The 184,315-nt window shown below is 37.0% G+C and carries 166 protein-coding genes, 1 other RNA gene, 1 riboswitch and 1 other annotated feature; of the genes, 104 read left to right on the top strand and 63 right to left on the bottom strand.

Annotated features, from left to right (window positions below; all coding sequences use genetic code 11):
- The 19 genes from ISU02_RS02550 to ISU02_RS02460 all read left to right on the top strand — a co-directional run.
- Window positions 1–318 (top strand): hypothetical protein (locus ISU02_RS02550; protein ID WP_207736147.1); only part of this gene is annotated, 318 nt, incomplete at its 5' end.
- A gap of 44 nt (window positions 319–362) precedes the next feature.
- The gene (locus ISU02_RS02545; protein WP_194700202.1) at window positions 363–578 is read left to right on the top strand and encodes a hypothetical protein; all 216 of its coding nucleotides are present in this window, start codon (window positions 363–365) and stop codon (window positions 576–578) included.
- Between the two features lie 366 nt (window positions 579–944).
- Window positions 945–1,703: a class I SAM-dependent methyltransferase gene (locus tag ISU02_RS02540; protein ID WP_194700201.1), complete on the top strand. Its 759-nt coding sequence runs from the start codon at window positions 945–947 to the stop codon at window positions 1,701–1,703.
- Window positions 1,704–2,058: 355 nt separating this feature from the next.
- Window positions 2,059–3,114 (top strand): LacI family DNA-binding transcriptional regulator, encoded by a 1,056-nt coding sequence (locus ISU02_RS02535; protein WP_323985002.1) that lies wholly within the window; start codon window positions 2,059–2,061, stop codon window positions 3,112–3,114.
- 11 nt (window positions 3,115–3,125) lie between these two features.
- Window positions 3,126–4,010: a carbohydrate ABC transporter permease gene (locus ISU02_RS02530; RefSeq protein WP_228727701.1), complete on the top strand. Its 885-nt coding sequence runs from the start codon at window positions 3,126–3,128 to the stop codon at window positions 4,008–4,010.
- A complete protein-coding gene (locus ISU02_RS02525) occupies window positions 4,000–4,824 on the top strand; it encodes a carbohydrate ABC transporter permease (RefSeq protein WP_194700199.1) in 825 nt (274 codons plus the stop codon). The genes ISU02_RS02530 and ISU02_RS02525 overlap by 11 nt, the downstream gene beginning before the upstream one ends.
- Window positions 4,825–4,838: 14 nt before the next feature.
- Window positions 4,839–6,221 (top strand): ABC transporter substrate-binding protein, encoded by a 1,383-nt coding sequence (locus ISU02_RS02520; protein WP_194700198.1) that lies wholly within the window; start codon window positions 4,839–4,841, stop codon window positions 6,219–6,221.
- Window positions 6,222–6,314: 93 nt separating this feature from the next.
- On the top strand, window positions 6,315–8,258 hold the full coding sequence (locus tag ISU02_RS24080) for a glycoside hydrolase family 125 protein (protein ID WP_194700197.1): 1,944 nt from the start codon (window positions 6,315–6,317) through the stop codon (window positions 8,256–8,258).
- Window positions 8,218–10,107 carry a hypothetical protein gene (locus tag ISU02_RS02510; RefSeq protein WP_194700196.1) on the top strand — a complete coding sequence of 630 codons (1,890 nt, stop codon included), beginning with the start codon at window positions 8,218–8,220 and terminating at the stop codon, window positions 10,105–10,107. Before ISU02_RS24080 ends, ISU02_RS02510 begins: the two co-directional genes overlap by 41 nt.
- A gap of 8 nt (window positions 10,108–10,115) precedes the next feature.
- Window positions 10,116–13,454, top strand: a complete 3,339-nt coding sequence (locus tag ISU02_RS02505; protein WP_194700195.1) for a glycoside hydrolase family 31 protein — start codon at window positions 10,116–10,118, stop codon at window positions 13,452–13,454.
- A 238-nt stretch (window positions 13,455–13,692) separates the two neighbouring features.
- Entirely contained in the window at window positions 13,693–15,072 is a 1,380-nt protein-coding gene (locus ISU02_RS02500) for a serine hydrolase domain-containing protein (RefSeq protein ID WP_194700194.1), read from the top strand.
- A gap of 239 nt (window positions 15,073–15,311) precedes the next feature.
- Window positions 15,312–15,569: a hypothetical protein gene (locus ISU02_RS02495; RefSeq protein WP_194700193.1), complete on the top strand. Its 258-nt coding sequence runs from the start codon at window positions 15,312–15,314 to the stop codon at window positions 15,567–15,569.
- Between the two features lie 19 nt (window positions 15,570–15,588).
- Window positions 15,589–15,948: a hypothetical protein gene (locus ISU02_RS02490; protein ID WP_194700192.1), complete on the top strand. Its 360-nt coding sequence runs from the start codon at window positions 15,589–15,591 to the stop codon at window positions 15,946–15,948.
- A 10-nt stretch (window positions 15,949–15,958) separates the two neighbouring features.
- Window positions 15,959–16,309, top strand: a complete 351-nt coding sequence (locus tag ISU02_RS02485) for a hypothetical protein (RefSeq protein ID WP_194700191.1) — start codon at window positions 15,959–15,961, stop codon at window positions 16,307–16,309.
- A gap of 20 nt (window positions 16,310–16,329) precedes the next feature.
- Window positions 16,330–16,644, top strand: coding sequence for a hypothetical protein (locus tag ISU02_RS02480; protein ID WP_194700190.1), 315 nt, complete (start codon window positions 16,330–16,332; stop codon window positions 16,642–16,644).
- A 123-nt stretch (window positions 16,645–16,767) separates the two neighbouring features.
- Window positions 16,768–17,124 carry a hypothetical protein gene (locus ISU02_RS02475; RefSeq protein ID WP_194700189.1) on the top strand — a complete coding sequence of 119 codons (357 nt, stop codon included), beginning with the start codon at window positions 16,768–16,770 and terminating at the stop codon, window positions 17,122–17,124.
- 138 nt (window positions 17,125–17,262) lie between these two features.
- Window positions 17,263–19,758 (top strand): LuxR C-terminal-related transcriptional regulator, encoded by a 2,496-nt coding sequence (locus tag ISU02_RS02470; protein WP_194700188.1) that lies wholly within the window; start codon window positions 17,263–17,265, stop codon window positions 19,756–19,758.
- Window positions 19,759–19,873: 115 nt separating this feature from the next.
- Window positions 19,874–20,104 carry a DUF2442 domain-containing protein gene (locus tag ISU02_RS02465; RefSeq protein ID WP_194700187.1) on the top strand — a complete coding sequence of 77 codons (231 nt, stop codon included), beginning with the start codon at window positions 19,874–19,876 and terminating at the stop codon, window positions 20,102–20,104.
- 21 nt (window positions 20,105–20,125) lie between these two features.
- Window positions 20,126–25,156, top strand: coding sequence for a leucine-rich repeat protein (locus ISU02_RS02460; protein ID WP_194700186.1), 5,031 nt, complete (start codon window positions 20,126–20,128; stop codon window positions 25,154–25,156).
- 127 nt (window positions 25,157–25,283) lie between these two features.
- Here ISU02_RS02460 and ISU02_RS02455 read toward each other — a convergent pair whose 3' ends face one another.
- Genes ISU02_RS02455 through ISU02_RS02440 form a run of 4 tightly spaced genes read right to left on the bottom strand, consistent with a single transcriptional unit; the run spans window position 25,284 to window position 29,578 of the window.
- Window positions 25,284–25,943, bottom strand: a complete 660-nt coding sequence (locus ISU02_RS02455) for a response regulator (RefSeq protein ID WP_194700185.1) — start codon at window positions 25,941–25,943, stop codon at window positions 25,284–25,286.
- The gene (locus ISU02_RS02450) at window positions 25,931–27,310 is read right to left on the bottom strand and encodes a sensor histidine kinase (RefSeq protein ID WP_194700184.1); all 1,380 of its coding nucleotides are present in this window, start codon (window positions 27,308–27,310) and stop codon (window positions 25,931–25,933) included. Before ISU02_RS02450 ends, ISU02_RS02455 begins: the two co-directional genes overlap by 13 nt.
- Window positions 27,311–27,322: 12 nt before the next feature.
- Complete coding sequence (locus tag ISU02_RS02445; RefSeq protein WP_194700183.1) at window positions 27,323–27,928, bottom strand: DUF6305 family protein; 606 nt, start codon at window positions 27,926–27,928, stop codon at window positions 27,323–27,325.
- Between the two features lie 18 nt (window positions 27,929–27,946).
- Window positions 27,947–29,578, bottom strand: a complete 1,632-nt coding sequence (locus ISU02_RS02440) for an ABC transporter substrate-binding protein (RefSeq protein ID WP_194700182.1) — start codon at window positions 29,576–29,578, stop codon at window positions 27,947–27,949.
- A 205-nt stretch (window positions 29,579–29,783) separates the two neighbouring features.
- Here ISU02_RS02440 and ISU02_RS02435 point away from each other — a divergent pair, with 205 nt between their 5' ends.
- From ISU02_RS02435 to ISU02_RS02280, 32 genes are all read left to right on the top strand, one after another.
- Entirely contained in the window at window positions 29,784–31,061 is a 1,278-nt protein-coding gene (locus ISU02_RS02435; RefSeq protein WP_207736146.1) for a DUF3798 domain-containing protein, read from the top strand.
- Window positions 31,062–31,208: 147 nt separating this feature from the next.
- Window positions 31,209–32,852: a sugar ABC transporter ATP-binding protein gene (locus tag ISU02_RS02430; protein ID WP_407646399.1), complete on the top strand. Its 1,644-nt coding sequence runs from the start codon at window positions 31,209–31,211 to the stop codon at window positions 32,850–32,852.
- The gene (locus ISU02_RS02425) at window positions 32,840–33,874 is read left to right on the top strand and encodes an ABC transporter permease subunit (RefSeq protein WP_194700180.1); all 1,035 of its coding nucleotides are present in this window, start codon (window positions 32,840–32,842) and stop codon (window positions 33,872–33,874) included. The genes ISU02_RS02430 and ISU02_RS02425 overlap by 13 nt, the downstream gene beginning before the upstream one ends.
- Before the next feature lie 3 nt (window positions 33,875–33,877).
- Entirely contained in the window at window positions 33,878–34,987 is a 1,110-nt protein-coding gene (locus tag ISU02_RS02420; protein WP_194700179.1) for an ABC transporter permease subunit, read from the top strand.
- A 239-nt stretch (window positions 34,988–35,226) separates the two neighbouring features.
- Complete coding sequence (gene hisS / locus ISU02_RS02415; protein ID WP_194700178.1) at window positions 35,227–36,459, top strand: histidine--tRNA ligase; 1,233 nt, start codon at window positions 35,227–35,229, stop codon at window positions 36,457–36,459.
- Between the two features lie 374 nt (window positions 36,460–36,833).
- Complete coding sequence (locus ISU02_RS02410; RefSeq protein WP_194700177.1) at window positions 36,834–37,259, top strand: hypothetical protein; 426 nt, start codon at window positions 36,834–36,836, stop codon at window positions 37,257–37,259.
- A 121-nt stretch (window positions 37,260–37,380) separates the two neighbouring features.
- Complete coding sequence (locus tag ISU02_RS02405) at window positions 37,381–38,517, top strand: C45 family autoproteolytic acyltransferase/hydolase (protein WP_194700176.1); 1,137 nt, start codon at window positions 37,381–37,383, stop codon at window positions 38,515–38,517.
- A gap of 160 nt (window positions 38,518–38,677) precedes the next feature.
- Window positions 38,678–39,526 (top strand): AraC family transcriptional regulator, encoded by an 849-nt coding sequence (locus ISU02_RS02400; protein WP_194700175.1) that lies wholly within the window; start codon window positions 38,678–38,680, stop codon window positions 39,524–39,526.
- Window positions 39,527–39,602: 76 nt separating this feature from the next.
- On the top strand, window positions 39,603–40,256 hold the full coding sequence (locus ISU02_RS02395; protein ID WP_194700174.1) for a DJ-1/PfpI family protein: 654 nt from the start codon (window positions 39,603–39,605) through the stop codon (window positions 40,254–40,256).
- A gap of 49 nt (window positions 40,257–40,305) precedes the next feature.
- Window positions 40,306–42,942 (top strand): S41 family peptidase, encoded by a 2,637-nt coding sequence (locus ISU02_RS02390; RefSeq protein WP_207736145.1) that lies wholly within the window; start codon window positions 40,306–40,308, stop codon window positions 42,940–42,942.
- A gap of 14 nt (window positions 42,943–42,956) precedes the next feature.
- Window positions 42,957–43,763 (top strand): sugar phosphate isomerase/epimerase family protein, encoded by an 807-nt coding sequence (locus ISU02_RS02385; protein WP_194700172.1) that lies wholly within the window; start codon window positions 42,957–42,959, stop codon window positions 43,761–43,763.
- Complete coding sequence (locus ISU02_RS02380) at window positions 43,741–43,902, top strand: hypothetical protein (RefSeq protein WP_194700171.1); 162 nt, start codon at window positions 43,741–43,743, stop codon at window positions 43,900–43,902. Before ISU02_RS02385 ends, ISU02_RS02380 begins: the two co-directional genes overlap by 23 nt.
- A gap of 153 nt (window positions 43,903–44,055) precedes the next feature.
- Window positions 44,056–44,217, top strand: a complete 162-nt coding sequence (locus ISU02_RS02375; RefSeq protein WP_194700170.1) for an NUDIX hydrolase — start codon at window positions 44,056–44,058, stop codon at window positions 44,215–44,217.
- On the top strand, window positions 44,204–44,368 hold the full coding sequence (locus ISU02_RS02370) for a hypothetical protein (RefSeq protein ID WP_194700169.1): 165 nt from the start codon (window positions 44,204–44,206) through the stop codon (window positions 44,366–44,368). The genes ISU02_RS02375 and ISU02_RS02370 overlap by 14 nt, the downstream gene beginning before the upstream one ends.
- Before the next feature lie 32 nt (window positions 44,369–44,400).
- Entirely contained in the window at window positions 44,401–44,952 is a 552-nt protein-coding gene (locus tag ISU02_RS02365) for a GNAT family N-acetyltransferase (RefSeq protein WP_194700168.1), read from the top strand.
- 128 nt (window positions 44,953–45,080) lie between these two features.
- Complete coding sequence (locus ISU02_RS02360; protein WP_194700167.1) at window positions 45,081–45,623, top strand: transcription elongation factor GreAB; 543 nt, start codon at window positions 45,081–45,083, stop codon at window positions 45,621–45,623.
- A gap of 71 nt (window positions 45,624–45,694) precedes the next feature.
- On the top strand, window positions 45,695–45,862 hold the full coding sequence (locus ISU02_RS02355) for a hypothetical protein (RefSeq protein ID WP_194700166.1): 168 nt from the start codon (window positions 45,695–45,697) through the stop codon (window positions 45,860–45,862).
- Between the two features lie 26 nt (window positions 45,863–45,888).
- Window positions 45,889–46,311 carry a GNAT family N-acetyltransferase gene (locus tag ISU02_RS02350; RefSeq protein WP_194700165.1) on the top strand — a complete coding sequence of 141 codons (423 nt, stop codon included), beginning with the start codon at window positions 45,889–45,891 and terminating at the stop codon, window positions 46,309–46,311.
- 188 nt (window positions 46,312–46,499) lie between these two features.
- Window positions 46,500–46,964, top strand: coding sequence for a GNAT family N-acetyltransferase (locus ISU02_RS02345; protein WP_194700164.1), 465 nt, complete (start codon window positions 46,500–46,502; stop codon window positions 46,962–46,964).
- A 64-nt stretch (window positions 46,965–47,028) separates the two neighbouring features.
- Window positions 47,029–47,550 (top strand): GNAT family N-acetyltransferase, encoded by a 522-nt coding sequence (locus ISU02_RS02340; protein ID WP_194700163.1) that lies wholly within the window; start codon window positions 47,029–47,031, stop codon window positions 47,548–47,550.
- 41 nt (window positions 47,551–47,591) lie between these two features.
- A complete protein-coding gene (locus tag ISU02_RS02335) occupies window positions 47,592–48,290 on the top strand; it encodes a hypothetical protein (protein WP_194700162.1) in 699 nt (232 codons plus the stop codon).
- Window positions 48,291–48,365: 75 nt separating this feature from the next.
- Complete coding sequence (locus ISU02_RS02330; protein WP_194700161.1) at window positions 48,366–48,791, top strand: hypothetical protein; 426 nt, start codon at window positions 48,366–48,368, stop codon at window positions 48,789–48,791.
- Between the two features lie 52 nt (window positions 48,792–48,843).
- Window positions 48,844–49,770, top strand: coding sequence for a hypothetical protein (locus ISU02_RS02325; RefSeq protein WP_194700160.1), 927 nt, complete (start codon window positions 48,844–48,846; stop codon window positions 49,768–49,770).
- A gap of 135 nt (window positions 49,771–49,905) precedes the next feature.
- Window positions 49,906–50,784 carry a hypothetical protein gene (locus tag ISU02_RS02320; protein WP_194700159.1) on the top strand — a complete coding sequence of 293 codons (879 nt, stop codon included), beginning with the start codon at window positions 49,906–49,908 and terminating at the stop codon, window positions 50,782–50,784.
- A 15-nt stretch (window positions 50,785–50,799) separates the two neighbouring features.
- Complete coding sequence (locus tag ISU02_RS02315) at window positions 50,800–51,342, top strand: hypothetical protein (protein WP_194700158.1); 543 nt, start codon at window positions 50,800–50,802, stop codon at window positions 51,340–51,342.
- Between the two features lie 47 nt (window positions 51,343–51,389).
- Window positions 51,390–52,091 carry a hypothetical protein gene (locus tag ISU02_RS02310; RefSeq protein WP_194700157.1) on the top strand — a complete coding sequence of 234 codons (702 nt, stop codon included), beginning with the start codon at window positions 51,390–51,392 and terminating at the stop codon, window positions 52,089–52,091.
- Complete coding sequence (locus ISU02_RS24430; RefSeq protein WP_194700312.1) at window positions 52,091–52,288, top strand: DUF1697 domain-containing protein; 198 nt, start codon at window positions 52,091–52,093, stop codon at window positions 52,286–52,288. The genes ISU02_RS02310 and ISU02_RS24430 overlap by 1 nt, the downstream gene beginning before the upstream one ends.
- 119 nt (window positions 52,289–52,407) lie before the next feature.
- Complete coding sequence (locus ISU02_RS02300) at window positions 52,408–52,935, top strand: SRPBCC family protein (RefSeq protein WP_194700156.1); 528 nt, start codon at window positions 52,408–52,410, stop codon at window positions 52,933–52,935.
- A 25-nt stretch (window positions 52,936–52,960) separates the two neighbouring features.
- Window positions 52,961–55,615: a calcium-translocating P-type ATPase, SERCA-type gene (locus ISU02_RS02295; RefSeq protein ID WP_194700155.1), complete on the top strand. Its 2,655-nt coding sequence runs from the start codon at window positions 52,961–52,963 to the stop codon at window positions 55,613–55,615.
- A gap of 128 nt (window positions 55,616–55,743) precedes the next feature.
- Window positions 55,744–57,324: a hypothetical protein gene (locus ISU02_RS02290; RefSeq protein ID WP_194700154.1), complete on the top strand. Its 1,581-nt coding sequence runs from the start codon at window positions 55,744–55,746 to the stop codon at window positions 57,322–57,324.
- A gap of 20 nt (window positions 57,325–57,344) precedes the next feature.
- Window positions 57,345–57,896 carry a GNAT family N-acetyltransferase gene (locus tag ISU02_RS02285; protein ID WP_194700153.1) on the top strand — a complete coding sequence of 184 codons (552 nt, stop codon included), beginning with the start codon at window positions 57,345–57,347 and terminating at the stop codon, window positions 57,894–57,896.
- Between the two features lie 227 nt (window positions 57,897–58,123).
- Window positions 58,124–58,996: a radical SAM protein gene (locus ISU02_RS02280; RefSeq protein ID WP_194700152.1), complete on the top strand. Its 873-nt coding sequence runs from the start codon at window positions 58,124–58,126 to the stop codon at window positions 58,994–58,996.
- A 44-nt stretch (window positions 58,997–59,040) separates the two neighbouring features.
- Here ISU02_RS02280 and ISU02_RS02275 read toward each other — a convergent pair whose 3' ends face one another.
- Window positions 59,041–59,937, bottom strand: a complete 897-nt coding sequence (locus ISU02_RS02275) for a CPBP family intramembrane glutamic endopeptidase (protein ID WP_194700151.1) — start codon at window positions 59,935–59,937, stop codon at window positions 59,041–59,043.
- Between the two features lie 93 nt (window positions 59,938–60,030).
- On the opposite strand from ISU02_RS02275, the gene ISU02_RS02270 reads away from it, so the two are divergent.
- Window positions 60,031–62,169: a DNA topoisomerase III gene (locus tag ISU02_RS02270; protein ID WP_194700150.1), complete on the top strand. Its 2,139-nt coding sequence runs from the start codon at window positions 60,031–60,033 to the stop codon at window positions 62,167–62,169.
- On the opposite strand, the gene ISU02_RS02265 is transcribed toward ISU02_RS02270, so the two are convergent.
- Window positions 62,152–62,790 carry a YczE/YyaS/YitT family protein gene (locus tag ISU02_RS02265; protein WP_194700149.1) on the bottom strand — a complete coding sequence of 213 codons (639 nt, stop codon included), beginning with the start codon at window positions 62,788–62,790 and terminating at the stop codon, window positions 62,152–62,154. The genes ISU02_RS02270 and ISU02_RS02265 overlap by 18 nt on opposite strands.
- A gap of 282 nt (window positions 62,791–63,072) precedes the next feature.
- Between ISU02_RS02265 and ISU02_RS02260 the strand changes: the two genes are divergently transcribed.
- On the top strand, window positions 63,073–64,566 hold the full coding sequence (locus ISU02_RS02260) for an aminotransferase-like domain-containing protein (RefSeq protein ID WP_194700148.1): 1,494 nt from the start codon (window positions 63,073–63,075) through the stop codon (window positions 64,564–64,566).
- Window positions 64,567–64,579: 13 nt separating this feature from the next.
- On the opposite strand, the gene ISU02_RS02255 is transcribed toward ISU02_RS02260, so the two are convergent.
- Window positions 64,580–65,482: a DMT family transporter gene (locus ISU02_RS02255; RefSeq protein WP_194700147.1), complete on the bottom strand. Its 903-nt coding sequence runs from the start codon at window positions 65,480–65,482 to the stop codon at window positions 64,580–64,582.
- Between the two features lie 412 nt (window positions 65,483–65,894).
- Between ISU02_RS02255 and ISU02_RS02250 the strand changes: the two genes are divergently transcribed.
- The gene (locus ISU02_RS02250) at window positions 65,895–67,277 is read left to right on the top strand and encodes a sigma-54 interaction domain-containing protein (RefSeq protein ID WP_194700146.1); all 1,383 of its coding nucleotides are present in this window, start codon (window positions 65,895–65,897) and stop codon (window positions 67,275–67,277) included.
- A 178-nt stretch (window positions 67,278–67,455) separates the two neighbouring features.
- Here the strand turns inward: ISU02_RS02250 and ISU02_RS02245 are convergent, their stop codons facing one another.
- On the bottom strand, window positions 67,456–69,381 hold the full coding sequence (locus ISU02_RS02245; RefSeq protein WP_194700145.1) for an ABC-F family ATP-binding cassette domain-containing protein: 1,926 nt from the start codon (window positions 69,379–69,381) through the stop codon (window positions 67,456–67,458).
- A gap of 277 nt (window positions 69,382–69,658) precedes the next feature.
- Here ISU02_RS02245 and ISU02_RS02240 point away from each other — a divergent pair, with 277 nt between their 5' ends.
- The 12 genes from ISU02_RS02240 to ISU02_RS02185 all read left to right on the top strand — a co-directional run bounded on the left by ISU02_RS02240 (window position 69,659) and on the right by ISU02_RS02185 (window position 82,673).
- The gene (locus tag ISU02_RS02240) at window positions 69,659–70,021 is read left to right on the top strand and encodes an MmcQ/YjbR family DNA-binding protein (protein WP_194700144.1); all 363 of its coding nucleotides are present in this window, start codon (window positions 69,659–69,661) and stop codon (window positions 70,019–70,021) included.
- Between the two features lie 125 nt (window positions 70,022–70,146).
- On the top strand, window positions 70,147–70,722 hold the full coding sequence (locus tag ISU02_RS02235) for a GNAT family N-acetyltransferase (RefSeq protein ID WP_194700143.1): 576 nt from the start codon (window positions 70,147–70,149) through the stop codon (window positions 70,720–70,722).
- 66 nt (window positions 70,723–70,788) lie between these two features.
- Window positions 70,789–71,340 carry a DJ-1/PfpI family protein gene (locus ISU02_RS02230; RefSeq protein WP_194700142.1) on the top strand — a complete coding sequence of 184 codons (552 nt, stop codon included), beginning with the start codon at window positions 70,789–70,791 and terminating at the stop codon, window positions 71,338–71,340.
- Window positions 71,341–71,528: 188 nt separating this feature from the next.
- Window positions 71,529–73,484 carry a U32 family peptidase gene (locus ISU02_RS02225; RefSeq protein WP_194700141.1) on the top strand — a complete coding sequence of 652 codons (1,956 nt, stop codon included), beginning with the start codon at window positions 71,529–71,531 and terminating at the stop codon, window positions 73,482–73,484.
- A gap of 12 nt (window positions 73,485–73,496) precedes the next feature.
- Complete coding sequence (locus ISU02_RS02220; protein ID WP_194700140.1) at window positions 73,497–74,741, top strand: aspartate aminotransferase family protein; 1,245 nt, start codon at window positions 73,497–73,499, stop codon at window positions 74,739–74,741.
- Between the two features lie 140 nt (window positions 74,742–74,881).
- A complete protein-coding gene (locus tag ISU02_RS02215) occupies window positions 74,882–75,544 on the top strand; it encodes a response regulator transcription factor (protein ID WP_194700139.1) in 663 nt (220 codons plus the stop codon).
- Complete coding sequence (locus tag ISU02_RS02210) at window positions 75,541–76,950, top strand: HAMP domain-containing sensor histidine kinase (protein WP_194700138.1); 1,410 nt, start codon at window positions 75,541–75,543, stop codon at window positions 76,948–76,950. The genes ISU02_RS02215 and ISU02_RS02210 overlap by 4 nt, the downstream gene beginning before the upstream one ends.
- A gap of 221 nt (window positions 76,951–77,171) precedes the next feature.
- Window positions 77,172–78,692 (top strand): ABC transporter substrate-binding protein, encoded by a 1,521-nt coding sequence (locus ISU02_RS02205; protein ID WP_194700137.1) that lies wholly within the window; start codon window positions 77,172–77,174, stop codon window positions 78,690–78,692.
- Between the two features lie 46 nt (window positions 78,693–78,738).
- The gene (locus ISU02_RS02200; RefSeq protein ID WP_228727700.1) at window positions 78,739–79,560 is read left to right on the top strand and encodes a carbohydrate ABC transporter permease; all 822 of its coding nucleotides are present in this window, start codon (window positions 78,739–78,741) and stop codon (window positions 79,558–79,560) included.
- A gap of 8 nt (window positions 79,561–79,568) precedes the next feature.
- Window positions 79,569–80,447: a carbohydrate ABC transporter permease gene (locus ISU02_RS02195; protein WP_194700135.1), complete on the top strand. Its 879-nt coding sequence runs from the start codon at window positions 79,569–79,571 to the stop codon at window positions 80,445–80,447.
- 47 nt (window positions 80,448–80,494) lie between these two features.
- Window positions 80,495–81,601, top strand: a complete 1,107-nt coding sequence (locus ISU02_RS02190; protein WP_194700134.1) for an efflux RND transporter periplasmic adaptor subunit — start codon at window positions 80,495–80,497, stop codon at window positions 81,599–81,601.
- The gene (locus tag ISU02_RS02185; protein WP_194700133.1) at window positions 81,591–82,673 is read left to right on the top strand and encodes an ABC transporter permease; all 1,083 of its coding nucleotides are present in this window, start codon (window positions 81,591–81,593) and stop codon (window positions 82,671–82,673) included. The genes ISU02_RS02190 and ISU02_RS02185 overlap by 11 nt, the downstream gene beginning before the upstream one ends.
- Here ISU02_RS02185 and ISU02_RS02180 read toward each other — a convergent pair.
- The 5 genes from ISU02_RS02180 to ISU02_RS02160 form a co-directional block, all read right to left on the bottom strand.
- Window positions 82,641–83,366 carry an ABC transporter permease gene (locus tag ISU02_RS02180; protein WP_194700132.1) on the bottom strand — a complete coding sequence of 242 codons (726 nt, stop codon included), beginning with the start codon at window positions 83,364–83,366 and terminating at the stop codon, window positions 82,641–82,643. The genes ISU02_RS02185 and ISU02_RS02180 overlap by 33 nt on opposite strands.
- On the bottom strand, window positions 83,341–84,102 hold the full coding sequence (locus ISU02_RS02175; RefSeq protein WP_194700131.1) for an ABC transporter ATP-binding protein: 762 nt from the start codon (window positions 84,100–84,102) through the stop codon (window positions 83,341–83,343). Before ISU02_RS02175 ends, ISU02_RS02180 begins: the two co-directional genes overlap by 26 nt.
- The gene (locus tag ISU02_RS02170; RefSeq protein WP_194700130.1) at window positions 84,092–84,700 is read right to left on the bottom strand and encodes a UbiX family flavin prenyltransferase; all 609 of its coding nucleotides are present in this window, start codon (window positions 84,698–84,700) and stop codon (window positions 84,092–84,094) included. Before ISU02_RS02170 ends, ISU02_RS02175 begins: the two co-directional genes overlap by 11 nt.
- Before the next feature lie 85 nt (window positions 84,701–84,785).
- Complete coding sequence (locus tag ISU02_RS02165) at window positions 84,786–85,658, bottom strand: UbiA-like polyprenyltransferase (protein ID WP_194700129.1); 873 nt, start codon at window positions 85,656–85,658, stop codon at window positions 84,786–84,788.
- Entirely contained in the window at window positions 85,645–87,477 is a 1,833-nt protein-coding gene (locus ISU02_RS02160; RefSeq protein ID WP_194700128.1) for a menaquinone biosynthesis decarboxylase, read from the bottom strand. The genes ISU02_RS02165 and ISU02_RS02160 overlap by 14 nt, the downstream gene beginning before the upstream one ends.
- 172 nt (window positions 87,478–87,649) lie before the next feature.
- Here ISU02_RS02160 and ISU02_RS02155 point away from each other — a divergent pair, with 172 nt between their 5' ends.
- The 13 genes from ISU02_RS02155 to ISU02_RS02095 all read left to right on the top strand — a co-directional run bounded on the left by ISU02_RS02155 (window position 87,650) and on the right by ISU02_RS02095 (window position 100,618).
- Window positions 87,650–88,639, top strand: coding sequence for an ABC transporter substrate-binding protein (locus ISU02_RS02155; RefSeq protein ID WP_194700127.1), 990 nt, complete (start codon window positions 87,650–87,652; stop codon window positions 88,637–88,639).
- A gap of 132 nt (window positions 88,640–88,771) precedes the next feature.
- A complete protein-coding gene (locus ISU02_RS02150; RefSeq protein WP_194700126.1) occupies window positions 88,772–89,320 on the top strand; it encodes a CD3072 family TudS-related putative desulfidase in 549 nt (182 codons plus the stop codon).
- A 166-nt stretch (window positions 89,321–89,486) separates the two neighbouring features.
- Window positions 89,487–90,161, top strand: a complete 675-nt coding sequence (locus ISU02_RS02145; RefSeq protein WP_194700125.1) for a GNAT family N-acetyltransferase — start codon at window positions 89,487–89,489, stop codon at window positions 90,159–90,161.
- A 106-nt stretch (window positions 90,162–90,267) separates the two neighbouring features.
- Window positions 90,268–92,457, top strand: coding sequence for a PAS domain-containing sensor histidine kinase (locus ISU02_RS02140; protein ID WP_194700124.1), 2,190 nt, complete (start codon window positions 90,268–90,270; stop codon window positions 92,455–92,457).
- Window positions 92,458–92,461: 4 nt separating this feature from the next.
- Complete coding sequence (locus tag ISU02_RS02135) at window positions 92,462–93,787, top strand: sigma-54-dependent transcriptional regulator (RefSeq protein WP_194700123.1); 1,326 nt, start codon at window positions 92,462–92,464, stop codon at window positions 93,785–93,787.
- Between the two features lie 186 nt (window positions 93,788–93,973).
- Complete coding sequence (locus ISU02_RS02130) at window positions 93,974–94,243, top strand: acylphosphatase (RefSeq protein WP_194700122.1); 270 nt, start codon at window positions 93,974–93,976, stop codon at window positions 94,241–94,243.
- A 180-nt stretch (window positions 94,244–94,423) separates the two neighbouring features.
- A complete protein-coding gene (locus tag ISU02_RS02125) occupies window positions 94,424–95,611 on the top strand; it encodes a CaiB/BaiF CoA transferase family protein (RefSeq protein WP_194700121.1) in 1,188 nt (395 codons plus the stop codon).
- A 13-nt stretch (window positions 95,612–95,624) separates the two neighbouring features.
- Window positions 95,625–95,993, top strand: a complete 369-nt coding sequence (gene madL, locus ISU02_RS02120; protein WP_194700120.1) for a malonate transporter subunit MadL — start codon at window positions 95,625–95,627, stop codon at window positions 95,991–95,993.
- Window positions 95,994–96,005: 12 nt separating this feature from the next.
- Window positions 96,006–96,767: a malonate transporter subunit MadM gene (gene madM, locus ISU02_RS02115; RefSeq protein ID WP_194700119.1), complete on the top strand. Its 762-nt coding sequence runs from the start codon at window positions 96,006–96,008 to the stop codon at window positions 96,765–96,767.
- Window positions 96,768–97,002: 235 nt separating this feature from the next.
- Window positions 97,003–98,553 (top strand): acyl-CoA carboxylase subunit beta, encoded by a 1,551-nt coding sequence (locus ISU02_RS02110; protein ID WP_323985001.1) that lies wholly within the window; start codon window positions 97,003–97,005, stop codon window positions 98,551–98,553.
- A 37-nt stretch (window positions 98,554–98,590) separates the two neighbouring features.
- Window positions 98,591–98,995 (top strand): OadG family protein, encoded by a 405-nt coding sequence (locus ISU02_RS02105; RefSeq protein WP_194700117.1) that lies wholly within the window; start codon window positions 98,591–98,593, stop codon window positions 98,993–98,995.
- Window positions 98,996–99,042: 47 nt separating this feature from the next.
- The gene (locus ISU02_RS02100; RefSeq protein ID WP_194700116.1) at window positions 99,043–99,441 is read left to right on the top strand and encodes a biotin/lipoyl-containing protein; all 399 of its coding nucleotides are present in this window, start codon (window positions 99,043–99,045) and stop codon (window positions 99,439–99,441) included.
- 34 nt (window positions 99,442–99,475) lie between these two features.
- A complete protein-coding gene (locus tag ISU02_RS02095) occupies window positions 99,476–100,618 on the top strand; it encodes a sodium ion-translocating decarboxylase subunit beta (protein ID WP_194700115.1) in 1,143 nt (380 codons plus the stop codon).
- A 167-nt stretch (window positions 100,619–100,785) separates the two neighbouring features.
- On the opposite strand, the gene ISU02_RS02090 is transcribed toward ISU02_RS02095, so the two are convergent.
- From ISU02_RS02090 to ISU02_RS02080, 3 genes are all read right to left on the bottom strand, one after another.
- Window positions 100,786–101,547 carry a hypothetical protein gene (locus tag ISU02_RS02090; protein ID WP_194700114.1) on the bottom strand — a complete coding sequence of 254 codons (762 nt, stop codon included), beginning with the start codon at window positions 101,545–101,547 and terminating at the stop codon, window positions 100,786–100,788.
- A gap of 353 nt (window positions 101,548–101,900) precedes the next feature.
- Complete coding sequence (locus ISU02_RS02085; protein ID WP_194700113.1) at window positions 101,901–102,254, bottom strand: hypothetical protein; 354 nt, start codon at window positions 102,252–102,254, stop codon at window positions 101,901–101,903.
- 165 nt (window positions 102,255–102,419) lie between these two features.
- Window positions 102,420–103,181: a FlxA-like family protein gene (locus ISU02_RS02080; RefSeq protein ID WP_194700112.1), complete on the bottom strand. Its 762-nt coding sequence runs from the start codon at window positions 103,179–103,181 to the stop codon at window positions 102,420–102,422.
- 221 nt (window positions 103,182–103,402) lie between these two features.
- Window positions 103,403–103,682 (top strand) — a binding site (T-box leader).
- 88 nt (window positions 103,683–103,770) lie between these two features.
- On the opposite strand from ISU02_RS02080, the gene ISU02_RS02075 reads away from it, so the two are divergent.
- The 8 genes from ISU02_RS02075 to ISU02_RS02045 all read left to right on the top strand — a co-directional run bounded on the left by ISU02_RS02075 (window position 103,771) and on the right by ISU02_RS02045 (window position 111,932).
- A complete protein-coding gene (locus ISU02_RS02075) occupies window positions 103,771–106,194 on the top strand; it encodes a valine--tRNA ligase (RefSeq protein ID WP_194700111.1) in 2,424 nt (807 codons plus the stop codon).
- A gap of 200 nt (window positions 106,195–106,394) precedes the next feature.
- A complete protein-coding gene (locus ISU02_RS02070) occupies window positions 106,395–107,408 on the top strand; it encodes an ornithine cyclodeaminase family protein (RefSeq protein WP_194700110.1) in 1,014 nt (337 codons plus the stop codon).
- A 17-nt stretch (window positions 107,409–107,425) separates the two neighbouring features.
- A complete protein-coding gene (locus ISU02_RS02065) occupies window positions 107,426–108,391 on the top strand; it encodes a threonine ammonia-lyase (RefSeq protein ID WP_194700109.1) in 966 nt (321 codons plus the stop codon).
- 67 nt (window positions 108,392–108,458) lie between these two features.
- Window positions 108,459–109,376, top strand: coding sequence for an FGGY family carbohydrate kinase (locus ISU02_RS23820; protein ID WP_323984997.1), 918 nt, complete (start codon window positions 108,459–108,461; stop codon window positions 109,374–109,376).
- Window positions 109,351–109,902 carry an FGGY-family carbohydrate kinase gene (locus ISU02_RS23815; RefSeq protein ID WP_228727699.1) on the top strand — a complete coding sequence of 184 codons (552 nt, stop codon included), beginning with the start codon at window positions 109,351–109,353 and terminating at the stop codon, window positions 109,900–109,902. Before ISU02_RS23820 ends, ISU02_RS23815 begins: the two co-directional genes overlap by 26 nt.
- 141 nt (window positions 109,903–110,043) lie before the next feature.
- Window positions 110,044–110,382, top strand: an RNA gene (rnpB, locus tag ISU02_RS02055) — RNase P RNA component class A.
- A 318-nt stretch (window positions 110,383–110,700) separates the two neighbouring features.
- Window positions 110,701–111,135, top strand: a complete 435-nt coding sequence (locus ISU02_RS02050; RefSeq protein WP_194700108.1) for a hypothetical protein — start codon at window positions 110,701–110,703, stop codon at window positions 111,133–111,135.
- 383 nt (window positions 111,136–111,518) lie between these two features.
- The gene (locus ISU02_RS02045) at window positions 111,519–111,932 is read left to right on the top strand and encodes a hypothetical protein (protein WP_194700107.1); all 414 of its coding nucleotides are present in this window, start codon (window positions 111,519–111,521) and stop codon (window positions 111,930–111,932) included.
- Between the two features lie 105 nt (window positions 111,933–112,037).
- Here the strand turns inward: ISU02_RS02045 and ISU02_RS02040 are convergent, their stop codons facing one another.
- The gene (locus tag ISU02_RS02040; protein WP_194700106.1) at window positions 112,038–112,592 is read right to left on the bottom strand and encodes a TetR/AcrR family transcriptional regulator; all 555 of its coding nucleotides are present in this window, start codon (window positions 112,590–112,592) and stop codon (window positions 112,038–112,040) included.
- A 196-nt stretch (window positions 112,593–112,788) separates the two neighbouring features.
- Between ISU02_RS02040 and ISU02_RS02035 the strand changes: the two genes are divergently transcribed.
- The 7 genes from ISU02_RS02035 to ISU02_RS02005 all read left to right on the top strand — a co-directional run bounded on the left by ISU02_RS02035 (window position 112,789) and on the right by ISU02_RS02005 (window position 119,385).
- Window positions 112,789–113,274 (top strand): HXXEE domain-containing protein, encoded by a 486-nt coding sequence (locus tag ISU02_RS02035; RefSeq protein WP_194700105.1) that lies wholly within the window; start codon window positions 112,789–112,791, stop codon window positions 113,272–113,274.
- Window positions 113,275–113,475: 201 nt separating this feature from the next.
- Complete coding sequence (locus ISU02_RS02030) at window positions 113,476–114,198, top strand: phosphatase (protein ID WP_194700104.1); 723 nt, start codon at window positions 113,476–113,478, stop codon at window positions 114,196–114,198.
- Between the two features lie 178 nt (window positions 114,199–114,376).
- On the top strand, window positions 114,377–114,748 hold the full coding sequence (locus tag ISU02_RS02025; protein ID WP_194700103.1) for a SpoIIAA family protein: 372 nt from the start codon (window positions 114,377–114,379) through the stop codon (window positions 114,746–114,748).
- Between the two features lie 162 nt (window positions 114,749–114,910).
- Window positions 114,911–115,648 (top strand): hypothetical protein, encoded by a 738-nt coding sequence (locus ISU02_RS02020; protein ID WP_194700102.1) that lies wholly within the window; start codon window positions 114,911–114,913, stop codon window positions 115,646–115,648.
- 180 nt (window positions 115,649–115,828) lie between these two features.
- Complete coding sequence (locus ISU02_RS02015; protein WP_194700101.1) at window positions 115,829–116,692, top strand: VanW family protein; 864 nt, start codon at window positions 115,829–115,831, stop codon at window positions 116,690–116,692.
- Window positions 116,689–117,765 (top strand): hypothetical protein, encoded by a 1,077-nt coding sequence (locus ISU02_RS02010; RefSeq protein WP_194700100.1) that lies wholly within the window; start codon window positions 116,689–116,691, stop codon window positions 117,763–117,765. Before ISU02_RS02015 ends, ISU02_RS02010 begins: the two co-directional genes overlap by 4 nt.
- Window positions 117,766–118,182: 417 nt before the next feature.
- Complete coding sequence (locus ISU02_RS02005) at window positions 118,183–119,385, top strand: tyrosine-type recombinase/integrase (protein WP_194700099.1); 1,203 nt, start codon at window positions 118,183–118,185, stop codon at window positions 119,383–119,385.
- Window positions 119,386–119,570: 185 nt separating this feature from the next.
- On the opposite strand, the gene yneA is transcribed toward ISU02_RS02005, so the two are convergent.
- Window positions 119,571–119,930: a cell division suppressor protein YneA gene (yneA, locus tag ISU02_RS02000; RefSeq protein ID WP_194700098.1), complete on the bottom strand. Its 360-nt coding sequence runs from the start codon at window positions 119,928–119,930 to the stop codon at window positions 119,571–119,573.
- A 197-nt stretch (window positions 119,931–120,127) separates the two neighbouring features.
- Here yneA and lexA point away from each other — a divergent pair, with 197 nt between their 5' ends.
- Together lexA and gdhA are read left to right on the top strand one after the other, a co-directional pair.
- Window positions 120,128–120,760, top strand: a complete 633-nt coding sequence (gene lexA, locus ISU02_RS01995; RefSeq protein ID WP_194700097.1) for a transcriptional repressor LexA — start codon at window positions 120,128–120,130, stop codon at window positions 120,758–120,760.
- Window positions 120,761–121,108: 348 nt separating this feature from the next.
- Window positions 121,109–122,446: an NADP-specific glutamate dehydrogenase gene (gdhA, locus tag ISU02_RS01990; protein ID WP_194700096.1), complete on the top strand. Its 1,338-nt coding sequence runs from the start codon at window positions 121,109–121,111 to the stop codon at window positions 122,444–122,446.
- Window positions 122,447–122,577: 131 nt separating this feature from the next.
- Here gdhA and ISU02_RS01985 read toward each other — a convergent pair whose 3' ends face one another.
- From ISU02_RS01985 to ISU02_RS01965, 5 genes are all read right to left on the bottom strand, one after another.
- Complete coding sequence (locus ISU02_RS01985) at window positions 122,578–124,314, bottom strand: methyl-accepting chemotaxis protein (RefSeq protein WP_194700095.1); 1,737 nt, start codon at window positions 124,312–124,314, stop codon at window positions 122,578–122,580.
- A 381-nt stretch (window positions 124,315–124,695) separates the two neighbouring features.
- Entirely contained in the window at window positions 124,696–125,688 is a 993-nt protein-coding gene (locus tag ISU02_RS01980) for an aldo/keto reductase (protein WP_194700094.1), read from the bottom strand.
- Between the two features lie 123 nt (window positions 125,689–125,811).
- Window positions 125,812–126,984 (bottom strand): NAD(P)-dependent malic enzyme, encoded by a 1,173-nt coding sequence (locus ISU02_RS01975; protein WP_194700093.1) that lies wholly within the window; start codon window positions 126,982–126,984, stop codon window positions 125,812–125,814.
- 188 nt (window positions 126,985–127,172) lie between these two features.
- Window positions 127,173–128,468, bottom strand: a complete 1,296-nt coding sequence (locus tag ISU02_RS01970; RefSeq protein WP_194700092.1) for a methionine gamma-lyase family protein — start codon at window positions 128,466–128,468, stop codon at window positions 127,173–127,175.
- 26 nt (window positions 128,469–128,494) lie between these two features.
- Window positions 128,495–130,120, bottom strand: a complete 1,626-nt coding sequence (locus tag ISU02_RS01965; protein WP_194700091.1) for a putative manganese-dependent inorganic diphosphatase — start codon at window positions 130,118–130,120, stop codon at window positions 128,495–128,497.
- 130 nt (window positions 130,121–130,250) lie between these two features.
- On the opposite strand from ISU02_RS01965, the gene ISU02_RS01960 reads away from it, so the two are divergent.
- Complete coding sequence (locus tag ISU02_RS01960; protein ID WP_194700090.1) at window positions 130,251–131,831, top strand: HD-GYP domain-containing protein; 1,581 nt, start codon at window positions 130,251–130,253, stop codon at window positions 131,829–131,831.
- A 176-nt stretch (window positions 131,832–132,007) separates the two neighbouring features.
- On the opposite strand, the gene deoD is transcribed toward ISU02_RS01960, so the two are convergent.
- The 13 genes from deoD to ISU02_RS01895 all read right to left on the bottom strand — a co-directional run bounded on the left by deoD (window position 132,008) and on the right by ISU02_RS01895 (window position 146,289).
- Window positions 132,008–132,718, bottom strand: coding sequence for a purine-nucleoside phosphorylase (deoD, locus tag ISU02_RS01955; protein ID WP_194700089.1), 711 nt, complete (start codon window positions 132,716–132,718; stop codon window positions 132,008–132,010).
- A 120-nt stretch (window positions 132,719–132,838) separates the two neighbouring features.
- Window positions 132,839–137,074 carry a 2-hydroxyacyl-CoA dehydratase gene (locus ISU02_RS01950; protein ID WP_194700088.1) on the bottom strand — a complete coding sequence of 1,412 codons (4,236 nt, stop codon included), beginning with the start codon at window positions 137,072–137,074 and terminating at the stop codon, window positions 132,839–132,841.
- A 320-nt stretch (window positions 137,075–137,394) separates the two neighbouring features.
- Window positions 137,395–138,213 (bottom strand): response regulator, encoded by an 819-nt coding sequence (locus ISU02_RS01945; protein WP_194700087.1) that lies wholly within the window; start codon window positions 138,211–138,213, stop codon window positions 137,395–137,397.
- Window positions 138,214–138,249: 36 nt separating this feature from the next.
- The gene (locus tag ISU02_RS01940) at window positions 138,250–139,383 is read right to left on the bottom strand and encodes an AI-2E family transporter (RefSeq protein ID WP_194700086.1); all 1,134 of its coding nucleotides are present in this window, start codon (window positions 139,381–139,383) and stop codon (window positions 138,250–138,252) included.
- A gap of 337 nt (window positions 139,384–139,720) precedes the next feature.
- A complete protein-coding gene (gene deoC / locus ISU02_RS01935) occupies window positions 139,721–140,389 on the bottom strand; it encodes a deoxyribose-phosphate aldolase (RefSeq protein WP_194700085.1) in 669 nt (222 codons plus the stop codon).
- Window positions 140,390–140,502: 113 nt separating this feature from the next.
- Complete coding sequence (gene hpt, locus ISU02_RS01930; protein ID WP_194700084.1) at window positions 140,503–141,042, bottom strand: hypoxanthine phosphoribosyltransferase; 540 nt, start codon at window positions 141,040–141,042, stop codon at window positions 140,503–140,505.
- A 120-nt stretch (window positions 141,043–141,162) separates the two neighbouring features.
- Window positions 141,163–142,146, bottom strand: coding sequence for an FHA domain-containing protein (locus ISU02_RS01925; protein WP_194700083.1), 984 nt, complete (start codon window positions 142,144–142,146; stop codon window positions 141,163–141,165).
- Between the two features lie 48 nt (window positions 142,147–142,194).
- Window positions 142,195–142,410 carry a Flp1 family type IVb pilin gene (locus ISU02_RS01920; RefSeq protein WP_207736144.1) on the bottom strand — a complete coding sequence of 72 codons (216 nt, stop codon included), beginning with the start codon at window positions 142,408–142,410 and terminating at the stop codon, window positions 142,195–142,197.
- A gap of 11 nt (window positions 142,411–142,421) precedes the next feature.
- Complete coding sequence (locus ISU02_RS01915) at window positions 142,422–143,090, bottom strand: hypothetical protein (protein ID WP_194700082.1); 669 nt, start codon at window positions 143,088–143,090, stop codon at window positions 142,422–142,424.
- Between the two features lie 8 nt (window positions 143,091–143,098).
- Window positions 143,099–143,830, bottom strand: coding sequence for a type II secretion system F family protein (locus ISU02_RS01910; RefSeq protein ID WP_194700081.1), 732 nt, complete (start codon window positions 143,828–143,830; stop codon window positions 143,099–143,101).
- Window positions 143,827–144,999, bottom strand: coding sequence for a CpaF family protein (locus ISU02_RS01905; protein ID WP_194700080.1), 1,173 nt, complete (start codon window positions 144,997–144,999; stop codon window positions 143,827–143,829). The genes ISU02_RS01910 and ISU02_RS01905 overlap by 4 nt, the downstream gene beginning before the upstream one ends.
- An 11-nt stretch (window positions 145,000–145,010) precedes the next feature.
- Window positions 145,011–145,829, bottom strand: coding sequence for a hypothetical protein (locus ISU02_RS01900; RefSeq protein WP_194700079.1), 819 nt, complete (start codon window positions 145,827–145,829; stop codon window positions 145,011–145,013).
- A 100-nt stretch (window positions 145,830–145,929) separates the two neighbouring features.
- Window positions 145,930–146,289: a YrzE family protein gene (locus ISU02_RS01895; protein WP_194700078.1), complete on the bottom strand. Its 360-nt coding sequence runs from the start codon at window positions 146,287–146,289 to the stop codon at window positions 145,930–145,932.
- On the opposite strand from ISU02_RS01895, the gene ISU02_RS01890 reads away from it, so the two are divergent.
- Entirely contained in the window at window positions 146,272–146,781 is a 510-nt protein-coding gene (locus tag ISU02_RS01890; RefSeq protein WP_207736143.1) for a hypothetical protein, read from the top strand. The genes ISU02_RS01895 and ISU02_RS01890 overlap by 18 nt on opposite strands.
- 57 nt (window positions 146,782–146,838) lie before the next feature.
- Here the strand turns inward: ISU02_RS01890 and ISU02_RS01885 are convergent, their stop codons facing one another.
- Window positions 146,839–148,236: an oxaloacetate decarboxylase subunit alpha gene (locus ISU02_RS01885; RefSeq protein WP_194700076.1), complete on the bottom strand. Its 1,398-nt coding sequence runs from the start codon at window positions 148,234–148,236 to the stop codon at window positions 146,839–146,841.
- Between the two features lie 142 nt (window positions 148,237–148,378).
- Here ISU02_RS01885 and ISU02_RS01880 point away from each other — a divergent pair, with 142 nt between their 5' ends.
- The 3 genes from ISU02_RS01880 to ISU02_RS01870 all read left to right on the top strand — a co-directional run bounded on the left by ISU02_RS01880 (window position 148,379) and on the right by ISU02_RS01870 (window position 151,076).
- Complete coding sequence (locus tag ISU02_RS01880) at window positions 148,379–148,825, top strand: Lrp/AsnC family transcriptional regulator (RefSeq protein ID WP_194700075.1); 447 nt, start codon at window positions 148,379–148,381, stop codon at window positions 148,823–148,825.
- Between the two features lie 239 nt (window positions 148,826–149,064).
- Window positions 149,065–150,345 carry a hypothetical protein gene (locus ISU02_RS01875; protein ID WP_194700074.1) on the top strand — a complete coding sequence of 427 codons (1,281 nt, stop codon included), beginning with the start codon at window positions 149,065–149,067 and terminating at the stop codon, window positions 150,343–150,345.
- An 11-nt stretch (window positions 150,346–150,356) separates the two neighbouring features.
- Entirely contained in the window at window positions 150,357–151,076 is a 720-nt protein-coding gene (locus ISU02_RS01870; protein WP_194700073.1) for a DUF6320 domain-containing protein, read from the top strand.
- Window positions 151,077–151,093: 17 nt separating this feature from the next.
- Here ISU02_RS01870 and ISU02_RS01865 read toward each other — a convergent pair whose 3' ends face one another.
- The 16 genes from ISU02_RS01865 to ISU02_RS01790 all read right to left on the bottom strand — a co-directional run bounded on the left by ISU02_RS01865 (window position 151,094) and on the right by ISU02_RS01790 (window position 169,872).
- Window positions 151,094–151,846, bottom strand: coding sequence for an SGNH/GDSL hydrolase family protein (locus ISU02_RS01865; RefSeq protein WP_194700072.1), 753 nt, complete (start codon window positions 151,844–151,846; stop codon window positions 151,094–151,096).
- Window positions 151,821–152,405, bottom strand: coding sequence for a GNAT family N-acetyltransferase (locus tag ISU02_RS01860; protein ID WP_194700071.1), 585 nt, complete (start codon window positions 152,403–152,405; stop codon window positions 151,821–151,823). The genes ISU02_RS01865 and ISU02_RS01860 overlap by 26 nt, the downstream gene beginning before the upstream one ends.
- Window positions 152,406–152,441: 36 nt before the next feature.
- Window positions 152,442–153,251 (bottom strand): MBL fold metallo-hydrolase, encoded by an 810-nt coding sequence (locus ISU02_RS01855; RefSeq protein ID WP_194700070.1) that lies wholly within the window; start codon window positions 153,249–153,251, stop codon window positions 152,442–152,444.
- Window positions 153,252–153,472: 221 nt separating this feature from the next.
- Window positions 153,473–155,194 (bottom strand): methyl-accepting chemotaxis protein, encoded by a 1,722-nt coding sequence (locus ISU02_RS01850; RefSeq protein WP_194700069.1) that lies wholly within the window; start codon window positions 155,192–155,194, stop codon window positions 153,473–153,475.
- Between the two features lie 171 nt (window positions 155,195–155,365).
- Window positions 155,366–156,532 (bottom strand): YibE/F family protein, encoded by a 1,167-nt coding sequence (locus ISU02_RS01845; RefSeq protein ID WP_194700068.1) that lies wholly within the window; start codon window positions 156,530–156,532, stop codon window positions 155,366–155,368.
- Window positions 156,533–156,538: 6 nt separating this feature from the next.
- Window positions 156,539–158,050: an alkaline phosphatase gene (locus tag ISU02_RS01840; protein ID WP_194700067.1), complete on the bottom strand. Its 1,512-nt coding sequence runs from the start codon at window positions 158,048–158,050 to the stop codon at window positions 156,539–156,541.
- Window positions 158,051–158,211: 161 nt separating this feature from the next.
- Window positions 158,212–159,108, bottom strand: a complete 897-nt coding sequence (locus tag ISU02_RS01835; RefSeq protein ID WP_194700066.1) for an HNH endonuclease — start codon at window positions 159,106–159,108, stop codon at window positions 158,212–158,214.
- Window positions 159,095–161,845, bottom strand: a complete 2,751-nt coding sequence (locus ISU02_RS01830) for an AAA family ATPase (protein WP_194700065.1) — start codon at window positions 161,843–161,845, stop codon at window positions 159,095–159,097. The genes ISU02_RS01835 and ISU02_RS01830 overlap by 14 nt, the downstream gene beginning before the upstream one ends.
- 223 nt (window positions 161,846–162,068) lie before the next feature.
- Entirely contained in the window at window positions 162,069–162,905 is an 837-nt protein-coding gene (locus ISU02_RS01825) for a GNAT family N-acetyltransferase (RefSeq protein WP_194700064.1), read from the bottom strand.
- A gap of 30 nt (window positions 162,906–162,935) precedes the next feature.
- A complete protein-coding gene (locus ISU02_RS01820; RefSeq protein ID WP_194700063.1) occupies window positions 162,936–163,859 on the bottom strand; it encodes an ABC transporter permease in 924 nt (307 codons plus the stop codon).
- Window positions 163,856–164,923 carry an ABC transporter permease gene (locus ISU02_RS01815; protein WP_194700062.1) on the bottom strand — a complete coding sequence of 356 codons (1,068 nt, stop codon included), beginning with the start codon at window positions 164,921–164,923 and terminating at the stop codon, window positions 163,856–163,858. Before ISU02_RS01815 ends, ISU02_RS01820 begins: the two co-directional genes overlap by 4 nt.
- On the bottom strand, window positions 164,917–166,428 hold the full coding sequence (locus tag ISU02_RS01810; protein ID WP_194700061.1) for an ABC transporter ATP-binding protein: 1,512 nt from the start codon (window positions 166,426–166,428) through the stop codon (window positions 164,917–164,919). The genes ISU02_RS01815 and ISU02_RS01810 overlap by 7 nt, the downstream gene beginning before the upstream one ends.
- A gap of 13 nt (window positions 166,429–166,441) precedes the next feature.
- Window positions 166,442–167,581 (bottom strand): BMP family ABC transporter substrate-binding protein, encoded by a 1,140-nt coding sequence (locus tag ISU02_RS01805; RefSeq protein ID WP_194700060.1) that lies wholly within the window; start codon window positions 167,579–167,581, stop codon window positions 166,442–166,444.
- Window positions 167,582–167,608: 27 nt separating this feature from the next.
- Window positions 167,609–168,196, bottom strand: coding sequence for a xanthine phosphoribosyltransferase (locus tag ISU02_RS01800; RefSeq protein ID WP_194700059.1), 588 nt, complete (start codon window positions 168,194–168,196; stop codon window positions 167,609–167,611).
- A gap of 205 nt (window positions 168,197–168,401) precedes the next feature.
- Window positions 168,402–168,504, bottom strand: a riboswitch (purine riboswitch).
- 176 nt (window positions 168,505–168,680) lie between these two features.
- On the bottom strand, window positions 168,681–169,250 hold the full coding sequence (locus ISU02_RS01795; protein WP_194700058.1) for a DNA-3-methyladenine glycosylase I: 570 nt from the start codon (window positions 169,248–169,250) through the stop codon (window positions 168,681–168,683).
- Window positions 169,251–169,353: 103 nt separating this feature from the next.
- Complete coding sequence (locus ISU02_RS01790) at window positions 169,354–169,872, bottom strand: GNAT family N-acetyltransferase (protein WP_194700057.1); 519 nt, start codon at window positions 169,870–169,872, stop codon at window positions 169,354–169,356.
- A 243-nt stretch (window positions 169,873–170,115) separates the two neighbouring features.
- Here ISU02_RS01790 and ISU02_RS01785 point away from each other — a divergent pair, with 243 nt between their 5' ends.
- Both ISU02_RS01785 and ISU02_RS01780 read left to right on the top strand, forming a co-directional pair.
- Window positions 170,116–170,535 carry a DUF6323 family protein gene (locus ISU02_RS01785; RefSeq protein ID WP_194700056.1) on the top strand — a complete coding sequence of 140 codons (420 nt, stop codon included), beginning with the start codon at window positions 170,116–170,118 and terminating at the stop codon, window positions 170,533–170,535.
- 10 nt (window positions 170,536–170,545) lie between these two features.
- Window positions 170,546–171,508, top strand: a complete 963-nt coding sequence (locus ISU02_RS01780; RefSeq protein WP_194700055.1) for a DUF6179 domain-containing protein — start codon at window positions 170,546–170,548, stop codon at window positions 171,506–171,508.
- A 156-nt stretch (window positions 171,509–171,664) separates the two neighbouring features.
- On the opposite strand, the gene ISU02_RS01775 is transcribed toward ISU02_RS01780, so the two are convergent.
- The 9 genes from ISU02_RS01775 to abc-f form a co-directional block, all read right to left on the bottom strand.
- Window positions 171,665–171,940 carry a CD3324 family protein gene (locus ISU02_RS01775; RefSeq protein ID WP_194700054.1) on the bottom strand — a complete coding sequence of 92 codons (276 nt, stop codon included), beginning with the start codon at window positions 171,938–171,940 and terminating at the stop codon, window positions 171,665–171,667.
- Window positions 171,941–172,104: 164 nt separating this feature from the next.
- Window positions 172,105–172,632: a PadR family transcriptional regulator gene (locus ISU02_RS01770; RefSeq protein ID WP_194700053.1), complete on the bottom strand. Its 528-nt coding sequence runs from the start codon at window positions 172,630–172,632 to the stop codon at window positions 172,105–172,107.
- A gap of 9 nt (window positions 172,633–172,641) precedes the next feature.
- The gene (locus tag ISU02_RS01765) at window positions 172,642–174,027 is read right to left on the bottom strand and encodes an NAD(P)H-dependent oxidoreductase (RefSeq protein ID WP_194700052.1); all 1,386 of its coding nucleotides are present in this window, start codon (window positions 174,025–174,027) and stop codon (window positions 172,642–172,644) included.
- 365 nt (window positions 174,028–174,392) lie between these two features.
- The gene (locus tag ISU02_RS01760; RefSeq protein WP_194700051.1) at window positions 174,393–175,220 is read right to left on the bottom strand and encodes an undecaprenyl-diphosphate phosphatase; all 828 of its coding nucleotides are present in this window, start codon (window positions 175,218–175,220) and stop codon (window positions 174,393–174,395) included.
- 227 nt (window positions 175,221–175,447) lie between these two features.
- Entirely contained in the window at window positions 175,448–175,825 is a 378-nt protein-coding gene (locus ISU02_RS01755) for a DUF1667 domain-containing protein (RefSeq protein ID WP_194700050.1), read from the bottom strand.
- 2 nt (window positions 175,826–175,827) lie between these two features.
- Window positions 175,828–177,129 carry an NAD(P)/FAD-dependent oxidoreductase gene (locus ISU02_RS01750; protein ID WP_194700049.1) on the bottom strand — a complete coding sequence of 434 codons (1,302 nt, stop codon included), beginning with the start codon at window positions 177,127–177,129 and terminating at the stop codon, window positions 175,828–175,830.
- An 11-nt stretch (window positions 177,130–177,140) separates the two neighbouring features.
- Window positions 177,141–178,580 (bottom strand): NAD(P)/FAD-dependent oxidoreductase, encoded by a 1,440-nt coding sequence (locus ISU02_RS01745; protein ID WP_194700048.1) that lies wholly within the window; start codon window positions 178,578–178,580, stop codon window positions 177,141–177,143.
- Between the two features lie 160 nt (window positions 178,581–178,740).
- Complete coding sequence (gene glpK, locus ISU02_RS01740; RefSeq protein ID WP_194700047.1) at window positions 178,741–180,243, bottom strand: glycerol kinase GlpK; 1,503 nt, start codon at window positions 180,241–180,243, stop codon at window positions 178,741–178,743.
- A 184-nt stretch (window positions 180,244–180,427) separates the two neighbouring features.
- Window positions 180,428–181,927 carry a ribosomal protection-like ABC-F family protein gene (gene abc-f, locus ISU02_RS01735; protein ID WP_194700046.1) on the bottom strand — a complete coding sequence of 500 codons (1,500 nt, stop codon included), beginning with the start codon at window positions 181,925–181,927 and terminating at the stop codon, window positions 180,428–180,430.
- A 516-nt stretch (window positions 181,928–182,443) separates the two neighbouring features.
- Here abc-f and ISU02_RS01730 point away from each other — a divergent pair.
- Window positions 182,444–183,646, top strand: a complete 1,203-nt coding sequence (locus ISU02_RS01730; protein ID WP_194700045.1) for a winged helix-turn-helix domain-containing protein — start codon at window positions 182,444–182,446, stop codon at window positions 183,644–183,646.
- Window positions 183,647–183,685: 39 nt separating this feature from the next.
- On the opposite strand, the gene ISU02_RS01725 is transcribed toward ISU02_RS01730, so the two are convergent.
- Entirely contained in the window at window positions 183,686–184,171 is a 486-nt protein-coding gene (locus ISU02_RS01725; protein WP_194700044.1) for a GNAT family N-acetyltransferase, read from the bottom strand.
- Window positions 184,172–184,315: the final 144 nt, after the last annotated feature.

Here is a 184,315-nt window from a genome sequence, read left to right as displayed (position 1 = left end):
AGATTTGAGCCGAAAGCTGTGATGAGGAATGTTCACCCTCAAACAGCGTCAGCGAAAATCGTTTTGAGACATCGAGAGATGGCTCAAATGTTGTTGTATGCAAGATTTGAGCCGAAAGCTGTGATGAGGAATGTTCACCCTCAAACAGCGTCAGCGAAAATCGTTTTGAGACATCGAGAGATGGCTCAAATGTTGTTGTATGCAAGATTTGAGCCGAAAGCTGTATTCTATTCATGGAAACTTAAGTTGATAGATGATAGAATTGTACAGAGATGCAAATGGCGAAAAATGCACGTGAAACAACTTATTGATCAATGATTGAACTACGATCAATTAATATATGATATGGAGGAAATTTATTCGTGAGAATCAACAATCAGTACAAACTTGAAATCTATCTCCCAAAAAATCTGATCAAAACTGTAATCGAAGAAGCTACAAAACTAGGTGCTTGTAAAGTTGGTGATTACGATCATGTTGCTTCATATTATGAAGTTGAAGGTTGTTGGAGGCCACTTGGTGAAGCGATGCCTTTCAGTGGAAAAAAGATCACGGCAGAGAATACAAGCTTGAAATAAGATGTGAAGAACCCTATGTAAAAGCCGTTTTGAAGATGATTAGAGAGATTCATCCATATGAGGAAGCTTTGATTAACGTCATTAAATTAGATAATGTTTTTTTTGAAGAAAACTAAGGCCTTCTCCTTAAGAAATAGAAACATCATTGATATTATTATAATATTCGTGTATGCTTAAATTAGACTTTAAACGCTAGGAGGCAATATGTATTTCACAAAATTAAGATTACATAGCCCTATAAAAATCGGTAACTGCTTGGTACAGTTGATTTAATCTGATGACAGATTGTATCGAGCTTAAATTTCATGTGATCAGTCAGCTGTATTGCCAATTATAGAGCTCTATTAAAGATAAGAGGCATATCAGATGAAAAGAGAAGCATTACAGAAAATATGGCAAAAAGAAGAAGAGTATGTTTTTAGCGGTTGGAATTTTTCACATTTAGAGGGTCGAACTGAGGAAGAAGCAATACCTTGGGATTATAAGAACATTGTTAAAAACTACTTAAAATCCACAGATTCATTACTCGACATGGGCACAGGTGGCGGTGAATTTTTATTGACACTTAATCATCCGCATCACCTTACCACAGTAACAGAGTCTTATCTACCCAATGTTAAACTGTGTGAAGAAAAACTAAGGCCACTAGGCATCAAAGTAAAACAGGTTAATGACGATTCTAATTTACCGCTTGATGACAATGCCTTTGACATAATCATCAACAGACATGAATCTTTTGACTTATCAGAAGTCTATAGAACATTAAAAAGTGGTGGCGTGTTTATCACACAACAAGTGGGAAGGCTTAACAATTTCGAATTTTCAAAGGTTCTTTTAGATAAGCCCGATAAAATGCCTAAATTTGAAAACGATCTTAAAAGTGAAATTTCAGAAGCACAATTGCTAGGATTTCAAGTCATTGAGTCAGATGAATGTTTTCCTTATCTGCGTTTTTTGGATATTGGTGCACTGGTTTATCTCGCTAAAATTATCGAATGGGAATTTGAGGGTTTTAGTGTGGAGTGCTGTTTGGATAAACTTATGGAAATGCATGAAAGCGTTGAAACAGAAGGGTATATTGAGAGTAAGGAACATCGTTATTTACTGGTGCTAAAAAAGCGCTAGTGATAGACCACGAATAATATAGCACAAATAAATTTTCAAGAACTCAAAAAAGAGTAGACCTTTGAAAAAGTAAAAAGATGCTTTTTCAAGGTCTATTTTCTATTTTCTCATGAATTCATATTGACAAAGCGTAACAAGTTCTATATATTTAAATTATAGACGACGTGGTTCGTTTTTTTTAGGACAGACAAGTTTAACGTTAAACCCTAAAATGAATTTGAATATGATCTCTCGCTAAATTGCAAATAATTTAAGACTTATCGAGATCATGATACCGAAAGGTATTTTTTTTAAACCGCTAGGTTTAACGATAAACCTATTGTAATAATATGAATAAATACTATAAGAAAATTCAATTTACTTTAAGGAGGGGTTCACTACGAAAGTCACGATTAAAGATATTGCAAAGCATGTAGGGGTGTCTGCAATGACTGTATCAAACGTCATCAACAAAAGAAGTAGTAAGGTATCCGCTGACACGGTGACCAAAATTGAAAAAGCGATTGAAGAACTTGGCTATGTTCCAGATTACTCTGCAAGGAGTTTGGTATCCAAAAAATCCAAGATGATTGGCGTCATCATCCCACAGACTGAAACGCATAAACAATTTTTACTTGAGAATCCCTTTTACAGTGAAATTGTAAGTGGCATTGAAAGTAAACTCAGGGAAAAGAATTATTATATGATGCTTACAGGAGTAGATAAAGATTCTAATTATCTCGATGTGTTGATCAATTGGAATTTAGATGCTGCAATAATCTTAGGCATTTATCAAGAAGGCTTCTATGAACAACTTAAAAAAATTAATATTCCAGTTTTGCTAATTGACAGCTACATCAACGATGGCTTTTTTTATAATCTTGGCATCGATGACCTCTATGGCGGTTACATTGCCACAAAATATTTGATCGAAAAAGGCCATCAAGACATTGCCATCATCACAGGACATCTCAAAAAAGAGGGTGTTGCAGAAAAACGGTTTTTAGGTTATAAAAAAGCACTCGATGAAGCAGGGATTCCTTTTAATATTAACTATGTCTATGCAGATTCCGTCAGCTACGAATGTGGTATCACCGCAGGGCAAAAAATAATAGAAGAGTGCCAAGCCGTCACCGCTGTATTTGCCACAGCAGACTTAATCGCAGCGGGTGCCATTGCAAGCTTCCATGCCGCAGATATAAAAGTGCCTGATGATATCAGCATCATTGGATTTGATAATTTATCCATCTCTAAAATGACATATCCTTTACTCACCACCGTGGATCAAAAAATATTTGAAAAGGGCATGAAGGCAGCCAATATATTGATGGATACGCTAAAAAGTAGCAATTCTAAAATTGAAAAAAGTGTCATTCTTGACATTGAAATCATTGAACGCAATTCTGTCAAAAATATGAAAAGTAAACGATAGGAGGGGATCATTTGGTAGGCAACAAAGGCATTAAAAAGTATCTAACCATTGCCTTTTTCTTATTACCCAGTTTGGTTGGCATGCTAATCTTCGTCATTATCCCCATAATCGCATCTTTTGTCTTGAGTTTTAGTAAATGGGATTTGATCGGTGATATCAAATGGGTAGGATTCTCCAACTACATTAAGGTTTTCAACGACCCAACGATTAGAGAAGCCTTTAAACACACACTTGTTTTTATTGCAGGCTATTTGCCGCTTGTTTTAAGCATTTCACTTGGACTTGCATTGGTTATGAATAAGAAGTTAAAAGGCATCGTCGTATTTAGAGCACTTTATTTCATCCCAGTTATTTCTTCATGGGTGGCCGTTTCAATGATTTGGAAATGGCTTTTAAACCCGGAATATGGACTTATCAATTACTTGTTATCTCTAATAGGCATCCTAGGACCAGGATGGCTTCAAGATCCAAAATGGGCCATGGCTGGCGTCATCATGACCAGCATCTGGAAAGATATAGGTTTTATCATGGTCATCTATCTTGCCGGACTCCAAGAGATTCCAGACCATTATTACGAAGCCGCTAGCATAGACGGGGTTAACCGCTGGCAAAAGTTTTGGTATATCACGTGGCCCTTGTTATCACCCACGACGTTTTTCGTCATCACCATATCGCTGATCAATTCATTCCAAGTGTTTGATCAAGTTTGGATTATGACAGCTGGGGGGCCTGCTGGTGCTACAAGTGTCTTGGTTGAACAAATCTACAGAAACGCATTTAGTTACTATAAAATGGGCTATGCATCCGCAATTTCATGGGTACTCTTTGCATTAATTTTCACGGTTACGGTTATTCAAAATAAGTTTCAAAAAAAGTGGGTGAATTATGATGAATAAAAGTCGATTTAAAAAACTCATTTTTTATGTGATTCTCATTTTAGGCAGTGTTGCCATGTTACTTCCTTTTTTATGGATGTTATCCACTTCACTGAAAACATCTGATGCAACGATGATTTTTCCACCCGAATGGATTCCAAAGGAAATTACATTGGACAACTATAAAGAGGTTACTACTGCCATGCCAATGGGGCGATTCTTTTTAAACAGTATCTTTGTCGCTTTGACAAGTACCTTTTTTCAAGTTTTTATATGTGCAATGGCAGGGTATGCCTTTGCAAGGATTGATTTCAAAGGCAGGGAAGTCCTTTTTTATATCTATCTAGGCACTTTGATGGTCCCATCACAGGTGACTTTAACACCACTTTTCATCATTATGAATCTGTTTAAGTGGACGAATACCTATCAAGCACTTATTTTACCTGGCATGTTTAGTGCCTTTGGTACTTTTCTTATGAGGCAATTTTTTAAAGGTATTCCTAAAAGTCTGGAAGAAGCGGCCTTTATGGATGGCGCCGGATACATCACCATATTTTTTAAGATCATCATTCATCTAGCAAAACCAGTATTTGCAACACTTTGGATTTTTGGATTTATGGCCTCATGGAATAATTTTCTCTGGCCATTAATCATAACCAGTGATACGACACATATGACATTACCACTGGGACTTGCAGCACTTCAAGGCAGATGGACAACAGATTGGAACGTACTTATGGCAGGCACCATGATCAGTATATTCCCAATTTTATTTGTCTATATCTTCACACAAAAGTATATTATCAAAGGCATGACTCACACTGGGTTAAAGTAATGGAGGGCAAACTAATGAAGAGCATTTTTATGAACGGTCAGTCTAACAAAAAATCTGATGTAAAACAAAGAACTCGATATCCAAAGCTTTTTATCGGCATCTTGATCTTAGCGATGTTACTTGGCATGTTATCAGGTTGTGCACAAAAGGCAGTGGAAACAAATGAACCTACACCAGATGCAAGTAGCTCAACCGCACCAGAAGCAACCGACACAACGACGACAAAAGAACCCGTCGAAATTAAATACATGACTTTTTCAGCAGCTCCAGATCATCTTGAAGATTTAGATGCCATGATTGCTGAATTTGAAAAACAGAATCCCGACATCAAAGTCACTTACGAAACCTACTCGTTTGCAGACTATTTTACAAAATTGCAGACAGTCGTTGCATCTAAAACAGCACCTGACACATTTGAGCTCAACTACGAAAACTTTGTCACATATGCATCTAAAAAAGCACTTTACAACATGGATGATCTCATGAAGGCTGATGCAGATTTTGACAGCAGTATTTTCAACAGTACGGCGCTTAATGCTTTTAAATATGACAGTAAACAATACGGCTTAGTAGAAAGTTTCTCAAATGTGGTTTTCTTCTACAACAAAGACCTTTTTGACAAAGCAAATCTTGACTATCCAAACGATTCATGGACTTGGAAAGATGAACTCGCTGCTGCTCAAAAATTAACAGATGCGGATGCAGGGATCTTTGGAACCTATGCACCTATCCAATTTTGGGAATTCTACAAAACCATAGAACAAAATGGTGGCAAAATATTCAATGATGATAAAACAGAAGTGGTTATCGATAGCAAAGAAAATATTGAAACACTCCAATGGATGATCGATAAAATCGAAAAATACCATGTGTCTCCAAGCGATGCTCAAATGAGTGGTCAATCGGATGGCGATTTATTTAAAGCTGGTAAAATAGCCATGCTCAGAACGGGTATCTGGATGTTTGACTCTTTCAAAGATGCCGACTTTACATGGGACATCGCACTAGAACCAGGTAATACACAAAAAGCACATCATTTCTTTGCAAACGGTGTGGCGATTTCAAAAGATACCAAAAATGCTGAAGCTGCATGGAAATGGGCAAAATTCCTTACTTCTAGCAAAGAAGCTGCCAAAATTAGAGTGGATTCAAGTTGGGAACTTCCAGCTTTAACAGATGAAAGTTTGTTAACCTCTTATTTAGAAAAAACACCGCCTGAAAGCAGAGCAGTGGTCTTTAAAGCACTAGATACTTTAGTGGTGCCACCAGTAATAGGCAACTGGAATGAACTCACTGATCTCGTCGGCAAAGAACTTGACCAAGCCAAATTGGGTCAAAAAACACCGGAACAAGCCCTTAAAGATGCTAAAACAGCCATTGAAGGCATCCTTGAATAAGAATTAAAATAACCATAAGGCTGTCAAAGACGTTGATGTCCTTGACAGCCTTTTTAACACAGTTAACAATCACGTTTTTACGGAGGCCTTTAAATGCATAAAACTTATTACCCAACAGGCAACGAATATGTTTCATTGCCCATGATTAATGCATCCTGTGAAATTGAAAGTATCAATTACCTGAGCATGAGAGATCGTGGTTTAATCGAAATCTGCGGTGAACCCTTTTTGAAACCCGTCATTTTGATTGGCGGAAAAGAACAAACGCTCGAAAATATAAAATGGGAAAGAGAACACTTTTGGATTCCCACTTTTACTGCAAATATAGGATCACTTAATATCAAAGGCGCGTATATCACACCTTTGGAACGAAAAGGCTTTATTTTGAGAATAACGGTTTTGGACGAGTATAGCCCCTTTGAGGGTCAAATCGGTATTAAAGGCAACTTCTCTAAGGTTCTTCATAGTATCAATGAATCCAAGCTCATCGAAGGCAAAAAACATGTCTATCGAAGCTTATGGAACCAAAATCTGATGTTCGATTTTAGAACAGGCCTTACTTTATTTTCATTTGGATTTATAACAGATGACGGTTTTGATCATATTCAGTATACGGAAGAACCTTTATATTCTCATTCTCGTTCTAAATCTGATTCTAATTTTGATTCTGATTTTGATTCTGATTTTGATTCTGATTTTGATTCTGATACCAATACGGATGCATATTCCGATTCAGGCAGTGCCATTCACTTTGAACTCTACAAGTCTATTGCTGTGGAAAAGGGCATCTCTAAAACAATTGATATTTATTGTGGACTAGGCCTTGAAGAAGTGGGCGCCGCAACACAAGCCATTGAGTTTCAAAGAGAGACGACAGATGTGCTCAAGTCAGAACTCTGCCAATGGCTAAAGACAAGAACTCAAGTCATCGAAGATGCACATTTGATGACACTTTTAAACTTAAATCAGTTCTTTAACTATTTTTATGCCTCTGGTAAAACCTTAGATACAGAAGAAATAATTTTATGCACTTCAAGAAGTCCTAGATATTACGTCAGTGCCGCTTATTGGGATCGAGACAGCTTAATCTGGAGTTTTCCAGCTTTTCTGATGATGGATCAAAAAGTGGCGAGAAATGCACTGGAATATGTGTATTCAAAACAAATTCGAAACGCAGGGATACACAGTCGCTATATAGATGGCACTGTACTCGAACCTGGATTTGAGCTCGATGAACTCTGCGCATTCATTTTGGCACTTGGGCAATATTTAAACCATACAGAGGATTTTTCTATCTTAGAAGAACCACCAGTGAAAAAGGGCATTCATATGATCTATGAAAAGTTAATGCATGAACGCCATCCAGAGATCGAGCTCTATAAGACTTTTCTCATGCCAACGGATGATATGCATACTTATCGCTATTTGACTTATAACAACGTCTTAGTCTGGAAAGTCTTTGGCATCTATGAAAAACTCTTTAACTACTATGGTCAAATCGATCGCGCTCAAGAGGCGACCACGCGCATGAAAGCTGTAAAAGAAGCGATTTTTAAACACTTAATCGTCACTAAGTCAGACCAAAAATACTTCGCGTGGAGTGGTGATCTCAGCGGACACCATGATTTTTACGATGAACCGCCGGGGAGTCTGACATTACTTGCTTACTACGGCTTTGTGGATGTCGAAGACAACGTTTTTAAAAATACGTTTAATTATCTCTATTCAGAAGCCTTTCCACACTATTTTAAAGGCACTGAATTTGAAGAACTCGGATGTTCACATGCAGATCATCCTTGGATATTGGCCATCAGTAACAGCATGCTCAACGGCAGAAAAGAACAAGCCTACCAAATGCTCAGGAAAACGAAAATGGACAATTATATAGCCTGCGAGAGCATTGACGAGCACACGGGTATGCCCACCACAGGAGAACACTTTGGCACTTGTGCAGGATTTTTAGCTTATACCATCTACAAATCATGGAGGACAACTAATGACAAAACGATATCCTGGAATTGGAATAATCGGGAGTGAGATGCTCTCAGGCATCTACGGCATGAATGAAGGGATTGTCGATGCAAAAGGCACTGGTATTCAACATCTTTTTTACGATACTTTTGATCTGGATTTAATCCATAGTGCATGTACGTTGGTTAAAGTAGGTGACACACTCTACTATGGCAACCGCAAGGAAACGCGATCAGCACATCAATCTCATATGCATCCCACAGTTTCTGAAATTCGTGAGGGTTTCATCATGACGGACATTTTTGATATGGATTCGAATCATCTCAATCCTCATCAGATTCAAATTGCCAATCAAGCCTTTGGATATGAAGATGCAAAATTGGGCTTTGAAATGTCCCTTTTAAATAAGGGCAACAAAGCGATAGACATCGAAGTCTACACGTACCTCATTTTGAGGAATTCAGCCCCTATATCTGCCCGCATTATTGACAATCAAGTTATTTCAAAAATTGGAGACACCTTTATAGGCGTTAAAACAAACACCAGCAAAGCTTATCTCATCGAAGAAAGCCCCACAGGCTTTTTATACAGAACGACCAATGCGGTGCATTATGATGAAAAAGCGACAGAGCCCCTTGAAACTTCAAATATGGTGGGCGTGCTCATTGGCCATCCTAAGCAAATCATGCCAAACGAGACCTATGCATTTAAATGGGGGATTATTTTTGGAAAAAACGAAGGTACATTACAAGAGACACTTGAATCATACGAGATTGATACTGCTAAAGAGGCGGCAAGGGCCTACTGGAAATCTTATTTAAATAGCGGCTATACCTGTGAAAACAAGACTTATGAAGACCTTGTCAACATAAATCAAATTGCAATCAAATCTGCAACGATAAAGGGTTTCGTCCCAGCTGATTTAACCGGTCATTATTTTTCAGAAGGTTTACCATCCTATTATGCAAGGGATTCCATGATGGTTGCAAGAGCTTTTCTACTCTCTGGACATCTTAAAGAAGCCAAAGAAGTCATCTGCTACCTCTTGGCTCGAAAACGCAAAGCATCAGGTGAATTTTATCAGAGATATAATGGCATTGGGATGCCTTCTGAAGGTGCCAATAATAGTGTCTTTCACCAACTGGATTCCATCGGCTATTTTATGAAGAACATCTATGATTACTATAAACTCACTGGAGAACTTTTAATTCATGAAGCTGATATTAAAAGTCTGATGGATGCCTTGCTAAATTGTGAAAAGAAAAAGGGCATGGTGGGACCAGAAGGTGGCGTCAACGAAGGCGTCTACGGTCCAGCCTTTATTACATCATCCAACATGTTTATCTATGGTGGCATCAAGGCAAGCATCGCTCTACTTGAGGATGAACATTACAAAGCAAGACTAAAAGACCTAAATCAGAATATCTTTGAAGGGATTGAAAGCACCTACTTGGAAGGTGAAGGCTACCAATACGGCTATGTGAATTATCATGATGATCTGGTTAAAAAATACGATACACCCGTATATTTTGGTTTACTTTATGGCTTTGAAAATACAGAAAACATGAAGCAAACACATCAATATCTTCTAAAAAATGCAGCTTACCATAAAGATGGCATCGGATACAGCGAACAGGAATACCACCACGGTCCTTGGATCTTTAACACAGCTGCATGTGCTGAATACGCTTTTTTAAATCAGGATTTTGAAACTTATGAAAAAAAATATCACTGGATTACACAGCATAGTAATCGCTATGGCTTGATGCCAGAAGCCATTTCAGCCGATGATGAAAATCAATGTTTTATCAACCCATTAATTTGGCCATGTGCCGAATTTGTATCTGCAAGCTTTATCCATAAAGATAGTGAAATACCGTTTGAACTGAAATTAGAGAAAGGGACGATTAGGTGACTCAATCCATGTTAAATAAACTCTTTGAATTTTCCTATTGCGAATGGCGTCATGACACAAAGAGCAGTGAAGTCATTCTTAAAGAGGTCTTAGAAAACATAAAAGTGAATCAGACGCTTTTAGACCAAGGGATTGTTCTGTTTATGCTTTCTGAATTTGTGAGAAAAAACAATCGAATGGACTATCTTAAAAACGAGAAAATCCAAGTATTAATTGACTCTATAGAGGCTAATTGGCAAGACCAATCTGCTGAATTACTAACCCTTGGCAGTATCTACGGTGGGTTGCGCAACCTCAACTTGTATTTAAAACAAGATACCATCAGTCTCACTTTAAAAACAATGAAAGCCTATGTTTTTAAAAACTACATTAAAAAAGGGCAACTCTGCAGTAATCTTGAAAAAACGCAGACAAAACCCGAAATGCTTTTGGTTTGCATCCCATTTGGTCTATTTGAACCCGAAGATTTAGTCTTCGTTGAAGCCGTAAAGCACATTCAAAAGCAAATGTACGATGGGTTGCTTAGCGAAACAGATGCGTTGCTTTTGGCTTGGTATTACTTGGAGCAGGGCACGCATCACATCACACGAGATATCCTCAAGCAGACCACAAATCAAGACGCCCTATACCAACTTATTTTTGGAAAACTCGAAGCCGTCAATGAAAGATTCATATTACACACACCCTATGGCAACGATAATCGATATGAACCCGGTGATGATGAGCGTTTCCCGAAACTTGTTAAAGCAGGGGAGCCAGTCACTTTTAAGGTGATCTCCTTCCCAATAAGCGCCGATGATCCCGTCATAATGCGCTGCAACAATAAAACCATTACAGGTCAAATTGTAGCGGAAAAATATTGGCAATTTAAGGCGGGGCCTTTTAATGCTAGAGAAACTGTAGAGTATCATTTTCAATTTGAAAATACGCCTGATATCCAAACAAGTCTCTTTGAATTTGAAGTCTCAAAGATAGGCGTACTTGGAAAAGTGGTGGGCGTCAGTTATACCAACACACAGGACGCGAACTTATCAGATGATAAATCGTTAGATTCAGAAACATATGATGTCATACAAGAAACTATGACCTTAATAACAAATGACTTAATACTCAAATTTCAAATAGATGCTCACGGCGTTTTAAGTGTGGCTGTAAATGCCCTTAGCGAAGAAGAACGCATATCTACAAAGTGGACAAAGCCTTCAGATAGCCAAGTACTGACACTTGAAAATGGGGATTATAAACTTGAGTATCCGTTAGCAACCCATGCCATCTCATACTTTCAATCAGAACGCAACCTCTTTACAGCCACTGATGCCAACTGGTTAAAATTCACTCAAGATCACGAGCAAATTAGAACATTCACATGTACATTTCAAAATCGCGGTGAAAAATTCTACGGCTTTGGAGAACGGTATAATGCCCTCAATCAATCAGGGCATACACCAGATAACTTCGTCTATAATCAATACAAAGAACAAGGGCTCAGAACCTATATCCCAATGCCATTTTTCACAAGCGATCGCGGTTATGGCATGCTTCTCGATACCACTGCTTATTCTGCATTTAATATGGCAGAAGAGAATCCAACTGAATATTCTATAGAAGTAGAATCAGACGTGATGTCTTTAAAAGTCATTCCAGGAGATATCAAAGCTGTCATAGAAGAAAATGCAAGGTTATCAGGTTATCCTGTGATGCTTCCCAAATGGGCGTTTGGCCCATGGATGTCCAGTAACAACTGGGATAGCGATGCAGAAGTTAGAAAGCAAGTTTTAAAAACCATGGAACTTGACATCCCCGCAACCGTCTTGGTCATTGAAGCATGGAGTGATGAAGCGACTTTTTATCTCTTTAACGATGCAACCTACAAAGAAACACCAGGAGAAAATCACCATAAATACGATGATTTCAAATTCCCAACTTGGGGCAGATGGCCTGATCCAAAGGGGTTGGTGAAGCACTTGCACGATCATAACCTCAAATGTATCTTATGGCAAATCCCCATCATAAAACAAATTTCAAGCCTTCATCATCTTCAAAAAGAAGCTGATGAGCAGTACTTCATTGAAAAAGGTTTTGGGGTATTAAATGCGGATGGAACGCCTTATAGAATTCCTGAGGGCTGGTTCAAAGACAGTCTACTCATGGATTTTTCAAATCAAGAAGCCGTGAACTGGTGGTTTAAGAAAAGACAATATCTCATAGATGATCTCGGGGTGGATGGGTTTAAAACAGATGGCGGTGAATTCGTATTCGGTAGAGACCTTAAATTTCACGATGGCAGAACAGGACATGAAATGCGAAATGCCTATCCAAACGACTATATAGGCGCTTACTATAAATTTGCTCAACAAAATAACGGTATTACGTTCTCAAGAGCAGGCTATCGTGGTGCAAATCAATTTCCTGCACATTGGGCAGGTGATGAACGCTCTAATTTTGATGCCTTTAAGAGAAGCATTCTCGCAGGTTTGTCCTCTGGCATTTCAGGACTGCCATTTTGGGGATGGGATTTGGCAGGGTTTAGTGGTGATGTGCCCACAGCTGAACTCTTTGTCAGAGCCACTCAAATGGCAACATTCTGCCCAATAATGCAATACCATGCAGAGAGCAAAGGAGAGCACAACCAAGATCGAACTCCATGGAACATCTATGATCGATCTGGAGATATGCGTGCCATAACCGCTTATCGCTACTACGCAAATTTAAGGATGAACTTGATTCCATATATTTATAGAGAAGCTTTAAAAGCATCGAGAACAGGACTGCCTCTTATGCGCGCTATGATTGTCGATTTTGAATCAGATCCTAATACCCATGAAATCTGGGATCAATATATGTTTGGTGATCAGCTCATGATTGCACCCATCATAAATGAAGGAGAAAATGAAAGAAATGTCTATTTCCCAAAAGGTGAATGGATCAACTTCTTTACAGGAAAGGTGATGAATGGACCAAAAAACGTTATCGTATCAGCATCTTTAGATGAAATTCCGGTTTACGTCAAAGCAAATACGATCATACCGCTTAATCTGGGGGAAAACTTCAAATGGGGCGATTCTATCTCTAATGAACTGAATGCGTATAAGCATTTGTGTTTTAGAATTTTTGGCGTACCTGAAACCGTTTATTATTTCGAAGATGATTTGAATACTGAAATCAGCATCAAGGTAAAAAAGAGCACATCACTTGAATTTGAGATTGAAATTGAAATTGAGTCTAATCTAAACCCCATTTATTTAATCTTCGACGGAAAAATAGACAAAGTAAGCATAAATGGCGTCATTAGAACCACTCAATTATTAACATTTGAAACTGATCACATAAGTCTCATTGAAATCTAACCTTTCAATTGAAATTCCCCCTCCCAATGAAGATATGCGTCTTTCTATGTAGACCGTTAAAATAAAAAACTGTTTACCTATGAAGGGCGCATATCAATGAACCAGAATTTGAGAGGGGGATTCTTTTTTTAAAGACTTCCACATGTTCAAACTTCAAGATTTGAGCCAATCTCTAGAAGATTGACTTTTATCTCTAATCCGTTATGATAGAATTAACGTATCAGGAGGACAAAACATAATGAAAAAAGAAAACATAAACCAATTTGAATCTTTTGTAAATGAAATCATGAAAACCTTTGAAGGACAAGGCATTGGCATCATTGGATTTGATCAAAATTCAGTCCTATATGAGTATTATCAAGGTTATCGAGATGTTGAAAACAACTTACCTATAAATAGAAATACCATATTCGGTATCGCATCTATTACAAAATCATATACCGTAATTGCCATCCTTCAACTGGTGGAAAAGGGCATCCTTGATCTCAACATGCCTATCACAACTTATATTGACTCTATAAAGCTCCCAGAAGGCCATATACCAACTGTAGCCCAGCTTTTAAGCCATGCAGGTGGATTTTACCCACAAGAGCGTTTTCTAATGAAAGATGCGGCAAAAGCACTGGGATTGGCAGAAACCGTAGAGCTGAGTAAAAATAGCACACTTGCATCTAAAGGCATTGAGATGGTTGTAAAGCGTATTAACGAAATGAAGGATTTCAACGGCACACCTGGCCAGCACCACAGTTATAGCAATTTTAGCTTCGGTCTTTTAACAGAACTTGTGCACCGTTATGGTGGCGAAAAGCATTACACAGACTACATGGAAAAACATATATTGAAGCCTTTAAATCTGACAAATACATTCTTTGAGTTTAATAGAACCCATAAGGAAAAAAACATCACCAAGCTTTACGAAAAAGTGATCGATCATATGAATGTCACTGATGATTATGAGGATATGGGCTTTGTCCTCCTCGGTGGTGGGGCGCTTAAGTCAACGCTTAACGATATGATGACCTATACACGTCTTTATCTCAATGATGGCAAGTGCAATGAAAAGACACTCTTGTCTAAAGATGCCATTCATAGCATGACCATCCCTAGAGTGGCGTATAAACCCTTTGAAGGCTATGGTTATGGACTTGTTTCTGGTAAAATCGGTGAAATTGAATACGCTGGACACAGCGGGGGCCTCACAGGCGTTTCCAGTTACTTTGTCTTTACAAAAGCCACTCAAAAGGGGCTTGTCATACTCTGCAATACGAGCAATGTGCCTGTATCTTCCATTGGCATTGCTGGGATAAAGCTCTTAAATGATCAAAAACCTGATTGGCAACAAATGGATATCATTGGTTCTGAATGGCCTCGCAATATCATCGAAAACACGCTTGGCATATATGAAAGTGATGAAGGCGCACACATAGAGATTAAAGATGATGTGACAGGCATCGCTTGGTTTTCTGGAGAAGAACGCCTTAAAGTCACCATAATAGATGAGCATGCCGTATGGGTTCACAATAAAATACTTGCAAGCTATACACCTATTTTACGAGATGCTCAGGGAAGAGCAACAGCCATTTATTCTGGTTCTCGAATTATCAAGCGTAAACTCTAATTTAACGTATGCTCTAATCAAACATAAAGTCAAGTTATCCGTACCTATAAATATAAGATCACGTTTTTTTATAGGTATAGATAGCTTCTAGACCATAGGAGAACGTAACCCTTCATCTACATGATAAAGGCATCAATCAATGGGATTACCATCTTTTTATGTATTCATAATACTTTTTTAATTTCTAAAACTCTAGATTACGTTATAATGAATTTAGAAATCTAAAAGGAGAATATCATATGACAGCAGTTTTACTCATTATTTTAATCATTGCAAATTATCCGCTCTACAAGTTTTTTTTCAGCTTGATGTTTGACACAACAGATGACTTCTGGGAATGTCTCAGATACTATTTTACACCCGATCTTTTTTCACTTTTTAGAGGTGAATATTTTAAAGATCGTGTCAGTGAAATGCGCATTGGCTCTTTTCTCGTGCTTTGTGGCTTATGTGTTTTTATTGAGTTTGCAGTAATTAAAAACATTTTTGGAATGTGATATATTATGGAGGAAAAACATGGCAATTATTTTAGAACATAGGATCACGCGTGAAAAGTACATATTACTCGGTGCTGGATTAGGTATGTTTAGATCAAGTAGACCAGGTGTTTTTGCGGGCAATCTTAATCCCGTCGTTGAAGAAGGAAGAGAAGAGGTAATTTCCGTCTGTGATATTGAAGGCGAAATCATATTTATTGACAGAGCCGAGCTTAAAGTAATTGAAGTTGATGGTAAAAAAATAAATGAGATCACCGGTCTTTCCAAATCAAAATTGAGCGTGGATACAGATTCGAATTACTACAAATGTCCTGGATGTGGTGGGGATGTAACCATATACGATGATGAATGCAACTATTGTGCTTTGAGATTAAAATGAGGAGACTTTCATGGCAATTATAGTTCTACATAAAAAGACATTAAGCAAGTATGTACTACTCGGAACAGGATTAGGCCGCTTTAAATCAAGTAGACCCGATTTTATAGGTGGTAATTATTTCCCAAAAGAAGAAGAGGGGCGAGAAGAAATTGTTGTAGTATGTGATGCAGAAGGCGAACTCTTGTTTCTAGATAAAACAACAGTTAAAGTAATTGAAATTGATGATCTAGAATTAAGTGATTTACAGGAAGTATTCATAGTTGAACCAGAGATCTTAAAAGCTTATAATTGCCCTGCGTGTGGCTGTAGTGTTACTACAAATGATATAGAATGTCCAGATTGCGAACTACGTCTAAGATAATAAGAGGAGGGTAAATCATTATGAATTCAAATGAAGTGGACATTGAAACTAAAGAATTTAATTTGGATAACCAAAGCTTCCGAGACTATTTAAAGGGTGCCATACGTGTTTGGTTAATCGTTGGCATCCTTATTGCTATTTTTGTTCTATTGCGTGGCATTTTGAACAGTCACATCAGCATACAAGTGAATAACTATGAATTAGAAAACATTCAAGCCTTCCTATTCATATGTGTTGGCATTCCCTTTGGAATGGCTTTTAACGGATTGATTTGGGGACTGATCTCTTATTTGCCTTATCTGCTAGTCAGAAAAGTCACAGCGTTTTTTTTCTAGATAAATCTATATGAACAACGTTGAAAACTGAAGAGAATTATGTAATTTATAATTTTTTTTATTTTTTCACTAATCTTGTACAAATTTATGCCGATATACCTATCAGGAAAGGACGGTGATATCATGAGAATCACAACGCAAATGCAGAATGATGGTATGTTGCAAATGCAAAATAGTAAGTATTATAAGAAGGCAACTGAATCTACACATGATACAACTGACAAAAACAAAAACAATGAAATCAGTCTTGGTAACGATCTGGTTTTAAAAAAAGATAAGGATACGCTTATTCTCTCTAAAGTTGGAAAAGATAAATCCAGAGAAGTTCTTCAAGAAATCCCTTTAGATTCTAAAGCAGGTGCTGCATTAAGTGAATACATAAATTCAAATGATACAGCTCATACAAAAACAGAGTATGAAAAGGCGCTCGAGGAAATTCACCTTGCAAATAGAACTATGAGCCTCGCAAACTATTTGTAAAGTAAAAATATAAAATCTAATGTTTAGAAGCAGGATCTATATGAAAGTATAGATCCTATTTTTCGTCATAGAGTCCCATTGTTCCAAATGTAAAATTATAGTATTATGTTAGTAAATTAGAATATAAGGAGCCCTCACATGCACAATGAAAGTAAAACAAGATGTCTGTATTTTTCAGATCGAATTATTTCGGCAATGAAAAGCGTTGTAGATTATCCACTTACCATTATTGAAGCCCCTATGGGATATGGCAAAACAACTGCTATTAAGACATTGCTCACTCAGACAGATGCTACTGTTCTATGGCAAAAGATACATGATAATTCCTTAACGAACTTTTGGAATACTTTCTCTGAATTATTTTCTAAGCATGACGTTCAACTATCTCGCAGGTTAAAAGACCTTGGCGTTCCAACAGATAGTTTAATGCTAGAGGCTTCTTTGAACATCATAGATTCCATGAACTTTGAGAATAAAACCATTCTTGTGTTAGATGATTATCATCTTATACAAAATGAAGTTCTCGATAAAATGATAGCCTATTTAGTTGAAAGTGATATCTACAATTTATCCATCATTTTATCCGTTCGCTTTACAGAATTCAATCGTCTTGAAGAATTTAAACTCAAGGGGTATCTCATGTTTATAACCAAGGAAACCTTTGAATTTAATCCTGAGGAAATTAGAGCTTATTTTAAGCTTTGTGGAAAGCCATTAAATCTCGAAAAAGCAACTCAGCTTTATACTTATACCGAAGGTTGGATCAGTGCCCTCTATTTATTAATGCTCAATTTTGAATCTGAAGACAATGACTATGATACAACGGATATTTATTCTCTTATGGATAAAGTTGTGTTTAAACCTTTGGATGAAAAAAGCAAGGATTTGCTTTTATCCATGTGCATATTTGAAGGCTTTACTGCACAACAAGCGCAAGAGATATGGGGAAGAGATAACGCCGAATCACGGATCAATCTTCTGGTTTCAAAAAATGCTTTTATAACTTATGATGCTAAAGAGAAAAAATATGATCTCCACAGCATATTAAGAAGCTTTTTAGAAGATGAACTCCATAAAAAAGCACCTGAATACAAAAGAAAATTATATAAAGCCGCATCATGGTGGACACATACTCAAGGTCAGTATCTTCTATCCATGCACTTTTCTGATTTAGCTAGTGATTTTGAATCTTTAATGAAATCCATCGAAATAGATAAAGGCCATAGCATCAACAGTGACCACAAGGATTTGATTATCAAATACGTGGAGAAGTGTCCTTTGGAGATTAAAGCAAAATTTCCCTTTGCCATGCTTATCTATCTCAGAAGAATGTTTACCTTTAACGAGACAGAGCTTTTTAAAAAAGCCAGTCAAGAATTTATGATAAATCTTCAAAAAGTTAATGATGTCCCCAAAACATATGTGAACAAACTTTTAGGTGAGTACTATCTCATTATGAGTTTCTCAGGATACAATGATATAGAAAAAATGTCTGAATTTCATCAAAAGTCATGTGCATTGTTAAATGAACCTTCAGAGATCATGGACAATAAAGCCAGTTGGACATTTGGTTCACCTTCAGTATTGTATATGTTTCATCGAAAATCTGGTAGCCTGCTCGCTGAAGTGGCTACGATAAAAAAAGCCATGCCCTTTTATTATGAACTTACTGAAGGACATGGGAGTGGTGCCGAATATATGATGGCTGCTGAACACTATTATTTTACAGGCAATTTTGAAGATGCTGAGATCGAAGTTCACAGAGTATTACAATTAGCAAGTGCTATTCAGCAAAACGGCATTATCATTTGCGCACTCTTTCTTCAAATCAAGTTGGCCTTTATGAGAGCAGACTTCCAACGTATTCAAGCACTCTTTAATGAGATCAGAACTCTTGTCAACGAGAAAAATCTATATCTTTTCATGCATACGTTGGATATGTGTGAAGCACAGTTTTATTCGAATATCCACGTTAAAAGGCTTATTCCTGCATGGATTTCAAAAGGCGAATTAACTAATACACGCTTGTTCTTCCCAACAATGCCTTATTTAAACTTGGTCTATGGAAGAGTTCTTTTGATAAATGAAGAATATCTAAAACTCATCGGCATAGCCGATCACTTTATGAAACTTGCCAATATTTTTCCAAATCTGTTGGCACAAATATACACGCAGATTTATCTTGCTGCAGCCTATAAACAGATTTTTAGGCAAACTGAAGCCCTCAGTGCTTTAAAAGTTGCTTTAGAAATGGCATTGCCCGATAAAATATTGATGCCTTTTGTTGAAAATGCGGATTACGTAAAGTCATTACTTGAAGAACTTCATATACAAGGATTATATCCTCTTGAAATTGAGGAAATTCTTGGAATTTATAAGACGTATCAAAAATCCACAAAGCACATTGTTAGGGAATATTTTACAGAAGATAAGCCTGTACTGACAGAACGAGAACTGGAAATAGCATTACTGGCGGCCAAGGGCCTTTCTAATAAGGAGATCAGTTCTAAGCTTTTTATTTCTACCAATACAGTCAAGACACAGCTTAAGAATATCTTTGAGAAATTAGGCATTCACTCAAGATCACTATTATCGCCTTACTTTGAGGAGCAACAGATCATAAAATCAATTTAATGATTAGAGTAAGAACTAAAATCACCCGATGGGTGATTTTTTTTTATAGAGAGGCATCATACAATAATAAATGTAGACGTATTCTGTTTAAAAGATATCTAATGGAGGTAAATTTGTGAGCTATATCAAGGAAATTTTCCCCAAAGAGGATTACTGTATTGAAGTAAGCCTTGAAAATGGCAGCCGTATTATTCTGAACTTGGAAAGCAGGTTGAAAACTGTGAGATTTGGTGCACTCTCTGACAAGACCTTTTTCAAAAAGGCCACAACAGATGGCAGTTATATTCGCTGGGATAACAGAGTAGAAATATCCGTTAATGAAGTTTTTCAGTTGGCACAAAAGTAAAATTAAATTGGAGGTATGGGGATGAACTATCAGAAATACAAGAAATTTTTATCCATTTATTTAATCACGATGATGTTAATCGGATTGTTTAGTGGCGTGGGATTACAACCTACATTTGCGGGATCACCTGAAGGCTATTTTGAGTTTGATTCAAATACGGGAACAATCATTTCGTATAAAGGTACAGGAGGCGATGTTGTTATGCCGTCTACTATCAATAGTGTGCCGGTATTAACAATTGGCAATAGCGCCTTTAGAAATAAAGACACTGTGACAAGTGTAACGCTTCCCAGTTCAATAAAAACAATTGGAGATAGCGCCTTTAATGGCTGTAGTAATTTAAAAAGTATTACCTTGAACGATGGCTTAGAAACAATAAATGCGTTTGCCTTTACAAGTTCAGGGTTAGAATCCATTGTTTTGCCAAACAGTGTCATTTCAATAGGAAATGATCTCTTTAACGGGTGTTCAGCTCTAAAATGGGCTCAATTATCTGACCATTTAACAGAACTGCCTTCACAAGCCTTTAATGAATGTACTTCACTTGAAACCATAGAAATTCCTGAGGGCATCAAAAGCATTGGCTCTTATACCTTTGGACATTGTTATGCTCTAAAAAGTGTTAAATTACCCTCAACATTAGAATCTATTGGCTATTGCGCATTTTCAACTTGCACAGCTCTTGATAAGATAACACTCCCAGAAGCACTTAAAACCATTTCAGGGAATGCTTTGACAAATACAACTGCTCTTAAATCTATCTATTTTAAGGGCAATTTTCCAACCCTAGAGGATGGCCCGTTTCAAGGGTTTGCACTTGGGTCCATGCGCTACTATCTAAATACTAAAACAGGTTTTGAAACACAAAACTCATATGAATACAAACCTTTATATCAAATAAAGACCCAAACAACAAGCGGCTCTAGTATATCCGTAAAAACAAACTGGGCGCCTAATATAGACCAAGAATGGTTTATGGCAGATACAACCATCGAATTAACTTTGACGCCAGAATCAGGCAAACAATTTAAAAGAGGATCACTTCAATATACGAATGGTATAACCTCTCAATTGATAGATTCATCCTTTAAAATGCCTAGTGAAAATATCATCGTGAAAGGCGAATTCATGCCTGAAAAAACGACCGCATATGACATTGTTTTAAGTCAAGCAGCAGGTGGTACGATTACAAGCAACTTATCAAGTGCCTATCCTGATGAAATTATAAATCTCGTTATAACACCTGAATCCGGTAAAAAACTGGTATTCGGCTCTCTAAAATATGCGACAGAGGGTAAAGAATATGTCATCACTGATAATCATTTTATCATGCCTGAAAGCGAAGTAACTGTCAGTGCAACATTCGAAGCATCAGATTTTGATTTTGACGCTTCAACGGGCACTATAACAGGTTATGTTGGCAGCATGGAAACTGTGGTCATTCCATCATCTATATCTGGTGTGCCTGTAATTGCAATAGGTGATGATGCATTTTTAGATCAGTCTAACATAACCAGCGTGACTATCCCAAGCAGTGTGAAAACAATTGGCGATTCAAGCTTTAACGGCTGTAATTTCTTAACTGAAATAACGATTCCAGAAGGCGTTACATCCATGGGATCAAATGTGTTTACAAACTGTTATAATTTACAAAGCATTGTTTTACCAGAAAGTCTTACTACTATTGGTGTTGGTACATTCTATAGTGATTCTCGTTTAAAATCTATAGCTTGGCCTGCATCGCTGACAACAATTCCAAGTAGTACATTCTCTTATTGTTCTACTCTTAAGGATATAACAATCCCTGAAGGCGTTACGAAGATTGAGCAAAGCGCATTTTATCATACGGGGTTTGAAAGCATTACTTTTCCTGCATCACTTACCACTTTAGAAAGCTATATTTTAACTGAATCCAATAACCTAAAATCAATTATTTTTAAAGGCAATGCGCCTACTGCCACTACGTTGTCATTTGATAATGTAAAATCTGGAGTAACACTTTATCATCTTGAATCTGCAAGTGGTTTTACGAATCCTTGGCTTGGACTTAACACGGATGTCTATAATCCAACGATTGTCTATACCTTAAATTATGATCTAAATGGCTCAATTGGTACACTTCCAGACACTGTTACATCACTACATTTTGGTGATACTGTAACAGTTTCAGCACAGGGAGACCTTACAAAGGGCTCTGATACTTTTAAAGGCTGGAACACAATGCCAGATGGCACTGGTGACAACTATACCGCTGGCACAATCGTTCCAATATATAATAAGGACATAACACTTTATGCAACATGGCAAACCAATTATGCGATTACCATAGCACCTACAGAACACGGAAAAGTGGAAACACTTCTTGATAAAGCTATAGAAGATACAAATATTTATGTAATGGTTACGCCTGAAAAAGGGTATCGACTCAAAGAAGGCTCTCTTAAATACAACGATGGCATTCATGATTATATCATTACAGAGTCAAAAGTGCCTTCAAAGCCAACAAAACCATTATCACCAGGCACCACAGCCCCACCAAGTGGATACGCATTCCAAATGCCTGCAGCTAATGTTACCATTTCGGCGGAATTCGAAGATGAAAATATAGCCTTTGCTTTTGATGAAGCCACTGGAACGATTACAAAGTATTATGGAAAAGAATATATCGTCATTATCCCATCACAAATCAATGGTGTGAATGTGAAAAAAATAGGTGAAAACGCCTTTGCTAATAATCACTTTTTATTGGCGGTCACTTTTTCAGAGGGCATAAGTTCTATTGGAATAGGTGCATTTTCAAATTGTATAAATTTGATGGGTCTTACATTGCCTGAGTCACTCATCGATATTGCACCTTCAAGTTTTCAAGGGTCTTGGGTATTAGATGCAGTTAAAATACCAAATTCAGTCGATTCAATCTACAGTTCAGCTTTCGCTAACTCCGAAGCATTAAAAACGGTTTACTTTGAGGGAAAGGCTCCAACTGATTTTTCTACAAGTGCCTTTTTAAATGCACATCCTGATTTTAAAATCATTTATGATTCTAATAATACTGGTTTCGATGGTACTGGCTTTGGAAACTATAAGCGTTATACTAGACAATCGTTTGAGGGTGCCAAAGCTGTTGCATCAGATTTAAATACTTTAGCGATTCGTTACTCTTTGGTATTTAATGAAAATGCTACCGACAAAAAAGATGCCTACTCACTTGAAACAAGCGACCATGTTCAGCAAAATGTTTACCTACCAGTAGTAGGTGTCACATCGGGTTCAAGCATTGTTTGGCAGTCAAGTAATCCTGATGTTATTGCAACTAACGGTAAAGTCACATGCCCATCATTTGAAAGTGGAGATGCTCATGTCACCTTGACTGCAACCGCGAGTAATAATGGTGCAAGTGACATCAAAACATTTGATCTAACTGTCATTAAAAAAGATCATGTCACTACCTATGTATCTGTTGGCTTTAATAGTAACGCTGGCACCACAGAAGCAACCCCAGAACTTATGACAGTTGAAACTGGTAAACCCATTGGATCACTCCCAACGGCACCGACTAAAACGGGTTATACCTTCAAAGGGTGGAATACGGCTTTAGATGGCACAGGTTCAGTCTTTTTAGCTGATACAATCATTACAAGCAATATGACTGTTTATGCGCAGTGGCAGGTGATTGATAATGGCAGTCCGGCAAATGATGATAAAGATGATAGAGATGACAAAAACGATAACAATACGCCGTCAAATCCTTCAACACCGTCTATACCATCTACACCGGCAACACCTTCTACACCAATAAGACCAACATCACCTGCAACGCCTGCATCGCCATCAACGCCTGCACCAACTACTGGAAAAAATCATGCGCCTTTTATCACGGAGACAATGACATCCGAAGCCAAAATGGATTCAAGTGGTAAAGCTACCGCATCTGTAACTGAAGCTCAAATGAGTGAATCGGTAAAAAAAGCAATAGAAAGTGCTACAAAACTTGGTAATGGTACAAGAGCACAGGTGGAAGTAAAATTGACAGCTACGCCTGATGCAAAAATGATCGAAACATCTATGCCTAAAGGTACTTTTAACAACATCATAAACAGTGAGATAGACACCTTAAAAATATCTTCTTCAATTGCAAATTTAACTTTTGATAGTCAAACCCTTAAGACCATATCTCAAAATGGAATAGGGGGTGTCAATGTTACAATCAGTAAAGTGGACACAAGTGCATTAAGTGAAAACGCTCAAAAAACAGTTGGAGATAGACCTGTATTTGACTTCAATGTTACAAATGACGGCAAAAGAATATCACAACTAGGGGGTAATGTCACAGTGGAAGTGCCATATACACCACGAGCAGGCGAATCGTCAGATGCATTAGTCGTTTACTATATTAACGATAATGGCGAACTGGAAATGATCAACAGTGGTCGCTATAATGCTGAAACGGGTACAATCAGCTTTACAACAAATCACTTCTCTAAATACGTCGTAGGCTATAATAAAATTGAGTTCACAGATGTAACCTCAGAAGCATGGTACTCTAAAGCCGTTGATTTTGTTACAGCAAGGGGCATTGCTTCGGGCACAGGAGACAATCAATTTTCTCCAAACAGTAAATTGACAAGGGGCCAATTACTCGTTATGCTCATGAAAGCTTATGATCTAAAAGCAGAAGAAAATTCTAAAGACAATTTTTCGGATGCGGGAAACACTTATTACACAGGTTATCTTGCAGCGGCTAAAAAACTGGGTATAACAAGCGGTGTAGGGAACAATAACTACGCACCGGAAAAAGAAATTAACCGACAAGAAATGTTTACAATGCTCTATAATACCTTAAAAATATTAGACAAATTACCGCAAGTGACCACAGAAACTGGACTCGATCACATGAGTGATCAAGCTCAAGTAGCGCCATGGGCGAAAGAAGCCATGACGTTATTCGTAAATGCAGAAATTGCAAGTGGTAGTGCCGGTAAAGTGCTCCCTAAAGAATCTACGAGTAGAGCACAAATGGCACAAGTCCTATACAATTTGATGACCAAATAAAGCATCCTTATAAGCTGTAATTCATTTTCATAAAAACGGCCACAATACAAATCAATTTAAAAAGTAAAAAAAAGAAACACTCATGATAGGATTCACTTCTAAATCCCATTTATGAGTGTTTCTTTTTTTACAACTTCGAAGGATCAAAACCGTCACAGAGTTTATATTTATTTTTAGGCCTACCCAAATTCCCATAAATCGGAATAATCTCTAAAAAATCATTTTTCTCTAGATATTGAATATAGCGATGCACCGTCTTATAGGCTAAATTGACACCCGCTGTTATTTCCTCAAAGGTGACCTCACAATTTTGTGCAATAAGAAAATCCGTCACATGTCTAAGCGTGGCTTCACAAATGCCTTTTTCCAAATATACTTCTTCTTTTTTAGCAGTCATCATTTTCTGTATCTCACAGATTTGGAGATTGACCTTTATTCTTGAAATCAAATCAGGTGCTTTGATGGGTTTAATCGAAAAATCCGTCGCACCAACGGCGATGAACTTGTCACAAGTCTCTTGTTGCTCATCCACGGTTAAGACTAAAATAGGTAAATCATTTTTTAAGCTTCTCAGTTTTTTTACTGTGGTCAACCCATCCCAACCGGGCATATGATAATCAACAATAGCCATATTTAGCAATTCACTTTTTACAATTTCATAGCCCTCTTGTCCACTGGTCGTGGTAATTGCTTCATAACCACAAAAATCACAAATTTCCTTTAAAGTAAATAGAATATCCGGTTCGTCGTCAATTATTAATATTTTTACAGATTCTACGCTGGACATGTTATTTCTCCTTTTTCTTTAATCGGCAACTTTACAGTAACTTGAGTGCCTATGCCATACTGACTTTCAATTTGTATGACACCTTCATTTTCATCAATAGTTTGTTTAGCAAAGGGAAGACCTAAACCCGTCGTTTTGTTAGTAGAATAACCAATTTGCCAAATCTTGTTAAGATCAGATTCAGCGATACCCATACCATTATCTTTAATGACGATGACAATATCGTTCAAAGCTCTATATGTTTTTAGTTCTATCCTTTTTTCCTCGGAAGCACAAGGTGCTAAAATTGCATTTTCGATGAGATTGACCAAGGCTCTTGAAACTCTAATTTTATTCACATAGAGCTCAGGTAAATCCTTTTCAATATCTGTTGTAAAGCTAATCTGTTCATCTTCAACGGGAATCTGCGCTCTAATGTAACCGATCAGGCTCGAAACATCCAGCCATTGTCTGGATGTGCCATATAAAAAACTGGAAATCATTTCACTCATTTTGGTAACCGCTTCATCAATTTTATTGCTATAACTTTCTATTTTATTGATATCCTTTGCCAAAGCCAATAGAGAACTGAGACCACGAATTGTTGCAAGCGGCGTTTTTAAATCGTGGGCAAGGGCATTGATTTCCTGATAAATGCGATTATCCATAATTTTACTTTGCATATTTTCCAGTGCAATTGCCTTTTGATAATTTTCTTCCATAATGCCGAGATTGGTGATATACATTCTGAAAATCAAGGCCGTCATAATAGAAGATAAAAGCATTGGCACAATAAAGGCAAATCCAATGGAGTTTAGAATATAAGTGTTGTTCAAATAATCACTGGCAATTTTAATACTGACTGGTATATCACTGGTCCCAGTATACAACCCAGAGAAGAGTGGCATTACATTCAACCACTGACTAAAGAAAAAAACTTGAAATCCTATAAAGACTCTCGGCATTAAGACTCTTTCTTTATGTTTTGTCAAATAGACCAATTCCAAGGTGATTGAGAGGGCAATCAATGAAGTCACAAGCTCCACAGGTTGATGAAAAAGGACTAACCACGCATATTTGCCAAGAACAAAGCAAAGTATTAAGATCAAGTTGTGTATCCTTAAAGAAAATGCAAATTTGCCGTTGATATACGCCAGCAAACATTCATAGCTTAAATAGAAGATTAAGTTTGGAATTGTGTAGAGAATACAGCTGGCCATTGCAGCCAATATCAGAAATCCACTATCACCTGAATGAATAGATTGTCTGATTTGAACTATGATATCAAATAAATAGGTCCCCGTTAATTCGGGTAAAATTATTCCAAGAGCAAGTAAGATGAAAAAAGCATGCATATATTGGGGAGACTTTGCTGTTTTGGTAGACATTATGACCTCCCATCATCTAAATGCCGCAGCCAGCGGCTTGGTCAAATCATTAATCGAATTAATATAGGCTATAGGCGTTTCATTTTGATTTGCTAGTTCTGTTAAAAACAGGTCATCATTGCCACTATTAGTAGTAATAATATAGTTTGCCGATTCACAAGTCAAAGTCAATAAAGCATCCGTTTCAGCATTTCGACGCGCCTTACCTCCAATATAGACTACGACTATGGGCAATTTTTGGCCAAATCCTTCATCAATCAAAGTTTTTACACGCTCATATTCATCGTCGATATTTTTATCATGTAATTTCAACCCAATCTCACTATAACCAACCACAATGACGATTGAACTGATTTCAGCTAAATCATTTGAGCTTGCTTCTGGCATGAACAAATTGTTAAACCTGAGTTCATTTGCTAAATCCTGCAAGATATATGTATCCGTGCTCTGACCAGCAGATGTAATCAACAACATATTATTGGAAAAGGGTCTTGAAAGATAGGTGCTGGATAGGGATTGCACGTCATGAGTAGAGTTTAAATAATAAATAGATCCCCATGCGATAACCATGCCAACAAACAGCATGATGAGTCTCCTAAAGACTTTGAATTTCAACATTTCAACACTCCTTTCAGTTCAAGAATCCTCTTTGCTTAGTGAGATGTGATTCAAAGGTTCTAAACCGCTGATATTCGTCACATATCCGCTGACCCTTCGATTAATGCCAATGGTTGGAATCGTGTGAACCAGTGGTATAGCAGGTGTGTCTCGAACAACAAGCTCCTGAATGTCTCTGTATATACTGTTTCTAAAAGACTGGTCTGTTGTCTGACGCGAGAGTCTGAGTAAATTGTCCACTTGAGGATTGCTGTAAAAAGCATAGTTGGTAATGGTGCCAGTCACTGCATTTTCTGAAGAAAACAAATTATATAGGAAATTATCTGGATCAGCAACATCGCCATTCCAACCTGCAAGAATCATTTCGTAATCACCATTTTGACCACGCTTTAAAACTTCTTCCCAAGGTCTGGTTTCAACGGTGACTTTGATATTGACACCAGCAAGGCTTTCCTGAATAAATCGCGCTAAAATTGCAGGTTTTGGAAAATAGGTTCTAGGTTCTTCCATTACAAGCAGTTTGATCTCAAAACCATCACCTTTTTCAACACCGTTTAACAATTTTTTTGCAAATTCAATGTCAAATGTTGCTGACTTGATACTCTCATTATAGCCCCATAGAATAGGGGGAACAAAGGTCGTTGCAGGCCTAGCAGAACCATCAAATGCAACTTGTACAAGCATTTTTTTGTCAATCACGTGTGATATGGCTTGTCTTACAGCTTTTATTTTCAGATTTTCATTATTCATATTCATGGCAAGATAACCCACATTAAAGAAAGACCTATTGATCAGAAGAATGTGTTCTGAATTTTTAATCAGTGATATATCTTCATAAGTTAGATTATCGGCTATCAATATCTCACCACTTTTGAGTTGTCTTATTCTTTCTTTAGGATCTGAAATCGTTTTAAAGACCAGTTGACTCACTTTTGCTTTTTCGGACCAATAAGCATTATTGCGTTCCAAAATAATTTCGCCATTTTCTTCCCATGATTTGAAGATAAAGGGGCCTGTGCCCACAGGCTTATATTTTAAGTCTTCGTTGTACTTCATAATGGCTTCTGGACTGGCAATTCCAAAAGCAGGCATTGCCAATGTATTCAAAAACGGCGCATATGGCTTAGAGAGCACAATTTCAACCGTATCACTTGATAGGGATTGAACACTTTCAACAATACCTGGAAAACCGCCAAAATTCATATTCCAATAGATAAAGCGGCCAGCATGATAGGGGCTGGTAGCATCCATCCATCGATTGAAATTAAAGACCACGGCATCGGCATCTAATTTGCTGCCATCATGAAATACAACATTTCTTCGAATCGTAAAATGCCAAACGAGGCCATCTTCACTGACGGACCAATTTTCAGCAAGGGAGGGTTTGAGTGCCACACCTGTTTTATCATAAGTTACCAAGTTGTCATAAATGTTGACGGTCACGCGAAGTGATTCTTGATCCGTAACAACAGCTGGATCTAAAGCGATAGAACCATTTGTACGTCCAATGGTCAAGATACTGTCTTCTTGTGAAAAACGGTTTGTGATTGAATTCATGATATTTGAAGCATCTTCTCTGACCATATGTCCCAGTGCATAAATGATCATAGCCGTTAGAATACCTATACTAATCCATTTTAAATCTTTCAATAGTGAATAACCTCCCGTATGATGAAACAGACATAAGGATCTCTATTATTTCTCTATTATTCTAACAGAGTTCAAATTTCTTTTAAAGAAATTTAATATTTTTGCAAATTATTAGAGAGAAATAAGTTATAAAAAGCCTTATTTATTAACAGATTGTTATAATCTCTTTAAGGCTTAGGCCAAGATCACATTAAGGGGGATTAAAATGATTAAAAGAATTTTAGCAATTACATTAGCTATGATGATGTTATTTAGCTTAACCGCTTGTGGCAACCAAACGCCAGCAGCAAGTGAACCCGCTAAGACTGAACCGGCTAAAACAGAAGCAGCACCTGCAAATGATGATGCTGCGGCAAGTACAGAAGCACCCTTCCACATTGGTATCGTAACAGGTACTGTTTCACAAGGTGAAGATGAACTCAGAGGCGCAGAAGCTATGATCGCTAAATATGGTGATGCTGCCAATGGCGGTATGATTAAACATGTTACTTATCCAGATAACTTCATGCAAGAACAAGAGACGACCATTTCTACGATTGTTGGACTTGCCGATGATCCGTTGATGAAAGCAATTGTTGTCAATCAATCTGTACCTGGTACAAGTGCTGCATTCCAACAAATTAGAGAAATGTATCCGGATATTCTTCTTCTTGCCAATTCACCTCAAGAAGATACTGCAATGATTGAAGCTGCAGCTGATATTGCAATTGATCCTGATAACGTCAACAGAGGCTATTTGATGATTCTTGCAGCTAAAAAAATGGGCGCGAAAACATTCGTTCATATTTCCTTTCCAAGACATATGAGTATTGAACTCCTATCTTTGAGAAGAAACATCATGGAAGAAGCTTGTAAAGATTTAGGTATTGAATTCGTTTCTGAAACTGCTCCAGATCCAATGAGTGATGTTGGTGTTCCTGGCGCACAACAATTCATCCTTGAAAAAATGCCTGCATGGGTAGAAAAATACGGTAAAGATACTGCATTCTTCTGTACAAATGATGCTCAAACAGAACCACTACTCAAAAGAGTCGCTGAACTTGGCGCAATCTTCGTTGAACCAGATTTACCATCCCCAATCATGGGCTATCCTGGCGCATTTGGTATTGACTTAAAAGATGAAGCAGGCAACTGGCCAGCAATTCTAAGCAAAGTTGAAGAAACTGTAGTTGCAAGCGGTGGATCAGGTAGAATGGGCACATGGGCATATTCTTACGGTTACACTGCAACAGAAGCTTTAACTGAGTTTGGTAAAAATGTTGTGGAAGGCACAATGTCAAAAGATTCATTTGACGATCTCATGGCATGTTTCGATCTCTATACACCTGGTGCAGAGTGGAACGGTTCTTACTATCTTGATCGCGTAAGCGGTGAAGAAAAAACAAACCATATCATGGTTTATCAAGACACTTACGTTTTCGGATTAGGTTATTTAGGCAACTCTAAAGAAGTTGTTCCAGATAAATACAAAGAGATTAAATAAGAAATACATCCAAATCATCGTTCAATATAGATGAATGATTTAGCATAACAGAGTGGCAATCGCCACTCTGTGTGTTAATTAAAACAACATTTGAATAATCAAATGATAACTCAAGTGTTGTTTGCAAAAATGGACAGGGGACGAGAGGTGAATACATTGTCTAACGATAACATCTTACTGCGTGTAGACGGCGTAGGCAAAGAATATGATGGTAACAGAGTTCTAAAAGATGTCAATTTCACACTTGAAAAAGGAAAAATTTTGGGCCTTGTAGGCGAGAATGGAGCAGGCAAATCTACTTTGATGAAGATCTTATTCGGAATGAATGTGATTGCTGAAACAGGCGGCTACGAAGGTTCCATTTATTTAAATGGAGAAATTGTCAACTTTAAAGATCCCGTCGATGCACTCAAAGCAGGCATAGGAATGGTGCATCAGGAATTTTCGCTTATTCCAGGGTTTACGACTGCTGAAAATATACTACTCAATATGGAAAAAACCAAAAGCAGTGTCATCTCAAAAGTTTTAGGCAAGAGGCTTGAAACCATAGACATGCCTGAAATTAAAAAAAGTGCTCAAAGAGCGATTGACACACTTGGCGTTAATATAGATACAGATACTTTGGTCTCAGAAATGCCTGTTGGCCATAAACAATTTATAGAGATTGCCAGAGAGATAGACCGTGAAGATGTAAAGCTCATCGTCTTGGACGAACCCACTGCTGTACTCACGGAATCTGAGGCGGAAATACTGCTTCACGCCATGAGAAAACTAGCAGATTCAGGTATATCTATTATATTCATTTCACATAGATTACATGAAATCACATCAGCTTGTGACAAAATCGTGGTTTTAAGAGATGGTATCGTGATTGTTGAAAAACCCACTGAAGGCGTTAACATCAGACAGATTGCAGAGTGGATGGTTGGAAGAGAAATAGAGAAAAGAGCTGAAATCGTTCATAGAGATGTAAAAACTCAAATACAAAGGGATGATGATATCATCTTTGAAGCGCAAAATCTGTGGGTGGATATGCCTGGCGAAACCGTTAGAGATGTTAATTTCAAAGTTAGAAGAGGTGAAATCCTCGGCATTGGCGGTTTAGCAGGTCAAGGCAAACTGGGCATTCCGAACGGTATTATGGGCCTATTTGAAACGGGTGGCTCGATGTTCTTTAATGGCAAGCCACTGGCTGTCAACAATACGCTTGAAGCATTAAAAGAGGGTATTGCCTTTGTTTCAGAAGATAGGCGAGGCGTTGGGTTGTTACTGGATGAACCCATCGACTGGAATATTGCTTTTAATGCCATGCAAGTTCAAAACAAATTTCTCAAACGCTATTTTAATGGACTGATTAGCATAAGAGATGATAAGGCAATGAAAGCAGTCGCTGAAAAATACATTCATGAACTTGAAATCAAATGTACAAGTGAAAAGCAATTATCTCGTAATCTTTCTGGAGGCAATCAGCAAAAAGTTTGCTTGGCTAAGGCGTTTGCAATGAATCCTAGTTTACTTCTCGTTTCAGAGCCAACACGTGGGATTGATGTGGGGGCTAAGAAATTAGTGCTAGACGCACTTCGAAAAGACAATGAGGAAAATGGCACCACAATCATCATTATCTCATCCGAGTTGGAAGAACTTAGAAGTGTCTGTGATCGAATCGCCATCGTCTGTGAAGGTCAAATATATGGTGTTTTGCCTCCTGAAGCTGAGGTTGCAGACTACGGTATGCTCATGGCTGGTGAGTATAAAATAAATGAAGTAGGTGATAAACAATGGCAGAGGTAAATAAATTCATCAAAAATTTTGGATGGCCAAGAATTATCATTGGAGGTTTCCTTTTAACTTTATTTATCGTTGCACCCATATTTGGTGTGAGGATTGATACATCATTGAACGATGTCATTGTCAGATTTGGAATGAGCGCCATTATGGTCCTCTCCATGGTGCCTATGATTCAATCTGGTTGCGGGCTCAACTTTGGTATTCCAGTTGGACTCGTTGCAGGGATGCTCGGTGCAGTTACAAGTATAGAATTTGGATTCACCGGTATGGCGGGCATACTTGTTGCCTTCCTAGTAGGTATTTTGGCTGCAGCAGTCTTTGGATTTTTATATGGTCAACTTTTGAACCGAGTCAAAGGGGATGAGATGATCATTGCAACTTATGTGGGGTACTCCTTTGTATTTTTTATGAATATGATGTGGCTGATCCTGCCTTTTAAAAATCCAACAAGTGTTCAAGGCTTTAAAGGTGAAGGATTGCGTGTGACAATCAGCATTCAAGATTACTGGTTCCACAAAATCAGTGATTTTTTAGCCCTTCCAATCAGCAGTAGTTTTATTTTTCCGACGGGAATGCTCTTATTCTTTTGCTTTATGGCATTTCTCGTGTGGGCTTTTTTCAAAACTAAAACCGGAACAGCCATGACTGCCGTGGGATCTAATCCAGATTATGCCAGAGCGGCAGGCATTAATATCAATAAAATGCGCACGATTTCAGTTATCTTGTCCACCATGATTGCTGCAATTGGCATCATTGTCTACCAACAAAGTTTCGGGTTTGTTCAAATGTACAACTCTCCGCTTGCGTTTGTGTTTCCATCTGTAGCGGCAGTATTGCTCGGTGGCGCCTCTGTGAATAAAGCAAGTATTGCAAATGTCATTATTGGAACGCTTTTATTTCAAGGCATATTGACAATGACACCATCTGTTATCAACAGTGCAATTAACATCGATGTTTCTGAAATCATTCGAATTATCGTATCAAATGGTATGATCGTCTATGCATTAACACGGAAAGCGAGGTAAATGATGAAAATGGATAAGAATAAAATTGGCAAGCTCTTGACGGCAAGTGCAGTCCCTATGCTTTTCCTATTGATATGCTTGTTTGCGATTCCGCTTTCACAATTCTCGGGTTCGTATTTATTAAATAATATTGTCACAAGACTTATAAGAAACTCATTCTTAGTATTGGCGCTCCTGTTACCTGTTATGGCTGGCATGGGCATCAACTTTGGCATGGTTTTAGGGGCGATGGCAGGTCAAATCGGTTTAATATTTGTTACAGATTGGGGCGTTCCGGGTGCGCCTGGGTTAATCTTAGCCGCCATAATTGCAACGCCTATAGCAATGCTTCTTGGCTATTTTGGAGGCAGAGTGCTCAATCGTGCCAAAGGTAGAGAAATGATCACATCGATGATGTTAGGGTTATTTATTTCTGGGATCTATCAGTTTTTTTTACTCTATGTATGCGGCTCCATCGTGCCTTTTAAAACACCTGGCATGCTCTTGTCCAGAGGATATGGCGTCAGAAATGCATTAACGCTTAACGTTGCAAAGGGATTTGATAAACTATTATTAATCCGCATTGGCGGCGTGAATATCCCTGTGGGGACATTCATGATTATAGGTCTCATCTGTGTTTTTACAGTATGGTTTAAAAAGACCAAAATGGGTCAAGATATGAGGGCTGTTGGCCAAGATATGCACGTTGCCAGCACAGCAGGGATTGCTATGGAAAAAACGCGAATCCAATCCATTATGATCTCAACTGTTTTGGCTTGCTACGGTCAGATTATATACCTTCAAAACATCGGAACGCTCAACACTTATAATGGTGCTGACCAAGCTGCTCTCTTTGCTGCCGCTGCATTACTCGTCGGTGGAGCAACTGTTTCAAAAGCAACCATTCCAAATGCAATCATTGGAACCGCACTTTTCCACTTGATGTTCCTTGTAATGCCAATGGCAGGCAAATACATCACGGGTCAAGCTATGCTTGGCGAATACTTTAGAATGTTTGTATCTTATGGCGTCGTCACGCTTGCACTTGTACTGCATTCATGGAAAAGACAAAAGGATAAGGAAATGGATCGAAGTCAATTTAGAATAGCCGTAGCCAATCCACCAGACAAATAGGTTTGAAATATAATCCATGAGACAAATAGAGTATTTGGCTTTGACAGCTAAGAGACATTAGGGTATACTGAAAAAACAGAGGTGCTTATAATGAATATTTTGTCCTATTTAACTCAATTGGTCCATCATCATTAATTAAGCGCTATACGTCAGTGTAGTGCTGGTTAGTTGCGCACTGATGGGAAAGAGAGAGATACCTGTCAGAAATGACAGGTTTTTTTATTTATGGAGGTGTTATAATGGCAAACAATAAGCCACCAAGTGGCATGCGTGACTTTTTACCAAAAGATAAGGCATTAAGAGAATATGTAATGCAAGTGATTCGAGAAGAATATTCACGCAACGGATTTACTGAAATTGAAACTTCTCAAATTGAAAATCTCGATAACATGGAGAATAGTGACGGTGGTGACAATACTAAGTTGCTCTTCAAAATTTTGAAGAGAGGTGAAAAGTTAAAACTCAATGAAATCCCTGAAACTGAATCCAATCTATCTGATTTGGCAATGCGATTTGACCTAACATTGCCCCTGAGTCGTTTCTACGCAAATAATAGGAACGATCTGCCAAGCGTCTTTAAGTCGTTGCAAATGGGTTATGTGTTCAGAGCTGAACGTCCACAAAAGGGCCGCTATAGAAGCTTTATCCAATGTGATGTAGATGTGATTGGCGATGAATCCAACCTTGCAGAAGTTGAACTGATCAACACTGTGGGAAAAGCTTTGACAAGGTTAGGTCTTGACGATTTGACGATTAAAATAAATGACCGTCGTATTTTAAAAGGCTTGGTGACTTCTGCAGGATTTGATGCAGATGAATTCTCAGATATCGCGATTACTTTGGATAAGCTTGATAAGATCGGGAGAGAGGGCATTATAAATGAACTCAATTCTAAAAATTATGATTCAAGCAAAATTAATCGATTGATGCAATTAAGTGATGCTCTGGAGTCGAATGGCATTGAAAGTGCAAAGGTGCTTTCAGAAGAAGGCTATACAAATCTTAAAGAGATCATAACGGTTATTGAAGCCATTCAATCCGGTTACAAAATCAAGTTTGATTATTCTCTGGTAAGAGGCATGGGCTATTACACAAGCACAATCTTTGAAGTTTACTATGGCGCACTGGGCTACGCCGTTGGTGGCGGTGGCCGTTACGATGAAATGATTGGAAAGATGAGCGGGGCTGACGCACCAGCTTGTGGCTTTTCAATTGGATTTGAACGCATTGTCGATATCTTAAAGGCAGAAGATCATAAAATGCCTACGGGTTCAAGACTAGCTCTTTTCTACGATGTTTCTGACGATTTAAAAGAAGTGATGAAAACAGCAATTCAACTGCGTGAGACTTATTCTGTCGTTTCAGTGTTCGTTAAAAAGAAGAAATTTGGAAAGCAAGTTGATCGCCTTAAAGAACAGAATTTTGATATGTTCACCGTCTTTTCTCCAGAGCTTGAGATCAAGAGTCTTTAAAAATATAACGCAGCAACATTTGAGTCATTTTCCAATGACTCAAAACGATTTTCGCTGACGCTGTTTGAGGTTGAATATCCCTCAGCACAGCTTTCGGCTCAAATCTTGTTGCATTAACAACATTTGAGTCATCTTTCGATGCCTCAAAACGATTTTCGCTGACGCTGTTTGAGGTTGAACATCCCTCATCACAGCTTTCGGCTCAAATCTTGTTGTTTTAATAAAATGAGTGCCATTTTTTTCTAATGGGGCTCATTTTCATTTATGGTATAATTATTCATAATAACATATTCTGCGTAGTTTTGTTTTTTTATTATTGCGTAACCAAAAACTATGATCGGGAAGCTATTAATTATATACATAAGGAGGCACTAATGAACAAAAAAGTAATTGTCATGACGATTGCTTGTATAGCAATAATATTCTTATTCTATTCCAGTATACAAGTCATTCTACAAGGGAGTCCAGAAATAACTTACGAAGTTCTAAAGTACGAAGAACTGCCTGAAGAGGTTCTGGCAAGACTAGATCTATTAGATTTTGATCCTTTTGAGAATGATGCCGCTAATTTAACCTTTAAAATTCGGACAGGAAAAGATACATACATTTTTTTAAAACCTCCTAAGGGCTTTACAGTTAAGGTCCTAGAAGTAAGAATTGATGAAATCTGGTTTAATACCCTTGAATATAAGTATACGAATTACGGGGAAGAAGGTATCGATAGCAAAAGTGCCATGCGGATTATCAAGATAAATAACTATCTAGGCGGCATAACGGGTATTTTTTCAAGCGGGGAATAAAAAGCCTATATTAAAATGATAACTCAAAATAGACAAATCCGCGCATAAAACCACAGGAAAATAAAAAAAGGCTACTCTATAATAAAAGTATCATATCGAATAAATTAATAGAGGAGGTCTTATGAAAAATAGAAGAACAACTAAAGCAGAGTATATTGAAATATCTGGATCATCATATGAAATAGGGAAGCAAATGGGGAAGATACTACCCCAAAACACAGGCGTCCTGTCGCCTGATCACGCTATGCCAAAAGTACTTTTAGATGAAGCTTTTGCACTATATGATCAGTTTTGTCCTGGACTTACAGATGAACTCAGAGGCTATGCAGATGCCATCGGTGTAGAACTTGTTCAACTTCAATTTTGTTCTATGACTTATCTTAGACCGAATTGTAGTGAAATGGTTTTAATGCCTTCTAAGACGGATAACGACCATATTCTTTTAGCGCGCAGTTATGAATTTGCGCCGCAATTCGAAGACTTTAGAGTTTTTAAACTTTCTCCCAGAGGGAAATATGCGCATATCGGCGGGTCAATTGCTGATTTTGGCAGAAGTGAGGGGTTAAATGAAAAGGGCCTTGGGATCAGCATGACCTCCTGCGGATTTCCAGTGAGTAATCAAAAGGAAATGAGATCGCCAACCTTTAAAGGTCTACAATTTTGGGCTGTGGTGAGAAGTTTACTCGAAAACTGCAAAGATGTTGGAGAAGCACTCGATTTTGTTCAAAGGATGCCCATTGCGTATAATATAAATCTATTAATTGCCGATGCATCAGGGAGAGCAGTGCTCTATGAAACTTTGGATGGCGCCTCTGCTTATAAAGAAATTCATTCGGGCAATCACTCTGATCCCAAATATCTTCACGCAACCAATCATCCTGTCTTAGAACCTCTACGCACAGCGGAGCCCTTTGCAATGAAAAACTCTGTTGTAAGATATCAGACAATAAATGATTTTATTGAAGAAACAAATCAACACAATATAGAAGAGATCAAAGCATTTTTGCTATCAGATTATCCACAAGGTCTAAACTGTAGAGGATTTGACGCGTTTTTCGGAACCATCAAAAGTGTCATCATGGACTTAAATGATCTCAGTTTTCACATTTGTTGGGCAGGTCAGGAAATCAACGGATGGCAAAAGTATGATTTTAAAACGGTTCATAGTGGTGATTCAGATCAACCGACTACCTATGAAATTGAATATTATGACGAACCTACTGCCAGTGGTTTTTTTGATCGAGTCTCTCTAAAGTAATTTGAATTTTAACTTATTTTTAAGAGTTGTTTAAGGTATAATAGTTATAATGAATTTAGTTATTATCGTGATTGTATGAAAAAAGATTTCTATGCTAAATTGTAGAAATCTTTTTTTATGGTTCTAAATTTACACCCTTAAATTCAAATGGAGATCAACTATGGAATGGATTCAATCACTAAACGCTGCCATTGACTATATTGAAGATCATTTACTTGAAAATTTCTCTATAAATGACGTCGCATTAAAGGTACATATTTCAACTTATCATTTTCAGAGAACTTTCAGTGTGCTCACGGGTATCAGTATGGGCGAATATATCCGAAACAGGCGTCTATCACTTGCCGGACAGACCATGACTCAGAAGGGCTCAAAGGTACTGGACGTGGCACTTACTTATGGCTATGAAAATGCAGAGAGCTTTTCTAAAGCCTTCGAACGCTTTCACGGCATCAAGCCCAGTCAAGCTAAAAAGCAAGGTGCTGTGTTAAAGTCCTATAACCGTATGCTGATTAAACTCGCCATAGAAGGTGGTAACATTCTCGAATATCGCATTGAAAATAAAGTTGCATTTAAAGTAGTTTTATCACCTCAAGTATTTGAAGCAGACACTTGTATGCTTCAAATTCCGGAAGTTTGGCAAACTTTTATGAGACAGTTTAAAGATCATGGTATTTGCGGCGAAATGGGTGTTCGTATATTCGATCAAGAAGTCACAAATAAGTTCACCTATGGGATTGGCTGCCATGAAAAATTTGTAGAAAGCGTCCCAAGCGGTTTTTCAGTTTATGAGATTCCCGAATTCACATGGGCTGTTTTTCCTTGTGTTGGTCCCATGCCAGAATCTATTCAAAAGCTATGGGGACGCATATATACAGAGTGGCTACCACAAGCTGAGTATCAGTTTTTTGATGAATACGATATTGAGTACTATACCGAAGGGGATATTTATTCTGAGGATTATAAATCTGAAATTTGGATTCCCGTGATCAAAAAACAAGATAAATAAAGTGATAAAAAAAAGTACATTATATTCGAGACGATTTACCAGTTTTTACAAATAATTAACCTAAAAAGGAGATGATATGACTGTGTATCATGTAGAAATTTTATTATTTGAAAACTTTGAAACTTTAGATGTCTTTGGTCCTGTGGAAATACTGGGGGGACTTCCAGACTTATTTAAGCTTCATTTTGTTTCTCTACAAGGTGGTCTCGTTAAAAGCACTCAAGGTGTCCCTGTCCAAACTGAAAAATATCATGCAGTAAAGGATCAGGACAATCACCAAAATACGCCACAAAAGATAATCAAATTGATTCCTGGCGGTGCTGGCACGCGTGACTTAGCCTGTGATTCCGAATTTATCGCTTTTATCAAAGCGTTCGCAGTTGATGCCACTTACATTTTAAGCGTTTGCACGGGTGCGGCGCTTTTAGCGAAAGCCGAGATTTTAGACGGTAAAAAGGCCACCAGTAACAAAAGAGCTTTCGAGTGGGTAACGACACAATCCAGTGACGTGAATTGGATTAAAAAATCGCGCTGGGTGCAAGATGGTCATATCTTCACATCTTCAGGGATATCCGCAGGGATAGACATGACTCTTGGTTTTATAGAAACACTCTTTGGCAGAGAAGAAGCACTCAAAATCAGCAATCGTTTCGAATATACATGGCATGAAGACTCAGAATATGACCCTTTTGCTGAGCTTTACCCTTTTACAGCATCACATGAATTATAACATTATAAAGATTCGTTCACATCAGGTATGAGAAAGGCAGGTATTGACTATGTTCCCCAAACGAATAAAGAGCCAAGGGCTGAATTACAGTGTGTCATCCAGAAAAAAATCGATTCTATCCCTAATGCTCCTATTGTCACTGATGCTTCTATTTTCAGGATGCCAAGCCGAACAATCCCATAAAAATACACCACAGGCTTCCATACCGTCTGAAACAAATCCCACCACTACAGTTGAGTTGGAAAATCCATCCGTTGAAGATAAGTCTATTCTAACTCAATTTGTACAAGGTGCCTTAGATAAAGAAGACTATCTAGAAGCATGTGATTTAATCGCCAAAAAGTATATATATTTAGAGCCTCAATTACATATAACTCCAGAAAAATTTTATAGTGACTCAAAATTGTATGCGGATCAAATGAGCTGGGCAGGTGAAAAAAGTCAACTGGTTTACGAAATTAGAAAGTTGATGTCAAAATTTAAAGATGGACATATCGGCTGGTTTCTATCAAGTGATTATAGGATTTCAAAATCAATGACTCTAGGATTTGTTGCCACCCTAACGACTGACGATCAGGTCATCATAAAAAAGGTGTACCCCTATATTGAAGATAAGCTCTCTCCAAACGATGTGATATTAGAATGGAACGGCATTTCCATCCACGACGAAATCCATAAATTAGCTCAATTGGCACCCAAATCGACACCAATTTCAACCCTTGAACATGCAGTGAGAAGATTGAGCACAGATTTTTCCTTTATGCCCCTTCAAGATACTTATGCGCCTGTGACTTTGAAAATCAAAAAAATAAACGGAACTGTTGAAACCCTAACTTTAGATTGGACTGAGTGCAGCGGCTACACGACTTATGATGAAGCTAATGATGATGCTGATGATCTGCCTTCGATTTTTTTAACGCCCTCTTTGATTCCATCTACCGAAGAGATTCCAAGTGATGCATCATATATCCATCCTTCGTTGATCTATTATACGAGAGCAGTTGGAGACGAAATGGTGGCCATTCTTCACCCCAGAGATTTTTATAGATGGTCACAGCAGGACTTAGATCAGACCATGAAGGCACTTCTTAAACAAGAACCCACTGTTTTCTTGATCGATTTAAAAGACACTTCTGGCGGTAGCTTCGATCAAGTACTTTTTCTTTCACATGCACTGAATATTACAGATCATTTTAAATATCTTCGCAATGCTATTTCAGAAGATACAGGTGAACCTCTGCTCACACACGATAATTTTGATTTTATAGAAAGTGAAATCAACCTTAAAAATACATGGGATGGTAAAGTCATCTTTAAGATTAATCCCATTGTGCAAAGTGGCGGGGACTTTTTTTCAAGGTGGATGCAACTTAAAAACAGCAATAACCGCTTTTTATTCATCGGTACGCCAACTGCTGGTGCGGGTGCAGGTACAGACTCTTTCGTGTTAAGTCATTCTAAAATTGAAATTTCGATTCCGATCAGAGATTACCAAATCTTTGATGATGATGCGCCTATTGAGGGGCATGGTGTTAAGCCCGATTTACTCACAGATATGAGCATTGAGGTTTTTCTAAAATCTGCTGATTTTGATTTATTTATAGGCACTGCCATTAAGGATTTAGTGCGTTCTGATATAAGTGCAAATAGAGAAATACCCTCGCTTCAAATCGCACAGGGGCATGGCATTTACTATGATGCCTCAGATGATTTTACTAAAAGGGTGATGCTTGCCATCAGACAGTATACCACCTTTAATCCAAGAGATCCCTTTGATTTTAAGGATAATGTTAAACTAAAATTTGAAGGTTATGCGCCTATTTTATTGGATACTAAACAAGGTTTATTTAAGTTTGAAAATGAAAAAAACATCTATTCATGTGAGGCACTTTCTAGTCAATTATGGCGTCGATATGTTATGAAAATTATCAATGATAGACCCATTTATGACTCTTTCGAAAAAGATGTCCTTTTCAGAAAGGACTTAAGGCGATTTGTGACTCAAAAAAATCTAGAGCTTTTACTCTTCTATGATGGTGCCGTCAGAATAAGTGTTGATCATGAAGTCTTCACAGTCATTGATCACCCCATTGAAGAGGCACTTGAAAGTGGAGACCCATCTAACCAATATACAACCAAAGTTTTGGTTAGAGACAGTTATGATAAAAACGAGAAGGATACGAGGTTGATCTTAGTCGGTATAGAATACCAATTTGTCAATAACTATGGCTCTACAGCATGGTTAAAAAGCTATCTCTATGAAAATCATAAGCTCAGTAAAGACCTTGATGTAAACGAGATTATATCGGCATCACTAAGTATTGTCGCATATGAAAATGGTCTCTTGACATTAAACCTCAATGGCTATGACCAGATATTCACGATTCCTTTAACTAAGGATGAAATTCAGAGAATTGAAAGTTATATATCTACTCTTGAATCCACTGGAATGCATTTTACAGAACAAGAAGAATATGAATTTTTATCTAATCTACAGTCGTACAAGCTCTATGATTATGATCAAGATGGAGAAGACGAAGTCATTGCCGCAGTGAATATGCGTGGTGGTGCCTCGGGTATCAGTGAAAAACTCTATTTTATTTTCAAATACAATGACGATAGGCTTCACTTTACTAAAATAATCCCTTCAAGAAGCGCTCAAAATTTAAATACTATTTTCGAATAATCAAAGGAGGTTTTATGCAACACTTTGGCATGCCCACACTGATAGAACTGGATACACTAGAAGACAATGTGATCCTTTGCAAATCCCTTGGACTCGATTTTGTTGAAATCAATATGAACCTGCCACAATTTCAGCTCAATCAGTTGACATCTGAATACCTCAATGCACTTCAAGATCAATATGATATCGCCTTCACCTTTCATTTAGCAGAGGATATAGATATTGCACACTTTAATGACGACATCAGAAACACCTATTTAAAAATTATAGAAGAGACCATTGAACTGATGACCAAGGCCGATATAAAAAAGCTCAACATGCACATGAGTAAGGGCATTCACTTTACTTTGCCATCCCAAAGGCTTTATTTATATGAAAAATATACTGAAACTTATATGGATCATATTAATGCTTTCTTAAACTTTATAAGGGCAGAGCTCAAAAGTAAAAATATTCAGCTCTGCATTGAAAACACGGGCATATATGATTCACCTTTCATTACGAAAGCAGTCAAGACTTTACTTGATGACGAAAATATTGTCCTCACTTGGGATGTAGGTCATGATCATTCCAGCGGGTTTGCAGATCAAGCCTTTCTTGAGGCTAATATTGACCGTATTCAACATTTCCATATTCACGATGCCATTGATAAGTCAAATCACTTGACGCTCTTTGATGGCGAAATTGATCTAGAGTACTTTTTAAATTTATCAAAACAAAAAGAGGCCACTGTGGTTTTCGAAACGAAGACCATTGAAGCTCTAAAAGAATCTATAAAACGCTTAAGGGCTATGGCATTTGCTAGAGCGCCAACTGATTGATGCTCAAATTGATTTTGTCATTTTAGCGTGTACGGATTTGAATGTCTTGTTTGAAAAAGTAGATGTAAAAATTAAAATCATGGATGCTTCTAAAAAACTCGCTCAAACTTTAGTCAAAAAATATCTTTTATTGGAGTGACTTTCTCAAAACTTCTTGGAAAGTAATATGCTTGAAAGAACAATTTAATCATTGTGTAACGATACGCAGATTTTCATTTGCTATAATATTTATAGTGCTATAGGCTTAAAATCCACTTGATTTCACAAAAAAAAATAGAAAGTGAGCACACAAATGACAAATCATAAGAAAATTAAAATAGGTATCAAAGCTTTTATACTGCACGAGGGTAAATACTTGATGATGTATAACAATGGTGTTAAAGAAGATGTGCGAGAACTGCCTGATGGGCGCATGGAGATTAAGAGAGGTGTATACGCTTATGGTCATTTTTAATGTTATTCTTTTTCTACTAGTTGTATTTGCACCCATCTACGCATTTGTTATGATTATTGAACGGTTTAATCGAATTGAGCTGCACATGAATAACTTGGAAACAAAATTAGATCAACTTTTGGATGTGAGGCATATTGATAACTCACTTTAATCAGTTTCTTATATCACAAGGAGACATTTTTTATGATCATTGAAACAAAACATATAAGTTCAAAATCTATCACATGGACACTTAGAAGTGCAAAGAAGAGTGATGCAGATGCTTTAGCAAAACTGCGTCGTCAAATTGATTGTGAGACAGAATTTCTTGATCGTGAGTGCGGTGAGGGCGTCTTAACAGCAACAGATTTTATTCAAATTATTGAAACAGATCGTTTAGAATCAGGGCATCTTTTTCTAGTTGCAGAGCATGAAGATAAGCTCATCGGCTTTACACGGTGTGAACGCAAACCACTAAACCGTTTTAACCATCAAGCCGATTTTGGTATTTGCATACTGAAAGAATATTGGGGGTACGGTATAGGTAGACATCTGATCAGTGCCGTGTTGACATGGGCAGATGAAACGAACATCGAAAAAGTGATGCTCTCTGTGGTTGAAGCCAATGAATCCGCTATCAAGCTCTACCAAAGTGTTGGTTTCAAACGAGAAGGTCTCTTACTTAAGGATCGAAAACATGCAGATGGCCGTTATCATAACACCGTTTTGATGGGGCGTATGAGATCGAGTGGATAGGCAATATAAGACTAGTTAAATATACGAAACAAGCATTTTGGGGGTTGATCAAAAGGATATATTCTAGTAACTCATCAACTTTGCGCAGCAAATAGTATTGAAAATTAACTGAGTAGGAGGATACGATAATGCGAAAGACTCGGATCATACTGATAGCTATGGTCATCATTTTGATTATGGCTATTACGTATAATACATACTCAAAAGATATAGAATTTGAGAATTATAATGGCGTAAATTTGAAGATCGGTATCTTTGGAAGTACACCTAAGATAAAAGAAAATCAGATAGAATTTATAAGTTTAGACTTTGATAACGAAGATATTGAAACTGAAATTAAACAGTACGATGCTGTTTTCATTAGTGAAGAAAATTTAGCAAAAGCTTCAAATAGCCAATATTTAAATTTATATAAAAATAGTAGAAAGCCATTCTTTTTTATTAAATCTACAAAAAGCTATATGCCATTTATTATTGAAGAAATAGGATATAATGATATTGACTGGGAAGATAATAATTATATTACTGGCATTTTATTTGAAGGTAAGGCATTAAGGTACTGGAAGTATAGTCCCTATAATGACATAGAAAACTCAAGAAACATAGAAGAAGTATATAGTCGCGTTTTCAATACCATTGAAGAATGTAAAAATGGAGTATATGTTCAATAACGTATGTATCCTTCGTCCAACACGTTTTGAAAATATAAAATGTTTAGAGTAGGAAAAAATAGGAGGTCAAAATGGATCATAAAATTTATGAATTGGGTAGGAAATATAAGCAGTTAAGTTTTTTTATGCTCATATATTTGGTTTTTATATTTGTAACCGGTTTTGTTATGGGGATTAGCTTCGGTAACAACGATATATGGGAAAAGGGCATTAAAAGAGCAAAAAATTCAAAATCTTGATACTAGATTAATACGGAGGTATTAAAATGATAACTTACAAAACAGAAATTAGCGAATTTGATTGGGAAAACCTTGTTGATCTTTATGATGAAACGAATATGTGCATTGGTCTTGGTCAAAAAAGGGAAACAGAGAAAATCCGCAGAGCTTTTCAAAACAGTTATCGATTTGTAACCGCTTGGGATTCAGGTAAAATAATCGGTTGTGCAAGGATGATATCAGATGGCGAATGCTACGGCTGGATTCATGATATGGCGGTGCTACCTGCTTATCGCAAACAAGACATTGGTCGAACAATAGTAGAAAAACTTTTGGAAGGTAACGAAGGCCTTTTGATTGGACTGACCTCATCATTTGAAGCCGTTGATTTTTATACCAAACTTGGATTCAAGAAACACAAAACTGCCATGGCAAAATATCCTGGTCGTTCAGACTATCTTTTCGATTAATCTGCATCCTGTATTAAACTATATTTGTAAATAGGGTTAAAGTGTCAAAAGCCAAGAGTTGAGCAACTATCCACCCTATGATGTCGTTTATGGGAAATACGCAATACGACATAGAGTAGAGGGTATATGAGAAACTGACTTTTGGCACTCTAACTAAATAAACAAAATTCAACGAAGGAGAACTAAAAATGAAGATAGAAGTCGTAAATGATGCAAGACTAATTGCTAAATTAAATGAACCCGTACAAACTTTACATCACGAGTTGTACCCTGAAAAATTTAAAAGCTTTGACTTTAATGCAATTTACAACTATTTTCATGAAGTTATGAGCATGGATCATCAACATTTTTTAGTTTGTTTTGATGGTGATGAAGCCATTGGCTATATATGGTTTGAAGAAATCATCAAAATAGGAAACGCTTTTAGCAATCCGTCACACTACCTCTATATTCAACACGTCTCTGTAAATGAGAACATGCGTGGCAAAGGTGTCAGCAAGCTCTTATTTGATGAAGTCCTTAAATTTGCCAATTCAAAATCAATCAAGCGCATTGGCTTAGATTATTGGTCTAAGAATACAGTTGCAAAACAGATCTATAAAAAACTTGGATTTATAGTGGAGAAAGAGACCACCTATCTCACTTTACAATGAGCCATATTATAATGTGACAACTAACTGTATTTAACCTAATTTGAAATTTAAAAAGAGGCTATTTATGTGCATAAGAATTGAACTTGTAACAGAAAATATGTATCCAGAAATACACCATTTTGAAATGAAAAACAAGGCATTTTTCGAATCGATTTTACCCCCCAGACCGGTTACGTATCAACAATTGGATACCTTTAAAACCGTTATGGCGAGTTTACTCTCTGAACAACAAAATGGCCTCTTTTACATGTATGTCATTCGTGATGAAAAGGACGCTTTTATTGGGCGGATTAATCTGCAAATGATTCGCTCAGAAAATTCAATAAAAGCTGAATTGGGCTATAGAGTGGATTTTAATGAACAGGGGAAGGGCTATACAAGTCAAGCCATCAAGCTTATTTTAAAGGCAGCTTTTGAGCTTTATAAAGTTGACGAAGTTATTGCAGGCACGTCAAAAGAAAATATAGCTTCACAAAGAGTCCTCGAAAAAAATGGATTCGAAAAAATTGGAGAAGAAGAGAACGTCATGAGGGTCAATGGTGAATGGGTTGATGGTATATTATATGCCATACGAAACATAGAATAACGTTATCAATGTCAATTCTAAAAAATAGGAAGGATTTTTTTATGAACAGTGAAAAAATTAAGTTTGAAAATCTTTATGAACGCTTTGGAAAATTTAGAGTTTTTATCGTTTTTCTACTACTCATGATTTTGATTGGAACAATAAGTGTACTCATTGACGATACCCTTGAAAAATCGTTTGTAATATCGGGGGCGCATTTTAAATTCACGGGTAGGGAAGACAATAAATATTATTTTAAAGGGCCTGCCCCCGAATATATTATCGCTGTTGATCTAGATTACACAACTGACTCAACACTTTTTCGTGATATCAGTGTGCAAGAGGGTTCAAAAGTATATAAGAGAATAAAAGATCTCGATACATTAACCAATACATTTTATGTAGACAACCAACCTTTACTTAAAGAAGATATCATAAATATAAGTGTTAAGGGGTCTCACCATATTACTTTTGATGCCATCCATCCCGAAAGGGATTCTTATGGCGTTCAGCTGATTAAACATATCGATACAGTTATAGATCACATACTCTCTAATGTAAGCTTACATAAGTGGTTTTTTGTCGTTTTCTTAATGTTGATTGGCATCAGTGAAATGATGTATTCAAAGTTTTTTTGGCAAATAAAATTCAGCTTTGCTGTAGAAAATGGAGAACCCTCAGAATCCTATTTATTACTCTCCAAACTTACTGGGGGCGTCTTTGTGTGTGCTGGTGTAATTTTCCCTTTTATAGAATTTTAATTGAGATAAATTGATAAAGTTGCTGTCAAGAATGCATTTTTTATAATATGAAAAACGGAAGGTGGTATTTATAGAATGGTCCATTCAGATTATGAAAAAGAAACTTATAAGAGCTTAATCCTTTTATTGCTTTACATGATCATATTGATTGTGCTTGGCGGAGGATTTTTAAGTCATCGCTTTACTCAAGAAATTGCCCTTAAAATCGCTTTTATTCACAGTGACTTTGTAATTGTATTTTTAGCTTATATTATTAAAATTAAAGAACGTATTTATTGGATTACAACTTATTCTTATAACGATGCTAAGTTTATGGAACCTGTCCAACGCAAGCATATAGGGGATGCATTTTTTAAAAAGGTAGTGAGAATACTTGGAGTCGTTATTATCTATATGATCCTAGGATTGGTACTTAAAACAGCGCTTATTTTAGATGTCGCTTTTTTTGCCTTAAGCCTTGTATTTTTAACGTGGCATTCGAATGCCCAAACCAAAAGATAACCTAATCTCTTGAAAAATCATCATTGTCAATAAAAAGGAGACCTAATAGCCCATGAGCAAAAGAAAATTTATAATACTCATACTTATAGAAATTCTAGCCATTTTACTTTTTAAAACCATCGAATACTCAAAATTCAGCATACCTACATATGATATCACTAAACTCAATATCCTGTTGGGGATTGTCATTGTGATATTGGGCCTCTTTTTATTACTGCATTTCTTTAAACGCAGAGAGGATCATTATATAAGTCATCTCAATCAAGCGGATAGAAGTTTTTATGACCTGCTGAGTACTGAACTGGACGCACGAGAACTGCCAGCAGATCTAAACAGCCAGATTTCAACCGATATGTTAAGGCTTCTGTATAAAAACGGCAAAGCATTGATGCACTTGGAACATCAATCGCCAAGATACTTTAAGGACAGAATCTATGATAATTATGAAGATCACAACTACAAGAGCTTAATAGATCAACTTATTATAAAATACAGCAAGAGGACAAAATTCATATCCATTCTAAATATGATCGCTTGTTTTCTGATTTTTTTAGTAGGTTTCAATTTTGCGTTAAATGGCTTTAATTTTAATGCAAACTACTTTAGAATTTCAATGCCATCTTCTTTATTTGTGCTCTGTCTCATCAATATTTTGCCCAGTGTGCTGAGCAAGTACTTTTCACAAGTTAAACATTGGAAAACGATACAATTTGGCGTCTCTTCTGCACTCAATCTCGGCGCCCTAATACTGCTGAAACGCTGGAGAGATGCTGATCCTTCTAGTCATGCCATTTTGAACTCTATCGCCAGTGGCAAAATTGAATTTATACCGAATTCATATGTCCTATTATCAATTATAATGCTGATTATCGTTTCATATGCTCTACAAAAGACAATGCGCAAGCAACTGCTCAATACTGTGCTCTGTGGCTCAAATCTTGAAGATGACATAAACATCTATAGGCACTCAAATTATTGATTCTAGGCATCACTTTTCTAATATATTTTTAATTTTCTTTTACACTGTAAGTTTGTTACAATCAATATAGACACCTTCAAATTAGAGCACTCTAAGTAGGTTGAGAGGGCTCTATTAAAGAAAGCAGGCCCATAAATGACAGATAAAAATTATAATAAGTTTATACAAATGGGATTAATCGCCTTAATCGCCTTAATCACAATCTTTATATATATGGCTTTTCAATTAGGGGAAGTTAAACGACATTCAAGGGATACCTATCAAACGGTAAATGAGCTCTACTATAAACTGGATACACTATCCACTCAAATGGATAGATTTGAAAAAAAGAATCAACGCATTAAAGATACGAGTTACAGCATAAATTTTATTGAGCTAGATCAAATGAGTCTTGCAAACGTCAAATTTACAGCAGAATTAAGTCAAACGGCGACTGATCAAGAAATAACACTTCTATATCGATCTTCAAATTTGTCTGATCAGGATCAAAATGAGCATTCAACTGAATGGCTCAAAATGCCTCTAATACATCACTACAATCAAATCGAATCTGAAATTGCATTACCTTATGCGAATGATTATGAAGTACAACTCATGTTTGAAAGTGATGGCGTGGCCTTCTATGAACCACTTCCTAATTTAGAAATACACTCCACATTAGAGCATATGTTTGCAAGGGCTATTCATCTGCACAAAATAAAAGGTAACAAGGTTGAATTTGATGCACAGATCGTCAATTTCAAATCCCAATATGACGTAAAGCTCAATACCGCATTATGCCATATATATTATGAAGATCAAATTCAAAAAACGTATGACGTGATGCAAGTGACTCAAGAGGGCACTCAAAAAGAGCCTCAACTGCAAATGGCAAATCAAGGTCAAGACTTTTGGTTTGTGAACACAAGCTATACATTTGAGAACATTCAAGACTTTGATCCTCAAAAGGTTCGAATTGAGCTTATACTAACGGATTCTTTAGGCAATGAATATAAGACTCGTTCTGGTTTATAAGGTGAGGTGAATCACATGAAAAAATTAGAAGTTACTCAAACCCTATTAATCGCTTTTGCAGTACTGTTTTTTATTCTATATTTAAGCAGCAATGCGGCTCTCAAGGAGGCACGTGCACTCAATGCTTCGTTAAATGAAGATTTGCTCATGCAAAAAAATCAGTACACCAGTGAAATAGACAAACTTAACACAACCGTTGTTAACCTGAAAACACTCATAGACAAACGCAAAGAAGAATATGACACACTACATGAATCCTATCATAAATTGGTTATGCAATTGCCTGTTATTGCTGATTTTGAGCTTTCCCTCATTGAAAAGGAAGGTATTACAGAACCTAGAGCTATCACAACTGATCTGATGAATCATTTCGAACTGATTCCATACGATGGCGTTCTAGGCGGGACCATGATGTTCACTCAAGTATATCTTTTAAATGATCAATGGGTCTTTGCTAGGTTCGAGGATGGTCATATTATGGGGAGTGCCATTTATCAATATGAGATCTCTAGTGATCAAAGCATTCAGTGGAAACTCATTAAATCCATGTTATATTGATCTCAATTAAACCTTTAAAATAATAAATACTTCATCTAGGAGCTCATATGAAACTTTTCATCATTTTTATAGTATTCTGCGCCATTGCTTATTATTATCGTTTTTTCAAGATGAGAGAAGAGGTTAAAAGTGATCCACTTAAAACCTTGTTGGATAAAAAAATCATCACTCAAGTAGGTCTGTTCAGTGTAACCATGTCCTATTTTGTGACGGATACATTGCTGGGCTTTATCATTGTAACGAGCACACTTTTTATTTTAATTGTAACACTGGGGATGAGTTATAGTGATTATTCAAGTCCTAGATTTAATATAGTTCTTATAGGCATTTTCACGTTATGCATACCGCTATTATTGCTACTTGAACGTCATATTCTCATAAGATCCAATGGCATTTTGTTGATGATATTCCCCTATGTCATGATCCTTTATGGCAGCTTTTTTGGGCTAGGCAGCAAAAATAAACCATTATATTTATTCATCCCCTTAATTTTAGGCGTAATACTTATTTTGTCAGCAATCCGATATTTTCCCGAAATTTGGGTCTCACCACAAGAAAGAGTTTCCGATGAATTCATTCATAATACGCTTCATGGTGAAATCATATCTCTTCACTACAATACGGGCTTAAGAGGTGAACCCCTTAAAATAACAACAACCTACAGCACCGGGGCAAACGATGATAATAAACACGTTGTCCTGATCTACAAAGATGCACAGATCATCAGTTGTGAAGCTCAACATGATTAATTCGCTTAAATCATATATTTAGTTCTTATCCAAGACTTTTTCCATATGACCAAGATGTATTCATAAATGTTAGAACTTACTTAAATTCGGGTAATATTATATTATCTACACACCTTGGCAAATCAGATGCCAAATCTAGGATTCAAAGAATCATCGCAGAACTATTCAAGATTAATCCCAGTATTTTAGTTTTCTAAAAGAAATTGAGGACGTGATGGTACGAGATCCTTTTAATTCATCGTCAAAATCGTACTATCACCATTAGAAACTGGAATACGTTGTTGAAGGTCTATCAAATCGCGTTGGAGGTGTCCCTATGAAACATAATCTTGTTATTACAGATCGGAAAATTCATAAAGTAAGCGTTATCAATCAAAGCATTGACCACTTGTGGTGGCTGTGGACGACTCATGAAGGATTGAAAAAATTATTTGGGGCCAATAACAAAATTGAACTTGAACCCTTTGGCGCGTTTGAAATTTATTTTAATGAAGATGAACCCTTGGGGAATCAAGGATCAGAATCGTGTCAAATTTTATCCTATCTTCCTAAAGAGATGCTTTCATTCACATGGAATGCACCACCTTACAATACAGTGGTCAGAAATCACGCCTATAAAACATGGGTGGTTGTCAAATTTAAAGAAGTCAATAACGGTCATACGGCTGTCTCGCTGACGCATTTGGGATGGCCAGCAGGTGAAGCATGGGATGAAGCACTCCATTATTTTGAAAAAGCATGGAGCACTGTGATGAAACGTATGGAAACAATTCATGCTGACACAGTAGATCCTTCTTCCTTTTTCATCAAAGATCAAGATGGAAAAGTAATTGCCATTAAGTGAGCTCTTCAAAATGAAAGGAATTTAAATGAATAACATACACAGTGCAAACATAAATGCAGTCATCGAAAAGTTTAAAACAGATATTGAAAAGGGCCTCACATCTCATCAAGCAAAGTTCAATCTAGATCAATTTGGTGAAAATAGATTAGAGGCAACTGCTCAAAGAACACTTTTAAATATGCTCTTGGATCAATTTAAAGATTTTACAGTTATTATTTTAATCATCGCCTCTTTTATATCCATTGCACTTGGGGAAACCATAGATGGCGGCGTCATCATTGGCATCGTCATTTTAAACGCCATATTGGGCACTTATCAAGAAAACAAAGCCAGTAATGCCCTAGATGCTTTAAAATCAATGGCATCCCCTAAAGCTAAAGTGATCAGAGATCAATCGACTCAAGAGATTGATTCAAGTCTCTTAGTGCCAGGAGATATTGTGTTACTGGAATCTGGGGATTATGTCCCTGCAGACTTACGTCTAATTGAAAGTATTAATCTTAAAATAGATGAATCCGCTCTAACTGGTGAGTCCGTACCTGTCGAAAAGAATGCTCATGCATCCATTCCTGAAAAATCTCCTATAGGTGATCGCGTCAACTGTGCTTATTCCGGTACGATTGTAACTTATGGTAGAGGTAAAGCAATCGTTGTGAATACAGGCATGCAAACTGAAATTGGGCACATTGCCACAATGCTCAATGAAGCGTCTGATGATTTAACCCCGCTACAACAGAAGCTTTCTGACTTTGGCAAACTCCTCGGGATTATTTGTATTGTCGTCAGCATAGTCATCATGGGGCTTGGCATATTGAGAAATGAAAATTTACTCGATATCTTTATGACGGCCGTTTCACTTGCTGTTGCCGCTATTCCTGAAGGTTTACCTGCAGTGGTCACCACAGTATTAGCTTTGGGGATGCAGAGAATGGTCAAGAAAAATGCCATTATGAAGCGTCTAAGTGCTGTGGAAACACTGGGGAGTACTACGACCATTTGTTCCGATAAAACAGGCACCTTGACACAAAACAAAATGACGGTTCAAAGCATTTACGCAAACCAAAATGAATACAAAGTCAGTGGAACAGGTTACACTTTTGAGGGCACAATAGAGGGGAATACTGAAAACCTCAGAATGCTCTTGTTGACAGCAACACTTTGCAATGATGCACTTATAAAAGATGCAGACTGTATTGGAGATCCAACAGAAGGTGCTCTGGTGGTTCTTGCCGAAAAAGCTCACTTTGGACATATATCACTTAGAAAAAATATGCCTCGAATCTCAGAGTATCCTTTTGATTCTGTGAGAAAGCTCATGACCACAGTGCATCAAATTGATGACCAGCTTATGATGCTTACAAAAGGTGCACCAGATGAATTAATTAAAAGATGCTCCGATATTTTAATAGAGGGGAAAAAAAAATCGTTTACACCTGCTCTCAAAACAGAGTATTTAGATCAAAATACGCATTATGCCAAACAAGCTCTTAGAGTGATTGCCTATGCCTATAAACCCTTGTCTCCGAGTTATTCTATAGAACAAGAAGAGCAAGATATGATCTTTTTAGGTCTTACCGGCATGATCGATCCACCTAGAAGTGAAGCCATTGAGGCCATTGCCACTTGTAAAAGGGCAGGGATCAACGTCGTCATGATCACCGGAGATCACATTACCACTGCAAGTGCTATTGGCAATAAACTAGGCATCCTAGATCAAAACCACAGCGCCATAGAAGGTGCTGAAATTGATTCACTTGATGATGCGGCACTCCTAGCGCTGGTGAAAGACGTCAATGTCTACGCACGTGTTTCACCTGAACACAAGGTGAAAATCGTCAATGCGATACAAAATGCAGGTCATATCGTTGCCATGACAGGCGACGGGGTAAACGATGCTCCAGCGCTTAAAAATGCGGATATTGGCATTGCCATGGGGATTACGGGAACAGACGTGAGCAAAGAAGCAGCTGACATGATCTTGACCGATGACAATTTTGCAAGTATCGTCAGCGCTGTGGAAGAAGGCCGTATCATCTACAGTAATATTCGTAAATTTGTAGGCTTTTTGCTCTCCTGTAATGTGGGGGAAATTTTAATTATTTTCATTGCCATGCTACTCAATTGGGGCGTGCCGCTTGTGCCAATTCAACTGTTATGGGTAAACCTCATTACAGACTCTTTTCCCGCCTTTGCCTTGGGTGTTGAAAGAGGTGAAAAGGGGATTATGAATAAGCCCCCACGTGATAAGAAAGAACCTATTGTGGATACCAAAATGGGGATTGCCATTGTATTTCAAAGCATAGGGCTCACTTTTGCCGTTTTATTGGCTTTTAAAATTGGCGGATTCATTGCACTGCACTCTGGGGCAGTTGATCCTTTAAGCCTTGCCAGAACATTTGCCTTTATGACACTCATATTCGGCGAAATGCTCAGGGCGTATTCCGCAAGGCGAGAAGATCAATATTTATGGCAGTTTAATCCCTTTGGAAATAAGTATCTCAATTTATCCGTCCTTGTGGCAGTGGTCCTTTTATTTATGGTGGTCTATATACCCTTTTTACAAACCATATTCAAAACCACATCAATCCATATTCAATACTTGCTTATGATCATAGGACTGAGCTTCATCCCAACACTCTTTGGAGAATTTTCAAAATTTATCATAAAGCGCATGAAGTAAACGTCTCGTAAACTGGCTTTGAGATCATAAAAATCTCAAAGCTATTTTAATGGTTTCTTACTACTTTTTTAAGAAATTAATGCGATTAAAAGATTATAATGATTTTATACATTGATTGGAGGTTCAAAATGAAAAAAATAATGCCTATATTATTAGGTCTCTTACTATTGGTGGTATCCATATATTTTTTTATGCCGGTATTATCATTTAAGTTTATACAATTACCACTGATACTCTTGGGTGTCCTCTTTATTTTTTTAATAACCACTTTTGTTGGTGTTAAGCAACCTGAAGATATCGGTATAAAGCAAAAAATAGCAAGTGGCTTGTTTATCATTATGCTTGCGTATATTCTTATTGCCTTCATCGGCTCCTCATCGTTCTTTACTTGGAAAACTAAGCTTAAAGAACTGAATATAAAGGAAATCAGTTCCTTTGACGAATCGGTGCCCAATGTGGATATGCAAAATTTAGTAATTCTCGACGAAGAAGATGCCAGACGTGCCTCAGAGAAATTGATCACGGAGAAAGATCCCTCCATGGGCAGTTTATTTCAAATAGGTGAGGGCACATTAAGCGTTGTCAACGATAAACCCTATTGGGTATTTCCACTTGAGTACAGAGGCTTTTTCAAATGGATTTCAAATCGAGGCGAAATTCCTGGATTTTTAAAAGTGAGTGCGACTAATTTTAATGAAGCTGAATTTGTATCCTACCAATTTGCAGTTTCACCTACAGGCTATTTCAGTGATGATCTAAAGAGATCTCTTTACTTCAAATATGCCCAATATGGTTTGACGGACTTTTCCTTTGAAGTGGACGATGAAGGTAAAGGTTACTGGGTCGTCACAGCTTACACACATGACACGTGGATTTCCACAATGAAAGTCACTGGTACGATAATTGTCGATCCAGTGACAAAAGCATCAACGTTTTATCCTGTCAATGAACAGCCAAAATGGGTAGACCGTGTCTATTCAATGGAAACCTTCAACGCTCAGCTCGATTGGTATGGGCGATATGTCAATGGTTGGTGGAATCCTTCTGACGAAGGAAAACTCACGGATACGGATGGTAAGGGCTACGTCTTTAAAGACGGTGAGATCTACTTCTATACTGGCCTCACAAGTGTGGGTAAAGATAGTGCTACAACAGGATTTGTGATTTACAATCCAAGAACTGGAGAAGCCTACTACAATCGCATATCTGGGTCCATTGAACAAAAAGCCGTTGGCCTCATGGAGGAACTGGTTCAAAATGCTGGCTATAAGGCAAGCTATCCCTACTTGCTCAACATCAATGGTGAAGCCACTTATTTCTCAACACTAAAGGGAAACAGTGGCAATGTGGTGGGTTATGCCTTTGCTTCTGTTCAAAACTATAAGGCTGTTGCTTGGGGTAAGACATTGAGAGAAGCCCAAACAGAGTACAACAGAGCACTGTTAAGAGAGGGCGGTACAAATGCCTTATCCGATCAAACGCTCGATTTAAAAAAGGAAAAAGGCACAATTTCAAGAATAGGAACGCTCACAGAAGGGTATTATATCATTAAGCTTGAAAATGATGATATGCTTTACGTCGTGAATTCTGAAGAATTTCCAATGGTCTCGCTCAGCCAATCAGGAGACCAAGTGACCATTTCACATCTTAAAATTGATGGCACGGGTAAAGTAGACGCCATAGAGTATATCAATCACAGTATCAAGTAAATTAATACTGGAGGTTTGCTATGAGTAACGATTTAACTAAGCATCATATAATCCCTACATTATTGACACCAAGACTCAGGTTGAGAGCATTGGAATCAAAAGATGCCCCTACTATTTTTAAAATACGATCTGATGTTGAAAATATGAAATTTGTCAAAGCATCTCCCTATGAAAATATTGAACGTGCACTTAAATTTGTAAAAAAAGCAGAAGAGGACATGGACCAAGGAAAGGTTTTTTATTGGATACTTGAACGTGAAGGTATACTGGATGCCATAGGCACGATGTGTTTATGGTCCTTTTCCAAAGACCGCAAAAATGCAGAAATATGTTATGAATTAATGCCCTCAATGCAAGGCAACGGGTATGCAGATGAAGCCCTAAAAGCAGTTATAAAATTTGCTAAACACGAACTCATGCTCAAGCAAATTGATGCTGTTACACACGAAGATCACGATGCTTCTATTAAATTGCTAACCCATAATCACTTTGTGCCATTGGGTTATCTCAATGAATTTGATCCAAATGTAAAAGAGGGCACAAAATTAAAGCTCTTTTCAATAACATTGTAATCCATACCGCGAAAAAAAGCCTCATTATGATCACCAGTCTCAGTATCTGTCGTGTGATCTAATAATGGGGCTTTTACTTAGGCCTACCATACGCGCTGATTATTCATCCTTTTTGCAATTACAATTATTCGAAAAAATATGTTAAACTAGTAAGGTGTAACACGATTATACAAGTTGCTATAAACATGTGTTATGCCCACTACAATAACAATAAAAGAGGTATATCTATGCGATATGAAGGCACTGTATACAGGCCCCCCAGTGAAGCCAATAGCTTAATTCTGCAAGTGACCATAGGTTGTGCTCACAATAAATGTACATTTTGCAGTATGTATAAAGATAAACAATTTAGAATGCGTCCTGAAAGCGCAATTATCGAAGATCTTGAAGATGCAAGACAAGTATATGCCTTCGTGGATAAATTTTTTCTGGCAGATGGCAATGCGTTGGTGATGTCTACCGATAAACTTGCGCGTATTATAAAAAAAATAAGAACACTTTTTCCAGAATGCAAGAGAATTGGGATTTATGGCTCGCCATCAGATATTCTTTCCAAATCAATTGAAGATTTAAAATACTTAAAGTCATTGGGTTTAGGCATTATCTACATGGGCATTGAATCTGGATCAGACCAAGTGTTGTCCCGTGTTAAAAAAGGGGCGACTTCCGATCAGATTGTTGCGGCAGGCCAAAAAATCATGTCAGTGGATATCTTGCTTTCAACAATGGTGATCTCTGGACTCGGTGGAGAACACCTGTGGGAAACACATGCACTTGAATCTGCCAAAGTGATTAACGCCATATCTCCTGATTATATAGGGCTACTGACGCTCCTCATTGAACCCCATACACCACTTGCAGAAGAAATCAAACAGGGTACGTTTAAGATTTTAAAGCCCTTGGATACTTTAAAAGAAACGTTATTAATGGTAAAACATATAGATGTCCGCCATGCGATCTTTAGAAGTAATCATGCGTCTAATTACTTGACTTTACGCGGGACTTTCCCAGAAGATCAAAAAAAAGTTTTAGGGCAAATTGAATATGCCATCGAATGCTATGAAGATGAAAGTCTATTGGATCAAAACAGAAGTCTATAGATAAAAACCAAGCCACTATTAAATGACTTATATAATTGAAATGACTAGTCTATCGACTTACCGGCAGTTTGTCGCCAAGGCAATCGATAGACTATAAGAATGCCTATAATGATTACAATGGAAACCGCAAAACCGCCCTCTGGACCGAATGCACCACCTGTAATGAGGTCCGGACCGATAAGCTTTGTCTGAAAAAGACTGGCGTTCATTGTGTTACCGCTGACTTCAAGACCAAAGATATTGCCCTGTGCCCAGTTCCATGCGCTGTGTGCGCCACATGCACCCCATAGATTTTCAGTCTTTAACGCATATAGACCAAAGAATACGCCAATGAGCACAATATTGAGTATTGCGATATAGCTTACATGTGTGTTGAGTAAATGCAAGAGGCCAAATAGAGTAGAAGAAAGTATCACGCCCAACGGCAAATTATATCTTGCAATTAATGTATTCATGAGCCAACCCCGTGTTAGAATTTCTTCACTTGCGCCTTGAATCATCCAAACGGGAATCATTGCTAAAATAATGGGTAATGCCAAAATCCCCACCCTAAAATGCGGTTGTGGCACAATGTACATTTGTCTTGTGACAAATAATAAGCACATGACCATTAAAAACATCAGAAATCCAATTGCAAAGCCTTGAATATAGTGTATAAGCATATATGATCTATACAATCCCAGTGAACTTAAAGAACGTCTTTCTATAAAATGTACCCAGATAAAGACCATGACAATCGTCATGCCGCAAGTCAGTGCCATAAACAGCATCATGGAAAGTGTTGGACCAGACAGATCTAGTCTCATCAGTAAAAAAAGGGCATAACCTGCAGTCTGACCCACGAATATAAACACAATCGCCAATATAGGAGCCAGTATAAAATTAAGCAATAACTTTGAACTCAAAGTACCATGAATGAGTTTTAACTGATTTTTGTCCATAAAGTCGCTCCTTTAAAATATATTATTTTTAAGCATTCTTGCTCTATAAGTATATCATTAGTTCAAATAAATTCGAATATGTTAGGAGAAAATATGAGTAAAACAGCAGTACTTGCCGAAAAACCTTCCGTGGGTAGAGACATTGCACGCGTCCTTAACTGCCATAAGAAGGGGAACGGCTGCATAGAAGGGGATAAATACATCGTCACTTGGGCGCTTGGCCATTTGGTAACACTGGCTGATCCCGAAGCATATGACTCAAAATATGCCAGTTGGAAACTTGAGGATTTGCCAATGCTACCAAGCCCGCTAAAACTAGACGTAATCAAGCAAACCAGTGGTCAATATAAAGCGGTTAAGCAAATTTTACTTAGAAAAGATGTCAATGAAGTTGTCATAGCAACTGATGCAGGTCGCGAAGGTGAACTCGTTGCACGGTGGATACTTGAAAAGATAAATCTTAAAAAACCAGTTAAACGCCTTTGGATTTCTTCAGTGACAGATAAAGCCATCAAGGAAGGCTTCTCAAAGCTCAAAGATGGGAAAGCCTATGAACTCCTGTACGCATCAGCAAGGGCACGTTCTGAAGCAGATTGGTATGTGGGCATGAATGCCACTCGGGCGCTAACTTGCAAGTTCAATGCACAATTATCTTGTGGCCGTGTTCAAACGCCTACGCTTGCCATGATTTCTAAAAGAGGCGACGAAATTCAAAACTTTAAATCAAAGCCCTATTTTGGTATAAGTGCTGTCTCAAATGGTTTAAAACTGACTTGGTTTGATGAAAAAAACAATGCACAAAGTTTTGATGAAAATAAGATTGCGACCATTATAAATGGTTTAAAAAACAAGTCAGCCACTGTTCAAAGTATTGATAAAACACTTAAGAAGACCTATTCACCAGGATTATATGATCTCACAGAGCTTCAAAGAGATGCCAATAAAATATACAGCTTTTCTGCAAAACAAACATTAAATCTCATGCAAAAATTGTACGAAGAACACAAAGTTCTGACATATCCCAGAACAGATTCTCGATATATTTCACAAGATATTGTCCCAACATTGAAAGACAGGCTCAGAGCATGCGGCAATGGCGATGTGGCTAAAATTGCATTCAGATTGACTAAAGAACCCATTAAACCCAATAAAGCCTTTGTGGATGATTCTAAAGTCTCTGATCACCATGCGATTATTCCCACTGAACAAGCAGTGAATCTTTCTAAGCTCACCAGTGATGAGCGTAAAATCTACGATCTTGTGGTCAAACGCTTTATTGCCGTTTTGTTGCCACCATTCGAATATGAACAGACAAGTGTTGTTGTAAGCATTGATCGCGAGAAATTTAGAGCCAAGGGGAAAGTAATCTTAAAACAGGGGTGGAAAGAAGTTTACAATAATGACTTTGAAGAGGATGACTCGGAAGATCCGTTAAAAGAACAGCTTCTGCCAAGTCTTAGAAAAGGGGATGCGCTTAAAATTAATGGCATCCACATGACAAAAGGGGCCACATCACCACCGCCACTCTATACTGAAGGAACACTCCTTACAGCAATGGAACATCCTATAAAAAATATGCCTTATGGCATAGGCACTGTGGCAACGCGCGCAGATATTATTGAAAAGCTACTGAGCAGTTTTCTCATCGAGAAGAATGGGAAATACCTTCAAATTACATCCAAGGGAAAGCAATTGCTTCACATTGTACCCCCTGTGTTAAAATCAGCGGAGCTCACTGCGGATTGGGAGCAAAAGTTAGAACTGATTGCCAGCGGCAAACTCAAAAAAGATCAATTTATAGGTGATATTAAAGGATTCTCTAAAGACAGTGTTAGAGACATTAAAAACAGTCAAGCAACCTTTAAACATGATAATCTCACCCGAGAAAAATGTCCTGATTGTGGCAAATACATGTTGGAGGTAAGTGGCAAAAAAGGCAAGATGCTGGTTTGCCAAGACCGCGAATGCGGCTACAGGAGAAGCCTGTCAAGAGTGACCAATGCGAGATGCCCTAACTGCCATAAAAAACTAGAACTCAGAGGCACAGGGGAGGCGCAATATTTTATCTGTAAATGCGGTCATAAAGAAAAAATGGCCACCTTTAATGCACGCCGTAAAGAAGCAGCCAATAAGGGCAGTCAAAAAGACGTACAGAAATACCTCCAAGAACAAAAGAAGAATTCCGAATACGTCTCACCACTTGCAGATGCGCTATCAAAGTTGAAACTTTAGAGACAGGTATTGATGTTCAACATTTTTAACATCAAAATCCAGTACTTTAAAAGTCCAGTGCACAATAGGACCAATGCCAACACCCAAAATAACGGTGCCAATCCCCACCTTTGCACCTAGCATAAAACCAATAAAGAGAACAGTGAGTTCGATGCTACCTCGAATGAGCCCAACCTTTTTATTGGTTTTTTTAACGAGTCCAACCATCAAGCCATCTCTTGGTCCAGTTCCGAACCCTGCACCAATATAGAAATAAGTTGCAAGGGCGATCACAAACATACTGAGAATAACCATAACAATGCCACCTAATAAAGTGGTCATTTTAGGCACGATATTATTTACGAGCAAAAAATCAACCAGTGAACCAATACCAAACACATTGATGATCGTACCGAATCCAATTTTTATATCCATGAAGTAGTTGAATCCCAAGATGATAAAGCCAACACCAATGGTGGCTTGCCCAAACGTAATACCCAGCAAATTGGAAATACCTTGGTGAAATGTTGCCCATGGCGCAACACCTATATCTGCCCTTATGGATAAAACAATCCCAAGCGCGTATAGGAAAATACCGAAAAATAATCTTAAAATTCTCATGCCTAATTTTTTATCATTCATATAGAGCCTCCATTTGATCGTCGTATTTATAATGACTCCTTTATCAGATTTGAATATTTCAAGTCTTCCACTTCTAAATTTCACTTCTAAATTTCACTTCTAAATAGAGTCTTTTATTTGAACTTCATCTCTAGCTTGAGTCTATTATATGAGATTTCATATAGAACAGTCAAAAAAAAAAGAGAACAGTTTATTTAATTAGGACTAGAACAGTAGAACAGCTTATACTATAATGGTACCAGAGTAGGCTATTGAAAACAATAAATTCATAAAGAGGTCCCTATGAAAATATTTCTCGATCGACATAGTAAAACAAGCTTAAGGCAACAGTTATACGACGAATTTGAAAATCGTATCGTCTCAGGCATTCTCACTGCAAACACAGCATTGCCCTCTATTAGAACAGTTTCAAAGATGGCAGAAGTCAGTGCTATGACTGTTGTAAAAGTTTATGAACAACTTGAAATGAACAATCTCATCTATAAAATTCAAGGCAAGGGTAGCTTTGTTGCAAACAATCTATTTGCAAACAATCTATTTGCAAGCAATAATGAATCTGTGGAGAGCCATGACCAATGGCAAGATAAAATTCAAGACTACGTCGTAAGAGCAGGCTTCACTCAGAGAACACTCCGATACAAAAATATGACCAGCTACAATCTGGGGATAGCTTCTTTGCATGAACGATTCTTGCCAACAGCCTTTATTATGGAGAACTTTTTGACACAATATGACATAAAAATGCTCTTAAAGCATCCCCCTGTGGAAGGCGATCCAGTAATGATTGAAAAGGTCTGTCAACACGTCATTGATAAAGGCATTGAATCAAACCCTGAAAATGTGATCATCACAAGTGGTTCTCAGGCAGGCATCAACCTCGTCGCACAAACATTCGTAGCGCATGGCGATGTGGTCGTCATTGAGTCCCCATCCTTTCCAGGTGCAATAGACGTCTTTAAAAGCAGGGGGGCAAAAATTATTGAAGTGCCTATGACATCTAAGGGCCTTGATGTCAATGCACTCTTGGAAGTCTGCGAAAAAAATCCTGTAAAACTCTTGTATACTATGCCCAATTTTCACAATCCTACGGGTTATTCGGCGCGTTTAGATGTGCTACAGGAGGTTATAATGCTCTCTAAAGAGCATAACTTTTTAGTCCTTGAAGATGACTCGTGGAGCGATTTATATTATGATCGCATGGAACGTCCTCTTAAGAGTATTGATGACGAGGGACGAGTCCTATACCTTATTGGACTCAGTAAAACATTAGGACCCTCGCTAAAGCTTTCTGCAATCATTACCGATCCCGTATTGAGACAAAAATTGATCAATGCAAAATCAAGCATTGATTCCAGCGCACCTCTGTTAAATCAAGTTATCGTTTCATCATATCTGGGTTCTGTTGCTCATAAACAACATTTGATCTGGGTTAGACATGAATTAAAAATGCTTATGAAACGCGTGAAAGCACATATGGATGCCATTGCGCCTCCTTATCTAAAAGTTTCTTACCCCAACGGCGGGTTAGTGCTCTGGATCACATTGCCATCTTCTTTTGATTGCAAACTTTTATACTATAAACTCATGACCGATGCAAGTATCACAGTACTTTTAGGTGAACACTGTTATAGCAGTATTAATGGCAATAATCAGTTTAGAATCTGTTTTTCATATGAAGAAGAGGCTCACATTATGGAGAGCCTCACTCGAATAATTCATATGATTGAAGATTTAAAACCCCTTATGCACCAATGCTCACAATCGCCAAACACTTAGAGAAGGATTCTCATTAGACCAATTTTTTGTTCACCTTATGTCCCTGGTACTGCGATATAAAGATAGAGAGCATGATCAAGGACAAGCCGACCATTTTAAGTGCCGTGATGGATTCATTTAAGAATAGACGTCCGATCAGTACTGAAACCAATAATTCAAGCGTGGAAATTATGCCGACAATAGAAAGGTCAATTTTCTGCCCAATCCCTCTAAAGTATGAGAAGTACGCAAATGCCGCTGGCACAAGCCCCATCGTAAAGGACAACATGATCATATCCAATTTAGAAAACATCATCATAAAATCTTCGTGAGGCACAAAAGGACTTATGGCCATTGTCCCAAAGAGGAAACTGTAAAAGACAACGGTCAATGGATCATAACGTTCAATTGCAATTTTACTTGTAATGGAAAGCATTGCATAGATAACTGCAGATAACAGTCCCAATAAAATGCCTTTTTGATCCATATTTAAAGTTTCCATTCGACCGCCTGTTATGGCCATAAAAGCACCTAGAAGACAAATGACAAGTCCTATTTTTTTAAATGGATTTAAAACTTCTTTGAAAATTAATCGTGACAGTAAAGTGATTAAAACAGGGGCCACATAAACTAGAACTGCTGCTGAAGCCACACCAATCACCTCAATTGTTTTGAAATAAACCAAATTGAAAGCCGCTTGAGTGAATACCCCCATAAACGCCAATAAAGCGAGCCCTTTTAGATCCACTTTGAAGTAAGAACCCGATTTCATGTACATAATAAGGGCCAAAATCAAACAGCCGTAAAAGAGTCTTATAAAGACAATGGCTTCAATAGAAAGGCCCATACCACCAAGAATTTTGACAAAGAGACCAATTGTCCCCCAAAATACAGCCGCTATTGCAACGCTTATATATCCATTATTAAAAGGCGTCATCCTAACCTCATTTCTCCACCAACATTTCTATATCTATGCTGTGTCAATTATTTTAATAACTTGTCAATGCTGTTGATAGACCAATTTGTTTGATGCTTACTGTGGCACCGATGGATGCTATCAATTTATGCTATTGATTTTTATAGCAAATAGAATGCCAATTTGCATAAGTTTAAAAGCTTCTCATATTTACAGAGATTTGGAGTCCTTTTCCGTCAAATGGCTTCAATAACACAAATGTCACACTAGATAATATTTAAATCCAAAATAAACACAAGCCATTTATATGATCCAATCAAGTCATTTTAGACTTATATTTTTCTAATATTATTTCCTTATCAAATATTTTGAGTTAATTTTAACTTGTCTAAACTCATATTTGAGTTATAATTGACTTATCGGAGGTGATCCTATGCAAAATACGACACAGCATAACTGTTTTTATAAAAAAATATTGGAAACATCACATGATGAAATATGGGTCTGTGATCACGAAGGTAAAACACTCTATTGCAACAAGGCATTTGAACGCAATTATGACATGAAACGCGAAGACATGATGGGCAAGACCGCTATGTACCTTGTGGAAAATGGGTATTCTGATCAAACGCCCATAACTAAAGTTTTAGAATCTAAAAAACCCTGTACGCTTTCACAAAAAACAAGTACAGGGAGAAATCTTGTGATAACGGCAATCCCTTTTATCAACGCCCAAGAGGAAATTGACTTTATCGTGGCAAACACACGCGATATAACAGAACTTGAACAACTTAAGCTGGACATGACAACACAAACAGATCAACTCAATCGATATAAGCAAGAAATTGATGTTATTCGTCAGCAAAATGTTTTTCAACCTGCACTTCATCAATTTAAAAGTCATACGATGACGAGATTGTACGAAACCGTAGAGCGTATTGCTTCGACAATGGCTACGATCATGATACAAGGCGAATCCGGTACAGGTAAAACTGAAATTGCAAAACTTATTCACCAGAGGAGCAACCGTGTGGAAGGTCCGTTTATAACCATTAACTGTTCTGCCATTCCCAATGATCTGTTCGAATCTGAATTCTTTGGATATGAATCGGGGGCATTCACTGGGGCAAAATCCAAGGGAAAGAAGGGGTTAGTCGAACTCGCTGACAAAGGTACGCTCTTCTTGGATGAAATAGGGGAGATTCCACTGCTCATGCAGTCAAAACTTCTTCAATTTATTCAAGAGCATAGCTTTACAAAAGTGGGGGGCGATAAATTGTGCTCCGTGGATACTCGAATCATCGTTGCCACCAATAGAAACCTTTTGGAACTTGTTCACGAAAAATTATTTCGAGAAGACCTCTATTATAGGCTCAGTGTCGTGTCTATAGAGCTCCCACCACTGAGAGAACGCAGAGAAGATATCGATAGCTTGGTCAATTATTTTTTGACCAAATACGCTGCGGATTATGGCGTTGAAAAACAAATGACTCCAAATGCATTAAAGCACTTAAGACATCATACATGGCAAGGGAACATCCGCGAACTGCAAAACTTGATACACAATCTCGTTTTAATGACCACGGGAACTGTCATTCAAGTTTCGGATTTACCACCATCAATGCTTGTGGACATTGCCCCTAAAATGGATGATATCGATTTAGATCATGTGGTTTCACTCTATGAAGGTTCCATTGTTAACGCTTGCTATGAATCTTGTAAAAGTTCCTATAAACTGGCCAAGGCACTTAATATTTCTCAGAGTAAGGCCATTAGACTGATTAAAAAATATGTCAAACCCACTGTGGAAGATTGAATAAAGCCACTAAAAGAGGCACTCCATTCGCAATAGCTTAACTTAAAGCTCATTCATGCGAAGAGTGCCTTTTCATCTGTTCATTATATTATTAATTCATGAGTTTTATTTTTTAAAAATCTAAGAGTTACAATGGATGCTTTAACTTCTAACCTCAATTTTAATTTTCCAGTTTAAATCATTGACTTTTAATTTTGTCATTAAGCTCTGATAGATATTCAAATCTTTCCATTTTGTCGAGCAATGCTTCTTCAAATTTTTCTTTTTCCGTCATTAATGTGCCAAGCTTTACAAAGTCATGTGCATTTGCCGCCATTTCTGTCTCAATGATTTCAAGTTTAGCTTCAAGTGCTTCAATTTCAGACTCAATGGTTTCAAACTCTTTATTTTCTTTAAATGTGAATTTGAGTTTAGCTTGTCTCGGCTTATCCTCAGGTTGTCTTTTTTCAGCACCACTTTTGGAGTTCTGTTCTTTTTCAACGTTAGGGAACTGTGCTTGATATGCATCTGTCTTTCTAAAATCCATAAAATCAGAGTAATTCCCCGTGTGTTCAAGTATATGTCCATTGCCTTCATAAGAAAAAATACGATCGCTTGTCCTATCCAAGAAATAGCGGTCATGTGAAATTGAAATCACAGCACCATCAAAATCATCAATGTAGGCTTCCAATACCTTTAATGTGTCAATATCCAAGTCATTCGTGGGTTCGTCAAGCAACAATACATTTGGCGCTTCCATAAGAATTCTCAAGAGATAGAGACGTCTTTTTTCTCCGCCAGAGAGCTTGCTGATATAACTCCATTGCAAGTCACTGTCAAAGAGAAAACGCTCCATCATTTGTGCAGCTGAAATCTTATATCCTGTGCTGGTCTCAATATACTCTGCATGTTTTCTGATGTATTCAACGGCTCTGAGATCGTCTTCAAGATCATCTGTACCTTGTTCAAAATAACCAATTTTTACTGTGGGACCTATATCGACATGCCCTGAATCAGGGCTTAATAAACCTGCAATCATTTTAAGAAGTGTCGATTTACCAGCCCCATTGTCACCAATAATCCCAATGCGATCATTTCTAAGAACGGTGTATGAAAAATCATTGACGACAATTAAGTCTCCAAATTGCTTGCTCAAGTGTTCGATCTCAATGACTTTTTTCCCAAGTCTGGACTGTCCAAGGGGTATATCTAGACTCTCCACGTCTAAATTTTTCTTATTGCTTTCTAAAATTTCAAATCTTTGAATTCTTGCTTTTGCCTTAGTGGCTCTAGCTTGAACCCCTGCACGCATCCAAGCAAGTTCAGTTCTATATAAATTTTGCCTTTTACGCTCTATGATATTTTCCATCGCTTGTCGCTCAATGCGTTTTTCGACAAAGTAACTGTAATTGCCCTGATAACTGAATAATGCACCTTTATCGAGTTCGATGGTCTTGTTCACGACCCGATCCAAGAAATACCGATCATGGGTAATCATTAAAAGAGCACCTTTACGACTGCCCAGATATTCCTCAAGCCAATCAATAGTGCTGTTGTCCATATGATTGGTTGGTTCATCCAGTATCAATAAGTCACAAGGTGATATCAAGGCGGCAGCCAGTGCGACTCTCTTTTGCTGCCCTCCAGATAAGATGGCCATTTTATCATGAAAACGATGTATCCCCAGTTTAGTGAGAATCATTTTGACTTTGCTTTCAATCTCCCAAGCATCATGAGCAGTCATTTCTTCTGTGAGCTTAGCAAGTTTGAGCTGATAAGAGACATCATCAGGCTGTTCTTCAAGAAATTCTATAACTTCTTCATACTGCTGAACCACTTTAAGTACTTTTGTGTCACTTTTAAAGACTTGCTCTATAACGGTCGCTTCAGGATCAAATTCAGGATCTTGAGGCAAATACTCAACCGTTAAGTCAGACTTCTTGAGAATATTGCCAGTGTCTGGTGTGTCTAAACCGAATAGAACTCTTAAAAGCGTCGTCTTACCCGTACCGTTTACACCGATAATGCCGATTTTATCGCCATCATTTATTGAAAAAGAAATATTGGAAAACAGTGATTTCTCACCATAACTTTTAGATAAATTTTCTATTGTTAAAATTGTCATTTTTGCCACCTTATCATAACATTATTATAAACTACTCCTTATTATAATCATAAATTCGAATAACGTCCATAAAAGAGCGCGTAAAATACTTGATGATTGTCTAACAATACGTTATGATATATATTAATCGAAAGTATGTTCTAAAAAACACTTATAGTAAGAATCTCAGTAGATGAGTTCCATGATTATTATTTTGCTGGGCGTTTTTCTCGTTCGGCGATCAAAGATACAAGTTGAAACTACATAGATTGGATGAATACAATTTTGGAGGTGTACAATGCAATATTCAGGACTTCACAATTACTGTAAATCAAAAAAAGGATGTCAACATGAATTCAAGACAGAGTGGGGCGTTGATCGCTATATGCTCAGTGGTAAGATGTTTGCTATGATCGGTGGTGATAAAGCTGGCAAACCGATCATCACACTTAAGGGTTCCCCGATGGAAAACCTTGCACTTCGCGAAAACTTTTCAGATATTATCCCAGGGTATTATATGAACAAAGAACACTGGAATTCAATTTATCTAGAAGGTCATGTGCCCGATGATTTAATAAAAAAAATGATTGACGCATCATATCATCTAGTATTTTCTGGACTCTCTAAAAAATTGCAGAAAGAAATTGAAACCTCATCTTGAGACTCTAAAAGAGCAGCGTCCAAAACACATTTGACATTTAAATTTAAAAGACTTCATTGCCACTAATTTGATATAATAAGGGGGATATGTGCATTAAACGTATACTTTATAAATGAGGTGATTTTATGAAACCCTTAAAATTAGACAATTACTATTGGCAGAACGATCAAGTCATATTACGTGCATTAAAAGATGAAGACTGGGAATTTCATTACTATAACCGATTCGATACACCAGGTAGACGCCTTGTAAATTATGAAGTAGAACTTCCGCCTACAGAGAATGAAGCAAGAGAATTTTTAGATAACTTTAAAGATTTTCCTGATAACTCAGAACGATTAATGTTTGGTATTGAAGATATGAAAGGCAACACTGTGGGGGCTATCAATCTGAATTCCATTGATGAGAGAAATGGTACGTTTAGCATCGGATTGCTAATTGATCGTGATCATAGAGGTATGGGCTATGGTACAGCAGCCATGAAAATACTATTGGATTATGCTTTTTACGAAAGACGGTTAAACAAATACTATGGTACTGTACTCGATGATAATATAGGCTCACCAAAAATGCTCAAAAAACTCGGCTGTGTCGAAGAGGGTGTCCGATCACAAATGGTCTACACTGAGGGGAAATATCATGATGTTCTGCTCTTTGGCATGACCCGAGAAGAATATGAAAGACATGACCACATGAGGTAACAAATTGCATTTCAAAACATTTGATTATGTAATGATACCGTAACGCAAAAGAAATCGAGGTTCAATATGAAAACTTATGTCCTAATCTATGAAGGCTTTGTACAATTCGAAGTTGTCCTTGCCAACTATTTTATGAAAACAGTCGGAGATATCATAACGGTTGGTCTGACTGATCAACCAGTGACTTCTCAAGAAGGGTTTATTACCATACCTCATATCACTTTAAATGAAGTCAATGTAGATAACGTAGACTTATTGATAATACCTGGTGGTGATCCTAAATCTTTTGAAAATAATAAAAGCTTATCAAATTTGTTGCAAAATTTACACGCGAAGAAAGTTAAAATTGGCGGCATTTGTTCAGGCACTTTAGCTCTTGCAAATAGTGGCTTATTAAAGGGTCTAAAATACACAACACCACTACCAATCACTGAGTTCAGCGTCTTTGATCCAAACAATTATTTAGATCAAAATATAGTTGTCTCAGGGAATATCATCACAGCGAAAGCAAATGGCTATGTAGATTTTGGGCTTGAAATTGGTAAAATGATGTCTATCTACAAAGATGATGCAGATTACGAAGAAACCATTCAATTTTTTAAATATTTTAAAGGATAAGTCTGTAAGCAATTATCAGGTTAAACGAATTTAAGCGGCCTTGAGTTAACATAAATATATTATGTCAACCCAAGGTCTCTTTTTAATTCATAAATAAAGGGATAAAGTAAACTCTGCACAAATTATTTGAGAAATGGTATACTTATGAATGGTACTATATAGAGAAATGTACAATTAAAGGAGTAGAAATGAGATTTTTTAAAGGGAGACCTCTTGAGTTGCTCGCACCTTCAGGTAATTTTGAAATTTTTAAAGAGGTCGTACAGACAAAGTGTGATGCCATCTATTTTGGTGGACAATCACTCAATATGCGGATGATCCGTAAAGGCTTTAACTTTACAAACGAGGAAATTACTGAGGCTATTCGAATAGCCCACGTAAACCATAAAAAAGTTTACATCACGGTTAACAATCTTATCGATTTTGATGAAATTGAAATTGCCAAGACCTACTTGACTTTTCTAGCTCAAGTCAAGCCAGATGCACTTATCGTTCAGGATTTTGCAATCATAGAACTCATCAGGCAATTAAATTTAGATCTTGAAGTACATGCTTCTGTTATGATGAATGTTCATAACTTGCCCATGATTGACACTTTAAAAGCACATCAGGTTACAAGAGTAGTGTTATCTAGGGAAGCAAGTCTTGAAGAGGTCAAATGGATTAAAACTCAAACCGATATGGAGATCGAGTATTTTACCCACGGAGATATGTGCATTGCACATGGTGCACAATGCTATTATTCATCCATGCTCTTTGGTATGAGCAGTAATAGAGGCAAATGCTTAAAACCCTGTCGCTGGTGGTTTTCCACATCGGCTGATGCTGAAAATATTCAAGATTCAAACAATAAAAGTTTTCCAATGGCTGTAAAAGATCTATGCCTATATGCCCATCTGCCTGAAATGATTCATGCTGGCGTAACCGCCTTTAAAATAGAGGGGCGCATGAGAGAGGCAGACTTTATCACCAAACTCATCAATTACTATGGTGATGCCATGGATCGATTTATAGAAGATCCCATAGGCTATGATCGGTTTAAGGATTTGGAAACCATCCAAACATCTCGTAAAAGAGATTTATCCACGGGGTATGCCTTTGGGAAACCGGGTGTCTCAAATATAAATACACGTTACGAGGGCACTGGCAAGTTTTATTCCACTGGAAAAATGTTCAGTACGCCCACAGCAGAAAAGAGCATCGCCTTTTCTCAGATTGAACAAGTCAAAACACGGCTTAGCAAAACGCTGAGTTCAGAAGCCATATTGAACAATACGCCTATAACCAACTCTCCTGAAATCAGCCTTTCAGAGCGTCCTATACCGAAGATTTCAATTAGGGTCAACAATGTCGCACAAGCTGAAAGTGCTATTAAAGCAGGTGTCGACAGAATCTATATCTCTGGTGATATCTATGAACCCGATCGCCCCATGAGTATTGAAACTCTAAAAAAATTGAAATCCAAAGCACAGACCACAGAAATCTATGTTGGCACACCACGCATGATGAATGAAATGCAATTGGATCACTATGAAGTATGGCTTTCAAAGCTTGCACCTCATATGGATGGTATCCTGATCGGCAACTTAGGCGCACTTAGTAAGTTCAAATCACTTGGCCTTCAAATCGTCGGAGATTATAGCCTCAATATATTCAATTCGCTCGCAGCGGATTTCTATAGGCATCATGGATTGAGTCAATTTATGCCCTCAGTTGAGCTCACAGCAATTGATTTAAAGCCTCTTCTTGATTCCAATCACAATCTGGAATTGCCTGTACTTGGGCGACTTGTGGCCATGTATTTTGAGCATGACTTTCACAATGCACTCAATTCAGACGTAATGGGAAAACTGACACTGCATAATGAGGCAGGGGCTTATGATTTGTATAGAGATCAGCACCAGCGCACACATTTACTCACTCAAAAATCCCTGTCACTTTTACCCGTTCTAACTGAAATCCTGTCTTACAGTTCAGTTAAAATGCTGAGAATAGAAGCGCAAACCATGACCACTGAACAAATTGAAGAAAACATTAAATGCGTCAAAGATTTTCTCTCGGCTCATCAGAAAGGGGAGGCATTTAATCACTCACGTCATCCATTTGAAGCATATACCTTTGGAGCATTACCCTTTGACAAGTAGAAAGGAGGCAATATGTTAACATCATCCGACATCATACAACTTAAAAAGGACTATTTTTTTCCCAATGCCATGCATTTTTATAAGAACCCGCCACATATTGTAAAAGGTGCAGGTCAGTTCTTATATGATGACCAAGGCAAATGTTACCGCGATTTTTTTGCAGGTGTCACCGTCGTCAACTGTGGACATTGCGAACCCGCAATCACTCAAAAAACCACAACTCAACTCCAAACACTTCAACATACTTCCATTATCTATCTCACAGAACCCATGGTTCTACTCGCCGAAAGACTGGCAAAATATTTACCTGGAGACATAAAAAATACGTTTTTCTGCTGTAGCGGCACAGAGGCCAATGAAGGGGCACTTTTATTGGCTAGACTTCACACTGGAAAGCGCGGCTTTATTGCCTTTGAAGGTGGCTTACACGGACGTTCTGCACTAACCATGAGTGTCACTGGCATTCCCATGTGGCGTATTGATCCCTTCTTAGATCCCAATGTTTATTTTGCAAAGGGGTTCATGGGGTCCGAAGCAGATATTAAAGCAATCTCTAATGCTTCACTTGAGAGTGTTGAGCATATATTAAAGACAAATGCAGATGAAATTGCAGCCTGTATCGTGGAGCCCATACAAGGGAATGGTGGGATCAATATACCTCACAGGACTTTTTTTAAACGTTTGAAGACACTCTTAGAGTCCTATGGTGTACTTCTCATAACAGATGAAGTACAAACTGGCTTCGCCCGGACAGGAAAAATGTTTGCCATAGAACATTTTGATGTGGTGCCTGACATCATAACTATGGCAAAAGCACTCGGCAATGGGGTTCCCGTGGGGGCATTCTCCGCTAGGCCACATATTGCCAAATCATTCAACAAGCCTTCTGCATCCACACTTGGCGGCAATCCTGTATCCATGAGTACAGGATTAGCTGTTCTGGATTTTATTGAAGACAATAAGCTTTGCAAGCAGTCAGAAGATCTAGGCAACTATCTTAAAGAAAAACTTTTACAGTTGAAAAACGAATTTAAGATGATAGAAGATGTCAGAGGTCTTGGCCTCATGGTGGGTATGACGCTAAGCAGCTCTGAAATAGTGGACCAAATACTTGAGAAGATGCTTCAAAAGGGCTTTATCGTGGGCAAGAATGGCATGAATCGTGATGTCATCGCCTTACAGCCACCACTTGTCATTCATAAGGCAGATATTGACTTGCTCATTCAGGCATTTAAAGAAGCCTTTACAGAACTCTAAAACAGATATTTTGCACTATAATCTTTCATATAACAACAAGTTGAGCGACTTCTCAATGACTCAACTTGTTGTTTAGCTTTATTCCGACTTCAGAAAAACTACAGTTTTATCTGCTAATATGATGTGGAGGTGATGCTGACATGGATATTAATATTTTAGTAGTTGAAGATAATAAAACCATTTGCGATACGGTTAAGACGTTCCTCCAAAATGAGGGTTTTTTAGTGGATACCGCCTTCCATGGTGATGTGGCACTTGAAATGTTTTATGATAAAAGTTATCAACTTTTGATTCTTGACATCATGTTGCCTGGTATTGACGGTCATGAACTCTTAAAGGCATTTAGAAAGATCAGCACTGCACCCGTTTTGATGATGACTGCTTTATCAGATGATTTGAATCAATTGATTGCCTTTCAAAATGAAGTGGACGATTACGTAACCAAACCCTTTTCCATGCAAATTCTCATCAAACGTGTGGAAGCGCTCTTGAGGCGAAGTGGCGTCCTTCAAAAGGAAATTTGTGTGGGTGGTCTCTTACTCAATATAGATTCATATAAAGCTATTTACGATGACACTGCCATTGCACTTACTCTGAGAGAATTTGAAATTTTACTCTTACTCGCACAGAATAAGGGTAAAGTGATTACACACCAGACCATTCTCACTAGAATATGGGGATACGATTTTGATGGCGAGGAAGGCGTCATACATACGCATATTAAAAATCTGCGCGCCAAATTACCTGTCAACATCATCAAGACCATCAGAGGTATCGGTTACAGCTTGGAGGACGTTCGATGACAAAACTTCGCTTTGGAATCTTTGAAAAAATTTTTCTGTATACATTACTATGCTTTTTCCTTACAATCACAGTTACACTTCTGGTTTTTGCACAACAGGCAAAAGAATTTTATGAGTACCTTCAAGTACAGCAATATACAGCGATTTTTGAATCTTTGAAAGCAAGCATTGATCAAAATGATGACATTATAGAAGCCGTAAAAATGGCAGACTCATTTCATGATAAAAATCAGTCCATTTCTTTTAGTGTGGAGACACAAGATGGTACGACGATTTATACAACGGTTAATAGCGACTTAATACACTCTGATCATACTCAAAATATAAACGTTCAGTCCAGTGTAAAAGACACTTCTGCTAATTCAAAAGGCGATACAAAAGACGGTATTACAATTGCCTTAGACGACAATCTATTGGTTCGTACTTTATCTGTGACAGTCAGTAGCGAATCCAACAAAAAATTTATAGAAAATGTTGTCTTTACTCTAGTTCTATTGCTGGGTGTAAGCATTGTCGGCGCTGTATTGTTTGCAAAGGGGATCACACGTCCAATCAAAAAACTTGCTGCGGATACGCATAAGATGTCGTGCCTTGAAGCAGTTTCATACCAAGAGACAAGAAAAGATGAAGTTGGACAACTCACTAAAGATGTCTACAATATGTATGAAAAATTAAAATACACGATTTCGGAATTACAATTGGAAATTATCCGTGAAAAAGAAATGGAAGAAAATCAGCGGTATTTTTTTTCAGCGGCATCTCACGAGCTCAAAACACCCATCTCCGCCGTATCAGCTTTGCTTGAAGGGATGCTTGCCGGCATTGGCGATTATGATAATCACCCAAAATACTTGAGAAAATGCCTCGAAATGACAAGGACACAAAGTCGGATTGTAAACGAAATTCTAGAAATTGTAAAGCTCTCAGACGAAAGAATCGTACCACAAAAGGAACAAGTATTTCTCCTGAAAACCATCACAACGCTCTTACTAGAATACAATACACTTGCAGACAGAAAAGAACAGAACATCATCGTCAATGTACCAGAAAGCATTTCCTGTTATACCGATCGTAAAATGATCAGTACAGTGCTCTCCAATGTCATCATGAATGCCATTCAAAACTCTTCTAAAAACGAAGAAATTCGAATTTGGACCGAGACACATGCATCAGATCAAGTACGCCTATGCATTCTCAACACAAATTCAAAAATAGATGATGAAACAAAAAATAAACTCTATGAGCCTTTTTATAGGGCAGATCAGGCGAGAAGCCCAAGTGATAAAGGTGGTGGATTAGGACTTACCATCGTAAAAAAAATACTGGATTCTCTTGAAATTACTTTTTCTCTTGAAACAAAAGGACATGATGTGATTTTTTTCATGGATTTACCCATTCACGATTGATGTCCGTGATGTTTTTTACGACAACTATTTTGAACTATAACTATTTCTCAGTATGTAAAACTGCCATAAGGGCAGTTTTTTTATGATCTCATATAAAAAGGTTATTCCATTACTAAAAAATATCCAACTACATTAAAACTACAGTTTAAGTTCAAGTGAAGTACAGATGTAACCCTTAATATAACAGTGACTATAAATCATAAAACAGATGGAGGATTATTATGAAGAAATGTATTTTGTTATTTTTTATTGTAATTTTAGGACTATTTACAACAAGCTGCGGGCAATCAAATGCACTCGGGACCTCTGAAAACGCTCCAAGTGAAAACGCCATAAGTCAAGCGACTTCTGAGAAAGACCCTTTAGAATCATTACTAACGGAAGACTTATCAGGTGAACTTACTGTATCTTGCTATGATACGATGTTTTACAAGGACACAATGGAAAAAGCTGCAAAGGCTTTTGAAGCCAAAAATCCAGGTACTAAAATCCATGTTGAAACCTTCGCCTCTATGCCTGTGATGAAGACACTTGAAAATGGCATTACAGTTTCAACAAGAGATAATGAAGAACAAGAACGTGCTGACTATATTCAAAAAATCAATACCGAATTAATGAGTGGGCAGGGGGCTGATCTGCTTGCAATGGATGTTTTGCCCTACAATAAATACACAGATGCGAATCTACTTGAAGATCTTCAGTTATACATGGATCAAGATAAGGACTTTGACATTTCAAATTATAGAGAAAATATAATTCATGCCCTAAAATATAATAACGGTCAGTATATCATGCCACTGGATTATATGTTTGATTATGTTGCATATGACAAATCACTCTTCACTGAAGAAGAACAGGAAAAACTGAAAAGTAGAGGTAAGTATACTTATAATCAATTATTCGAAGATGGCTTGTTGCCCTTTAATAGGGCCAAAGCAAATACAAATCAGCCTATAAAAATGTTTCACACAACTGCTGGCCCACAAACATTCAATGCGCTCTTTAACATGGACTATGAATCTTACATCGATATTGAAAACAAAAAAATCAATCTGACAGATGGCCGCTTTGCTAAACTTTTAGAATCCGTAAAAGCATATGGTGATAAAGCCTATTTGAATCCAGACTCTGAATCGGGTGAATTTACATTGGAGGACTTTGAAAAAATAAGAAGCGAACAGTTTTTTTATAAAGTAAAATCCAGCTTTTCACTTTTAGAAGATGTCACTCGAAAATTTGAATTAGAACCCTCACGTTCAGCCAACATACTTGTTGGAGACGATACGCACGATGAAGTTCTAGGGCTTTTATCCAATGCTGATGGCAAGGTGAATTTCAGATATACACAAGCCTTTAGCATTAACTCTAATTCTAAAAATAAGGCTTTGGCGTGGGCATTCTTAAAATTTATTATAAGCGATGCCAATCAATCTGATCAAACCATGTTCTTAGGTGGGCTCCCTATCAACAACCACGCACGCAGTGAAAGGGCAAAACTGGAGACTCTAGATATGATACAAAAAGAAGATGCCGAATCTAAAGAGAAAAGCCAAAAAGTATACGATTACTATGTGAACACCATTGAAGCATTTTCCAATGCGCTTAACAATGCCCCAGTTAAAGATGATCATATTGACATGATTATCTCAAATGAAATTGTTGATTTCTTCTCTGGCAATAAAACATCGGATGAAGTTGCAAATATACTACAAAACAAAATAGAGTTGTATCTCAATGAATAAATCCACTTTACATTCCCCAAAACCAAAAAATAGGGGGACTTCTAGTATGCCTTATCTCCTTATGGGATTTACAGGATTCACCTTATTCTATATATGGCCTTTTATTCTGTCTGCGAAGTACGCCTTTACCGATAAACCCGCAAATGGCATATTTGTGGGTTTAAAAAATTTTATTGAACTTTTCCATAGTAAACCCTATCTTTTGGGACTGGAAAACACCTTATATTTCATTTGCATTAGTGTACCACTTGCCATGTCTATTTCTTTGCTCCTTGCAATGCTCATCAATCGAGTGGAGAAGTACAAGGCTGTTTTTACACTGATTTTTATGATCCCGCTTGTTATGCCTTCAGGCTCCATGGTTTTTTTCTGGAAAGCGCTATTCTCCAAAAAAGGCTATATCAACTTCATATTATCTTCTATTGGCATATCAAGCGTTAACTGGCTTGAAAGCACATCGTCAATCTATGTGATCGTACTTATTTTTATCTGGAAAAACATGGGCTACAATATGATCTTATTCATGGTTGGACTCCACAATATTCCAAAAATGTACTACGAAGCAGCATCTATCGATGGCGCAGGTGCAGTTCAAAGTTTTTTCAAGATCACATTACCTGAATTAATCCCAACGACTGTACTCGTTACAATTATGTCCATCATTAACTCCTTTAAGATCTTCAAAGAAGTCTATCTGCTAACAGGCAATTATCCTAACGAACGCATTTATATGCTTCAGCACTTTATGAACAATATGTTTTATGCATTGAATTACCCTAAATTGACCACAGCAACTTGCGTGTTGGTATTGGTAATCACCCCTTTAGTCTATTTTTTACTCTGGTTTGAAAGGCGGCAAAGAGAATGAGATCACCCTTGTCAAAAAAAAGAGCGCAATTACCCAATAGGATCATTTCAATTTTTCTAACACTATTATGTATCCTGTTTTTAATGCCTCTTATCGTAACTTTTACAAATTCTTTTATGCCTCAAAATGAGATCCTCGCTCATTATAATACAACGCCGTCCATCTTTGATTTAATAAATGGTATAAAGGAGAAATTTGTCCAAATAACGCTTATTCCAAATCAGATTACAACTTCACAATATAAAGATGCGTTGATCAATCAACCCATATTCCTAATTTTATTAGAAAATTCCCTTAAGATTACTGTCCCTGTGGTCTTAGGCAATATCATTATTTCTGTGCTAACTGCATATGGATTCACCATTTGGCAGTGGCCATATAAAGAAAAAATCTTTTTTATCTATATTGTGGTTATGCTCATGCCATTACAGGCCGTTTTAGTCCCAAACTATATCATTGCCGATAAACTCAAATTTTCAACGAGTTATCTTGCCATTATACTCCCAGGGATTTTTGCACCCTTTGGAACTTTCTTGCTCAGGCAAGCGATAATAAGTATCCCTAAATCGTGTTTCGAAGCGGCTCAATTAGATGGCGCAAACTCATTTTATATGCTTTGGCACATTGTACTTCCGCAAATGAAATCCAGTATTACAGCCTTGTCCATGCTTGTATTTATCGAATATTGGAATGTTGTGGAACAAGTCATTATCTTTATAAAAGAACCTTACAAAAAGCCGCTTTCAGTATTTCTCTCTACGATATCTACTGATAATATCAGTTTGATTTTCGCGCTCTCTACCATTTATATGCTTCTGCCGCTCTATTTTTTAGGTATCAGCCAAAAGGATCTGAAAAAGGGCATCGAGTTATCCGGCATCAAATAGGAAAAAAAGAATAAGAAGAAAAGAATAAGAAGAAAAGGAAACCATTCATGCAAAATTCATATGATGTAAAAAAAAGATCCCCCTTTAAAAGAATTGGTGGCATACTCATCATCGCACTGGTCATATTAACCTTTGTTTCCAAGACCATCTATAACTATAATCTGCCTGTTGTGACAGGTACACTACCGCTAAATGGTACCCTCAATAAAATTGAAACCGTTCGTGAAGTCACCGAGTGGGCAAAGGAAATCAAGATCTATACAAGTGACGACGGTCACGTTGACGAGGTCTTCATAAAAAAAGGCGATTACGTCTTGAAGGATCAACCTTTGGTAAAACTGTCAGAAACTGAATCGAGAATGCTCGCCCGCAAGAAGAATGCAAATGAGCTCAAGCAAATAGATTGGGAAATCAATAATGCAGAGCTTGATCTAAGTAAATCTAAAGTACTCTATGACGCAGGGATTATTGCACAGGCTGAGTTTGAAAAACAGACCAGAGATATCGAGGCCTTGTATGCCCAAAAAGAAACGCTTATACTTGACAGTAAAAATCTTCAAAAATCAGGGGCCATGACTCTTTATGCGCCCAATAATATGCTGGTTTTAGACGTTCCAATCCACGAAGGACAAGAGTTAGCACGCGATGAATGTGTTGCTACTTGCGGTCTCTCAGGAAACTTCATACTCAATTGTCTTGTATCCCCAGACAATGACTTTATCATTGAAGGCGATACGTGCAAGGTGAAAAATTTATCGCATACTTTTGAAGGCGTTGTCACTGAGGTCCGTCCAGAAAAAAATAAAAAGAAGGTCATCGTTCGCATACAGTCAAACGATGTAAAATTTGGCGAAACCTTCGAAGTAGAATTTGAAAAGAAAGGCGTCGAGACACATATTCTTGTCCCCAACGGACTGGTACAAAAGGATTCAAACGGTTATTTTCTCTATCAGATCAAGCAGAGAGAAGGGATGTTTGGCAACGAATTCTATATTCAAAAGTTGCACGTTTATATTGGCGACAATGACCATGAATATACGATTATTACCAAGGGCATTACCTTTTTTGAACCCTTTGTGCTGTTGAGCAATAAGCCTTTAAAAGAAGGGGGTACCGTAATCCTTGAGAATGAAGGTGATTTTTTTGCAAAATAGAGTCCAGTTGATGTTGTGGATCCTTATCATCAGTTTTGGCATAGGTCTTCTGTCTATTTCTATTTTCAGCGACCAACTACACTGTGAAAATCTGTTGTTGGCAACGCCAACTTTATCCAATACTTCTAAAATAAGTTCAAAAGCTCTAGAAAAACTGACTCAAGAAGCTTTTCTATCGTCCTATGAAATCCGCTCAGCAGAAACCTTAAAAATTTTAAACCGGAGCTATCCTGTCGCTTTAATCAAAACAAACTATGCTTATCCCTTACTCTCAGGGAAAAATATTTCATCCGGATCATTTTTTTCAGAGCAAGATCAAAAAAAGCAAAAAAAAATGGCAGTTCTCAACAAAACTGCAGCGTATGCTATGTTCGGAAATGACAACATACGGGGTTTGCACATAGACTTATCAGAAGAGACATATACAATCGAAGGAGTCTTAGACGATAAAAACAAGGCGGAAAACATTATCTATGTGCCCGCCGTCTCAGATCAGAGTCCAAATGCTTTTATCGTTCATATGGAAGAGCGTTTTAAAAAAAGTGAAATTGAAAATAAGTGCATTGCGCTAGGGCTAGAAAGAAGTGACTATCATTTTCTTGAATCCAATCCCTTATTGACATTGATTCATGGTAGCTTTTATGTGGGATTGAGCTGGATCATAATTGCGCTCTTCTTATTGCGTCTCAGACAAAAAAGGATGTGTTTACGGGAAAATATAGAGCTTATCAAAAGTCTATCAAAACAATTTTACGTGGTTACATGGCTTCGATCTCATCCTAAAACTGTCCTAAAACTGTTTTTTCATTTAGGTGAAATTCTATTGATAATCGCCGTCATACTCAAGCTTATCCCGAGCTCTATAACCTTTTTTTTAGTTTGGCACAATACCCCAGAATTACCTGTGCTCAGCGATATTTCAGCCTTTACACAGGTCTATTTACAAATGAAAAATCTCTTTTTTATATCACAAACTTTACTCATCGGCCTTTTCATAAGCATCAGTTTACTTTTAATGGGGACCTTTTACAAAAGAGCATCAGCTCCAACGACAAAGCTTCGATTCAAATAAGTCCAGTAGGCTAAAGAGAGCGCTTCCCATAAAACTGATGGTGACGATTCCAGCGAACATCGAAATATAATCAAGTTTTAGCCAACTGTCCATGATGAAGAAACCAATACCATACTGCGTGGCAAAGTTTTCTGCAAAAAACAGCACTGAAATGCTGGTGCCCACACTGATTCTAAGCGATGTGAAAAGAGAAGGCAGAATTGCAGGCAAAATCACATGTCTATAAATTTGAGTTCTCGTTGCCCCAAGGGATTGAATTGAAATGAAGTAGGAAGGATGTATCGCTTTGACACTATCTCTAACTGAAATCACAATTTGAAAAAAGAGAATTAATGCCACAAGCGTAATCTTAGACGCATCACCAAGACCTAAAAAGAGCATCAAAAGTGGTAAAAAAGCAATTTTAGGTACCGGATAAAGCGTATAGAGCAGTGGTGTCATCGCGCAATCGACGATTTCATTTCTTGCAGTAACAATGCCTACCATACTTCCTAAGAACACAGTGATGACAATCGCCACCAATATTCTATATAAACTAATGCTCATATGTTTAAGCAATAAGAGCAAATGTGTCGCCATATATTGAACGGTTACAACAGGGGAGGGCAGGAAATTTTTCTGCACAACCCAAGTTGAAACCTGCCATAGAATCAAAATTAGAATCAAGCTATAGAGGAAGGGCTGTTTTTTCATACTGGTCCTCCTTTAAAAGTTTTCTAATTTCAATGCACTGCTCATAATAAGCTTCATTTTCTCTGGCGCGTTCCAGATTAAAAGTGGGATTTATAATTTCATGACTTAAAGTGCCTTCATCCGATAAGATCAAAATATGTCGTCCTAAGAGCACGGCCTCTTCTATGCTGTGTGTTACCGTGATCATGCTCATTCTAGATTGATTAAACAAAGTCAGTACATCTTCTTGAAGTTGTTCACGAGTCAACGCATCCAGTGATGAAAAGGGCTCATCCATAAGCAATAAATCGGGTTCAATAACCCATGACCGGGCAAGGGCTACACGTTGCTTCTGACCGCCACTTAACGTCGATGGGTATTCATCCAAATGCGCATCCAGCTTCAGATGTTTGAGCATAAACATAGCGCGTTCGCTTGCCTTGTCATCCTTACGGGTTTCGAGTTCGATGGGAAGCATCACATTTTGAAGCACAGTCTTCCAAGGAAAAAGGCCGTAATCTTGAAGGACAAGGCTTTTTTTAAGAGGCCGTGGCGCAATTCTAGACCCTTCAACACAAGCTTTATGTGTGAGCAAGTCTGCTATAGCGTATAAAAGCGTTGTCTTGCCACACCCTGAAGGCCCTAGTATTATATAGGCTTCATTTGCCAAGATCTCCAGTGAAATCTTATGCAGGGCAGATCTGTTTGGATAGTGAACTGATAGGTCTTTCACAACCATGAGTAAATCAGATTTCATTTTCGTTTCTCCATATCTTGTGATGTGGGTTTTCAACATTCAGTAATTCCAATATGCGCCCAACACTCATATCAACACTTTCAGCAAGCGTTTGCGGTTTGTTGTAAAATGCAGGCACAGGCGGCATAATCACTACGCCTAAACGACTGAGCTTGAGCATATTTTCTAGATGAATGGGGGAAAGCGGTGATTCTCGCGTCACTAGTACTAACTTGCGCTGTTCCTTAATCATCACATCCGCCGCTCTCGTCAGCAAACTTTCAGACAATCCCTGTGAAATTTTAGAGAGTGTGCCCATACTACAAGGAACCACCACCATGGCGTCCGTTTTATAAGAACCACTGGCAATCTGAGAGAATAGATCAGCATTATCATAGACAAAGCATTTGGAATGCCCCGTGCTTTCATTTGCAGTGAGGCTTTTATAATGGTTAATCAAAGTCTCAAAAGATTGATTTAACTCATAAGCACATACTTTTTCGCCATTTGAACTCACTACCAAATGCACCTCATGCCCAAGGGATAGCAAAGATTCTATGATTCTATGGGCAAAAATGCTGCCACTGGCACCAGTAATGCCCACAATTATTTTTTTCATGTTGCCTCCATTAAAATTAAATTCCGAAATATACATACCTGAAATAGAAGTACCTGAATTAGAAGTACCTAAATTATACATACCTCTAGAATATAAATACATCCACTGTTGTTGCTATTAATAACAACATTGAAATAATCTGATTGATATGATATGAAGCAAAATTCATCTTCTCACGATGTGAAGGCTCCACCATATAGTGTTCAAGAACTAAGAGTACACCACTTAGCATCACGCCCACTATATAGACAATACCCAAATTTGTTATAAAATATAGGGCAATCAATAAAATCCACATCATAAAATGAAATGCCCTGGCAATCCAAAGCGCACCTCTATAGCCAAAGCGCGCAGGTATAGAAAAAAGGCCCACAGCCCTGTCAAACTCAATATCCTGAGTACCATAAATGATATCAAAACCGCTCACCCAAAGCGTTACTATTGCTGCAAAAACAAGAGGTACAAGCTCAAATTGACCTCTCACTGCAAGCCAAGCACCCACAGGCGCACCTGCACATGTGATGCCTAAAATCACATGGCATAACCAAGTAAAACGTTTGGTGTAAGAGTACAAAGTAAAGAGTATAAGCGCAACAGGGGACAATAAAAGACACAGCGTATTGATCTGAGCAGCCGCAAATACGAACAAGATATAACACACAATTGTAATGTAGAGCGCCTCATTGCGTTTAACGCTTCCAGAGGGGATATGTCTCTGGGCAGTTCTTGGGTTTCGAGCGTCAAATTCCGCATCCACATATCGATTCAATGCGTTGGCGCCATTTCTACCGGCGAACAAGGCCAATAAAATCCATAGAATTAGTCCCAGTGACGGTAATCCGTCTGCTGCTAGAAACATTGCCATAAGAGCGAAGGGGAGAGAAAACAATGTATGTGAGAACATCACAAGCTCACCATACGTTTTAAGTTTACTTCTTATCCTGTTATTTAAAACCATATTCTGTCCACCTTTGATTTACTTTCTCTACTATTTCTGCACTCATTTCAATATCATCCGGCCAAGGTCTCATCAAGCCATCTTCTGGGCCTTTTTTAGTGGCATCCAATCCAATAAAGAGTGTCCCATCTATTCTGTCCATTTTTATCAAATCACGCATAGGATCAATATTATTGAAAATTTTCCATGACACCGTAGAATAATCTGACGGATCAATCCAATCATCAACGAGGATGACCACTGGCTTTGAGTTTAGATCATTAGCTCTTGAACTTAAATAGGCTTGAGCCTTTAACCCTTTATTTTTAGTGAAGGGCATAATGTCGACACATTTTGACATGATCGCCTTAAAAGTTATGCGTTCTAGAGATTCTTTAGTGGAATCTTTAAGGGAATCTTTAGTGGTCCCTTTTGTAGACCCTGCATCGTTTTGATTTGAAGAGTCTATATGACGCCGCGCTTCACTCATTTGTTCAAGCGGTAATTTTTTCGTCGCATCAATACCCAACCTAAAACCTTGAAAAGCTCTGTTTGAAGCATGATCTAGTGCGTCAAGCGGTCCTTCTGAAATCACCAGATGATTTGTCTTGGTAACATGGCTAGCCATGGCCTCAACAACGGCTTTATAATCATGTACATTCACCGTTTCATCCACCACGATAATCATCTTCGTATACATCATTTGTCCCAGTCCCCAAAGTGCATATAAGACTTTATTGCCATGCAATGGAAATGCCTTTTTAATAGAGACAATGGCACAATTATGAAAAACACCCTCAAGAGGGAAGTCTATATCCACAAGTTCCGGACATTGAATCTTCATAAGAGGTAGGAAAATGCGTTCAGTGGCTTTTCCTAAATAGCAATCTTCCATAGGCGGTTTTCCAACGATGGTAGTGGGGTAAATCGGATTTTTTTTACGTGTTATTTTCTCTATATGAAAAACAGGATAGTCATCAGACAACGAATAATATCCCGTGTGATCTCCAAACGGACCTTCTGTCCTGAGTTCTTCTAAATCCACATATCCTTCGAGTACAAATTCAGAGTGAGCAGGGACAAAAATATCATTTGTCAGACATCTCACAACTTCTATTGGTTTTCTTTTCAAATAACCTGCAAAGATCATCTCATCAATCATCTTAGGCAGTGGCGCTGTTGCCGCATAAATCGTTGCTGGATCACATCCGATGGCAACAGAAACAGGCATCTTCTTGCCCAACTTTCGATATTTCTCATAAATTTCCTTGCCATCTTTATGAAGATGCCAGTGCATACCAGTGGTTTTCTCATCATAGACCTGTAGCCTATACATGCCTACATTCTGTTGCCCCGTCTCTGGATCTTTCGTAAAGACCAGTGGCAGAGTGATATACTTGCCACCATCTTGGGGCCAACATTTTATGATAGGCAGAAGGTTGAGATTAGGTGCTTCCACAACTTCTTGACAAGGCGCATGCTTGACCTTTCTTGGGAAGATAAAAGGCAGTGGTGCCAACTTTGGAATGGATTTAATTTTGCCTTTTAAAGTCACATAAGCACTCAAATCCATATAGTCTTCAATCTGATCTGCAATCTCATCCAGTGAATTCACACCCAGTCCCAAATTTAAGCGCTCATATGTGCCCATTGTATTAATCACAAGTGGAAAAGGTGACCCCTTAACGTTTGTAAATTTTAATGCTTTACCGTATTGCTTTGAAATACGATCCGCAATTTCTGTAATCTCAAGTTCTGGATCCACTTCAACTTCAATTGTATCTATTAACTGCTTTGCTTCTAAAGCTTCTAAAAATTTTGGTAAATCTCTATATATCATACCAAACCCTCCAATTCACTTAAAATTGTAGCCATTTTAAGGTGGTGTGTCAACTAAACTATCATTGTGTGACGATTCTGTAAACTGGTCACTCGAACTCGAATATGCTAAAATAAAAAAGCAGTGAAACCATAAAAATAGAAATCATAAAGAACTGCACAGGAGGCATTGAATGAAACGTTTATTAGCTTTATTATTAATAGTATTTATGCTATTTGCTCTAGGGGGCTGTAAGGCACAAGATGATCTCAACGGTCAAAAGGAGAGTTTGGCACCCCTCTCAGAAAATGAACCTACCTCGGATCTCTTGCCAACACTCAAGATAGGTGTCATGTCCGATGTGGGTGCAATTCCATTTATCATTGCCAAAGAAAAAGGCTTTTTTGCTAATAGAAACTTACCTGTGGAAATCACCGTTTTCAGAAGCGCAATGGACAGAGATACGGCCCTTCAAACGGGAAATCTAGATGGCGTCATGGCAGATATGCTCACGATTCTTTTCTATAATGAGTCCGGCTTCAATTCGAAAATGATTGGATCGACTTATGGCAACTACAAACTGGTCACTTCGCCCTCTTTGGCAAGCGAGGATTTCATTGGTTCTCAATCACTCTCTATTGGGCTGTCTTCCAATACGGTTATTGATTTTGCCACTGAAAAAATTGCAGAATCAAAACAATTCTCGTCAAAGCTCAAGAAAATTGCTATACCACAAATGCCTGTAAGACTTGAAATGCTTAAAGCAGGTGAACTACAAGGTGCTACTTTACCGGACCCGCTTGCTTCAGCAGCAATGCTAGAGGGTGGTGCTTTAATCGGTAGCACCGAAGAGATGGGATTATATCCGGGGATTTTCATTGCATCAGACAGTGCAATAGCAGAAAGCTCAACCAGTATTCAGTTAATGTATGAAGCTTATAATGAAGCCGTTGATTATCTCAATGCAACGCCAAGCTCTGAATATTTTGACCTCTTAATAGACACATTGGGCTTTCCACCCGTTTTAAAAGACCAATTTGAAATGCCTGTGTTTGAGCATGTGAAAGCTCCAGATCAAAAAACATTTGAGGCGACATTGGAGTGGATGAAGAAGGGAAGTCTTATCAAAAAAGACTTAAGTTACGACGATTTAACGGATTTAGAATTTATTTCTAAACCTTAAGTTTTAAGTTCTACTAAAGATTTTGCTGAAGATTTTCCCGATTATCAACTCGGCGAAAATCTTTTGGCTCAAATCTTGTCGCAACGTCATTTTTAACGATCGGTGTAGACTATTTACATATTGGAGGTTATTATGTTTGACGATAATAGAAGTAAAAAGATCATTTTTGTATCACACTGTATATTGAATCAAAACGCTATATCTGACGGTACTGCAGATTTTCCGGGTGCACTGAATGAACTCATTCAATTGATCATTTCTAATGACATAGGCATTGTTCAGCTTCCGTGTCCTGAACTCAACTGTCTCGGACTCGATAGAGGCAATATTCATGGCGCTTTATCCCCCGTCACCGTTGAAAACACCCGAATTAGAAATTCATTGAACGCTGATCACAATAAAATCAAGCTTGCAAGTTTAGTTGATCAAGCACTTTATCAAATTGAAGAATATATGCGCTACGGTTTTGAAATCATTGGGATCATCGGTGTAAACCGTTCTCCAAGTTGTGGTATCGACACAACTTCTGATCAAGATAAAGAAGTCATAGGAACAGGTGTTTTTATGGCACTTCTTCAGAATAGATTAACAGAAAAGAATATTAAAATTCATTTTATGGGTATAAAAACATCAACTTATGAAGAATCTATTTTAAAAGTAAAACAACTCTTAACTCAATAAGTTTATTATTGCCAATGGAGGTCACTTATGCTCAAGCAAATTTCAAACACATCTCATCTATTTTTATCATCAGCCTTTTTAAAAGATGAAGTCTCATTCAATTTGATACATTTGATAAAAGAAAACAAAGATGCCATTCTGCTGTGCTCAGAAGAGGAAGATCTTATTGAGCAATTCGAAGACAAAAGGATGGCTTTGGACATCAGATTCTGTTCAAAAGACTTCAATAGATGCCTTAATTCGGTTTTTAGATGAACATTTAAAATCAGAACATGAAATAACCTTAATTTCAAAACCAACCCTCATAAATACGCTAAAATCACACTTTATGGATCAAAATCTTATAAATGTAGTTGATAAAATGTCCATGCTCACTTATGATTGTATACAAACAACCTTTCAAAAGAAGGTAGAAGGCACTTTAGAAAAACCGAGTTTAGATGATCTTATGATCATTGCCAGTTTCTTTAAAGGCTTTATGAAGGACTGTTTTGATTACGACCGTACGATGGCACAAATGGAAGATACCGCAAGGCACTTTATCAGTGCGGATGATTTCTATGTGTGGAAAAATCAAGGTGAAATCGTGTGTATGGGGAATATTGCACATCGATCTGAGCGCCATGTTCGGTTAAATGAAATCTATACACCACCGCTGCATCGAAAAAAAGGGTACGCCGGGGCACTTGTAAATGCCTTGTGCAAGCAGATCATTGAAAAGGGTAAAATCCCTATGTTCTATACAGATAAGTCTGTACAGGCTTCTAATAAAGCTTATTCTAACGTTGGCTTCAAACTTAAAGGTCAAGTGGATGAAATTCAAATCAGTTTACTTGAATAAACCATCCCCTTGTTTGAAAAATCAACATACCTAATGCCTTATTTAAAGATCGTTTTACTTAACATTTGATGTAGCTTATTCGCAAGAAAGAGGAGGGTATACTTACATGAAGAAATTATCCTTAAAAAGAAATAGCATTCAGTTTCGTATTCCTTTCTTTATCTCTATCTTTGCACTGATCTGCGTCTTGGTAACTGGTTTGGTTTTACAGCTCATATTCAGATATAAACTTGAAGACAATATTGAGTCTAAAAACATGATTATTTCTGAAATGATCTCCAATGAATTGACACTTTATCTTAAAAATGCAACAGATACAGTCATTACCGCTGCTAATTTTTCGTCTCAAAGCAGTGGTGATTTAGAACAAATCAAGAGTGAAATTTTTAGAATTTATGATAATTTTAACTATTTTGATTTGATTTTCTTTATGAATCAAAAGGCACAGATGGTCTTTTCAAAGCCCTCCAATGAAAATGTCCAAGGCAGACTTTACACGGACAGAAACTATTATTGGGATATCATGGGAAACAAAGAAGAGTCCACTATAAGTGAATTACTCGTCAGTAGCGTTTTAGGCAAACCGCATTTTATAACAGCTGCACCTGTCAAAAACAAATCTGATGAAATCGTCGGCTTAATTGGCGCGGGTATTCCCCTTGGCAATATAGAAAAAATACTCAAAGACGTCAAACTCGGTTTTAACGGCAAGCTTTGGATTACTGATGCCTATGGGGCAATTGTCATACATCCAGACTATGATATTGACCAAGAACTCATTGCCGTGACAGATCTTGGGATTAAGGCCTATGATCGCAATCCTGAAATTTTAAATATTTTAAAAAACCATCAAAATATAAATACAAAATATACAATAGGCGACGATGATTATTATGCATCCATTACCTTTTTAGAGGGCTACAACTGGATGATTGTGGTCGAACAAAATAAAGATACTGTAAATAGAGAAATTTTGAACTCCACTAATCAATTGGTTATTATTCAGACCATGGTTTTAATGTTTGCACTGATCATTGGCCTGGTTCTAGCGCGATGGATCACATTGCCTATCAAACAGTTGGTTCAGCAAGTTCGTGCACTTCCAACAACACTGAAGTACAACGAAGGCATCAGCGTTAGTTCAAGTGATTCCGACAGTAATGAGCTTTTAGAACTCAGTCACGCCTTTGTGGAAATGGGGCAGAATCTAAAAAACAACCTATCGGAACTTGAAAGTTCTGTCATAAGTGAAAACAGAATTCAGCAATATCTTAAAAATATTTTAGCCAGCGTGCACAGTGGCATTATTGTGGCAGATTCCAAATATGAAATTACTATTTTCAATGCGCAAGCTACTAAAATAACGGGACTTGGACAAGACGAAATGATCGGACACGACTTCTTTGAGATTTTGGAAATTCTCAAATTGAATATTAAACAGGAAGTTTTAAATGTCATTCATTATGATCAACATGTTACAGATTTAGAAACCACATTGATTGCATCACAAAATAAATATGTTTCCATCAGTTACACATGCTCTCGTGTTACAGATCCTTCTGGCAATTATCTTGGAATCGTGCTACAGTTCAGAGATATTACAGCCATGAAAATCCTTGAGCAAGAACTTCGAAAAGAGGATCGAATTCATACAATCGGCGAGTTATCTGCCTCAATTATTCACGATATTGGCAATCCACTTGCAGGCATGGCCAATCTCATTGAGCTTTTGAAAGATAAAGAAATCAGTGAGGATTCGCAAAGAGAAGTCTTGAATTTACTCAGCGAAGAGGTCAATGATCTCAATATTTTGGTTATTAATTTCCTCGATTTTGTGAGAAGTTCCAATGCGCAAAAGACACCTGTCGACCTCGTTAAAATTATTAAAAGTAGTCTTGACCTACTAAAGAGCGAAATCGACACCAATTGCATCAGATTGGTCAAACAGATTCCAAGCGATCCAATTATCCTAAATCTTGAATCTAGAAGCGTCAAGCAAGCCATAATCAACATTCTTAAAAATGCAAGTCAAGCCATTGAAAATAAAGGTTCTATTGTCATCACCCTTACAGAAAGTGAAACACATGTGACTCTGACGATTGAAGATACCGGAAAGGGTATGAGTGAAGAAGTCATTTCAAAACTCTTTTACCCATTCTATACCACAAGAGAAGATGGCACTGGATTAGGCCTATTTATTGCATATAATGCTCTAAAAGAAAATGGTTGCATACTCACTGTGGAATCCGAAATAGGTAGAGGCTCCATTTTTAAAATAAATTTTAAAAAGGATTGATCAAATGAAAATTCTTGTAATAGATGATGAAAAAAGCATACGTGTATCGCTTACTTTGGGATTAAAGAAGCTCAATGCAACCCTATTCAGTGCTGAAAACGGTATGGATGGCTTAGCGATTTTTAAAACTCAAAGTATTGATTTGGTAATCTTGGATATCAAATTGCCCGACATTTCAGGTATTGAAGTTTTAAAGCTCATGAAACAACAAAATGAAAATTGCACTGTGATTATGATGACACATTTAAGTGAAGTAAAGCTCGCTGTTCAAGCCATGAAACTGGGGGCACATGATTATTTTACAAAACCCTTCTCAATAGAGGAAATGCTCAATGCCATTAAGCAATTGGATTTTTATATAAGAGAAAAAGCGCTTATTTCCCAGTCAAGTGAAAATCCCAATCAAATGGTAGGCAAATCCGATGCAATTACAACGATTGTTGCAAAGCTTAAAAAACTGTCTAAAATACAGTTTAGCACTTGTGTTTTGATAAATGGCGAAAGTGGCACAGGTAAGGAACTTGTGGCAAAGCAAATTCACTCTATTTGTAAACCGGACAAACCTTTCGTTGCCATTAACTGTGCCGCCATTCCTAAACATCTGCAAGAAAGTGAACTCTTTGGACATGAAATGGGTGCCTTTTCAGATGCAAAAAAGCAGCGTATCGGGTTACTGGAATATGCAGAAAATGGGGTTCTTTTTTTAGATGAAATCGGTGATATGGACATTGATCTTCAGGCCAAATTGTTGCGCGTTTTACAAGAGAAAACTTACAGAAGAATTGGCGGCAATTATGAAATTACCTTTAATGCCATGGTCATAGCGGCTACCAACAAAGATTTAATTTCTGAAGTTGAAGCCAACACGTTTAGAAAAGATCTATTCTATCGACTAAATATAATTCCCATTAGAGTGCCACCGCTCAGAGAACGTAAAGAGGATATTCCAATCCTTATTGAGCATTTTATTCAGATTTACAATCAACTTCTAGGTAAAAATGTAAAAGGCCTTTCAGAAGATATGCTAGAACTGTTTTATAAGTACAGTTGGCCTGGCAATATCAGAGAACTTAAAAATATCATCGAGCGCCTTATGATCTTAAGTGATTCAGATATCTTATTCATGGAGGAATTGCCATATGAACTCACTGACGACGATCCAAGAGGGAAAGGGCAATTCAGCCATCTAGAACAAGCAGAGCACGAAGCTGTATTGAGAGCGCTCTCTCAATATAACTGGAACATCACTAAAGCAGCTGAAGCGCTTCAAATTTCAAGATTGACTTTAAGACGTAAAATAGATAAGTATGGCATTTCCAATCATTCCTGAATCCATACTGGAAATCATCATTATGATTCAAACTGGAATCTGAGGTTTCTCTTCAATCATTTTACTTAAGAAATTTAGCATCATTTTACTTTGAATCACTTAAATTTGAATTATTTAACTTTGAATTATTTAACTTTGAATTATTTAACTTTGAATTATTTAACTTGAAAAAGAAGGAGGACTGCCATGATTAGAATTCACGCAATCATACATGGTCGTGTTCAGGCCGTTGGATTTAGGTATTTTGCTTATCACCTTGCAAAGCAGTACGAACTTACTGGATGGGTGAAAAATTTATACGATGGCACTGTTGAAATGGAAATACAAGGAGATTCTAAAACAATTGAAACTTTCTTAACGGCATTAAGAAAGGGCAATGGATTTTCAAGCATCAGCGCTATTGATGTAGATCAAATTCAACTGCTCGAACGCGAACGCAAATTTGTCATCCTTTAGTGGCTATTTTAATTAAATCGGTAACATTATTATCAGCACTGGTAATAATGTTACCGATTTTTTATTTAAAAAATTATATCCATATTGAAATTTCAACCTTTAGCAATATAAAAACAATTGGCATTCATATTGCAACTTAACTAAAGGTGTACAAACAAATTTTAATACGGGAGGTATCACATGAAACAAGCATTAGAGGGATTAAAGATTCTAGATATGACAAGAGTTCTTGCAGGTCCCTATTGCACAATGGTCTTAGCCGACCTTGGCGCAGATGTCATTAAAATCGAAGCACCAAAAAAAGGGGATGATTCCAGACAGTTTGGGCCATATGTCAATGGAGAAAGCGCTTATTTCATGAGCATTAACAGAAATAAACGCAGTATGACCTTAGATCTTAAAAATCCAGAAGCAAAAACTATTTTTTTTGAACTTATTAAAAATGTGGATATTGTTGTAGAAAATTTTAGGCCTGGCACTATGGAAAAATTGGGCTTTGGCTACGATGTATTAAAAGAGGTTAATCCAAGATTGATTTACGCGGCAAGTTCTGGTTTTGGTCATACAGGCCCCTATAGCAAACGTCCTGCTTATGATGGCGTTGTTCAAGCTATGGGAGGCATTATGAGTATTACTGGTCAACTCGGCGGTAAACCAACGCGAGTGGGCCCTTCTGTGGGGGATATCACAGCAGGACTCTTTACCGCAATTGGCATCTTAGCGGCTGTAAACCATTTAAAGGATACGGGAGAAGGCCAAAAAATTGATGTGTCTATGTTGGACTGCCAAGTCGCAATCCTTGAAAATGCACTTGCACGCTATTTTGCAACAGGCATTTCTCCTAAACCTGCTGGCAATAAACATGCTTCAATTGTGCCATTTGAACCATTTGAAACCTCTGATGGCGAAATTATGATTGCTGCAGGTAATGATAATCTCTGGAAAAAATTCTGTATTGAGATTGGGCAAGAAGCACTTGCAGATGATGAAAAGTTTGCAACCAATCCTCAGAGAAATGCTCATTACGATGAATTGAAAACGATTCTTTCAGAAATCTTAAAGACGAAATCAACAGCAGATTGGTATGCGAACCTCACTAAAGCGGGTGTCCCATGTGGTCCTATCAACAATATCGAAATGGTGACTAAAGATGAGCAAGTTATCCAAAGAGAAATGGTTGTGGAAGTAGAGCATAGCGTCGCTGGAACAACACACATTCCAGGCGTGCCAATTAAAATGAGTAAGACACCAGGTTCTATTAAAAAAGCGGCTCCTATTTTAGGCGAGGACACTTATGAAATCTTAAAAGAACTTCTAAATTATTCTGATGAAAAAATAGATCAATTAAAAATGAATCAAGTATTTTAATGGGAGGTATAATATGGAGATTTATGGTTTGGGCATCGTCGCATTTTGTATGTATGTAGGCTCTTTTATAGGGTATTTTATCGGTAAGACACTCGGTATTTCGGGAAATGTTGGCGGCGTTGGTTTTGCAATGCTAATCTTGATTTTATTGAGCAATTATGTTGAAAAAAATGGCGGTTGGTCTGAAAGAACAAAAAATGGCATTTACTTATTAAGTGCTCTTTATATTCCTATTGTTGTTGCCATGGCGGGCATTCAAAATGTAGTTGCCGCTTTTAGTGGTGGCTCCATTGCTTTTGTCGCTGGCGGTGTTGCTACAATAGGTTCTATGTTCTTAGTACCTGTAATTGGAAAATTGGGCTCAGAGAAAACAGAAAAATAGGGAGGTGCTTTTATGATTTCAGAAATAATTTCAACGCTGTTTACAAAATATCCTTTAGTCGGCGCTTTTGGAGCCGTCGCACTTATTATGTTGGTTTCTTATTGGTTTGCTAATGTCATTGGGCAAAAGAGAATGGGCTCTGCTATAGCCATTGTCGTTGCCCTCATATTGGCTTTTATTGCAGGTAAGTTTACTGGAGGATCGAAAGGCATTTCAGATATCACATATTTTTCAGGATTTGCGCTACTTGGAGGCTCTATGTTTAGAGACTTTGCCATTATCTCCACTGCTTTTGGCGCCAAACTTGAAAATCTAAAAAAGGCAGGCCTGCCTGGAAGCGTTGCACTCTTATTAGGTGTTGTATTCTCATTTATTGTGGGCTCATTAATCGCATATGCAATGGGATATCATGATCCTGTTGACGTGGCAACAATTGGTGCTGGAACCGTTACTTTCATTGTTGGTCCTGTAACCGGAACTGCTCTTGGAGCAAGTTCAGAAATCATTGCACTTTCAATTGCTGCAGGCGTGGTGAAGTCCGTTCTTACAATGATCATCACACCTTTCATCGCAAAAGCGATTAAGCTCGACAATCCAACAACAGCTATGGTCTACGGCGGTCTAATCGGAACAACAAGTGGTGTTGCCGGGGGGCTAGCTGCAACTGATCCTAAATTGGTGCCTTATGGTGCTATGACTGCAACGTTTTATACTGGCCTAGGTAGCTTATTATGCCCATCCATAGGCTATATGTTCTTAAAACTTTTCCTATAAAAGGGAATTGATTAACTAAAAGTATATAAATACATTATAACGTATATAAATTTATTATTTTCTATATAAAATGATATTATATTCTATATAAATATGTTATATTCTATATGAATATGTTATATTGTATATAAATATGTTATACTGCACACACCTAGAGAATGGTACAATGCATATATAGTGATTGATTCTTATGAGTCAATCATTATTTTATGCTTTAACAAAGATAAAAGGAGGGATTCATTTGAGCGAGAAACTAGAATTGCTTAAAAAGAACAAAGAAAAATTAATAGCTGGCGGGGGAGCAAAATCCATTCAAAAACAGCATGACAAAGGTAAACTCACTGCAAGAGAACGTATCCATTTGCTTTTTGATGAAGGTTCATTTGTAGAAATGGATGCATTTGTTAAGCATCGATGTACTAACTTTGGCATGGAAAAAACAGATGCACCCACAGAAGGCGTTATTACAGGATACGGTAAAGTAGATGGTAGATTAGTTTATGCTTATTCACAAGATTTCACCATTATCGGAGGATCACTTGGAGAAATGCATGCCGCAAAGATTTGCAAAGCTATGGATGGCGCTTTAAAAGTTGGTGCACCAATAGTTGGTATCAATGATTCCGGTGGTGCGAGAATTCAAGAAGGTATTGATGCGCTTAAAGGCTATGGCGATATCTTTTTCAGGAATACCCTTGCTTCTGGTGTTATTCCTCAAATCACAGCGATTATGGGCCCATGTGCTGGCGGCGCTGTCTATTCACCTGCGATTACGGACTTCGTTTTCATGGTAAATAAGACATCTCAAATGTTTATCACTGGCCCACAAGTTATCAAAACGGTTACTGGGGAAGATGTCACCGCAGAAGCACTTGGCGGTGCAATGACTCATAACTCTGTAAGTGGCGTTTCTCAATTCATATCAGAAACAGATGAAGATTGTATCACTGAAATTCGAAGATTGTTGAGCTTTTTGCCATCGAACAATATGGAGTCAGCGCCTGTTTTTCAGACTGATACTGATCCAAACCAGATGGATGAACGGTTAAACAGTATCATTCCTGACAGTCCAAATAAACCATATGACATGTTCAATATTATTAAATCCTTAGTGGATCAAGAAGACTATATGGAATACTTACCACATTATGCAAAAAATATCATCACCTGTCTTGCAAGAATTAATGGGCGTTCTACAGGGATTATAGCCAACCAGCCTAGCGTTCAGGCTGGATGCCTTGATATTAATGCATCTGATAAAGCCGCACGTTTTATTAGAATGTGTGATGCCTTTAATATTCCTATACTCACTATAGAAGATACACCAGGTTTTCTACCGGGCACTGGCCAAGAATACGGTGGTATCATTAGACATGGCGCAAAAATGCTTTATGCTTATTCTGAAGCAACTGTACCACTTGTCACTCTAATCACAAGAAAAGCATACGGTGGTGCTTATATTGCCATGGGTTCAAGACATTTAGGCGCAGACCTCGTATTGGCATGGCCAACAGCAGAGATCGCAGTTATGGGACCTCAAGGTGCTGCTAACATCGTCTTCAGAGGCGAAATCAAAGAAGCCAAAGATCCTGTGGCAACAAGAGCAAGAGTGATTCAAGAATACACAGATGAATTTGCAACGCCATATAAAGCGGCAGAGAGAGGTTTTGTGGACGATGTCATCGAGCCATCGGCTTCAAGACCAAGACTTGCAGATGCATTTGATATGTTGGCATCTAAGAGAGAAACGAGACCTGCTAAAAAACATGGCAATATTCCTTTATAATCATTTTGTGATTATATAATTATAAAGAGGTGAAAAGATGCAAATTTTAGAAAATTTTAAGCATGCTGAAACCTTCGCTCAAATGACGTTAGGCGATAAAATGATGGCAACACTATACGTTATTTTGCTTGGCATGGGGATTACGTTCATTGCACTTATTTTGATATGGGCCTTAACAGCGCTGATGTCGAGAATAATAAGAGCAGTTGAAGGGGGCTCTAAGCCAGCAGTAACAGAGGCAGTTGCTCCAAAAGCACCAGCTCAAACGACTGTGAACGAAGAAGAAGACGAAGCGTTAATTGCTGTGATCACAGCAGCCATTGCAGCATCGCTCAATACCTCAATGCACAACATCATTGTGACCAATATCACACGTATCAATGATGAAACGCCCGTATGGGGACGTGCAGGTAGAAGTGATGTTATGAATTCAAGATTTTAACAGCTCAATAGAAGCGTTAATTAATAATTAATGGAGGAATCTTATTTATGAAAAAGTTTAATATCACCGTGAACGGGAAAACATATGAAGTAGATGTGGAAGAAATAGGTGGCGTGAGCACACCATCACCAAGACCAGTACAGAGAGCTTCTGCACCAGCAGCAACACCTGCTCCAAAGGCAGCCCCAGCACCAAAAGCGGCTCCAGCGGCAGCACCAGCGGGTGCAACGGGTGGCGAAACAATCACTGCACCAATGCCAGGCACAGTACTTGACATCAAGGTAGCAGTAGGAGATGCAGTAAATTCAGGGGATGTACTTGCAATTCTAGAAGCAATGAAAATGGAGAACGAAATCATGGCACCAAGTGCTGGAAAAGTCGTTTCAATCAATGTCAATAAAGGTGCATCAGTAAATTCAGGGGATGTATTAATTGTTATTGGATAGTATCCAAAGATAATTAATTGAAAGGAGATGCACTATGATTCAAACGATAAAAGATTTTTATATGAGTACAGGCTTTAGTGCAATCACTTGGGGTCAAGTCGGTATGATCTTAGTATCTTTTTTATTGCTTTACTTGGCAATTAAGAAAGGATTCGAACCATTATTACTTGTACCTATTGCATTTGGTATGTTTTTGACTAATCTACCACTTGCAGGGTTGATGGCACCACCGGTTGGACATGATCAACCAGGGGGATTGCTTTACTACTTGTATCAAGGGGACCACTTGGGGATCTTTCCACCGCTGATCTTCTTAGGCGTAGGCGGGATGACAGACTTTGGACCGCTAATTGCAAATCCAAAATCATTACTACTTGGTGCGGCAGCACAATTCGGTATATTTGTCACCTTTTTAGGTGCCATTGCTTCAGGATTGTTTACACCACCTGAAGCGGCATCCATAGGGATTATAGGTGGGGCAGATGGTCCAACCGCGATTTTCTTGTCCTCAAAATTAGCACCACATTTGATGGGATCCATCGCGGTGGCAGCATATTCTTATATGGCACTTGTGCCTGTTATTCAGCCGCCAATCATGAAGTTCTTCACCACAAAGGAAGAGCGTATGATCAAAATGAAACAGCTTAGAACCGTATCGAGACTTGAAAAGTTACTTTTCCCAATTCTTGTAACGCTGATTGTTTCAATGATCGTACCACCGGCAGCTGCACTGATTGGGATGCTCATGTTAGGGAACTTATTCAAGGAATCCGGTGTTGTAGCACGTCTATCTGAGACATCACAAAATGCCATGATGAATATAGTAACGATATTCCTCGGTGTAACTGTAGGGGCAACAGCAACTGCAGAGGCATTCTTAAATTTACAGACACTTGCAATTGTATGTCTTGGGGTTGTTGCATTTGGTATTGGAACATCCGCAGGTGTAATCCTTGCAAAGATTATGAATAAATTTACAAAAGATCCTGTAAATCCACTGATTGGCTCTGCCGGGGTATCTGCGGTACCAATGGCAGCAAGGGTATCACAAGTGGTTGGACAGAAAGAGAACCCAAGCAACTTCCTGCTCATGCATGCAATGGGCCCAAATGTTGCTGGTGTAATAGGTTCCGCAGTATCTGCTGGAGTACTATTATCCCTTTTCTCTGGATTTTAAAAATAGCCGTTTAAAAGCATATTAGAACCCAACAAATCTGAATCATACAGGGATTGTAAATATTTTGTAGTCATTATTGACATGAAAATATTTACAGTCCCTGTATTCAAATTTATTGGGTTTTTTCTTTTTTAGTTACGGATCAATCATAACCATATACTTGTTTTTCAAGCATTTTCTTCATTTTTTTCACTATGAGTATCTTTATTATGAACCCCTTTGTTGTTTATACTATCATTATTTACTGTGTCCACACTTACAGCACTCATTTTAGTTGCATCATCTTCGGTTACATCATCGTTCTTTTCTGATGTACTATTTTTCTTCTGTGTTGCATTTCTAGATTTTTCAACTAACTTATCGACATCTTTATGGCCCTGAGCAATCTTCGATGTTGTCTTATCGATATTCTCTTCCAATTTAGAGAGTTGACTTTCTTTAAGTTCAGACGACATACCACGACTGCGATCTGTTGATATTTGATTTTTTAAAATCTTTGCTTGACCAATCATCTCTTTTTTGATGGCATTCAATGTTTTCGTCTGTGAAAATGAAGCATCAGCAAGAATAAGATTTTGCAATGTCGCATATTTATCCGTTTCCAAAGATGCATTACTTTGGTTCTGAGTCATAACCTTTTCATCGGTCTTAGTCACTTGATTTTGACTTTCATTTGTCTTCATTTTACTTCTTACTATTTCATTTTGTCTTGCTATGAGCTTTTGATTTAAAGCATCCATTTCCTCCTGTAATGCCTTTTGCTTTTCAATTTTTTCCTCTGGATTCATCCTCTTATTTTCTATTAAACTTTGCATCCTTTTCTTAACATTTTCTATTTGGTTTTGAATGGCCTTAAGTTGTGAATCTTGTGCGTTTTGGGCAGGACTATATGTTTTCTCACTCAACTGAATATTATTTGCTATTTTCAATGAATTCACCATCCTTTCTTTTATCCGTTTGTTTCAACAAATTCCATCAGAATGCATTTTGGTTAAATAGCATATTTTCTATTAAACGCCATATTATAATACTTTTGCTCACATGTATTTCTCAACGGATAAACTATAACAACATTTGAGCCATCATTCGACGTCTCAAAGCGATTTTCGCTGACGCTGTTTGAGGTTGAACATCCCTCAGCACAGCTTTCGGCTCAAATCTTGTTGCATTAACAACATTTGAGCCATCTCCCGATGTCTCAAAGCGATTTTCGCTGACGCTGTTTGAGGTTGAACATCCCTCAGCACAGCTTTCGGCTCAAATCTTGTTGTTTTAATAACGATCAAGCCTTCTTTTGAAGGGCTTTAATTTTTTCATCTAAAATTTCTTGATAACTTTTTTGGTAACTCATGTTGTGACTAGAAGTACTTTCATTGACCATCATTTCATATTCATTATTCAAAACTTGATTCTGTCTCACAACGATTTTTTGGCTTATAACATCTAATTTATGTTGCAATACTTTTTGCTCTGCATCTTTTTCTTTTCGGGTTAAATTTTTATTGAGCACTAAATTTTGCATTTGCCTTCTAACTTTTTCCACTTTACCTTGAAGTGCTGCAACTTGAGAATCTTGTACTTTCTGAACAGGGTTGATGACTTTTTTAATTGCCTGAGTTGCATTACTTGTTTTCATTGGATCTATTCCTTTCATATGTAGGGTAGTGTTATAACAATGTAGGGTAGAGCTATACTAATAATCCACACCATTTTCATAAAAATGTGGTCTTCAAACATATTGATTTCTATTGGATGATGTCTGTCAACTGCATGTGTTTATACTATTGTGTCTCTCATCAATCTATATTTGCATATCCAATACCGACTGTCCATTATCATTTTCTGATTTTTTCCATTGTGCACCTTTCTCTTTAACTTTAGATGTTTCTTTTTGCTCTGGATTACCAGTGTCTGAATCTTCTTTTTGCTCTATGTCCAATTCACTTTTTTGAGTCGTCTTTGTGACCATTTTCTTTGATTTTTCGTTAGATTCTTGAATGTTAGAATAGCTTTTATTACTCATGTCATCCATTTTCTTGATTTTTTCATTCAATTTGTAGACGGCTTCTAACTTTCGCTCAATGGGCATAGAATATCTTTTATTTAACCTTATTTCTGACTTTATAATATCAGATTGATTTTGCATATCTTTTTTTATCGCATTTACTGCTTTGATTTCTGCCAATGAAGCTTCTACACCAATAAGATTATGAACTGCTTTTAATGGATTCATCTCTAAATTGTTTTCTGGTAGAGGTTCAGTCGCCTTACTATGGTTTGATTCCGTCTTGTTCATATTTTTTTGCTTTTCCATTTTTTCTTTAACAATTTCCTTTTGTCGATTAGAGAACTGCCATTTCAAATCCTGAAATTCCATACGCAATTCTTTCATCATTTTTTCCTTCTCTTTAAGGGATATGTTCTTATTTTCAGATAAGCGTTTCATTTCTTCTTGAACATTTTCCATTTGCTTTTGTATGGATTTTAATCTTGGATCTTGTTCACTTGCCTTAACTGATCCACTTGCTGGTTCATGTGGTTGAGTCGTACGATCTACCTTCATGATCAGATGCTCCTTTCTTCAAATTTATTTTTATTATATTGGCGCTCTAAAATATATATCGAAATATATTTTAAATAGTTTAGCAAATTTCACTTTTTTTTTAAATATCAAGGATTTTAATGCCTTCACCTTACGTAAATCTAAAATTAATGCTATTTAATCTTTAATAGCATCTTGACAATCTTAAAAAAAAGTCTTAGTATAGTCTAAACGAACACATCAAAACAGCGTTGACGAGGAGGAGTACATACACCCCTGAAAAGTAGAGAGAAGATGTCTGGTGAAAATCTTCATGAAGTGTGTATGGAAGTAGCCTTTGAGCTTTGAACCGAAAAGATGCGGACATGATCTGAGTAGACTTCAACGGCATTTTCCACCGTTATATGGAAAACGATATCGGACTGAAATGTACTTTATTTTGGTTTCCCGTATTGGTAGAGTGCAGATTTTTATAATCTGAATTTAGGTGGTACCACGGACGCATAAGCATCCGCCCTAAGAATAGCGAAAGTTATTCTCAGGGCGGTTTTTTTTGTGTTCGTTAAAGTCAATTCTAATAAGATCCATTAAAATTCAGGAGGTTATTTTTATGAAAAAGCACTATGAACATCAAGAAATTGAGGCCCAAATGCAGGCACTCTGGAAAGAACTCAACATTTACAAATTTGATCCAGACAGTAAAGCGCCTATATATTCCATAGATACACCACCGCCCACTGTTAGTGGCAGTCTTCATATAGGTCATATATTCTCCTATGCACAAGGGGAAATGATCGCACGATACAAGCGCATGAGAGGTTACAATATATTTTATCCCTTTGGCTTTGATGACAACGGTCTTCCAACAGAGAGGCTCGTTGAGAGGGAATCACAAATTTTAGCAAAAGATTTAACGCGCTCAGAATTTACACTAAAATGCATTGATACAACACAAAAGTATGAAAGTGAATTTAAAGCCTTGTGGCAATCCTTGGGGTTTTCTGTGGATTGGACACTACAATACGAAACCATCAACCCAACTTCCCAAAGAATATCTCAACGCTCTTTCATCGATTTATATGAAAAAGGGAAGGCGTATCACAAGGATTCACCCGTACTTTGGTGTACAGAGTGTCAAACCTCCATTGCACAGGCTGAGCTTGAATCTACTGAAAAATCAACTCTTTTTAACACGATCATTTTCAAAACAACGGAAGGTGAGGCACTAGAAATTGCCACCACAAGACCAGAACTTTTGTATGCCACCACAGCATTGTTTATTCATCCAGATGATCGTCGCCATGCTAAACACATAGGCAAAACAGCCATAGTGCCGCTCTATAACTATGAAATCCCCATTATTGCAGATGAAACTGTACAAATAGAAAAGGGCAGTGGCATCGTCATGTGTGCTACATTTGGCGATATAACGGATCTCGAATGGTATGAAAAATATGATTTACCTTATCGAAAAGTGATAATGAATGATGGCACAATTTCACCAGAAACACCTTTTATTGGCGGTTTACCACTCAAAAGAGGGCGCCAACTGATTATTACGCTGTTAAAAGAAAACGGCCTACTTACCAACAGTGATAATATCAAGCACCACGTTTCAGTTCATGAACGCTGCGGCACCCCGATTGAAATCATACCTTCAAAACAGTGGTATATCGACATTCTCACCGAAAAAGACCGATTCCTAAAGGCTGCAGATCAAATCAACTGGTATCCAGCCCATATGAAAAAACGCTATTTAAACTGGGTTGAAAACTTAAAATGGGATTGGTGTATCTCCAGACAGAGATACTTTGGCGTACCATTTCCGGTTTGGTATTGCGAAGCATGTGGTGAGCCGAAACTTGCAGATGAAAGTCAACTGCCTGTAAATCCACTTGAATCTAATCCAATATCACCATGTACTTGTGGCTGTAACACTTTCATACCCGAAACGGCTGTACTGGATACATGGGCAACTTCATCCGTAACACCACAAATTAATGCGCTTTGGGGCGAAAAGAGCAAGCGTATAAGACCAGATCAAACAAGTGCAGAGCTTACACTTCAAAGAGACCCTCTTATGCCCATGAGCATGCGCACACAGGCACATGAAATCATCAGAACTTGGGCATTTTATACCATCGTTAAAAGTCTCTATCATACAGGGGAAATACCATGGAAAGACATCATGATCTGTGGCTTTGTACTTGCGAAAAAAGGGGAGAAGATCAGTAAATCCAAGAACAATGCCACTTTATCACCTCAAGCACTCATCCAGACACATTCTGCTGATGTTATCAGATATTGGGCGGCTACAGCCAAACTTGGAACGGATACCTTTTTCTCTGAAGATGAGCTGGGAAGTGCAAAACGGTTTATCAACAAACTCTGGAACGCTTCTAAGTTTTCTATATCTCATTTAGGTGACTTTTCACTCGAAAATGAAATGAAACTTCTGCCAGTTGATAAATGGATCATAGAACGCTGTAAAGAAACCATGCTTTTAGCACAAAAGCACTTAGATCAGTATGAACTTGGTCTGGCTCGACATGAAATTGATCTCTTGTTTTGGCGAGATTTTTGTGATTACTACCTTGAAATCGTAAAAGAGAGACTTTATAAACCCGAAAAACATGGCGTACCAGAACGTGCAGGTGCCCAATACGCACTCTATATTTCACTGCTCATGATGCTTAAACTCTATGCTATTTTTACACCACATATCACAGAGTATATTTATCAAATTTTTTATAAAGATAGAGAGCAATTTGAGGCACTACATCAAATGAAATGGTGTGAAATCACGCTTCTAAAAGATAAATATTTAATTTTTGGCGATACTCTAAAGACAGCAATTGCTGAGGTGAGAAGGTATAAATCTGAAAATGCACTCTCTATGAAATCTGAAATTGATGAAGTAATTATCGGAAGTCCATCAGAGATTCAAGACCTTTTCTTTGAAAGTAAAATGGACATTATTGCATGCTGTAATACCAAGCGGTTAATCGTTAATAGCAGACCTATCACTTTGTAAATGAACCATTATTTTTAAGTAAGGCATTGTTTTTAAAAAAAATCAATGCTATAATAACTGCAAATAAATAATATGATGCTTATCTTTGTCCCCGGGCAAGGATGATAAAAGCACCAATTCTCATTCCGTTAGGGCCTATTTTTAGGAGGGATGAGCGTTGGTGCTTTTTCATTATTAAAAAAACAACGGAGGTAAATAGCATGGTTGAAATCAAAGTATTAAGCAAAGAGGCTGTTTCTAAAATTCTTAAAATGGATCAAGTCATTCACGTAGTTGAATCCGTTTACAAAGCAAAAAGTGAAGGGTTAACAGATGTTTGGCCTACTGTATTTTATGATTTTGAAACAAATAAAGCCGATCTGGACATCAAGTCTGGTTATTTAAAAAACAAACAGATCTTTGGACATAAAACCGTTACTTGGTTTGGTGCAAACGTAGAAAAAAATCTACCCACTCTATTTGGATTGATTGCCGTATATAGTGCTGAAACGGGGATTCCAATTGGTATTACAGATGCTTTTTATATAACCAGTATGAGGACTGGAGCAGCAGGCGCTTTAGGTGCTCTGTATTTAGCGAGAAATCATTCAGAAAATTTGTTAATTGTGGGCGCTGGTAACCAATCCATTTTTCAAATTGCTGCAATGTTAACGGTACTGCCTCATCTAAAAAAAATTCAGGTCACGGCTCTCGACATAGCAGAATCTGAAAAATTTGTTTCAAGTATTCAAAAGAGACTTCAATATGAATTTGATATTTGTTCAAAGGATGTTATTTTCAAAGCGACCGACCAACTTGAGTCTGCCGTTAAAGAGAGCGACATTATCATTACTGTGACCCCCTCAAGAACCCCCATCATAAAAAAAGAATGGATTCAAAAAGGCACTCATATTTCATGCATTGGTGCAGATATGAAGGGCAAACAAGAAATTGATTCTGATATTATGGCATCAGCTATTATCTTTGTTGACGATAAAATGCATTGTTTAGAAGTGGGGGAAATAGAAATACCGCTTAAACAAGGTATCATAACTGAGTCAAATATAGTTGGTGAACTCGGTGATTTGATACTGAATAAAGTCATAGGGCGAACTAGCGATGATCAAATAACGATATTTGATGCAACAGGAATGGCTCTATTGGATATTGCCACAGCAGAACTGGCACTTCAACTGTCAGAAGTAAATCATGTGGGTTTAAAATCAAAATTATAAAAAGGGGGACTTCTATCATGTCAAATTTCAATTTGAAAGATGTATCTGAAGCACATGAACGTGTTAAACACTTTATTCGTAAAACGCCACTAGAGGCATCTTACTTTCTTGGCAATGAAAACACCAATTATTACTTTAAACTAGAATCTTTTCAAAAGGTAAAAAGCTTTAAAATTCGTGGTGCATTAAATAAAATGTTAACCTTGACAGAAGTAGAAAAAAATCGTGGTGTTGCAACAGTCTCATCAGGTAACCACGGAAGTGCTGTTAGCTATGCAGCCTCACTTTTAGGTATCAAAAATGTTAAAATTATCATCCCTCAAAACACCCCACAGAGTAAAATAGATAAGATTAAGTACTTTGGTGGCGAAACGATTTTACTTGGCAAAGATTACGATGAAGCACATGCACTTGGTATGAAATACATTGAAAAATCAGGTTTGACCTTTATTGATGCGTACTATAGCGATCCATTGATTTATGCGGGGCAAGGGACTATTGCCATTGAAATTCTAGAGCAAAATAATGAAATTGACACCATTATAGTGCCAATAGGTGGCGGTGGTCTTATCACGGGCATTGCTGTGGCAGCAAAAACATTAAAACCAGAGATTCGAATTATTGGTGTACAGACCGAAGCCTGTCCTGCAATGATCGCCGCCTATAGAGATCGTATTTTCTATGAAGCATATCCCTCTAAAGAATCCATTTGTGATGCTGTGATTGGTGGTATTGGTAAATTGAGTTTTGAACTTGCAAAAGAGTATGTAGATGAATTTTTAACCGTTTCAGAGGTTTCTATTGCAAAGGCCGTCAGCTTTATGGCAAAAGAAGAAAAATATATCGTTGAAGCAGGCAGTTGTATGACTGTAGCAGCCATTATGGACTATAAAGAACAAATTGGCGGAAAAAATGTTGCTCTTGTTTTATCTGGTGGCAACATTGATGGCAAATTATTAGCAAGTCTTCTCAATCAATACTAGTTATTTAATTTTAATAAAAATAAGTTGAATCATTAAGCGAATATGATACTACAGAAATTTATATCCAGTGGCAATCAATGCGATTAGCAGTGGCACCATCAATGTTAAAAGTATCGTCACACATGAATTTGAATTCGATAAAATCAGCGAAGCTTTCGACTTTGTTACAGAAAATCCAACAGATTGGTACGATCAAAGTATTGAAGGTCTGATAAAACTCTTAAAGGACATCAATAAAGCTGAGGTTAAAGGCATTGGTTTTAGTGGTCAAATGCATGGACTTGTGGTTTTAGATCAAAACGACGAAGTCATAAGACCTGCCATCTTATGGAATGATCAAAGAAGCACTGTGGAAACGGATTATTTAAATCAAACCATAGGCGTAGATGCATTGACTCAATATACAGGTAACATTGCATTTCCAGGTTTTACAGCCCCTAAACTCTTATGGATGAAAACAAATGAACCCAATTTATATGCGCAAATCCATAAAGTTATGTTGCCAAAGGATTACTTGGCATATCGCTTAAGTGAGGTGTTTGCAACAGATTATGCAGATGCATCGGGAACACTATACCTTGATGTAGAAAATAAGAAATGGTCCAAAGACATGTTAAAAATCCTCGGACTGACTGAAAATCAACTACCAAAGCTCTATGAGTCTTACGAATCCATAGGTACTTTGAAATCATCTGTTGCAAAGTCACTTGGCTTATCTGATGAGGTTAAAATCATCATCGGCAGTGGGGATCAAGCATGTGCCGCTGTGGGTGGTGGCGTTGTGGCAAATGGTAAGTGTTCAATATCACTTGGAACATCAGGCGTGGTTTTTATCAACTCTGAAACCTTTCAAAAAGACCCCAATAACGGTCTTCATGCATTCTGTCATGCCAATGGTAAATATCATCTTATGGGCTGTATGCTCTCAGCAGCAGGTGCTTTGAAATGGTGGGTGGAAGATGCGCAAGACGAAAACTTACGATGATATTCTTGCAAGCGCTTCACAGGTGTCAATAGATAACGGGCTCTACTTTCTACCTTATTTGATGGGTGAGAGAAGTCCACATAACGATGCAGACGCAAGGGGCGTATTCTGGGGTCTTAACATGACACATGATCAAGCTGCCATGAGCAGAGCGGTTCTTGAAGGCGTTGCTTTTGGCCTTAGAGATTCGTTCGAAATTTTCAGTGCACTTGGACAACCTGTAGAAGAAATACGCATCAATGGCGGCGGTGCACAAAACGAGTTTTGGTGTCAAATGATCGCTGATATGCTCAATACAAAAGTGGTCAAGCTTGAAACAGATGCAGGACCTGCTTACGGTGCAGCGATACTTGCCGCAGTGGGAAATGCCGTTTATGATTCTGTGGAAAATGCTTGTGATGCGCTCATTGCAACAAGTATTTCATATGAGCCAAATGCAAATAGCGTATGCCTCTATGACGAAAAGTACAAGCAGTTTGCAAAATTATATCCTGGCTTAAAATCACTTTTTAAAGAGGTCAAGTAGCCTCAATTGAAATAGAATTTCCCGTGAACACCTCTGTTTAAGTCTCCTCCTTGAGCAGAGGTGATTTATATAATGGGAAAAATAATGTGATTTAAGAGGTGCCTGTATTGCAAATTCCTATTTTATACTATATAATGTGATAGAGTAAATCAGACAATCGCATGCTTTGGCATGAGGAAAGTCCGAGCTCCATAGAGCAGGGTGCTGGGTAATCCCCAGTGGAGGCAACTCCAAGGAAAGTGCAACAGAAATAGACCGCCTCTTTTAGGAGAGGTAAGGATGGAAAGGCGAGGTAAGAGCTCACCAGCGCATAGGCGACTATGTGGCTCTGTAAACCCCATCTGGAGCAAGACCAAGTTAGGGTATAAAAAGGATGCTGCTCGTATCCCCCAGTGGTAGGTCGCTTGAACGTATTGGTAACAATACGTCTAGATAGATGATTGTCTAATACAGAACTCGGCTTATAGATTTACTCAACCAGTTGAAAACACTAGCTTTAAAAGCTAGTGTTTTTGTTTTTTTGCAGTCTTTTTACCATAATTTAACGATCTAGTTTTTGTGTCTTTAATGTGTACTTGTGTCAGCAATGTGTATAGCAGATTAAAGATGAATTAGAAATTTGAAGATTTGTTTACAATTGATCTATCAAATGGTAGCATATGTATATGATTTGTACAGATCAAATAATGCCTCAAATCAGCATCTGAGTTTTTCATCATTCCATCATACTTGAGGCGATTTTAAATCACTCGTAATTTGACACAACATTACTCAAACGTTTATAAAAGGAGACAAAATATGACTAAATTATTACGCAAAAAAATATCAATGCTTTTAATGTGTTCACTTATTTTAGTGTTTAGTGTGGCACCTACATTTGCAGATACAGCTGATACTATAGTTGTAGTGGAGGATAGTTTTACAGATACGGGTTCGCTCGGATTAGGTGAATATATAAACTACAATTTAAATTTTGAATCTAAAGGTACATACAGAGTTACAGTATGGTCAAGTGCCAGTACCGCTGCTATACTATCTGATTTGACCGACAGTTCTTTTTCTGAATTAAATGAATTTGATGAAAATACAACAAATTCATTTGATATAGTTGTTTCTGCAGATAAACTGAACAGTTATGAGTTATTCTATATATGCCTTGGTCGTTCACTTGATCCAAATAAACCTCTAGTCACGCATGACGATTATACCATCACAATCGAAAAAATAGAATAAGATCTGACTATGATTCCATGATAAAGCACTCTAGCGCTAGAGTGCTTTATTTTTTGTAAAAAGAAAACCACCGGTTCTACTAGTGGTTCCAAAGAGCTTTAGCTTTGAGTCAAAAATACCTCCTTCTGATAAAATAATAATGGTTCGCCATCATTTAACGATCTAATTTTTGTGTCATTAATGTGTATAGCAGATTAAAGATGAATTAGAAATTTGAAGATTTGTTTACAATTGATCCGTTAAATGGTAGCATATGTATATGATTTGTACAGATCAAATAAAACCTCAAATCAGCACCTGAGTTTTTAATCATTCCATCATATTTGAGGCGATTTTAAATCACTCGTAATTCAACTATTAATATTTTTAAAAGGAGATAAAATATGACTAAATTACTTCATAAAAAAATATCAATGCTTTTAATCTGTTCACTTATTTTAGTGTTTAGTATGGCACCTACATTTGCAGATACACTTGATAACATATGGATCGTGGGAGATACATTTACTCAAAATAATACATTGCAATCAGGGCAGGCTATATCCTATACTCTAAATTTCAAAACTGAAGGTACATACAGAGTTACAGTCTCAGCTAGTGGGCATATTTTCACAATATTTTGTGATCCGTCAGACTCTTCCATGTATTATCCCATTGAAACGCTCCCTAATACGACAAGTTCATTTGATGTAGAAATAAGTGATGACACTTTAAAAGAATATATAGTGACTTGCCTATGCGTTGACTCATCAACAGATCCTACAGACTTAAACTTGACAATCGAAAAAATAGAGTAAGATTTGACTATGATTCCATGATAAAGCACTCTAGCGCTAGAGTGCTTTATTTTTTAAATAAAAACGTGAATGCAAATTCCACTACATTTCTCCTACATCATAGAATTAAAGATTCGCTCGAATCGCCTTAGCTATAATTTCGGAAAGCGCCTCCGGTGTTTTAGGTGTGTCTTCTTCCAACCAGAGTACAAGCATATTCCAAAACCCACCTGCACTATAAGCCAGTGCATATCTAGTACTTTCCACATCTCCAAATTCATAACGTTGCGTCTTAAAATAGTCATAAATCAAGGGGAGTTGTTTATTCATGGACAATAGTACGAGAAATAATAAATTATGCTTGTGAAGTAATCTCAACATATCAATATGTTGTGCCCAAAAAGTAAAAAGCACTTTTGAAATTGTAGGCAGTTTCAAATCATCAGCCTCCATAAGCATCTGCACATATTGGTCACTTATTGCCTCAAAGTGATAATTAAGAATGTCTTCTTTCTGTGTGAAATGTCTATAAAATGTACGCCTTGATAGTACCGCCTCGTCCGTAATTTCTTGTATTGTAATGAGATGGAATTCTTCTTTTTCCATAAGTTTGAGTAGGGCAGAAACCAACATTTGTTTGGACCGCCTTGCAGACGGATTTTCTTTAGAATGATTTTGCATCTTTAATTCACTCCTTTATCGTAATATCTCATTTCATATTTTAGTTGACTCATTTTATAATTTTATGGTGTCACACTCATGCCAATTTGTAGCACTTTCACTGGATGCATTGACCATTGGGGTAATTTCATTATACTAAATAATATAAAGTGTCTCAAATGAGACACTAAATGCTATGATACAAAAGGAGGTCTTTATGACTATAGAAACACTTATTTGGATGTTACCTCTCATTTTCATTGTTCATGACTTTGAGGAAATCATTTTGATCAAAACATGGAAAAACAAAAATCAAGATTTATTTCTTGCACCCACAGGTTTTAAACCCTATGACCATTTTAAGTCACAGGAAAAATTCTCTATGGCTGTTCTAGAAGAATTGATTTTGTTTATAGGCGTTGCATTTTACACGGTTATAAGTCAAAACTACCTTGTGTGGATTGGCACTTTCTTCGCTGTGACCTTCCATTATATCCCACATTTTATCTTTTGCTTTCATGTCAAAAGATTTGTGCCAGGTGCTTTCACAGCACTGTTAGCGCTTCCAGTTAGTATTTGGATTTTAATAGCAGTGATCCAACGAACACATTACAATGCATTTGAGCTTGTTGCATCTTGCATTATATGTTTATTGGTATTTATGCTCAATTTAAAAGGGATTCAACACGTAATGAGCCAATAAAGCCTGTTTTAAAAGAGTTTCTGAACGCTTTTAAAACGCTCTTAAAATACTTTTAAAGATGTTTTCACAATTGCCGCTCAAATTTAATGTATCTTATTTGATATCTATGCATTCTTTTGGTATAATTCTTGTGCAACAAAGCAATTATACAACTAATCTAATTTTCCCATGAGGATTATTTAAAAGAGAGGATTCAAAAAAATGCGATTTATATTCGATCTACACACACATACGACTGCCAGCGGACACGCCTATAGTACACTTAACGAAAATATACTTGCGGCAAAAAAAAGGGGACTTAAACTATTAGGTGTTTCAGACCACGCCCCCAAAATGCCGGGAAGTGCTCAAGAATATTATTTTGGAAATTTAAAAGTTTTACCTGAAGTTATTGAAGGCCTAAGAGTTTTAAAAGGTGTTGAACTCAATATACTCAATAGCGCAGGCGATATCGATCTATCGGATCATGATATGAAGCATCTGGATTATGCCATTGCAAGTCTTCATATTCCATGTTTTGAGAATTTAGGTGCCACAGAAAATACGAATGCTTTAATAAATGCCATGAAACATCCTAAAGTCCATATTATAGGACACCCTGATGATAGCAGATATCCTTTAGAACTCGAAAGACTGGTCATAGCAGCTAAAGAAAACAATGTCCTTCTTGAAGTAAATAACAGCTCACTTTCTCCTATTGCTGTCAGACAAAATGCTAGAGAAAACTATCTTGTATTGTTAGAACTTTGTGCCAAATATCAAGTTCCAGTGATTTTAGGAAGTGATGCGCATTATGTCAGTGATATTGGCAATTTTGAAAACGCTATAAAACTCATTGAAGAAGTTAATTTTCCTAAAAACTTAGTTGTCAACGATGATATAAACCGTCTATTTTCATACTTAAAACCTTCAAAAGAACTTTAAAATAAGTTTTATTGTAAAACAACTTACAGTTTGATCATAAAAGCATGGTTATATTGATCGTAAAATTATTGTTATAATTTTCAAAATACACCTATGTATTTGCGTATTTTCCATCATTTTAGGGTATAAAGTATATGTATCTTTTATTTTTTGACCATCGAAAGGAGTTACTACATATATGGACCGCTTTAAATGGGATGAAATTAACGGGGAAAAAATACTATATCAAGATTTTTCGAATTTAAAAAAAGAAGAAGTTGTCGTCTTACTCAATCAGTCACACGAAGTTATTGAACAAGAGGGGACAAAAGGTATTTATGTAATTACAAATATAAATTCAATATCTTTTGATCGCAATACAACAAGAGTCTTTGAAGAAGTATCTGCACAAAACAAATCCTACGTAAAAGCTTCTGCACTCTATGGTGTAGGCACTTGGCAAAGAGTTGCTATTGAAGCTGTGGGGAAACTCACTGGTAGAGAGTTCAGCATATTTAAAACAGAAGAAGAAGCAAAAAAATGGCTTCGAACACTTAATGCATATAAGTAAAATAAAGAGTTTCATTCAAGAATTCATTAATTTTAGAATTTGAATGAAACTTTTTAAATGTTTTTAACGTCTAATAGGTGCATATCGGTTATCATTTATGCTAAATTAGTATAAAGGTGAATTGAATCATCAAAAACTTTGAGCCGATTGAGGGGTATAGTGATGAAGAAAACATTATCTTTTATAAGCATTATCATTTTATTACTTGCTGCACTGACATGGCAGCAATTTCATATGAAAACTTTACTTTTGACCAATAAAATACTCCAAGAAAAAGTAGATCTGTATAAATCGCAATTTGATTTTTTAAATCATAAATTCAACAAAATTGATGAGACGCATAAAAAAACGATTGAAGATAATGCGGATGCGTATTCAAAGGCGCTTCAGTATTACACAGTAGCACTCACTAGACTTAATGAGGAGCTTGAACAACAAGTAGAAATTATAAGTCATGATTATAAGAAAGAATCTCTGCTTGTCTTTAAGCTTCTCGATGATGAAGGATTACCCTATATAGACCACTATGGCATCTTATCACCTAATTTAACCGATGAGGACAAGGTGAAATATTTAGCTTCCTATTTACAAAAGCATTATTTCGAAAACGTTTCCATTGATGTCAAATCGGTTGAGATCATTGATGGTAAGCGAACTGCAATTGTCAACTTAACCAATTTAGATTCTTCATTAGGAGATAAAACCACTCAAAATAAGTGGGAAAATCTCTATTTTCAGGGTTCTACAGGAGGCTCAATGACAGAAATAATTTTAATTGATGGTTTTTTACAAGATCAGCTTGTGGATTGGCCTTTAGATGCAGTTAGATTTTTATATAAAAATGAACCTATTCACTTTGAACATGTGCCACAATTAGAACATATTCATTATAGAAATTAGCAGGCACTTGAATGGGGGATCAAAATTGAAACTAAAGCGCGAGTTGGTAGACATAATTATGTTACGTCTACCAACTCGCGCTTTATACTTTTAATTAACTTTTAATAGTTCTAGGATGCTAATTTTGATATAATTAAAAGTGACGATTTATGTCTGCAAAATTAAGAAAGAGATTTCACAATGAAACCATCTGTTTTTGAAAATGCCATAAAAAAAAGTCATTACACCGATTTTTCAAAATCTAGAAATACAATTTGGTCTTGGATAGGCTTGCTTTTTCATGCAAAATTAAAGAACTTAAGAACAAAAGTACTCCCAAGAGTAGATAAAAAACTGCCTCATGTTCATTTCAAGCATCAATCTATATTGATACCTTCATATGAAAGGCTTGAGCCATATGAACTTCAAATAAAAGAAGCGGAAATCAAGTATCTTGTTACTAAATTAAATGGTCTTGTAATTAAACCCAATGCCATATTTTCGTTTTGGAAAAACATTGGATATAAAAATAAACTTTTTAAAACACCCAGTAATTTTGCGAGTCAAAAAATTAAAGGCACTACACCAGCAGTCAGTCAAGTAACCAATCTCTTATATTGGATTGTTTTACACTCTCAACTTGAAATAGTAGAGCGGTATCGCCATAACTATGATCTATATCCTGATGATTTAAGAAAAAGACCTTTTGGCACTGGCGCTACTTGCATCCATAATCAGTACGATCTCAAATTTCAAAACAAGACAGATTCTATTTTTCAGATTATTATGACCTATCAGAATGGTGTCCTTTATGGTGAATTGCGTTCATTAACACTGCCTTTATTAATTTACGAAGTATTTGAAGAGCGCCATCTGATTAAAAAAAATAGCTTCAATGAGTATATACGTCATAATGCAGTGTACAGAAGCATTAAAAATACAAAAACACAGAAAACTAGAGTAGAATACGTCACGGAAAATCATGCATTAATGGTTTATGAACCACTAGAAGATCATGATGTTACCGATATTAAAGATTTAAAAGCGGGGGACATAACGCTATGAAAGTATTGCTCCTACAAGTGGCAGATTTTTTTAAACAACTCATCTTTAGATTATTTCTGCTCATGATCATACTCACAGCAATTGCATACTATTTTTATTTTTACAAGCCTTCGGATACAGGTGTTATCACTGGCAAAATAAGAGATTTCAGACTAAATGAAATATCAGGATTGGTTGTCAGCGAAAAAAATGCCGATACACTGTGGGTACACAATGATAGTGGCCATGACAACATTATCTATGCTATCTCAAAGCGTGGCAACATAAGAGAAAAATTTGAAATTAATGGTATAGATCTCAGGGATATTGAAGACATATCTATTTATAAAGATGATCAAGGTGAAAGCTATTTGATTCTCTCAGATTTGGGCAGTAATACAAAAATGAGAACCAATTCAACCCCTAAGTTAGTTTTTTTCAAAGAACCCGATTTACTCGTTGATCTCTGTGAGTTACCATCAGAAAACAGTGGGCAAACCTATCAGATCAGCCAATTTGAAATTTATGAGTTAGAGTTCCCAGACGTTCCAGAAATCCAATACACTGATCAAAACGCCTTTATCAATAATATCATTAATAATATCGAAAATGCTACGCCTGATATTGAGGCCATAATTGTAGATACCAAGCAAAAGGAACTCTTATTTTTTTCCAAAACCTACAAGGGGATTACAGGCATTTTTAGTATACCACTAGATAATCTTAAATCAGATGGGATTAACAAGCTTTCTTATGAAGGCAGCATCAATATCAAACAATTTACAGAGGGCTATCACATCGATTTTAGGCATTTGCTTTTATCCCCAATCAATTTTCCATATGCTGTAACTGCTGCAGATTTATCAAGGGATCAAGACACATTGCTCATTAGAACGTATGGGAATACATGGGAATGGCATAGGGGATATGCTCAAAAATCATTTTCTCAAATAATTCAAACTACTAAACCCGAATATGTGATGTCTGCCTTCGAGCCTCTAGGTGAATCCATTGGTATAGACCTTGATAGCAAAGGTTTCTATACAATCTCTGAAGGCTTATTTTCAAAAATATATTATAATGAATTGCCATGACCATCAATTATGGCAATTTTTTTATTAAAACAATAAGATTTTAAAGATTTTATAGGTTAACGAGTATTTTCAATAACATTATTTAAATATCTATTTTTTAGAGACGCAAATAGCGACGACAGAAATATTTTTGATGATGAAACGTTAAATGTAACTGTCTGTATCGGTTATAAAAACACGTGCTATGCACTAAGAAGGTTGAGAAGAAGATTATGCAAATCCTAAAATCTATATATTACAGATCCTATAATTTTCATATCTTTAAAAAGCCTTGAAAAGACTCGAGAAGTATGATATCCTAATGTCAAGCACAACTATTCCTCAAATGTATATTTAGGGAATAGTTGTGAGCTGATAAAAAAATTGCTCCAAGATAAATTAATCCATTTATAAATTAATCCATTTGAGGTGAATTTTATGGCACGCAAAAAAATAATTAAGGATGATGGCTCCTCTCTTTCCAGAACAACGCCTCATAATAAAAAAATCAAAATTCATAACAAATCCGATGTTCCTGATAATATTGTTGAGAAACAAAATGACATGATCAAAAAATGTTTATCCATTGAGGCTCAATTACCAGATTTTTTATTTGATTACTTCTTGTATCTTAAAAATTCTGTTGCTCTGAGTACGCGCCTTGCCTATTTAAGTGATTTGCTTTTCTACTGTAACTATTTGATCAACGAGTCACCATTGATGGCGGAATACGAATTCAAGACACCAAAAGATATTCCACTTGAACTCTTTTCCAAAATTACTGCTCGAGATGTCAATCTCTTTATTGGAGATTTTTGTACAAGATATATTGTTGAAACCGAAAACGCTGATTACATTATGGAAAATCATAATCGTGCCTTAGCCAGAAAAAAATCCTCTATCAGTGTTCTGTTTAAGTTCCTTTACAGAGACCAGTTAATAGAGTCAAACATCACTGAAGGTTTTAATCCAATTAAACTGCCTAAGCCACAACCGGATGCCATTAAGCGCCTTGAAATTGAAGAAGTTGCCATGATGCTTGATACAGTTGAAAACGGTACTGGTTTAACAGATAAAGAAAAACAGTATTGGGAAAAGACAAAATATCGCGATAAAGCAATACTTGTACTCTTCACAACCTACGGCTTACGTGTTAGCGAAGTTCAACAATTGAATTTGAGCTCTATTAATTACGCACGTGGTGAGTTTAAAATCTATAGAAAACGCAGCAAAGAAGCCAATATGCCACTTAATAAATCTGCGCTTGCTGTAATTGAAGATTACATTAAGTTAGAAAGACCGCCTTGTATCGAAGATGGTGATCCTCTCTTTCTTTCTCTACAAGGCAGAAGAATGACTGTCCGAACGCTTCGAGAACTTGTAAAAAAATATACGGCAATAGCAATGCAAGCACCTAGACATGCTGGTTATAGTCCTCATAAGTTGAGAGCTACTGCAGCTTCCTCTTTAATTCAATATGGTTTCTCAATCTATGATGTTCAAAATTTGTTAGATCATGATAACGTGACAACAACTCAGCTCTACTCCGCTCATAAAAAAGATGCAAAGCGAGATGTGGTCAATAATTACGAACTTTTGGATGAATACCATAAAAAAGACTCTAACTCTAAAAAGAACTAACGTTCTCAAGAACCATTCAATAAAAGCCCATTTAAAATGGGCTTTTATTGAATTAACGATAAAGTTATCATAAAGTTAAGGTGAAATCCAAACATTTAATTTCACTTTATATAAGATATCAATCTTTATAGGATATCATTTTATATGGGACTATATGGAATATTAATAGTTCATATATAAATAGATCATTTAGAAATGGGTATCATCAATACTTGTCCTGGATAGATTGTACTGGATGTCATCTGATTGATATTCTGTATGTCATACAGCACTTGTCTAATATCCTCATTATAATAATTATATTGAGACGCAATGTCCCAAAGCGTATCTCCAGGAACAACTGTAATTTCTAAATACTCCTGATTTGTCGATGCTACCGACATAAAATTACCTGTTATATAAGAAAAAATAATACTTAATAAAATAAGTGCCAACATTGTAGCAACTATAAAGCGCATTTTATTTACAATTACCAAGCGACGTCTCTTCTGTCTTCTTCTATACAATCTGCTGTCAAATGTCACATGAGGTCTAGTTTGAGTCATAATCTACCTCCTCTAACTTGTGTTCATTATAATATATGAATACTATATAGGTACAAACGTTTGTTCTGTTAAATTTATTATATACGAACACACGTTCTTTGTAAAGATAAAAATCGAACTAATGTTTGATTTTTTTTTTTACTTATGATATACTCAATCTAAGATTTAAGCAAATTAAGGAAAAGGAGACCTAAATAATGAGTGCTACGATTTCTAAGAAGCAAAAGCAGATCCTTGATTTTTTAAAGGATGAAGTTTCTAAAAAAGGTTATCCCCCATCAGTACGTGAAATATGTTTAGCTGTAGGTTTAAAATCAACCTCCACTGTACATATGCATCTTACAAAATTGGAAGAGTTAGGCTATATTAGACGTGATCCTACAAAACCACGTGCTATTGAAATATTTGATAATACAGATCATGCTCCTACTGACAATGTTACTGATTTAGAAAGAAATACAAAATTTATCCCAATAATAGGTGAAATTACCGCTGGTCAACCTATACTAGCAGTTGAATCCTTTGAAGATACCTTCCCCATCCCTTCTGATTTTGTGGATGAAGGTAATTATTTCATGCTTAAGATCAAAGGTGATAGCATGATTGAAGCAGGTATCCATGACCGAGATCTCGTTCTCGTCAAGCAACAAAGCATTGCAAATAATGGTGAAATTGTTGTTGCTATGATTGATGACTCGGCAACAGTTAAAACTTTTTACAAAGAACAATCTAGAATTAGACTACAACCCGAAAACTCGAGCATGTTGCCAATTTATGCAGACGATGTTCAAATATTAGGTCGTGTGAGAGGCGTCTTTAGGAAAATGTAATCATACGCGTTGTATATGGATGCTATAGATAACTAGAATTATTTTTTATGGACCCTAAAAAGAACTGCCATTAATTTTGCAGTTCTTTTTTTAATGCTTTTAATGCTTTAAGTAACTTAAATTTTTTTTGGCAATAATGAAATACATGAAATGGCAATGAAAAATACAATTGTCATATAGCGGCTTTATTACAATAACAATATTTAAGCCAAAAAAATTTATTTCAACCGCGTGTAATTGAAATGCTTATAGGGTATCTATATAATACAATGTTAGTTTGATTACAATTTTGAAACAACATCAGTTTGAGCAAAGTCATTCAAATTTTATTTTAAAGGAGTGTTTTGTATGTCTTATGTCTCTAGCGTATTTCAACGCATAAAAGTGAGAAACGCAAATGAACCAGAATTCTTGCAAGCTGTAGAAGAAGTTTTCAAATCATTAGAACCCGTTTTAGAAAAACATCCAGAATATATTTCGGCAAATATTTTAGAAAGAATTACCGAACCTGAAAGACAGATTATATTCAGAGTGTCTTGGGTAGATGATCAAGGTGTCTTACAAATCAATAGAGGCTTTAGAATTCAGTTTAATGGCGCCTTAGGTCCGTATAAAGGCGGTTTGAGATTTCATCCGTCTGTATACATTGGGATCATCAAGTTCTTAGGTTTTGAACAAATTTTTAAAAATGCACTGACGGGATTACCTATTGGCAGTGGCAAAGGTGGTTCTGATTTCGATCCAAAAGGCAAATCAGATGGCGAGGTCATGAGATTTTGTCAAAGCTTTATGACCGAATTATACAGGCACATAGGTCCTGATGTGGACGTCCCCGCAGGCGATATTGGTGTCGGCGGCAGAGAGATTGGCTACTTATATGGTCAATACAGGAGAATAAAAGGCGTATTTGAAAATGGCGTCCTAACTGGTAAGGGTCTGTCTTATGGCGGCTCCCTTGTAAGAACTCAAGCAACTGGCTATGGTTTAATCTATTTTGTGGATGAAATGTTGAAACACAACAATAAAGTATTGCAAGGCAAAACAGTTGTCATATCAGGTTCCGGTAATGTAGCGATTTATGCTTGTCAAAAAGCGACAGCATTAGGTGCCAAAGTCATAGCAATGTCCGACTCAAATGGCTACATCTATGATGAGAACGGCATTGATTTACCTCTTGTTAGACAACTCAAAGAAGTGGAAAGAAAAAGAATTAGATCCTATTTAAATTTTCATCCAGAAGCTCAGTATATTGAAGGTTGCAAAAATATTTGGTCAATAAAATGTGATATTGCCCTACCTTGTGCTACTCAAAACGACATTTCATTAGAAAATGCTAAAACTTTAGTAGCAAACGGCGTTATTGCCGTGGGAGAAGGTGCCAATATGCCTTGTACCAATGAGGCTATTAACTATTTTCTTGAAAACAAAATTTTGCTTGCACCTGCTAAAGCTGCAAATGCAGGGGGTGTCGCAACTTCAGCACTTGAAATGAGCCAAAACTCAATGAGATACTATTGGACATTTGAAGAAATTGAAACAAAATTAAAAAATATAATGGTCACCATTCACTCAAATGCTGCCGCTGCTTCATCAGAATATGGCTTCGGATACAATTTAGTTGCAGGTGCTAATATTGCCGGTTTTAAAAAAGTTGCTGATGCTATGATGGCGCAAGGCAACTATTAAATTAAGTATTGGGTTAAACATTCCCCTTTCTAGGCCCTTAAGAAGTTAAAACATTCAAAGGACTATTGGCTCCAACTTGAAGCCAATAGTCCTTTTACATATTTTACAGACTTAGTATTAATCTAGACACCTTATTCTACTATAAATTCGCCCACTAGCTCATCAAATACAATCATCATATCTTTGAGTTCTTCGCTCATATGTCTAAGTTCTTCCACCGTTGCAAGTATTTCCTCAGCGGATGCTGAAGTTTCTTCAGTACTTGCAGCATTTTGTTCTGCTATAGCTACGAGTTGTAAGATAACTTCAAGTACCTGAGTTCTATTTTTTTCCATTCTTTGACTGAGATCATTCAGTTTTTCAATTTCATCCGTCATTTCATCAACAACAGTTACAATTTCATTGTATTTCTCTTCAGTAGAGCTTACAGATTCTGCTTGTCTCTTAACGACTTCTTTAACTTCACTGCTCTTAGTTTGAGCACTAGTGACATTTTCAATCAAATTATTGAGCATATTATCAATATGTGTTGTTGATGAAGACGTTTGTTCCGCTAATTTTCTGATTTCATCTGCCACCACTGCAAATCCTCTCCCTGCATCCCCTGCTCTTGCAGCTTCAATGGCTGCATTTAAAGCAAGCAGATTGGTTTGTTCAGAAATATCTGATATGAGTTTGCTAGCTTCGCCAATTTTAGTCGTGTTTTCATTTGTGATGTCAATAACATTGAAGATTTCATCAAATATGGTTACATTTAATCTCGTATCTTGACCAAGTTTCTTCACCAGTTCTAAACCTTCATTGGTAATTTCTCCAATAGAACTACTTTTCTTAGAAAGCTGATGAGCCACTTGACTGTTATCGTTGATGATCTCTGCGAGAACATTCACATTTTCCGTAACGCCTTGTGTGTCATGAGCCTGAGAAGTAGCACCTTTTGCTATATCATTGATAGCATTAGAAACTTCGTTCATTGCTGAGTTGATTTCTTCTGTGCCTACCAATATAAATTCAGATGTTTTATTGAGATTACTCACACTTTGTTTGATTTCCTTTATAATATGTTTAAATGTTTCCAACACTGACTGACTTGAATTAAATAAGATTCCCAATTCATCCTTTTTAGAAAACTCAACCTGACCAAAATCAACCGCCAAATTCTTCTGCGCCATTTTTTCAAAATTATGAGTCAATCCCAAAATTGAATTTCTTAAGAATCGAGCTATATTTGCCATGAAAAATGAAACTATTAAAATAGTAAGTAAAATAATACCACTTAATATAAGTGTATTCCGTTTAGTAATTTCAATCAAATTATGAGATTCTACGTCGGCATATCGCTCTAAAATCTCAGTCATAATGTTAATTTGCTCTCTGGCATTGTCAAAATGAACATAATTCTCATCAAGTGTCCCTTTCAAATTGCCATCACTAAACCCATCATACCAAAGTCTATACTCTTCGAAAAAAATAGTTTCTAATTCTGCAATGGTTTGGTTGGTTTCTTCATGTTTAAACTGACTAAAAAGTTTCTCATTAGATCTAATATTATCAATTGCATCTTTTACGCGCGTATAAGCTTGATCAGCATTTTCTTCGTAATCATCTATTAAGCTCTTTCTATTGCTCGAATTAACATTGAAGTCGGCAAGAATATCCGTTTGTGCAAGTATCGCTTGATAAAAATCTCGATCTGCATTTAGAATTTTACTCGTACTTACAAAGGTTTCTTCATAAATCGATTCATTGGCCGTATTGCTAATAAAAACCATTTGTTGTGCACTAATTGCTAAAATAACCACTAGAATAATCAATGGTGGCACCACCATAACCAGCAATTTTTTAGTAATACTCAAATTTCTAAACATAATACCATCCTCCTTTTATTGATTTACGATTCTAATGCTCCCCTTAAATAAACAGTATAAAAAATTATCTCCCATTTTTCTAAAAAATTTAAATTCAATATTTTTTTTAAATCTCCAAATGTGGCGACCTTTTTGAACTATTATTTCTATGATACCCCCAAATACATCATATTAATTAAAATATTTTTTGAATAGAATTGCTATAAATCGAAAATTTTTTTTCATCACAAAATAGTTCATTGTAATTATAAATTTTATGAGTGGGTTCATTGTAGCCATTCAAGATTTTTTTGATAAAAAAATGACTAGTACAAATCATAAAAGACTTGTCCTAGTCATTTTGAACTCAGGAAATATTATAAAACAGTTTCCCTATTTAGTTTATAACAATATATCGTCTATTATTTCAAGCTCTTGAACTGTAAATTCAAGATTCTCAATTGCCCTTGCAGAATCTTCTATTTGAGATTTACGACTTGCACCCACAAGAACAGAAGTAATTCTTGGATTTCTAAGATTCCAAGCAAGAGCCATTTGAGCGAGCGTTTGTCCTCGCCCATTTGCAATTTCATCCAAGGCATTAAGTTTTATCTGAAGTGATTTTGTGAGTTCATCTCTGTTTAAGAATATGCTATCACTTGCCATTCGAGAATCCTCAGGAATACCTTTCAAATATCTATCGGTTAACAAGCCCTTTTGAAGTGGAGAAAATGTGATGATACCAACACCTTCCTTATCCATCATGGCAATGAGTTCGTCTTCAATCCATCGATCTAGCATTGAATAGTTAGGTTGATGAATGAGACAAGGCGTACCGAGCTCATGAAGCACGTCAATGGCAAGCTTTGCTTCAGTTGGCTTATAATTCGATAGTCCAACATAGAGTACCTTCCCTTGTCGAACTAACAAATCCAGTGCTTGCATAGATTCCTCCACAGGTGTATCATCATCTGGCCTATGATGATAAAATATGTCCACATAGTCCAAATTTAATCTCTTAAGGCTTTGCTCTAAACTTGCTACAAGATATTTTTTTGAACCCCCATCGCCATAAGGTCCGTTCCACATATGATATCCGGCCTTCGTTGAAATAATCATTTCATCTCTATGCGAATTAAAATCTTGTCTTAGAATTTTGCCAAAATTCTCTTCAGCAGAACCTGGTATAGGGCCATAATTATTTGCAAGATCAAAGTGCGTAATACCTAAATCAAACGCAGTTTGAACCATTCCTCTTGCGTTATCGTATGAATCGTTACTCCCAAAATTATGCCAAAGTCCAAGAGAAACCAGAGGTAATTTTATACCGCTTTGGCCACATCTTCTATATTTCATTTCGTCATATCTCTTTGGAGATGGTTTATAATTTGTCATGTCGTGCGCCTCCTATACTTTGATATTGCAAACGACATCGCATTGAGATATCGTAACGACTTTTCTTCACTCAGATCAAATCCGCTGAGGGTAAAAAAGACACTCAGTCAAAACTCACTGGCATTATATTCTTGCAACACCTGATTTTACCGCAGCATCATAAACCGCTTTGGCAACATCGGCACCTATTTTCTTGTTAAGTGCTGATGGAATAATGTTATCATCTTTAAGTTCACTTGCATCAACAAGATCTGCAATTGCATAAACTGCGGCAATTTTCATAGCCTCGTTGATATCACTTGCTCTTGCATCAAGTGCACCTCTGAATATACCTGGAAACGCCAGTACATTGTTAATTTGGTTTGGAAAATCCGATCGTCCTGTGCCCACAATTCTAGCACCCGCTTCAAGTGCCAAATCAGGCATTATTTCAGGATCTGGATTTGCCATTGCAAAGACAATCGCATCGTGATTCATGGATTTAACCATTTCTTTTGAAACGACATTTTTAGCAGAAACACCTATAAAGACATCTGCACCTGAAAGTGCAAAAGCCAAATCACCTTTTAAAAGCTCATGATTTGTAAGGGATGCAATTTCATCTTGAACCCAGTTATTCTGAGGTACATCTCTTGACAAAATCCCCTCACGATCACAACTTAAAATGTTCTTCACACCTAAATCAAGTAGCATTCTTGCAATTGCATTTCCTGCAGAACCAGCACCATTAATAACGATCTTAATCTCATCAATCTTTTTATCCACAATTTTAAGTGCGTTGATAAGCGCTGCACAAACCACCACAGCCGTACCATGTTGATCATCATGGAATACGGGAATATCCAATACTTCTTTTAATTTTCTTTCGACTTCAACACATCTTGGAGATGCAATATCTTCAAGGTTAATGCCCCCAAAAACAGGTTCAATTTGCTTGACAACATTGACGATCTCATCCACATCTTGAGTGGAAACGCATATTGGAAATGCATCAACATCGGCAAAGGCCTTAAAGAGAATAGATTTTCCTTCCATTACTGGAATAGATGCTTCAGCACCAATGTTTCCAAGGCCTAACACTGCTGAACCATCCGAGACAACTGCCACAAGATTCCCTTTAGCAGTATATTTGTAGACATCATCTTTACGCTCTGCAATCTTTCGGCAAGGTTCTGCCACACCTGGTGTATAGGCTGTAGACAAATCTGCTCGAGTTTCAAGCGTTACTTTACTAATCACTTCAATCTTGCCTTTGTTTTCTTCATGCATTTTTAATGCCAGTTCATTATAATTCATCTTTGCACCCCTTCGGTATTTGAGAGATGATCATAAGTGATATTAATCTCTAAGTTACTTATTGTGATAGACTCATACTCTCAGTTAAACTATTTTTTCTTGCTGATAACATCATAAACTATTTTGGACCCTAAGGCAATAATGTCCTATTTCTAAGGGCAAAATTGCTTTAAGAATAACAATTGCTTTTATAATTGAACCAAACCTTTTTTATATAAAGCATCTAAAGATTTTATAACACCAAATTTTGAATGCTCATACGTTAATCCCCCTTGAAAATAGGCAATATAGGGTTCTCGAATTGGCGCATCTGCACTGAGTTCAATAGACGATCCTTGAACAAACGCACCTGCAGCCATAATCACCTCACTTGAATATCCAGGCATATCCCAAGGTTCTGGAGACACAAATGCGTCAACTGGGGATGCAGATTGAATGCCCTGACAGAATGCAATCACTTTGTCGGGTGAACCAAATTTAACGGCTTGAATAATATCGCTGCGAACACTATCCACACTTGGATTGATTTCATAGCCTGCTTTTTCATAGACACACGAACAAAGTGTCGCACCTTTTAATGCACCTGAGACTACTTTGGGTGACATAAAGAGCCCTTGCAGTATTGTTCGTGTTTGACCAAATGTCAATCCACACTCTTTACCGATACCGGGAGATGTCATACGCGCCGCCACTTGCTCAATCAAATAAGCTTTGCCCACCACATAACCGCCACTTAAAGCTAGGCCACCGCCCGGATTTTTAATAAGACTCCCCGCCATAAGATCTGCCCCAACATCTGTCGGTTCTTGATAATCTAAAAACTCACCATAACAATTGTCCACCATTACGATAGTATCTGGCGCATAAAGTCTGATCAGGGCTATGACATTTTTAATTTCACGAATTGTGAGCCCACGCCGCCAAGAATAGCCTGCCGATCTTTGAATATAGATCATTTTATATTGGATCTCAGCATTTTCAATTAACGCTTTGAGACCCTCCAGATCAAATCCGCCTTCATCTGTCAACTGGATTTCCTCATATGAAACGCCAATATCCATTAGACTAAGCGCATTTGAAGGCGATAGTCCAATGACTTTTTCAAGGGTATCATAAGGTCTCCCGGTGATGGATAACATCTTATCATTAGGTCTCAAAGTTCCCGTAAGTGCCAATGTCAAGGCATGGGTTCCAGATACAATGATCGGTCTCACAATGGCATCCTCAGTGCCAAACACGGTTTTGTAGACATTCTCAGTGGCATCACGCCCCATGTCATCATAACCATACCCTGTATTCCAATTAAAGTGAATATCAGAAATTTTGTTTTGTTGTAGTGCATTTAATACTTTCAACTGATTGTATTCAGCGATATCATCAATATTTGAAAAATGCGGCAAAATTGACTTTTCAGCTGCTTCAACATAGGCAATGACCTGGTCGGAAACACCAAGTGTTTTGTACATAGAATACTTATTTAACATGAATCCTCCTGATTCGAAAATTTCAACTATTTTAAAATGCCAAGCGCATGGATGAGTTTGGGAATAATCTGTTTTTTACGTGAGACGCAGTTCTCAATAAAAGTCCCCTGTTCAACTGTTTTTTCAAAAGCCAGCGACATAATGGAATCATTTTTAGATTCAAAGAGCATATAAGAGCCCTCTTTTATAATGTCCGTGACCACCATCAAAGTCAAGTAATGATCTCTATCATGATTGACTTTTTTGATCGTCTCAAAATAAACCAATTGATTGTCCAATATTTCTTGAAAATTCAAAGTAAAGACTTGAGATATGGCTATTTTACAGCCTTCTAACATAAATTCCTTGAAGTCATTAAAAAAGACATCCGAAACAGATTTTCCAACCAGTGAAGTGCCCTTTTTAAACATCTCAAGCGCAAAAGTGTCAGTTTTAATCCCTGTGATCTCTGTCAATTTTTCAACTGCCATTTCATCAAAAACTGTTGTCGTTGGTGACTTTAAAAAGAGCGTATCCGATATGATTCCAGACATCATAAGACCTGCAATGTCCTTGGGAATCTCAACCTGTTCTTCCTTGAACAGTTGATAGATAATTGTATTGGTACTGCCCACAGGCATATTTCTAAATGCAATCGGTAAAGAAGTTGAAATATCACCAATTTTGTGATGATCAATAATTTCAATTACATTGGCTTCGCTGAGTCCTTCAGCAGACTGAGCATATTCATTATGATCCACCAAAATAACATTTTTCTTGGTCGGATTCAAAAAATGTGTTCTCCCAATAATGCCTAGATATCGACCCTTCTCATCCACAAGTGGGAATTTAGAATGCTTGGAAGTCTGTATAATTTCACGACAGTTTTCTAAATACTCATTTTCTTTAAACCGAACCAGTCGATCTCTTTTCATAATAGAACTCACAAAATTAGTCTGATTTATAAGTTTTGAAGTGTAATAAGTATCATAGGGTGTTTTTATCATATTGACCCCTGTGACAGCCGCCTTTTCAATCAGTAATTCAGGAATCTTTTTATTGCCAGTGACAACGATCAACTGAACTTTGCGCTGGATGGCATAATCAATAATATCAAATCTATCCCCTGTTATAACGACGGTATTCATATCAAAGATGTCCTCTTCTATGATGGAACTATCGTGAAATGCTGTAATTGAAATCTTGCCATTCACGTCAGAATGAGCATAATTGAGTGTTTCTGCTTTGAGATCTGATTTAATATTGCTAAAGGTCGTATTAAGTGCATGAAGATCACCATGAATAGCGCTCATGGCGATATCCTTCATCGTGACAATTCCAATCAAGTAGCCATCAGAATCTACGATTGGAAGCGTTCTAATCTTATTATCATTCATATGTTTAGTTGCTGCCAAAATAGAATTAGAAGGCTCCAGTGCCATAATGCGATCATAGAGCAAATCCTTGAGCTGAATTTTAACATTATCAATTCGATGAGGATAAGTCATATTAAAGTAATCTAGAACAAATTCACTCTCTTTTGAGAGATCCCCTAGAACACATGGCAACGCTTCATATTGCGTTTTATTTTTGAGATACGAAAGTGCAATTGCACTGGTAACACTATCCGTATCTGGATTTCTGTGACCAAAAATCATGACTTTTTCTTTCATAATCATTTACTCCTTAACTTTGGTACAATTTACTTCCCTATTATAACATACGAATTAATAATTTATTCACAGACATTTGCATAACTTATGCTATAATCAACTTGTTAATATAGGAATTCGAGGTCTCGTTATGAAATTTTATAAACTTTCACTTATTGTCATGCTCCCCATACTCTTTATTTCAACAGTATTGGTCCTTTTTGGAATTCAACACACTTTCAAGATATCAGAAAGTGACAATAATATCTTTTATTCTGAAATGACATATAAAATGCTAGAGGAATATATAAATTACCAAATCGACCACACGAGCAACAGTATTTTTACCGATAAGGGATTCTATCAAATTCGCAACGAGTTAATCTATAAGAGCGCCCTGGAGAATACAGATTCTTCAGCATTTGGAAAAAATGCAATCAGATCCTTGGCAGCACAATATAATTTCGAATATTTTTATGTGGAAAACACAGATCAAGCGCCCTTTACGAACGCACCTTATGAACTCACAATGGGCTTTTTGGTCCAAGATCAGAAGAAATACACGACTCAAACGCTTTTTTACGAATATGAAAACAGGCTTTATATAGGCATTCTAAAAAACATATATACCAGCAACTCTGAAGACAAGTCCAAATCCTATCTTGTCATGACGCCTATTGAACACAAACTCAACATGACCATGATGAAATCATTTATTGGTATCCAAGATATTGAATATGTTTTTACGCCCCCCGTTCAAGTCACATCGTCCATTCATAATAAGTATGATTCAAATGGGATTATCAACATAGAAAATGATGATTTTAATCAAATTTTTGTGCCCATTAGAGTGGACTCTAAAAATAGTTTCTATTTGTCTGCAAGAATTGATAAACCTGAAATTATCAATAACCTTAAAAAGCAAACTTTCTTTATGCTGATCTCCGTTTTCTTCATATTGCTGTTTGCAAGTCTTATTATGAGTATGATCCTGAAAAAAATAGCTGCTCAAATTGATAAAATGGTCAAAATTATTGACCGTATTGCAAACGGGCACTACGATATTGATTTAGAGTATAATAAAATAAAAGAGCTGGGACAACTTTCCACAAGTATCAATAAACTTTCCTCAACAATCAACGATAAAATTAAAGAGCTCCACGATAAAAATGATGAAACCGTGAATATCATGATAGAAGCTCTAGATGCCACAGATTCTTACACAAAAGGTCACTCGGATCGTGTCTCGAAGTACGTACAGCTCATTGGAAGAGCCTTGAGATACGATGATATGGACACTTTAATAAAAGCGTCACTTGTACATGATATCGGCAAAATCACAATTCCAGAACAAATTTTGAATAAAAAAGGCCCTCTGACAGATTCAGAATTTAAAATCATTCAAGAACATTCCTTAACAGGCTTTCGCATTTTACATAAAGCCTCGGCATTTAATGAAATTGATCAACTGGTCTTGTGTCATCATGAAAAGTATGACGGGACGGGTTATCCACAGGGATTAAAGGGTGAGCAAATTCCACTAGGTGCTCAAATCCTCTCAATTGCAGATGTTTATGATGCATTAACCAGTCGACGCCCCTATCGAAAAGCACTCTCTCATGCTGAAGCCGTCCACATTATTACCGTAAGCATGCGCAGTCAATTCTCTGAGAAATTGTTACAAGTTTTTATGATCGTTGAGCCGGAACTTGAATTCATCAAACAAAATTAGAAAAGGTGATATTGCTCGTCTTAAATCGACTCAGCAAAATCACCTTTTTTTTATTAAAACAACAAGATTTGAGCCGAAAGCTGTGCTGAGGGATGTTCAACCTCAAACAGTGTCAGCAAAAATCGGCTTGAGTCATCGGAGATGGCTCAAATGTTGTTAAAAATTTTATAGAAGCTTTAGGCCTTCGTAACCGTGTCCAAAACTAAAGTGATCATGTCATTAAAAGTTCTCTCTCTTTCCTCTGAAGTCGTTTCTTCAGCGGTAATCAACGAATCACTTACGGTTAAAACACAAAGCGCCTGTGCTCTATATTTAGCCGCTAAAGTGTAAAGTTCAGCAGCCTCCATCTCCACTGCTAGAATATTGTAATCCATAAAGTTTTGATTTCGATTTGAATTATAGTCGTCATAAAAACTATCCTCAGATAAAATATTGCCCACATGAACTTTTAAGCCATTGCTTTGAGCTGTTTGATACGCATCATAGAGCAACTTAAAATCAGAAATAGCGGCAAAATTACACGTGCCAAAACGACGGTTGTTCATGTTTGAAGTCGTAGAAGCCGCCTGTGCCAGTATGACATCTCTAATTTTAATATGCGGTTGCATTGCACCGCAAGAACCCACTCTAACGAGTTTTTGAACATCATAAAATCGCAACAACTCATTGACATAGATAGATAGCGAAGGCATTCCCATACCAGTACCCTGAACTGAAACCCTTACACCTTTATAGGTTCCTGTGTATCCAAGCATGCCTCTAACTTTATTATAACAAATCGGATTCTCTAGAAAAGTCTCCGCAATATACTTAGCTCTCAAAGGATCACCTGGTAATAATACGATATCCGCAATATCACCAATCTTCGCGTTTATATGTGTACTCATAGCAAAACCTCCAACCTTTTTTTAATGCCTCTTCATCATTTCTAATTATATCATAAAACCGCTCAAAGTAATTATAGAGTTTTAACAAAAACTGTTAAAACTCTATAATATCAAGTGGTTTTATTCATCATCTCTTGAATTTAAATTTTCATATGCAGTGGCGAGCATCAGCTTAATACGATTGATCTGATTAACCTCACTTGCTCCTGGGTCATAATCTATTGGCACTATATTAGATTTAGGATAACTATTCTTAAGCTCCTTGATCATGCCTTTCCCAGTAATATGATTTGGTAAACATGCAAAGGGTTGCATACAGACTATATTGTCTACGCCACTATGAATGAGCTCAATCATCTCAGCCGTTAAAAACCAACCTTCACCTGTCTGATTGCAAAGAGATAAGTGCGGCTCAGCCAACTTTCCTAGCACTTTAATATTTTTAGGCGCTTCAAAGCGCTTGCTCTTATTTAGTGCGGTTACCATGGGCTTGCGATAATAATCAATGATTGAGATAAATGCTTCACTGGAAAGACGTTTTTTCATGCTGCCTGAAAGATATTTATTCTTGATGACGCCATTATACGCAGAATATGTGAAGAAATCAATTAAATCAGGCATTACAGCCTCTGCACCTTCATGCTCTAGAAGATCCACTATATTATTATTTGCCGTTGGATGGAATTTAACCAAAATCTCACCCACTAATCCAACTCTCGGCTTCTTAATGTCAAGCAATGGCAGTTCATCAAATGCTTGAGTAATCGCTTTAATGTTTGAAATAAATTCTTTTCTAGAGCCCTTTACAAGCGACTGTTTGCATCGATCCACCCAGTGATCATAAAGTTTATTGGCAGCACCTTTTTCCGCCTCATAAGGTCTGGTCTTATAAAGCACTCTCATGAATAAATCTCCATAGAGCATACTCTGTACTAATTTTTCTAATAAAGGCAACGTCAACTTAAACCCTGGATTTTCCTCCAAGCCGCCAGCATTAATACTGATTACCGGAATATGATCCAGTTTTAAGCTTTTAAGTGCATGTCTAATAAAGGCGATATAGTTTGTAGCGCGACAGCCTCCACCAGTTTGAGAGATGATCAAAGCCGTTTTGTCGAGATCATATTTTCCAGAATTCAGTGCTTTCATCAGCTGTCCAACCACAATAATAGATGGATAACAAGCATCATTATTGACATATTTAAGGCCTTCATCTATAGCGGATACATCCACAGAAGGCAAAATTTCCATATTATAGCCTTCTGGCTTAACTGCCGCTTGAACAAATTGAAAGTGTATTGGAGACATTTGGGGCACTAAAATCGTATGCGTTTTACGCATTTCTTCTGTAAAAATCACGCGCTCTGCCTTTGGCTTATCATACAGAGGTATCATCGTTTTCTTATCACGTTCTCTAATTGCTGCAATAAGTGATCTTATGCGAATTCTGACCGCACCGAGATTATTGATCTCATCAATTTTGAGCACTGTATAAATTTTATTTTTAGCCTCCAAAATTTCTTTAATCTGGTCCGTCGTCACCGCATCAAGGCCACATCCAAAAGAATTCAACTGAACAAGCTCAAGATGAGATTGCTTTGAAACATAAGTTGCGGCTGCATAGAGGCGCGTATGATAAACCCACTGATCCACAACTCTGAGTGGTCTGTCGATCTGATCCAAATGTGCCACAGCATCTTCAGATAAAACCACAAAACCAAAAGATTCAATGAGTTCTGGAATACCATGATTGATTTCTGGATCAATATGATAAGGGCGACCTGCCAAAACGATTCCTTTTAAGTGATTTTCCTTGATGTAAGCAAGTGTTTCCTCACCTTTTTTCATAACATCCAATTTATATTGATCATGTTCTGCATATGCCAAATCCACAGCTCTGCTGATTTCATTCTTATCAATGCCCCATTTACTGATTTCTTCAATCAACCGCTTCTTCATATGTTTCATAGAATCCAGCGGCAAGAATGGATGATAAAATTTGACGGCTTTATTCTTTATGTGGTCCACGTTGACATTAATCGTTTCAGGATAGGACGTCACCACAGGACAATTGTAGTGATTCCCCGCCTTTTCGTCTTCTTGTCGATTATATGGAATACATGGATAAAAAATTCGATCTACTTTTTTGAGAATCAAATCCTCAATGTGACCATGTACGATTTTAGCGGGATAACAAACACTTTCAGAAGGTATCGTTTCCATACCCATTTCATAAATCATTTTGGATGACCGTTTAGAGAGTTCCACACGAAATCCAAGTGCATTAAAAAAAGTAAACCAAAACGGATAGTCTTCATAGATATTTAGAACTCTCGGTATACCCACTGTACCACGTTTTGCTTCTGCTTTTGAAAGTGATTTATAATCAAATACACGTTTATACTTATACTTATAGAGATTTGGCAAATCCACAGTTTTCTTTTCAATACCTGCACCGCGTTCACATCTGTTGCCGACGATAAATTGTCTTTGATCTGAAAACACATTGACAGTGAGATGACAATTATTCCCACAAAGATTGCATCGTCTTGTACTCGTAGTTGTACTGAAGTGCTCTAATTCAGAACTCCCCAACATGTTGGTTTTATAATCTGCCTCGAATCGCTCCATTGAAATAATGGCACAGCCAAAAGCCCCCATGATTCCTGCAATATCAGGTCGAACCACTTCACGTCCAGAAATTTGTTCAAATACTCTCAGTACTGCATTATTGTAGAAGGTGCCCCCTTGAACGACAATTTTCTCGCCCAAATCTTCTGGAGATCTCATTCGGATTACTTTAAATAATGCATTTTTTATAACGGATGTACAGATACCCGCAGAGAGCTCACCAATTGTTGCACCCTCTTTTTGAGCTTGTTTTACACGTGAATTCATGAAGACGGTACAACGCGTGCCAAGATCCACAGGTTTTTTTGAAAACAAACCAATGTTGGCAAAATCGGCTACGGACATATTTACCGAACCTGCAAAAGTTTCAATAAAGGACCCACAACCCGATGAACAGGCTTCATTTAACATAATGGAATCAATAATGCCATTATGAACATTGAGACACTTCATATCTTGACCGCCAATGTCAAGAATGGTATCTACGCCTGGCAAAAAATGATCTGCTGCTTTATAATGCGCAATGGTTTCAATTTCTCCATGGTCTAATTTCAAAGCTGCCTTAATCAGATTTTCACCATATCCAGTTACAGTACTGTATGCAATATAAGCACCCTCTGGGATCAATCCATATAATTGCTTTAAAGCCTCAATAGTGGTTCCCAAGGGATTGCCTTCATTGGACCCATAATGTGAAAATAAAAGCTGCTTTTGCGCGTCCACAACTGCCACTTTTGTCGTCGTTGACCCAGCATCTATGCCCAAGAAAAGAGGTCCGCGAGCTTCGCTCAAAAGCTTTCGGGACACGTGATGTTTAGAATGTCGTTCGATAAAAACATCAAAATCATTTTGAGATTCAAATAGAGGCTTAATGCCTTCTTTTGAATCTGGAGATTCACAATAAATAGAAGGCATACGATCATAGATACAGTGAATATCTTTTGAATCTTCTTTGCTTGAAGAAATGGCAGCGCCAATGGCAACAAAATACTGAGCGTTATCCAACTTAACACTGTGTGCATCATCCAAATTTAATGTCAATTCAAATCTTTTTTTGAGTTCTGGTAAAAAAGAAAGCGGTCCACCTAAAAAGGCAACGTTACCTCGGATTGGTTTACCACATGCAAGACCACTAATGGTTTGATTAACCACAGCCTGAAGTACAGAGGCTGCTATATCTGCTCTGGATGCCCCTTCATTCAAAAGCGGTTGAATATCCGTTTTAGCAAACACACCACACCGTGAAGCAATTGGATAGATTTCTTTATGTTGACTCGCAAGATCGTTTAAACCATTTGCATCTGTTTTGAGCAATGATGACATCTGGTCAATAAATGACCCTGTTCCGCCAGCACAGGTGCCGTTCATTCTCTGTTCAACGGAGTGACCAAAATACATAATTTTAGCATCTTCGCCACCGAGTTCAATCGCAACGTCCGTCTGCGGTGCGTATTTTTTAATAGCCCTTGAACAGGCAACAACTTCTTGAATAAAAGAAACGCCTAAGCTCTCTGCTAAACTCAAACCAGCTGATCCAGTGACCATCACTTTGACTTTCGCATCGGCAAAAACGCTTTTTGCATCTTCAAATAGATTAGAAACGGTATTCTTAATATCAGAAAAATGTCGACGATAATCCTTGAAGATGATATTCTCATCTTCATCTAAAACTATCAATTTAACCGTTGTCGACCCAACGTCCAAACCAACGTTTAGTTTGTTCATAACAATGACACCTCGGTATAAAAAAATATAAATCACAAATCAATTAATGTCATAGAAATAATGGCATATAATAACAACCTTTTGATAATAATAAAAATAATAATGACTTAAACAATAATTTAAACAATTACATATAATAACAAATCTAATATATATTATAGTCCTTTTTCATGAGAAAGCTATTAAAAAGACGTTAAATAATAAAAAATTAATAAATTTGGAAATTTAATAACAACTCAAAAAAAATAAATTTACTACATAGAAATACATAAAAACTGCTTTGACAATCGATTTGACAAAACAGTTTAAATTTTTTTACGCTACTTTAGTTTATTTTCAATACGCTTTGCTAGTACAGACACTGCATTTTCCTTTGGATTAACTTCTTGTGGCAAACTGATCAAATCAAAAGAAAATAACGTGTCTTTTATATTATACGCCGTTGTAAAGTTCAGTATCAATTTATCAAAGTTAGTGATAAGTTCATCTTTCTGATTTAATTTATGCTTTGGCATTATAATTACAGCACCATTTGAACCATAAGTATAAAATTCGTCTTCCACACTTAGATGACTGCTAAAATAATGCGTCATTGATTTTAAAATTGCCATATCTTTTATATTCACATCCACCGTCGTTTCATTACTGGTATGATAGAGAATAAATAACCCGATCATCAATTCATAGCCTTCACGAATCGCTTTTTTGACAGCATTGTAAATGGCTTGATCAATGGTTTTCGGAGATCTATCTGGGATAGATTTTGCCAGTTCAATTGCATCAATATGAAAAATGAGTTTTTGCTTGAGATACTCATCTTCAAAAGGCTTGAGGATATAATCCAACGCGCCTACTTTTATGCCTTTTACAAAAGAACGCCTTGTATTTTGACTCGTAACAATACAGATGACGATATCATCCCTTATTTCTCTAATGTGACTAATCAGTTCAAACCCATCTTCAGGACCCAACTGAACATCAATAATGACCAAATCAATTTTTCGATCCACTGAAGAAATTCTATTGATCGTCTCCATGGAAGTTGTTGCCGTTATAATTTCAATATTCGAATTATCCAACAGTTTCCTAATTCTATATGAAGTTGTCGTATTGATATCAACGACTAAAATCCCAACCATTTAAATCCCCCACAATCTAAATCCCCCACAATCATTTTATGACTTAGATTTTCGCTTGGTTTTAATGTTCTTTTCCTCTAAGCCTTCATACCCCTTTACATACAATTTCTTCTGTATGTCATCTTCAAGAAGTGTTTTTATTAGAACTAAAACCGGAACCCCTAAAAACATACCCACAACGCCAAAGGTAGCCCCACCTATAGTAACTGCTAAAATGATCCAAAATGCACTGACACCTACTGAGTCCCCAAGGATCATCGGTCCAATAACCCAGCCATCAAGTTGTTGTATAATGAGAATGATCAAAAGAATCCATAACACATTAAAAGGTGTATGCGGCGAACCAATATAAGTAATAATGCTTGCTGGAATAGCACCTAAAAATGGTCCAAAATATGGAATCATATTCGTAACACCAATAATAATGGCAATTAAAAGCTTAAATTCAAAGTCAAAAATGGATAGGACAACAAAGGATAAAACACCAATAATAAAGCTATCCAATAATTTACCCACCACAAAATCTTTAAAAATATAATGTGCTTTCTTGGAAGTATTCATAATCCAATTGGATTGTTGATCATCAAAATAAGCAAAAATTAAACGTTTCAATCTTGCAACAAGGTCATTTTTTTCCGCAAGCATGTAAACGGAAATAATTAATGCAACAACAAAAGAAATTAGGCCTGACGTAATCTTTTGAATTTCATTCATAAGCAACAAGACCGCAGTTCCAGTCGCATTGGTTAGTTTTTGAAGCATTGGAGTAAGTGCATTCACTATACTTTTTTGAATTTCATTTAAATAAATGTTATTAAAATTTTGATTAAAAATATCATCAAGATTAATATCGACATTTCCAATGGAATTTATGAGTATACTTACCGTTTCAACGACTCTTGGAACGACCAGCGCGCCAAAGAGGACGATTATTGAAATAAAAATAGCAAATGTAATAATAATAGAAATAATTCGATTGATTTTAAATTTCTTTTCAAAATAGCGTACACTGTAATCTAAGATATATGCAATAATAAAAGCGTATATCACTGGTCGAAGGCCCTGTTCCACCATGTGCCAAATTGGCGTCTTCGTCAAAACGAGAACAACAATAGCTGCAATTGCAATCAATCTTGCATAGAGATAAATATTTATATCCTTAAAATTCATTTTCCACCTCATAATGTTATGCTTATAGTATTAATATACCACATCTTTTGGTGATTATGCTGAAAATTGAATTAGAATAACATTACAACTGCATGACATGTATAAAATAAGTGAAAAGTACTATACATGAACAGGATTATGGTACTAAACAGCATTGACCCAGCTCCCCACACCTCGCCCCCAACTTTACTACTGATTTTCCCAAATGAGATCTCGAAAAGAATTTTTTGACTCAATTTTGTTATTTTAAAAAACGGTTTACATAATTTTATTATGCAAACCGCAAATGTTTTTCGCTCATTTTGAATTGTAATGTATGACCATCTTTTATAACTACCTAGTAATCTGATGCCCCTGATGGATTGCCAGTGACAATCGCAACTGAAGAAGAAGCGCCTATTCTAGTAGCACCTGCTTCAACCATTTTAAGAGCAGTGGCATAATCTCTAACAGCACCTGATGCCTTAACTTCTAGGGCATTGCCCACAGTCTTCTTCATCAATTTAACATCGGCTTCAGTTGCACCACCAGTACTAAATCCAGTCGATGTTTTCACGAATTGAGCGCCTGCAGCTTTTGAAAGCTCACAAGCTTTTATTTTTTCATCATCTGTCAAAAGACAAGCTTCAATAATGACTTTGAGAATAGCTTTGCCCTTAATGACATCGACAACAGCTTCTATGTCCTTTTGAACATACTGATATTTGCCATCCTTTAAGGCAGAAATATTGATGACCATATCGATCTCATCGGCACCATCTTCCACAGCCTTTTTAGCTTCTAAAGCTTTGATTTCACTAGTACTCGAACCTAGTGGAAATCCGATTACCGACGTTACTTTCACATCGGTCCCTTGAAGTTCTTTTGCAACCAATGGTACAAAATAAGGGTTTACACATACAGAAAAGAAATGATATGTTTTGGCTTCATCACAAATTCTGATGACATCTTGATCCGAAACATCGGGTTTTAAGATCGTATGATCAATATATTTTGCTAAATTCACAGTTTTCACCTCACCTAATATTTTACTTAACTCATATAAGATTCCTATCCAATCATATAAGTTTCCTACCCAATCGTCAAATAAAAACACGTATTTTTATTAAATGTACACAACTATTTTGTATATACAGATTCCTTTAATGAGGCAATAAAAGGCAAATTTCTATATTTTTCAGCATAGTCAATGCCATATCCAACAATAAACTCATCTGGAATCTTGTAACCAATGTATTTGACATCGATATTTGCAATTCTACGCTCTGGTTTATTCAATAGAGTACAGATTTCGATACTTCTCGGATTTCTAGATTTAAAGTTTTTAATCAAATATTGAAGGGTTAAACCCGTATCAATGATATCTTCCACTATGATGACATCTCTGCCTTCAATGCTATAATCCAAATCTTTTAAGATTTTAACAACACCTGAAGATTCTGTGGAATGCCCATAACTAGACGCCGCAATAAAATCTATTTGAATTGGAAAGCTAATCTCACGCATTAAATCGCACATGAAAACGTTTGCACCTTTTAAAACGCCCACGAGCAAGAGATCTTTTCCTTGATAATCCTCAGAAATTTGCTGTGCCATTTCTTTAACTTTCGATCTCAATACTTCTTCAGAAAAAAGAACTTCTTTAATATCATTAATCATGGTTTACTCCTTATCTATTTATAGCCATCAGGCTCTACTCACTTTAATATGATAACATAAAAAGGTATTGGAGTTTGGTTAAATTTTTATAAAATATAAATTTAGTTTGCACCTCAAAAGTCACGTGAGAAATATAAAGTCACAGTGACCAATTCGCAGTTCATCCCCATGACTGATTACGGTTTTATTCAGGATCTTTTTATTATTGACAAAAGTGCCATTTGTAGAGTTCAAATCTTCAATTAAAAATGTAGCATTTTGAGTATATAACCTTGCATGTTCTCTACTGATGGAGGTTTCATCAATACTCACTTCACAGCGTTCATCACGACCAATTAAACAGGTTTCATAATAAATCTTATACTGTACTGAAGGCTGATCGCGTGAAATCAATATGGGATGTCTCTGTACATAAGCTGTTTTTTTTAGATTCAATCCCCCCTGAGGCGATTCTGAGTGTTTAACGCTTTGATGGGATTGACGTTTTCTGATATTTTTTTTAAAGGGCCATTTCGCATAGAGATCACTTTTAAACTGTTCCACTTTGCCCTTTCTCTGTTTTGCTTGATTATTTGATGGCACTGCTGCATTCACATGAGATAGATATTGTGCTTGAAGCTCGGCAATTGAAAAATTGGATTTTAAGAGCAACATATTCATGTTGATAGAATGGCATTGCTCCAACTCCATCAATAAATGTCTAAAAAAATAAAGTTGTTGCCTTTTAACATGCTGTTCTGCTCGGTTAAAAGGCAACAACAACCAGACAAATTGATCAACGGACGGATCAAAGTAAAGTGCATCTTCTCTATAGATAAACATATCTATAGAAAGCATATATTGTTCCAATTGGAGTGTCAAAGCATCCAAGTTCTTGAGCAAAAGTAAAAATAACCTCATGTTAAATTGGCGTGTATTTATTAAGGTTTCAACGGAGACAAAATTTGAAACGTTGTACTCATATTCATATTTTTCACCCACTCGCCGCGTTTCCTTTAAATAAGCTAGAGCTTTAAGTGGCACATTCTGTTGCATTTTAAAGAAGATAGGGTCAGGCGACTGACCCCATATGACTTCTGTGTGAAATTCATTATTTGTGCTCATAGTTGAACTTCCTTTTTTAGAAATTTCATTTTTACAGTGACTTCGTCCCTAGAGATTTTCTAATCCCTTTCCGTCGATTACAGCTTTTAACCTATCAAAAACACTTTTAATAAGATCCTTAAATAAAAATGCCGCGCCAATCAAAACAGCCATCAGCACTACCATTTCAATCGTGCCAAGGCCTCTTTCATCTTTTAAATTAACACTTTTAATAGCACAATATACGCTCTTGGGCAACAAGGGCATCAAATGACTCAATAACATAAGTTCTCCTCCTATAAATTTATATTTATCATAATGGGTGTAACAACCACCACAATGACACTAAACAGTGACAACATCAGTACGAAGGTTAAGTACAAACTCGCCCTTTCTGAAGCTGTTTTGACATTTTGTAACTTTTGATCCCAGAGCTCATCGTGAAATCTCTCCATTGCCGAATACGTGTTGACACTCCCTGTTAAAAAATTCTGATTGATGAGTCTGGAGAGTTTCCAAAGATCGTGAAAATTACATTCAAGCGCGAACATATTGAGTGCATTAATTGCAGAAATCTGTTTTTCGATTTTGAGATTTAAAGCTTCAAAATTCGGGTTCTCGCTGTTGTTTATAATTGCACCCTTTACAGCGCTTTCAATGGTCATATCACATGTCATATTGAGTATAATCTCTTGAATAAAACTGGGGAGTTCTACTGCAAAGGGGTGTGGTTTGAGTTTCTTGAGTTTATGCATATATAAAAAAGCGTCTACTTTCTTATTGTAGAGTTCTAACTTAATTTCTAAGTTAGATTTAGATTTCTGCTTTTTCTTCTGCTTCAATTTACTGGTCTTTTTCTTGCCTTCCCCTTTCTTAAGCTCTATTTTTAAGTCTTTATCTTTATCCTTATCTTCATCTTCATCTTTATCCTTATCTTTTACTTTTAGCATTTTAACTTTTAGCATATTGCCTCCTATACTTCTATTTGGATGATTTTTTTAGAGATTAACTTCATGGCCACTAAAAGTGAAAATGAAAATGTCATAATCATTCGCCCAATGACTTCCGTATACAGAGGCATTAAATATTCAGGAGACATCCCTCTGATCATGAGTATAACAAGCATAGGTGCCATACAAAGAATCATTTGCTCAGTCTTCTTTTGGTATAAAATCATTTGTATTTCGGACTCTGTTTTGTGTTTGATATAGAGTTTATCCAGTGTAATACTCACGATAAAAGATTGATTGGCACCCGTCTTCATACTCTGAATTAACATCGAGGCAAATCGCTTAGTATCTCTTATCGGAAATACAGTTTCCAAAACGCCTAATAATTGTTCTTGAGATACGCCCATCCTAATGGCATTGATCAGTTTTTCAAATCGCCTCCTCATGTTGTCATCAAACGATGAATAACGATCTTTTTCATAAGAGAGAATGGCATGTTCAAAACTCATCCCAATACTTAAATTGGAATTGATATAATTCAGGAATTCTATGAGTTGAAAACTGATTTCACTGGCATAATTTCGATCATATCGCCTGCTAAATTTTATGAGGATTGCAATGACAATCACTGGCAAAGGCAGCAATAAGAAACTGTTATAAAATGATTTAATTCCCAATATATAGAATGTTAAGTCAAAAAAAATAATTCTGAAATCCTTTGACTTTAAATATTTAAAAAAGTTTTCTGACTTCATACAACAGCTCTCCTAAGTTTGTGTTTGTTGACAAGTGCCTCTTTAAAACCTATTGGATTTGGACCTATAGGTTCATAAAAATCAAATATTTTATTTAAAACATAATCTGTTTCATTTTTAATCACTTCACTGACTTCTGTAATCTTCCTTTTGCCACTTGGCAAACGCTCGATAAAAATAATAAGATCAATGGCAGAAATAATTTGACGCCGAATCAAAGTGTGATTAATTTCAGAATGGCTGGATGCAATAACTTCTAGCCGCGTAAGCATGTCCATACCTGAATTTGAATGTCCTGTGGAAAGAGAGCCATCATGGCCTGTATTCATGGCTTGTAGCATATCCACAACTTCTTCGCCCCTTACCTCACCCACAATGATCCGATCGGGCCTCATCCGAAGTGCATTTTTAATCAAATGTGAAATTGTAATGGATTGTTGATTGGTATTGGATTTCTTAACTTCAAGAGAAACCAAATTTTCATGATTTTGGATTTGAAGTTCTGCGGCATCCTCTACGGTTATCAAGCGCTCTGATGATGGAATATAATGCGTTAAACAATTCAACAATGTCGTTTTTCCAGAACCCGTACTGCCACAGATGAATATATTAAACTTGCTTTGGATACACAACTTTAAAAAATCAGCAAGCTCTCTAGAGAGCATTTTATTCTGTATGAGTTCCTCAGGGTTGTTAAAGGACTGCTTGAATTTACGAATTGTCACCACAGGGCCATTTAAAGCCACAGGTTCTATGACAATGTTAACTCTTGAGCCATCCTTAAGTCTTGCATCCATAATAGGTGTGCCCGTATTTATAGGTCTGTCAATTTCAGTGGCAATTTTATGAACTAAACTCATCAAATGATCATGATTTGAAAACTTTAAATCGATGGCTTCCAACTGTCCAGATCTTTCTACAAAAACGTTCTCAGGGCCATTGATCATAATTTCGCTGATACTGTCATCATCCAGCAAAGGTTGAATCACATCATATTTGAAGATTGTATCCCAAAGTGTTGCTTTTAAAGCCATTTTTTCTTCTATGGTGAGATGGTTTAAATTTGCAATCTCCTGATGTATGGCTTGACTGACAAAGGGTTCCTCAACTTTAGGAATTTTCTCTAATATTTTATTTTTAAGTGTTTTGATCATCTCATACGATATCATACGTCCTTCTTTCAGATACAGTCCTTAACCAGATCTGCAAATTTTTTGGATAGGCCATTAGACCATTCTTCATTCTTTTTATCAAAAGCGGATAGATAAATATCATGTAATACCCCTTGCTCATTAAAATGCCTGAGTTGTTCCACGATAGAAACATTCAATTTAGTTGGCTCTGAAGCAATAAAGATCAAGTAATCTGAAATGCTGATCAAATTTAAATCAAATTCGTTTTTAATGGGCATAAGGTTTAAAATTAAATGGTATTTATCTTTTAAAAGATCCAAAATATTGATGATTAAATCTTTTGGAGGATGCGTCATATCCATGAGAGATTTAAAGAAGTTTAATTCCAAAAAAGTATGTTCTGGGTGCTTTCTTAGATAAGGCTCAATACATTCTAAAGTCAAATGACTTTCACCGCTCAAATCAAACAACATATCTGTCTCCGTATCGGGATTAAAACTGCATATAATAACAGGATTATTGGATATTATCGCCTTTGAAAGCAAGGGGGCATACATTGCATTCACCTCATCCGAAATAATTGAGAACACTTGTTTGTTCTGTCCTTTGATCTTTTTTATAATCTCAAAGTAACTCTGGTACATGTAAATGGTATCTTTTCCCCCTGGTTCCTCTGAAAGCAAAACAATTTGATTTTTTTTAACCCATTTTGGTATTTTATCACTTAGATTTGCTTCAATGATCAGCTTGTCATCGTCTGAAATCATTATGGATTCTAAATCCCAGCAAAGACTTGCATTGGGCATATACGCTTTTACTTTATTGAAGCACAGTTCCGTATATTGAGAAGCGTAAAAATAGTACATGCGAATCCTCCTAATATTTGGTATATGCTTTATTATAGTTTATTTTACATTAATTGTAAATATTATTTTCAAAAAAAAAAGAGCCTTGAGCTCTTCTAAATTATTTAGATTGCGCCTTGCGCCCGTATGGATATTTGGTCTTAAATATTTTTTCATTTCGATGCCACAGAATAATGCCATAAATAGAGCCCACTACGATGAAAAGCAAAAGCGTAAAAATAAATTGATACAAATTAAATGCCGCATTCGATTTTGTAATCAAGTTTAAAATCATCATCATTATCCAATAGATCACATAGGTACCAAGTCCCCAACTCAAAGCCCCAAATTTGAACACAAATTTTCGTTTACCCAACGCTCTATTCGCTGGCCAATTTTCATAAACCATTTGATTGTATCTGTCTTTTCGCGTCTGATTCTTGCTCGGCATTGGAGAAATCTTTTGTTCTTTCTTGCCCATCGTTGCCTCCATTTCTTTTTTCTTTGTCGCTGTGAAGCACTCTTATTATTGTATCATGCTTATTTCCATAATGAAAGCGTTACAACGTTTGGGGCATCGCTCAATACCCCAAAACGATTTTCGCTGACGCTGTTTGAGGTTGAACATTCCTCAGCACAGCTTTCGGCTCAAATCTTGCATACAACAACATTTGGGGCATCGCTCAATGCCCCAAAACGATTTTCGCTGACGCTGCTTGAGGATGAACATTCCTCAGCACAGCTTTCGGCTCAAATCTTGCATACAACAACATTTGGGGCATCGCTCAATGCCCCAAAACGATTTTCGCTGACGCTGTTTGAGGATGAACATTCCTCAGCACAGCTTTCGGCTCAAATCTTGCATACAACAACATTTGGGGCATCGCTCAATGCCCCAAAACGATTTTCGCTGACGCTGTTTGAGGATGAACATTCCTCAGCACAGCTTTCGGCTCAAATCTTGTTGTTTTAAAAAAAAGATCGCCTAGATTTTAAGCGATCTTTTGGGATATTTTATTTTGACTTCAGACTATACTGGATATGTTTGTTGTTCTGTATCCACCAATTCACCATCAATCTTATATTTTTCAGCTTGTCTATATTTAAAGTAGTCTTCAGCAACTTGTGGGAATAAAACATATGAGAGCACATCTTCCTCTTCTTCAAGATAAGCTTTCATTTTATTGCGTTCTGTTTCAAGTTGAGGCTCTATTATATCTGCTGGTCTACAAGTAATAACTTCTTGATTGCCAATTATTTTTTCAATGATCTCCTTGGAAATTTGAACAGTTGGTTTACCGTACATACCTCTTACGTATTCCTTGATTTCCTTAGGCACCATTTTATAGCGCTCACCCATAATCACATTGAGTACAGCTTGAGTCCCAACCATTTGGCTTGTAGGTGTCACAAGTGGTGGAAAACCTAGATCTTCTCTCACACGCGGTACTTCTTTAAGGACTTCCTCAAATTTATTAAGCGCATTTTGAGCTTTTAGTTGAGAGACAAGGTTTGAAAGCATTCCCCCTGGAACTTGGTAAACCAAAGTATTGATATCCACACCTAAAATTTTAGGATCCAGTAAACCCGTTTCCAGAGCATTATCTCGAATAGGCGCAAAATATTGAGTCACTTTATCCAGTTGTTTCAAATCCAGTCCAGTGTCAAATTCAGTGCCCTTTAAAGTTGCAACAAAAGGTTCTGTAGGCGGTTGTGATGTGCCACTTGCAAATGGCGAAATAGCCGTATCAATGATATCCACACCTGCTTCAATTGCCTTAAGATAAGTCATAGAAGCAAGTCCACTTGTACAATGCGAATGAATTTCCAGTGGTACAGATATATTGGCCTTAATCGCTTTGACAAGTTTTTCAGTCTCATAAGGTGCAAGAAGCCCAGACATGTCCTTAATGCATATGGAATCTGCCCCTAATTGCTCCATAGATTTAGCCAAATCAACAAAAGTATCAATGGTGTGAATAGGACTAATGGTATATGAAATAGCTGCTTGAGCGTGTCCACCCTCTTTTTTAGTGGTGATAAGTGCCTTTTCTATATTTCTTATATCGTTTAAGGCATCGAAGATACGAATAATGTCAATACCGTTGCCTATAGATCTTTTTACAAACTCTTCGACAACATCATCAGCATAATGCTTATAACCCAATAAATTTTGGCCTCTTAACAGCATTTGTAATTTTGTATTTTTAACATGCTTACGTAATAATCTCAATCGATCCCATGGATTTTCATTCAAGTAACGCAGAGAAGCATCGAATGTTGCGCCCCCCCAGCACTCTAAAGCATGATATCCAATGGAATCAAGTGTTTCTAATATTGGAATCATCTGATTTGTCGATAAACGTGTTGCAATCAGCGACTGGTGTGCATCTCTTAATATCGTTTCCGTGATTTTAATAGCAGTCATGGTAATCCTCCTTGCTAGTTATAAAAAAATGATATCATTGCTTCGAAAAACTGTACAGTTTTTTAAAAAAGTGATATGATGTATCTAGTTTATTAATTAAGATTAATCACTAAATTTCTTAATATAATTAGGGGGTTTTCCAATGGATACTACTGATTTAAAGATTATCAAAATTCTACAAGAGGATGGTCGGGTTTCTATGAAAGAGCTTGGAACGCGTGTAAATTTAACGTCTCCAGCAGTTTCAGAACGTGTGAAAAGACTTGAAGAAAATGGCATAATTATAGGCTATACCGCTCTTGTAGATCCTAAGAAGTTAAATATGCATGTTGAAGCGATTGTTCTTGTGGGTATGAAAGTTAGTGCCCATGCAAAATTTAAGAAACTTGCTATTGATGAACCCTCTATTATAGAATGTCATCATGTAACTGGGGATGATTGTATGACTGTTAAAGTCATATGTCAAGACACGCATGAGTTAGAGCGTATTTTAGACAAAATACAAACGATAGGAAGTACCAAGACATCCATCATACTCTCCAGTCCACTTAAGAGGAAAGCAATTTTGCCATTAGAAGAAAACTTATAATATACTTCTAATCTAACGCATCATTTATGGCAAAAAAAACCTCTAGCGACTTACTAGAGGAAATAGGGGGGAAATTTATTAATAACACCTAATAGACAAGCTACTAAGTTATTCATAATATACCCCCCTTTACTATTTTTACACAGTATTCTGCCAAAATCTTTTTAACATTTTGTGAATATTCTGACTATTTTGTAAATGGTATTTATAGACGATATTGAAATTGAGTTGGTGGCTTTATGAAAAAACAAAGACAGGACAATTGGTTTAAATTAGACAATGCTGGAAAACTCTATCCTTCGATAGCCTCTTCCCGTGTGTCCACTGTTTTCAGGTTGACTGCAGTTTTAAAAATGCCTGTTAAAGCAGATCTATTACAGCAAGCACTTGGCCAAAGCGTTCATCGATTTCCCTTGTTTAACGTAAAACTTAGAAGAGGTATTTTCTGGTATTATTTTGAAAAGACAACGGAACCGCCACGTGTGCACAGAGAGCGTTATTTCCCATGTACTTCCACTGATCTGAGATATAATCAACCTTCTCCGTATAAGATCCTTTATTTTAAAAATAGAGTGCATCTTGAAATTTCACATGCCATTGCAGACGGTGCTGGAGGTTTGATTTTCCTTAAAGACATCCTCAAAAATTATCATGCCCTACTCGATGAGTCTTGCAATCCAATTGCAGAGACCCCCATTTCTAAAGAAGTACTTGCTACTTTAGAAGAAGATGCCTTTAAAAAAAATTATGAAAAAAAAATTCCGAGTCCTCAAAAACTGGAGAAAGCTTACCACTTTCCCTTCAAACTCATTGAAAAAGGAGAATATCGAATTACAAACGGAACTTACAGCGCATCGGCATTTAAGGCGTTGGCAAAGACTTATAATACCTCTCCTACAAAGATGCTTCTATGCCTTTACTTTGAAACCATTCAAGATTTTATTCGCGAAAATGAGACGGTTAGGCTCAAGGATCTCAAACCGCTTATTATCAATCTACCTGTTGATTTAAGGTCCATTTTTCCATCAAAAACCATGCGCAATTTCTTCATAAGCATCACGCCCAGCATTGATCTTAGACTCGGAGAATACAATCGCTCCGAAATATTGACATATTTGGATCATTATTTTGCGCTTTGCCTCACCCCAAAATACCTTAAAAGGTATATTTCTAGAAACTTTAAAAACGAACTTTTTTGGCATGTCAGATTGATTCCTTTATTCATCAAGGACTTAGCAATGCCTTTTATATACAATTATTATGGTGAAAGCAGTTATACCAGCAGCTTATCTAATCTAGGTGTCATCAAAATCGATGAACCCTATGCTGAAATCATTGAAAAACTAGAACTGCTCCCACCTCCAAGTGAAGGTAATATTATAAAGGCCACTGTGATCACTTTCAACGATATTACAACCATTTCTTTTGGCAGTTTAACCGATGAGCGTGTGATCGAAAGATTATTTTTTAGAAAATTGAGAAACGAAGGGATTTCTATTAAAATAGAAACAAATTATTAAGGAGGTACCCTATGGCATTTTGCAGTAAATGTGGTGTGAAGTTAGAAGATCATATAGCAGTGTGTCCTCTCTGTCAATATAAGGTCCCTGATGATCTAATCCAAACTGAAAATACACAAAAGGCTTTTCCAGAAGCTCTAAATACACACGCAAGACAAAGCTATGCGACAAAGAATAAAATTTTTTACACTTATTTTATGATCAGTATCGCTGCTATGTCCATTTTAATCGTGCTGCACTCGTTGATAAGACCGACACATCGAATTTTTCAATATGCCGTTATCTGCATCATCGCGTCAGTCATCGTCCTATTTCTATTGCTGGGTTATATTAAAAGAGTGGATCGTATTTTCCTAGGTCTTGGTCTAATGACGCTGTTTTTAACATCGATGTTGGATAGCATCGACGCAAACATGACATGGTCTCTTACCTATGCACTCCCTATCATTGTCTTCAGCACAGCGGTATCCATGATTGTTGCAAAAAAATATGCCAAGAGTGCGCACACAAATCACTTTATTTTTATACCCGTTTATATTTGCGTCACTTTGGCAATTCTCTTGCCCTTCGTTGAAATTGTCATTGCATTGAACATCATTCATAGAGTACATTTGAGTTGGTCCTTGATCTCAACCATATCACTTCTAGCCTTTTCAGGTATTGTGGCTGGTCTTTATTATCAAATGCCTGAATATATCAAAGAAAGACTCATCAGACTTTTTCATGTCTAGTGATTTCTAAAAAAAGCCTACATTAATGCAGACTTAATTGTTTGGTAAAATAGATAACTGTAAATATGAGCGCCTTTTGAATTTAAATGCACGCCATCTATTGTGAGATTTAAACCGCGTTCACGACTCAACGCGTCTGCAGCAGTCTCAGTAATATGATTATGTGCATCTTTTATAAACGCACTAAAATAACTGTCCAACAAGTAGGAGGTTTGAGATTGTGCCTTTAAATAATGATCAAATGCTTCTGCAATCTCAATTATAGTGACTTGCTCATCCACTATAGATGTACTCGTATTGAATTCATCCACTAGTTTTCGAATTTTTTGATTGTACAATGTGCGTTTGATGTTACTTATCGCCGTTAAATCTTCATTTATACAAGACAGCGTAGATACAAACAACCTTGCATTTGACAATTTACGTATGGCACGAAGTGTTGAGAGATAAGTGCCCTTAAAAATTTCAGGATCTTTGATTGGAATGCTCCCACGCGTTCTAAGTGTAAATGCAGTCATTTTAAATAAAAACTCTTCTTCTTCTAAAATGGGCAATAAAATATCATTATGACCAGCTTCAACTATAATAATATCGTAGTTGGCATCTCCTTTTAAATGCTCTAAAATACGATTGCCTATGCCAATAATTGTATCTCCACCAAGACCTAAGTTCACGAATTCACAATCTGCCATGAGTTGCTTTAATTTCTCCAGATAGCTTACCCCAGTGATCCCTTCGGAAATACTATCTCCTACGACTAATATTCTCATATATTGCCCACTCCTGTTTTAATAAACTATACATATTCAAATCTTGATAAACATTTCTAAAAAAAGCGTATTGTCTCAAACACCCTTCATATTTAAACCCATTTCTCATGACGACTTGCTCACTTGCAGGGTTGTCAGGATATATGAGCGCTTCTATCCGATTGAGCTCAAATGTTGTAAAACCCCATTTGATAATAGCTTTCAATGCCTCACCCATCAGCCCTTTATGCCAATACAAATCATTGAGTTCATAGCCCATTTCAACACGAGAAGACAACTCATTAAACCCATGAAACCCACAAGTTCCAATCAGCTTATTATTCGATTTTAAAATAAGGCCCCAGCGAATAGAGCGCTTATTTATAAAACCCTCGTTAAACCTTTCAATAAGCCATACGGCATCATTGAGCTCTGTTATTGGAAACATGCCATACTTTTCCATGACTTTTTCCTTTGAAAATATATCAAAAAAAGCTTCCAAATATAAAGGCTCAATTTTACAAAGTCGCAATCTCTCTGTCTCAATAACCGGAAAAATATCTAATGCTTCTAATCTCATCTGATTCCCATCCTAATATGATTGACTTAAAAAACCTCACTCTTCATACCTAAATCCAGTAAACGCATACGTCACATCTGTATTCAATCTATTTTTAAATTTCATATAACCTTCTATCCCTGTACAATGATTGACATAAAAGTGCTTCACATTCAAACGCTCAAATTGTTCAATATATTGATCCAGTACATTGACGATTTTGCCGTTAAAATGCATCCCGCCAGCTACAAATTCCAGTGGCGCATCCTCTAAAAGTTCTAAAGACGATTTAATGATGTTCAAAATGCCTTTGTGAGAACAACCCGTAAACAAGTAGTGCTTGTCTTTTTCAGAAATAATCATAAAAAGCTCATCTTGAAAAGGGTCCATGATATAATTTTGATCTTCTTTTACAAAAAAAGAGTCCATTGAATCAAAAGTTTCTACGTATTTATTAATATGTCCAACCAATAAAATACCTGGGGCAATTTCGACATTATCTTCTATAAAAATAAACTCATTTGGATATTCAGACAGTGGCTTTTGAAGTTCAAATCCTACAGAACTGTAATCACGTCTATATTTCTTCTCCATTGCTTTTGACTTAAGATAAATCTTAGCTGTATGGTTTACTTTTAAAAAAGACTCAAGTCCACCACAATGATCATAATGACCATGGCTTAGAACCACTAAATCCACAGTCTCTAACTCTTCATTAAGATAGCTGGCATTGTGAAGAATTGCACCTGTCTGTCCCGTATCAAAGAGTATTTTTTTACCACCTGCTTTTATAAGAAATGAAAGCCCGTGTTCTGCAGTTAATACTTCTCCATAAACGATATTATCCATTAATGTTAGAAATTCCATCAGTGACACATCCTTTTTTATAGTCTTCTATCATTTTATCATATAACAACATCTGAGTCATCTTTCGATGTCTCAAAACAAATTACGCTGACGCTGTTTGAGGTTGAACATCTCACATTACAGCCTTAGATCCAAATATTGATATTAAAAAAGACCGTTCAAAATACAACGGTCTTTTAATGTTAGATTGGTTCGTTCATATTACAGATGAATTTTGAGACTTAAAGCTTATAAATCCCAATTTGTTCATTGAGTTCAAGCATCATCGTGTTAAGTGCATCAATGCTTGCCGTAATTTCTTCCACATTTGCACTTTCCTCTTGAGAAGCCGCATTGATATTCTCAATGTTTGAAGCATTTTTATTAGAAATTGCTCGAATGGTCTCTGTATTTTTAAATACCTCAGATTGCAACTGAGTTATCAAACTGATTTTATCCTCAAGCGACATTACATTCACAAGAATTTCATTGATATACTTTTCAGTAGATGTGTACTGACTAATCGTACTTTCTATTTCTTGATTTGAATCGATAATCAATTTGTGGTTTTTACTTGTAATATCGTTAGATGCTTTTATTTCATCTAACACAGTCTTAATAATGGCATCTATTTTAGAAACCGATTGATCAGATTCTTCCGCCAACTTCCGAATTTCCTCTGCAACAACTGCAAAACCACGGCCCTGCTCTCCAGCTCTAGCGGCTTCAATAGAAGCATTTAATGCCAATAAGTTAGTCTGTCCTGCAATACTTCGGATCGTTTCTATGATGCTCAGTATAGCACCCGATTTTTCAAAGAGATCTGTCATCTTTTGGTTGAGTAAACTAAAACCTTCTTCTGTCTCTGAAAATTGTGATTTCATGTGGTTCATCTGGTTACTTGAAATCTCTGTACTTTTTTTGACATCTTCACCCTCTTGGATAGCTTTTAAAATGGAAGCAGACATTTCCGAAACATGATCTGAAAGCATTTTGCTATCTCTAGAAAGATGGGCCATATTTGAAACTTGAACCTCTATATTTTCAGTGTTTTCACCAAGTGCAGCAGTTGTCTCTTCAATCATGCCCGAAATGATGTGGCTTGATTCTTGAACTGCAACAAAGTTTTCACCTATGCTATTTGAAATATTTTTGACCTTTGAGATGAGTGCCTTATTATTCGTTTGTAACAAATTCAGTGCATCTGCCAAATATTTAAATTCACCCTTATAATCCGTGTTAATCTCTTGTGATAAATCATACTCAGCAAGTCTTTTACAATCATTTGCAAGTGTCTTAATAGGTTTCAATGATCGATTGATGAGAAATGTCAGTATGATACCGATCAAGACCAAGGCAACTGCCGTTAAAATAAGAATTGAAACAAAGGTATCCAAAGTATCTTTCGCTTCATCAGTCACATCAAAACCAGCCCCTAAATAGGCAATTATTTGATTTTGACTATCGAAAATGGGAAAATAATTTGTAAACAGAATCATGCCTTGATGTTTTTCAAATTCGCCATATACAGGTTCTTTTGTACTGGTTACTTCGTCATATGAAGAAATATAGTCTGCTTCCACTGGTTCAAAAACTTTTGATGACCCTTCTGCCTCAGTAAGTGTATCCACTAGATACGCATATCCAGAATCCGTTTTGACGGCAATTCTTAAATACTTGACGGACGCTGCGTCTTTAATAGCCATGAGGTTTTCCTTGGTAAGCACATATTTTGAATTTTCTTTATCTTTTGTCTGAATTAACTGATTGAGCGTCTCCTCATTAAACCTTACTGAAACGGCAGTATTAATGCCATCTGCAATGTTGACCATTCTTTTATTGAGTTCTTTAGTCATGGAATAATAGGTAAAACCTGAAGTAGATACAAGTAATACAAGTATCAAAAGTAGAGTGATTTTAACGATCTTTGTACTGATCTTATGCTTTGTTTTCTCACGAATCATGGTCGAACCTCCTGCAATATTTAATAACACTTATCATATTAACATAAATATTTAGAAAATTCATTAACAAATGATTAGAATATTGAGTCTTTTGTATGAACAAACTGCTACTATCAGTCCAGTTCACCTCTCTTTTCATCCCAATTCAACCTATTTTAACCTTTTTTTCATTTATTCTTCACTTAAAGGGACTTCATCTAATAGAAATTTCACCGCTGACTCACCTTTACCAAGTAATAAACCGCTGGTAACTGCAGTAAATGGTGCCACAGTCACCAGTCCAAAACTCCCTACCAAAGTATGCAAAATTTCTGATGAAACATACTTCAAATTGAAAATATTGAGTAATGGGGTTCCCTGTGCCGTGAATACCATCAAGAGCGCCATATAGCCCCCTGAGTACGCCAGCAACAAAGTCGTTGTCATAGTACCCATAACAGATCGGCCTACATTTAAACCCGATTTAACAGCTTCTTTCTTCGACAGCATTGGATTTTTTTCCATGAGTTCATGAACCGCTGAGGTAATATCAACGGCCACATCCATCAGTGCACCAGAAGAAGCTATAAAAATACTTGCGATAAAAATTTGAGTGAGCTCTAAATTTTGATATCCAGAATAAAGCAAGCTCTCGGAGTAATTCATAATGGCACCATGAATTTTAAAACGCCCCACAAACACAATTGCAAGAACTGCCGTGAGTAAAGTGCCCAAAGAGGACCCCAATATAGCTGCAAGACTTCTTCTGTCCAGCCCAAAGACCATCGAAATGATACAAATGGTCAATGTAATTGTCGCAACCAATGCAACGATAACCGGATTATATCCTAATAAGAATAAAGGAACCAACACTTTCCAAATCATTAAGATGGTCACTAAAAAGGATAAAATAGACCTGAGCCCAATTAGTCCTGAGAAACCCACCAGTGCCAATCCGAATAAAATTGCAAGTATGAGTTCAAGATTTAATCTATAGTGATCAATTATATTGACAAATTTGATGCCTGTTTCATCGTAATTGATCACGCAAAAAACTTTATCCCCAGGGATAAAGACTTTGTCAAATTCTAATTTTCCCATTAATAAATTGCTACCATCAAAGACTGTGCCTTTAAACTGCCCACCTAGAATCTCTACTTTGCAAGATTGCTCTCCCGTTTGAATAATACCAGCACTTCTCATCATACTATTATCCGTCTCAATAACTCTAGCAGGAACGCGTTCTGTATTTGGATATAAATCCTGCTGAAAAGGATTGGGGATTAGCAATAATATTATTGCTAATCCCATTGTAAAGAGTGTGGGTAAAAAATGTTTATTTAAAAAGAATATCTTCATAGCTGACTATTTGACATTTGTTAAGGCTTTTAGCTTAACAAATATATCGGTATTGTTGTAGTATCCATTGAAAAGATGCGAGCCTTTACCATTTGAAAATACAGCCACCGGAATGCCCGTATGAGAGTATGAGGTCCAACCTATACCGGATTTATTATTTAAAAGATGTGTAATGGTCACCGTAAGAGGTTCATAACCGCCATAGAGCAAAGATTCTTCTTCACTTAATTTGCGATCTGATTTTTCAATCATACTCATCTCATAAGCGCTTTTCAATTTATTGTATTCAAAATCTGATAAAACCATTTCAGCATTTTTACTTGCATCAGCATCCTTTTCAGTCATAAGGCCAAATTGTGCCTTAATATCTTTGAGAACAGTTTCAAAAGGTGTTTTATGCGTTCTATATGAAGCAACAGATTTATCAAACACTTCATAAGAGCCTTCTTGATTTGACAAATTATCTAAATATGTGCTGTACTTAGTGCCTGCAAAACCAATCGTCAAACCACCTGTTTCATGATCTCCCGTAACCACTATAAGGGTGTCGTCTGGATATTTTTCATAGAATTTAACAGCTTCTGATACCGCGTCATTAAAGGCAATCGTATCCTTAATACTTGCCATAGCATCGTTCGCATGACATGCCCAGTCAATTTTACCGCCTTCAACCATCATGAAAAAGCCGTTTTCATTATAGAGCGTATCAATGCCCTTTCTCGTGAAGTCCGCAAGGGATAACTCGCCAGCTTTTCGATCAATTTCATATGGCAGAGCACCACCCACAAGTTCTGGATTGATTGCAATTACTTTTCCAGATGCAGCGGTTAAGCCAAGTATACTCTCCTTTGTGTTTGCCACAGTGTAGCCTTTTGCCTTTGCGATATCAAGAATATCTTTCTGATCTCCTGATTTGCCGGTTTGTTGAAGGAATCCACCACCGCCAAAGTAATCAAAATCACTGTTTACAAGTTCGAGAGCAATATCATAGTAATTATTTCTCGAAGGTTGGTGTGCATAAAAAGCAGCAGGTGTTGCATGATTAATAGGTACTGAAGAAATAACACCGATCTTATAACCCTTTTGCTTTTTAAGTTTTTCTGAAATGGTTTCATATGCAATTGATTTTTGTTCATCCATGTTGATAATACCGCTTAAAGTTTTAAATCCCGTCGACATTGAAGTCGCAGTTGAAGCTGAATCTGGACAAAATGAAGATGAATCGAATGTCATAGCCGCACCTGTCACTGGGAACTCCGTAAAACCTAAATTTTTACTCTCTACCTTCTTACCTTCGTAAGCCACAGCACCAAGGTAATCATTTGCAGATGTAAACTGCGGATAACTCATCCCGTCACCAATGAATAAAAAAACATATTTTGGCGCTGTACCGCTCCAAGTGTTATCAGTAGTAATCGCTTGAGCTGTTGGATTCATATAACTCAGCGCAAACGATCCCCCAATCATAAGTGTTAACACCAATAAACTTGCGATAATTTTTTTTGATAAAATTTTCATGTTTCCTCCCTAAAAAATAAGTATCCATATTGAACATCCATATCAGTTCGGGTTCAGTATAGTCAATTCTTGTTAGGAGAAAATATGCAAAATGTAAATTTGATGTTAGGATAAGTAAAATTCTCATTAATAGCCATCAAAGTACAATTCACAATTAACCTTCACCAGACTTTCAGTTCAGTTAAGATATCATGTTTAAGACGCGATAACGATCGCCTTCCAAACTCATTTGCCTCAATTTTCTTGCCAAAAATGCACTGCTTAATGAATTCATCAGAGAGATTTAAACCTTCAATGCCGTCTATAAGTTCTTCTTTCCTAATTTTTGAATAACTCTTTTCCAAGTCTATGAGTTCTTGTACATCAACATCATGAATTTTATACGCTTCAAGGATTTTCATTGCGTCTATATTGTTCTTTAAAGCGCCAGCTGAATTGATCTTAAGCACTGCACTTGAAGTTTCAGAAAGTGTATATGAAAATTTCAGATCTTTAAAAAGATCGACTGTCTTGTCGTATGGCGATGCAAAATCATCATCGCGCCTACTTTTTATACGGTTGCAATTACCACACACAGGGACTAAGTTGTATAAACTCAGCGCAAAAAAAGGATATTGATCTTTGGAATAAAAATGATCCAGTTGTGCACCTGAAGCTTTGTTCCCCCTTGAATTTATATAATCCCGATTGCAATATGGACATGTGAGCAAATTGCTTTCATTCACTAATCTGACATTCAATTTTTTATTGTCTTTTTGTTTATCAATAAGCTTATCATATAACCCACAGAATTTTTTGCAATCCGCTTTATACTTTACCTTTATATCATTCAACTGCTTTTTCTTTTTGTTTTTAACATACGTATGGCAACTTTTTAATTCTGAAAACGGCATGATCACAATTTTTTTAAAATCCTCATTGCCATCAAAGAAATCTTCTGGAAATAAAGTTTTACAAATTTCAACGATTGTCGATTTTAAAGTGTCACTGACAACATCGTCAACAGCCTCGTAATATATACCTATAAACTGGTCACTAAAATCTTTAATTGCGATCATAACGTTCTCTCCTATTTTTAAGCTCTATCATTTTCTGTTCTAATTTCAATTGCTCTTTTTCCAGTAAAGCCAGCTGAAATGCCACATCATTTTTTCGGCTTTCCTCTAGCATCATTAATAATTTTTCTCTATAGACGACCTCGCCAACATATAAAATTTGTTTTTTAATAAAATTGAACATATCTGTGGTCGTATTCGGTATGCCATATTTTTTGTGAATACCGTCACTGATTTTATTGTATTTTTCAGAGCAAGGCTCCACCTCATCATCCTTGGCATTATTTAAGGCATCAAAAGCGTTAATCCATTGAATGAGTTCACTGATTTTTGATTTCGAAAAAGCACCTATAGAACCTTCCATAAAAAATTTTTTCATCATCAGAGTATGAATATTTTGGCCAAATGTCAATTGCTCTTCTTCATTTTCAATTTCGGGCATATAAACCACATCAGAATGCATTAAATCAGATACGATGAAGGGAGAATTAGTCGTAATAATGATTTGTATTTTATTCTGATCACTGTATTGATTGATCATAAAAATCAATTCTTGCATATACTTTCGTTGCCACTCCGGATGGTAATAAAGTTCACCTTCATCTATGAAGATGACTGCAGTTTCACCAGGCTCAATGGTATCCAAGACACTAAATGAGTTTTCTATAGGTTTCGCATATTTTTCAAACAATTTATAGTATTTACTATAACCACTTAGACACCAATAGAGTTTCGCTAAAAAAGAAAACTTTGCATACTGCCCAGAAGAAAAATGACCTAACTTTGATGTCCTAGAGGTTATCGCCTGCTCAATATAGGTTTCATTTTCCACAAGAGGTAAAAATGAATCTATTGGAATAGAACGATCCGATAGATTTAAAACGATATGCTCTATAAAATGATCTCCAAACATTCCTGATCGTATTTCATTGTTCTCTTTGTATGCTTCACTTTTCTTTATTGAGCTGTAAAAAGCATCTAAAAAGGCCAAGTGATAGCATATCTCTTTATTGACAAATGCTTCTTCTGGTGCATCTATATGATCCAACATGTAGTTCAACGAATTCATTTCAGAATAGTCTGCACTTCTAAAATCACCTCTTAGATTCATTTCAGAGTTATTATTATTCAAGGATGGATTGAGTCTTTTTTCGAACGTCCAATGATTGAGATGAATCATACTTGAAAAATAGATAATTTTACTGTAATCTGAGCTCTTGAAAACACCTTTCTCACAGGCTGAAAACACTTCAGTTTCCACTTTAAAATTTGAAATAAAATATAAATTGTCATTTAAATTAAAAGTCACTAAAAATTGAATTTCATCACCATCAAGTCCTATCACTTTAAGATCTTCCGTGACAACAATGCCATTTTCGATTCTTATTTCATCAGCCTCAATGCCCATGATCATTGCAAAAAACCACTGATTCAAAAATTCAATAACACTGGTCTTACCCGTCCCATTTTTGCCGACTATACAAGTTACAGAATGGATGCTAGGATCATAAAACTTTGGATTTAAATCAAGCTCGCTTTTCTTAATCAATTTTTTGGATTTCAAATTGAAATCAGTGAGGCCATCAAAAGAAAGTGTTGAATTATTAAGTGTCCTATATTGATCGATATAGGCATATGAAAACGAAAAATCACTCGCTCCAAGGGCCACATTCATAATGAGCTCATGGATTTCACTATAGTATTCTCTAGAGATAAATTCATTTAAGTAGTAGTCATTTTCATTCATGGGAAATTTTTTGAGTTTCTTGTTGTATTTAATTTCTATGTTCTTGTTTTGATAAGATACTGTCAAAATCGGCACTTTGTTGAGCATAAAGACACGTTGCGTAAAAGGTGTATTCTCCCAATAGCCATATTTCTCCTCATCCTCTTCTTGCAAAACCATTATTTTTTCTTGTCCAATATGAGTATTGTAGTCAATATAATATCGAGAATACCGTTCGTTCTTATATTTTAAATAAAGAATTTCATTGAGTTTGTTGGCAATAATTAAGCTGTCTAAATAGAAAAATTTTTTTTCTAGAAAATCATCCCATTGACTATATCTTATGACTGTATATACCTGTTTCCGTATAATTGGATCTCCAAGAACATTTGAAAGGGATATCCCATCAAGTCCTCTTAAGATATACTTGATTGGAATATTAGAAATACCCTTTTGGATTGCGGATATCCCTTCATAGGCATATCCCCGATCACCTTTGCTGCCGGCATAGGAAATATGTTTAAAAAGAACAGGCGTAAGGCGTTCATACTCTTGTACATTCATTTTTCTTGCGGGAAAATAAGTGCACAACATGGTTATGGCGCGCTCATTGTTATAAAAAGGACCTGTATACATATCAAAGTATTCAATCAATCCCCTGTAACACAGATCTTCAAAATGAGTATCACTTAGGAGCTGATTAAATAACGTTTCATCAGAAGTCTTTAAAACATAGAAAGCGCAACACATATAACGATGTGTAAAAAGTTGCTCGAAATACTTATTGCCCTTAAGAACAGCAAAATAAGGTTTTAAAATACGTATCCACTTTTCCGCATATTCAAGGAGCAAATTGTTTTCAATATCTATGTTTCCATACTTTTCTATCTTTTTTATTCGTTCTGAAAAATAGACATTCACTTTAATCAAAATTTGATCATTTGTGTCCGATTCTGTAATATTAAATTCCCTTTGAATATTGTCATCTATGCTTTGAATTATGTTCATAGTCACCCATTGCCCCCATTGAATTTTACTGATTTTAACAAATTATAGCACATTTCAATAATCAATATAATAGCACAACTTTATTTTTATCTACAAAAAAAATAAGCATTTGCTGAAAAATCAGCATTTGCTTATCTTTATCATTTATATTTATTCATCATCACTATTAAGAGTCAACGCCATGGGATTTTCTCTTATTAAATAACTAAACGAACGCTCCATGACATCACTACGGAAAAAATCTGTACGAATAGCTCACAGGTTTATAACCCATTTTTAGATAGAGCGAGGCACCCATTTCTGATGCGTCGAGTATTGTAAAAGAAACCCCGTGATCAAATAGAGATTTAGACAATTTATAGACGAGCTTCGAACCATATCCACGCTTTCTATACGCCTTTGCAGTGGCAATCATATAGAGCCCACCTATGGTCCTTTGATCTTCTAATTCACTGATATACCCAATCCCTGCCGATACTGGCTCATCGTTTACCGTTCCAAGTGTTAACAAATAGCGTTCATCCGCAAGTGTAAAATTAAAGAGTTTGCGCATAGGAGCCAGTGACATATCTGGATTGTCAAAGAGACCTTCCGCAAGTACCTTACACCATCTCAACAGATCATGTTCCGTCTCAATGTTATAGGCTTTAAAATCCAAATTCTCAGGTTCTCGATTCAACAAAATCCCTTGCCCTACCAACACATCTGACTCTACCAACCCATCTGGTCCTATCAAAGCGTTTGGATTCGTCAAAGTTTCTTGAGTTGCAATCATAATTGGTAATTTGTCATATGAATCAACTCTGTCCAAAAGTGCCTGTATTCTGCTCTCATTGGATTGAGACTCTCCAAGAAAAATAGTTGCTGGCAACTTGTTGAAGTGAATCGATCTTAGCATCTCATCCGCATATGAAACTTCAAATTCACTGATTGAACTGCTGTATATATAGGGCCTTAAATCCATATAATGCACGGGATCAGTTTCAACCACGGTGCACTTATTTTTTTGGGCTAAATGTTTAAATAGCTCATTTCTATTGCGCTGAATCAACAATCCATAATCCATGACATATACCCCTCCTGCTCAAAAGTAACATTACCTTTCTTCTCTAAAATAAGGTAGACTAAGGCCTTGAGGCGGCGCACTTTCTTTGGACTGTTTTATAGAACTCAGAACCAAAACAATAATCGTTACTAAATAAGGCAACATATCCAGAAGATTTTGCGAAATGTTAAATTGTTGTAGACGGAAACCAATAATGCTTAGACCACCGAATAAATAAGCACCAAAAAGGGCTTTATAAGGATTCCACTTGCAGAAAATAACCAGTGCTATGGCAATCCATCCTCTACCAGAAGTAATGTTATCTTGCCACTGAGGCACTTCCACTATGGATAGATATGCACCACCTAATCCACATAACGCACCTCCAGCTAAAATATGAATATATTTATACAGATTGACATTGATGCCAGAGGCATCCGCAGCAGCAGGATTTTCGCCTACAGCCACAAGATTCTGTCCAAGTCTCGTCTTGTACAGGTAAACCCCCACCAAAATCGCTAACAAGTAACCCAAATATACGAAAACATCTTGATTAAATACAATTGGACCTATAAAAGGTATTTTAGACAACAAAGGAAATTCTACAGGTTTACAGAAATGAATAATGCCTTCTGATAGTTTTTTGCCCACAAAAGCAGTACCAATATAGCTGGATAATCCCGTCCCAAAAATAGTGAGCGAAAGTCCTGAGACAACCTGATTTGCCCTTAAAGTTACCGTTAAAAAACCATAAATTAAGGCAGAAGCAGCTCCAGCAAATATTGCCGCCCCCATTGCCAAAAGAGGATTCTCAGTATATAGACCAACGCCAAATCCTGAAACAGCGCCCACAAGCATCATACCTTCCACACCTAAGTTAAGATGGCCTGCCTTCTCCGTGACGATCTCTCCCAATGTTGCAAAGAGCAATGGCGTACCTGCAATCATCATAGCCGTTAGAAACGAAATAATCATACAGACCCCTCCTTTTTACTCGATTTAAGCACCAATTTGTATTGGACAAAGAACTCACTCCCAATGACGAAGAATAAGATAATACTTTGCAAGATATTTGCAGCAGCCTGAGGAATCTGGAAAGCAGTTTGAATAAAACTCCCCCCTTTAATCATGGCTGCAAAGAGAATGGAAACAGGAATAATTACTGCAGCATTAAGTGCAGATAACCATGTTGTTATAATTGCGGTAAAGCCATAGCCAGCCGATAGAGATGCCGATAAAGTCTGATTGACTGCCGACGCTTCTATCATGCCCACAATGCCACAAATGCCGCCACTGACAAAAAGTGCTCCGAGAATAACTCGGTTTACGTTAATGCCAGAATATTTGGCTGTATCCATACTCTCCCCTACAACAGAAATCTCATAGCCTTTTTTGGAATACTTCATCATCACAGATACGATGACAACAATAACCAATGTGATGATCCAACCCATATGAATCCCAAAAACTTTAGGTAAAATCGCGGCATCAGAAAAGTTGGCAATCTTGGGAAAGCCCATAGATTTTGGGTCTTTCCAAGGTCCGTACTGTAAATAAGTAATCCATTTGATAGCAATATAATTAAGCATTAAAGTAATAATGGTTTCATTAGTATCAAATTTTACTTTTAAAAAAGCAGGCAGCAATGCCCATAGACCACCGCCAATAAAGCCTGCAATGAACATCATTAAAAGCAATAGCGGTTTGGGCAAAGTATCAAAATTAAGCGCTATAAAGCTTGCAAAGAAAGCGCCCATTAAAATCTGACCCTCCCCGCCAATATTCCAAAACTTCATCTTAAAGGCAATCATAATGCCCACAGAAGTCAAAATTAAAGGAATCGCTATAATCAACGTATCTTTGATCCTAAAAGTAGAACCAAACGCACCCATAAACATAGCCGAATAGACCTTAATCGGATTATGCCCCATAATCGCAATGAAGAGTCCTGCTGTAATAAGTGCAAACAATATGGAAAGCACTCTAATTAAACTGGCTTTGTTAGACGTCATATCTGTTCGTTTAACCATTCTTAACACGATATCGCCTCCCCTGCCATCATTAACCCGAGATCTTCCTTGGTCACTGTATCTGATTTGACAATCCCAGTAATTCTGCCATCACATAATACCATAATACGATCACAAAGCTCCAAGAGAACATCCAGATCCTCACCAATAAATAAAATGGCAACACCCTTTTGCTTTTGATCGTTAATCAAATCGTAAATTGTATGAGAAGCGCCAATATCAAGCCCTCTAACAGCATAAGCCGTTATGAGTACATGCGGATTCGTCTCAATCTCACGCCCGATTAAGACCTTCTGTATATTGCCGCCAGATAATTGTTTTATTGGATGATGCACTCCAGGGGTCTTAATCTCAAGTTGATCAATCATGTGCTCACATTTTGTCATGATCGGCTTGCGCTTCAAAAAAACACCCTTCTGGTTATGGTGTGCTTTTAAAAGATAATTGTCCACCATATCCATAGAAGCAACAAGTCCCATGCCAAGGCGATCTTCAGGAATAAAACTCATGGTAATGCCGCGTTTTATAATAGCTCTGGGTGAAAGTCCCAAAATATTTTCGTCATTATATATAATGGACCCAGATTCTACTGTATAAAGGCCTGCGATTGCTTCACAGAGCTCTTTTTGACCACTGCCAACAACACCTGCAACGCCTAAGATCTCTCCTTCAAAGAGATCAAAGCTTACACCGTCAAGTACTTTCACCTTATCTTGGTCATAAGCCATTAGATCCGCTACTTTTAAAGCGGCATTGCCTCGTTTCACTTGTGGTCTTTGAATAGAGAGATTCACAGATTTTCCAACCATAAGGTCAGTCAATTCTTTAGGTGATGACGCCTTGGTCTTCACTGTGGCAACCGTTGTCCCTTTATGAAGTACCGTCACACGATCTGAAATTGCCATGACTTCGTGCAATTTATGTGTGATAATGATCACTGCACAGCCCTCTTTAGCCATATTTCTTATGATTTTAAAAAGTTTTTCTGTCTCTTGCGGCGTTAAAACCGCAGTGGGTTCATCCATAATGAGGATATCTGCCCCTTGATAGAGCACTTTTAAAATTTCAACGGATTGCTTTTCACCTATGGACATGTTATACACTTTTTTATCTGGATCTATTGGAATGCCATAGTTTGTAGATATGGCTTTAATTTCTGAACTGATTTTTTTCTCATTAACAAAAAGTGATCCAGCTTGCCCAAGAATAATATTTGCCTTGGCTGACTGCACCTCTACAAGTTTGTAATGCTGATGGATCATACCAATCTTTTGATTGATAGCATCTTTTGGGGAATTGAACTTAACTTCTTTACCATGTATAAAAATAGAACCGCTGTCAGGTTTATAAATACCTGACAGCATGTTCATAAGCGTACTCTTGCCTGCACCGTTCTCACCGAGCAAAGCGTGAATTTCGCCTTTATTTACACTAAAATTGATATTGTAATTAGCTCTAACCGACCCAAAAGTCTTGCAAATGTCATTCATTTGTACAAAAACTTCTTCTTGCATCGTGAGCTCCTATCTATTCTATTTTACCTTCTACACCTTTAACAAACCACATCATATTTAACATTTCTTCATCTGTTAAAGTTTTGCCTTCTTCTACTGCAACTTCGCCTGCTTGGTTTAAAATTGGACCTGCGAAAACAGCTAAAGAACCATCTAAAATTTTAGCTGTGGCAGCATCTACCGCTTCAGCCGCACCAGCAGGTGCATTTTCTGTAAGTGGCGCAAGTTTTACAACGTCATCTTTCATGCCACCCCAGTATGCTTCTGATTTAAAAGTACCATCTAATACATTTTGAACTTGTGCCACATAATATGGTCCCCAGTTCCAAACTGGTGCAGTCATGTAAGCTTTTGGTGCCATTGTGCTCATATCAGTATTGTAACCGATTGAGAAAGCGCCTCTCTCCTCAGCAGCTTGTTGAGGACCTGTTGTATCTTGATGTTGAGCTATAATGTCAACGCCTTGATCCAATAGAGAAATCGCTGCTTCTTTTTCTTTCGCTGGATCATACCAAGTCGAAGTCCAAACCACTTTTACAACGGCATCTGGATTAACCGATTGAACGCCTAACGTAAATGCGTTAATGCCTCTGATAACTTCTGGAATTGGGAATGCAGCCACATAACCAATTTCATTAGATTGTGTTTTCATACCAGCAACAATACCTGATAGATATCTTGCTTCATACATTCTACCAAAGTAATTGGACATGTTTTCAGTTGTTTTGTAACCTGAACAGTGGAAAAATGCTACGTCTGGAAACTCTTTTGACATTTTTTCAGTGTAGTCCATATGACCAAAGCTTGTTGTAAAGATTGCTTTAGCACCTTGATCTACCATGTTTCTAATTTCTTGTTCAACTTCCTGAGTTTCAGGAACGGATTCTTTATAAATGGTTTTCACACCTAATTTTTCTTCTAAATATAATCGACCTTGGTCATGAGCATATGTGTATCCGCCATCTCCGATTGGTCCAACATAGATAAAGCCAACGGTCATATCTTCAGGCGCCGTTTGAGTAGCTTCAGCCTCAGCTTGTGAAGGTTCTGCTGGTTTGTCTGCGGCTTTTTCTGGCTCATCTGGTTTTGACGAACAACCTGTCATTGCAAAGATCAATGTCAATACAACTAATAACGATAATATTTTTTTCATTTCACTCTTCTCCTTTACTCCCCAAAATTAACGCGTTTGATTTTGTTCGATAAATGTAATTTTTCCATCTTCAAAACGATTCACAATTGCCAAAGACTCCAAATGGATATTCATATCTCTCAAAATTTGCCCACCCTCTTGAAATCCTTTTTCTATCACAGCACCGACGCCTTCTAGCGTAGCACCCGCTTGATCGAGAATTTCAATCAGTCCAAGTGCCGCACGTCCATTTGCCAAGAAATCATCCAAGATTAAAATGTGATCATCACTTGATAAATAGCGTTTAGAAACTTTGACATCATAGTAAGCTTCTTTAGTAAAAGAATACACACTGCTTTTGTATGTCTCTGCATCTAAATTTTTAGACTGTACTTTTTTAGCAAATACCACAGGAACATCAAAATAAATCGCCGCAATGGATGCGATACTGATTCCAGAAGCTTCAATCGTTAAAATCTTAGTGATTTTATGATCTTTAAAGCGTCTGTGAAATTCTTTACCAATCTCTTGCATGAGCCTAATATCAATTTGATGATTTAAAAAAGAATCCACCTTTAAGATCTCAGGGCCCACTGTTGTGCCTTCTTTTAAAATTTTTTGCTTTAATAATTCCATTCACTTTTCCTTTTAATTGTTTTTAGATGTCACAAACTGATCTCCATAAACCCTTTTCTCAATTCAAATTACAGAGAAAATCTTCTATTTTAATATCAGTTGTATAAAAAAAGAACTCTGTCAAGACAGAGTTCCTGAAAAACTTGAGATATAGATACAGTAATAAGATAACATTGATCAGGTGCCAAATTACACTATAGCTATACACAAATTTTACCGAACTCGTAGCCTGTAACTATTTAAGGTAGCTTGTAGAAACGTTTGATCCATATTATCAAACTTATACGAGTAAATATAGTTAGAGTGTCAAAATCCAGTTTCGCACGAACCCTCAACCATATGCTGTATCGCGTACTTGCCGTAAACGACATCTTATGGTTGAGGGTTGCTCAACTATTGGATTTTAACACTCTAACCAAATATTCAATTTTAAATTGCAAATTCCATCGTTTTACTATAACATTAAAGTTCTAAAAATTCAATCCTATATTTGTACTTCGTTATATCTAAAACAATCCATTGTATGATCATTTACCATGCCCACAGCTTGCATATAAGCATAACAAATCGTCGTGCCACAGAACTTAAAGCTTCTCTTTTTAAGGTCTTTGCTCATGGCATCGCTTTCTGGTGTACTCACAGGCACTTCTTTCATACTCTTGAAAGTATTGATGATGGGTTTTCCACCGACAAACTGCCAGATATAGGCATCAAAACTGCCGAACTCCTCCACAACTTTAAGATAAGCCTCTGCGTTACTTCTCACTGAATAGACTTTTAACCGATTGCGAATGATCCTCGCATCTAATAAGATCGCATCCAATTGCTCGTCTGTGTATTTCACAAGTTTTTGAGGATCAAAATTTTCAAAGATCAAATTGTAATCATCGCGTCTTTTTAAAATCGTGAGCCATGAAAGACCTGCTTGAGCACCTTCAAGGTTGAGCATTTCAAATAACTTGCGGTCATCATGAACCGGTACGCCCCATTCCTTATCGTGATAATCATGATGGAGTTCATGAGATTGAGCCCATTCACATCTTACTTTTGACATTATTTTACCTCCGTTTAAAGTTCTAAATAGCATACAGTTAGACGCTTTCAAGTGAAAAATTGTCCTCGAAAGCAATTCGTTCTATAGCACTGTAATTTAACCTTTAGAGCATATGCACAAACGCCCGATACTCGTGCTCTAAAATGGACATAATCATCATGGAATCATATTGCCCATTATAAAGCACACTCTCCCTCATGATGCCTTCTTCGACAAAACCTTCTGATTTATAAAGATGACGGCCTCTCTCGTTGTAAGTCTTCACATCCAGCCACAAACGATGTGCCTTTAACTCATCAAATATATATTGTTTCATCAAGATAAAAGATTGGCGTCCATAGCCATGTCCCTTATCCGTAATGACAATTCTTCTAAGCTCAATATTGTTATTGTTGTTTTTTAGGCCTGCCACAAGCATATAGCCCACTTTTTTACCTGTTTTTACATCCTCAATGATAATATGCATTTGATTTTCATCGCCAATTGCTGAAAGATGTTGTTCTATAGTCCATTGACTGACAAATCTTGAATTCTCCGCATCGCTCTCAGCAGTCTTCACAAACTCTAAATCTGCCGACAGTGTTGCACGACATTTAATGTGCTCATTTTCTATAAAAATCATACATCTGCTCCATTCTCTCACAAGCCCTTCAGCTTTAATTTCCAACCTACTCTCATGATATCATAAATGTTCAATTTTGCGCAAAAAAAATCCCGAATGCCAGCCTTGTAAAAAAGATGGATTCGTGATATTATATAACATTATGGGATTAAGGAATTCTATAGTATTTCTCAACTATACATTAACACAATTCAACCCTGTTTGTCAATACTTTTTAGAAAATTTTAATTTAAGGAGGCTAAAATGTTTTCGCTTGAACTTTTATCACAAAAATTAGCGCTTGATGAAATCCTAGAACTCAACGACCTCTCTGGCCTTTTCGGCCTCAAATTGACACCACAAGATGCGCTCGCTCTAATAGAATCTAGAAATCAAGCTCTAATCTCGCATGGCCGCATCGAAATCGGCAGTGCAACCATAGGCAAAATAATCGAAGCTTTTCTAGACTCCCCCTACATCCAACAAGCAAACTATGTGGCAACACTTGATGAACTCATCGAAACTTTTTACTATATGAAAAACGAAATGTTCGAGGTCATCTCAGATGATGATCTTATTGAATTAATGGTGAAATACTTTAATGGCAAATCTGGTGGTTCGATTGAACTCCTAAGAGATCGTGATTTAGAAAAAGTCTTGCGTTATATTCATAAAAAATTTTAGGAGGTCTAAGATGATTCATACACTAGCGAAACACTCTCTTTACACAGATTTTATCCCAGATATTGAAAAATGGACATTTTCCATGTTGGAGTACAGTCTAAAAAATGGCATGATTACCCCAAAGCAAGTAGAACTCATACAGCTCGACATTATGAAAATCATGAGTGAAAATGTGCTTAAATACACCCAAGGCAAAAGTGCTTCTGTCAAAACAGATGTAGGCATCGATTTATATAATGGCGTTGTTTATACGCTGGATGCTTATTTCAGGTCGTTTAATGACATGAACGATGCTTTTGAAAAGCTCATGACTTTTGAAGTCTCAAGATTTTATCAAACAGGTCAAAATTGCATTAAGGCAAAAATGGCACATTTAGAACTTTCATATAAGTATCTAAAATCCATGCATTTGGCACTTGCTATAGACGCCTATATTGACACGATCTACAATGGATTAGAACTCTTTTTCAAAAATTACGATTACGAGTTCATGCCCAACCTCACCAGTGGCATGATTGATTATCCACTCTTTTATGATCCCATGAAAGAGATTGGCATATGGTATGTTGAATACTATATAAAAACGCTGAACCTAGAAAATGATTTTTGCCACAACTATGACGAAAACGATATCCTATCCATTGTTGCACTTTATGCAAGAAACTATGATATGGCACCAGAAAATCTCATCAACAATGTTTCCGAAATACTCCTTAAGCAATCTATTGCATCCACCTTGCTGGAAAGAGCTGTTAGAAATCTCTTTTTGAAGCCAAGCGACATTAAACTTCTCCATGAAAAATTCAAAGCGCACCCTGATCCTGAAGCATTGTTTGCGGATGCCTTTTATGAGGCCATCGACACCCTAATGCCAAGCGCAAAATCCTATTTCAGAAGAGGCTTTCCATCTCTTCTAACCCAATTTAAGCTGGCATTTGCATCTGAAAACTTAGCACATTTCTTCACATTATAAAGGGCCCAGCATATGCTGGACCCCTTGATGCCTAACTCGTTAGAGTAAAGGCCACCTCTCAATTTTCAAATTAAACGCCTCCTTTCGATTGGATTAACCGGTCAAGTTCATTATCTCACAACTGTCAAAATACAAATAGGGAAAGAATAGATTGAACTATTTTTTCTCCGTCTTTCTTTCATAGACAATTTTCTTGACAGCCGCTTCACTCATAAAATAGTGATTCGCTATGAGACCAACTGACTTACCCGCTTCAAATTCAGCTAAAATACTGGCATTGCGCTGATCTAATTCATCACGTATGCCTGATTTTAGTCCCCATGCTTCTCTTCGGGAGGACTTAGGAATATAAATGATCGTGCCTTCAGTATATTTCTGTAGTTCCTCGAGAAGATCTGCTGGTAAAATTTCCGCAGCATTTTTGTAGTTCAATAAATCTTACCTCCTGTGTTTTGACAATAATAGAATAACGGTTAGTCTTCATTGAACATCACTCCTCTCATAATTTATTCTCGCACATTGTACGACATTTTTAGTATACCAAAAACAAATCATTTATAAAATGATTCCCCTTTAGATGTAAGCATTTTGTAATATTATGATTTTTGAAGCATCTTTTGAAGATAGTTGTTAAACCACTCCAATTGATGTCTATAATTTGAAATGCCATAATCCAGTGTATCCTCTTCAAAACCATTTATATCACATAGTTCACCGTGCCCTTCGTGATTTTTTAGTTTTTTTAGGCCATCAAGTCTAGCTTCGATGCCAGCAATCACACACTTAATTTGCCCTATAGCTTCTTCATGGTCTATATTCTTAAAAAAGAATATCTTCGCTAGAAATTCATGATTAAAAGGTGAATATTCCGCAGGTGCTTTAAGCCACTTCAGAAAATGATCTTTGCCAACCGCTGTAAGACTATACTTCTTGATCATTTTTTTTCCTGTCTTGCCCTCATATGAACTGATCCATTTTTTAGATTCCAATCTCTTAAGAGCTGGATAAATGCTGCCAAAGCTTGCATCCACAAAATTGGAAGTACTGTGCGTCATTATCTTTTTAATTTCATATCCAGTTAAATCACCATAAGTTAAAAAACCTAAAAGTACATATTCTAACATTTTTACTCCTTAAAGTTCGGGATCATTTACTATTTTTTTATGTTGTTTTACCATTGCTGGTATCATTTGATTCGTATAAATTTCAGATCTCACTTTAGGTATCAGCATTAAGATGCTCATAATGCGATTGTAAACTCTTGATTTCACATTTTTTTGGGGAAAATCAAATAGATGCATTGCTTTATAAGCTTTATAGTCCGCTCTAAACGGAAATCTTAAATGGCCCCACATTTCGTCCCTAAACAATTTATGAGTGCTCACGGATAAAAAAGTCTCGTTTGCCTTCAGCTTGGATTCAGATGCACTCAAAATATTATGCATTAGCGACAGAAGCTGTTGATCTAATTCATCGGAAGTCTCATATTCATTTGAGACATACCCCGAATTATGACATTTTTGCCATTGAAAATAGGCTTCAAGAGTTTGCTTTAAATTTGGAATTGCCCTAAGAGGCCCCGAAATGATAAAGCCCACATGTTTATTCATAAGTGTCGGCGTATGCGTATTAAAAAACGCACGGTCTAAGTACTGCTTCCATTTAGAAGACAAATATCGATCCTTTATGGTTCCAGCAAACAGAATCACCTCTGCTCCTTTAATTTTTTCGTCATAAAAGGCTATAAAATCATCTTTACCTTTATATCTGCATTCATAATTGTGACCGCATTTTATGCAGCCAATACATCCGCCTTTAATATCTAATTTCGACAAATTGATGATTTCAAACGTATGCCCTGATATATGCAGACATTGATCTACCATTGCTTTCAATGTTTGATCCTCTAAATCGTCCACCACCAGTAAGGCTTTTTTATCTGCAAATGAAACCGTCTTTTCCAATATAGAAGGGACATAATTTAAATTCGGTTTTGTAAGTGGAGCGTGATTGACCTGTGTAACCTTTTGATCTTCAACTGCCCTTAAAAACCGATTGCCAAAGGTTTTTACATAATCCCTGCCCGCTTCTTTTGTTAAATCCCTCATGTGAACCGATAGAAAATCAACATATTTCATCTTTAAATCATCACAAATAGCATTCATGTAATTGACAGCACAATGATCATAAAAATGAATCGACGACAGAACGAGACAGGTATACTTTAAGTTAAAACTTTTTTCAAAGTTTCGCTCGAAGACCATTTCAATAAAACGCTTTAATTGTGAAGGCACAGTGAAAACATACACGGGAAAAGACCAAATAACAGCGTCTGCTGACGCCATGTTCGTCAGTGTCGTTTCAAAATATTCTATGTCTTTCTCTAAACGATGAATTTGCTGGGCAACGTTGTAAACCTCAAGTTGAACCTCTGAATGCCTTTTGAACATATACCGCGTATTTTGCAAGGTGACGCTGTTTTCGCCCTTTGGGCTACCATTAATAATCGCTATTCTCATGGAATTACCTCCTAATCTGAACCACTTCAGTCTATATGATGCACTCTAGAAACGATGTTTTTGTATGCTATTTTTATGTATTTCCTCACCTGATATATCGTACTGATATATCGATTCGATATATCAATATAATACGCCAACGTTTATCTTCTGTCAAATCTAGTCTCACACTTTTTATTCACTAAGCTCTTTATGGTTTTCGCTTTAGGTCGATCCCACAGCAAGCTGTTCTCACAGCTCTTTTCAACATAAAAAAGCCTTTCAAATTCAGCAATTGGACAACTCGCTGATTCTGAAAGGCTTTCCTATTTTTACGTTTAAATTTAGATCTAGGTCAATTTTTTAACTTTAAAAACCTACTATACTCAAATATGTACCATACTAAAATAGGCGATGACAATTGCACCTAAAATAATTCGATACCACCCAAATACTTTAAAATCATGTTTTTTAATGTATTTCATTAAAAATTTAATGACAATGATCGAGACTGCAAACGCAACTAACATCCCCACACCAAGCGTTAGCATTTCTGCAGTGGTATAGTGTATGCCAAACTTGATCAGTTTAATGGCACTCATACCAAGCATAGCCGGCACAGCAAGAAAGAAAGTGAATTCTGCTGCCGCTGTTCTAGACACCCCTATGACTAAAGCACCTATAATCGTTGTCCCAGAACGTGATGTGCCTGGTACAATGGACAATACTTGAAAGAGACCAATGAGCAATGCAGTTTTATAGGTAATATCATCCAGCACATTAATTACAGGCTTTCTGCCCTTATTCCAATTTTCTACTAGAATAAATATGACACCGTATAAAATCAACATGGAAGCGATCACCGTGGGCGTTTCAAAATGCGCCGTGACATAATCATCGAATAAAAACACTGCAACAGCACCTGGGATGCAAGCAGCCACAACTTTAAACCACATAGAAAAAATCTCTTTTTTTATGACTGGTTTATTCTTAAAATCAAACGGAAACATTTTGTCCCAAAAAATAACAACCACTGCCATAATGGCGCCTAACTGTATCACCATGAAAAACATGTCCTTAAAGGCCTCTGACATATTGATTTTCAAAAATTGGTCCACAAGCAACATGTGTCCTGTACTACTGATTGGCAACCATTCTGTAATGCCTTCAACAATTGAGAGTATTACAACTTTTAATAGTTCGACTAAATTCATTCTCTGACTCCTTCATTTACTACATACAGTGTATGTCATATTGCAGGAACACAACTAAACACCTTTTAAAGTATAATACTTTTCACGCCATGAATCCACTGTTTTAAGTGATTTATTTACGTTTTACGCCTTACACTTTTGTAAGGTATCACTATCAATATAGTGTTTTACAGAGCGTCCTATATAGGCTCAATTTAGATATTGGTCGCATTCACAGTTGAGTTGTTTTACACTTGTCGATCTATTTTTATTCTTAGAGTTCTAGTTGCCACAATATTTACACCCGTATCCAAAATATTTTCAACGACGACATCACCGCGCTTCACTGGCGCCTCTACAATCACTTTATTCAGGATGGACATGCATGGAAAAATCTTCTCTTTTGGAATGGGCATTTCTGTTTTAACTGGCAATCTGTCAAGCATGGCGTTTTTGATTTTAATGGTTGTCGTCAGCATTCTCGTCGGTGCTGTCAATTCTTTTTTAGCGTAAGCTTCGCCCCTGGAACATTTATTGCCAAATACCTTCATTTTTGAGTCCTCTATTGTCACGGTCAGGTGACATCCCAAGGGACATACGATACATATGAGTGCTCTCTCTTCCATGATTATACCTCCGCTTGGATCACTTCCACCGTAAGTGACTTTATGGTCTCATTTAATAAGGACTTCTCTAAAATCAGATTTTCCATTTCTCCTGGCGTTAAATGATTCTTTTTAAACGCTTTAATGGTCACGCCATCCGCTTTAACCACAATTTGAGCATTGTGATAAACCGCCTTAACACGTAGAAAGAGGCTAAATTGATCCTCTAAATTTTCGTGGCAAATGCTTTGAGGCACAACGTAAGCGATGCCTGCTTTAGAACAGATGTGAATTGAATTCATTTTTTTCTTGTGTGATTCAATTACCTTTTCATGTGTTGCACTTATATTTTTGTGTGATTCAATTACACATTTAGCTGCGCTTGTGCCTGCACGAATACTTTCAGCCGTTACAAAGTCCACGAGATCATGCACATGAACGACGTTTCCACAGGCGAAAATACCCTGAATAGTCGTTTCCATGGCATCATTGACAATAGGACCACGAGTTCTCGGATCTATTTCAATTCTTGCTTGCCTTGACAGTTCATTTTCAGGAATGAGTCCTACGGATAAAAGTAACGCATCGCATGAATATTCAACTTCTGTCCCCACGACGGGTTTCATATGTGCATCTACCTTTGAAATCACCACAGAAGACACTCGGTCTCTGCCTTTAATAGCCGTTACAGTATGACTCAAAAGAAGCGGAATGTCAAAATCATTTAAACATTGAACAATATTTCGGGTCAATCCACCTGAATAGGGCATGACTTCTGCCACCGCAAGCACTTGAGCACCTTCGAGCGTCAGGCGTCTCGCCATGATGAGCCCAATATCTCCCGAACCCAATATGACCACTCTTTTTCCCACCATATAACCTTCTATATTGAGATATCGTTGAGCCGTACCTGCACTGAAAATCCCTGCTGGTCTTGTCCCTGGGATTGCAAGGGCACCACGCGTACGTTCTCTACACCCCATAGCAAGAATAATGGCTTTCGCATGAATGATCATAAAACCATCTGTTTCATTCATCGCCTTGATCCTTTTATCTGTATCGATTTCAAGGACCATAGTATTCAATTTATATTCAATGCCCGTTGTCTCAACCACTTCAATAAAGCGCTCAGCGTACTCTGGACCTGTGAGTTCTTCTCTAAAGATGTGAAGCCCAAACCCATTGTGAATACACTGCTGTAATATCCCTCCAAGTTCACGGTCTCTTTCAATAATCAGTATATTCTCAACACCTTTTTTATGCGCTTCAATGGCACTTGCAAGCCCTGCTGGACCGCCGCCAATGATGACAATATCATAATTCATGATAAATCCTCCTACAACGATTTGGTCTTTCCAACGAGAATATAAGAGGATTGCCCCTCTTGGCAAACGGATTCCATTGCACAGCCAAGTTCTCTTGCTAAAATCTCCACAACTCTAGGACCACAAAAGCCACCTTGACATCTCCCAGCACCCGGTCTAACGCGTCTCTTAATGCCATTTAGCGTGGTCCCGCCACAATTTCTGTGAATTGCATCCAAAATTTCACCTTCGGTAATCATCTCACATCTACAGATCACACGACCATATGCAGGGTTACGCTCTATTAACGCCTTTTTTTGAAGGTCATTTAGATGCTCAAATTGGATTCTTATGCTTCTCTTGGGTTCAAACCTCGTTCGCCTTGCAGCATTTAACACGCCAGATATTTCATCAGCTACATATATACCTATTGCTGGAGCACTGGATAACCCTGGAGATTTCATCCCAGCAATATTATAAAAACCATCCACTTGGCTAAATCCTATGATAAAATCATCCGTTGAAGGTTCTGCCCTTAACCCTGAAAAGGTTGTTATATTCTCGCTAAAGGGTATATCTTTGATTAAGTGATTCGCAAGTTGTTTCACTAAATTCAGACGTTCTAAAGTTGTTTCAGTTGCCTCCTTTTGTGAAATTTCAAGATCCTCTGAATCTGGGCCAATGAGAATATTCCCATTGACGGTTGGAAGTACCAAAGTCCCCTTGCCCTTGTTGGATGGGCATGGAAAAATGATTCGCCTCACATGATCTTTTGCTGACTTGTCCAGTAAAAAGTACTGACCTCTTCTCGGCGTTATGGTGAACTCCGGCACATCACAAACCATGTGGTATATCTGATCTGCATAGACACCTGCTGCATTGACAACATACTTGGCTTCAACCAATGTATTGCCATCTGAAATTATGTAATGATCACATTTCTTTTCAATGGTTTTAACTTCAAAATTCAGTTTTAATTCGGCACCATTATCCATTGCATTTTCCATATATGCAATCGCCAATTCCCAAGGTTCTGTAATGCCTGCCGTAGGCGCATAAAGCGCTGCCACAGCATCATCACTGACATTGGGTTCCATCGCTCTCAGCGATAACTGGTCTACGATCTCAAGATTTGAAATGCCTAGCAGTTCCCCATTGTGTTTCAGGGCTTCAAGTGTCGCTAAATCCTCTTCAGAAAATGCACAGACCAGTGACCCTATGCGTTTGAATGGCACATTGAGTGTTTCACATACCTCGCCAAAGATTCGATTGCCCCATGCGTTGAATTTACCTTTGAGAGTACCATATGGCGCATCGTATCCAGCATGAACAATAGCACTATTGGCCTTAGTTGTACCACAGGCAACATCGTTTTCTCTCTCTAGCACCATCACTTTGATATCGAATTTCATAAGTTCTCTCGCAACTGCTGTACCAATCACACCAGCGCCTATAACCACTACATCATACATTGATCAAAAGCCTCCTTAAATTCTGCCACTCATGGTATCAAAAAGCCATCACAAATAAACCTGTTCTAAGGCTCTATTGTGATGACTTTCATGCTCTTGTCATTAATTTTCTATCCACTTCACTAAATCCTATTTAATTGCATTGTAAAAGAGAAATTAATTACTCGGCATCTTCCCAGCCCTTTGAACGTTCAACTGCTTTTTTCCAGCCCTTATAAAGCTTCGCTCTGTACTCTGAGTCTATATGGTGCTCAAAAGTTCTATCTATAGCCCAGTTATTCGCTATTTCTGCTTTAGATTTCCAAAATCCCACTGCAAGACCTGCTAAGTAAGCAGCGCCTAAAGCGGTTGTTTCCGTCACTTTAGGTCTATTCACAGTAACGCCCAAGATATCTGCCTGAAACTGCATTAAAAAATTATTTGCAGTTGCGCCACCATCTACTTTTAAAGTCGCCAGTTTGATATTTGAGTCCTCCTGCATTGCTTCTAGAACATCTCTCGTCTGATATGCAATGGACTCCAGCGTTGCTCTGATCACGTGATTTTTATTCGACCCCCGAGTCAATCCAACCAAACTCCCCCTTGCATACATATCCCAGTAAGGCGCACCAAGTCCAGCAAACGCAGGCACCAGATAAACACCGTTCGTATCGTCCACTTTTGATGCAAAATATTCTGTATCTGCCGCATCGGAAATCATCTTCATTTCATCTCTCAACCATTGAACAGAAGCGCCAGCCATAAAAATAGAACCTTCAAGCGCATATTCCACTTTACCGTCGATCCCCCAAGCAATTGTCGTCAACAAACCATTTTCTGACGGCACCATTTTTTCCCCCGTATTCATGAGCATAAAACAACCCGTACCATACGTATTTTTAGCCATACCTGGCTCAAAGCAAGCTTGACCAAAGAGTGCAGCTTGTTGGTCGCCAGCAATGCCCGCAATGGGTATTTCTGCACCCCCAAAGGTCTGAACATCCGTATGACCATAGACTTCTGAGGATTGCTTCACAGTTGGGAGCATAGAAACTGGTATATTAAGTGCTTCTAAGATTTCTGAATCCCAACAAAGCGTCTTTATATTGTAGAGCATCGTTCTAGAAGCATTAGAATAGTCTGTAACATGCACTTTGCCACGTGTCAAATTCCAAATCAGCCATGTGTCTACATTGCCAAATAGGAGTTGTCCTTTTTCAGCTCTTTCTCTTGCACCATCCACATTGTCCAAAATCCATTTGACCTTAGTGCCCGAAAAATAAGCATCCACAACAAGTCCAGTATTTTCACGAATATAGCTCTCATAACCCTTAATTTTGAGCTCATCACATATACCAGCAGTCCTGCGACATTGCCATACAATTGCGTTATAGATTGGTTTCCCAGTGTTTTTATCCCATACAACCGTCGTTTCCCGCTGGTTGGTGATGCCGATTGCCGCTATTTCATGGGGATTTACGCCTGCGGTTTCTAAAGCTTCCCGAGCAACACCGGATTGCGTCCCCCAAATTTCCATTGCATCATGCTCTACCCAGCCTGCCTTAGGATAGATTTGAGTGAATTCTTTTTGTGCGATTTTTAAAATATTGCCACTCTTATCAAAAATAATCGCCCTTGAACTTGTAGTGCCTTGGTCTAATGCTAAAATATACTTTTTCTCCATATGGATATGCCTCCTCAAATTCACCGTTCGATCTCATAACTTTATTCTATTATTTTTTCCACACATGCACAATACGCTTATGCACCTTCTTTATAAGGACTATGCGCTTTAACCTATAATTCTTTTCCACTGAATCATAGAACTGTTTGACTTACAACATACAATGCATCTCAAAACAGAAGCTTTAATCTGCCAATCTAATTTCCCGACGTAAAATTTGATCTGCTTCAAAGACGAGATAGCCATTACAAATTTTTTCCATAAGATAGCGATCATGCGTTATCAATAGAATCGTTCCATTGTATTGAGCAAGTGCAGTTTCAAAAGTTTCCTTACTCTTCAGATCCATATGATTTGTGGGTTCATCCAATATCAGAAGATCATATGTCCCCAATAATAATTTTAAAAGTTTGAGTTTTGTTTGTTCACCAAAGCTGCAAGAGGTCACTTTGTGATTCAAATCCAGCGATTTAAATCCCAGTTGGTAGAGTTTATTCGATAAATCCACGAGAGCTGCTCGGTCATAAAGATCAAAATAAGACTGAATGGTCTCTTCAGGAGAAGTATCAATGGCATACTGATCCATATAGGCGATCTTCAAAGCAGGACTCATAAGCAATTCTCCCGAATCCAGTGTCAGTTGCTTCATTATAAGTCGCACAAGTGTTGTCTTCCCACAACCGTTATTACCTAAGATACCGATCCGTTCACCACGTGTCATGTAGAAGTCACTTGGTTTAAAAAGTATTTTATCTCCAAAACTTTTGGAAATATTCTTGGCTTCTATAATGTTTTTCCCCCTTGCACCGGCATCTTTAAAATGCATCACAATCTCTCTATCTGCTCTGGGTTTCTCAATGCCTTCTATCTCTATTTTTTCGAGTCTCTTTATTCTGGATTTAATCTGCTTATCCTTTTTTTTAGCTTTTGCTCTAAAGTGTTCTTTTTTCCCCATGCCATTTCTTTGCTTCTTGGTGGCATCTCTATGTGCCTTATCAGACCAAGTTTTAAGCTGTCTAATATCCGCTTGAATTTGCTTTTTATAAGATTCTTGAACCGCATAAGCATTACGCTGCGCCTTAATGTGATCAGATTTTAAGCTAACATATTGAGAATAATTGCCTTCATAAGAAGTTGAAGTACCATTTTCAATTTCTATGATCTTTGTGCATATCTGATCGAGAAAATAGCGGTCATGTGAGATCACAATCACTGTACCGGGAAAATAATGGACTTCATTTATGAGCCAATCTATGCCATTATAATCCAAATGATTCGTGGGCTCATCCAATATGAGTACATTGGGCTCTGTGGCCCATATTTTTGCAAGTGCCACTTTTGTGCGCTCTCCACCACTCATTTCTTTTTCTGACACAAGGTCAATTTTCAGTTTGCTTTCAATTTCAAAATAGGTGCTATTAAGCTCTGGTACATCGATATTTAAAAATTCGTATGTGCTAGATTGAGTTAAGAGGCCCACTGTGACCCCACGATCATGCCACTCAACCGTACCTGAATCCGCTTTGAGCTTACCTGAAATCAATTGAATTAGCGTCGTCTTGCCCGCACCATTTTCACCGACAATCCCCACTCGTTCTCCATAAAATAATTCTATATTAATTGCTTCAAGAACAGATTTATAGCCATAGGCTTTATTTAAATTTTTACAAGTTAATATTGTCATACGATCACTCCTCACATAATGTTGCTCCAAAACTCAACACTCAATACGATTACAGAAGACATCTAAACGTTTAAAAAGATTAAAATACATCCATATCACATTCAGTTTAAGTTCAAGATACACAAAAAGGCTGTGCATTGAACGAACTCAATGAACAGCCTATCCTACGTAAGTAAGCAAATAACAGCAAGAAAACAACACTAAAGCGTTGTCCTTTAAATCATATTTGAAAGCAGTCATGAATGTTCTCAGCACAAAAAAAGTCTACTTGAAAGAATAATTATTATTCTCCTGTCATACGCAAAATATCATTTCCATATTGACATTAAACTCTCATTACTAAGAACTTACTTCATTGTACTCTCCTTATTAAAATCTTTAAAAGTGACTCTCTAAAGTATAAAATAGAATCTTAACCCAGTCAATGCCAACTATAAAAAGAATGTGAATTTAATCCATTCGTAACATTTGACGCCAGAACGTTTGTTTGGTATTATTTAAATAGCGAGGTGACTTATGAAACCAGAATATCATTTAACCGTCCAACAAGCACGCTATTTTATGTTAAGAAAACACGGTCTGATCAATGACTTTAAATTTACAGGTAAAGAGGGCATCCTGAGTTTTATCAGACAAGTTGGATGTATTCAGTTTGACCCAATCGACATCTGCGGCAAAAATCCAGAACTCGTATTACAGTCAAGGATAGAGCACTTTAAAAAGTCAATGCTCTCAGAATTGCTCTATGAAGAAAGAGCGCTTATCGACTACTTTGATAAAAATCTCTCCATCTTTGCCGTTGAGGACTGGCCTCATTTTGACTCTAAAAGAGCCTCTTATCAAAAGGTTTCTCTCAGCCGTGAAGCAATTGATCGCGTCATTGACGATGTGCTCTACTACATACACCAAAATACATTTGCCTGTTCAAAGGATATTCATTTAAGCGAAAAAGTAAATTGGTTCTGGAACGCTACTTCACTTGGAAGAGCAACACTTGAAACACTTTATTTTAGGGGAGAACTCGTGATACACCACAAGAAAGGCACTATAAAGTACTATGCTCTTGCAAAAGATTTTATCGATCAGGAGATTCTCAACTGTCCCAATCCAAACAGAACTCGGCAAGATCAAATTGAATGGCACATTCTGAGACGCATCGGTGCCGTCGGCATGCTTTGGAACAAGGCTTCTGATGCTTGGCTTGGCATCGACGAGATGAAAGCCGCCCAAAGAAATCATGCCTTTCAGTCACTTATAAACTCAAAGCAAGTCATCGAAGTTGCAGTCGACGGCGTTGAAATGCCGCTCTATGCGTTAGAGCAAGACCGCCTTTTGCTGGAATCGTGCCTTGAAACTTTTAAAAATTCGAATTGGACCGAAACACTTTTGCCGCGCGTTTCTTTTTTAGCGCCTTTGGACAATTTATTATGGGATCGCAATTTAATTAAAGCTCTATTTAACTTTGAATACAAGTGGGAGATCTATACACCCTCTACAGATCGAAAATTTGGCTATTATGTGCTCCCCATTCTTTACAAAGATGCTTTGATTGGTCGCATTGAAATGGTCAATAATAAAAAAGATAGAACCTTAGACGTAAAAAAAATCTGGTATGAAAAAACCTTCAAACCAGATCGAGAATTTAAGAAAAATCTAAGAGGGAGTCTAAAAAAATTTGCAACTTTTAATGACTGTACCCAAGTTAACATGACTAAATGACGCTTTATTTCATCAGAATCATGCTGCGTCTTCACATGATTACAAGAACAATTGCCAATTTGTCAAATCAACCCATTGGTTAAATTTAAAACCGGCTTCTTTAATTACAGCTACTTTTTTAAATCCAAATTTTTCATGGAGTTTTTGACTGCTTTCATTGGGTTGAGACACACCCGTAATAATGGAATGATAGCCGCTCTCTCTAAGTTGACTTATAATTACTTCATATAATTTTGAGCCTATCCCCTTCCCCGCATGATGCCGATCTACGTAAACAGAGGTTTCAATCGAAAAGCGATATGCAGAACGTTCTTTCCATTTCGTTGCATACGCGTAGCCAATAACTTTGCCCTCTTCCTCATAGACATGCCAAGGTAGACCTAATGCCTTTACCTTGTTTATCCTTTCAATCATACCTTCAATTGAAATAGCATCCTCTTCAAAAGTAGAGATGCTATTTAGAACATAATAATTGTATATCTCGCAAATCACTGCTGCATCAGATGTTTCCACTTTTCTAATCATATTAACCCCTCTTTTCATAAAACTTTTTATCATGATCTTTAATTGTCATCGGCCAATCTTGCATACAACAACATTTGAGTCATCTCCCGATGTCTCAAAACGATTTTCGCTGACGCTGTTTGAGGTTGAACATGCCTCTTCACA

Source organism: Fusibacter ferrireducens (genome assembly GCF_015352425.1).
Taxonomy (GTDB): Bacteria; Bacillota; Clostridia; order Peptostreptococcales; family Acidaminobacteraceae; genus Fusibacter_A; species Fusibacter_A ferrireducens.
Note: the sequence above shows the minus strand (reverse complement) of the source record. Positions and strands in the feature narration are given on the sequence as shown.

Coding starts and splice junctions, on each gene's coding strand:
- ISU02_RS02540 (WP_194700201.1), top strand. CDS start 945: ATGAAAAGAGAAGCATTACAGAAAATATGGCAAAAAGAAGAAGAGTAT.
- ISU02_RS02525 (WP_194700199.1), top strand. CDS start 4,000: ATGATGAATAAAAGTCGATTTAAAAAACTCATTTTTTATGTGATTCTC.
- ISU02_RS02520 (WP_194700198.1), top strand. CDS start 4,839: ATGAAGAGCATTTTTATGAACGGTCAGTCTAACAAAAAATCTGATGTA.
- ISU02_RS24080 (WP_194700197.1), top strand. CDS start 6,315: ATGCATAAAACTTATTACCCAACAGGCAACGAATATGTTTCATTGCCC.
- ISU02_RS02510 (WP_194700196.1), top strand. CDS start 8,218: ATGACAAAACGATATCCTGGAATTGGAATAATCGGGAGTGAGATGCTC.
- ISU02_RS02505 (WP_194700195.1), top strand. CDS start 10,116: ATGTTAAATAAACTCTTTGAATTTTCCTATTGCGAATGGCGTCATGAC.
- ISU02_RS02500 (WP_194700194.1), top strand. CDS start 13,693: ATGAAAAAAGAAAACATAAACCAATTTGAATCTTTTGTAAATGAAATC.
- ISU02_RS02495 (WP_194700193.1), top strand. CDS start 15,312: ATGACAGCAGTTTTACTCATTATTTTAATCATTGCAAATTATCCGCTC.
- ISU02_RS02490 (WP_194700192.1), top strand. CDS start 15,589: ATGGCAATTATTTTAGAACATAGGATCACGCGTGAAAAGTACATATTA.
- ISU02_RS02485 (WP_194700191.1), top strand. CDS start 15,959: ATGGCAATTATAGTTCTACATAAAAAGACATTAAGCAAGTATGTACTA.
- ISU02_RS02480 (WP_194700190.1), top strand. CDS start 16,330: ATGAATTCAAATGAAGTGGACATTGAAACTAAAGAATTTAATTTGGAT.
- ISU02_RS02475 (WP_194700189.1), top strand. CDS start 16,768: ATGAGAATCACAACGCAAATGCAGAATGATGGTATGTTGCAAATGCAA.
- ISU02_RS02470 (WP_194700188.1), top strand. CDS start 17,263: ATGCACAATGAAAGTAAAACAAGATGTCTGTATTTTTCAGATCGAATT.
- ISU02_RS02460 (WP_194700186.1), top strand. CDS start 20,126: ATGAACTATCAGAAATACAAGAAATTTTTATCCATTTATTTAATCACG.
- ISU02_RS02455 (WP_194700185.1), bottom strand. CDS start 25,943: ATGTCCAGCGTAGAATCTGTAAAAATATTAATAATTGACGACGAACCG.
- ISU02_RS02450 (WP_194700184.1), bottom strand. CDS start 27,310: ATGTCTACCAAAACAGCAAAGTCTCCCCAATATATGCATGCTTTTTTC.
- ISU02_RS02445 (WP_194700183.1), bottom strand. CDS start 27,928: ATGTTGAAATTCAAAGTCTTTAGGAGACTCATCATGCTGTTTGTTGGC.
- ISU02_RS02435 (WP_207736146.1), top strand. CDS start 29,784: ATGATTAAAAGAATTTTAGCAATTACATTAGCTATGATGATGTTATTT.
- ISU02_RS02425 (WP_194700180.1), top strand. CDS start 32,840: ATGGCAGAGGTAAATAAATTCATCAAAAATTTTGGATGGCCAAGAATT.
- ISU02_RS02420 (WP_194700179.1), top strand. CDS start 33,878: ATGAAAATGGATAAGAATAAAATTGGCAAGCTCTTGACGGCAAGTGCA.
- hisS (WP_194700178.1), top strand. CDS start 35,227: ATGGCAAACAATAAGCCACCAAGTGGCATGCGTGACTTTTTACCAAAA.
- ISU02_RS02410 (WP_194700177.1), top strand. CDS start 36,834: ATGAACAAAAAAGTAATTGTCATGACGATTGCTTGTATAGCAATAATA.
- ISU02_RS02405 (WP_194700176.1), top strand. CDS start 37,381: ATGAAAAATAGAAGAACAACTAAAGCAGAGTATATTGAAATATCTGGA.
- ISU02_RS02400 (WP_194700175.1), top strand. CDS start 38,678: ATGGAATGGATTCAATCACTAAACGCTGCCATTGACTATATTGAAGAT.
- ISU02_RS02395 (WP_194700174.1), top strand. CDS start 39,603: ATGACTGTGTATCATGTAGAAATTTTATTATTTGAAAACTTTGAAACT.
- ISU02_RS02390 (WP_207736145.1), top strand. CDS start 40,306: ATGTTCCCCAAACGAATAAAGAGCCAAGGGCTGAATTACAGTGTGTCA.
- ISU02_RS02385 (WP_194700172.1), top strand. CDS start 42,957: ATGCAACACTTTGGCATGCCCACACTGATAGAACTGGATACACTAGAA.
- ISU02_RS02375 (WP_194700170.1), top strand. CDS start 44,056: ATGACAAATCATAAGAAAATTAAAATAGGTATCAAAGCTTTTATACTG.
- ISU02_RS02370 (WP_194700169.1), top strand. CDS start 44,204: ATGGTCATTTTTAATGTTATTCTTTTTCTACTAGTTGTATTTGCACCC.
- ISU02_RS02365 (WP_194700168.1), top strand. CDS start 44,401: ATGATCATTGAAACAAAACATATAAGTTCAAAATCTATCACATGGACA.
- ISU02_RS02360 (WP_194700167.1), top strand. CDS start 45,081: ATGCGAAAGACTCGGATCATACTGATAGCTATGGTCATCATTTTGATT.
- ISU02_RS02355 (WP_194700166.1), top strand. CDS start 45,695: ATGGATCATAAAATTTATGAATTGGGTAGGAAATATAAGCAGTTAAGT.
- ISU02_RS02350 (WP_194700165.1), top strand. CDS start 45,889: ATGATAACTTACAAAACAGAAATTAGCGAATTTGATTGGGAAAACCTT.
- ISU02_RS02345 (WP_194700164.1), top strand. CDS start 46,500: ATGAAGATAGAAGTCGTAAATGATGCAAGACTAATTGCTAAATTAAAT.
- ISU02_RS02340 (WP_194700163.1), top strand. CDS start 47,029: ATGTGCATAAGAATTGAACTTGTAACAGAAAATATGTATCCAGAAATA.
- ISU02_RS02335 (WP_194700162.1), top strand. CDS start 47,592: ATGAACAGTGAAAAAATTAAGTTTGAAAATCTTTATGAACGCTTTGGA.
- ISU02_RS02330 (WP_194700161.1), top strand. CDS start 48,366: ATGGTCCATTCAGATTATGAAAAAGAAACTTATAAGAGCTTAATCCTT.
- ISU02_RS02325 (WP_194700160.1), top strand. CDS start 48,844: ATGAGCAAAAGAAAATTTATAATACTCATACTTATAGAAATTCTAGCC.
- ISU02_RS02320 (WP_194700159.1), top strand. CDS start 49,906: ATGACAGATAAAAATTATAATAAGTTTATACAAATGGGATTAATCGCC.
- ISU02_RS02315 (WP_194700158.1), top strand. CDS start 50,800: ATGAAAAAATTAGAAGTTACTCAAACCCTATTAATCGCTTTTGCAGTA.
- ISU02_RS02310 (WP_194700157.1), top strand. CDS start 51,390: ATGAAACTTTTCATCATTTTTATAGTATTCTGCGCCATTGCTTATTAT.
- ISU02_RS02300 (WP_194700156.1), top strand. CDS start 52,408: ATGAAACATAATCTTGTTATTACAGATCGGAAAATTCATAAAGTAAGC.
- ISU02_RS02295 (WP_194700155.1), top strand. CDS start 52,961: ATGAATAACATACACAGTGCAAACATAAATGCAGTCATCGAAAAGTTT.
- ISU02_RS02290 (WP_194700154.1), top strand. CDS start 55,744: ATGAAAAAAATAATGCCTATATTATTAGGTCTCTTACTATTGGTGGTA.
- ISU02_RS02285 (WP_194700153.1), top strand. CDS start 57,345: ATGAGTAACGATTTAACTAAGCATCATATAATCCCTACATTATTGACA.
- ISU02_RS02280 (WP_194700152.1), top strand. CDS start 58,124: ATGCGATATGAAGGCACTGTATACAGGCCCCCCAGTGAAGCCAATAGC.
- ISU02_RS02275 (WP_194700151.1), bottom strand. CDS start 59,937: ATGGACAAAAATCAGTTAAAACTCATTCATGGTACTTTGAGTTCAAAG.
- ISU02_RS02270 (WP_194700150.1), top strand. CDS start 60,031: ATGAGTAAAACAGCAGTACTTGCCGAAAAACCTTCCGTGGGTAGAGAC.
- ISU02_RS02265 (WP_194700149.1), bottom strand. CDS start 62,790: ATGAATGATAAAAAATTAGGCATGAGAATTTTAAGATTATTTTTCGGT.
- ISU02_RS02260 (WP_194700148.1), top strand. CDS start 63,073: ATGAAAATATTTCTCGATCGACATAGTAAAACAAGCTTAAGGCAACAG.
- ISU02_RS02255 (WP_194700147.1), bottom strand. CDS start 65,482: ATGACGCCTTTTAATAATGGATATATAAGCGTTGCAATAGCGGCTGTA.
- ISU02_RS02250 (WP_194700146.1), top strand. CDS start 65,895: ATGCAAAATACGACACAGCATAACTGTTTTTATAAAAAAATATTGGAA.
- ISU02_RS02245 (WP_194700145.1), bottom strand. CDS start 69,381: ATGACAATTTTAACAATAGAAAATTTATCTAAAAGTTATGGTGAGAAA.
- ISU02_RS02240 (WP_194700144.1), top strand. CDS start 69,659: ATGCAATATTCAGGACTTCACAATTACTGTAAATCAAAAAAAGGATGT.
- ISU02_RS02235 (WP_194700143.1), top strand. CDS start 70,147: ATGAAACCCTTAAAATTAGACAATTACTATTGGCAGAACGATCAAGTC.
- ISU02_RS02230 (WP_194700142.1), top strand. CDS start 70,789: ATGAAAACTTATGTCCTAATCTATGAAGGCTTTGTACAATTCGAAGTT.
- ISU02_RS02225 (WP_194700141.1), top strand. CDS start 71,529: ATGAGATTTTTTAAAGGGAGACCTCTTGAGTTGCTCGCACCTTCAGGT.
- ISU02_RS02220 (WP_194700140.1), top strand. CDS start 73,497: ATGTTAACATCATCCGACATCATACAACTTAAAAAGGACTATTTTTTT.
- ISU02_RS02215 (WP_194700139.1), top strand. CDS start 74,882: ATGGATATTAATATTTTAGTAGTTGAAGATAATAAAACCATTTGCGAT.
- ISU02_RS02210 (WP_194700138.1), top strand. CDS start 75,541: ATGACAAAACTTCGCTTTGGAATCTTTGAAAAAATTTTTCTGTATACA.
- ISU02_RS02205 (WP_194700137.1), top strand. CDS start 77,172: ATGAAGAAATGTATTTTGTTATTTTTTATTGTAATTTTAGGACTATTT.
- ISU02_RS02200 (WP_228727700.1), top strand. CDS start 78,739: ATGCCTTATCTCCTTATGGGATTTACAGGATTCACCTTATTCTATATA.
- ISU02_RS02190 (WP_194700134.1), top strand. CDS start 80,495: ATGCAAAATTCATATGATGTAAAAAAAAGATCCCCCTTTAAAAGAATT.
- ISU02_RS02180 (WP_194700132.1), bottom strand. CDS start 83,366: ATGAAAAAACAGCCCTTCCTCTATAGCTTGATTCTAATTTTGATTCTA.
- ISU02_RS02175 (WP_194700131.1), bottom strand. CDS start 84,102: ATGAAATCTGATTTACTCATGGTTGTGAAAGACCTATCAGTTCACTAT.
- ISU02_RS02170 (WP_194700130.1), bottom strand. CDS start 84,700: ATGAAAAAAATAATTGTGGGCATTACTGGTGCCAGTGGCAGCATTTTT.
- ISU02_RS02165 (WP_194700129.1), bottom strand. CDS start 85,658: ATGGTTTTAAATAACAGGATAAGAAGTAAACTTAAAACGTATGGTGAG.
- ISU02_RS02160 (WP_194700128.1), bottom strand. CDS start 87,477: ATGATATATAGAGATTTACCAAAATTTTTAGAAGCTTTAGAAGCAAAG.
- ISU02_RS02155 (WP_194700127.1), top strand. CDS start 87,650: ATGAAACGTTTATTAGCTTTATTATTAATAGTATTTATGCTATTTGCT.
- ISU02_RS02150 (WP_194700126.1), top strand. CDS start 88,772: ATGTTTGACGATAATAGAAGTAAAAAGATCATTTTTGTATCACACTGT.
- ISU02_RS02140 (WP_194700124.1), top strand. CDS start 90,268: ATGAAGAAATTATCCTTAAAAAGAAATAGCATTCAGTTTCGTATTCCT.
- ISU02_RS02135 (WP_194700123.1), top strand. CDS start 92,462: ATGAAAATTCTTGTAATAGATGATGAAAAAAGCATACGTGTATCGCTT.
- ISU02_RS02130 (WP_194700122.1), top strand. CDS start 93,974: ATGATTAGAATTCACGCAATCATACATGGTCGTGTTCAGGCCGTTGGA.
- ISU02_RS02125 (WP_194700121.1), top strand. CDS start 94,424: ATGAAACAAGCATTAGAGGGATTAAAGATTCTAGATATGACAAGAGTT.
- madL (WP_194700120.1), top strand. CDS start 95,625: ATGGAGATTTATGGTTTGGGCATCGTCGCATTTTGTATGTATGTAGGC.
- madM (WP_194700119.1), top strand. CDS start 96,006: ATGATTTCAGAAATAATTTCAACGCTGTTTACAAAATATCCTTTAGTC.
- ISU02_RS02105 (WP_194700117.1), top strand. CDS start 98,591: ATGCAAATTTTAGAAAATTTTAAGCATGCTGAAACCTTCGCTCAAATG.
- ISU02_RS02100 (WP_194700116.1), top strand. CDS start 99,043: ATGAAAAAGTTTAATATCACCGTGAACGGGAAAACATATGAAGTAGAT.
- ISU02_RS02095 (WP_194700115.1), top strand. CDS start 99,476: ATGATTCAAACGATAAAAGATTTTTATATGAGTACAGGCTTTAGTGCA.
- ISU02_RS02085 (WP_194700113.1), bottom strand. CDS start 102,254: ATGAAAACAAGTAATGCAACTCAGGCAATTAAAAAAGTCATCAACCCT.
- ISU02_RS02080 (WP_194700112.1), bottom strand. CDS start 103,181: ATGAAGGTAGATCGTACGACTCAACCACATGAACCAGCAAGTGGATCA.
- ISU02_RS02075 (WP_194700111.1), top strand. CDS start 103,771: ATGAAAAAGCACTATGAACATCAAGAAATTGAGGCCCAAATGCAGGCA.
- ISU02_RS02070 (WP_194700110.1), top strand. CDS start 106,395: ATGGTTGAAATCAAAGTATTAAGCAAAGAGGCTGTTTCTAAAATTCTT.
- ISU02_RS02065 (WP_194700109.1), top strand. CDS start 107,426: ATGTCAAATTTCAATTTGAAAGATGTATCTGAAGCACATGAACGTGTT.
- ISU02_RS23815 (WP_228727699.1), top strand. CDS start 109,351: ATGCGCAAGACGAAAACTTACGATGATATTCTTGCAAGCGCTTCACAG.
- ISU02_RS02050 (WP_194700108.1), top strand. CDS start 110,701: ATGACTAAATTATTACGCAAAAAAATATCAATGCTTTTAATGTGTTCA.
- ISU02_RS02045 (WP_194700107.1), top strand. CDS start 111,519: ATGACTAAATTACTTCATAAAAAAATATCAATGCTTTTAATCTGTTCA.
- ISU02_RS02040 (WP_194700106.1), bottom strand. CDS start 112,592: ATGCAAAATCATTCTAAAGAAAATCCGTCTGCAAGGCGGTCCAAACAA.
- ISU02_RS02035 (WP_194700105.1), top strand. CDS start 112,789: ATGACTATAGAAACACTTATTTGGATGTTACCTCTCATTTTCATTGTT.
- ISU02_RS02030 (WP_194700104.1), top strand. CDS start 113,476: ATGCGATTTATATTCGATCTACACACACATACGACTGCCAGCGGACAC.
- ISU02_RS02025 (WP_194700103.1), top strand. CDS start 114,377: ATGGACCGCTTTAAATGGGATGAAATTAACGGGGAAAAAATACTATAT.
- ISU02_RS02020 (WP_194700102.1), top strand. CDS start 114,911: ATGAAGAAAACATTATCTTTTATAAGCATTATCATTTTATTACTTGCT.
- ISU02_RS02015 (WP_194700101.1), top strand. CDS start 115,829: ATGAAACCATCTGTTTTTGAAAATGCCATAAAAAAAAGTCATTACACC.
- ISU02_RS02010 (WP_194700100.1), top strand. CDS start 116,689: ATGAAAGTATTGCTCCTACAAGTGGCAGATTTTTTTAAACAACTCATC.
- ISU02_RS02005 (WP_194700099.1), top strand. CDS start 118,183: ATGGCACGCAAAAAAATAATTAAGGATGATGGCTCCTCTCTTTCCAGA.
- yneA (WP_194700098.1), bottom strand. CDS start 119,930: ATGACTCAAACTAGACCTCATGTGACATTTGACAGCAGATTGTATAGA.
- lexA (WP_194700097.1), top strand. CDS start 120,128: ATGAGTGCTACGATTTCTAAGAAGCAAAAGCAGATCCTTGATTTTTTA.
- gdhA (WP_194700096.1), top strand. CDS start 121,109: ATGTCTTATGTCTCTAGCGTATTTCAACGCATAAAAGTGAGAAACGCA.
- ISU02_RS01985 (WP_194700095.1), bottom strand. CDS start 124,314: ATGTTTAGAAATTTGAGTATTACTAAAAAATTGCTGGTTATGGTGGTG.
- ISU02_RS01980 (WP_194700094.1), bottom strand. CDS start 125,688: ATGACAAATTATAAACCATCTCCAAAGAGATATGACGAAATGAAATAT.
- ISU02_RS01975 (WP_194700093.1), bottom strand. CDS start 126,984: ATGAATTATAATGAACTGGCATTAAAAATGCATGAAGAAAACAAAGGC.
- ISU02_RS01970 (WP_194700092.1), bottom strand. CDS start 128,468: ATGTTAAATAAGTATTCTATGTACAAAACACTTGGTGTTTCCGACCAG.
- ISU02_RS01965 (WP_194700091.1), bottom strand. CDS start 130,120: ATGAAAGAAAAAGTCATGATTTTTGGTCACAGAAATCCAGATACGGAT.
- ISU02_RS01960 (WP_194700090.1), top strand. CDS start 130,251: ATGAAATTTTATAAACTTTCACTTATTGTCATGCTCCCCATACTCTTT.
- deoD (WP_194700089.1), bottom strand. CDS start 132,718: ATGAGTACACATATAAACGCGAAGATTGGTGATATTGCGGATATCGTA.
- ISU02_RS01950 (WP_194700088.1), bottom strand. CDS start 137,074: ATGAACAAACTAAACGTTGGTTTGGACGTTGGGTCGACAACGGTTAAA.
- ISU02_RS01945 (WP_194700087.1), bottom strand. CDS start 138,213: ATGGTTGGGATTTTAGTCGTTGATATCAATACGACAACTTCATATAGA.
- ISU02_RS01940 (WP_194700086.1), bottom strand. CDS start 139,383: ATGAATTTTAAGGATATAAATATTTATCTCTATGCAAGATTGATTGCA.
- hpt (WP_194700084.1), bottom strand. CDS start 141,042: ATGATTAATGATATTAAAGAAGTTCTTTTTTCTGAAGAAGTATTGAGA.
- ISU02_RS01925 (WP_194700083.1), bottom strand. CDS start 142,146: ATGAGCACAAATAATGAATTTCACACAGAAGTCATATGGGGTCAGTCG.
- ISU02_RS01920 (WP_207736144.1), bottom strand. CDS start 142,410: ATGTTATTGAGTCATTTGATGCCCTTGTTGCCCAAGAGCGTATATTGT.
- ISU02_RS01915 (WP_194700082.1), bottom strand. CDS start 143,090: ATGCTAAAAGTTAAAATGCTAAAAGTAAAAGATAAGGATAAAGATGAA.
- ISU02_RS01910 (WP_194700081.1), bottom strand. CDS start 143,830: ATGAAGTCAGAAAACTTTTTTAAATATTTAAAGTCAAAGGATTTCAGA.
- ISU02_RS01905 (WP_194700080.1), bottom strand. CDS start 144,999: ATGATATCGTATGAGATGATCAAAACACTTAAAAATAAAATATTAGAG.
- ISU02_RS01900 (WP_194700079.1), bottom strand. CDS start 145,829: ATGTACTATTTTTACGCTTCTCAATATACGGAACTGTGCTTCAATAAA.
- ISU02_RS01895 (WP_194700078.1), bottom strand. CDS start 146,289: ATGGGCAAGAAAGAACAAAAGATTTCTCCAATGCCGAGCAAGAATCAG.
- ISU02_RS01885 (WP_194700076.1), bottom strand. CDS start 148,236: ATGACTGCTATTAAAATCACGGAAACGATATTAAGAGATGCACACCAG.
- ISU02_RS01880 (WP_194700075.1), top strand. CDS start 148,379: ATGGATACTACTGATTTAAAGATTATCAAAATTCTACAAGAGGATGGT.
- ISU02_RS01875 (WP_194700074.1), top strand. CDS start 149,065: ATGAAAAAACAAAGACAGGACAATTGGTTTAAATTAGACAATGCTGGA.
- ISU02_RS01870 (WP_194700073.1), top strand. CDS start 150,357: ATGGCATTTTGCAGTAAATGTGGTGTGAAGTTAGAAGATCATATAGCA.
- ISU02_RS01865 (WP_194700072.1), bottom strand. CDS start 151,846: ATGAGAATATTAGTCGTAGGAGATAGTATTTCCGAAGGGATCACTGGG.
- ISU02_RS01860 (WP_194700071.1), bottom strand. CDS start 152,405: ATGAGATTAGAAGCATTAGATATTTTTCCGGTTATTGAGACAGAGAGA.
- ISU02_RS01855 (WP_194700070.1), bottom strand. CDS start 153,251: ATGGAATTTCTAACATTAATGGATAATATCGTTTATGGAGAAGTATTA.
- ISU02_RS01850 (WP_194700069.1), bottom strand. CDS start 155,194: ATGATTCGTGAGAAAACAAAGCATAAGATCAGTACAAAGATCGTTAAA.
- ISU02_RS01845 (WP_194700068.1), bottom strand. CDS start 156,532: ATGAAGATATTCTTTTTAAATAAACATTTTTTACCCACACTCTTTACA.
- ISU02_RS01840 (WP_194700067.1), bottom strand. CDS start 158,050: ATGAAAATTTTATCAAAAAAAATTATCGCAAGTTTATTGGTGTTAACA.
- ISU02_RS01835 (WP_194700066.1), bottom strand. CDS start 159,108: ATGATCGCAATTAAAGATTTTAGTGACCAGTTTATAGGTATATATTAC.
- ISU02_RS01825 (WP_194700064.1), bottom strand. CDS start 162,905: ATGGATTATGGATTGTTGATTCAGCGCAATAGAAATGAGCTATTTAAA.
- ISU02_RS01820 (WP_194700063.1), bottom strand. CDS start 163,859: ATGATTATTTCGTTTCTAACGGCTATGATGATTGCAGGTACGCCATTG.
- ISU02_RS01810 (WP_194700061.1), bottom strand. CDS start 166,428: ATGCAAGAAGAAGTTTTTGTACAAATGAATGACATTTGCAAGACTTTT.
- ISU02_RS01805 (WP_194700060.1), bottom strand. CDS start 167,581: ATGAAAAAAATATTATCGTTATTAGTTGTATTGACATTGATCTTTGCA.
- ISU02_RS01800 (WP_194700059.1), bottom strand. CDS start 168,196: ATGGAATTATTAAAGCAAAAAATTTTAAAAGAAGGCACAACAGTGGGC.
- ISU02_RS01795 (WP_194700058.1), bottom strand. CDS start 169,250: ATGTCAAAAGTAAGATGTGAATGGGCTCAATCTCATGAACTCCATCAT.
- ISU02_RS01790 (WP_194700057.1), bottom strand. CDS start 169,872: ATGATTTTTATAGAAAATGAGCACATTAAATGTCGTGCAACACTGTCG.
- ISU02_RS01785 (WP_194700056.1), top strand. CDS start 170,116: ATGTTTTCGCTTGAACTTTTATCACAAAAATTAGCGCTTGATGAAATC.
- ISU02_RS01780 (WP_194700055.1), top strand. CDS start 170,546: ATGATTCATACACTAGCGAAACACTCTCTTTACACAGATTTTATCCCA.
- ISU02_RS01770 (WP_194700053.1), bottom strand. CDS start 172,632: ATGTTAGAATATGTACTTTTAGGTTTTTTAACTTATGGTGATTTAACT.
- ISU02_RS01765 (WP_194700052.1), bottom strand. CDS start 174,027: ATGAGAATAGCGATTATTAATGGTAGCCCAAAGGGCGAAAACAGCGTC.
- ISU02_RS01760 (WP_194700051.1), bottom strand. CDS start 175,220: ATGAATTTAGTCGAACTATTAAAAGTTGTAATACTCTCAATTGTTGAA.
- ISU02_RS01755 (WP_194700050.1), bottom strand. CDS start 175,825: ATGGAAGAGAGAGCACTCATATGTATCGTATGTCCCTTGGGATGTCAC.
- ISU02_RS01750 (WP_194700049.1), bottom strand. CDS start 177,129: ATGAATTATGATATTGTCATCATTGGCGGCGGTCCAGCAGGGCTTGCA.
- ISU02_RS01745 (WP_194700048.1), bottom strand. CDS start 178,580: ATGTATGATGTAGTGGTTATAGGCGCTGGTGTGATTGGTACAGCAGTT.
- glpK (WP_194700047.1), bottom strand. CDS start 180,243: ATGGAGAAAAAGTATATTTTAGCATTAGACCAAGGCACTACAAGTTCA.
- abc-f (WP_194700046.1), bottom strand. CDS start 181,927: ATGACAATATTAACTTGTAAAAATTTAAATAAAGCCTATGGCTATAAA.
- ISU02_RS01730 (WP_194700045.1), top strand. CDS start 182,444: ATGAAACCAGAATATCATTTAACCGTCCAACAAGCACGCTATTTTATG.
- ISU02_RS01725 (WP_194700044.1), bottom strand. CDS start 184,171: ATGATTAGAAAAGTGGAAACATCTGATGCAGCAGTGATTTGCGAGATA.